Here is a 230,686-nt window from a genome sequence, read left to right on the forward strand (position 1 = left end):
CCCGCGCAATACCAGTAGCGTCGAATTAGCTGCTGCTATTCAGCGAATTTCCCTCAATCAACCATCGTATTTATTTCGGAGTCTGAATCATGAAGAAAGCTATTGTTTGCCTCGCCCTCGCTGCTGCCGCCTTGTCCGCTCCGGTGCTCAGCTTCGCGCAATCCAATGGGCCGGTGACGCGCGCCGAGGTCCGCAGCGATCTCGTGCAGGTGGAACGGGCCGGCTATAACCCGGCGCGATCCGAAGATGCCAACTACCCGGCCGACATCCAGGCCGCCGAAGCGAAAGTCACGGCGCAATCCACGCATCAACAGGCGGCGCAGGGCTACGGCGGTGTGCCGGCGAACAGCACGTCGTCAGGCGGTCCGGCGCACACGGCGACGCAATCGACCTGTGTCGGTCCGGTCAGCTTCTGCACCCCGTACTTCGGCAAATGAATGACATGCCGTGCAGGTCCCGTGCTTGTCGCTAGACGCACGGGACCGAATTTTATTCTGAAGATCTTCCCGGCGGCAAAACCAGGTTTCGCCGTTGACGACACCTGACCGAACCGCCGCTTGCCTCAAGCCGCGCCGATGAAGCGCGTCAACCCTTGACGAATTCCGTCTCCCACGCCTGCTCGATTGCCTGCAATGCAGTCAACACGATCGACCGGTTCAGCGCCGCCGCGAGCGTGCCGTCGCGCTCGGCATACGCCTCGCACAACCGTTGGTGATCGGCGCACGAGCGCTGCATGCGTCCGGGCAACGACGTGCTGAGGTGCCGCAGCCGGTTGGTGCGCATCCGCATCGAATCGAGCACTTCCTTGAAGATGCCGTTACGGCTCACCCGCAATTCCTCATCGCGAAACGCGACATTAGCCCAGAAATAGCCGTCGACGTCGGCGCGCGCGGCCGCATCGGCGAGACGCGCGTGCGCGCGCCACAATGACTCGAGGTCCTCGGCGGTGGCGTGTTCGACGATTGCCAGCGACACCTGCCCATATAACAGCACGCGCAGTTGATAGATCTCGCGTACTTCCGTGAGGGTCATCGACGACACGCGCGGACGCCGCCGCGGCGACCAGTCGACCAGCCGTTCGCGATTCAGCACGAACAGCGCTTCACGCACCGGCGTGCGGCTGACGTTGAAGCGTTTCGCGAGATCGACCGAATTCAGGTCGTCGCCCGGTTGCAGCCGTCCTTCGATGATGCCGCGCGCCACCCAGTCGACGATCTCCCCGACCGGCGATGCGTCGCCCTGCTCCTCTTCGTCGCGTGTGTCGACAGTTTCGTCCATCCCGTTATTCCTCGATATCCCTTGGCGTGCCGCCCGGCTGCGTGGACGGATTCTAGCAAACCAGCGGCTGGCCAGGCCGGTGCGGCTCCCTGCTCGATTTCCCTAAGTGTGCACAGTTCGTCGAATATTTCTTGAAATCTCCCTGTGATTCGCCATACACTTGGCGAAAGTGTCGACACTACCAATATAGGACGCTAAGTCCAGATCGGAGACGCAAGCATGTACATCGAAAAGGAGATCGCCGGCGCAACCGCCGTCGAAGCCAGCGTTTCGGCGCGGCTCGACCGCCTGCCGCCGACGCGTTATTTCAGCGGCCTCGTCGCGCGCATCGCGATCGGCGGCTGGTTCGAGTTTTATGAAATGTTCATGGCCGCCTATATCTCACTGGGACTCATCGGCAGTGGTCTGTACCGCGCCACCACGGCCGGCCTGTTCGACGTCAACGGCTTCGCCAGCTTTCTCGGCTCGTTTTTCGCCGGGATGTTCGTCGGCACGGTGGCGCTCGGCGGCTTCACCGACCGCTTCGGACGACGCGCCGTGTTCACCTGCGCGATGCTGATCTATTCGGTCGCGACCTTCGCCGCCGCATTCCAGCATTCGCCGGAATCCATGGATCTCTGGCGCTTCGTCGCGGGTCTCGGGATCGGCGTGCAACTCATTACTGTCGACACTTATATTTCCGAGCTGACGCCGTATCACACACGCGGCCGCTACAGCGCATTCAGCATCCTCGTGATCCTGACTTCCGTGCCGACCGTCGCGGTGCTGTCGTTTCTGCTTGTGCCGCACACGATCCTCGGTCTCGAAGGCTGGCGCTGGGTGATGATCATCGGCTCGGCCGGCGCCGTGCTGATCTGGTTCATGCGGCGCGGACTGCCGGAGTCGCCGCGCTGGCTCGAAAGCAAAGGCCGTGTCGACGAAGCACGTGCCATCGTCGATGCGATCGAGGCCCGCGTGGTCGCCGAAACCGGCCGCCCGTTGCAGGCACCGGCGCACCACACGCCGGAACCGCCAGCCGGCGAGCGCGGCGGTTCATGGTCGGAGATGTGGAAAGGCCGCTACTTGAGCCGCACGGTGATGCTGTCGTTCTTCAACTTCTTCCAGACCTTCGGCGTGTACGGCTTCGGCGCGTGGGTGCCGGTGCTGCTCTACACGAAGGGCATCACGATCACGCATTCGCTGCTCTACACGATGGTGATCGCATTTGCGACGCCGCTTGGCGCGCTCGGCGCGATGGCGTGGGCCGAGCGCGTCCAGCGCAAGTGGCAACTGGTCGGCTGCGCGATCGTCGTCGCGGTGGCCGGGGTGCTGTTCGGCATGGTGCGCGAACCCGTGCTGATCCTGCTGTTCGGCAGCGCCGTGACGATCGCGAACAACTGGCTGATCGGCATCTTTCACACCTATCAGGCCGAGCTATATCCGACCCGGATTCGCGCCCGCGCCGTCGGTTTCGTTTTTAGCTGGAGCCGTCTGAGTTCGATCTTCGTCGGTTTCTGGGTGGCGGCATTGCTGAAGCATTCGGGCGTGCCCGCCGTGTTCGTGCTGATTTCGTCAGCCATGTTTGTGATCGTCGTGATGGTCGGGCTGCTAGGGCCGAAGACCAACGGCATTCGTCTGGAGGAGTTGTCTCAATGAGTTCCATCGCCGCCGCATTCGCGCACGGCCTTTTCGCACTGGCGCAGCGTCCGCTGCCGGTTCCGGTCGCAGAGGAAGCCAGGCGTTCTTTGATCAATGTGATCGGCACGTCGATCGGCGCGTCGCGGCATCCCGGTGTCGACGCGATCCTCGCCGCCGCCGCCGAACTTGGCGTCGCGCAGATCGCGCCGGTGCCGGGCCGCAGCGAAAAAGTCGATCTGCATTTTTCAGCGCTCGCGACCGGCTTTGCCGGCCATCTCGACGATTTCGACGATACCCATCTCGCGACCGTCATTCACCCCGCCGCTTCGGTGCTCGCCGTGCTGACCGCCCTCGCGCCGGACACGCGGCCCACCGGCGCAGCCGCGCTGACCGCCTTCACGCTCGGCTGCGAAGCGCAGTTGCGGGTCGGCGTCTCGATCTCGCCGGAACACTACGATCGCGGCTGGCACATCACCGGCACGTGCGGCGTGATCGGCTGCGCGGTAACGGCCGCGCTGCTGCTCGGTCTCGACGAAGCGGGATTGGCGCAAGCGGTGTCGATCGCCGCCTCGATGTTCGTCGGCCAGCGCGAAGCGTTCGGCACGATGACCAAGCCCTATCACCCCGGCAAGGCGGCTGCGAACGGCATTGCGGCCGCGCGTCTCGCGCAGCAAGGCCTGCGCGCCACCGCCGATATTTTCGAAGCCGCCGGCGGCTACTCGCATTCGATGTCGACCAAGGTCGATTTCGAGCTGATGAACGGCGCGTTCGGCGAGCGCTGGGAACTGCTCTTCAACACGTACAAGCCGTATCCGTGCGGCATCGTCGCGCACCCTGCGATCGACGCGGGACTCGCGCTCGCACCGCAAATCGACGACGTGCAGTCGATCGAGTCGATCACCCTGCGCTGCCATCCGCTCGTGCCCGAACTGATGGGCAATCCGCAGCCGAAGGACGGCCTGCAGGCGCGCTTCAGCGCGATTCATGGCGTGGCGGCCGCGCTGTGCGACGGCCAGGTCGGTCTCGCGCAATACGAAGACGCGCGCGTGGTGCGGGACGACGTCACGGCGGTGCGCGCGCTGACCAGGCTCGCACCCGACGCCTCGGTCAATCGCGACGAAGTCTTTATCGCGGCAACGCTGAAGGACGGCACGGTCGTCGAACATCACGTCGACCATGCGCGCGGCAGCCTCGCGCGTCCGCTGACCGACGACGAACTGATGCACAAGGTCCGTCTGCTGGTGGATTCGCAGTTGGGCGACGGCATCGCCGCTCAACTCGCTGCCGCCGTGGCGACACTCGACACGGCCGCCAATCTCGACGCGCTCTTTGCACTCTGCGCACCGTCTGAGGAACTGAATCATGCATAACGCCGCTCAACATTCCGTCGTGTCCGACGCGCTCGTCGGCTTCGCGATCGCCGCGCTGCCCGCCTCGGCCGACGCCGCACTCGACGCCGCCCGCGACGCGCTCACCCACGCGCGCCTGATCACCGATCCGGCGACGCGCTCCACCGAGCAGATCAGCGCACTGCTGCAATCGCAAGGCAGCGCGACGACCGATTCCCGCACCCGCGCATGGATTCTCGGCGCGTCGCTCGCGACGCAGGCCGCCGCGTCGCCGGCAATGCCGGTGCTCGCCGCCGTGATCGCAGCTGGCGACACGCTCGACTCATCCGAAAGCGATGCGATCGCCGCGGCCGCGATCGGCATCGAAGCCGCCGCGCGTATTCTCAGCGCGGTCGACAGCGTTGAATTCCGCGCGCGCTGGAATGTGGCGTCGTCGGTGGGCTTGCTGGGCGCGGTGCTGGCAGTCTCGCGCCTGCTGCGTCTCGACGAAGTGCATACACGTCACGCGCTCGGCGTCGCCGCAACCCAGGCCGCGGGCCTCGCGCACAACGCGGACCACGCGATGGAAGCCATCGAGATCGGCAAGGCCGCAGCGGACGCGCTCGAAGCCGCGATGATCGCGAAGCACGGCTTCACGAGCGCGGCTGCGTCCATCGACGGACGGCGCGGTTTTGCGGCGCTGATGGCGTATCGCTTCGACGCTGCCGCCATCACGGAAGCGCTGGGTACGCGCTGGACTTCGCTCGACTGAGCGTGACGCGCTTCGCCCGATGTGTTTGCCGCATCGGGCGAAGCTGTCATCCACCACCAATGCTCGACGCCTTTTATCGGCCACACCACGGGAATCCAATATGTCCAGCAAGCGAATCATCCAAGCCTCGTTGCCCGCGCTGTTCTCGCTGTGCGCGGTACTGAGCGGCGCGAACGCCATCGCGCAGACGCCCGCGTCGCAACCGTCGGCCGGTGGCCTGCCGGCGCACTCGCCGTTCGATATTCCATACGGCATGCCGATCAGCCTGCAAAGCGCCAACCAGGCGCTCGAAGCCGCCGAGGCTGAAGCCGCGCGGCACGGCTGGCCCGAAGCAATCGCTGTGACCGATCCCAGCGGAGAACTCGTCGCGTTCGCGAAGATGGACAACACGCAGAACTCGTCGCCGAAAATCGCGCTGCGCAAGGCCGCGACCGCCGCGCGCTTTCGCCGCGATACGCGCACGTTCTATAACGCCTTCGAAGCCGGCCACACCGCTTCGGCGACGCTCGATCCTTCAGTGGTCGCCTCGCCCGGCGGCTATCCGCTCGTGATCGGCGGCAAGATCGTCGGAGCGATCGGATGCAGCGGCGGCAGCGGCGACCAGGATGCGGATATCTGCAAGGCGGGCGCGGACGCGTTGAAGTAGACCCAAGGGTCGCCGTTTTGCGCCGCTTGCGTTGATCGAATGACACGCTCGCAAGCCGGATCGATCAGGATGCCTTTTTAATGCACGGAGAAGTTCATCATGGACGACAAACCCGCTGCCGCGTCAGCGACGCCGCCAATCGCTTCATCACGGCGCCGGTTCCTGATCAAAAGCGTCGCGGTGTTGCCGGTGGCGGGCGGCCTAGCCGCGTGCGATCGACCCGGCGGCATGACGGCGTCAGCAGCGGCGTCGACCAGCGCTGGCAGCGACGGATCTAGCGCGACACCGTACCAGCCGAAGTTCTTCAAGCCCGACGAGTGGAGCGTTCTGCAAGCCGTGATCGACCGCCTGATTCCCGCCGATGCGGAAGGACCGGGCGCGCTCGAACTCGACGTCGCGGCATTCATCGACCGGCAGATGGAAGGCGCGTTCGGTCACGCGGCAGCGTGGTATATGCACGGCCCGTTTCATCCGGACGCAACCCCGCTCGCCGGCTATCAAAGTCCCATGTCCCCTCGCGACCTGTACCGCACCGGCATCGCGGCGCTCGACGCCTATTGCAAGGCGCACTTCGGCGGCAAGCCGTTCGTGCAATTGACGACCGCGCAACAGGACACGCTGCTGCATGGCATGGATAGCGGCAAGGTCAAATTCGAGCAAACCTCGGCCGGTCATTTCATCGCGCTGCTGTGGCAGAACACGAAAGAAGGCTATTTCTCCGATCCGATTCACGGCGGCAACAAGCACGCCGCGAGCTGGACCATGATCGGATTTCCCGGCGCACGCGCCGACTATCTCGACTGGGTCGCGCAACCCGGCAAAGTCTATCCGCTCGGATCCGTGACGATCGAAGGCAAGGTCTAGCCGTTTTCATCTGGCAACGCTCGCAGCAGCAGCACCATATAAAACACACGCCAGGAGGAGACACATGGCGAACATCAGTAAACCCAAAGTGGACGCGGTGGTCGTCGGCATGGGCTGGTCGGGTTCGATCATGGCGATCGAACTGGCGAACGCCGGCCTCACCGTGGTCGGCCTCGAACGCGGTGAAAACCGCGATACGTATCCCGACTTCGCGTACCCGAAGATCGCAGACGAACTGACCTACGTGCAGCGCTTCAGGCTGATGCAAAGCCTCGCGCATGAGACTGTCACGATCCGCCGCAAGGCGCAGGAAGTCGCGCTACCGTTACGCCAGTACGGCGCCTTTCTGTTCGGCGACGGCGTCGGCGGCTCGGGCGTGCACTGGAACGGCTTTACGTATCGCGCGACCGATGCCGACCTGAAGCTGCGCAGCCACTACGAGCAACGCTACGGCAAGGGCTTCATTCCCGACGACATGACGATTCAGGACTGGCCCGTCAGCGCCGCCGAACTCGAGCCGTTCTACGACCGCTTCGAATATGTCGCCGGCACGTCGGGCAAGGCGGGCAATCTCAACGGGCAATCGGTCGGCGGCGGTAATCCGTTCGAAGCGCCCCGCTCGCGCGATTACGCATTGCCGCCCTTGCCCACCGCGTATCCGTCGATGCTGTTCGAGCAGGCCGCGCGCGAAGTCGGCTTTCACCCGTATCCGACGCCTGCGTCGATTGCGTCGAAGGCGTACACGAACCCGTATGGCATGCAGCTAGGGCCGTGCAACTTCTGCGGCTACTGCGAGCTGTTCGGCTGCTACATGTTTTCGAAAGCGTCGCCGCAGACCTGCATTCTTCCGGCGCTCGCGAGAAAGCCGAATTTCGAATTGCGCGACCGCTCGGCGGTCGTCAAGGTCAATCTCGACGCGACCGGCAAACGCGCCACCGGCGTTACCTATATCGACGCTCAAGGACACACTGTCGAGCAGCCGGCGGATATCGTCGCCTTGTGCGCGTACCAGATGCACAACGTGCGCCTGCTGCTGTTATCGGGTATCGGCAAGCCATACGATCCGGCCACCGGCGAAGGCACTGTCGGCAAGAACTACGCGTATCAGAAGAACAGCAAGATTCCGGTCTTCTTCGACAAGGACGTCGCGATCAATCCGTTCATCGGTACGGGAGCGGGCGGCGTCGTTTATGACGATTTCAATGCCGACAACTTCGATCATGGTCCGCTGAATTTCATCGGTGGTGCGATTACGTTTGCGACGGTGACGGGCGGCCGTCCGATCGCGCAGGCCCTCGTGCCGCCCGGCACGCCGAAGTGGGGCTCGGGGTGGAAGAAAGCCGTGAAAGACCACTATCTGCATTCGTTCGCCATCTCCACGCAAGGCTCGGTGATGTCGTACCGCGACAACTATCTCGATCTCGATCCGACTTACAAGGATGCGTATGGTCTGCCGCTATTGCGCATGACGTTCGACTGGAAAGACAACGAAGGCCGTATGACGCAGTTCGTCAGCCACAAGGCTGCGGATGTCGCGCGCGCGATGAACCCGAAACCGCAATCGGTTGCGATCAACGCGGGCAAACCGGGCGATCACTTCGACGTCGGTCCGTATCAGAGCACCCATACGACCGGTGGCGCGATTGCGGGCGACCGGCCGGACAACAGCGTGGTGAATAAATATCTTCAGTCATGGGATGTCCCGAATGTGTTCGTGGCCGGCGCCTGTTCGTTTCCGCAAAATCTCGGCATCAATCCGACCGGCACGATCGGCGCCATGACGTACTACGCGGCGAAAGCGATCCGCGAGACGTATCTGAAGAATCCCGGCCCGCTGGTTCAGGCGTGAGCGACCGTCATGACAATCAAATTCGGTCGCTTGAGACAGTACCTGATTCCCGTGTTTGCGCTGATGTGCAGCGGCGCGCCCGGCGGCGGTGCGAACGCGCAAACTTTGAATGCCACGCCCACGCCAGTGACCGTCGACGCGCAGTTAGTCAAAGGCGCCTATCTCGCGAAAGTCGGCGATTGCGCGGCCTGTCACACGGTGAACAAGGCGCAACCGTTCGCGGGCGGTCTGCCGCTCGCGACGCCCTTCGGCACGCTCTATTCGACCAACATCACACCGGACGCATCGACCGGAATCGGCGGATACAGCTACGAGGACTTCGCTGCGGCGTTGCGTCAAGGGATTGCCAAAGACGGCCATCGCCTGTATCCGGCAATGCCGTATCCGTCGTACGCGAAGATCGACGACGCCGATATGCATGCGCTCTATCGCTACTTCATGCAAGGCGTCAAACCCGTCGGGCAGAAGGATCGTGCATCCGAACTCCGCTTCCCGTTCAACGTTCGCGCGCTGATGACCGTGTGGGATCGTTTGTATGCGCATGAGCAACTGCCCTATCAAGCCGATCCGCACCAGAGCGTCGAATGGAATCGTGGCGCGTATCTGGTGCAAGGGCTCGCACATTGCGGCGCATGTCATACGCCGCACGGCATGCTCGGGCAGGAGAGCGTACTCGACGAGAAGGACAACACCGCGTTCCTGTCCGGCAATACGCTCGCGGGCTGGTATGCGCCCAACCTGCGCGGACACAAGGCGCAAACATCGGACAGCGACAGGGTATGGAACAAGGCGGATCTCGTCGCCTATCTGCGCAGTGGGCGTTTGCATGACGGCGCGGCATTCGGCCCGATGACGGAAGTCATTGACGACAGCACGCAATATCTGCACGACGACGATCTGAACGCGATTGCAACGTATCTGACGTCGCCATCATTGCAAGCGGGCGCGACGCCGCCCGCCACGCAGCAAACTGGTCGCGCGGAACAGACGGCTATCGCGCTCCGAGCCGGTCACATCGATTCGACCGGCGCCCATCTCTATCTGGACAATTGCGCGGCCTGTCACCGCACGGATGGCACCGGCGCAATGCCGGCTTTCCCCAGTCTCAGGGGCAATGCATCGGTGCTGAGCGGCGATCCGGCATCGCTGATTCATATCGTATTGAGCGGCTCACATATGCCGTCCACCGCAGCCGCGCCGACGCCGCTCGCCATGCCCGACTTCGGCTGGCGTTTGACCGATCAGCAGATCGCGGATCTATTGAGCTTTGTGCGAAGCAGTTGGGGAAATCGCGCGGCGGCCGTCACCGCTGGCGAAGTCGCCAAGGTTCGCGGTGTGGCCGTCAGCGCGAAATAACCTGGCAGCATTGCAGCGTGAAGCGTTTGCGCGCGATGTTTGAATGCGTGAACGAAAGAAGCCCAGTGCATTAATCGCCGCACTGGGCTTCTTTCGTGGAAAACGAGCGCGCCTAGAACTTGTGGTGAATCGCGACGCGCGCCACGGCTTGATGATTGTTCGACGAATCGCCGAGACTGCCGATATCCGCAACCGCCGCAGCGCCGGTGGAGCTCGTGCCGCTTGCGGTCTGGAAGGTGCCGAGGAGATAGACATCGGTACGCTTGGACAGCGCGTAGTCGACCAGCAACGAGAACTGGTTGTACTTCTGGTCGCCGATGTCGCCCTTCACCGCGTTCCCCTTCGTATAGTTGTATTCCCCCGACAGAGACAGCGCCGGCGTGAAGCGATAGAGCGCGTTCAACTCATAGCTGTTGAACGTCGCGGTCGCGCCACCGAATGCGCCGATATTCATGTACTTGGTATTCGAATACACCGCGCCGATCTTTGCCGGGCCGAAATCGTACGAGCCGCCTGTCGTGATGATTTGCAGCGAGTTGGCCGGCTTCGTGCCGAGATAGCCCGAGTTCAGCGAGTTGAACGTCGCGGCGCTCGCGTTGCTGTTCAGGATCGAGCCCAACGCCGACGGATTCTTGAACAGTTCATACGCGACCGCAATCCCGAACGGGCCGTGTCCGTAATTCGCACCGAGGCTGTATCCGCTCGACTGCGAAATCTCGCCCGCCACACCGCCCAGACTCACCGTGCCGCCGAAAGTCAGGCCGTTGAAATTCGGGCTCGCGTATTTGATCGTGCTGTTCGCGCGAAACGTGTGGTTGACGTTGTCGAGGTCGCCCGGATGTTCCGTCGTCGATCCGCCATACGCCGCGGCATAGCCGTAGTTGCCGACGTAGTCGTTGATGCTGTCGTACTGACGGCCCAACGTCACAGAGCCGAACGAGCTGCTGGCGAGGCCCACGTAGGCTTGCCGGCCGAATGCGGTGCCGCCTTGTCCGAACGCGCCCGTGCTGACGTTGATGCCCGACTCCAGCACGAAGATCGCCCTCAGGCCGCCGCCCAGATCTTCGGCGCCCCGGATGCCCCAGCGGCTGCCCTGCGTGCCCGCGTTGGAATCGACCGAGAATTGCCGGCCGCCTACGTTCTTGCCGTTCACTACGTTCTTCGCGTTGGTGTTGATCATCACGCCTTCATCGACAATGCCGTATAGCGTCACCGAGCTCTGCGCATGAGCGTTCACAGCAAAAGTACCCAATATCGATAATGCAAAAAGCGACTTTTTCATTCTGTCATCTCCACCAAGTCATGATTTATTTGTGCCTTAAACATTTCATTCTGTAATACTAATTAATTTGATGTCTTTACCGCATAAGCAATCCTCCTGCGAAACCCGCAGCGGCGAGTTCGACTTAAAACTGTTCGACCGCGGCGCGCGGATGGGCTCCGCCGCGCCGCCGTCGGAACGATCAGCCTAGAAAAGCGCCGCCGTTCGCATGAATCGCCTGGCCCGTCAGATAGCGTGCTGTCGGGCCGCACAGAAACTGCACGAGGCTTGCGACCTCGTCGGGCTGGCCGCGCCGGCCGAGCAAGGTGGTGCGCTCAGCGTGATGCGCGGGTTCCTTGTTGCCCGCCGCGCCGCCGCGCACGGTCGCGATCAAGCCGGGCACCACGCAATTGACCGTGATGCCGTCCGGACCCAGATCGTGCGCCAGCGCGCGCGTCAAACCGACGAGGCCCGCTTTCGCGGCGATCACGTGCGCGCGCCCCGCCGAACCGGCATGCGCGGACATGCCGCCGATATTGACGATCGCGCCGGCCTTCGATTGCCGCAGATAGGGCAACGCCGCATGCGCGCACAGATACGCGCCGTCGAGAATCACCGACATCACTTCGCGCCAGCGCGCGTAATCCAGCTCCGCGAACGGCACTTCGCGACGCACCGCGGCGTTGTTGACGAGAATGTCGATCTGCCCGAAATGGTGAATCGCTGCTTCCATCAGACTTTGTGCGCCCGCCGGTTCGCTGACGTCGGCCAGATGTGCGGCCGCGCGGCCGCCCGCGGCCTCGATCGCGCGCACGACTTCGGCGGCCTCGTCGGCGGAACTGCGCGCATTGACGAGCACCGCGTTGCCCGCTGCCGCGAGTTGCAGCGCGATCTCGCGGCCGATATTGCGCGCCGCCCCGGTGACGACCGCGACGCCGCTAACTTCTCCTTTCATGAATGCACTCCCAGTGATTCCGTTGATAGTGTGGGTTTCGCGCTGGCTTGCAGCGGCCGGTCGGGACGAATCCAGAACGACAGCGCAATGCCGACCAGCAACAGCGCGATCGACATCACGAACGGCAGGCGATAGCTGCCCGTCATGTCGGTAATCAGGCCGAACGCGACCGGCGACACGACCGCCGCGAGACCGGCCGCCGTGCTGATGAAGCCGCTCGCGACGCCCGCAAAGGCCGGCGCGATATCCATCGGCACGGCCCAGATCGGGCCTTCGGTCGATTCGAGGCAGAACAATGCGGCGGCCAGACACAGTGCGATCAGGGTCCGGTCCCGCACGAACAGCACGCACGTGAGGAATACCAGCGAGCCTGCGAAGCCCATGATGATCACGTTGCGGCGCGCCGTGTTCAGATTGCCGGTGCGTCGATAGATCGCGTCGGTCAACAAGCCGCCCGCCGTATCACCGACCACGCCGGCGAGAAACACGCCCGACGTAAACAGCGCCGTGCTTTTCAGATCGATGCCGTACTCGCCGACAAAGAAGCTCGGCAGCCAGCTCAGATACAGCCACAGCGTCCATGCATGACAGAAGAACACCAGCGTGACCGGCATGATGCGCCGGATCAGCGGCCACCATGGCACCGCCGTGCGATGGCGCGGACCGGCATACGGCGGCAACGTATCCACTTCAGCGGCGGTGATCGACGGATGCGTGCGCGGATCGTCGCGGAAATACAGCGCCCACACGACCACCCAGATCGCGCTGACGCAGCCCAGCGCGACAAACGCGCCTCGCCAGCCGAGCAGCGGAATCATCAGCACGAGCAGCGGCGGCGTGACGGTGGCCGCCAGGCGAGCAGCCGAGTGCGTGAAGCCCTGTGCGAAGCCGCGTTTTACCGACGGAACCCAGTTGGCCATCGCGCGCGTGGCGTTCGGAATCGTGCCGGCCTCGCCGAGACCGACCAGCGCGCGCGAGAGCACCAGCGTCATGAGGCCGCCGGTCACGCCGGTCGCGAGCGTGCCGAGCGTCCACAGGATGCCCGAGAACGCCAGCATCCGGCGAGGTCCGATCTTGTCGCCGAGATAGCCGTTGATGACCTGGAAGATCGCATAACAATAGCCGAACGCCGAGAGCGCGATGCCGAGCTGCGTATTCGAGAGATGCATCTCCGATTTCAATAGCGGCGCCGCGATGGAAAGATTGACCCGGTCGACGTATTCGATGAAATACATCGCGCAGATGAGCATGAATACTCTGCCCGTCGTGCCGGTAAACATGCCAGCTTTCGCTTTCATCTTGAACCGCCCCGCCGGTGACCGCGACTGTGACCTTGATGCATGGTTTGCTCCTTCAGTTTCGATTGCCGCCGACGCCCTGCGGCGCGCGACGTACATCATTCGGAATACGTACGATCATTTCTGCAGTGCCCGGTGCGCGGTTTCCGGCGCCCACTTCACGCAGAACAGACCGACCAGATAGATCAGCGAGACAGCGGTGATCGCGAGCGGATAGGAACCGAACATCGCCGCGAGCGCGCCGACAATCGACGGCCCCGCCGCGCCGAGCACGCGGCCGAAGCTGAAAGCGAATCCAGAACCGAGCGCCCGCTGCATCGTCGGGAACATTTCGGGCAGCCAGATCGTGAACAGCGAGAACACGCCGCTCGTGAAAAAGCCAAGCAGCGGCAGTGTGATCAGGAATAGCGGCAGGCTTTTCAGCAACACCACGATGCCGAAGTACGACGTGACGTTGCAGATCAGCGCGCCGGAGAAGAACAGCGTGGCGACTGATTTTCGGCGCGGAATCCAGCGCACGATCCACGGCATCGCGACGCATCCCGCGAGCGTGCCGACGCTCAGAATCAGGCCGCTCAGCGAGCCGAGATACTGCGCATCGGCAACGGATGCGCCGCCCGCGCGCTGCCAGGTAATCACGAGCGTCGGAATCCAGAACGTCGACGACCACAGCCCGAAGATCAGGCACGTCATCATTAGCGCCGCCGACCAGGTCGTGCGCGACATGCCAGGCGCGAACAGGTCGCGGACGCGCGCACGCGGACCCAGTGCGCGGCGCTGTTCTTGCCAGCGGCGCGACTCCGGCACGCCGAGCCGCAGCCAGATCGTCAGCAACGCGGGCGCGCTGCCGATCAGAAACAGGATGCGCCAGCCGCCCAGCGGCAAAATCACCAGCGCGGCGGCGGATGCCAGCAGAAAGCCGATCGGCGTGCCGGTATGCAGCCATCCCGACAGACGCTCGCGCAAATGCTCCGGCACCGACTCCTGCAACAACGGCGCGCCGGCAGCCCACTCGCCGCCTATGCCAAAGCCCGTCAGAAAACGAAAGATCGCGAACGACACGATGCCTGGCGCGAGCCCGCAGGCGCCGGTAAAGATCGAATAGATGAGGATCGTCGCGCACATGGTCGGCACACGGCCGAAGCGGTCCGCGCACCAGCCCCAGAACATCGAACAGGCCCAGCCGAGCATGAACAGGCTGAACATCAAACCGCCGAGCCGCGCGATATGCGCGTGATCGGCCACGAAGCCGCTTTTCGGCAGCAACTCGGTCAACGCCGGCACGATCACGTAGATGTAGATGGCGTTGTCGAAGCCGTCCAGCATCCAGCCCGCCCAGGTGGCGATAAAGACGCGATACGGACGCGCTGCTGCGACTGCCACACCGACGGAACCCGACATCTCGTCTCCTGAATCCACGGTCCGCCGCGTTCGTGGGTATTGCGGCTTGTGTTATGTCGACAATGTTATCGATGACGCGTTTGGTGCTTCGCGCGAGGCGCGCGTCATCTTCGGTACTGCATGTGCTCTTCTTTTACGACGTCTTCTCGACACCGACAGGGCGCGCCAGCTCCGCCAGCGTCGCGATGTTGTCCAGCGATTCCATCTGCCACCCCGCTTCGAGCAGCTTCTCGGCGTGCGCGCCGCCCAGAATCGGTTCGACCAGATCGGTGAACTTGGCGGCCAACTCGGCATTGCTCATCGGCCGATCGATGCTGCCGATCGCATGCTCGACGTGCTTCTCGAGCCGCTCGCCGTTGGTCAGCGTGATCGTGATGTGAACGGCGTCGGCCGGCATCGCGGGATCGATCTCGGCGGTGACCTTGTCGCGCAGTCGTACCGTCGCGGCGTCGTGAACGGCCGCATCGCTGTACTGATGTTCGCCGGCGCGACCGTCGATGATCGCCACCGCCGCCGAGTGATAGACGCTGAACTTGCCGTCGAGCCCGGTCTGCGGCGTGCGTTTGCCGGTCAGTTCGAGCACCAGCGGATGCACCTTCAGCAACACCGACGCAATCGCGTCCGCCTTCAACGCATGTTCGTTGCGCAACTGGATGCAACCGTCGATCGCCGGATGGATCACGATGCCGCACGCAAACGGCTTATACGAATTCAGCAGACTTTCATGGCGCTCGCCGAGCCCTTCAGTGATTTCCGCGTAGTTGCGATGCGTGCTCGTCACGTTCGCCCAGCCGCGTTTCGCTTCGATGCCCTGCTGCGAACTCGTGTAGCCGCGCGCCGCCAGCAACGCCGACACGAGGCCGTTCTGCGCCGCGCGTCCCGGATGGAAGCTCTTGGTCATCGTGCCGAACATCTCGCGCAGGCCGACCGGCTGCGTCGCCGCGAGACCTAGCGCCCAGATCATCTGCTGTTCGTCGAGCCCGAGCAGCTTGCCTGCGGCGGCCGCCGCGCCGAACACACCCGCCGTGCCGGTAATGTGCCAGCCGATGTCGTAGTGGTTCGGGTACACCGCATTGCCGATCCGGCATTCGGTTTCGATGCCGAGCGTCAGCGCGAGAATGAACTCCTTGCCGCTGACCGGTCGATGCTCAGCCAGCGCAAGAATCGCCGACGCCACCGGCCCCGCCGGATGAATCACGGTCTTCAGGTGCGTATCGTCGAAGTCAAAGACGTGCGAGCTGATGCCGTTGAAGAGCGCGGCGCTCAGCACGTCCACCTTCTCGGTGCGGCCGAGCACGGTCGCCTGTGCCGGGCCGCCGAACGGCGCGAGCGCCGCCATGGCGATCTCGACCGCTTCATGCCGCGACGCGCCGACCGCACAGCCCATCCAGTTGACGAAAGTGCGCACCGCGTGGTCGCGCACGGCTTGCGGCAGGCTGTCGGCGCGCGCGTTGACGAGATAACGCGCGAGAGTTTGAGTGACGCGATCGGCTTGGGTCATCGGATCGTAGAGAGTAGTGAGGCCATGAAAAGGGAATCGGCAGGGTACAAGATCGCATTGTACATATTGTCGACAATACGCAAATCATGGCAAATTCTAGTTGCGCACTTGCGTTGTGGATAGTATGTTGTCGACAATCTTCAAGACGCAATGTGCGTTGTACACTGCCAGCTTTTCCCCAAAACAGGTCCGTCTATGCCCCGCCCCACCACTTCGCTCGAGTTGCTTCGCTCCGTCACGCTGTCCGGTCTCGTGCAAGAGGAAATTCTCCGTCGCATCAAGACGGGTGAGCTCGAGGCCGGCATGAAACTCAACGAGATGGATCTCGCCGACCATCTGAAAATCAGCCGCAGTCCCGTGCGCGAAGCGTTTCGCGCGCTCGAGGAAGCGGGCCTCGTGTGGCTCGAAAAGAATCGCGGCGTCTACATTCGCGAGATTTCCGACGACGAAGCTGCCGAGCTCTATGAAGTGCGCGCCGGCCTCGACGAAATGGCCGGCCGCCGGCTGGCCTCGAAGATCACCGACGCGCAGTTGCAGGAACTCCACGCCATGCTCGATCAGCTCGAAGCCAGTTCGATCCACGGCGAGCTGAACAATTACTTCACGCTGAATATCGCCTTTCACGACCGGCTGGTCGAACTGTCGGGCAACGCGACGATGCTCGGTCTGTACCGGCAAACGATCAACCGTATGCATCTGCTGCGCCGGCGCGGCTTTTCGATCGCGGGCAGTTCGCAGGCGTCGCACACCGAACACCGCCTGATTCTCGACGCGCTGGCGAGCCGCGATCCCGAAGCCGTCGCGACGGCGATGCGCCAGCACGTGCAGGCGGGCTTCCAGCGCGCGATCGCCGCACATAACGCGGAAGACGCCGCGCCCTCGCCCGCCGGCAGCGCCGCCTCCGGCAAAACGCCGCGAGCCACCGTCGCCGAAGGTCCGCACTAAGCCTCACAGCGCGCCCGGAACGCGTGGCACGGCGGTGCACGCATTTCATTACCGACTCGGAGTGGTCACCTGTATGAGCGTTGAAAAACCAGAAGGACACGGAATCGTTGGCGAAAAACTCGGCGCCTGGATTGCTGACGTGCACGCGTCGGCATTGCCTGCACAGACTGTCGAAATCGCCCGTCTGCTGCTGCTCGATGTGACGGGTTTGTGCATCGCCGGGCGTGACGAATCGTATATCCGCGCGACGCTGCAAGCCACCGATGCAGGCGGCGCCTGCACTGCCCTCGGCCACGCAGGCAGCTTCAGTGCATTCGATGCGGCGCTGATCAACGGTACCGCCGCGCACGGCGAAGATTACGACGACACCTTCGAAGGCGGTCCGGTGCATTCAGGCGCGGTGGTCGTGCCCGCGGTGCTGGCGGCGTGCGAACGCGAAGGTCTCGGTGGCGAGGCGCTGCTGCGCGGCATCGCGGTCGGCACGGAGTTGATGTGCCGGCTGAGCCTCGTCGCGCCGCGCGCGATCCATACGGCCGGCTTTCATCCGACGGCGGTGATCGGCGCACTCGCGGCAGCGGGCGGCGTCGCGAGTGCGTTACGCCTGAATCCGCAGCAGGCCACGTCGGCGCTTGGTATCGCGGGCAGCATGGCGGCGGGGATCATCGAGTATCTGGCGGAAGGCACCTCGACCAAGCGGATGCACGCCGGATGGGCCGCGCAGTCGGGCATTCGCGCGGCGTTGATGGCGCGCGGCGGCTTCGACGGTCCGCGCACCGTGCTCGAAGGCAAGCACGGTTTCTTCAAGGCGTTCGCACCGTCACGCGCACCCGATTTCTCGCCCGTGCTCGATACGCTCGGCAAGTCGTGGATCATGGAGACGATCGCGTTCAAACCTTATGCGTGCGGGACGATGACCCAGCCGTATATCGATTGCGCGATCGCACTCGCGGAGCGCGGCGTGCAGGCGGAAGAGATTCGCGACATCGTGTGCGAGGTCGGCGAAGGCACGGTGCATCGGCTGTGGGAAGAACTCGCGGTCAAGCATCGGCCGCCGACCGCTTACGCCGCCAAATTCAGCACGCCGTTCTGCATGGCCGTGGGTTTCTTCGATCGCAAGGCGGGCTTCAGCCAGTTCACCGAAGCGCGCATTCACGATCCGGCGGTGCTCGCGCTGGCCGGCAAGATCCGCTACGTGATCGATCCGGACAACGAGTATCCGAGCAATTTCACCGGCCATCTGCGCGCGACGCTCAACGACGGCACCGTTAAGGAAGTGCGTCAACCGCACATGCGCGGCGGCGCGCGCGAACCGCTGTCGGGCGCCGAGCTCGCCACTAAATTCACCGACAACGCGCAGCACGGCGGCTGGAGTGCGGCACTCGCCGACGAGGCGCGCGTATGGTGTGAGACGGTGTTCAGCGAGCCGGCACTCGGCGCGATCGCGCAGTTCCGGCAATAGACGGGGCGATGCGAACGACGTCCTGACTGATCGGCGTCGTTCGTTGATGACACGTAGCGCCTCGTCGGCGCAAAGCGGACACCGCAGCCACTTCCGCACGGACACCCGGGCGCACGGCGCTGCCTATGCCTGCGATGCACACGACTCAATCCTGCAAGCCGAGCACGTTCCGGTATGAACAACGGTTCGAGTCGACGAAGCGCACGCGAAATTCGACCGGCTGGTCCTTGAACGTGAACGCCGTGCGCTCGATGCGCAGCACCGGCGCGCCGACTTCGATATTCAGCGCGCGCGCCACCTCTTCGTCGGCGGCCGCGCCGCCCAGATCTTCCACCACGCGCACGACCGAAATTCCAAAGTGCTCCTGGTAAAAGCCATAGATGGAACCGCGCCGTGCCTTGAACATCTCGGCTTCGAGAGTCGGGAACACGTCGAGCGGAAACCACAAACGATCGAGCATGACAGGCACGTCGTCATGCAGCCGAAGATTGTCGGCGGTGGCAAGCCGTGCGCCGCGCGCGAGCTTGAGCGTCGCGGCGAGTTCCGAACTCGCGCGCTCCTTGCCGAAGCGCAGCAGGCGCGCGGTGACCTTCAGTAATTCGCCGTCTGTACCGACGAAGCTGAAGTAGTGGTCGAACGCATGTTGGTCGGCGAACTTCGCGACGATCGTGCCGCGCCCGGCCCGGCGAATCAGCAGCCGCTCGGCCACCAGTTCTTCGACTGCGCGGCGGATCGTGCCGATGCCGACGCCGAATTCCTCGGCGAGTTGCGGCTCCGTCGGGATCTTGTCGCCGGCCGTCCATTGGCCGGTACGAAGGCGCTCGACAATACCGGCGCGGACGATTTCATAGAGCGGTTGCTCTCCCGGAGTACGAAGTCCTGGCATTCAGGTCAGTGTCAGAGTGAAGAAAAAGGAATCGGAAAAAGCCGCTCGATCCGCGATGAGATGGCCGAGAAACGCACACATTTCATGCGCCACTCCCGGTCCGATTCGCGGCCCGCACGGCGAATTCCGGAAGGATACAGGATCGACACCCGTATGCGTCAGCGCGACCGGCGCCATGCGGATACCGAGCGCGATGGCTGGAGGCAATCGGCATCGACCCGAACCCTTCTATTAATTCGCATCATTCGAATGATTCGATTGACGAAGGCAAGATGTCGTCTTAGACTGATCTTCATCGCGCAACCACGCGCGCTTACATCAGAGGAGATGAGTTATGCCGAATTTCATCAAGCACATTGCATTCAAGGTTGAAGATGTCGAGAAGGAACGCGCGTTCTATGAGAACGTGTTCGGCTACAGGCACGTGAATACGGTGCGTCGCAAGGGCAAGAACGGCGACCACATTTCGCATCACCTGACCGACGGTTATATGGACCTGACGTTGATTCACTATGAGCAGTCGGATTCCGATGAAGCCGATTTCGCCGGCCCGGCGCCGTGCATTCACCACATCGGTATGGAAGTGGAAGACCTCGACGCGTTCATCGCGCAGATCAAGGAAAACGGCGGCGAAATCCTGACGGCGCCGGGTCATCTGCCGGTCAAGTTCCGTTCGCCGAACGGCCCGGTTGCCGAAGTCGTGCCGATGCAGCGCTGGGAAAAGAAGACGCTCGCCGCCGGCGTACACGGCGAAGTGCTCGAGTAAGTACGTTCAAGTTCGCGTTTCAGTTCGCATCACACCAATTCATAGCGAACTGTTCGACGTACGGCGACGTGGGGCGATTCTCGCGGCGCCGCGACACCCAACGCAACGGCACATGCCGTTGCGTGGTCGCAAGGAGGAGACACGATGGAATCGATCCGCCGCCGCAACCGCTTTTCCGCGACGACAGGCGTACTGATTGTCCTGTGCATCATGTCGTTCCTGATGTATGTGGACCGCACCAACATTTCCACTGCGGCTCTCGCGATCCGTCGCGATCTGCATCTGAGCAACTCTCAGCTTGGCATCGTGTTTTCCGCCTTTGCGCTGACCTACGCGCTCGCGATGATTCCAGGCGGCTTTATCGGCGATCGTCTCGGCGCCCGCAAGATGCTCGCCGTGTGCGGCGTGCTGTGGGGTCTCGGCACGCTCCTGACCGGCTTCGCCGGCGGGCTGGGGACGTTGCTGCTCGCGCGCTTCGTCGTCGGGTTGGGTGAAAGCCCGATCGTGCCGGCATCGGCCCGCGCGTTGACCGCGTGGATGGAACCCGAGCGGCGCGGCTTTTCTCAAGGCATCACGCATGCCTGCGCCCGGTTGGGCAATGCATCGACGCCGATTCTCGTCGCCGGCCTGATCACCGCATTTTCGTGGCACATCGCGTTTATCGTGCTCGGTGCGGCGAGTCTCGCGTGGGTCGTACTGTGGGTCTGGTATTACCGCGACAATCCCGCCGATCATCCGGGTATCACGCCCCAGGACATCGCGCGCCTGCCCGCGAAACTCGGCAAGACACGCGTGCCGATGCGCTGGCCGCCGCTCTTGCGCGCGCTTTGGCCGGCTTCTGTGGTGAGTTTCTGTCACGGCTGGATTCTGTGGTTCTTTCTGAACTGGATGCCGTCGTTTTTTGCGCAGGCTTATCACCTGGATATCCGGCATTCGGCCATCTTCAGTTCGGGGATTTTCCTGAGCGGCGTAGTCGGCACCACACTTGGCGGCTCGCTCAGCGATCTGATGCTGAAGAAGACCGGCAACATCCGCCGCTCGCGTCAAACGCTGATTACCGTCGGTTTTCTCGCGCCGATCGTGTTCTTCGTGCCGATGTTCCTGCACACGTCGTCGACGCTCGCCGCGCTCTCGCTGGCTGCCGCGCTGTTTCTCTCCGAACTGGTGACCGCGCCGCTGTGGGCCGTCGCAATGGACCTCGCGCCCAATCACGCGGCGACGTCGAGCAGCATCATGAACACGGGGCTCGGCATTGCGGCTTCGGTGTCGCCACTGCTGGTCGGCTGGCTCGTCGATACGATGCATTCATGGCAGCCTGTGTTTGCGCTGTCGATGTTCTTTCTCCTGCTCGGGCCGATTGCTGCGCACTGGATTCGCCCTGACCGTCCCTATCTCGGCGAGCCGGAAGCAAAAGCGAAAGAAGCCGCCGGTTTTGCAGCGCAGATGGATGCTTATTGAACGCGCCGCCTGGTCGACGCATGTCGGTGGGCGACAAGCTCGGCGCGTCGAACCTCGCGGAGTGTGCGCACGAAATCGCAGGCTAAGACTTCGCAGCGTTGCCGTTGTCGTTCCCGATGACGCCGAACTCGACAGGCATCTTCACGTAGAACAGATGCACACCATCGGCGCGCAGCCGGTCGAATAACCGGTCGGCTTCGTCGCTCGTCATCGCCATCACGACGGACAAAGGCTGGTCCGCCAACTCAAAGAAGTGTGCGGAGTGAATGCGGTGATGGTGGCCGATTCCTTCGCAGGCCGGTATCACGGTTGCACCACGCAAACCGAGTTCGCCCGCAAGATGGACGAGCCAGTCGGCCAGCGGTTTGCCGTGATGGCGGCGATCCTGTTGAGTGAAGAAGGTGACCTGATAGCCGTTCATGTCGGTGTCTCCTGTCCGCGCTGAATCGCTGTTGATTATTCTTGTCAGTAGAGAGGCGCGGCAATGCCTGCGTCGCCGGTTCGGCGCAGTCGTTGGCATCATCAGCCAAGCTATGGAATAAGTGTAGACGCCGGGCAGAACTAGTGCCAGCTAAGGCTGCCGGGATGCCGGGTATTCCGGTTGCCAGCAGCGCAGGCCGAACAGCGGCACGAGCCCATAAGCATGGTCCAGCATGTCCGACTGCAGGTTTTCGTACGGTTCCCAGCGAGTCTCGTCGATGTAGAGAAAGATCTCCAGCGCGACGACAGGCTGGCTGGACTGCACCTGGCGAATCACAAGGGGCATGTCGTGGCGGATCGCCGGATGGTCACGGAAATGCGCGGACAGATAGAGACGGTACAGGCCGAGATTCGTGCGGCGGCCTGCGTCATCGGGCGCAAATGCCGCGAGCGGCGGGTCGATATCGCTGTGCAGCCGGGCGAGCAGCGCCTCGTCGGGAAAGCGGACCGTGTCGGCGTCGAAATGAATCGAATGCTTGACGCGCCTGCCGCCCGATTCCGTCATGCCACGCCAGTTCTTCACGCCATTTGTCAGCAAAACGTAGCTCGGCACCATGACGATGGAGTTGTCGAAGTTCTGCACCTTGATCGTGTTCAGCGCAATGTCGATCACCGTGCCGTCGGCGACGAAGCCGGGCACTTCGATCCAGTCGCCCACCCGCAGCATGTCGTAGGCGGCGAGCTGGATGCTTGCGACGAAGCCGAGCAGCGTCTCACGGAAGATGATGATGAGCAGCGCCGTCATCGCGCTGAGGCCCGTGAGAAAGTAAGCGGGCGAACGCTCGAGCAACACCGAAATCACGGCGATCAGCGCGATCACGTAGAGCACGATGGTGGCGATCTGCAGGAAGCTCTTGATCGGCCGCTCGCTCGCGGAGGGGAAGTGGCTGTAGCGCTCGCTGACGCTGTCGAGGAACGCCAGCGCGGCGCGCAACACCGTGTACACCATGTAGCAGGCCGCCAGCACCGAGAGCGGATGCCCGAGCGCCGCGATCATCGGGAACGTGATGCCGGAAAGCAGCGGACCTGCCGCGTAGACGATTGCCGCGGGCACGAGCGGCGCGAGCCGATGAAAGACCTTGTGGCGCTCGGCGGCTCGCAGCCACTTGTGCCGCTCCTGGCGCGCGAGGCGGCTGACGATCAACAGCATGATCGAGCGCGTCACGTAGTAACAGATCGCGCTGGCCAGCAGTATCGCGACCAGCAGCGCCACGACGAGCAGTACCGCGACAAACTCACTGTCGGTATAGACGTGGAAGTGATGCCAGTCTGGTCCGCTTTCGATACGCAGCGCATTGTCGAACATGGTTTCTCCCATTGCCGGCGAACCTGTCGCGGCCACAGCGATTCACGACGCCCGCAACTCACGTACTCCCTTACCCAAGCGCCGCCGCAGCAACGTTCGCAAAGTGTGACCCTGGACGAACCGGGCTACCGCTGGTCCGGCGGCTCCTGCACGGCACACTTCATCGTACAACTGGCGAATGCGTGCTTGCACTGATTGACCCCTGCCCTGGCCCGGATCGAGTTTCACCCCTGCTCGATGCCAAGCAGCCGCGCGTCCAGCCGCCGCGCGAGCGCCGCGCCGCCTTCGCGCATCACTGCGTCGTGGTTCCATTGGAAAACCGGTCGCAACAACGGCGCCAATGCATTCATCCACGCGCGGTTCGTACGCACGCACCAGTCATAGCGGACCACAGTAAGATTGCGCCCGTCGGTCGAAAAACTCCACCGGCCGGCGCCTTCGACGTCGCCACTGGCCTCCCCCTCCAGCGCGATCAACGGGTCGACGCGCGTCACCCGCATATCGAACACCAGGCGATAGGGCAACCTGCCTTTCCACGTATAGCGTTGAACGACGCCCACGCCCTGATCCGAACCTGCCTCCAGCTGGTCCACGCGCTCGACGTTATGCCACCATTCGGGCCAGCGCGCCGAATCCTGGATTGCCGCCCACACTGCCTGCACGGGCGCATCGATGCGCCAGATGGTGGAAAAGCGGTATTCGACCGTACGCAAGCTGCCTCCATTCTTAGTATTCTTCTAGAGATTTTGGCAGATGCTCGCTGCACTTGCCATCACCGGCGAAACAGCGCCGCGCGACAAACCGTAGGACAGCTAGAAGCAGCCGGCGAGCGCCCGAAAGCCGAATCCGCGGAGCGGACGTTGGCTCGCTCGGCGTTAGGGTTCCTGAAACGTGCTAGATGAGCGTCGGCTGGAAGCGCGCAAACCTAACCGACGCAATATGGCGCACACGACGTATGCTAAGATAAAAGTTCGCGCACGAACTAAATCCCAGCAAAAAAAGCGCCGCCCTCCGGAGCGCAACAGGTGAGGTTGAAACATGGATCATCGGCTCGTATATCTGCTCAATGTGGGCCAAAAGCGCCTGCATCGGTGGTCGCAGACTCGGACAGCCGCAGGTGGAGTCACTGCAGCGCAGGCGGGGCTGCTTTTCTTTCTCGGGAAAAGCGACGGAGCCCTCACGAGCGAGGCGGCTGCGGCGCTCGATCTCAAGGCGCCGGGAATGAGCGGGTTGGTCGACAGAGCTGAGCGGGCCGGTCTCGTGGAACGCCATTCGGACGAACTCGATGGGCGCGCGTCGCGACTTTGGCTAACGGCCGCAGGACGCGCCGCACTCAAGCGATCGAAGTCGGGTCTTGCTGAGTTGAATGTCCGACTGACGGAGGGATTTACAGAGTCCGAGATCGACGTGGTTGCGCGCTGGCTGACGAGTTTGCAGGACAAGTTTCCTGACGCCGACGAGGAAACGGCATAGCGCGACACATGAACACGGCGGCACCGCCGTGCCGCCGCTGCTCGGCAGTGAACGCCGCTCCCATCAGCGCGGTATCTTCGTGAAGTCTGGCCGGCGTTTTTGAGCAAACGCCAGGAATGCTTCTTTCGCCTCCGCGCTGGCAAGCCGCTCCACGAATGTGATGCTTTCCCGATCCATCTGGGCTGTCAGCCGCTCTGCGTCCCGCATGAGCCGTTTCGTTGCTGTCAGTGATCCGTAGGGCTTGGTGGCAATTTTCTCGGCAATCCGGCGTGCTTCCGTACGCAATTCCGCAACGGGGACCAACCGATTGGCGATGCCCCAGGCAACCGCGGTATCAGCCGAAACGGGGTCGCCGAGCGCGAACATTTCGAATGCCCTGACATGTCCAATCTGGAACGGCAGGAGGTAGCTCGAGGCGGCTTCAGGAACCAAGGCCAGATTCACGAAGGGGGTCATCAATTGCGCCTCCTCGGATAACAGCACGTAGTCGCAATGGAGCAACATCGTCGTACCGATTCCGACCGCCTTGCCCTGAACAGCGGCTACGATAGGCACTGTTGCTTCAGCCAGAACTCGAAGAAAGCGGACTACGTGATGCTTCTGTGGACCGTTGCCCGTAGCCTGCGTGGCGAATTCCGAGAGATCGTTACCGGCTGTAAACATGTCCCCATCTGCCTGAATCAACAATGCGCGAACGTCGTCATCGACATTTGCCCGCTCGATTGCATCCGCAAGCGCGCCATACATCACGTTTGTAATGGCGTTCATTTTTCCCGGTCGCGAGATCGTCACGGCCAGCACGCCGGTTGCAAGCTCTACATTCACTTCTGGATTCATGGCCTCATCTCCAAAGATTTACTCAGGCTATCTACGGGTAGGCACGCCTGGGCACATTTGAGCGCATCAACATGTTCGTATGCGAAGTATATAATATTCGCATACGAAGTAAATGTTTTTGTCATCGACGAGTCGAACAAGGCGGATCAGCGGTCACGCCGCCGCGGGACGCAAGTTCGACTCGCTTTGGAAAACATCGGGAGTTCCACCGGAAAACGGCCCGCTTTCGGCACGCCGCGCTTCACGCGTTCATCAAGCTTTCGAAAACGTGCATTGCGCGTTTCGGATCCCAATAATTGGTTTGCCGCTGCCCCGAACCATCGGGGAGAACGGAGCGAACGCTTTGCGTTCTACACTTCCCTCTTCTTCCAGGGACCAACTCCGTAGTAATGCTATTAAATCGGTGTATCGTGCACATCATTCCAACGACGCATGATTCCGCGCGTGTTGCGCCGCACCCTGCGGTACGAATAAAAATGGCGCAAGCGGCACGCCAGTCATTCATTAGTCAAACTAGTTTAAGGGTATACATCGATTAGTAGGCAAAAGTGCGTGATATAGCATTTTCTGAGGGGTAGTCATGCGTACGCGCGTGCACGTGGGCTTTCCGAAAGGAGTGATGCCCGGTTCCGGTGCCTGTCTTGCCGGAGCTTTGTCTGCTTGCGCCGTTACAACCAGTGAAACGTTCGACAACTGAGAGACGGGAGACTGAGATGGCGCAATCGAAGGAAGACAAGGACGAAGTACAGGGCACGCGTCGGGGATTGCTGCAGGGCGCAGGCCTCTCTGCAGCACTGGCGCTAATGGGTGGAATGATCACGCCGGCCCAGGCGGCGGAAGGCGGTTCGTTTCCAGCGCACAAACGATGGAAGATCGTCTTCGTCAACCATGTGACGACGAATCCGTTCTTCGTGCCGACGCAATACGGCATTCAGGACGCGACCGCTTTGCTGGGCATGGACTATCAATGGACCGGCTCGGCCAATGCCGACATCGGCGAAATGGTCAATGCGGTCAACGCGGCGATTGCCGCGAAAGCCGACGCAATCGCAGTACCGATCGTCGACCCCAAGGCGTTCGACAAACCCATTCAGGCCGCGCTCGACGCCGGCATTCCCGTTTTCGCCTATAACGCCGACGCCCCTTCGGGTTCCACGAATCCGCGCCTTGCGTATATCGGCCAGGATCTTTATCTGTCGGGCTATCAGATGGGTGAGCGGATCGTGAGCCTCATCGATAGTGGCCTCGTCGCGCTCTTTATCGCCACGCCCGGCCAGCTCAACATTCAGCCCCGCCTTGATGGCGCAGTGGCTGCAATCAAGAAATCGGGCAAGAAGATCGACGTGCAGACCATCGCAACCGGCGCGACCGTCAACGAAGAACTCTCGAAGATCAAATCCTTCTTTCTCGGCCACCAGGATCTCAAAGGCATGTTCGCGGTGGACGCGGGTAGCACCCAGGGCGTCGCCGTGACGATGAAGGAATCCAACCTGCCGTCCAAAGGTGTCCACGGCGGCGGCTTTGACCTGTTGCCGCGCACGGTCGATCTGATTAACGAAGGCTTCCTCGATTTCACGATCGACCAGCAACCGTACGTGCAGGGTTTCTATACCGTGGTCCAGGCGTTCACCTTTCTCGCCTCCGGCGGGCTCGTTGGGCCGGCCAACGTCAACACGGGTCTGAAGTTCGTCACCAAGGGTACAGTCGATCCGTACCTGAACACGTCGACGCGCTATGAAGGCAAGAGCACGAAAGCCCAGATCGTGCCACGCACGGGTGCGATCAAAGGGTGACGTCTTCCGTGACGGACGCCCAGAAACCCGCCAAACGTCCGAGGCGCTGGTCAGGCGCGCTCGGACGTTCCAGCGAGATCCGCATCTTTGCGGTGGCGCTCATCCTCTGCATCTACTTCGAAACGGTCAACCATGACTTTCTGCTGACCGGCGCGAGTCTGCAGAATCTCTCGCAATTCATCGCACCAGTGGCGATCATTGCCTTTGGCGAAATCATGCTGATGATCGGCGGGGAGATCGATCTCTCCGCCGGGATGGTCTTTGCGTTTGCGCCGTTCATCATGCATTTCGCCATCGAGGCGGGCTTGCCGCCATGGCTTGGAATGCTCACCGGCGTGGTTGCCGCGGGCATCGTCGGGCTGATCAATGGCGCGGTGACGGTATACCTGCGCATCCCATCGTTCGTGACGACGCTCGGCACGTTGTTCTTCGTGAACGGCCTCACGCTGACGATCTCGCGAGGCACACCAGTTTCGCCACCGGAAAATTCAGCATTTGCGGCATTCATGGGCGAATGGGGTTACAGCGAAATCATCTGGACGCTTGCCATTGCGGCCTTCATGCACGTGCTGCTACGTCACACACGCTGGGGTTTGCATACGATCGCGTCGGGCGCGAATCCGCTGGGCGCGAGCGAGGCGGGGATACAGGTCAGACGCCTGAAGCTGGGCAACTTCATTCTTGCCGCGCTGCTCGCCGGGCTGACCGGGATCCTGGAGGGTTTCCGCATCACGTCGATCGATCCGCAAGCAGGCGGCAACCAGATCATGTTTCTTGCCGTCGCCGCTGCCGTGATTGGCGGCACGCCCCTCGCCGGCGGATCGGGCACGATCATAGGCGGGCTGATCGGCGCGGCGGTGCTTGGCATTCTCAACGACGGCTTCACGCTGATCGGCATCAACGCCTTCACCTTCAACATGATTCTCGGCGCGGCGATTCTCGGCGCCATGATCTTCAACATCCACGTGGTTCGTCTCGCACGCAAGGGGGAGCTGTAATGTCCGAGGTGCTGGAGGCGCTGCGCGGCGAAGACATTGTCAAACGTTTCGGCGCGGTTACCGCGCTCGATGGCGTGACGCTGACGCTAAAACAGGGCGAGATTCTTGGCGTACTCGGTGACAACGGCGCAGGCAAATCGACGCTGATCAAGATTCTGACTGGCTTTCATCAGCAGACCAGCGGCAAGCTTTTTGTCGGCGGCGCGGAAACGATGCTGCGCTCGGTCGATCACGCCCGTTCACTCGGCATTGAATGCGTCTATCAGGATCTGGCGCTCGCCAATTCCCTGAGCATTTATCACAACATGTTCCTGAATCGGGAAATCATCCGTCGAGGGCCATTTCGCCTGTTGAACAATCGCGCCATGCGTGAGCGCGCCGCGGAGTGTCTTGAAGAAATCGGCGTGCACGTGCCCTCGGTCGACCTGCCGGTCGAGCAGCTTTCCGGCGGGCAGCGGCAGGCTATCGCGGTCGCTCGCGCGGTCAATTCGAATGCAAAGATACTGCTGCTCGACGAACCGCTGGCTGCGATGGGCGCCCGCGAGGCGGGACTGATCATCGACCTGATCCTTCGGCTCAAGGCGAAAGGCGGCCTGTCTATCATCATGATCATGCACAACTACGCGCAGACGCTCGACATCGCAGACCGTGTGATGCTGATGCAACGCGGACGTGTGACCTACCAGCGTGAGGCAGCCAGCACGTCCGTCGAGGAGCTGATGGATATCGTGCGACGCGAATATCGGGCAATGCGGGCAACGACGCGCTGATATCACCTCCGCCGACGTGCCGTCTCCGCTCCTCAAGGCTCATTCAATGCTGCGACCGTATCGCAAGCGCCGAAGCCGAACAAGCTGCGAGGCGTAGTCCACAAGACGCGTCGGCGTGCGTCCGGATCGGGAATCAGGCGTTGGACCAACGTCAGCAGCGGCGCATAATCCATTCGCGCCGGCGCGCGCAGGAACGGCCAATCCGAACCCCACACGCAGCGATCCGGGCCGAACGTGCGCAGAATCTGCCGCGCGAAAATCTGCGCATCTTCGTACGGATAGTCAAGCTGCGAAAATTTCTGCAGCCCGGAAATCTTGACGAAAGTGCGCGCCGTGTCGGCAAGACGCATCAGCGACTGGAAGCCGGGTTGGTTCAAGCCGGCCGCGACATCGGGGCGACCACAATGGTCGATCAGCACGCGCGTCGCAGTCCGCCCAATCAGCGGTTCGAGCGCGACCAACTGATCGCCCGTGACCTGGATCTGCGCGAACATATCGAGGTCGGCCAGCGTGTTGAATAGCGCGTCGGCATCGCTCATCACTTCGACACCTTCCATCGCCGGATTGAAGGCAACGCCGACGACGCCCGCGCCCTTCATCTCCAGCAACGCTGCCCGGCTCACGTCGTTGTCCACCACGGCGATGCCTTTGAAACGATCGCCATGACGCGCGATGGCATCGAGCATGCAGCGATTGTCAGTGCGGTAGCCGCTCGTCGGTCCGACCAGCAACGCATGCCGCACGCCGCATGCGTCCATCACGTGAGCGAACTGCGCAGCGGTGCCGATCTCCTGCATCGACGGCCGGTACGCCGTGTCGGCGCGATAAGGAAAACGGTCGGGATCGAAAATATGGTTGTGACAGTCGATCTTCTCTTCATCGAAGATATTCATTGATGCGACTCTCCGAGCGATGCGTGACGGCAGCGTGCAACTTCAAGCATAGCGCGCGTGCTTCGGTACGCAAGTTCGAGCCGGTCCTTCGCGGGCAGCGACGGCAACGGCATTTCCACGCCCAAGGCCGTGCCGGCAGGCAGCGCGTCCAGCAAGTCGATGAGCGGCAAAACCCCTTCGCCCGGCGGCAACCGGCCCGCGCGCGCTTCGAGGATCGTCGCGTCGTCCCCGACCGGCGCGTGTTGCGACGCGTCGCAAAGCTGCACGGCACGCACCATTCCCACGGGTAATGCCTGAATGTCGGCCGGGCTGCCGCCCGAGCGCGCGAGGTGCAACGCGTCGACGAGAATCGCGAGGTTGGCATTGTCCACACGCTCGACCATCGAGCGGGCCTGGTTCAGCGTACCGACGTGGCGCCAGCGCATGAACTCCAGATCGACACGCAGGCCATATTGCGCGGCCAGTTCACACAGGGCCGCGAGGTTGGCCGCAAGCCGCCCGGCGTCGGGATCGTCGCCCGAGACCGTGACGCAACGGGCGCCCAGATAGGCCGCTGCGTCGAACATCGGCGCATAGGACGCGACGTCGATATCGGGCAGCACCGGAATGAACTCGACGTCGTGCACCGTCATGCCCTCGTCGACGAGCACGCGACGCAGTGCGCGATGCGCTTCGCTCCCCACGATGGACGGGTACGCGATCGCATCCGCGGAGGTCGGGTTCAGCCTGAGCCCCACTGCATCGAATCCCGCGCGCGCCGCCTGCGTTACCCACTCCAGCGGGGCCAGTTCCAGCGCGGTGAGATGCGCGACCGCGAGCTTCGGCGCTTCTGTCGGCGTGCTCAATAGGTGGCCCTCCCGCCGGTCAGATCGAAGGTGAAGCCGCTCGTAAAACTGCATTCGGGGCTCGCGATCCAGCTGACCATCGCACCGACTTCCTCGATCTGCAGGAAGCGGCCCATCGGAATCTTGGCCTTGCTCGCCTCGATATGCGCGTCGGACATTTCAGTGAACAGTTCGGTCTCGACCATCGCCGGCGCGACGCAGTTGATGAGCACGTTGTCCTTCGCCAGCTCTTTCGCCGCGGCCTTGGTGAACGCGATAACGCCCGCTTTCGCCGCCGAGTACCCCGAGATGAACTGAACGCCTTCCTTGCCCGCGATCGACGCCACATTGACGATGCGGCCGCCGCCACGCGCACGCATATGCGGAATCGCGACGCGGCAGCAGTAAAACACGCTGTTCAGATCCACGGCGATCACACGTTGCCATGCATCCACCGGATATTCCCAGCACGGCGCCACCGGTCCGTTGATGCCCGCGTTGTTCACGAGGATATCCACGTGCCCGAGATGTTCGAGCGTGGCCGCGAAGGCCTGTTCGACCGAGTCGATGGCGGCGACGTCTACTTGCTGAACGTGGTCGGGCATGAAACCCAGCCGTTGCGCACCGCAGTCGTTCACGTTCAGATCCCACACCGCCACGCGTGCGCCATCCGCTTTCAGCTTTTGCGCGATGCCCAGACCGATGCCACGCGCGGCGCCCGTGACGATGGCCACTTTCCCGTCGAGAGAGCGAGTCATATTCAATTTATTCCTTTGCTTGAAGAATGTCGTCTTGCAGTTCGATGCGCCTGATATCGCCGACTACAAAGATGTACGAAAACGCGCCGACCAGCGTGACAGCCGAGATGAAGGCCAACGCGTAGACAAACGAACCCGTCGCGTTGACGATCAGGCCGATCACCAGCGGCGTGACGATCCCCGCTGCATTGGCGAACAGGTTGAAGATGCCGCCGCTCAAACCGAGCAGACCCTTCGGTGCGATGTCCGAGACGATCATCCACGCAAGCGCCGACATCCCTTGAGCGAAGTAGGCAACGCAAAGAATCGCGATGACGGTTGCAGTGGACTCGACATAGTTCGCAAGAACAATGCTCGACGCGGCGAGCAGGCCCACGATCACCGGCAGCTTGCGCGACCAGTTCAGAGAGATGCCCCGGCGCAGCATGGCGTCGGAGATCCAGCCTCCCGCGAGCGTCCCCACCGACGCGGCGATAAACGGCAGCACCGCGATCAACCCGACCTTGAGCCAAGGCATATGACGCTCGGTCACGAGGTAAGTCGGGAACCACGTCAGAAAGAACACGTTGGTCGAATTGCAGGCGAACTGGCCGAGACAGATGCCGAGCATGCTGCGCCGCTTGAGGAGCGCGCCGATGTCGGACCAGCGAAAACGCGTGGCCTGCTGGCTGCCGTCGACCACGCCGCCGCCATCCGCGATGTAATCGAGTTCGGCGCGATTCGCATGTTTCGACTGATGCGGCTCGTGAAAGCGCATGAGCCAGATGCCGCCGAACACGACGCCCACCGTACCGACGATGCCGAACAACGCGCGCCATCCATAACGCTGTTCCAGCCAGAACAGGAACGGACTCAGGAAAGCCAGGCCGACGTATTCCGCGAACGTGTAGATGCCGGTTGCGCGGGCGCGCTCGCTCTGCGGAAACCAGATCGCGACCACCCGGCTGTTGGTCGGAAAACACGGCGCTTCGGCAATGCCGATCAGGAGGCGCATGATCAGCAGCGAGACGAAACCCGTTGCGAGCCCCTGCAACCCCGTGAAAAGAGACCACAGCGTGAGCGCGAAGAAATAGGTCCACCGGGTTCCGACGCGGTCCAGCATCACGCCGCCGGGAATCTGCGAAGCCGTGTAGGTCCACGAGAACGCTGAGAAGATCACGCCCATCAGCGCCGGATTCAAGCCGAGTTCGTGACTCATGCTCGGCGCGGCGATGCCGGCGACGCTGCGATCCAGATAGTTGATCATCGTGCCGACCGCCAGCAGCGCGAGTATGCCGAAGCGGGCGCGGGTCCGCCGCGCGGTTGTGGCAACGTCGATTGCCGCGACGCCAGACTGAGTTGCCTGATTCATCGTGTCTCCATCCTGTCTGCTCTTGGCGCGCTTCGCGAGCCGCCCTGTGCCCTCACCGGCTGCCCGCTTAGCGAGCGTTTCAGGTCATGCGGCTTGTGCGCGTTACGCAATGCGGGAGACGGGCTCCCGTTGAGCAGATACTAGATAGTTGCCACAAGCTTGTCGTATGCCGAGTTTCAGCTACCCTATAACTTTTGGTTAATATCTCCGGCTACGCGTTCTGGAGGATGCATGCGGTTCAAGCTCAGGCAGATGGAAGTGTTTCGCGCGGTCATGCTGACCGGGTCGATCAACGCAGCGGCGAAGATGCTCTACGTGTCCCAGCCGGCTGTCAGCAAACTCATCTCCCACACCGAAACCACCTTGGGCTTGCGCCTGTTTGAACGCACGAAAGGCCGGCTGATACCGACAGCGGAAGCGCAGGCGCTATTCAGGGAAGTGGAGCAGGTCTATCAGGCGGCGCTGAGCGTCGATGAATTCGCGCGGGCGCTGGCGCTTGGGCCGGCGAGCCTGCTGCGGGTGTCCTGCAGTCCGTCGTTGGCGACGTCGATCGTCGCGCCCGCCATCGTCGAGTTGAAACGGCAGTTGCCGGCGCTGAGCGTGGACTGGCACACCACCCTGATGGCGGACATGCCGCTTGAAGTATTGAGCAAGGCCGTCGACGTGGCGGTCACGTCGATGCCGATCGAGCACGAACATCTCGACGTGGTGCCGTTCATGCGCGGCAGGATGGTGTGCGTCGTGCCGCCGCTTCATCGGCTGGCCTCGCATGAGCCCATTGCGCTGGCCGAACTGGTTGGCGAGCCCATGGTTCTCTTCCGGCGTGATATTCCGTTCGGCACGATGATCGCGCGCGCATGCCAGCAGGCCAACGTCGAACTGCAATCCGTGGTGGATGTCACGCGCGCGGACCAGGCGCTCGCATTGGTGAAGGGCGGGCTCGGGCTTGCTATCGTCGACGAGTTCGCCGCTGAAGGTCAGGGCTTGATCATCCGCCCGCTGATCGAGGAACTCGAACTCGTTTCGACCTTCGTCTATTCGAAGTTTTCGCCGCCTTCCCGCAATACGGCGCTGCTGATGCATGCGGTCTACAAGCAGGCGCAACGCATCAACCGGCAGATTGCGGGGGCATCGCTGCCGGACTAGAGCAAACCCGCGAAGTGCAGCACGACAAACGACCCCGCGCCGCCCGCGATCAACACCAGCGCGTTGATTCGAGTCGTCATCACCAGCACCGTCGCGATTGCCGCGGTGAGCCACGCGATCCAGCCGCCATCGAGTTGTTTCATCAACACGTAGACAGCGGCCAGAATGAGACCGGTGGCAACAGGCCGCAGACCCGCCTGCAATGCGTTCAGCCAGCGGGCGCCTTCATGTCGGTTCCACACGTGTACGACACCGCACATCAGGAACGCCGTTGGCCCGAACAAGGCCAGCGTCGCCACGAGGGCTCCGCCAAAGCCGCCGACCTGCCAGCCGATCAATGTGGCCAGCAGCGAGCCCGGACCCGGCGCGAGCCGTGCAATCGCGAAGTCGCTCAGGAATTGGGCGTGCGTCGTCCAATGATGCACGTCGACGACTTGCCGTTGGACCTCGGCAATGATCCCTTGCCCGCCGCCGACCGTCACGATCGAAAGCGGCGCAAAAACCGAAAACAGTGCGATGAGATTTCTGGACACGTGATGTGGCTTTCTGAAAGTTGCCCGACTGTCGTTATTGCTGCCGCGGCGAACGGACGTATTCGTAGCCGACGCTCAGGACGCCAGCTATCAACACTGTCCACACGAGCGACGCCCTGAATAACGCGACTGCCACGAAGGTCGCGATCAGCATGAGATACGAAAACAGGCGCCGCGGCAGCCTGCGCGCGGCGGTGATCGCCATCGCCGCGGATAGGCCGATTGCACCTGCCGCCGCACCGGCCAGCGCGATATGCGTGAGCGGAAGATAGGCGATGGCCGAGAAGAACGCGCCGAGCAGCACGATCACGATGGCCGGCGGAAAGATGATGCCGCAAAATCCGGCCAGCGCCCCGCGCCAACCCAGCAAGCGATAACCGATCCAGATGGCCAGGTTCTTGATATTGACGCCCGGCAGCGCCTGCGACAACGCCAGTCCGTTGAGGAACTCCTCCTCGCTCAGCCAGTGCCGGTCGTGCACGAATTCGCGCAGGAACCATCCGCTCAAGCCGCCGCCAAAACTCGTCAGCCCGATGCGGGAAAAAACAAGGAACAGCCCTAGCGCGGTCACCTTCACTGGCGCCTGTCCGCCGCCTTGCCCGATAGCTTCGCGTCCCGGTGCCGGTTCGAGAACTTCTTGCCCGTGGGTGCCGTTGACCAATGCCCTCTCCTTACGAACTGTGTGGCAAAACCGGGGAATCGTGATGCGTCGTTGGCGTCGTGACGGCCACAACGACGCAATCACCCCGCTTGGCTCCTGGTGCTAAATGATAGCCGCAATAGGCCGGCCTAAATCGCCCGTCATGAAACGACGCCAAAGCTTCTCTGCCTGCACGCGAGGGCGAACAGTCTCCTTGACACCCGTTCAGGACGGTATTTAATTCCACTATCTGCCGGCCGGGCCAAAAAAGTAGAAGTACATTGACTTGCTGTTGCCGGAAATCCAGTTTCGTACCGTGCGTGATTTTCACTTCATGCGGCGATGTCGTTCGCCTGACCGCCGGACCTTCTGATGCCATGATCTCGCCGTGACGGGATGCATCCGCTGCGAATCGAGCCGCCTAACCTGCAGTCAAGTGCAGTCAACGCCGGAGACATGCCATGAGCCCGACAATCGATCGACCGTGGAAACGTTGGGCCGTAATCGCGAGCGCCGTTTTGCTGGTGTCGTGCGGCGATTCGCTCAGTTCGAATCCGACGGTCCCCGATTCGATCATGCAGGTGATGCAAAAGCCGATCTACCAGAACGCGACCTGGTCGATGCAGGTAGTCGATCTCGACTCGGGCCATGTGATCTATGACCTGAACTCGAGCGCCCAAATGCTGATCGGCTCGGTGCGCAAGCTCTTTTCGGTCGGCTCCGCGCTGAATCAACTGGGTGCGCAGCATCAGTTCGTCACGCCGGTTTACCGGCAGGGCACGGTCGGTGCGGGCGGCACGCTCACCGGCAATCTGATCCTGCTGGCAAGCGGCGATCTGACGATGGGCGGCCGAGCCAACCCGGACGGCACGATCGCCATCACGAACTTCGATCATAACGAGGCCAACTCGCTGGGCAACGCGATACTCGCCACGCCCGATCCGCTCGCCGGATTCAATTCCCTCGCGGCGCAGGTGGCGGCTGCGGGCATCAAAACGATCAATGGCGATGTCGTGATCGACGACCGGCTTTTCGAGCCCTTCGACTTTCGCGGTGAATTCAACGTGCGGCCGATCTTCGTCAACGACGACGTGGTCGACGTCACCCTGAACCAGAGCGCCGAAGGCTCGGCCGTTCCATTCGACTGGCGGCCCAAAACGGCCGCGTTCAGCGTGCAATCCACGCTCGCGACGGGCAGCGCGGCCTCGAAGCTGGACATCGAACTCGCGCCGGAACCGCCGTTGTGCATCGGCTCGCCGGGTTGTGTCGGCAACATAACCGGCAACGTGCCGGCGGGTTTCGTGCCGCCACTGACGAACGCCTACCCGCTGATCCGCGCGTTCCGCGTGACCGAGCCCTCCAATTACGCTCGCACCGTGTTCATCGAAGCGCTGGCGCGCGCGGGTGTCACGGTTACGGCAACGCCCGTCGCTGCCAATCCGGTTCAGTTGCTGCCCGCGCAAGGCTCGTATTCGAGCGCGACGCAGGTTGCGCAACTCACTTCGCAACCCTATGAGCAATACGCCAGATACGTCATGAAGGTCAGCTATAACATCGGCGCCGATACGAGCCTCATGCTGTTCGGTCTCGCACGCAACGGTTCGACGACGCTGACCGGCGCGTTAGCGGCGGAACAGGTCGAGTTGTCGACCACGTTCAAGATCCCGTCGAGCGAATACCATTTCATCGACGGCAGCGGCGGCGGCGACTCGACTGCGAGCGGTACGGCGGTCATTGCCATGCTCAGAGGCATGAGCACGACACCGGTCTTTTCGCCCTACTTCGACGCGTTGCCGGTGCTGGGTGTAAACGGATCGCTGGCCACCATCACCGCGTTCGAATCCGACGCGACGCTTGCGGGAGCGAAAGGCCAGGTGCACGCGAAGACCGGCACGTACGTCACGGAGAACCCAAACGCGCCGTCGTTACCGTTCCTGAGAGGACAATCCCTCGCCGGGTATATCGATGCGAAAAGTGGCCACCGGATCGCATTCGTGCTGACGGTGAACAACGTTCCTATTTCGGGCATCAGCGACGTGCTTGCGGTCTTCCAGGACGAAGGCACGATATCAGCGATGCTCTGGAAACTGCAGTAATGCGGCGGCGCCCCCTCTGCGCGTTTCGTCAGTACCGTGCGTAGACGATGCCGAGTATCTCTGCTTCGTCGTCGAATACATCGAGCGTATCGGTGAGCGCGGCCACCGGACCGGCGTTGTTGACGAACAGCGCGTAGGCGAGCCGCCGTCCGCTCTTTGCGTCGATATAGCCGGCCATATTCATGGCGATCATCTGCCCGCCGGAGACGGTCGCGCCGCTCTTCACGGCGATATGCTCCTTGCCCGCCACGTTTTTGCCGATTGCGGCAAGCGAACCATCGACACCGAGAATCGACAGTGCGTTCCGATACACCGTGTAGTTCGGCCGGCGGCTCATCACACTGAGCAGCGTCGCGGTGGTGCGCGCCGTCGCGCGACTGTCGGGCGTGCCGCTGCCATTGGTCGGAAAATTGAAGCCCGCTCCGTCGAGGCCCAGATCGCCGGTCAAGGATTGACGCTCCGCGGCCAGCGCGTCGTTGACGGTCCGCGCGCCCTTCGTCAAACCCTGGTACATCAGGCTCAGATTAGCGCCCGTATTGAGGCTGACCTTGAGGATCAGTTTCGCGATCTCCGAATAAGGCAACGACGTAAAACTCGCGACCTGCGTCGCGCTCGTATAGGTTTGCGGCGCGGGCAACCTGACTGAAGCATTCGGCTGGACAGCGGGCGCCGACACCGTCACGCCGGCGCGCACCAATGCGTCGACGAATGCGGTTCGTGCGAAGGACGGCGGATCCTCGACACGCAGGTTGCTGACGTACAGGTCGTTGCCAATCAACGCCGACTGATAGCCGGCAGGAATCGATGCCGGCGTGCTGAGGCTGGCTTCGCCGGAGATTGTTCCTTTGCAGCCCGGCGTGGCGAGACAGCTGAGCGGCCCTTCTTCGAGCGCATCGCCGGATGTCACGATGTCCGGCGCGCTGTTGGCCGCAGTCGTCATCGACGTTCCCTGCATGGTCATCGCGCTAGTGCGTGGCCGCCAGTCGAGTTGGCCAGGTTGCCCCGCGTTCGCCCCCGGCGCGAGCGTCACATCGATCACGTTCTCGTTAATGAGAATCGGCGAAATGAGCACGTTGCCGTTCGGCACGCGGAACGCGTCAAAGAGCCTGTCGTCGATGATCACGTCGCCGCTGATCGACGTGATGCCCGCCGCCCTGACCTGCGCGGCCAACTGGTTCACGGCCGTCAACGGGTCTTCGGGCGTCAGGATCGCCCCATTGAAGGCACGCGCCTCGTTGTGATCGAAGTCGGTGAAATCAATCGTGCCGTCTGCCTTCATCCGGCCGCCGAAAGTCAGGTCGCCGGACGCCTTGACGATGAGATCGCCGATCAGTTTGCCGGATGCGTCGACCGTGCCATTACGATAGACCGGCGTTTCAAAGCGGTAATCCGGACCGATTGCATTGAGCGCCGTTCCCACCGAGAAGAGCTTGCGCACCGAGCCCGTCAATGACAGCACATCCGGCTGCAGCGAGTAGAGCACTTCGCCCGTGCCCGCATCCATGACGATCATCGACCATTGCGACTTCGCGCTCGTATAGCGCGCCTTGTCCATGATCTGCGTAATGGGATCTTGCGAAATATCGCTGCCGCAACCGGCGACGAACGAACATGAGGCCATCAACGCCAGAACGGCCAGCAGTTGCGTGCGCATGGATAGTCCCGCCGATCGCCATAGGAGAGTTTCAGCATAGTATGCCGGGGGCAGGAATACAAAATGCTCTGAGGCAACGCGCGGATTTATTTCGCACGATAGGGTGATTGGCTGAATCTAGCTCATCTTCGGACGATAACGCAGCGAATCGATAATCAGCGTCATCGCTCGCGAGGACTCGGATCGGCTGGCGTAATACGCGTGCAAACCGGGAAATGTCGGACACCAGTCGTCGAGCACGCGAACGAGACGCCCCGCCGTAACGTGAGGTTGCGCCAGGTCCGACGGTAGGTACGCAAGACCATAGCCGGCCAATGCGGCGTCGAGCATGTGATAGGTGCCGTTGAACGAGAACTGGCCCTCCACGCGAACCTGGACTTCACGACTACCCTTTTTCAGCTCCCACGCGTAAAACGCACCGAGTGTCGGCAGGCGCAGGTTGATGCAGTTGTGCGTCATCAGATCCTGCGGTTTTTTGGGCAACGGCTGCTTTTCCAGGTAGGCCGGCGTGCCGACGATCGACATCTTCATGTCCGCGGCAACGCGCACCGCAATCATGTCCTTCGCGACCTGGTCTCCGTTACGAATGCCGATATCGTAGCGGTCTGCCACGATGTCAGTTAAACCGTAGTCCGTGATGATCTCGACCTTGATCTCCGGATACTTACGGAGCACCTTCGACAACCTGGGCCAGAGGACCGTGTTGGTCGCGTAATCGGTCGCCGTGATACGAATCGTGCCGGCCGGTTTGTCGCGAAGCTCGGTGACGGCTGTCAGTTCGGTTTCGATCTCCTCGAAGCGCGGCGCCACCGTCCGCAGAATACGCTCGCCGGCCTCGGTCGGCGATACGCTGCGCGTGGTGCGCGTCAGCAGCCGCAGGCCGAGCCTGGTTTCGAGCGCACGGATCGTGTGGCTCAAAGCCGATTGCGATACACCGAGTTGGGCGGCCGCGCGAGTGAAGCTGCGTTCGCGCGCGACGGCGATGAAGGCGAGTAGATCGTTGAAATTTTCGCGTGGCATTGATGAACCGACCTCATGGGTGATTGTGGAATTTAACCACTAGTCACACAGGAGTGCACTGGTTAAATTGGTAGGGCGAATGCCAGCTTTTATTTAGAGTCGGTTGAGACACGCCGCATGAACTAAAGCCGGGCGCATTTGCACAGCCATGCAGAAATATTCATGAATTCATTTCATAAGCTCTTGCGGTTTCATGGACTTAATCTCTAGACGGCGAATGTCTATCATCCCAACTTCGCCGCTGTTTATAACGTGGCCCGGATGAACGTACTGCATGGAGAAAGCTAATGGACTATCGATATCTGGGCCGTAGCGCCCTCAAGGTTTCACCCCTGTGTCTGGGCGCGATGATGTTCGGTGGTGAAACGGATGAAGCCACGTCGAAGCGCATCATCGACAAAGCGTTCGATCAGGGCGTCAATTTCATCGATACAGCGGACGTCTACCACGCCGGCCGCTCCGAAGAAATCGTCGGCCGCGCGCTTGCCGAGCGCCGCGACAGTTGGGTCATCGCTACGAAGTTCGGCTATCCGGCAACTCAGGGCCCGAACGAACAGGGCCAGTCGCGCAAGTGGATTATCCAGTCGGTGGAAGCCAGCCTCAAGCGCCTCGGCACCGATTACATCGACATCCTCTACTTTCATCGCGCGCTGCTTGATGCACCGCTCGAAGAAGGTGTCCGCGCGATTGGCGACCTGATTCGCCAGGGAAAGGTTCGTTACTTCGGCTTGTCCAACTTCCGCGGCTGGCGCATTGCCGAGATCGTGCGTCTCGCCGACCACCTCGGCATCGATCGGCCGGTCGCAAGCGAGCCGCTTTACAACATGGTGGACCGCACCGCGGAAGTCGAGCAACTGCCCGCGGCCGCGCACTACGGCATCGGCGTCGTGCCGTATAGCCCGCTAGCTCGCGGCGTGCTGACCGGCAAATACGCGCTAGATGGCGCGCCGCCCGCCGATTCGCGCGTGGGGCGCGGTGACAAGCGCATCCAGCAGACCGAATGGCGGCCTGAATCGCTCGCGATCGCGCAGAAGGTTGCGGCGCACGCTGCGGAACGCGGTACGAATTCGATCGCCTTCGCATTGGCCTGGGTGCTTAAGAACAAAATCGTCAGCTCGACTATTGCCGGTCCTCGCACGGAGGCTCATTGGGACAGCTACGTTCAGGCGCTGAATCTGCAACTGGGACCCGACGATGAAAAGTTCGTGGATAGTCTGGTGCCTCCGGGTCATGCGTCGACCCCGGGGTACACGGATCCGGGATATCCGATCGAGGGGCGGCGAGCTTTCTAGCACCTCAAACCGGGCCGCCTAAGGATTCCGTGACCCAAAGTTCAGCATCCACCGCTCTCATTTTCTTGATCTCCTGACAGCCTCGCGAAAACTGGCCGCATACGATGGACGCACGCCGACCGTCCTTCATCCGAGTGCTGACATGGTTCCCTATCTGTCCGAAAGAGAAAATTCGATCGAGCACGTCAACGCAATGTGCTTGCACCTCTTCGACCGGTGGTGCGAAACCAGAAGCGTCGTGCCGCTGACGTATCTGCTAAAAGGCTGGCCGATGATGCACAGCGACCCCGAGACTCTCCGGCGACTTGGAACGGCATTACGCGAGCTCAGACGGCAACATTTGCACGATTCCAAAGATGCCGCCTTTCAGGAAGTCTGCGAGCTATCGGATTGTGTCGAGGATCTGCTGATCCTGTCGTCCCTGCCAACGTGGCTGACGAGCGGCTGGTAGCGCGAACGGAGACAGCCGGGCCCGCGCTTTCCGCGGATGGGCCGAGATCGTGCGCGATGATCGGCGAGTCGCCCGTTCCGGGCTGATCGGTCCGAGTTTCAAGAACTGCGAGACGGCACAGCAATACGCGCTCGAATGGGCGCGGCGGTGGATCGACGAGGAAAGCGGTGAAGACGGTGACGCCGCCGAACTTGACAGCGACGTCCGGCAGCAAAAAGCGCGCTCGGGGTGAGCAACGCATCGACGCGCCGGATGCCCCAGCGCGTCTGATGCGTCAATGCACCACGCCGAAGATCGCGTTGACGCCCTCCGCGGGCGTCAGACCCACGTCGAAGTAACCTTCCAGCCTCAAAGCGGTCGCGTCGTCGAGTATGAAAGGCGGCCGGATGAAGCCGGTCGCGAATGCGTGGTCGTACCAATCGCTCAACCACGCGCGCAATTCGGTTTCGTGCCCCGACAGCGTCCTCAGGTTGTCTGCGTTCATCGATGATCTCCTTTGTCCGGCCTTGTTCACGTCAACCGGCGAGCGGCTCGAAGCTCATTTTGCACAGGTTCTTTGCCGGCGGAAATACGTGCCAGGTACCGTCGTCGTGCCGGAAGAAGAACAGCAGGATCGGACCGTCCGGACGCCTGATTTCGACGCATACCCGGCAAGTCAGACCGTCCGGCGAACCATGCAGCGTGAGCACACGGACCGGCAGCGTGCCCGCCGTTGCCAATAATTTCTCGCGCAGTCCGCGTAGTGAGCTTTTCGTCGCATCTACATCTGCCCCCGCACTTCAGGTTCCCATTTAACAATCGTGGGACAACGGCGAGGATTCTTCAGTCAGCAGCGCCAGATTGTTGATTCGGGAAATGCTGCTTCGAGCCTCAGGATATCCCTAAAGTCTCTGCCACTCCGTCACCAGACCGTGCCTGATCGCATATCGGATCAACTCGGCGTTGTTGTTGAGGCCGAGCTTTTGCATGAGACGCATCTTGTGGGTGCTGATGGTCTTGGCGCTGAGCGAGCACGATTCGGCAATCTCGTTGATGCTTTGACCGGCGGCCAGCATCCGCAATACCTGAAATTCGCGGTCGGACAACACCTCGTGCGGCGGCGCATCGCCGGAATGCGTTTCGAAGACCATGGCGTCGACCAGTTTCGGGTCGATGAATCGCCCGCCTCCCGTCAATTTGCGGATCGCCGCGAGCAGCACGTCCGGATCGCTGTCTTTCGTCACATAACCCGTCGCGCCGGCGCGCAGCGCGCGCGACACGACCTGCGCCTCGTTGTGGATACCGAGCACGAGGATCGGCAAGGGCGGCTGCTCGGCACGTACGCGCCGGATCAGATCGACTCCGCTGATGCCGGGCATCGTCATGTCCAGCAGCACGAGATCGAAGCGTCTTGCGCGCAGCCGGTCGAGCACTTCCGAACCCTGTGCGGCTTCGGCGGCGACGACGATATCCGTGGTCGTCGCGATAATCTGTTTCAGGCCGCCACGCACCACGGCGTGGTCGTCAGCAATCAGGACGTCGATCATTTTCTGCCCCGCCTGTAAGCGGAATGTGAATGGAAATGGCGGTGCCCATGCTCTGCGCACTGTCAATGGTCATCGCGCCGCCGATCAGACGCGCGCGCTCCTGCATGCCGAGCAGTCCGTAGGAATAACCTGTACGCGCCAGATCAACGCGATTGTCGCCCGCTTGCGGAAGTCGTCTTGGTGGTTCAATCGGGTTCTCGACTGCTACGAAGCGTCGTCGACCGGAATGCGCACGGTAATCGACGTGCCGCTGCCCGGCGCGCTGAGCACCGAGATCTCACCGCCGAGCTTCCGCGAAATATCCGATCCGGCTCCAGGCGAAGGAGCGATAAGTCGCCTTTCGCCTTCAACACCGTGGCATTCGCCCGCAAGTGGCTGGGGTTTACCCTCCAACCCAGCGCTAACGCTTGCAATCAATTCGAAGAGAGGCTCAAAATGTAAGCGCTATCATTATGATTTCTGGAGTGAAGCTCACAGCAAAATTCCATGAGTGGCTCAGAAGCGCTGTTAAATGTAAGCGCTAATATAGACTACAGAACAAAGCCGTCGCCTTCGCGCAGGTTTGCGCCACGCTCGTCGTGATGCGCCAAAGGCGCGCGGACCTCGGTCCCACCTTCGCCGAGGTGGACGCGCACATTCCGGCCGCCTGGCATCGCATCAGCGCGGCTTGCTCACACCAACCGAAGACATGAAACGGAGACAACGATCATGAGCGCAACACCGAGCCTCGAGCAGGCGCCACCGAGAATCCGCCGCGCCCAGATCGTGGCGCTCACGCTGCTGATGGTGAGCGGCATCGTCAACTATCTGGATCGCGGGACGCTCGCAGTCGCCAACCCGCTGATCCGTCATGACCTCGGCCTGTCGCTCGGACAAATGGGGCTGCTGCTCTCCGCGTTCTCGTGGAGCTATGCGCTTTTCCAGTTGCCGGTGGGCGGCCTCGTCGACCGGATCGGACCGCGCAAGCTGCTCGGCATCGGCCTGATCGTCTGGTCGCTCGCGCAGGCGGCCGGTGGATTCGCCTCCACCTTCGGCTGGTTCATCCTCGCGCGAATCGTGCTGGGCATCGGCGAGGCGCCGCAGTTTCCGTCGGCGGCCCGGGTGGTCAGCAACTGGTTTCCGCTGCGCGCGCGCGGCAAGCCGACCGGTATTTTCAACTCGGCGTCGCCGCTCGGCACGGCGCTCGCGCCGCTGTGCCTGTCGGTTCTCGTCGTGCAGTTTCACTGGCGCTGGGCGTTCATCGTGACCGGCGTGGTCGGTCTCGTCGTCGCGCTCGTGTGGCTCGCGGTGTACCGCGACCCCGTCAAGGCCACCATGACCGAAGCCGAGCGGCACTATCTCGAAGGCGACGAAGCCGACCGCAAGCCGGCACCCACGGTCACCTTCGCCGAATGGCGCTCGCTGTTTTCGCACGGCACCACGTGGGGCATGCTGATCGGCTTCTTCGGCTCGGTCTACCTGAACTGGGTGTACCTCACGTGGCTGCCCGGCTATCTGACGATGGAACGCCACATGAGCCTGATGCATACGGGCGTCGCGGCATCGATACCGTTCTTCTGCGGCTTTCTGGGTTCGCTGACGGCCGGCTGGTTCTCCGATCTCATCACGAGCCGCAGCACGAGCCCGGTCGCGAGCCGCCGCAATTCGGTGGTGATCGCGATGCTCGGCATGGTCGCGTTCACGATTCCGGCGGCGCTGGTCGAGAGCAACGCGATCGCGATCGTGTGCATCTCGGTGGTGATCTTTCTCGCGAATGCCGCATCCGCCAGTTCATGGGCGCTCGCCACCGCTGCCGCGCCGCCCAACCGCGTCGGCTCGCTCGGCGCCATCCAGAACTTCGGCGGTTTTCTGGGCGGCGCCTTGGCCCCAATCCTGACGGGCTATATCGCGCAGAGCTGGTCGTTCGTCCCCGCGCTGCTGACGGCCGCGGGCATCGCGTTCATCGGCGCAATGAGCTACCTCCTGCTGGTGCGCAAGCCGATCGAAGACCAGCCCACCCCAACCGAACCCGTGCGAGCGCCCGCGTGAATACGCGCGCCGCCTCGACTCAACGAACCCTTTCCGGGAGATCACGAGCATGACCACCTCCAAGCAAGCCACCACGTCGGTCGAAGGCATCGTCCCCGTGATGCTGACGCCGTTCGACGATGCCGGCGCAATCGATTACGCCGGACTCGAACGTCTGATCGAGTGGTATATCGCACATGGATCGGACGCGCTCTTCGCCGTCGCGCAGTCGAGTGAAATGCAGTTCCTGACGCTCGCCGAGCGTGGGGCGCTGGGACGTTTTGTCGTCGACAAAGTGGCGGGCCGGATTCCGGTCGTCGTCTCCGGCCATATCAGCGACGACCCCGAGGCACAAGCCGAGGAACTCAACGTCGCCGCCGCCACGGGCGCACAAGGCATCGTGCTGGTGACGAACCGGCTCGACCCGAAGCAGCAGGGCACGGAGACGTTCGCGGCGAATCTCAGGCAACTGCTCGCGCGCCTGCCGTCCGACATTCCGCTCGGTTTGTACGAATGCCCCGCGCCCTACCGCCGCCTTCTCTCCGACGACGAATTGAAGCTATGCATCGACACCGGCCGCTTCATCATGTTGAAGGACGTGAGCTGCGATCTCGCTACGGTCAAACGGCGCGTCGCGCTCGCCGAAGGTTCGCCGCTGAAAATCCTGAACGCCAACGCGGCCATTGCATGGGACGCGATGAAAGCGGGTTCCGCCGGCTTCAACGGCGTGTTCACGAACTTCCACCCGGATCTGTACAACTGGCTGCGCAACGATGCGGCGCAAGACCCGGCTCTCGCGGAGGAACTCGCTACGTTTCTCGTGCTCGCCGCCGTCTCCGAATCGCTCGGCTATCCGGCGCTCGCGAAGATCTACCATCAACGGATCGGCACGTTCGGTTCGATTCGCTGCCGCGTGATCGACTACGATGTGCGCGAACGCTTCTGGGCGCTCGACGCGGTGCTCGACAAGATCGTCGCCGGCACCGAGCATTTTCGTGCCCGTATCGCGGCACTCGGTGCGAACCGCTCGGTTCGCTAGCGTTTGCCGGAAGGATTTCCGGATCACAGGAACGTCCGCTGAAGCTGTCACGCGCGCCCACGCTTCGCGCGCGTCTGCGGCGGTAAGATGGCGGGCGTTCCCCGATTCACTCTGCGCGTTCCAACCTGATGCCTGACTCCCTCGACCCGCCGGCCGCCGCCCGCACCCAGACGAACCGCGCACGCCGCGGCACAGGCCGCAGCGTGCTTTCCGATGTCGCCAAGCTCGCGGGCGTCTCCACGGCGACCGTCTCGCGGGTCTACAACGAGCCGGACAAGGTCTCCGCGAACGTGCGCGAGCGCGTCGAGCATGCCGCGCTCACACTCAACTGGTTTCCGAATGCTGCGGGCCGCGCCCTCGCCTCCACGCGCAGCCACATTGCCGGCATCATCATTCCGACGCTCGACGACCGGGTGTTTGCTTCACAGGTAAGCGGCATGCAGGCGGCGTTCGCGGCGCGCGGCATCACGCTGGTGCTCGGCTGCTCGAACTACGACCCCGCACAGGCGCTCACGCAAGTGCGCGCGATGCTGGCGCGCGGCGTGGAAGCGATGGCAGTGGTGGGCGAGGCTCATCCAGCCGAACTGTTCGATGCGTTGCGGCTCTACCGCGTGCCGTATGCGGTCACGTACGCGTATCGCGAGGACAGTCCGCACACCTGCATCGGCTTCGACAATCAAGCGGCCTACGCCGAGATCACCGAACATCTGATCGGCCTCGGGCACCGCTCGTTCGCGGTCTGCATCCAGCCGACGCGCGACAACGACCGCGTGCAGGCACGCGTCGCGGGTATTCGCGCGACGCTCGAACGTCATGGGCTCGCCGTGCGCCCGGAGCATAGGTTCGAAGGCGAATCGACGATGGGATTCGGACGGCGCAGTCTGCGCACGATCTGGCAAGCGCCGGGCGAGCGCCCCACCGCGATCATCTGCGGCAACGACCATATCGCGCTCGGTGTGTTGCGCGAGGCGGAGGAACTGGGCATCGCGATTCCGGGCGAATTGTCCGTCACCGGCTTCGACGATCTGGAAATGGCGCAGGAAATCCGCCCCGCGCTGACCACGATGCGCGTCGACACCTACGAGATCGGACGGCTTGCCGCGCAATATCTGCTCGACACGCTCGACGGCAAGCGTCCGCTGCACGGGCACGAGGTGCACGCGCTGTTTCAGCTCAGGCAATCGACGGGACCGGCCGCGAGATAGCCTCGCGGCGCGGCGCCTGATTGACGGACTACAGCGTGGCGGTCACGCGGCCGTCCACGTAAAGAATGTGACCGCTGACAAAGTTCGAAGCGTTGCTTGCCAGAAAGACCGCGGCGCCGACGAGATCTTTCACATCCCCCAACGCCGTGACGGTTCGGATATAACGGTATATCGCCCCCGCGAATCACGCCAAGACAGCTTCGTTCGCGCACGATAGCAAACGCTTATGAAGCGCGATTCTCCGGGGCGTTTGCGCTTCGACCGTCAGGATCTTGCGGGTTTGAAGCCAAACCGGATCACTAGCCCTCCAACGGCCATCAATCACTCATTGAGTCCCCGTGATCGCCACGCGCTTTGGCTGAAGCGAAATAGGTCTGCAACGCAGGGGCCGAATGGTCGCTCAACGAGCAGATTCGCGCCAGCCAGTCGGCCTCCGCGGGCCATTCCCCTTCCACCACGCGCGGATAGATCTGCCGCACGAACTGATGCAACGCCTTTGCGCCGATATTGCCGCTGATGCCAAGCAGGACGTGCAAGGCGCCGTGCGTCGATTCGAGGTCGCGGGCCGCCACGCTGGCGGCGAGTTGCGCCACAGTCGAGCGAATCTGTTCGATGCCGTTGAGGAACGTCTGGTCCAGCAAATCGAGCGCCACCAGTTCTTCGAGGTGTTGCTCGTCGAGCAGCGGGCCTTCCTTGATCGGCGCTGGCTTGCCCGTTTGCGCGGCGAGCGTCTGCGCCGGTTCCGCTTTGATCGGCGCATGCGACGCACGTTGCTGGGCAAACTGTCTTGCGAGAGAAGCATAGAGGGCGCCGATCTGCACCGGCTTGATCATGACCTCGTTCATGCCCGCGGCGAGACATGCCTGCACGGCCTTCATATCGGATTGGCCGGTCAATGCAACGATGGGGATCTGGGCATACGCGTCGGCACGGGCGCGAATCGACGCAGTGGTTTCCACGCCGCCCATTCCCGGCATGTTCATGTCCATCACGATGGCATCGATGGCGTCGTTCGCCTCCAACCTCGCCAGCACGGCCGGCCCATGCTCGGCCTCGACGACGCGTGCGCCGCATCGCTCCAGATAACCTTTGGCAATCCGCCTGCTGTAGGTGTCGTCGTCCGCCACCAGAATCGTTTTGCCGGCGAACCCGTCGAATGGATGGCTGTGAACGTGCCGATTGCCGCTTTCGAAGAGCGCCTGGAGCGCGGTGATCAGTTCCACCGCACTGACGGATTTGCTGATCATGTCGTCCATGCCGGCGCGCCGGGCGAGCACCCGCGTCACATTGCCCGGCTCTGCCGTATAGGCGGCGATCAGAACGTTCCAGTTCGAGTGTTGATGGTCGGCGCGGATCTTCTCGGCAGTGGTGTAGCCGTCCATGACCGGCATATTGATGTCCATCAGCACGAGGTCGTGCGGCGCTGACTGTTGAAGCACGCTCAACGCCACCTCGCCGTTTTCCGCCTCGCTCACGTCCGCGCTGACCTTCGACAACGCGCGGCGGCTTCGCGCCCGCTGAGCGGCATCGTCGTCCACGACGAGAATGCGTTTGCCGGTAAAAAATGGCGTGGCGCGCTCACAAATCTTCTGCTCGTGCTCTGCCACCTCGCGGCTGGAGACGACGGGGAATTGCAGCGTAAACTGAGTAAATTTCCCGACTTCCGAGCGGCAGGCAATCGTGCCGCCGAACGCGCGCATTGCGCGCTGGCAATAGGCAAGGCCGAGCCCCGTACCCGCCGAATTGCCCGCGCTACGGAAGGGCTCGAACAGATGCGGCAGGAGGTCGGCCGCGATGCCGGGGCCGGTGTCGTGAACCAGCACCGTCTGGCGGTCGATCGTCAGCGTCAGCGTCGCCAAAGGATGCGCGGCAATGTGATGCAGCGCGTTCTTGATCAGATTGAACAGCGTGAACAGATAGACGGTTTCGTCGACCTTGAAGGTGAAGTCTTCCAGCACCACGAGCCGGACTTTGGCGCGCTCCTTCTGATCGCCGAAGCCGTATTCGTCCAGCGCTTTACGCGTGGTGCCCGCCGCGCTCAGATAGGTGAAGTGATCCGGGCGAATGGGTTTCGCGCTGACTTCATCCAGTGTCATGGCGATGATGCGCAGGCCCCGATCAATCGACAATTGGCCGTGGGCGAGATGCCAGTAAAGCAACGCCGCCCTGTCATGCGACATGGCCGGCGACGGGTTGGCATCCGTCACCGCGGGCAGTGCCTCTTCCATGCGATCCAGTACGTGCCTCAGCTGGCTGAGAGGATTGCGCATTTCATGAGCGATCGAGCCGGCGAGCGCGCGAAACGCCACATTTTTTGCCTGCGCGACGATGCCCTTCAGGTTGCTGTAACTGAACGTAAGGCCGGCGAAAATACCGAATGTAAAAACCGGCAGATACGTGTAGAGAAATAGCTGCCCGTCCACGTGGAGGGATTGCGGAATAACGACCCTGGCACACAGGACGGCAAGACCAATACCCAGAATCAGATTGAGTGCTAACGCAACGACCAACGGAAAGATGGCGATCAGGAAAAACACCATGCCCAGCTCGGCCATTGACCAGAGCATCGAATAGTGACCGGCGATCAGGTAGTAAGTGAAAAAAAACGGTAGCGTATAGGCTACCGTTACGAAGTAATACCACGGCAGGAAGCGCACGACCGAAGCGGGCCAGAAACGGCGCAAAAGCAGCAGCGCGCAGGCGGCTGTGCCGAACGCGCGCATCAGCAGGCTTTCATTGGGTTGAGGATCGATGTAGGTCCACCAAAGCCAGTACAGCGGATGTCCGATCGTACCGATTACGCCAACAGCCAGCACGCTGTAGTCCGACACCTTGGCCGAGTCATAAACCAGTCGGTTGAGATAACGGATGCTCCCTGAAATGGCTCTCATGTCGCGCTTTATCTTGACTTTTCCAGCCTCAGAATTTGAAGCTGCTGACGTTGAACGACATGCCGGCGCTGCCGACCCAGCACAGCACTCTGTCGCCTCTCTTCAACTGCCCGCCGTCCTTTGCCAGTGAAATGGCAGCCGGAATCGAAGCCGAAACGAGGTTTCCCGTCTCCGGATAGATGTGATACATCTTGTCGTCGATCCCCACCTTGGCGCCATAACCCTGCCACGCTGCCTTGGAGGATGCGTGGGTAAAAACGATGTCGATGTCTTTCTTCGGAACAGGCAGTTTAGTCAATACCGCGGACAGCTCGTCCGAATTCTTGTGAAGCTCATGGCCGAATGACGTGAAACGCATCTCGCCGTTCTTACCGATGCGCTCGGTCGGGTGGCAATACCCTTCGTAGCCGGGAATGGGAATGGTGCACAGGTCCGACACTGCCGGCTTCGCGCGGAAAGCGAAGGTGAAGTTATCCGGCTCTTTGGCGACGAGCAAGGTAGCGGTCGCCGCCTCGCCAATCGTGAACGACGGCAACGTATATTCGATTTGAGCCTGGCTCTTCAACGCGAAATTCCCCGGATAGAGTGGACCGCCGGCAAGCATATTGAACTCGGCATTCACAATCATAGCGTTTCTGTACTGACCCGACTTGAAAAGGCTGTCGATGATCGCCATGGCCCGGGTCCAGCTCATGCAGGCGTCGACCACATCGAAACACTCGGCGTTGACGAAGCCGAGCGTGCTGGCCATCATGTGGCTGTTGCCGGGCTCGAGGAACCCTCGTCCAATACCGACATAAATAAACAGCTCGATATGTTCCGGCTTCAGATACGTTTCCGATAGCGCCTTGCGCGTCGCCATCGCGACGTGATCGATAGGCGACTCGTGGCTTTCGCACCAGCGCCGGTTGACCAGTCCGCTTCTGTCGAGCAACGTCTTGATGGTGCGCATCCCCCGGTCGATGTCGCCCTCGTAATCCTTGGAATGAAATCGAATCATATCGATCACTTCCTCGTTCGTAACGATCCTGGAGGGCAAGCTGACGGCTACGTTCTTAATAAGCATAAAGAATCCATGAAAAAATTAACGCGGTGGGTAGAAGTACGTTTTGCGCCTATGGCACGCGAGTATCTGGGACGCCAGATACGCGGCCTCGCGGCGCTGGTACATTAACGCGTCCACCGCGATTCATGAAAAAAGTCCCGTCTGGCGTGTTGCCAATGGGAATGTGGGGTGGCGTGGAGGGTCGAACCTGAAGCGCTGTAGATAGCCGAGGCTCGAATATCCCGTGCCGAAGTCGTCGATGGCGACGGTATAGCCGCGCGACTGCAGCGCTTCGATCGTGCGGCTCGTCTTCTCGATGTTCTGCATCGCCGTCGTTTCCGTGATCTCGAACCTCACGCGACACGGATCGACGCCAGCCGCGTCGAGCAGCGCGTCGAAGCGGGCCACCAGGTCCGGCACGTTGAACTGGTTCGGCGAAAGATTCACCGCCACGATAACGAATTCATCTCCGCCGAGCCGCGCGACCATGTCGGTATGGCGCAAGTCCTGGCGCAGACGCTCGGCGCACACCTGGAGCAAGTCGTCGCCGACGCCGTGGCCGAGTGAATCGTTAATCGACTTGAAGCCGTCGAGGTCGATGAAGAGCACGGCGAACATGGATTCTTTGCGCGTGGGAATCAGCTTCCGCGGACCGTGTCGCATCAGTGCGGCGGCGTGTAGTCCCCGCTGCTCTAACGGCTTGCTGGCGGACAACTTTATGCTTTTGTCGCGTTGAGGTTGCGTCGGGTTACGGTGCAGGCGCTGCACCCGGCGGGTCGCGGTGCGGATATGCGCGGTGGCGATCAGCGGCGTGTCCTTCTGCCTGGATGAGCCCTTTTTCATGTCCTGTTCCGTCAAGAACGTGACCTCATCCGCCGCGTGCGTCCGCAGCCTCCTTCAAGCGACTAAACTCGGCTTCGGTCTTTCGAGGGGGCGCTTCTCTCAAGCGAACCCCACCCCTCGATCTTTCAGCCTGCCGCTCCCTCGGGCGGCAGGCTCTTTTTTTGTGGACCGCTTCAAATTCAGGCAATAGTCGCTCGTGACCTAAGAGGATCAGGTCGATGCATGCCGCCCCAGGTTCATCCACGATTGCGACTGCTGTCCTCACCCGTGGGTCGAAGACGACCACAGTTCCAGCGGGAAAACCGCGTGACGCTATCGAGGAAAGCATGCAACTACCGAACGTAGACAATTTCATCAAAGACTGGCAACACGGCGTCACCTACAACATCTGCGCCTATCGCAAGCTTTCAGTTCAAGAGATGACACGCGCGATGCAAGTCTTTATACAACAACAGGGCGAGCGTCAACCGAAGCAAGGATCAGTCGTCAAGATCTTTTCCCTGGTCGGGTTTGGCGATCAGTAGCCGTGGTGAAGCCTTAGACGTCAATTGACGGACGCTGGACGCGCTCGCCATCGCACGCTAACTGCATGCTGCGCGGCAAGATAGACAGTGTCGACTAAGCCGTCTAATCCAACCCTGACAGCAGATCGGCGATGTTCGTGTTAGGCAATCGCTTCGCAACCATGTCCCAGAAGATCACGTCGCGCATCGCGCTGGCATCTTCCGCCGTCCTCCATTCGCGCGCACCGACGATGGAATCGGCCGTTTCGCGAGCTGCGGATACGATTGTCTGAATGTCTTGTTTATGCATGAACCCGTTAACGGTCGCGTGCTGAGCTTATTTAGCCTCATGCGCAATCGTTTGCTGAAAATTTTTTACCCACTGCTCCCCCGCTTGGGACGATGTCAGTGCGGTGACCGAACTGAACATAGCGCATCACGGAGTTCAAGCGTTCGCCGCGCTCAAGGAGGCGAGACAAGGCGGCCGCGCTACGGCTCAGGTGAACAGCGATGCAGGTGAGCACGCACTTGCAATCCGCGTATCCTGAAAGCCAGGGCGAAATTCTACCTCTTCCGATGTGTCGCACCGTTTTGCGGCGCCTATCGGAAAACTTAAGTCCGAAAGGAGCACACCGTTGGGGCTGCCTCGCGAGCGACCTGAGGCACATGTTTTCCCAACATCGGCCGCGGCGCTTAATGGCAACACCCGACGCGGTGCAGCGAATGCACCACCTTTGATCAATCTGACTGGCATGCATTCACCACAAAATATTTCGTCGCTAATGGACTATGCACTGTTATTGAGCACAATTATCCCAACAACGATATAAATCGATAAAGGGATGCGCTATGCATGCCGTCCCAGTCTGTTGCGATATACGATAATCCTTTCTCAATCTTACCCAATCACGGAACGAATCAGCCGCTCAGCAAGGCTGCTCGCCATCTCGCCGCTCAACGTCCACAACAGCCAATGTGTTGGTTAATTCAGCCATGAAATACTGACAAGAAAATTACACGTATAGCATGCTCTAATAAGAAAAAAGACGGAGTCTTGGGGAGAAGTCTCTGTAGACCACACATTTCCGGGGAAAAATAAATGGATTTGGTACATACTCTGCCGCGCAGTTCGCGGCACAGTGCCGTGCCGATGCAAACGAACGCTCTGACTCGCGTCGACATCGCGCTGTTCAACGGATTCGCATTGCCTACGGTCGCTGCACTCATCGAGATTTTCCAGAGGGCTAACTCGCTAGTCACCGCACCGCGGTCGGGCCGCGCACGTTACGACGTCTCGCTGCTTTCCGCCGCGGGCGGGCGCATCGCCAGTTCGTCATCGGTCTTTGTCTGGACCGACGATGTCCAGTCGCATCGAGGCACGAATGAGCCGCACCTGTTGTTCATTGCAGGCGGCGCCGGCGTGCAGCAGGCATGCCGCGACGAGCGGTTGAGTAACTGGCTTCGCCGCAGGCATCCGTTCAGCGAGATCGTGCATCCGATCGCGGAAGGCCAACTGCTGCTTCAGGCCGCCGGACTGCCCAGCCGTTACTGCCCGCTTCTCTATGGAGACAACGAAGCACCCGGCCTGCATCCGGCGCGGTTGACAGAAGCGCCGGGCGCCGTATCGACCGCGCTGCGTATCGTTGAAGAGGATCTCGGTGCCGATCTGGCGCAGCGGGTTGCCGAGTCGATCGCGCCGCAACCCAAGACGCCTTTCAGCTCGTCGATCACGCTTGACGTGACGCCGCAGATCAGCGAGAAGATCCTGGCGTCGGCCCGCTGGCTGGAAGCGAACGTCGATCGTCCCATCTCGATCGACGACGCGGCGCAGGTCGCAGCGATGAGCGAGCGCAACTTCCTGCGTCGCTTCAAGAGCGAGATCGGCATGACGCCCTCCGACTATCTGCTTCGCGCACGTCTGAATATGAGTTGCCGGATGCTGGTTGAATCGCGTCTGCCCGTCGACAAGATCGCGCGCCGCTGCGGTATCGGCAGCGGCGGGCAGTTGTCGAAGCTGTTCAGGAAATATCTGGAGACGACGCCGACGGACTATCGAACGCGCAACCACGTGGCACAGCAGAAGCCCAAAGCACAGGTACCGCATCAACGGCGTGAGTTCGATCCAGGCGTTCGGATCGAAGCCGACTACACAAGTCAAGTCGAAGCGTAAGACAGAACCCGGCGGTACATCGCTACCGCCGGAAGATGACCACGGCCACCCAAGTCTATGCAGGGCCAAGATACTTGAATGATCATGCCGCGTTGAGCCCTTCTTATGTCATGTTCAGTCAACAACGTGACGCCATCCGCCGCTCGCGTCTTGAGTCTACTTCGAACGAATACACTTGGCGTCGGCCTTTCGAGGGGCGCCTCTCTCAGTCAACCCCAACCCCTCGATTTTCTGGCCTGCCGCTCCTTCGGGCGGCAGGTTCCTTTTTTCTCCGCCATATCAGGTTCGAGTCGCGTGTCCAACTACGCGCCAGGCGTCTCGCGAGGCACATGCATCCACGTCCTTGATACATACGAAAACTCCCGAATGGAGCGCAGATGGATGAGAAAGTGACTTATGTGTACGAGTACACGGGTGGTTTTGGTACGTACCGTACTACTGGGAAAAGGTTCGCATGTCATCTCCCCCTTGTCGGCGACAATGTAGTCATGAAGGTCGATGAACTGGGATTCGATGATGTTTTCAAAGTGAAGTCACAACTCTTCGAGTACGACAAAGCTGGATCCTTGACTGTTACATTGACTCTGTCTCATACCGTCACATAGGATCACTACATATCGATGATAGATAGTTTTCTTCGTTACGACAGGCTTGAATGCATGGTCTCGTAGCGCTCCCACAATAGGCCTGCACTTACATTCATTCCGCACTGTTCTATGCATTTTAATGGCGCTCTTTATCGGGCTCACATTCGATATTTCAATTCAGAATAAAAATTAACGCCTTTTAGTTCTTTGCTCGATATTCCATCGAAACCAACTCGATAGAGTGCATTTCACACTTACTCAAGAATCGCCCACGCTGTCAAATTAAACCCGCCAGTTATCCAACGGATAATTCCCTTGCCCCCAGAAACACACCATAAATTTGGCAATTCTGGCCAACACCTTGGCAAATTCGGCCAGTCATTAATGCAGCGCAACAACGTTATGTAGCATTCGATCAAACAATTAAAAGCGGCTTAGAGACGGCCGGCAAGTCACTCATTTCCGGGGAAGTACGATGGAGTTTCTTTGCAACGTGAAGCATAAGAATGCACTTCAAGCACCCGCTTCGCCACAGACCCCCGGCGTAAACCACATCGGTATTGCATTGTTCAATGGATTTGCTCTACCCGATGTGGCTTCCATCATCGAGATATTCCAGTCGGCGAATGCCCTGAGTGATGCAGGCGAGCCCCGCCGAACGCGCTATGAGGTCTCGCTTTTGTCGGCATCCGGTGGACGTATCGCCAGTTCCTCCTCGGTGTTCGTGTGGACCGATAGCGTCGAATCTCGCGGGCACGACGATAACTTCCGCGCGCTATTCATTGCAGGCGGCACCGGCGCAACGAATGCGTTCCGTGACGATCGTCTGATCGTGTGGCTTCGGCAGGCGTTTCCGAGAAGCGGTATGGTCCATGCGATCGCTGAGGGACGCCTGATGCTCGAAGCGGCGGGTTTCTCGAACGCCTACGGTGCGCGTATTGAGAACGACGGCCACGCACGAAGCGCATTCCCATCCCGCCCTCTTGTCGACTCGCCAAGCCCGCTGCGAACCGCATTGCGCATCGTTGGCGACGATCTCGGACCGGTAGTCGCGCAGCAGGTCGCCGATTGGGTTGCGCCACAGGGCGAAACGCAGTTCAGCGCAATCCTGCGTAGCAAAACGGCATCGCACATCAGCGACAAAATCCAGGCGTCCGCGCAATGGCTCGAGGCCAACGGCGCTCGCCCGATATCGATCGACGATGCCGCGCAGATCGCGGCGATGAGCGAACGGAATTTCCTACGGCGCTTCAAGAGCGAAATGGGTGTCACCCCGTCGGAATATCTGCTCTATGTGCGACTCGACATGAGCTGCCGCCTTCTCGCCAAAACAAGCTTGCCCGTGGACAAGATCGCGCGTCGATGCGGCATTGGCAGCGGTGGACGGCTCGCCAAGCTGTTCCGCAAGCACCTGCTCACCACGCCGACGGAGTATCGAACCAGCAAGCAAGGTTCGCGCAGAACGTCGTAACGCGCGCAAGCAGCAAATCCACGGTCTCTTTCCAGACGCCTTAGCGAATCTGGAACGCTTAAGTGGTACGCTCGAATCGCTCATCTAGCGTTTGAGCAAGCGCGTCCCACCAATGGGGCCGCACAAGTCCGAATCGCTCACCAAAGCGGTCGTTGTTAAGAGCCGAATTGCGCGGCCGCGCCGCACGCGTCGGAAACGCCTCGCTCGGTACGGCTTCGATGTGGGTGACACGTACCCGACCTGACGGCGCGAGATTGCGCGCATAGTCGATGATCGCAGAAGCAAAGCCATGCCAACTGGTCACGCCTCGCGATGTCAAATGAAAAAGTCCGCTTTGAAAGCGTCCTTCCCGACGCTCGCGCATCGCTTGCGAAATAGCGTGCGCAGTAACGTTCGCAAGCATTCTTGCCGAAGTCGGTGCGCCGACCTGGTCATCGACGATCTTGAGCGCTTCACGTTCTCCGGCGAGCCGAAGCATCGTCAGCATGAAGTTTGCCCCGCGCGTCGCGTAGACCCAGGAGGTCCGGAAGATCAGATGATCGCATTCGGACGCGATGATTGCGAGTTCTCCGTCGCGCTTGGTCGCGCCGTACACATTCAGCGGCGACGTCTCGCAATCTTCCGAATAAGGCTCCGCCGACTTTCCGTCGAATACGTAATCAGTCGAAAAATGAACGAACAATGCGCCCGCGCGCTTTGCCGCGCGGGCCATTACGTCGACCGATTCGGTATTGACGAGCCGTGCCGTTACGCTATCGTCTTCCGCCTTATCGACCGCCGTATAGGCTGCGGCATTGACAACGACGTCCGGACGGTAAAACCTCATCAAGCCGTCAAGCAACACCGGCTTGCTGAGATCCGCAACTTCCCGATCCCAACGAACCACCTCGCCCAGCGGCGAAAGCGAGCGTGCGAGTTCCCAGCCGAGTTGCCCCTGTACGCCTGTGACCGCGATTCTCATCAGTAAACCTCAGCCTCGTTGAAGCGGCAACCGGCGGCGTCTTTCGATGAAACGAACGGATCACCATTCAGTTCCCATTCGACGGCGATGTCCGGATCGTCCCAACGCAACGTACGCTCGTGTTCCGGGTGCCAGAATGCAGTAGCTTTATAAAGGAATTCAGCGACATCTGACAATACGACAAAGCCGTGTGCAAAGCCCGGCGGAATCCATAGCTGCCGCCGGTTCGACGCGGACAACCGCACGCCGACCCATCGCCCGAACGTGGACGACCAGCGCCGCAGATCGACCGCGACGTCGAACACCTCACCCACTACAACCCGAACCAGCTTGCCCTGTGGATGCTGGATCTGGTAATGCAGGCCTCGCAGAACGCCTTGCGCTGAAATCGAATGATTGTCTTGCACGAACGTATAGCCGCGTGCCACTTTTTCCTCGAACTCGACCTGATTGAACGTCTCGAGGAAAGCACCGCGTGAATCTCCAAACACGTGCGGCTCGATCACCTTCACGTCGGGAATCGCGGTATGTCGAACTTGAATGGTCATGTGAGGATGGTCGGAATGAGAGATGACAGATATCGGCCGTAATCCGTCTTTTGCAAAGGCGCAGCAAGGCGGGCCAGTTGCTCGGCATCGATCCAGCCACGCCGGAATGCGACTTCCTCGGGGCTTGCAACCAGCAAGCCCTGCCTCTGTTGCAGCGTCGCGATAAATGTCGCCGCATTGATCAGCGATTCGTGCGTCCCTGTATCGAACCAGGCAAAGCCTCTACCCAGCGTTTCCAGATGAAGCGCTTCGCGCTCCAGGTAGTGCCGATTCACGTCCGTGATTTCCAACTCACCGCGTGCGGATGGCTTAATGTTCGCAGCAACATCGCAGACGTCGCCGTCATAGAAATAAAGACCTGTAACAGCAAAATTCGAGCGCGGCTTCAGAGGCTTTTCTTCGATCGTCAGCACCTTACCCCGTGCGTCGATCTCCACCACGCCGTAGCGCTGCGGATCGTGCACGTGATACCCGAAGACCGTCGCACCTTTGGTCCTCGAATGCGCATTGCCCAGATGCGCACCCAGGTCCGCGCCATAGAAAATGTTGTCGCCCAGAATCAGCGCGGACGGTTTGCCATCGATGAATTCGCGGCCGAGTATGAATGCTTGAGCGAGCCCGTCCGGTGACGGTTGCACAGCGTACGTGATCCGCATACCCCACTGGCTGCCGTCGCCGAACATCGCCGCGAAGCGCGGCGTGTCATCCGGCGTCGAGATCAGCAGGACCTCGCGAATGCCCGACATCATCAGTGTGGACAGCGGATAGTAAATCATCGGCTTGTCGTAGATCGGCAGCATCTGCTTGGAGATAACGCGCGTGATCGGGTACAGCCGCGTACCAGACCCGCCAGCGAGAATAATGCCCTTACGGTTCGAGTCCATAGTTCACGCTCTCTTGAGTACGCTTTCGGGGATCCAGCGCCGATATGCGCCAGAGCGGATTTCTTCGAGCCACGCACCGTTTTCAACGTACCACTGCACCGTCATCGACAAGCCGCTCGCAAACGTCTCGCGCGGCACCCAGCCAAGCTCGCGACGCAGCTTCGTTGCATTGATCGCGTAGCGCCGGTCGTGTCCCTTCCGGTCCGAGACGAAAGCGATCTGGTCGCGATAACTGCCGCTCTCGCGCGGCTTTATCGCATCGAGAAGATCGCAGATGAAATGAACGACTTCGACATTGGTTTTCTCGTTATCGCCGCCAATGTTATATGTCTCCCCCGGCATGCCACGGGCGAGCACCGTACGGATCGCCTCACAATGGTCGCGTACATACAGCCAGTCGCGCACATTGCCGCCATCGCCGTAAACCGGTAGTGCGTCGCCGCTCAGTGCACGTTGAATCATCAACGGAATCAGCTTCTCCGGGAACTGGTAAGGCCCGTAGTTGTTCGAACAGTTCGTCGTCAGCGTAGGCAACCCATAGGTGTGATGGTATGCGCGGACGATATGATCCGAACTGGCTTTCGACGCCGCATAGGGACTGTTTGGCGCGTACGGTGTCGTCTCAGTAAATGCGGCATCGTTGGCCGACAGCGAGCCGTACACTTCGTCCGTTGACACATGCAGGAAGCGAAACGAAGCACGTTCCCCACCGCTTAGTTGCTCCCAATACAGCCGCGCAACATCGAGCAGTTCACCGGTGCCCGTCACATTTGAGTCGATAAACTCGCGTGGACGGTCGATGGAGCGATCGACGTGACTTTCCGCTGCAAAGTGCACCACGGCACGCGGCCGATATTGTTCAAAGATAGCGCTCATGGCCGCGCGATCGCCGATATCGCGACACACGAACACATGACGAGGATCGTCGTGCAGCTCTCGCAACGTGCCGTAATTGCCGGCATACGTCAGTTTGTCGATATTGAGTATCGGCTCATCGTGGTGGGCAAGCCAGTCGATGACAAAATTTGCGCCTATAAAGCCGGCGCCACCCGTTACGAAGATCATTTGAAGTTCTCTTAGATGACGGCTCTTACACTTTGAATCGTAAAGGCACGACTATTTTTCTATCGGCCATATAGTTGGCGCATTCCGACATTCGCCAGTTCCCGCTCGATTCGCTCGAACTTACTCATTCAGATCGATCCTGTGAATTCCAGAATGCAATCCCTGACGACTCGCGTCACGAAACTCGCTCGGCGTGAGAGAGAGGCGACGTCTGAATATTTTTGCAAGTCGCTCGCCACTTCCCATTCCGCAACGTCGCGCGATCGTATCGATCGGCAAACTGGTTCGCTGGAGCAGGCTGCACACGACACCCAGTCGAATCTCGAGCAAATACTCCGATGGCGTGATTGACGCCTCCGCCCTGAAACGACGCAAAAACGTTCTTTCGCTCATATTTGCGACCTCGGCCGCATGCGCAATTGAGATCGGATGCATGTAGTTTTCTCGCAGCCAATTCGCCCCCGCTCTAATCGGTGTCGTCCATTCCATCGATGACGCGTCGATGGTTTGTGCATCGCGACTATTAGTCGACGCCCGAGGACTCGCGTGTTTTCTCACAGCATTGCGCGACGATGTGAGATAAAGCAGAATCTGCGACTCGATCTGTTTTCGCGCGTGCGTGCTGGTCGCCGCCAACGCCGCGACAAACGACACCCCTGCTTCCGTCATGGATGGCGCCAGTCTCGAGCGCGCCCGAGTGCCACCCAATCGTCGCCCGCGCCGCGCGGTACTCGTCGAAGCCATCACGAATCGATACAACGAGCTATCGCTATCCCACACGACGACATCGGCTCGCGCCACCAAGGTCGACACGACGCGCAACACGTCCGGGTCCTCAGCCGCGCCCACCCTGGACTTCGCACCGACCACAAACACCCCGTCGAATTTCTCCGATAAACGAGGTTCGACCGGATCTGTCCAGATCCGGATTGAAAGCGAGTCATCAACATAGCCGCCTCCAATCGACAGTAACGACACTTTGAATATCAGGCCAAGCGACGCCGACGTTTCCTCCGCGATATCGTTGCCGTGAGCGCGGTTAAAGATGTCCGCAAGTGCGTCGACCTCCTTGACGGAGAACCCCGCGAACACGACTATCGCAATCTTCACTTCCGATTCCATGGAAGGTGCCGCGACGTTATCGGAGAATGCTCCTTTAGCTCTTGTGCGGTTTGTGTATGGGTGCATGTTCCTGTTTCCGCGGCCAGCGCTGGCTTTGTCACCTATCTTGACTGCCGATATTACTCACAGCGTGCTGTCGACAACGATCGCTGGCCCCGGGGCCATGGATTTGTCTGAAATAACGCCAGCCGCTGTGCCAAACACGCCGAGCATGCACCTTTACTTCTTGAAAACACCGACAATGTGGTGGTGTTCGACTACCAGTAGCGACGTAATCCGTCGTTCGTCGAGCAATGCCAACGCGTCCTGCACGCGCGTCGCGGGAGACACCATCGTGGGCTCTCTGGACATGAAGTCTCCCGCGCATTTTTCGAACGCATGGGGACCGTGGACCTCGATCAAACGGCGAACGTCACCGTCGGTAATCAGGCCCGAGCCCGTTTCGTCACGAACGATCGCAATCCCAAGACTGCCGCGCGTCATCTCGCTGACGATTTCCATGACCTTCGCATCGGGCCCGACGAACGGAAGCTTGTCGCGGACCATCTCATCGCCCACGGTGCTCAGCAGTCGCCGCCCAAGCGATCCTCCCGGATGAAAACGCGCGAAGCCCTCGGGCTTGAAATCGCGCGCCTCCATTAACGTCACGGCGAGCGCATCGCCCATCGCCAGCGTCGCAGTCGTCGAAGCGGTCGGCGCCAGTTGAAGCGGACAAGCCTCTTTCTCGACACCGATATCCAGATGGCAATGCGCCGCGCGGGCAAGTGTCGACTCACGATTACCCGTCATTGCGATCACGAAATTGTGATTGTTTCGCAGAAATGGGAGCAGTTGCACAACCTCGTGGGTTTCGCCCGAATTTGAAATGGCGAGAAACACGTCGTCACTGGTGACCATCCCGAGGTCACCGTGATACGCCTCGCCGGGATGCATGAAAAACGCAGGCGTGCCGGTGCTCGCGAAGGTCGCAGCGATCTTCTTACCGATGATTCCAGACTTGCCCATGCCGCATACGATCACACGGCCGCGCGTTTCGAGAATGCGCGCTATCGCTTGCGCATAGTCGTCGTCCAGACCCGACGCGAGCGCGGCAACGGCACTGGACTCCAAAGCGAAAACCCGTTTCGCCGACGAGATGTAATCGTGGGCCGTCATGATCTCCCCGAAGCGTTCACAAAAAGTATTTCCCTTACTCGCGCGACATCCTCTTTCGTATCGACACCCGGCGGCGGGGGCTCCGGCCATTCGAATACGCGGATCGGCATACCCAGCCAGATCGCACGCATCTGTTCCAGTCTCTCGAGCTCTTCAAGTTCGCATGAAGGTGTCTCCGTCAGCCTGTAGAGCGCCGAGCATCGATAGGCGTAGATACCGACATGACGCAAGTACGCGGACAACGGCCAGTCGTCCGGCGGAAGATCGCGGCAAAACGGAATTGCGGAACGTGAGAACACGATTGCCTGCCCCTGCGCGCCGACCACCAGTTTGACGACGTTTGGATCGGTCAAGTGGGACACTTCCGTTAAAGGCACCGCAACAGTCGCCATGTCGAAGGGCTGAGCATTCGCACAGAATTGCACGAACGACGCAAGCAACGGCTGTGGAACGAGCGGTTCGTCGCCCTGCACATTGACGACCAGATCGTCTGGATTCCAGCCCAATTCACGCGCGACTTGCGCGCACCGATCAGTTCCGGACTGATGTTCGGGGTCGGTCATCCGGACGGGAATCCGGTACGCCTCCAGACTTCCGATAATCCGCTCGTCATCTGTGGCCACCACAACGTCCACCGTCTCGGGCAATGCTGCTCGAACGGCTTCATAGACACGTACGATCATCGGCTCGCCCGCCAGATCAATGAGCGGCTTGCCGGGCAAGCGAGTCGACCCAAAGCGAGCCGGAATCACCACGTGGATCGAAGCAAGGTCACTGGACGATCGCACTGCGCACCTCCCCGGTCAAAAACGATTGATACATCTCGTCAAGCGTCATCCCGTCGGCCAGCAACACGTTCTCGGCGACTTCGCGGGCGACACCGTGACCGCCACGCGCGCGCGTGACATGATCCGCGTGACGCAATACAAGCACGTGTGCATCGCCGGGGGCGAACGCGCGTCCCACGCGCAACATCACTGGCAAATCAATCACGTCGTCACCGACGTAGACGATCTGCTCGTCCTGCAATCCCCGCTCCAGCTTGATCGCCTCGTACGCGGACAACTTGTCGCGGCTGCCGGTCACCACCACGTCGAAACCGAGTTCTTTTGCCCGGCGCGTCAGCGGCGCACTCGATCGACCGGACAACACGCCGGTCGCAATGCCGTATTCCCGCAACAATCCGATCGCCACGCCGTCGCGTACGCTGAAAGACTTGAGGTATTCACCGTCGCCATTGAAATGCAGCGAGCCGTCCGTCAGCACGCCGTCCACATCGAATAGAACGAGGCGGATTTTCCCCCCATACTCCCGTGGCCTGCTCATTGAATATCCAGCGCCGGCAAACTCTTGATCAGATCGTCAAGGTCCTTCATTTGCTGGAGAAACGGCTCGAGCACGGCAAGCGGAAGCGCGCTCGGACCATCACAGCGCGCGCGATCTGGATCTGGATGTGCTTCCAGAAAGAGACCACCCAGGCCGACCGCGAGACCGGCACGCGCGAGCTCGACGGCCTGGCGACGCCGGCCGCCTGAAGCGGCGCCGCCCGGATCGCGGTATTGCAGACTATGCGTCACGTCAAAGATCGCCGGCGCGCCGTCCGACGCTTCGATCATCTGCCGAAAGCCGAGCATATCGACCACCAGATTGTCATAGCCGAACGAACTACCGCGCTCGCAGAGAATGACGTTGTCGTTACCGACTTCACGGCACTTGCCGACAATGTGAGCGACCTGCGAAGGGCTCATGAATTGCGGCTTCTTGATGTTGACCACTCGGCCCGTTTTGGCAATAGCCACGACGAGGTCCGTCTGCCGCGCGAGAAATGCCGGCACCTGGAGCACGTCGACGACCTCCGCAAGACGTGCGGCCTGCTCGACCTCGTGTACATCGGTGATGACCGGCACGCCGAACTCACGTTTGACCGCTTCAAAGATCCTCAGACCTTCATCGATTCCGACTCCACGGTAAGAGTGGATCGACGAACGATTCGCCTTGTCGAACGAAGCTTTGAAGACGAACGGAATGTTCAACTTCGCCGTTGTGTCGACATAGTGGCGGCAGGCATTCAGTGTCGAGTCGAGGTCTTCGAGGACATTGATGCCGCCGAACAATACAAACGGCAGACGGTTCGAGACCGTTACCGCGCCTGTGATTTCTACCGCACGATCGTTTATCTTCATCGCTCACATCCACGCCAGAAAGAGTTAGAACGGTTGACCCCGACCGCCGTACACGGACATATCCGAGCGCGGCGGTCTTCAGTCTTTTAGTCTCATCCACTGCATGCGTTGACGTTAGCTACGCGTCTCGCTTCCGTATTCATAGGCTGCATAGCGATAAGAGCCATATTTGGAGCCGTAGCCATACCGCGCGTGCGACAGATTCAGTCCGTTAAAGAGTACGCCGTTTGCCTCAACCCCGTTTTGGGCGAGCCGTTTGACCGCCTCTGCGATCTCGCCTGCCTTCGTCACCGCCGCCCGGGCGACCAGGAACACCGTGCCGGCATTCGGGGCGAGAATCCCGGCGTCGGCGGCTGCGAGTGCAGGCGCCGTGTCAATCAGCACGACGTCGTACATCTTCGACAGGTCTTCGATATAAGACGCCACCCGGTCACCCAACAACAGCTCCGCGGGATTTCGCGGCAGTGTTCCAGTCGAAACAAAGTCCAGTCGCGGAATCAGATTGCGCCGCACGACCTGCTCGAATGTCGAGAGACCCGACACCAGCTCTGAAAATCCGCCACCGCGTTCAAATCCGAACGACTGATGCAAATGCCCCTTGCGCAAGTCTCCGTCGATCAGCAGCACTTTCTTGCCTCCCGCCGCGAGCACCGCCGCGAAATTCACCGACACGAACGACTTACCGACGGCCGGCGCTGATCCCGTCAACAGTACGACGTTGTTTCGCGCGTTGACCATCGCAAACTGCAACGCAGTTCTCAGACTGCGCAAGCTTTCGATAGCTGGATCGTTGGGCGAATCGGCTGCGAGAACGTGTGTACCCGCTTTCTTTGCACCCGACGTCCTGCTTAGCTCCTGTTGACGCTTGCTCAAAGGGATCGTCGCGTACACATGCAGCCCCGTGCGGCGTTCCAACTCGGTTGGATCGCTGATGCCGCGGAACAGCATGTTGCGTACGAAGGCGAGCACCGCACCTGCGAACAAGCCGACGACCAGCGATCCGGCAAGGACGATCGCCTTTTTCGGCTTGACCGGCTTCTCAGGAATCGCTGCCGTATCGACAAGCCGCACATTCCCCGTCTTGCCCGCCTTGACGAGTTGCAATTGCTGAAAATTGTTCAGCAGCGACGTGTATAGATCGGTGTTCACCTGAACGTCGAGTTGCAACTGAACAATCTGCTGCTGAACGTCGGGCAATTGCTTGATTCTGGAGGATGCCGCGTCGCTGTATTGACGCAACGTCGCGATCTGCCCGTCGATCGTGCGGATCGCCGGATGGTGCCCATTGAATCGCGCCGCCAGCCCTTGGCGTTGCTCCTCGAGTTCAAGCAGCTTGGTCTTTGCATCGACGGATTGCTGCAATACTACCTTCGCTTCCTCAGTCAGATCGACGCTGCCGAGTTTGTTCCGCGCCGCCGTATATCGTTGCTGGGCCTCGTCGAGGCGCTGCTTGATAACCGGCAATTGCGAGTTTAGAAACTCCAAAGACTGCGCAGCTTCGGCAGACTTTCGATCGACGTTCTGCCGGATGTACTGATCGCCAACCGCGTTCAACTCAGCCGCTACGCGCACCGGGTCGGTATCGAGCAGACTTGCAATCAATACGCCCGATTGCTTCACCTTCTCTTCAACGTCGAGGTTGGTTTGCAAGTCGGTGATACTCTTCATCCGCGAGTGGCGTCGAAGCACGAACTGCGTGTCCGGCCGACCTCGAATGGATTTCACCCAGAGAAGGATCTTTCCGCAACACGACGGTACGGACTCGACCCGTCCCACCTGCCCGATAAACGGGTCAGCGAGATCGTCGCCGGTCAACCGGTAGTGCGTCGCGTCGATCACCGTCAGGCGGAATTTGTCGTCCTCGAGCGATACCGGTACGTCGAACTGCGCCACATCGATATGCTCGTTTCCCCATGCGTAGCCACCTATGCCGAACAGGCCGGGTGTGGAAAGCTCCTGACTGCGACGCGCTATCCAGTTCCCGATCAACGGAAAGTAGCGCGGCTGTGCGTCGATAAACAGTTTGAGGTTGTCGACCGCACGCGTAACGACGAGGCGCGACGCCAGAATCTGGCTTTCGGCGGCGGCCGTCGATTTCACGTCGAACAACGATGAAACATCGCCCAAGAGGCCCTTTTCCGCCGAGCTTTCCGGGCTGTCTTCGACCTGTATGAGAAGATCGGCTTCATAGACCGGATTACTCAAAAACGCGTAGAGCGTGCCGGCCACGACGAAGAAGGCCACGACAATGCCGATCAGCCACCGGCTTTCTATCAGCACGTCGAGGATCGTCACGAAATCCAGTTCTTCTTCGCTATCGGGTGCCCCCGTGGGAGGCAATTTAGTTTGCGTCATCAAATAGGTGCCAAGGTAGCGAGCGGACAAACGTCCGCTCGGTTAAGCCACAATTTTGAGTCGCTCGACCCAGTCTTCGATCGCGCGGTCAATCAAGGTGAGGCACGCTTGAAAATCCGAACGCTCGCCTCCGTAAGGGTCGAAAATATCCTGATCAATGAATTCGCCCAACCGAAATACTTTTCCACGCGTGGTCGGATAGCGATCGACCACGCTCTGCTTCTGTTTTGCGTCCATCACGAAGATCACATCCGACTGCGCACACAAAGGCGCCGATAGCGGGCGGGCGCGGTGATCGTCGATTATGATGTCGCGCTCGCGCATCAACTCACGCGCCATCGCGTCCGCAGGGTGGCCAATAAGCGCGCCCAGTCCTGCGGACTCCACCCGAACATGGCGCAGCCGTGTGCGCAAAAGCCCTACCGCCATCGGACTTCGGCAGATGTTACCGATACAGACCACGAGAACCGACTGGACCATGTTCAGTTACCCGATGCAGTTCGTTGCAGGTAATACGCTCCGGTCGCACTGCCCACCAGAGGCGTCACAACGCGGTACCACCTGATCACGCCTGGCGCGTCTACATACACGACGTCGTCCGGCCTCATTTCAAAACCAGCGGCAAGCACCATTCCGGTCGGCGACTTGCTGTCGAGGTGGAATATCTTCGGTAATCCATCGTCCGATTTCGCGCGTACCACATAGATTTCACCCGCATCGCCGCTTAACTGGCTGACACCACCCGCATCGCCAAGCGCATCGCTCAGCGTCAGGTGACCGTTCGTCTTGAACACGACAGGCCCCGGCTTCACGACTTCACCCGAGACCACGACCCGATGTTCGATCAAAGGCGGGACCCGGATCGCGTCCTGGTCACGGATCGCAATGTCCTTCGGATTGAGCCCACGCTTCAACATTTCAGGAAGATTGATCCGATGCGTGATGCCGCCGCGGGTCAGTTCGATTCTGCTCAGGTCGCCGGTTGCCGCAACTCCATTTGCCAGATTCAGCATTTCGGCGAGTGTCATCGGGACATCGGTGATCTGCTTGACGCCCGGTTGGCGTACCTCGCCATCGATATAGGCTTTCTGACTGCGGTATCCGATGACGCGCACCGTTACCTGCGGATCGTTGAGGTTCTGCTTCAGGTGATCAATCAACTCTTGCTGCAGTTGCAACTCAGTGAGTCCACTGGCCTTCATCTTCCTGACATAGGGAAACTGGACATATCCGTCCTTGCTGACGACAAAGCCAGGCAGGCTCTGCGCCGCCATGCCGACTGTAGCCGGAGAAGCGCCCGAGTCGGTACCGATCGCGTAACTGAGGTTAGGCATCACCAGCTCCGGGTGATCCCAAACGATGATCGACAGCACGTCCTGGGGCCCGATCCGGTAGGTCGTGGGTGGCGCGATCAACGATGCATAGCTGGTGTCGGCCGCTATGGCAGCCTTGCGGGCCGACGATTCCTGCTCGATCAGCTTGAACGTAATCGGAGTGATCACCGGCACTGAAGAAGGATCCTCGGGATCGATCGGCTTATGTGGATCGAAACTCATCCCAGGCGCAAATGCGCAAGCACCAAGCGCAACCACCGAGCACAGGGACAAGCGTTGAATAAGTAATGCAAAGCGATTTCTCATTGGCAGTGTGCTAAGGCAGTGTGGATCTGCAGACTTCGAAATGACTGGCTGAAAGAGCGATGACCTATGGTCTGTTCGAACGCCCTTGAATGTCAGTCGCGCTTTACGGCTGTGAGACCGCATCGCACAGTCTGCCGTCGCTTTCTTGACGGCTTGTCTTACCGGGATCGGATATTACCGATGCTGCGGCGCGGCGAATCGCGTTGACCGAAAACGGCATGCATTTGGCGAAATACGGAAAGTCCTGGGCGGCGCCCGATGTCTTCGAGGCCAGGTCTTACGACTTCGCGCCTGATATGGCCGAATCGGACATCAAGTCACCGCGCGGCTTCCGGCCGATGTCAAAACGCCACGCATGCGCGCGTTGAGTCAATTCCGACGATTCATTGCCGTTTTCCGTCATCGGAATTTTCACCGCCAACCTCGTGGTTATGATGCGACGCAAAACCGGTTAGCGCCCGCAAACAAATCGCTAGGGGAATGCAAATGCAAACAGTCAAACCGCTTGGGTTTCATCCCGGCACTCGCGCACCTGCCTTTCTTTTCGCCTTGCTGGATGCGTGTCTTGTATTGGCGGGCGCCGCGATCGCGTATGTATTCCGTTTCGACGATTTCACTGCGTGGAGCGATCCCACGCTGCTTCTCGTCGCCTTCAACACGGCGATGACCGTTTTGCTATTCCCCACGCTCGGCATCTATCAATCGTGGCGAGGACGGAGTCCGCTGGAAATGGTGACGCTCGTCACGATCGGCTGGGTGGCCGTCTTCGTCCTGGGCCTCGTACTGGTCTTTACGACACATCAGGCGCACACCCTGTCGCGGCTCTGGTGCGGGACGTGGCTCGTCACGTCGCTTGCGCTCCTTGTCACCTTGCGGCTCGCGGAGCATCAATTGTCGAAACAGCTATGGCGACGTGGCATCAATGTCCAACCGGTCGCGATCGTCGGCGCAAATCCGCTCAGCCTTACGTTGATCGATCGCTTGCGTAAGAACGCTCAGTCGGGTTTCTCTCCCGAATGTGTATTCGACGAGGATCCGCTTGCCTCCACGTACGCCGGTGGACTTCCGGTGGTCGCTTCTCTCGATGGCCTTGCCAAGGCGGTTCGCACCCGAGGCATCAAGGAAATCTGGCTCGTTCTGCCGCTGCGGGATGAAGCACGTGTACACGCTGTACTGAACGCATTCCGGCATGACTTCGTGAACGTCCGCTTCATTCCGAACGTGCGTGACATTTCCCTTTTCAATCACTCGGTCTCAGAGGTTGTCGGCCTATCCGCTATCAATCTATTGGCATCGCCGTCAGCAGATCCACGCTTTGTACCCAAACAGATTTTCGACCGCACTTTTGCCGCCCTCGCATTACTCGGTTTGTTGCCGCTGATGCTGGTCATCGGAATACTTGTGAAGTTGTCGTCGCCCGGACCGGTTTTCTTCCGCCAATGGCGCAAGGGCGCGAACGGCAACGAATTTCAGATCTACAAGTTCCGGACGATGGTGGTCCATGCGGAAGATGCCGGCCAGTTGACTCAGGCAAAACGGCGCGATCCTCGTGTGACGCCGGTAGGTGCGCTGCTACGCAAGACCAGTCTCGATGAGTTGCCCCAGTTCATCAATGTCCTCAAAGGCGACATGTCCGTAGTCGGTCCGCGCCCGCATGCGTTGCAACACGACGAACTCTACAAAGACCTCGTGCACGGCTACATGTTTCGCTACAGGATCAAACCCGGCATTACGGGTTGGGCACAAATCAATGGTTATCGCGGCGAAACCGACAAGATCGAGAAGATGCAAGGACGAATCGCGTTCGATCTCTACTACATCGAGAACTGGACTTTCGGTCTCGATCTCAAGATCGTTCTGAAAACCTTTATCCATGGTTTCGGTGGCGCCCACGCGTATTGAAGGCTCGTGTTTCTTACGTTCTACACACGCGTTCTGTAGCCGCTAGTCGCCCAATTTTGTGTCTCGCGTCCCGGGATCAGCGCTGCGATTCACACTAAAAGCAGCCCCTTTTGACTTTTATCTCAATCTTCGAGCTCGCATGAATATCCTGATCACCGGTGGTGCCGGCTTTATCGGCAGTGCACTCGCGCGTACCCTTAACCGCCTCGGCGACACTGTTACCGTGCTGGACAACCTTTCTCCGCAGATTCACGGGACTAATCCGGATGAATCGCCGTTGTTCAAGTCGCTGCCTGAATCCGTGCGCTTCATCCAAGGTGATGTACGTCGCCGTGAAGACTGGCGCGCCGCACTGGAAGGTCAGGAAGCCGTCATTCACCTGGCTGCGGAAACGGGTACCGGTCAATCCATGTACCAGATCGACCACTATGTCGAGACCAACGTCCGTGGCACGTCGCTGATGCTCGATTTACTCGCCGAAGCACGTGACGCGGGGCATGGCACCGTCCGTCGGGTCATGGTGGCGTCGTCCCGCTCGATCTACGGCGAAGGCAAATATCGCGGGCACGCGGGCTATGTATATCCAGGCGCGCGGAAAGCCTCTGATATGCGTCTCGGACTGTATGATTGTCTTTGCCCAGAAACCGGCGAACGTCTCGAACTGGTCCCGACCGACGAGACCTCCAAGACCCATCCAAGCTCTGTCTACGGCGTCACGAAACTGTTCCAGGAGCAACTGGTTCTGACCGTCTGCGAGACGCTCGGTATCGGCGCGATCGCCCTCCGCTTTCAGAACGTATATGGACCGGGCCAGTCGCTGCGCAATCCGTACACCGGCATTCTCTCGATCTTCTCCACGCTGCTGCTTCAGGGAAAAGACGTCAACATTTTCGAAGACGGTCTCGAGAGTCGCGACTTCGTCTATATCGACGACATCGTCGAATCCATTGTGCTCGCGCTCGATGCAACGAATAAAGCGGGTGTCGCCTACAACGTCGGATCAGGAAAGGCAACGAGCGTGCTTCAGGTCGCGCAAACGCTGAAGCGCTTCTACGGCGCCACCGGCGCACTCAACATCACGGGCAATTTCCGTCTCGGCGACATCCGCCACAACTATGCGGACTTGAAGAAGATTCGCAAGGAGCTCGATTTCGAGCCGAAAGTGTCGTTTGCAGAGGGCGCGATGCATTTCTGCAAGTGGGTCGAAGAACAAACCATTTCTGATGCCGGCTACGACCAATCGGTCGCCGAGATGCGCAGTCGCGGGTTGTTGAACTAAGTGCGCACCCTCACTCTTCAAGGAGCCTCGCGATGAAAATTGGCATTGTGACCGTCCTTTTCAAATCGGATCCTGTGATCGCAGGGTTTATTGCGAGCATGAACGCTCAACGATTCACGGATTTCCATGTCCTCTGTATCGAGAACGATGTCGAAAACCAGGCCAGCGAAGCCGCAATTCGCGCTGATCTGAAGGTCCCGTTCTCGTTCATTCGCAACAAATCGAACGTGGGTGTCGCCACGGCGAACAATCAGGGACTGGACTTTTTTCTTCCGGATGAAAGCTTCACGCATGTCCTTTTTCTGAATAACGACATCGAAGTCAACGCCGATTTCCTCCAGCAGCAAGTGGACATTCTGATTGCCAATCCGCACGTTGACGCTCTTGCGCCAAAGAGTTTTTATTACGACACGCCCGGCAAGCCGTGGTATGCCGGCGGCAAACTGAGCTACCTGAAAGGCGGTTGCCGTCATTTCGGCCACAACAAACCGGATCGTCTGACCAGGAATCTGCTGTATCCGGTTGACTACGCGCCAACTTGCTCGCTGATCGTCAAATCGCGGCCGTTAAAAGACTCCGGGATCCGCATGTGGGAAGAGCTATTCGTCTACTACGACGACACGATCTTCTGCCTCGAATTGAAAAGGGCCGGAATCAAGATGTATTACACGCCGACCATTCATCTTCAGCACAAGATCAGTTCTTCGACGGGCGGCAGCCGCTCAGATTTCTCACGTTATTACTTGACGCGCAACTGGCTCTACTGCGGACTGAAAACCCGTAATCTGGCCGTTGCTGCATCGGCAATCGTGTTGACCGTTTTTCATGCGGTGGCACGTCACAAGATCGAACTTCGTGCATTACGCGACGCGTTTCTGATGAAACGGACTGTCGCATAACCACGCTCGACATCGTATCCGGCCGGCGCCTGGCTCACTCACACACTATGAAAACTAAAGTTGTCACGCTGGTTTACTACCATCCGATGGCGCGCTTCTTCTGTGCAATAGAGGATGCATGGAAGCAGTTGGATCCCGACGTCGAATTTCTCCATCTAGCGGTTTTTCCAAGTGCGTGGGCGTACTTCCGGTTGCACGGGCGTGCGACCAAGGCGCTGTCATGGAAGGCATTCCTGACGAGGTCCAAGGACCGTTCGACCGACCCGGACGTGATATCGGCTCTGATCCGCTTCCACTCGTCCGATCCGGGTATGACCGATCCGCAACGGGGCGCGCTCAACCGCCACGCACGGACGATGCTCGAAGTGAGCCGATCGGTGATCGAGCAGTTCGATCCGGACGTGGCCATCCTCAGTGGTGATACACGCTTGCCTGCCGAAGTGTTGATGCGCACACTGGCCGATTCGCGCGCGACGACATGGTTTTTCGAGCAGGGGCCGTATCGCACGACGCTACTGGATCGCGAGGGAGTCAACGCGAATTGTTCGTTCCGAACGGCTCTTGCCGATCTTCCCGCGACGGGTCCCGAGTTGGTCGTACCGAATCAGCGTCCGAGATGGAACAATCGTCTCTACTCGCTGGTCGACAAGTTTATCGTTGCACAGTCGCGGCTTACCGGCTTCCTGCCGCCCGATCTCCGTCCGTATCGGCTTGAGAAGTGCCCGTCGTCGCGTTACAAGGCATTGGTGCGCCAATCGGACGCCGTCTCGAACAGGCGAAAGACGCTCCTTCTTGCAATGCAGGTGCCTGAAGACGCGAACAACATCTATCACAATCCACTTCAGCTCAGCGATGCTGGACTGATCGAGTTCGTGATGTCGGGTATCCCACGGGACTGGAAAGTCGTCGTCCGTGAACATCCGCTGTACCGGCGAAAATACAGCGCAGCATTCTATGCGCTGGTGGAGCGCCTGGAGAGAATCGAACTCAGCGGTCGGTCGCTATCCGAGGATATTGCCCGGACATGTATAACGGTCACGGTCAACTCGTTGACGGGACTTGATGCTTTCGCGGCCGGACACAGGGTCATCGTGCTCGGCGAATCGTTTTACGATCATCTCAACGGAATCCTGCCGGCCCGGACGCCAGCCGAACTCGGGCATTTGGTCGAACACCCAGCCGACAGGTCGAAGCCTGCGCCGAATATGTTACTTGGCGCGCTGGTCGACCGGTACTTCTTCCCCGGACACTTCACTGACGTCGATCTCGGCTATACGCGCGGTATTGCTGCGCGCGTAATCGAGTCACTCCGCGTTGAAACTCGATAAACAGTTATGACGCCAGCCGGACTTCCAGGGTCGCCGACCATCGTCAGACGTATTGCGTCGAGCTTCATCTTCAGGCTATCGGGCGCGGTGACGAATTTCTCGTTCGTGATCTTTCTCGGCCGTTACCTCGGCGCGTCGCAGACGGGTCTCTACATGATCGGCCTGGGGTTTCTGTCGGTGCTGTCGACATTCTGCCGTCTCGGCCTCGAACAGATCGTCATTCGCGACGGCGGTCCGATGGTACGCGATCGTCAATGGGTACAGCTACGACACTTGTACCGTCAAACCATGTTGCTCGCCGCGGTGGCGAGTCTCGCCCTCACGCTTACGGTCATTCTTCTATCGAGACCCTTGGCGCTCTACGTCTTTCACAAGCAGGAACTTGCGTCTGTGTTGGTGTGGTTCGCAGTGGCATTGCTACCTACTTCGATCGCCATGATGCACGTACCGTTTCTGCAAATCATCGGCAAGCCAGAGAGAAGCATCGCCGTCTTCAGCGTCTGGGTACCGCTCCTCTCTTTCCTTTCACTGTTCTGCATGCCGCCGTCGAGTGCGGTGACAGCTGCATATATCTTCGTCGGCGCATCGATCGTCAACCTCGCTATTGCGTACGTTCCCTTCAGTACGTTCATGCGCAATGCCGCTGGCCTCGCCAGTCCAATCGGCCCGGTATGGAATATCCGCCTGCTTCGACCAGCACTGCCGCTACTGATCGGTAACACCTGTCAGATGGCGCTGCTCTGGATCGCGGTCTTTGCCGTGGGAATCCACTCTTCTCCTTCCGACGTGGGCGGGTATTCGGTCGCACAACGCGTCGCACTGACGCTATCGGGCTTTCTGGTCCCACCTATCGACGCGCTAGTGGGGCCCAAACTCTCGATGATGCGCGGTACTTCCAGCAAGCACGATATCGAGTGGATCGTTCAACGGGTGTCAGCTGCACTGCTGATCCTCGTCTCGGGTCTTTTCGTCGTATTGGTCATATCGGGTCACCAACTGTTGCGACTGTTCGGCAATGACTTTGGGGCAGGTTATGGCCCACTCCTCTTCTTGAGCGCGGGACAACTAGCCGTGGTCGCGAGCGGTTCGATACGTCCTTTACTGGTCGTTCACGGACTCGAGAGAGTCATCCGTAATGCGATGGTAATCGCGACCCTGGCGTGCATAGCCCTTGCCGCGATTCTCGTGCCGACGCTTGGCGGAACCGGCGCGGCACTCGCTACCGCTCTTGCACTGGCAGGCGAGAAACTCGCAGAGGGACTTGTGGCATGGAAGATTCTAGGTATCTGCGTCTATCCGTCGCTGTCGTTCTACCGACGTGAGATCGCCACGCTTCTGAAGCCTCACGCCAAACGCACACAAACGGAATAGCCACGTGAATATAGGCATCTTCTTCAAGATCCGGAATCGCCTCAGGACGTCACTTCAGAGCCTGACGTATCCTTTTTTCTTCGTGCGGTTCGGGGCACGTTCCCGCATTCTCAGGCCAATCCGGATCGACGGATCGGACAACATCGCGATTGGCGCCGACGTCTTCATTAACAATTTCGCATGGATCGAGACAATTCACGCATTCTCCGTGCAACCCAGACTTGATATCCGGGACCGTGTTTACATCGGCAACAGTGCGCATATTATCGTCACCCACTCGATCGAGATCGGACGCGACGTACTGATCGCCGATCGGGTCTATATCGCCGACTATATGCACGGATACGAAGACATCCACAAGCCGGTCAAGACGCAAGACCTGATTCAGCGTCGCCCGGTCAGCATCGGCGACGGCTCGTGGATTGGCGAGAACGTCGTGATACTCGGAGCAAGAATTGGCCGCAACTGCGTGATCGGCGCTAACGCCGTCGTCACAAGCGATATCCCCGATTTCTGCATCGCCGTCGGCGCACCTGCCCGCGTGGTCCGACACTGGCATCAGGATCATAAGCAATGGTTAAAGGGTGCGCCTTCTGCGCGCAACGCCTGTCCCGCTAGTGTCACAACCGAAATCAATCATGCTTAATGTCCTCTTCCGCCGCGATATCCGCGCCTCGTTACTGCTGACCGCAATCCTGCTTGTCAGCGGCGGTTGGATCGTTGTGGTTCGCGTCGGCAATTCCGCAATGATCGCCGCAATCGTGGTCGTTCTATTTTGCAGCTTCCTGGTATCGGTGCGCTTTCCTCGAGCAATCCGCGGTAGCTATGGAATTCTGGTTATCGCGATTTTCGTTGCCAGCTATGCGCAGGACTTTCAGATCGACGACAAGGAACTTTTCGTCATTTTAAAAGCGCTAATCGCGGGCGTTGCGTGCATATATTTCAAGCGGACACGCCGTGACTTTCGCGAGCTTTTTGTCGACGTGATGTATTACATGGCGATCATCTCGCTAGTTCTCTATCCGCTCGCCTACGTCGCCCCCGGCATCGCACGCCATATCGATGACGAATACAGCACGGTCTTCGGCCTTCTCTATGTTCGCTCGACCGATCTGCAGCGCTTCAATCACTACCGCAATCAGGGCATTTTCTGGGAAGCCGGTGTGTACGGCGTAATGCTGACGATGGCCTTCGCATACAACTTTCTGAAGTACAAGAAGCGACCCAACTGGGTATTTCTTCTGACGGCTCTCTCGACTCAATCCATGGGAGCCTTATCGGTCTTGATGCCATTCGCCGCCTATTGCTACATGCATCAGCGCCAGCCACGACTCGCGAATCTCGCGGCGATCATGTTGGGCATTGTGGTGGCACTTGTACTGGCCGCCCCCGGCGCGATCGACGACGCCTTCTCGACCCTCTTCGGCCGCTCGCTACAGGGCGACTCAAGCATCACCGTGCGAATCAACGATATGACACTCGGTGCACGCGCCGCCGCAGACAGCTTGCTGCTCGGTCGTCCAAGCGGCGACCTGGACGCCTACAACGCCCTTGCGCTGGACGAATATGGGTACATCAAGGAGAACGACGCCGGCATATCGAACTCGATTACCGGCATGATCTACAAATACGGCGTACCCGTGACGATCATCTATTGCTGGGTTCTCTGGCTCCGGGTGCGTAGAGATTTCGGAGGGATGGCGCCACTTGTCTTTGCCGTTTTCGCAGGCTTGCTGATGATCGAACCACTCGGTCTGTCGATCTTCATCTTCATGCTTCTCGCCTACCGAGACTATCCCTCGGTAGCCGGGCGGCAATAGGTCCGACTCGTCTCACGAACGCCATTTTCAGCGCATTTGTAGTGGGTTACCCGGATCTGCCAAAACTATGTCGAATTAAGACAGGCATCGCACAGCATATAGGTTGCTCAGTAGAGTTCACATCGAACGGGGCACACAGGATAGAAACACATGAGCATTTTCCCAGTTGTTCTATGCGGCGGCAGTGGAACGCGGTTGTGGCCGATGTCTCGTGGCGGTCAACCGAAGCAGTTCCTTACGCTCGCGGGTGAGCACTCGCTTTTGCAGACTACGTTGAGACGCGTTAATGCTCTCGGCAACACCAGACCGCCGGTTCTGGTTTCAAATGCCGAATACCGCTTTCAGCTGGTCGATCAATTGAAGGAAATCGCTCTGGACGTCTCTGCGATCATTCTTGAACCTGTCTCGAGAAACACCGCGGCGGCGATTGCGGCCGCGGCACACTTCGCCATTCAGGATGATCCGAAAGCGCTGTTGCTGGTACTGCCGTCCGATCACGTCATTCAAAACTTAGGCGTATTTCACAATGCAGTCGAAACTGGCATTGCTCTGGCGCGCGATGGACGACTCGTCACGTTCGGCGTGGTGCCGAATGCGCCGCATACCGGGTTCGGATACATCCGCAAGGGTGAGTCATTGGCAGACAAGGAGCACGAGGCGTACAACGTTAGCGCTTTCGTCGAGAAGCCTGACATCGCACTCGCCGCCGAGCTGCTGGCCAGTGGCGATTACTTGTGGAACAGCGGGATTTTCCTGTTTGGCGCAGCCGCCTACCTGGACGAACTGAAACGATACGAACCAGACGTTGCCCGTCTCGCGGATCAAGCATACCAGGACGCACGTCCTGATCTGCAATTTCTCAGGCTCGGCAAAGATGCATTCACCGAATGCCCAAGCATCTCGGTGGACTACGCGGTTCTCGAGCGTACGGATCGCGCGGCCGTTATCTCTGTGGACGATCTCGGCTGGAGCGATATCGGATCATGGTCTGCACTGCATGAAATTGCGCCGCAAGACGAGCAGCGTAATGCGCTCATAGGCGATGTGCTGCAGGATTCCGTGTCGAATTCCTATATCCGCGCTGAGCACCGCATGGTCGCGGCTATTGGCGTCAGCGATCTGGTGATCGTCGAAACGGCAGACGCTGTGCTCGTCGCACATCGCGACTGCGCCAAGAACGTAAAGACTATTGTCGACACTCTCAATGCATCGGGACGGCGCGAGTCCGTTACGCATCGGCGCGTGACGCGCCCGTGGGGGTCCTATGAATCCATCGACCAGGGCGAGCGCTTCCAGGTCAAACGGATAGTTGTCAATCCCGGTGCCCAATTGAGTCTTCAACTGCACCACCATCGGGCCGAGCATTGGATCGTAGTCAGGGGCACGGCGCTAGTTACGAACGGCGACCGTGAGGACTTACTGACGGAAAACCAGTCCACATATATTCCCGTTGGCGTTTCGCACCGATTGTTCAATCCGGGAAAGATCCCACTTGAACTGATCGAAGTTCAGTCCGGAGCGTATCTGGGCGAGGACGACATCGTTCGGCTTGAGGACCGCTATGGCAGAACCGGCACCGCATAGCGCTTAAGTGCTGTTCGCGCACGCTTCGACAGAGGCGGCCCCGCGCGTTTCACCCCATCGATCTCGCGTATATCAGGCCGGAACAAGGCTGATTCAACAAGATTCTCACGTACTTAGTTATCCAAAGTCTCCGATTGAATTGTCACTCGGAGCGCTTCGTCACGTCGTATCGACCTAAGGCATGTTAAATGACCACGAAATGCACGATGTTTGGGATAGAGATAGACGCCATTTCCATGGACACGGCTGCGGAGACGTTGGCGCGGTGGCTTGAATCGCCGCGCGCAAGATGCCGTTACGTGGTCACGCCGAATGTGGACCATGTCGTCAAACTCCGAAACTCTCCGGCATTCCAGGTCGCGTATGCAGGCGCGTCGATGGTGCTCGCAGACGGTAAGCCGCTGGTACTCGCATCGCGAATGATGGGTCGCGCATTGAAGGAAACCGTGCCCGGCAGCGATCTCGTACCGAGTCTCTTTCATCACGCGCGGTCAATGAATCAGCCCATGCGCGTGTTTCTGCTCGGTGCCGGCTCCGGCGTTGCGGAGCGCGCCGCGCGGATCATTGCACAGCGCTGGTTGAACGTTCTGGTAGTTGGTACGTACTGCCCTCCTTTCGGATTCGAAACATTGCCGTCCGAGTGCAATCGCATTCTCGACGAAATCGCCGCAGCCGACCCTGATCTGTTGATCGTTGGACTCGGCGCGCCCAAACAGGAACTATGGGTGCATGAATACAGGGCACGCATCAGCGCAAAGGTGGCGATCTGCGCCGGTGCGACGATCGACTTCATTGCAGGCGAGAAAGTGCGCGCACCGGTTTGGATGCGCAGGACCGGTCTCGAATGGCTGCATCGGATCGTCTCCGAGCCCCGGCGTCTGTTGCGCCGCTATGCACACGACGCTTTGGTATTCCCTACTGTTCTGCTCAGGGAACTCGTCAATAACGCAGTTGCACGCAATAAATGAATGACCAACGGGAGTCATACCGTGACTAACCGACGACAGGCAATCAAGGGTGCCCTCGCAGGCACAATTCTCAGCGCGGCGGCGGCCGTCAATGGGCAAACGAAACCGGACGCGTCATCTGTAGATACGGGGATGTCGAAAGACACGCCGTCGGGAACAAGCAACGCTCAATCGGTCGCATTCAAGGCAGCGGCGCCGACGAGTATCGTCCGCACGGTGGCCGAAGAGTTGAACGATTCTGATATCAATCCCAAGCGATTTGGTGCAAAGGGTGATGGCCGCACGGATGACAGCGTCGCGATCCAGTCTGCGATCGACCTGCTCGAGGCACGTGGCGGCGGTGTGGTTCGCTTTCCTGCTGGGCGTTATCGCTGCAATGTCATCCTGAAGAACGGCGTGTCGCTGGTATCGAGTAGCACGATGTTCGGTTATCTTCCGGGCCATATTTCCGGCGTAACCCTGGTACAGGCGGACCACGGCTTCGTGGTCGATACGCCATCGACACTCGTGCGCGGAATCGGCATCAGCGGCATTAACTTTGAAGGACGTGGCGCAAATTTCTCTGGTGGCGGAGTGCGCTTTCAACTGGTCAAATGGGCGGCTATACGACGTTGCACCTCCAACAATTTTGCCGACCAGGGCTTTCAGCACCTCGCAGGGTTTGGCGTCGTCTTTGAAGATATTCTGACGACAAACGTTTTGCTCAATCGCCAACGCGACCGGGTTTCCGGATGCATCGAAGCATTCGGCACCGACGATTTCCTCAACCGTATCGAAGCCAACCCTTCTCTGATCGCGGGCCGAGGCTTGGTGACGCCGGACCTTCTTCTGTGCGGGATTGTCGTTGGCGGGGCAAACAATTTCCTGTCGAACTGCATTGGCGAGGATGCCGAACGCGGCATCTACATCGCACCGTTGCGAGGATCACAACACCGCATTTCGCAGTGCCGGGCCGACTCCAATATCGGCCACGGGTTCTATGTCGATGGCAGCGCAATATGGAGCACGTGCTTCGGCTATAACAATAGTTCCGCCGAGGTCGGCACCTACAGCGGTTTCTATATGTCGCCAAAGTCGCGCTCGAACGTACTGACCTCATGTCGCTCCGAGGGTCGAAAAGAGCGTCTTCAGAAGTACGGTTTCGAGGATTACGTCAGTGAATCCGATCCTGATGCGCGCAATCAATATTTCGCATGCGCGGGAAGCTTCAATCAGGCTGGATTGTTCCTGGTCCAGAACCATGAAGGGTCGAGCGTGTCAGGTGCGCCGCTCACCACCAAGCCTCCGGGTGGGACGCGGATTGTCAACGTCACCGGCTCAGGTCTCGTTGTGCTTGATAACTATATGACACCCACAGAAATCTCGTATTTCTCCGGCGCCGCCGACGGTCAAACGATTCGCGTACTGGGGAATGCAAATGTGACGATCGTTCACGGATCGGGCATCGTGACGCGTTCATCCAAGGACGTTGTGCTGACAGCGGACACGATCTACGCATTCACCAGATACGTCGACAAGTGGTACATGAATTGAGCGGAAACAACAGGGGTCCGCGCGATGCGCCGCGCCTGTTGGTTGTTATTCGCCGTCCGATTTAAATCCGCAATTGAAGGAATATCGCAGACGTAATCGGCCGCTGAGCAAATGTGAGTCCTTTGGCACCCTTGGTCCGATCGATGACACGCGCGATGCCTGGTAAGCGGATGAATTGAATGAAGATGGGCTTTGCACGTATTGTCTCGTCTCGAACCAGCCTCGCAAGGCGCTATTTCAGAATCGACTGCAGATCGGCGACGCTTATGTCGGGCAATTGCTTGGCGAGCATATCCCAGAAGATCAACTCGTGCATTGCGCTCGCATCTTCGGCCGTAGTCCACTCACGCGCGCCGACTATGGCATCGGCAGTCTCGCAAGCGGCGTTAATGATTGTCTGAATTTCTTCTATACGCATGAACGCGTTATCGGCCACGTTCAGGACTTATTTAGCCCTGCGCGCTGAGAATATGGCAAACCGCCGCAAAATTCTGCTTGGATCCGGTCTAGGCGGGCGAACTGGCAGTAGCAACTCCATGATAGCGGGAGTTTCTACCGGAAATTACCCAGGAAAGCCCTACCTTGAAAAAGATCGAATCGAGTGACATCTCGTAAGGTTGAGCGGGGCAATGATCAGCGTTTTGCTGGTTATTTTTATAACGCACCCTCGCTTAAACCATATCTATGAAGACGCTATACATTCCGTCTCATTTCTCGTGGAATTTTATCGCAATCAGCATAAATCCGTTCCAATCGGATTGCGGATGCACCCGATGGCGGATTTTCTCCGCTACTTCGGAATTTTTGACAGTCAGGTCGTGAACAGCCAATGTGTTGGCCAAATCAGACATGTAATAATTACGCTAGAATCAGTTCTATAGCATGCAAAGATAAAAAATACAGAGAGTCTGGGGAAGGGGCTTTGAAGGCCAAAACATTCCGGGGAAAATCAAATGGAGCTGGTACATACTCTGCCGCGCTGCTCGCGGCAAAGTGCCGTGCGGACGCCGACGCGTCAGATGACTCGCGTCGACATAGCGTTGTTCAATGGATTTGCGTTGCCCAAAGTGGCAGCAATTATCGAGATCTTCCAGAAAGCGAACGCATTCGGCGCATCACAGCAATTGCGTCGCGCGCGCTATGACGTCTCATTACTGTCAGCTGCGGGCGGCCGTATAGCAAGCTCGTCGTCAGTATTCGTCTGGACTGAAAGTGTCGACTCGCGCCATGTCACGAATGACAGACATCTGCTGTTTATCGCAGGTGGCGCGGGCGTACCACATGCGTGCCGCGATGAACGCCTTAGCAATTGGCTGCGCCGCAGGCATCCATTTAGCGAGATCGTTCATCCGATCGCCGAGGGCAGGCTGCTACTGGAAGCAGCAAAGCTTCCCAGCCGCTACTGTCCCCTCCTATATGGCGACAATGAAACGAGCGACTACTATCAAGCACGAGCGCTGAGCGAAGCTCCGACTGAGGTTGCCACAGCACTGCGTATCGTGGAAGAGGATATGGGCTTGGAAGTGGCGCGCCACGTTGCCGAATCGGTTGCTCCTCAGCAGGATATGCCTTGGGACATGTCCATTTCCCGCAGCGGGGCGCCCAAGGTCAGTGAAAAGATTATGGAATCGGCACGCTGGTTGGAGGCAAACGTCGACCGGCCTGTTTCTATCGACGCGGCCGCAAAGGTGGCCGCGATGAGCGAGCGCAACTTCCTGCGCCGCTTCAAGAGTGAGATCGGGATGACACCCTCCGACTATCTGCTCCGCGCTCGTCTTAACATGAGCTGCCGGATGCTCGTCGAGTCGCGCTTACCTGTCGATAAGATTGCACGGCGTTGCGGAATTGGCAGTGGCGGTCAGTTGGCCAAGTTGTTCAGGAAGTATCTTGCGACGACACCCACCGATTACCGCATGGGCAGGGAGACGTCTCCGACAGAGCAATCCTGAGCGAACGTCCCGGCTAAGCCCTACCGATGGAAAACGCCGCAATTCCGTTCGCCGCCCGTTCTTCCTGAAATTTCCGCGAAGAGATTATTTTGGCGGGTTTCGCCAATGATATCTGTACATAGCATCGTCATACACTGATTGGGTCGTAACGGGGCTATGAGCGGCGCCGCCAAGCCTTCATGTATTCGCTTTAGCCAATAGCGGTGCCTCTTCCGCCATCCCGCATCAATAGCCGGTTTTCGCCCCTATGGTTGCGCTCGACCACCCCGAGTTGATCTGCCAGGCAATGCGCAAACGCTGTCTGGTCAGACTCGCTTTGGGTCCATCTCTTTTAGAAAGCAGGCTACGCTTTAGCGTCTGTATCGCGAACACCCGGACAACTCATGCTCAAAGTTACCAAGGCCATATTTCCGGTGGCGGGTCTCGGCACCCGGTTCCTCCCTGCCACGAAGGCTAGCCCGAAAGAGATGCTCCCGATTGTCGACAAGCCACTGATCCAGTACGCGGTCGAAGAGGCAATGGCAGCCGGCATCACCGAAATGATCTTCGTCACGGGCCGCAGCAAGCGCGCGATCGAGGATCACTTCGATAAGTCATATGAAATCGAGGCGGAACTCGAGGCACGCGGCAAGGACAAGCTGCTGGAGCTCGTGCGCAGCATCAAGCCGAGCCATGTTGACTGTTTCTACGTGCGTCAGCCGGAAGCATTGGGCTTGGGCCACGCGGTGATGTGCGCCGAAAAGCTGGTGGGCGACAACCCGTTCGCCGTCATTCTCGCGGATGACTTGCTGTACGGCACGCCGCCCGTCATGACGCAGATGATCGAGGTGTTCGACCACTATCACAGCTCGGTGATCGGCGTCGAAGAGATCCCGGCGCAGGAAACCAGGTCGTACGGGATTGTCGACGGCAAGAGGTGGGGAGACTCGATCATCAAGATGTCGGGTATCGTCGAAAAGCCGGAGCCAAGCGTGGCGCCGTCGAATCTCGGCGTGGTGGGCCGCTATGTGCTGAAGCCGCGCATCTTCGAACATCTGCGTGCGTTGAAGCCGGGCACGGGCGGCGAATTGCAGCTGACGGACGCGATTCAGTCGCTGCTCGCCGACGAGCAGGTGCTGGCGTACAAGTATCACGGCACGCGCTTCGATTGCGGCAGCAAGCTCGGTTATCTGAAGGCGACCGTCGAGTTCGCCTTGCGTCACCCGGAAGTGGCCGTCGATTTCGAAGAGTACCTGCTTGCGCGCTCGCCGGTGCTCGCATGCTGACCGACTGATCCGTCGTAGATACGGGCAACACGACCGCAGGTTTTGCGACAAAAGGAATGGGCATTCGTCCGACGGCCCGTAAACCTTGACGATATCGGCCAAGACTATGGTTCATTCAGCCGCGCCTTCATGGCGCTAGTGCGGCTTCGGTAATATCAAAATCGGTCGGCTCGTTGCTCGATGTCGAAGAACGATTGCCCCAAGGCAATCGGCCATCCGACCGCAAAGTTCGAACGGATGGCTGTCAATTTCAGGTGGTTTAACGTAGCGGGTGCACAGGAAGTTATGGGCGAGTTTATTCCAGAGTATCTGGTCCGCGAACAGGCAGCCGTGGGTGCGCTCGTATTGTTCGCCATTCTGCGCATTGTCTCCGCTGCCGTCGCCTTCGAAAAGGGTTGGCGCATATCCGTCGTGCAGGCTTATTGCATTGCGATTGCAGTACTTTATTGCCTACCCCAGTTATTTGAGCTGTTCGTGCACTTGTATGGAATGCGGGCTGCGGCTGCGGCCGCGGAACTCGAAGGCAAGGCAGCGGGCTCTGCGATTGCACTCTTTTTCGCGCCCATTCTGAGTCACAGGCTCGGCTACGAATAGTCACCCTTCACGTTTCAATCCATCGTAGATTCTTTGATGAGTCGCGATCAATCTGATTGTCGATCCCAACCGCGACCACGAACGCCTCGAAGCGATCAGTCAATGGCTTGAATGGCGCATCTGCGTCTGCATCCGCAGACAGCGCGTCCGCCTGAGGCACGTTCATGTTCCTCGAAATAGGCGTCGAGTCAGTTGCGCGATGAGCCAGGGTTCAGGATACAAGAGCAACGATCTGGCCATGATATGTCCGTCTGAGAGAGTGATCTGCCTGCGGTCGAAATACCTGCACCGCGATGACTCAAAGTTAATCAGACGGAGTTCCTGCGCCTAGCCGTACATACGGTTGCCTACGACGTCAAATGGTGGGTCAACCTATATGAAGGTTTAATACGGGCGGAATAGCACAGACGAAATAGCCGCGCGACGGCCTCCGTTTGCGCACTGAGGCGTCGCACTGCGAGGGGATTCAAACGAGAAACAAACGACGATACGATTTTCGCCGTTCGAAAAGCAAAGATGCCCACGCGGTTCACTTTATGTCAACGACTGGATCTGCTCCCGGATGCATTCGTCGCGATCGAAAGCCGTAAGTTCAATGCAGTCAACAGTCGGGAGCGCAACTTGACCAGCGCCAAGTTGAATCGGCAAACGGAGGATATCGAGTCGAGCATCAATCGCTATCTCGCGGCACTTGAAACTGCCCCGAGGCAAAACCGGATGACCCGAAAAATTCTTTCGCCGACATCCACGTGATCAGATCAAGGAATCAGCCAAAGCGCCGCTGCATAGATAACAAGGGATACAGCAAACGTAATCGCCGTGTAGCCCATGACACGTTGGATGCGAATGCCGGCGATCGCAACGACGGGTACAGCCCAGAAAGGTTGCAGCATGTTCGAGACGTTTTCCGCCATCGCAACGCCCATAGCCGTGCGTGGAACCGAAGCATGCAGGCTCAATGCAGCGGGAAGAACGAAAGGACCCTGAACAGCCCAGTGCCCTCCCGCACTCGGAATAAGCAGTGTGATGATAAGCGAGCTGAAGTAACTCAAGACCGGTAGTGTGACCGGCGTCGCAATTGCAACGAAAGTCTTGGCAATCGTCGACGCCAACCCGGTTCCGGTCATGATGCCCATGATGCCGCCATACATCGGATACTGAAGCAGCATCGAACCGGTCTGCCGCGCAGCGCGCCGAATCGCATCGGCATAAGCGATGGGTGTGCGCTGCAGCGCCAGCCCCACCAGCAGAAAGATCAGGATCGTGGTGTTGATGTCCAGCTCAAAGCCCTTGCTGTACCACGTCATCGCGAGATAGCCGCCGCCCAGCGCCAACACGAGCAGCATGCCGAGCATCGACCGTTCGGCGCGTGCAGCGAAGGAGGACGCCTCTGAACCCCGGGCATGCGGATCCGCCTCTGCGGCTGCAGGCTCGGGCTCAGTTGCATTGAACGCGACGACATCGTCCTGACTCGGGTGCATCCAGATGAAGATCGCCGTCATGACGACAACGACCAGTATGGTCGGAATGAAAACGAACGGCGCGAATACCGTCTGACTCAATGGAATCACTTGCCCCGTGGCTTTCTCAACAAGATTCAATGCGTTGCCGTGCGATGCCTGCGATAACGCGATCGAACTGGACAGGCCGCTATTGCAGACAGACCACGCCGAGTAGCTTCCGGCAACGAGCCATGCGAAATCCACTTTCACCCGTCTGGCAATCTCTCGCGACAGGAGTGCACCTACAACGAGGCCGAGACCCCAGTTGAGCCAGGCGGCTACCGCGACGATCGGGAAGACCAGCAGCGCCGCGCGAGTCGGCGAGTGCACTCGGGCGGCCATCGCTCGCAAGCCTCGCTGGACGAGCGGCGCATCGGCGATCGCGAAACCAGTCGCCAGAATCAGGATCATCTGCAACGCGAAGCCGAGAATAGCGAACGTGCCTCCATACCAGGAGGTCAGGATGACCGGCAGCGACGCATGCGGCGCGAACGCCACGGCCAGCAAGGCGACCACGAGGGTCAGGCCAATTGCAAGGACGAACGGGTCCGGCATGACCTGCTCGAATACGTAGACGAGTCCCGCGACGACGTTGCCACGACGCGCACTGCGGTCTGAGCCAACTGCATTGATGTCTTTCTTTCTCACGATGCTTTCGGTTCCTATGGTCGCGAACTGCTGATGCAGCATTTCCAGGCGCCTGTGCCTGGCGCTGACAGCTACGCTTGGCTGACAAATGGCCTACGCCGCAGTGGCATATCACCGCGCCGGACCATACACGATCCACGCGCTAACTGCAGCGAAGGCAACACGCCCCCCATGAACATGACAATGTCACGGGAAGGAAACGCTTGCAAGACCGGCCGCAACCACGAACGAACTATTCAACGTGCATGTTGCGCCAATAGTCTTCCAGCAGTCGAAACTGCTACCGAGCCGCGGCTGATGCGGTGTCTTCTCCCACTGGCGTATCCACCGACGCGACATCAGGCGCAACATGGGACAGCTTCATCATGCGCGGCTGAAGCAACAGCGCGACGAGCCCACTCCAGCCGGTCTGGTGCGAAGCGCCGACGCCGCGTCCGTTGTCACCGTGAAAGTACTCATGAAACAGGATGAGATCCTGCGAACGCGGGTCGGCTTGCAGCATTGGATAGGCCGCCATCACGGGCCGCACACCTTGTGCATCTTTGAGAAAGAGTGTGGTGACCCGTCGTGCAAGGTCGTCGGCAATCTCACTCAACGAAAAACGGTTGCCCGATCCCGTCGGATAGTCGACGCGAAACTCATCGCCGTAGTAGCGATAGAACTCATAGAGCGATTCGATCAGCAGGTAGTTGACGGGTATCCAGACCGGCCCGCGCCAGTTCGAATTGCCGCCGAAAACACGCGAGTCCGATTCGGCCGGCTGGTATTGAATGCAGACGTTCACGCCGTCATGGTCGAAGACATAAGGTGCATCGCGATGCACGAGCGACAGCGCCCGCACGCCATGCTCGGAGAGAAACTCGTTTTCATCGAGCGCGCGGCGCAGCAGTGTAGTCATCCTGTGTCCGCGCAACAACGACAGTAGCGTGGTATTACCCTTGCCGGGTTCGGTCCAGCGCGACACCAGCTTGGCGAGATTCGGCCGATGATCGAGAAACCACGCCAGCCGTTCGCGCAATCCGGGCAGATGGCCATACACGCGATCCTCGAGCACGTGAACAGCGAACAGCGGAATCAGCCCGACGATCGAACGAATGCGCATCGGCACACGGGTACCGTCCGGAAGGTGGAGTACGTCGTAGAAGAATTCGTCTTGTCGGTCCCATAAGCCCGTTTTGCACCCTTCGCTGCAACTGACCGCTTCCGCGATATACAGAAAGTGCTCGAAGAACTTCACTGCGATTTCGACGTACGCGCTGTTCGTCATTGCCAGTTCGAGGCCGATCTGCATCAGGTCGAGCGCGTACGAGGCCATCCATGCAGTGCCATCGGCCTGATCGATGCGGCCGCCGGTGGGCAGCGGCGAAGACCGGTCGAAGATGCCCACGTTGTCGAGCCCGAGAAAGCCGCCCTGAAAGATGTTGCGATCATCGGCGTCCTTGCGGTTGACCCACCACGAGAAATTGAGCAGGAGCTTGTGAAACATGACTTCAAGAAACTCGTGATCGCCAACGCCCGTCACCTCACGGTCGAGTTCATACACACGCCATGTAGCCCACGCATGAACCGGTGGATTGGCATCGCCGAATGCCCACTCGTAGGCGGGCAATTGCCCGTTCGGATGCATGTAGCGTTCCTTCACGAGCAGCAGCAATTGCTTCTTCGCGAAGTCGGGATCGATCATGGCGAACGCGACCGCATGAAATGCGAGATCCCACGACGCGTACCATGGGTACTCCCACTTGTCGGGCATCGACACGATGTCGCCATTGCACATGTGCCGCCAGTCCGCGTTGCGGCCGTGCCTGCGTGCTCTTGGTGGCTTCGGTTGGCCGGGGTCGCCGTCGTGCCAGCGCGTCACGTCGAACTGGTAGTACTGCTTCGACCACAGCATGCCGGCGAGCGCCTGACGCTGCACGAGCCGCGCATCGGCGTCGGCGATGTCGTGCTGTAGCGCCGCGTAGAATTCATCGGCTTCCGCTTGCCGGCGCGTGAAGAGCGCTTGCATGTCGAGAGGCGCGGCATCCGCAGCCGATTCGGGACGCCAGCGCAGATACAGCACCGAGCGCTCGTGAGGCGCGAACTGCAGGGTTACATGCGCGGCGGCACGGGTGCCCTTGTCGCGCCGGATTGCCTGCTCGTCGCCGTCAACGAGGTAGTCATTGAAGCCGTCCTTGAACGGCCCCGCTCCATCGACGCCGAAAATACGGCGCACATTCGTTTCGTTTTCGCAGAAGAGCCACTCGATCGGCTGTTGCGCCAATGCCGTCACGATCATCGTTCCGAGCGCGGGATGGCGCGCGATGACGCGCGCGCCTTCCTCTTGATTCGACTCCAGCCTGAGCGACGGCTTACCGGGCTTGCCCGACCAGGCCCATCTGTTGCGCGCCCAGAATTGCGGCAACAGATGAAGCGCCGCGCGCTGATCCGCGCGGTTTTCGACGGTCACCCGCATCACGATATCGTCGGGGGTGTGCTTCGCATACTCGACGCAAACGTCGAAGTAGCGGTTATCGTCGAACACGCCCGTATCGAGGATTTCATACTCGGGCTGTTCCGCGCCGCGCCGCAGATTTTCGTCGATGAGGTCCTGGTACGGGTACGCGTCGTGAGGATACTTGTACAGCATCTTCATGTACGAATGCGTCGGCGTACCGTCGAGATAGAAGTAAAGCTCCTTCACGTCCTCGCCGTGATTGCCTTCCTCATTCGCCAAACCGAAGAGCCGTTCCTTGATGATCGGATCGTGCCCGTTCCAGAGCGCGAGCGATACGCACCAGTCGAGTGGGTCGTTACCGAATCCGGCAATGCCGTCCTCGCCCCAGCGGTACATGCGGCTGCGCGCATGATCGTGCGGAAAGTAGTCCCATGCGGTGCCGTATTCGCTGTAGTCTTCGCGAACAGTGCCCCATTGCCGCTCGCTCAGATAAGGCCCCCAGCGGCGCCAACGGTCGAGTTCCGGACCATGAAGACGGGAACCTTCGTTCGACTGGAGCAGATTGATTGCGCGTAGCGGTGGCATGGAACCTCCCGACCCGACATCGACCATCCAACACGTTCAGTACATTGAAACGTCTGTCCTTTTTTATCAGGAATACCGTGTGCCCGACGCACAACCCTGCTTCAACAAACGCTCCCAGTAGAAGTGGCCAGACACTTCCTTAATGATATGCGCCATCGCGCTGCAGCGCGTGAACCTTGGACCCGCCTTGTGTTGCATACTTAAGCGAAATACACCGCCGGGAACATCGTGATGATTGCGGACCTTGCACGCTCGTGGTTGACCTGCAGCGCACCTGTGGCCGCTGCACAAGCCGCCGGCCGCCCGCTCGTGGCGCTGGAATCGACCATCATCGCTCACGGCATGCCCTATCCAGAGAACGTTCGCACTGCGCGCGAAGTGGAGGCCGTGATCCGTGGTCTGGGCGCCGAGCCCGCGACTATCGCATTGATCGACGGGCGAATCCGCATCGGCCTTTCGAACGACGAACTGGAACTGCTCGGCCGCTCGGACCAGGTACACAAGGTCAGCCGCCGCGATCTGCCCGCCGTGCTGGCCGGCGGCGGCCTTGGCGCCACGACAGTGGCCGGCACGATGATCTGCGCCGCCTTGGCCGGCATCGAGGTCTTCGTGACCGGAGGCATCGGCGGCGTGCACCGGGGCGCGCCGGAAACCTTTGACATTTCGGCCGACCTGCAGGAACTGGCGAAGACTTCGGTGGCAGTGGTCTGTGCGGGTGCGAAGTCCATCCTGGACATCGGACTCACGTTGGAATACCTGGAAACGCACGGCGTGCCGGTGCTCAGTTGCGAGCAAGACAATTTCGCCGCGTTCTACACGCGCGACAGCGGCTTTCGCGCGGACTTCAGGCTGGACGATGCGGCAGAGCAGGCACGCTTCATCCGCACCAAGTGGGACTTGGGCCTCGTGGGCGGCGTGGTATTGAGCACGCCGGTGCCGGAAGCGGCAGCGATGAAGTCCGAAGAGATCGACGCGCTGACCCAGCAGGCGCTCGCTGAGGCCACGGCGAAAGGCATCACCGGTAAGGCCGTGACGCCCTTCCTGCTAGCTCGCATCAAGGCATTGACGAGTGGACGCAGCCTGACGACGAACATCGCGCTCGTGAAGCACAATGCCGAGGTGGGGGCAAGATTGGCGCTGGCGTTGGCACACGCAGGGCGCGGAGCAGGCGCTGCGTAGTCGCCTGAACGTCGGCTTCTTTGCGCAGGTTGGAACTGCGTTCTCATCGCGCGAAAGCCCTCCACACGTGATAGCGGGCACAGTCGCCTGTTCACATAGTCGATGACCTCGTCCATCGTTTAAGTCCGTAAGGCACTATAGTGAAGACTACCTTCACTCCGCGGCAAGGGGTCTTCCATGATCGCATGCAGCCGTCGCACCTGGGCCAATGGGCTCCTGGTCGCTACATTGCTCTATTTCCCAACCGCCCACGCCCAACTCGGCGGCCTTCTCAATCAGAGTGGAAACGGCGCGGCCGCCGGTGGACTCGGCAGCCTCGGCAGTTTAGGCAGTGGGTTGTCTTTGCAGTCGCTAACATCCGGCAGCACGGGTAACGTCGCGGGCGTACTTGAATTTTGCGTCAAGAACAACTATCTCGGTGGCAGCGCGTCGTCGGTCAAAGACGGGCTCATGAGCAAGCTGCCGGGCGGTTCGTCGTCGAGCGACAGCGGGTACACCGACGGTGCCAAGGGCATCCTGAATAGCGGTGACGGTAAGCAGGTGGACCTGAGTGGCGGCGGTCTGAAGGAGCAGCTCACGAAACAGGTCTGCGACAAGATTCTCGCCCAAGGGAAATCTTTGCTCTAAGCGGGTGATGGCACACGCCACGTGAAGAAGACGCACCGACTGACTTCATCCGCGTACCCAGGCGTGTAGTCCGAGTAGATCCGGGACTCGGCCTTTGCTGCGACAACACGCGTACGACAGCCCACATCAGCGACCGCGCGCTGACAAAGTCACAGCCGCACCGCCCTCGAACTTCAGGCCGGCAGCTTACCTTTCCTGCGCAACACGCCGACTACCTCTTCGATACTCGCGTTCTTCAGCAGGCGGCCACCGGCCGCCGTCCGTTCGGCGTTGATGGCATCGATGCTTCGCTGCATCGCGGAAGCCTTGGCCGTGATATAGACGGCCATGCCATAACCGAAGCGCTCAATCAGATCGTTACACAGAAAGGTTTTCATAGTTCAGGCCGACAGCGAAACCGCCAGTTTATACGCAATTGAGAATCATTCGCAATTATATAAAAGCGAAACCGATCGACCGCAATCGACCGGAACGGACCGTCAAATAACAACGAATCAAACGCCAGTCCCGCGGACCACGCCAACCAGCCTCAGAGCAAACGCGGCGCCGGTAAACACAAAACCCACGACACAGACGCCGGTCCAGCCCGCCAACGACCAGGCCACACCCGAAAACATCGCACCCAACGCGCCGCCGACAAAAAACACGTCGACAAACAGCCCATTGAGCCGCCCGCGCGCGGCGGGATTCATCAGGTTGATCGCGCGCCGGCCTAACGTCTGGTCGGTGACCACGCCGGCGTCGAGTGCGGCCGCGCCCGCGACCAGCAGCGCAACCGCGAGCGCCGGATGAGCGTGCGTCGAGAAACCGCCCCAGCTAGCGCCTGCTACGCCGATTACCACGAGTGCGACGAGCATGGTCAGATGGCCCGCGATCAGCGCTGTGCGACCTGACCCGCGGTCGCCCGCACGACCCGCAAGCGGCGTCACGATCGCGCCCGCCGCGCCCGCGAGGGCGAACAGCGCAATGCCATTCATATCGAAGCTGAACGGCGGTTGCGCAAGCCGCAAGCCGATCGCGGTCCAGAACGCGCTGAACGCACCCATCACCAATGCAGCCGATGCCGCGTTTCGCTGCAATACCGGCTCGGTTCGCAGCAAGGTCCACAATGAGCGCAGCAGCGCCGGATAACGCGTGGCGGCAACCGGCCGGCGCGCGGGCAACTTCAGGTAGAGCACCACGGCGAGCAGCGCGTCGATCAACGCCGCAAGGCCGTAGAAGGCACGCCAGCCGACCGCGCCGGCGATCACGCTCGCAGCCGGCCGCGACAACAGAATGCCGAACATCAGACCGCTCATCACGTTGCCGACCGCCCTCCCGCGGTGGCTTTCCGACGCCATCGAAGCCGCCATCGGCACCAGCATCTGAATCACGCTGGAAGTTGCACCGGCGAGGAATACGGCGACCAGAAACACGCCTCGCGATTCGGTGACCATCGCGATGGCGAGAAAAGCAGCGCAGCACGCGAGTGTCCGAACGATCAGACGGCGGTTTTCCAGCAAATCGCACAACGGCACCAGCAGCACCAGCCCCGCCGCGTAGCCGAGTTGCGGAAGCATGGCGACGAGGCCCGCTAATTCCGGGGCAAGGCGCAGACTGCGGCCGATCGCGCCGGTCAACGGCTGCGCGGCGAACAGATTCATCACGACCACGCCCACCGCGGTTGCAAAGAACAGAGTGAGCAACGGAGTGAGTTGCTGTGGCGTGTCGGGCTCCTGCGTCGCGACAACGCTGGCGGGATTTTCGGCGGATGAGTTCATCGAGCGGAGGTCTCGGGACGGATATGAAAAAGCCATCCTAGTGAGCCACTCAATATGCGACAATTGAAATATGTTGATAATGATTATGCGAGTTACCTTTGAATACGCGCGATCTGGAGGCGTTCGTTGCTGTCGTCGAAAGCGGGTCGATGGTGCGCGCCGCCGAAAAACTCCATCTCACGCAGCCTGGCCTGACACGACGGGTGCAAAACCTCGAAAGCACGCTGGACGCCGAGTTGCTCGACCGTCAGAGCAAGCCGCTCAAACCGACCGCGGCAGGCAACGAGGTGTATGCGCTCGCGCGCACTGTGCTGCGCGCCGTGGACGATCTGTTGTCGGTGGCGTCGCCTGAAAGCGAGCCTGCCGGCGAGTTGAGAATCGGCATGCCGCCGTTTCTTGCCGATGTCGCGCTGGAAAAACCGGTCGATCTCCTGCGCAGCGTCTTTCCGCGACTGACGCTACGCGTCACCGCCGGCTGGTCGCCAGGTCTCGTGCAGAGTGTCGAACGCACGTCGCTCGATGCGTCGATCGTGCTGATGCCGTCCAGCTTTTCACCGCCCCCGACGTTGCACGCTACGCCGCTCGCATGCCTGCCGACGGTGATCGTCGCGGCGCGCTCTCTTGGTCTACCCGATGAGCCGATGACGCTCGCTGCGCTGTCGCAGCGCGAGTGGATCCTGAATCAGGATGGCTGTGGAATGCGCTCGGCACTGAGACAGGCGCTGGAAGCCGCAGGACTCCCCTTCAATGTCGCCGTCGAAGCGTTTGGTTCCGACCTGCAGCTATCGCTGGTTGCACGCGGCATCGGCATTGGAATCGTCACGCCGGATCTGCTGGAACGCTCTGTCCATCGCCCGGCACTCAGGATCGTCGAGACCACGGACTTTCGCGCGGGCATCGATGTATGGTTCATTCATGGATCGCTTCCCGGCCGGCTCATGCGGCCCGTCGATCTGTTGCGCCGTTCACTGACCGAGGTGCTGGCCGAAAGCGGAATGGCCATGTATGGAGGGAGTGGCGACCCTGCATTGATAAGGGCGCGGACGTAGGCGGACGCGTCGCCTTGGTCGATCGCCGGCGCGACAGACCCTGGCGCGCCGGTCTCGCTTTCCGACAGCCCTAAGCGCGACACAACACAATCAAATAGCGGTCCGCAACCTGACCGCGGCAGTTCAGTCTGGGCGCATCAGATCAAACGCGCCCAGCACCAACACGCCACTCAATGCGATCAGCGCGACCGAGTGCTGCCCCATATAAAGAATCGCGGCGGCGAGCCAGCTTGCGAGGGAAAAAACAGCAATGCGTTTCATGGAGAGAGCTCCTCAATTGCCTAACAACGCACGAAAACAAACACTCGCTTAATTAGCTATGCAACTATTCGTGCAAAAAAAAATCATTCGAGCGCCGAACGAACGCGCCGGATCTTCGACACGGCATCCTTGAATTCCGTATGGCCCAACAGCGTTTTCAATCTTGCTGTGACCTTGCCGCTCGCATCATTCAATTCGCGCCTGATCTCTACCGCCTTGCTCGTTGGGAAGATTACGATCTCCCGGCCGTCGCCTTCCGCGCGACTGCGCACAACGTAGTCTTTGGCTTCGAGGAAGTCCAGCGCACGCGTTGCGGTGGGCCGCGCGATGGACAAATGATCGGCCAATTCGCGCTGCAGCAGCCCCGGACTATCGATAATCGCCCTCAGCATGAAACCTTGAGGTGGCGAAAGATCGAACGGCTCAAAGGCTTCCGCCCACTCGCGCTCGAGCCGACGCGCAAGTGCTGACGTATTGAAGTAGAGGCATTGATCGAACATGGGACGTAGCTTAGACCAGAGTAGTTAGCTATGCAACCTGTTTTGTGCTGTTTCACTCTATCGCAACATCAGGAGTGTTATCGCGCGGTAGAGCCTTCTACCCTCTCTACGCACGCGACGCCGACGCTCCCACAAAGCTACGACCATTCGTCGATTTTGCGCCGGCTCATTTCGCCCTTTCAAACTCGAATGATGGACGTCATGCGTCTTCGTCTTTCACATCGAAAACTTCGGCAGCAATTCCCAACGCGTTATTGACGGCGGCTCCGCCAGCGTAGAACAGCGTCTGAAGAATTGCTTCGACGATCTTTTCACGCGAAGCGCCCGCGACAAGTGCCGCCTCGATGTGCGCGCGCAACTGCGGCAGCGCGTAACCCAGCGTGACGCAACTGACGACGCAGACCAACTCGCGCGTCGCGAGGTCGAGTCCCGGCCGGTCAAGCACACCGGCGAACGCCCATTGCATGGTCATCGTCAGGAAATCGGGGCAAACTCCCTCACGCGATTCAGCCAGTTGCTTGCCACTGTGCTTGCCATGCAGTTGTTCGAATAATGCAAAGCCTCGGGCGTAGGATTTGTCCCTGAGAAGAAGTTGTCGTGTCATGGCTATCCTCGTGGATGATCGCCGGATGTCGGCGTACAAACCAAGTGTGCATGGATAGGTCGATGCGAAAAACGGCCGGTTGGTACGTTCATTCCGCACTCATGGTGCGCAATGGCCGATTGCGTCACTCAGGCGACGGATCCCACTGGCGCAATCGACAAACAAACTACGAGAAAGCGTGGCGACGTTTCAATTGGAGTGTGTAACCTGTGCATGCAAAGAGCCGGGCTTACGTAAATTCAGGTTTTTCAACCTCCATGAAATTTCTAGTTGTAGCGTACGGAACGGAAGGCGACACACGGCCTTTGGCGGCCCTCTGTCGGGCACTGATAGACGCGGGACATGAATCAAAGCTGCTGGCGGATCGCAACACGCTCAGCTTTGCAGGACAGTTGCGTGTTCCTGCTACCCCGTTGTCCGGTGACATCGTGCAAAGTCTTCAGGCTGAATTCGCCAATCTCGGCGTGCATGCAGGGGCTAATGCATTCAGGAAGATTGCACTGGCCATCAGCCGCATCGCCAACGCAAATACGGCTGACTGGTTAAAGGAAATCATCGAGCATGGCACAGGATGTGATGCATTGATCGTTTCCGGCCTTGCCGCGTTCGCAGGATTGTCCGCAGCGGAATACCTCAACGTGAAGGCCATAGGCGCGGGACTCATGCCTATTACGCCGACCCGGCAATTCGCCTCGCCGTTTTTTCGGCCTGCCCTAGTGCCGGCGTTTCTAAATTCACTGAGTCATCACGCGGTGAATCAGATTCTCTGGAAAAATTTCAAGCAATCGTTGAACGCAGCAAGACAGGACAATTGCGGACTGCCACCACGCAAACGTCTGTGGACGGATCACACGATGCTTTACGGCGTTTCACCCTCTCTGGTTGCGCGCCCCGATGACTGGCCACGCAACGCGCAAATATGTGGTCATTGGCACTGGCCTTCCCGCGACTGGACACCACCCCACCAACTTGTTGACTTCATCGAGCAAGGAGACGCCCCCATTTATGTGGGATTCGGCAGCATGGCAGGATTTGATGCGCGAAAATTACTTGACGCGATAATCAGCGGAGTCAACGGACGCAGAGCCATTTACAACCCTGGATGGAGCGGGTTCATCCCGAGTACTCTGCCGTCGAATTTCTATCCGATGGGCGACGCACCCCATGAATGGCTATTCCCGCGTTGCCAGATCGTGATCCATCACGCGGGAGCCGGCACCACTCACGCGGCCAGCATGGCAGGCGTACCCTCGATTGTCGTGCCATTCGCGGGCGACCAGTTCTTTTGGGCTGACCGCCTGCGTCGGGTAGGCGTGACGGGTGCCCCGATCAATGCGATCGCCCCCAGGGCGCACGCCGTTTTGCAGGCGATCACGTTTGCGCAGAGTCAGGATGTCCGAGCCAAAGCGCGCGAACTGGGGGCGAGAATGACGACTGAAAATGGCCTCGACAAAGCTGTCAAACTGATCGAAGCCGAAGTGACGATGCAAAACTAGTGTGCCGTTCTGTTGTTAACTAATCTATGTTCACGTAGCATGCTGGTATCAACGGAACGGGAGATGCCAGCATGCCCATGGGACGACCGAAGGCCGAACTGGTGTTGAGTGAAGATGAGCACTCGCAACTGACTTCGATAGCGCGTTCGCGCTCGATTTCGGCGGCGCTGGTGACGCGTGCGCGCATCGTGCTGGCTGCTGCTGTCGGGGAACCCAACAGCGCCATTGCCCAGCGTCTTCAGCTCACGCGTGCCACGGTGGGCAAGTGGCGTCTCCGGTTCCTGGAGCATCGCATCAACGGGCTGTATGACGAAGTACGTCCCGGCAAGCCGCGCACGATTGACGATGAGCGGCTGGCGCAGCTGATTCACAAGACCCTGCACACCAAGCCAGCGGATGGCTCCACGCACTGGAGCGTGCGCACGATCGCCGCCGAAACGGCTATCTCGCCCACGAGTGTGCACCGGTACTTCAAGCTGCTGGGCCTGCAACCGCATCGCAGCGAAAGCTTCAAGCTCTCGACCGATCAATTCTTCATCGAGAAACTGCGCGACGTGGTTGGCCTGTACCTGAGCCCGCCCGAGAATGCATTGGTCCTGTGCGTGGACGAGAAGAGCCAGTGTCAGGCGCTCGAACGCACGCAACCCATGCTGCCGATGGGTTTCGGCTACGTCGAAGGCGTTACCCACGACTACGTTCGTCATGGCACCACCACGCTGTTCGCCGCCCTGAACGTACTCAACGGCGCAGTGCTCGCGACCTGCAAGCCGCGTCATCGGCATCAGGAGTTCCTGTCGTTTCTGCGCGAAATCGACAAGGCCGTACCGGCTGAACTCGACGTGCACTGCATCGTGGACAACTATGGCAGTCACAAGCATCCCAAAGTCAAGGCGTGGCTCGCAGCAAAGCCCCGCTGGCACATGCATTTCATTCCTACCTACAGTTCGTGGCTTAACCAGGTCGAACGCTTCTTTGCGCTGATCACCGACAAGGCCATCCGCAGGGGCTCGTTTGGCTCGGTCAAACAACTGATCAAGCGTATCGATCAGTTCGTTTCCCACTACAACGAAAACTGCAAGCCATTCATGTGGACTGCTTCCGCTGATTCCATCCTCGAAAAACTACACAGACTTTGTTCGCGAATCAGCGGAACGGAACACTAGCGTGTGTTTTACTCACGCGAGCCTTGGAAGCATCTTCCGCTCCGACGCATGACCGGCCAGTCCGAATTCACGACGCACGGCCGCCGCGATCCCGTCGACTACGTCCGTCACCAGCAAACGCCCCTTCTCGCTACTCGAATCCTTCGCTGACGACAGCACGCCGCTCGACGGCACCCAGGCGGTGCGGGGCGGGTACATATCGTAGGTGGGGAATTCAGCGGGCCCGTGCGCCGGGATGCTGTCGAGTGAGACCAGTTGCGGATGATAGTGGAGCATCATCGACGTTTCGATCACGGCGGCATGTTCCAGCGCAATGCCAGGAAACCCGTCTGGAAAAATCGCATCGAGCGTTTCGTTGCGGCAGAACTCCCAGTGCTCGACACGCATGACTTCCATTCCACTGCCTTCGCCAATGTCCCGCATCGCAAGCTCGATACCCTCGGTGACGAACCACTGGTTTTCGAAATGCCCGACGACGATCACAAGACGCCTGACGCCGTGTCGATGAAATTCTCGCACCGCATCGCGGATCATTCCGCTCAACGTCGCGCCGTCGACGCTCGTGGTGCCGCAGAAATGCTGACCGCCGCCGCTCCTGGGCTGTGACTTATAGCCGTATGAAATTGCCGGCGCCACGATGCCGCCCGTCTCACGGGCCACGTCCTCGCTAATCGCGCTTGCCAGCAACGCATCCGTTCCAAGCGGAAGATGGGGCCCATGCTGCTCCGTCGCGCCGCACGGCAGAAACACGACCGCTCCGGCCTTGACCCGCCGTTCGTACTCGACCCAGCTGATGTCGCTCATGCGCACGCTATTCATGTCGAACTCCTGTTATCGGCGAGCGATGCCGACTCCGAGCGGGCGTCCCGTCGCGCGAGATGAAAGAGGTAGTAGCTGCCGCCACCCACTCCGAGCCCGGCGAGCCATGAGAGATCGATACCGCCTAGCGCCATCGCGATGGGTCCTTGCAGCGACTCGACACTGCCGACCTGAAAGAGCCACGCCGCGATGACACCCAACGCCAGCGCCGCGATGCCGGACCACTTCACGTCTCCACATTCACTCACCGAGTGATGACAGTAAAGCGCGGCGACATTGATCCGGCCGCGCCGGACCAGAAAGAAATCGACCAGCACGATGCCGGCCCACGGCGCGATCCACACGACAAAGAAGACCATCAGATCTTCGAAGGTGCTCGCAAACGCGCCCGAGTGCAGGAACAGATAAAGGATCACAAGACCGACAACGCCGGATACAACGGAGACGACCCAGCGCGGAACACGCAGATCGAGCGACAGCGTAGCCAGTGCCGCCGAGTAGATGACGACGATATTCGTCGCGATCGGACCGTGGACGAGCACGAGCAGAACGGGCAGCGCCATGGCACCGAACACGGCGATGATGAGCTGGGCTGGATCGGCTCCGCTTCCCGCCGACGCGATCGACGCCCCCAGAAACGCGAGCCAGACGGTCGGCACGAACATGCCGAGCGAAGTCGCGCGAAACACCTGCCGACTGCTTAACGTCAGCTTCGTGAAGCGCGTGTAATCCGATGCATAGACGAGCCATGAAATACCCCAGCCGATGCCGATCGCGGTCATCAGCTTGCTCATCGCGGAGTACTTGCCGATACCGTGAGCGGTCGAAACGTGCCAGTGGATATCGACGTGCGTGAAGGCAACCACGGTCATCACGACCATGATGGCCAGCACGAACGGCATCGTATAGCGCTCGAAATACCGGATCGCGTGAAAGCCCCATGTCGCGATGCCGACCTGGATCAGCATGACCGCGATTGCGATGACGTATTTCAATTCGATGCCGCCGCCGATCCCCATGCGATCGAGCGCGGCAACGGCAAGGTCCAGGACGATCCACGTATTGATCGCCACCCATCCCATCGGCATCAGCACCTGCATGAACGTGGGCAGCCACGCGCCGCGCCGGCCGAAAGCGAGCCGCGACAGCACCATCTGCGGAACACCCGAGCGATGTCCGATCACGCACATGGCGCCGAACAACGCACACCCCAGCACATTGCCGATCACGATAACCGTTAGCGTCTCGACAAGGCTCAGACCAAGCTGGATGCCAATTGCCCCCAGCACCCAATTGATCGGCGCGACGTTTGCACCCGCCCAGATCCAGAACTGGTCCAACTGGCCGGATGTCCGGCTGTTACCTGGCACGGGCTCGATACCGTGCATATCGAATGCAGTGCCGGTGTCCGCATTCCCTTGTGCTATCTGATCGTTCGACACGACTGTCTCCTCCTGAGATCGCGACTCTGATTCGCTGAGTGCCGATTAAAGCGGAGACAAATAAACGGCGAAATCGATCAATTCTCAACCGTGGTTGAGAAAAAATGCGGCATCCACCTCGCGTCGGCGACGGTTGAATTTTTCTCAACGCGCAGCAAAAATTCGTCAATCGCGCCAACCAAAGCTTCATGGCTAAATGAGTATTCCTGTTCTTTCGGTTTCAGCCAGCAAAGGAATACACACGCGATGACTACTCTTCTTCATATCAATGCCAGCGCGCGCAATGGCCGGTCGCTCAGCCGCAAGCTCTCGGGCGGCTTCATCGACGCCTGGCGCGAGTTCGAGCCGGCTGCGGAAATCATCACCCGCGACGTCGGGGCCAATCCGCCGCCCATCATCACGGAAGACTGGATTGCCGCCGTCTTCACCGCTGAAGAAAACGCCACGCCGGAGCAACGCGATGCATTGCGTCTATCCGATGAACTGATCGATGAAATCGACCGCGCGGATCTGATCGTGATCGGCACGCCGATGTATAACTATGGAATGCCCGCAGCCCTCAAGTCGTGGTTTGATAAGGTCATCCGTATCGGCAAGACGTTCACTTTCGATCTAGCACGCGGAGACTTTCCGCTGGAGCCTGTCATGAGCGGCAAGAAGCTCGTCATTCTGAGTTCGCACGGCGAGTTCGGATTCGGGCCCGGCGGCGTCCGCGAGAAGATGAATCACCTGGAGACCCACATCCTGACCTGCGCGCACTATCTGGGCGTGGAAGAAAGCCACGCGATCAGCATCAGCTATCAGGAATTCGGCGGCGCGCGGCATGAAGCATCAGTGGCCGACGCGTTCGCCGCAGTGCCGGTGCTGGTCCGCCAACTGGCGGCCGCTCGCCAGACCACGTTGCAAACCGAACATTCATGAACACCCCTTTGACGATGGCCGGCACTGCGTTGAAGCTGCACGACGGCAGCATCGACGCGGTCGACCTGGTCAGCAGTGCGATCGCGAAATCGCGCGCGGCGCGTGGCGTCTTCATCTCGTTCATCGAGCGAGCGCGTGATTACGCGGTGGCATCGGCGCATCGGCGCAAACTGGGCGTGCCGCTTAGCCGGCTCGACGGAATTCCGTTCGCCGTGAAGGACATGATCGACGTGGCAGGCAACAGAACGACCGCCGGCTCGATCACGCGAATCGACTCACCGGCGGCATCCCGGGACGCCGCCGTGATTGCTGTCATGCGGGCAGCAGGCATGATTCCGATCGGCAAGACGAATCTGAGCGAATTCGCCTTCTCGGGCCTTGGACTCAATCCGCACTTCGGTACGCCCACTGCGGACTTCCCTGCGATAGAGCCACGTGCACCCGGCGGTTCGTCGTCCGGGTCCGCGATCGCGGTGCAACGCGGCCTGGTGACAGCGGCGATCGGAACCGATACCGCCGGCTCGATCCGCGTCCCGGCGGCGTTCAATGGATTGACCGGCTTTCGCGCATCGATCGGCCGATACGACATGGACGGCGTGCATCCGCTCGCCGTCACACTCGATACGCTCGGTCCGCTCGCCCGTACCGTCGAAGACTGCGTGCTACTCGACGGCGCGATGCGCGGCTGCGAGAATCTCGAGGTGCGCGAGACGCCATTGGAGGAGGTCCGGTTTATTGTCGATTCATCCGTGCTTGAAGACCCGGCGCTCCAGTCAGACGTCGCGCGGAATCTGCGCAGCGTCATGACGCGCTTGCGTCGACATGGCGCCCGCGTGGTAGAGCGCCCCGTCGAAGCGTTCACGCGCACACTTGAACTGCTCGCGACGCTTGGCTGGCTCGGGGCCATCGAGGCGTGGTCGCTGCTTCAGCATGTGGTCGAAGGCGAACGCGGCGCTCAGATCGATCGTCGTGTCCGCAACAGACTCCTGGCCGCCAGAGATATCGACCGGAACGCGGAAGCCCGCATCCGGGCGCTACGCGCCGAACTCATGCTGAGCATGCGGCACGAACTTGGCGATGCGGTACTTGTCACGCCGACGGTCAAGCATGTCGCGCCATCGCTTGCCGCACTCGAAGCCGACGACGGCCTGTTTGCCTCGACCAATCTGGAAACGCTTTCGCTGACGATGCCAGGCAGTCTCCTCGACATGCCAGGTGTTGCCATGCCGTCGGGCGTCGATGTACAGGGCTTGCCTACGTCGGTGCTTTTTTCTGCGCCTCAAGGGCACGAAGATCGACTGTTGCGCACTTGTCTCGCGGTCGAGTCCGCGCTGCTGGCGCCGCCAGTCCAATGAAACTTTCAGTGGAGAACAGCTCAATGAACACGACAACTATCGATCCTGACAGCACGCGCATCCGTATCCCAGCGCGTGGCGGCGTGGCGGTCAAACTCATCAAAGGCATGACGATCAAGGTGATCAATACGCACGGTCGCCAGGTGGTCGACACCTGGGCGTTCAATCAGGATGACGTCGGCGAAGCGATGTCGATGGAGCATAGTCGCGTGTCGATGCTCAAGCTCGCGCCACGGGTCGGCGACGCACTGCTCACCAACCGTCGGCGGGCCATCCTGACGCTAGTCGAAGACACGACGCCGGGCGTGCACGACACGCTGATCGCGGCCTGCGACAAGTATCGCTACGAGCAACTGGGTGTCATCGGCCATCATGACAGTTGCACCGACAACCTCGACGCTGCATTAGCAAGTCTCGGTCTGAAGGCGCAAGACACGCCCTGTCCGCTGAACCTGTTCATGAACGTGCCCGTACACGGGAATGGTCAGCTCGAATTCGCGCCGCCAGTCAGTCAGCCTGGCCAGTACGTCGCGCTGCGCGCGGAAATGGATCTGATCATCGTGATGTCGGCCTGCCCGCAGGACGTCACGGCCGTCAACGGCATGAAGCCGACGGACGCACATTATTCGATCAGTTGAACGCGCTTATTCGCACGCAGGCCGCTTCGCAGCGGCCCGGTGTTTGCCGTGATGTCGACGAAACGGCCGCGCTGCCTTGGGCGGTCGCGGCTGTATTCGGTAAAATGCATTCACTGCAACCGGCCGGCTTCCGGATGAAGATATTTCGCCATGCGTAAGTTACCACCGCTCAATTCAATCCGCGCATTCGAGGCCGCAGCCCGACATCAGAGCTTTACCGCCGCCGCGGCCGAACTGTCAGTGACCATCACGGCGGTGAGTCACCAGATTCGACAACTCGAAGCACGCATCGGCCACAAACTCTTCGAAAGAACGGGCCGCGCGGTCACGCTTACGCCAGTGGGCAAGACGATCTACCCGCTCGTGAGAGACGGCTTCGACCAGATCGCTGAGGCGTTCGAGGTCGTCAGCGGTCACGTCGACGAAGACTCCATTCAGATCTCGGCTACCCGTGCATTTGCGCAGCGCTGGCTGATGCCGAGGCTGTCGCGGTTCAATGCGATCCACCCGGACATCACGGTGCATATTCACGGCTCGGAAAAAACCGTCGATCTGGGCGCCGAGGATATCGATCTCGCTATCCGGTATGGCCCGGTCGAAATGGATCAACAGGATTCCGTGATTCTGGAGGACCGCTATATCGCGGTTGCCGAGCGCGGCATTTGTCCAGAGGATCGTGTCCCAACGATCGAAGACTTCCGCCAACGCCCGTTGCTCGCCTACAAGTGGGAAAACCCCGCGCTCAATGCGCCGGACTGGTCCGCGTGGCTCGCGCTTGTCGAACACGATCAAACGGTCGACTTCCGCGTTTCCTGGTACAGCGAGGAAATGCTCGCGCTCTACGCCGCGGAGTGTGGCCTCGGGCCGTTGATGTGCAGCAACGTGCTGATAGACGAAGAACTCCGCACTGGACGCCTGCGCCGGATCGAAGGCCCTTGTCTGCCGGGTTTCTCGTATCGTCTCGTGGAGATGTCTTCGCCACGTCGTAAAAAAAGTCTCGGCCGCTTCACGAAGTGGCTCCGTGAAGAGGCCCGGTCGTTTCGCGACAAGTCCGCGGTGACGGACAGGGCGCTTAAAGGAACTTCACTTTGATCCATGACGTCGTGATTGCCGGCGGCGGACCCGTCGGCATGTTTCTCGCCTGTGAGCTGCGCCTCGCAGACCTCTCGGTGTTAGTGCTGGAGCAAGCCGAGGATCCTGGCTCTCCATTCAAGCGGCTTCCGTTCGGATTGCGCGGCCTGTCGACGCCCACCATCGAAGCCTTCTACCGTCGCGGTTTGCTGAACGAGATCGCGGTGCCGCAACGCGCGAAAGATGACTCGGGCAGCAGCGCGTCGAATGCGGCGCATTGGATGCAGCAGCCGCGCCGCCCGGGCGGCCATTTTGCCGGCATCCAGTTCTATCACGACAACATCGATACATCGAAGTGGCAGTATCGCCTTCCAACTCCGGCCGGCACCAGCATGGCGGTCGAGATGGAGTACCTCGAATCCAAATTGGCCGCTCGCGCCATCGCGTTGGGGGTTGAGATCAGGCGCGGTGTCGGCGTCGATGGCTTCGACCAGTCGGAGGAAGACGTGACCGTTCGCGCCGGTAGTGAAATGTTTCGCGGACGATGGCTCGTCGGTTGTGACGGCGGGCGCAGCACAGTGCGCAAGGCCGGCGGCTTGCCACCACCTGGACAGATCGCGCCTATCACGCGACGGCTTACCGCAAAGGGCGGGTGCTGCTCGCAGGCGATGCCGCACACATCCATTCCCCCTTAGGCGGCCAAGGCCTCAACCTGGGTCTAGGCGACGCGATGAATCTTGCATGGAAGCTCGCTGCGACCCTCCGCGGCGACGCGCCGGCCGGTCTGCTCGACAGCTATGCGAGCGAACGGCATCCGGTCGGAGCGCAGGTCCTCGACTGGTCGCGCGCCCAGGTCGCGCTCATGCGGCCGAGCCGAAGTTCGCGCGCGCTCGAAGCCATCATCCGTGATCTCATCGACACGCGCGATGGTGCTACCTACTTCGCCGAGCGCGTCTGGGGTACGGCTCTCCGCTACGATTTTGGCAGCAGCCACCCGCTGGTGGGCCGCAGCGCTCCCGATTTCGAGTTGATCGACGGGGCAAAGCTCGGCGAGCTTCTCACGAAGGGTAGAGGCGTATTTCTGGACTTTGACGCTCGTGCATCGCTTCAGACACTGGCGAGTCGCTGGCGTGGTCAGATCACGTATGTCGGGAGTGACGTCAAGGATCGGCGTGGCTTGAGCGCGGTGCTGGTGCGCCCTGATGGCTTCGTCGCCTGGGCCGGCGAGGCTTCCCCTGACCATGAGGAGGCTGCTCACGCCGCGTCGCGATGGTTCGGCGAAGCGTCGTCGGGACGCTAGCGCATTTCGGCGCGAAGTTCCCGCACCCCGCGGCCGAGCCTCCGACGCAGCAAAGTCCGCAATGTCGCCGAGTCGGCATACCCAACCTCGCTCGCAATTCTCTCGAGGTCGTAGCCAATCGAGACGAGGTTCTGCGCGCGTTCGATTCGCAAGTCCTGGAAGAAGGCCAGGGGCGACTTACCGAGCACTGCCTCGGTACGGCGCTGCAACGTGCGAGGGCCGACGGACAACGCAGCCGCTGCCGCCTGAAGCGAAAACCCCGAGGAAAGGTTGTCGCGAGCCCATCGCTCGAATCTCGCGACCAAGGGATCGGCGTGGGCGAGGTGATCGGGAATGATGTATTCGGCCTGGGATGAACGCTTGTCAATGAGCATGAAGCGGGCAACCAGCGTCGCAAGTTCGGGGCTTGCCTGACGCAGCAACCATAGCGCAAGGTCGAGATGGCCCATCGCGGAACCCGCCGTCACTACGCGATGCGAGGCGACGACCATGCGTGAATCGTCCAGATTGACAGCCGGATAGCGTTGGCGGAAGAAAGGTGCGAGTGACCAGGTGGTTGTCGCCTCGCGATTATCCAGCAGCCCGGCTTCGGCCAACAGGAAAGTCCCGATACAGGCAGCCGCGACGCCAACGCCGTCAGCATGCCAGGTGCGAAGGTACGCCATCGTGTCGCGCACGTCTGGACGCTCCAGCGCCTCGATCAGGCGCTCCGGTTGCCTGACATTCGGCGCAGGCACCACCACCCAATCCGGGCGGCGAACGGTGCTGGCCAGTTCGACCGCCGTCGACAAACCATGCGCGGTCCGGATGCGTTTGCGCACGCCGACGACCCTGACGTCGAAGGGCGGTGCGGCGAACCCTTGAGCAGCGGCCAGTTCGTTGGCCGTCGCAAAGGTATCCAGCAGGACCGTGAGCCCGGTGTCGAACAGGCCGTCCAGCGCGAAGATGACCAGTCTCATGTCGCAAATAACCCCATTAATGTCATTTGCGACTATAGCCTCGTGCCGACCGGACGTCTAGACTGCATAGCAATGCGGCCAAGCTGACGCGCTGGCTGACCATTCAATCAAGCCGCTGGCACACAGTCGCGCTGGCAAAGGAGAAAGCATGAGCGGTTCGATAGAAGCTGACCTCGACCGTCCGATCTGGGCGGCCCTCACCACGAAGCAGGCGCACCTCGGATATGGCGATGGGCTTGCCCGTCGATACCACCCCGATGTGGCGCCCTTTGCTGCTCTGGCATCCGAAACGCCCGCGGCATACCAGGCGCTCCTTCAGCTTCTGTTACCTCACGAGCAGGCCGTCGTCCTGCGCTCCGATGAACCGATCGGTCCGATAGACGGGCTTCAGATGACGCACGCGGGAGTGATCCATCAAATGATCGCCCGGCACCACGAAGCAGGGAGCGTGGACGACCACGAGGTAATCCGGTTGGGTGACGCGGACGCGAAAGATATGCTCGCCCTGGCCCAGAAGACCAAGCCCGGCCCTTTCGGCAAGCGAACGGGCGAAATGGGCAACTACATTGGAATTCGCGAGCAGGGGCGTCTTATCGGGATGGCCGGTGAACGGATGCGCGTCGACGGATACGTTGAGATCAGCGCCGTTTGCGTAGATGAAGACTATCGGGGACATGGCCTTGCTGGCCGGCTCATCAAAGTCTTGCGTAGAGAAATTGAGCAACGGGGGGACACGCCGTTTCTGCACGTGTTCAGTGACAACGCCTCTGCGATTGGGTTGTATGAGCGTCTGGGCTTCGCATTGCGTCGCACGTTTCAGCTTACCCGCATCGGACATGCTGATTCGCATTAGACCGCAGTTCTTTAAGCCCATTCAGGGAGACGTCGAATTGCGGCTGACCGTCGGTTACTCGGCGATCACATTGAGCGACGGAAGCGAATCCGTCATCTCTCTGGACGGTTCGTACCGCTTAGCGATTCTTCCTCTCCATCCCTCGTCGTCAGCCGGTGAAAGAAACTCATCATGCTCAAAAACATCCTCATTACCGGGGCTAGCAGTGGCTTCGGCCGCGATACCGCGGAGACGCTCGCACACGCCGGGCACCAGGTATTCGCGTCCATGCGCGACGTCGCCGATCGTAACCGGCCCCATGCCGAGAACCTGCGAGCCAAGGGAATCCATGTCGTCGAGATTGACGTGACAGACGACAGCTCCGTCGAGCACGGCGTGACTTCAGTGCTCGACAAGGCGGGACGCCTCGACGTTCTCGTCAACAACGCGGGCATTGGCTCGGCGGGCATCTCCGAAGCGTTCACGACAGAACAGGTACGCGCGCTCTTCGATGTGAACGTATTCGGTATCCAACGGACACTGCGCGCTGTATTGCCGGCTTTCAGGGAACAGGGCGGCGGCCTGGTTATCAATATCGGCTCGATCCTCGGCCGGGTGACTTTCCCTTTCTTCGGTCTATATGGCGCGTCGAAGTTCGCAATCGAAGCGTTAACCGAGAGCTACCGCTATGAGTTGTCGAAGTTGGGCATCGATGTGGTTCTCGTTCAACCCAGCAACTATCCAACGAATATTTTCGCCAGTGCCCAGCGACCCGGCGACGCCGCGCGGGGCGTCGGCTACGGCGAAATCGGTGCGATACCGGACAAGATGGTACAAACGTTGATGGAGCTGTTCGAAGGCGACAACGCTCCGAACCCGCACGACGTAGCCGAAGCAATTGCCCAGATAGTTGAGCAACCAAACGGCACGCGTCCCGCACGTCTGGTAGTGGGGCAATCATTCGGCGCCGACGCTATCAACGCTCAAGCAGCGTCGATTCAAGCCCAGTTGATGGAGAGTCTCGGTCTCGGACAGTTCGCGGAACCACGAACGGGTTTCGCAGCAGCCTGAAAATACGTCTTGGGCCGGCACCCAGGCCGGCCCAACCGACTAGTCAGGCAGCCGGGGCGCGATCCGTTGCGGCATCGCACCACCGGCAGAACACTTACATCAGCTGATGCGCGCGTTGGTGACCGTCACCGTCGGGCCGCCCTTGTCCCAGTCTTCCAGGCTCAGCCCGGTCTTCCAGACCGGATTGGCACTGGTAATCGATCCATTCACGACGTAGCCATTCAAATGAAGGCCCTGGACGTTGAATGAGCCGCCGGGACTGCCCGTATCCGTATGACCGGTAATCGCGATGCTGACCGTCTTGCTGACCGGACCCGGGAAGAATCCAAAATAAACGTTAATCCCGCCGCCGGCGCAGTTATTCGTCGTCGGGCTGACGATGCGGATGTTTTGAAACACGGCGGTATTGTCATTCGGTTCGATATCGAGACCAGCACCGGGAGCCGTTCCGCCGATATTTTCCCAAAGCGGACTATTAAACGTGATCCCGCTGCCGCTGATAATCGATACGCCTTGGCGACGGCATCCGGTCGCGTGGTGAGAATTCACCGTAATGTTCGTGCTGTAAGCGCCATTTTTATCGCTATTATTGATATAAATGCCGTCGCCCCAGCAATTAATCGTGGTCGGAGACGTAATGGTGCAATTCGTTGCGCCATTAATCGAAATCCCCATGCCCCATTCACCCGACTTCGTCGAATTCAATTCCTTGCTGCCGTCGAGATACGGGCTTTCGAGCGTGACGTTATTCACGTCCGCCAAACGCAGGATTTCGTACGTGTCGGTGTTATACGGCAGCAGTTTGATCGAAGCGCCGCTTGCGAATCGCACGTGGCTATTGGTGCGCAGATCGAGACCGGCTGCATCGATACGGCTCTGGCCGGTAATCAGCAAAATCTGTCCGACTGAGCCGTCGATCGCGCGCTGGAGCGCGACGCGATCATTGGTGGTTCCATCGCCCTTTACGCCGAATGACGTGTCGAGAAGAACGCCTTGGGTGCTGGTCGGGGAGCTCGCCGCAGCTGGGGAGCTTGCCGTTGCCGGTGAACTTGCCGCTGCCGGTGAGCTCGCACCGCTCGAGGAACTGGCGCCGCTCGGGTTCGAGGCGCCGCCGCCGCCATGTCGGCCTCGGTTCGCTACTTCGTCGGGACTCGCGGAATCGCCGCCACCGCCGCACGCGGCGAGCACAAACGCGCCGCCGCCGGCCAATAGCGATGTCAGAAATTTACGACGGACCGCGAGTTCAGTATTTGAAATTGGGAGTCTTGCAGCTGGTGTATTCTTAATCATTCAAGTCTTTCCAACTATGCCGGCGCGATCGAAAAGCCAAAGCCCAGGCAGACGACCTCAACCACACGGGCGTTAACAGGGAAATTAAGCGAGATAACGGGCGCAAAAGCCCGAACGCTTAAATACGAGTTACCTCGCGTAATCGGCAATGCGATTACGCGCAGGCGCAAGCGAATACCCGAAGAGATCTCCGCTTAAAGCAAAGAGAACTTCAGGATTGGTAAAGCAGGGTCTTCCGGAAGGGGTCGCCAGACTTGCATTTCGATGGCGCTAAAGCGGCCGATGAGATACATAGTAATAGCTAGAAGGTAAATTATTACCATCTCTTAATAATCGTATCAGATTACCAAAGTCAGTCCTACGTCACACTTGTTACAATATGTACATCATATCATCATACTTTTTACGAGATCCGGAACAAATTCCCTGAACCTCTATCTTTTCAACGACTTCCATACCGATGCTTTCGTCTGTTGAATAGCGTATTTTTTTAAAAGTATGAAGATAAAAACGTATCAAGAACGACACATTTTTATCGTCTGATTAAATATAATCAAATATATGAGTAATTTATTCGAAAGGAATAGATTACAAAAATTTGCGGCCAGCGCGCTCCCGGGCTCCAGTCGCATGGAAGGCACACCGAATCCGGCTGAACTGGCGGTCTCCGTCAAGCGTCGGCCACCTGCGCGCGAGCGTACTTGCGCACATCGCGAGGCTCGCTCGCCGACAGGATTGATTTATCCGCGCCACGTACTGAAACAACGCATTTAGCGTATTTTTATTTCGTCGGACGGGTACTGCCGAACAGTCTCATTCCAATTTATGCCCCGGTTCTGTCCGGAGGTCGATTTTCGCCGAAAATACATTACTGCGGCAATCGTCAGCGCTATGTGCGAATTCGCACAGTCCGCGTGAACTTACGTTAAAACGCAACGGCTACGGGTAAATCCTTAATCGACTTCTTTAAATAAGATATGCGCAGTCATTGAACGCCGTTAAAAGACAAACGTTGTCCAGGTCAAATTCGTTCTCTGCTTCGTGCAATGTTGTTTAGCGCACCGAACCGACCTCTAAAGAGCGATCCAATCGACCAAAACGCTCAAAACAAAAAGAGGCTCACACTGATGCACTACGAGACGAGAACATTGCGCGGTGCAGTTGCGAATGACGTTGCAACATCCGCTTTTTGCCACCCGGCCCCAGTCGGCGACGATAACCCTGCCGGTCGAGGCAACCTATGAAACCGATCGCATTCGGTGGACGCTTTGGATGGCTTCATCCTGGGCAAGGCACACATGGCGTGGTGCTCTGCAGTCCGTTTGGCCATGAAGAGCCGTGGTGCCACAAGGGCATCCGTTACCTCGCCGAAGAGCTGTCCGCGTACGGTATTCCCGCGCTGCGCTTCGACTATCTGGCAACGGGAGACTCCGCGGGCGTCGACGGCAATGCCCATCACTTGGATGCCTTCGTGTCCGATATCGTCGCGGCCGTCAGGCGCCTCAAGGAACAAACCGGCGTGACGAGCGTGACGCTCTGCGGCTTGCGTCTCGGTGCGACCCTGGCAGCACTGGCATCGCGTGAATGCGCGGCCGACTCGCTCGTGCTGCTCGCGCCTGTCACGCGCGGGCGCACCTATCTGCGCGAACTGGCGGCGCTGCGCAAGGTCTGGCTCGACAATCTCGCCCCGCCCTTGCGTGCCACGCAGCGCGACAAGCCGTTCAACGTGCTGGGACAGCTTTACAGCGACAGGCTTTGCAGTGAACTGGACGCGCTCGATCTCTCGGAGACAATGGACGAACATTCTCCGGTTCTCACGCGTGCCCTCGTGCTCGATGCACGCGCCCGCGCAAGCGCCGCGCTGTGTTCGACGCTGCGCGGACGCGGCGTCGCGGTCGAAACGGGCGCGCTGGAAGGCTACCTCGAATATTTGGATGAGACGAAGTCGTCGGTTGTACCGGCTCGCGCGTTTGAACGGGTCGTGCAATGGATCGTGGACGGCGCCCCGGGTACGCGCGTCCACAGCTCGGTGAATAAAGGCGCACGGCCGAGCGTATCCCTCGACGACGAAGCGATCATCGAGACGCCCGAAGCCCGCGAGCGCCCGGTCATCTTCGGCGCCAACGGCCTGTTCGGCATGCTGTGCGAACCGCGCGGCAGGATCGCGTATGGGCCCGTCATGCTCATCACCAACACCGCCGGCAGCGTGCATCACGGCGACAGCCGGCTGTCGGTTCGAATTGCGCGGGAAATGGCCCGGCGCGGCATCCCGTCGATGCGCATCGATGCGCGCGGCATCGGCGACAGTCCTCCGCGTACGGCACAAGGGCCACTCGATCTGGTCCCGAAGATCCATGCATCCACGACCATCGAGGATGTCGCGACGGCCGCCGCCTGGCTCAAGCGCAAGGGCTATCAAACGGTCATCTCGTTCGGGATCTGCTCGGGCGCCTACAGCGCCTTGCGCGCGGCGCTCGTGGAGCCGGCTCTCACGGCCGTCATCGCGGTCAATATTGTGCGTTTTTACATACCCCCACACATGTCGATGGCGGAACTGGAGGAGTTGCAGCGCAACTCGTTGAAGCGTGTCGGGCCTGCGATATTCAAGCCGTCCAAGTGGTGGCTCGTCCTGAGCGGAAAGCGCAAGTTCCGGCCGATCGCGCAGGCCGTCGCTTCGAATTTGATCGCGCGCCTGCATTCGCATAGGCTGGGCGCAACCGGCAACTGTACGGGCGCGGCCGAAGCCGATACGTTGACGCACCCGCATGGCGTCGTTCACGCGCTCGAACGCAAGGGCGTGCGGACTCTCTTCGTCTACGGTTCAGGCGATGAAGGAATGGAACAGCTCAATGCGCATTTCGGCAAGCGCGGGAAGAAGCTGTCGCGCTTTTCGCATGTCAAGGCGGTCGTTTTCGATGAGCTCGATCACGCGCTTTTTGATCCGCGGGCGTCGGCAAAAGTCATTGCGCTGAGCGAGGCGTTCATCAAGGATCTGCATCAGAAGGCGGCGGCGCCCAAGGTCGTCAATCCGGTGTTGGCGGTGCCGCAGCAGCGTTGAGCGAGAAGCCGGGGCTCCGGCTTCCGATGATGGGTCAGGGCAGGCTCGGTCTGCCTTGCCGGGCGTAGGGCTGCGCGGCACGTGCAGTCCTTCCTCGACGTGGCCAGGCAGGTATTGACCGAAAATGGCGCGGAGGCCGCCGCGTGTCAGGCGCGACGGGGCCGATGGTTGTTGACAATAAACAACGTGCCACGCTATGTTCAGGAGACTGACGCTACGCCCTCCATTCTCCACTGCAAACCGCTCATCGATGACCACGCCAACCCCTTCCAGCGCGATTGAATTGTTGCAGCGGCACTCCCTTGCCACGCTAGTCCAGGAAACGCTCGAACAGGGCATCGTCTCCGGGGAATTCGCCCCTGGGGAGAAATTGAACGAAGTCGAAGTTTCCGCTCGACTGAACGTGTCTCGCGGACCATTGCGCGAAGCGTTTCGCGCGCTGGAACAGGCGGGCTTGCTAAAAACCGAAAAAAACCGCGGCGTCACGGTGCGCGCACTGTCGCTGCGCGAGGCAGAAGAAATCTACCAGGTTCGCGCCATGCTGGACGAATCGGTTGCCCGCGCGTTAGCCGAGCAGATGACGCCCGAGACGCTTGCAGTGCTCAAACGCATCATCGCCTCGATGAAAGCGGCGAAGAAAGACCACGACCTCACCCTGTACACGACATTGAACGTTCAGTTGCATGACGCGATGGTCTCCGGCGTCGGCAACCAGCATCTGATCGAAACGTACCGGCATCTCGTCCGCCAGCTTGGCTTGCTCCGTCAGGCCGCCATCGAATCGGAAAAAAGCGCGCTGGCTACGTCCGTGACGGAACACGAGAAAATCGTCAACGCACTCGCGAAAGGCGATGCGGAGCGCGCGGTCGCGCTCGTGCGCGAACACGTTACGCATGGCCTCGCCAGAATGCGGCGCGCCCACGAGCGCTGGGCTGCTTCCGCGAACCGTACCGCCAAAAGCTGAGACAGGCTGAACGGCTGCGTTACGCTTTATCCGACTTGCCCGCGGCGTTGGCCAGCTTGCTGAGCAAGCGATCGACGAGCCACGGCTGTCGGTCCTCGTCTTCCGCGCGCTCCTTGCGGCGAATGGCGCCACGCACGGTAATCGAGCCCACGAAGCGGATCGGTTCGGGTGGGAAATAGCCCAACGGTCCGTTCGTCAAAGGACTGCGTGTCCACTCGTTGTCCAGATCGAGCAACAGCGAAGCCAGGATCTGCCCGCCTATATAGGTCGGTCCAACGCCGTTCCCGGAATAGCCGAATCCGTAGAGCACGTTCGGCGCATTGTCGAACCGGCCGAAAAAAGGGAAGCCGGTGACCGACCGGTCCGACGGGCCATTCCAGCTCGCCGTCACCGGCACGTCGCGCAACGCGGGGAAGAAATCGTGCAGGCTGCGCGTCAGATCGGTTTCATATGGCGAGCGCTGATCGAACACCGGTGCGATCCGGCCGCGCCACGCAAACGTATTGCCACCCTTGCCCAGCATCAGCCGCCCGTCCGGCGTGCTGCGATAGTAGTAGACGAAGATCCGCGAATCGAGCACCGACACGCCATCTTTCAGGCCTATCCGATGCAGCAGTTCGGGGCATTTCTCGGTGACGATCATGTCGCTGGAGACAACTGCTAGCGTGCGTTCGAACTGCCGGAAACGGCTCGCCATCCATGCATTGATGGCGAGCACGAGTTTCGACGCAATCACACTGCCGGCCGGCGTGCGCACCGTCACGCGTTCGCCGGCAGTAAACTCCAGCATCGGCGTGCGTTCGTAAATGCGAATGCCCATTTCGATCGCCACGCGCCGCAATCCGCGCACGAGCTTGCCCGGATGAACCGTCGCCGCGACCGGCGAATACACGCCACCGAGATTGCGCGCCGAACCCGAACGGCTCGCTACTTCATCCGGTGACAGATGTTGATACGAATTGATGCCGCGCTCGCTCAATGCGGCGATCACCGGATCGAGCACGCCGAGTTGGGCACGCGAGGTCGCCGTATAGAGCGTGCCGTCGAGGCGCAATTCCGCATCTACGGCGTGCTCCACACAGAAGTCGCGAATCCGCCCGACAGCCGCTTCGGACGCTTTCACCAGCCGAACCGCTTCGGCTTCGCCAAACAGCCGCCGCAGCGTGAAAAACTTCGTCGACCACGTCAGCAGGCAGCCACCGTTGCGGCCGCTCGCACCCGCACCGCACAGATCGCTTTCGATGATCACGATGTCGAGTTCGGGCTTTTTCTGCTTGGCCTGGATGGCGGTCCACAAACCGGTGAAGCCGCCGCCGACAATGCAAACATCGGCAGTCGTCGCGCCCTGCAGCGCGGGCGCCAATGATCCATCGGCAAAGAGTGCTTGTTCAATCCAGAACGGACGCATAAATGGCTCGCCTTGATATAACGGTTTAGCTCTGGTCGGAGGAAGCAAGGTTTCCTACCTGTTCGACCGGGAAGAAACGTTTACGCGGGCCTGTTCAGGCCGCCGCTTTCGCCAATATCCGCGTGATCCCCATTGCCTTCAGCGTGTCGGCGATCGCGGCAACCGCGCCGGGAATGCCGGATTCGCCGAAGTGGCCGATACAGCCGACGCGGAATGTTTCCGACTGGGTCAGCTTGCCCGGATAGAGGATGTAGCCGCGCTTTTTCACTTCCGTATAGAAGGTCTTGAAGTCGTAGTTGGGATCGTCAGGTGCATGGAACGTGACGATGATCGGCGCCTGAATCGACGGATCGAGAAAGGTCCGGAAACCGAGCGCAGCCATGCCTTCGATCAACGCCCGGCAATTGCTTGTATAACGCGCGCCGCGCGCTTCCAGTCCGCCCTCTTCCATGTATTGCGCGATCGCCTCGTCGAGTGCCGCGACGACATGCGTGGGCGGCGTGAAGCGCCACTGCGTCGTGCGGTTCATGTAGGCCCACTGATCGTAGAGATCCATCGCGAGCGACGGGCTGTTTCCCTCACAACGTTCCAGCACACTGCGGCGAATGATCACGAAGCCCATGCCGGGTACGCCCTCCAGACATTTACCGGAGGCGGCCACAACGGCATCGAAGGGCGTTCGGCGCGCGTCGATGTCGATTGCGCCGAACGAACTCATTGCGTCGACGATCAGACTGCGTCCGTGCTTCGCGACAACCTCGGCGATCTCATGCAACGGATTGAGCACTCCGGCGCCGGTTTCGCAATGCACGAGTGCGACGTGCGTGATGGCCGGATCGGCCGCGAGTGCGCGATCGACGTCAGCCGCTTTGATCTGCGTGTCTTCAGGGTAGTCGATGGTCTGGTGACGGCGACCGAGCGCACGGCAAATCTTCGCGATACGTTGGCAATACGCGCCGTTGTTCGGCACGAGTACGTATCCGTCGCGCGGCACCAGCGTGCCGATCGCGGCTTCCACGGAGAACGTGCCGCTGCCCTGCAAAGGCACGCATTCATGCGTCCCTTCGCCGTGCACGATGCGCAGCGTCTGTTGACGGATACGCGCGGTAATCTGATTGAAGTCGCCGTCCCACGAACCCCAGTCGCGCAGCATCGCCTGACGCGTGCGGTCGGAAGTCGTGAGCGGACCGGGAGTGAGCAGAATGGGTGCGGAGGACAGATTCACAGTAACTCCTTATCGATCTTTGATGAACGCGCGTTTCAGCCACGGCGCGACGTGCGCCATGCCTGGGTTCTGCGCATTACGCCATGCGACACGCCGGCAAACAGCAAACACGCGAACGCCGCCGTCACGAGGACGAGCGTGGCCATCGCTGCGGCCGGGCCGATTTGTCCGGCGTCGTCGAGATTGAGAATGGCGACCGAGGCCGGCTGCGTATCGGGTGAATAAAGAAACGCAACCGCGGACACCGTGGTCATGCCGTTGACGAACAGATAGCGTGCAATCTGCAGGATCGACGGCAGGCAAACCGGCACGGTCACCCGCAAAAACGTCTTATAGAAAGGCACTTTCAGCGAAGCCGAGACCGCTTCGAATTCGTTGTCGATCTGACGAAGCGCGGTAACCGCCGTCAGATGGCTCGACGAGTAGTAGTGCACGACCGTGACGATCGCCAGCAGCGCGAGCGTCCCATAGAGGCCGTTCAAAGGATTGGCGGGCGAGTTGAACAGAAAGATGTAGCTGATGCCGAGCACGAGACCCGGCACGCCCATCGGCAGAATCGCGCACAGATTAATGAAGCCGCGCAACCAGCGTGGCCCCCGCGTCTTCTCGACGAGATACGCGCCGCCGAACACGATGATGGTCCCACCGATCGCCACGCACGCCGCCATTTTCAGGCTGTTCTTATAGGCGTCGAAGATCCCGGCGCCAATCAGCCCCATCTTGTAGTGCTGCAAGCCGAGGCTCATCTGATACGGCCAGAACTTCACGAACGAGGCGAACACGGAAATGCCGACCACGGCCAACAGCAGCGTGCAGACGATCGCGCAATAGCTGAGCATCGCCATGTCGAAACCCCGCGCCGGCTTCGGTTGATAAGGCGTGGAGCGCGCGCCGAGCTGCGATTGCTGTTTGCGGCGAATGAAGAAGTCGACGGCGAATGCAACCAGGGCCGGACAGAGCAGCAGCAGACTGACCACCGCGCTTCGGTTGAAGTCTTGCAAGCCGATGATGAGCTTGTAGATATCGGTGGAGAGCACGGAGTAGGGTCCGCCGATCACCACCGGCACGCCGAAGTCGTTGATGCAGATCGTGAACGACACCATCGTCGCACTGATCAGACCATACTTCGCGCCAGGCAGCGTGATGGTGAAGAACTTGCGCGCGCGGCGCGTGCCCATCGCGTCGGCCGCTTCATATAAGCGTCCGTCGGACAGCGACAGCGCGGTCACGAGAATCATCAGCACATGCGGAAACGCAGCGTAAACCAGGCTGCATACGATGCCCGGCAGTCCATAGATGGAATGTCCGTGCAGCAGCGGCTTCAGGATGCCCGAGTTGCCGAACCAGTAGATGAACGACACGGCTGACAGCAACGTCGGCGCGAGCAATGGAAGCAGCGCGACTGTGCGGACGGCGTTTTTCATCGGCATGCACGAACGGGTCAGTGCGTACGCGAATGTAAACGCCATCGGAATCACAATGGCGGTCACGAGGCAAGCGACCGTCACTGAATGCAACGTCGACATCCACACGCCCGAATCCACCAGATAGCCGGTGAAATTCGCCAGCCCGACAAAGCGGCCGTCCGCATCGACAAAACATTTGCCAATGACCAACGCCAGCGGCACGAGCAGAAACATGCCGAGAAACGCCGACATCAGCACGAGTGCCAATTGCGCGACGCGATCATGCCAATGGCTCTTCTGACGTACTTCGGCGTGCCCGTCGTCGCCACTGCGATGCTCGATCAGAACGGCGCTCATTGCAGTCGCTCCTTCGCGGCGGAGAAGACGCACACGTGTTCGCGGTTGATGGCCAGATGGAAGCGCGACCCGGCCTGCAGACGAGTACGATGCATTTCGTGAAACGACAGATCAGCGACAATCTCCTGGTCGCCGAGGCCGTCCACCTTGAAGCTGACCCGGCAGAACGCGCCGAGGAATTCCAGTTTCTCGACGGAGGCGGACAGCACGTTGTCCGCCTCACTGTCGGGCGCACTGAGATGGATGTCTTCCGGGCGCACGAACGCCGAGACTGGCGAACCCAGGACTGCACGCTCCGTTCCGCATCCATAGCGCAGTGCGATCGAGCCGGCCTTGAGGCTGCCGTCGTGCGTCACCTCGGCGGGAATCAGATTGACCTTGCCGATGAAGTCGGCAACGAACGGCGACGCCGGCTCGCGATAGATTTCGTGCGGCGTGCCGATCTGCTCGATCACACCTTGATTCATCACGACGATCCGATCTGCCATGGACAGCGCTTCTTCCTGATCGTGCGTGACCATGATCGTCGTCACGCCGAGGCGCTGCTGCAACTGGCGGATTTCCTGCCGCAACCGCACGCGCACCCGGGCATCCAGAGCCGACAGCGGTTCATCGAGCAACAACAGTCCCGGCGATGTGGCAAGCGCGCGCGCGAGCGCGATACGTTGCTGCTGCCCGCCGGACAACTGGTTTGGATGCTTGCGCTGAGCGTCCGGCAGGCCCACTAATGCGAGCAATTCGTTCACGCGATCGGCGATTGCGGCACGCTTCATCTTTCGATTCACGAGGCCATAGGCCACGTTGTCGAAGATGGTCAGATTCGGGAACAGCGCGTACGACTGGAAAACGATGCCGTAGTCACGAAGCTGCGGCGGCAAACGCGAGATATCGCGGCCGTCCTGCATGATCTGGCCGGCACTCTGTGTCTCCAGTCCGGCAATGATGCGCAGTAAAGTTGTCTTGCCACATCCCGACGGTCCGAGAAAACAGAGCATCTCGCCCTTCTTCACGCCAAGATTGATGTCCTCCAGAACCGGCGTGTCGTTAAACCGCTTATAGACTCGCTGCACGCTCAAATACGCTGTCATCTGCTCCTCCGCTTCCGCTTGCCTGCTCGCTCGCATGGCGGCGACGCACCACCGTGCGCTGCGTCACCGCATCGTTCGGGGCGCACGGTTCGCGCGCCTCGGCATTCCTCAAGATCCGGCTCAACCTGGCCTTACTTCTGTTCCTTGCTGCCGTAGCGCTTTTGCCAGTCGCCTAGAATGGCGTCGCGGTTCTTCGCGGACCAGGTGAAATCGTTCTTCACGAGCAGTTCCGAATAGTTGTCGGGGATGCCCGAAAGTTTCTTCGCGACACCGGGGTACGCCACGATCGCCCACCACTGCGCGGTGATTTCATTCGCCTGTTTGCTGGCCATGAAGTCCGCGAGCTTTCGTGCCGCTTCCGGCTGCTTCGTTGTTTTCATGATGCCGGTGGCTTCCATGTCCCAGCCAAGCCCTTCTTTGGGAAAGATCAGATCGATGGGCGCGCCTTGCGCCTGCAATTCGTGACCGCGGAATTCGAATGAGATGCCGATGGGGAATTCGCCGGTTCCGGCCAGCGTGCAGGGCTTCGAACCCGAGTGCACGTATTGCGCGACGTTCTTGTCGAGCGCGTCCATGTATTTCCAACCCTTGTCGTCGCCGAACGTTTGCAGCCACGACGTCACATCCAGATAGCCGGTGCCGGACGACACCGGGCTCGGCATCACGATCATGCCCTTGTAGACCGGCTTGGTCAGGTCTTCCCATGAGGTCGGCTTAGGCAGGTGGCGTTTCTCCGCTTCGACGCGGTTGTAGCAGACCGTCGCGCCCCACACGTCCATGCCGACCCAGTGCGGCGGCGTGTTGGCATCGCTGTACTTGCGCGTCAGACTGTCGAAGCCTTTCGGCGCGTAGGGCATCAGCATGCCCTGCAGATCGAGAAGTGTGAGGCTCGACGCAGCCAGCCCGAGTACCACGTCGGCATGCGGATTGTTTTTTTCCGCGAGCAGTTTGGCAGTGACCGCGCCCGTCGAATCGCGTACCCAGCGGATTTCGATATCCGGATTGGCTTTTTCGAAGGCGTCCTTGTACGGCTTCATGGCTTCGTCCTCAAGCGCCGTATAGACGAGCAACTGCGTTTTCGCATGTGCGGCCTGCGCTGCGCCCAGCGTCATGGTGGCAGCCACAAGACAACGCAGCGCCACGTTCAAACGACTACTGCGACTGGTCAACCCCTGCTTTTCCTTCATTTCCAGACCCCTTGAGAAAGTGGCGTCGCGGCCAGCGACGAAAACGACCGGTGCTACGGGACCACTGCTTGTTGCAACCTTCCTGACGACTGCTTTTGGGAGAAATCTGAATGTTGTCTGTTGTTGACAATCTACAAAGCATCAATTTTAATGTCAAGTATTGCCACACTTTGCCACATAATGCCCCATCAACAACACCCGACTTACCCCTAGCCGAAAGGACACGTCATGAGCGAAACACCGGTTTCCATCGAAGTGAACGGCCGCAGCTACAACTGGATGCATCGACCCGTGGTCGTGGTCTGTGTAGACGGCTGCGCGTATGAATATCTGGAGATGGCGGCGGCGGCAGGCGTCGCACCGTTTCTTGGCAAGCTGCTGCGTCCGGGTACTGCCCTCAAGGGCGAATGCGTGGTGCCGAGCTTCACGAACCCGAACAATCTGTCGATCGTCACGGGCGTGCCGCCCGCTGTGCACGGCATCAGCGGCAACTACTTCTTTGATCGCGACAGCGGCACCGAGGTGCTGATGAACGACCCCAAGTACCTGATCGCGCCTACGGTGCTCGCCGGATTTGCTGAGCGGGGCGCCAAGGTGGCCGTGGTCACGGCAAAGGACAAACTGCGCCGACTGCTCGGCAAAGGCCTGAAGGGGGTGTGCTTCTCGGCCGAGAAAGCCGACGAAGCGACGCTCGAGGAGAACGGCATCGACGGCCTGCTCGAGCTGGTCGGCAAGCCGGTGCCGAGCGTGTACAGCGCCGACCTGTCCGAGTTCGTATTCGCGGCCGGTGTGCGGCTGCTCGAAACCCGTGAAGTCGACCTGATGTATCTGTCGACCACCGATTACGTCCAGCACAAGTGTGCGCCGGGCACGCCCGGCGCGAACGCATTCTATCAAATGATGGACGGCTATCTGCAGCGGCTCGACGAGTTGGGTGCGATTGTCGCGATCACCGCCGATCACGGGATGAACGCGAAGCACAACGACGACGGCGAACCCAACGTGATCTATCTGCAGGAGCGCTTCGACCAGTGGCTCGGCGAGGACGCCGCCCGCGTGATCCTGCCGATCACCGATCCCTACGTCGTGCATCACGGCGCGCTTGGATCGTTCGCGACCGTCTACCTTCCCGCTTCTGCCGACCTCGAAGAAATGCGCCGCAAGCTGGCCGCGGTGCCCGGCATCGAACTGGTGTTGACGGGCGCTGAAGGCTGCGCGCGTTTCGAACTTCCGCCAGCGCGCATGGGCGACCTGATCGTGATCTCAACGCGTGATGTGGTGCTCGGCACGCGGCGCATCAAGCACGATCTGTCCGGTCTCGATGTGCCGCTGCGTTCGCATGGCGGCCTCGCCGAGCAGATCGTCCCGCTCCTGTTCAATCAGCCGGTCGCGAAATCGGTCGGCGAGCGGGCACGGCTGCGCAACTTCGACATCATCGACATCGCACTCAATCACCTTCAATGAACGGGGATCGAACATGAACGCTGTTGTGGACACCAAGGCTCAATCGCAAGCGCGTCACGAAGCACTGCGTATCGGCGGCGAAAAAATCTTTCGCGACGAAGTGATCGAAGTGCGCAACCCATACGACGGCACACTCGTCGGCACGGTTCCGAAAGCGACACTCGACGACGTGCGCCGCGCGTTCGAATTCGCGCGTGCATATCGTCCGGCATTGACCCGCTACGAACGCGGCGCGATCCTGCGGCGCGCCGCCGACGCAGTGCGTGCGCGCACGGAAGAAATCGCCGCGCTCATCACGGCGGAAGCGGGCTTGTGCAAGAAGGACTCGATCTACGAAGCCGGCCGCGTCGCGGACGTGCTGGTTTTCGGCGCCGGCGAGGTACTGAAAGACGACGGCCAGATCTTTTCGTGCGATCTCACGCCTCACGGCAAGAAACGGCGCGTCTACACGCAACGGGATCCGCTACTCGGTGTGATTTCCGCTATTACGCCGTTCAATCACCCGATGAACCAGGTCGCGCACAAGATCGTGCCGTCGATTGCGACGAACAATCGTATCGTCGTGAAACCGTCGGAGAAAGTCCCGCTGTCATGTTATCTGCTCGCCGACATTCTCTATGAAGCAGGCTTGCCGGTGCAGATGCTGCAAGTGCTGACCGGCGATCCGCGCGTGATCGCCGACGAATTGATTACGAACCCGGCCATCGATCTCATCACGTTCACCGGCGGCGTCTCGATCGGCAAATCCATTGCTTCGCGGATGGGCTACCGCCGCGCGGTGCTCGAACTCGGCGGCAACGACCCGATCATCGTGATGGAAGACGCCGATCTCGACGAAGCCAGTTCACTCGCCGTATCGGGCTCTTATAAGAATTCGGGCCAACGATGCACGGCCATCAAGCGCATGCTGGTGCACGAGTCGGTTGCCGATCGCTTTACCGACCTGGTCGTGGACAAGACCCGTGCGTGGAAATATGGCAATCCCGCGGATAGTTCGGTGGAGATGGGAACGGTTATCGACGAGGCGGCCGCGCAGTTCTGCGAACGCCAGGTCAACGATGCTTTGTCGCGCGGTGCCCGTCTGCTTGCGGGTAACCATCGCGAGGGCGCGCTTTATTCGCCGACCGTCGTCGATCGCGTCACGCCCGACATGCCGCTCGTCAAACACGAGACGTTCGGCCCCGTGTCGCCGATCATGCGCTTTTCCAACATCGACGAAGCGATCCGCATGTCCAACTGCACCGACTACGCGTTGTCGTCGTCGATCTGCACGAACCGCTTCGATTACATTACGCGCTTCATCACGGAACTGGAAGTGGGCAGCGTGAACGTGCGCGAAGTGCCGGGCTACCGGCTCGAGCTCACGCCGTTCGGCGGCATAAAGGACTCGGGGCTCGGCTACAAGGAAGGCGTGCAGGAGGCCATGAAGAGTTTTACCAACACGAAGACCTACTCGCTGCCATGGTGAGTGCGAGGCGCTAATACGCCTCTCGCGACGAATTGTCTCTGACCGCTGAGGACCAGGCATAGCGGTAGCTGCGGGCAGGGACATTCGTCGATTCTGTGGCGGGAAATAGGCGGTAGATGCAATTTCAGCCTCTGCGACTACAGTTCTGTCCGCAGCACGGAAACTGAGCATCCGTTCGCGCTGCCCTCGCGGAGCTTCGCTTCCTGATGGCATTCGATTATTTGAATTATCCGGGGACGGTTCAAACGGTACCATCTTCGCTGTTCAAGTAGCCTGAGTGGTCAGATGCCAACCACGAATCGCGTTGCGTCCGATCCCAATCGCAAGCGCAATCATGCCCGTCTAACCTTCTGCATCAAAAAGTCGACCAGATCCTGCTGGACAGTGTCGAGCACGTCGCCTGCGCCGATCAAACTTTGGAGCGGTCGTGGGTGCCTTGACTGCAGATGAATTGGATTTGGGCATTCACTCATTCCTCGGCATGGGATTGAGCCATCCGGTGGGTGCTATCTGTTCAAAATGGATTCAATCAAGGGGAGACCATACAACAGGATTGGCACGATCTCTATCGACGGCCGGACAAGGAACGGCTGAGAGCGCCGCGCCGCGATTCTGGCATGCGTTGACCATTGCGTTGAGTCCGCCATTGCCGTCGGCGGCGCTCGCGATCAACGGCTGCCGGGCCGCCTGCACCGTTACGAAATCGCGCGCGGTGGTTGGAATCATATGGACTCGACCCGATTCCAGTGGGAACGGAATGATCAGGACCGCGCAGCGCGACTCCAGTTCTGAGCTACGTTCACGCGCGGCTTGCAAACCTCGCGTGGCAAACGCAAGACGCGATCTAACGTCCCGCCGATGACAGCTCGATGCGCTTGCGCTGCAGGAATCGGCGCACGGAAGGATCGCGCTCGAGTCCGATCGCGAGATCGTACGCGCCGAGCGCTTCAGCCGTCGCGCCGGCACGCGCGAGCAGATCGGCGCGCGCGGCCCAGTACGGCTGATAGTCGGCTAGCCGTGGATCGTCCGCATACGGCTCGAGCGCATCGAGCGCCGCCTGCGGGCCGTACCGTTCCGCCAGCGCGAGCGCGCGGTTCACCGCGACCACCGGCGACGCTGCAATCGCGAACAGCGCATCGTAGAGTTGCACGATCTCGTCCCAGTTCGGGCGATGCGTGCGGCAGCGGTGCACATGCGCCGACTGCAGCGCAGCCTCGAGCTGGAAGCGTCCGATTGCGTTGAATGCGCTTGCGCGCCGCAGCAATGCGTCGGCTGCGTCGATCATCGGCGCGTCCCATGTCGCCGGATCCTGAGCCGACAGCGGCACATAGTCGCCGGCCGCATCGCGTCGCGCGTCGCAACGCGCCTGCGCATACAGCATCAGCGCGAGCAGACCCAGCGTCTCTGGCTCCTCGGGCAGCAGTTCGACGAGCAGGTGTGCAAGAAACAGCGCCTCGCCGGTGAGATCGCGCCGCTCTGTATCGTGGCCGACCGGGTCGGTCCACCCTTCCGCATACGTCGCATAGACCGCTTCCAGCACTGCGGCGAGCCGGCCCGGCAACTCCTCGCGCTCGGGCACGCTGAACGGAATGCCCGCCGCGCGGATCTTGTTCTTCGCCCGCACGAGGCGCTTGCTCATCGCGGCGGGCGACATCAGGAACGCGGAAGCAATCGTCTTCGCTTCGAGCCCCAGCACCACCTGCAGCATCAGCGGCGTACGAATCGCGGCCTCGAGCGCCGGGTGCGTGCACGCGAACAGCAGCGCAAGCCGCCGATCGGGCAACGCGCCTGCTTCACGCTCGTCGATCTCGTCGGCGAGGATCGTGAGCTGGTTCGTCACTTCGTCGCCGACGCGGCGATGGCGCGCGCCGTCGATCGCCCGGCGGCGCGCGACCGTCATCAGCCACGCTTCAGGATTCGCGGGGCAGCCGCGCGCCGGCCAGTCAGCGAGCGCGGCCGCAAACGCGTCGGCCAGCGCATCCTCGGCAGCGGCGACATCGCGCGTGCGCATTGCCAACAGCGCGACGAGCTTGCCGTAACTGCGGCGGGCGACCGCCTCGGCAATCGAACGCGCGGCGCCGTCAGCGTTCACGGCCGCAGCCATACCGACTTATGCAGCAGATGGCGCATCGTACGGGGCAGTCCAGACCGGGCGCACTTCCAGGAGGCCGTGCGCCGCGCCGGGGCAACGCGACGCCCACGCGATCGCCGCGTCCAGGTTGGGCACGTCGATCAGGTAGTAGCCGGCAAGCTGCTCCTTCGAATCGGAGAACGGTCCGTCAAGTACCTGTGGCTTGCCGTCGACGAGCCGCACCGTGGTCGCCGTGTTCGTGTGCTGCAGCCGGTTGGCGCCCACCAGAACGTCGGCTTTTTTCAACGATTCGGTGTACGCCTGATACGCGGCGACGCCTTGCTGCCGCTCGCTGTCGCTCATCTGGTTCCAGCCGTTTTCTTCTGAATAGATCATTAACAGGTATTGCATATGAGCCTCCGTCATGGGGTTGAGGCGGATGAATTACATCGGACCGCCATCACAATGACGCGCGGGCCGCTTGCTGACGGACAGGCCGCCGCGAAAAAATCGCGGACGGCGCACGTGCATTGTTCGTTCGGCTCCGTCGAGACCCTGGGCGCGGTCACTTCGGGCGAGGCCGCCATCCCCTCGATGCGGCTATCAGTTTCACCGCACCATTACAGACCACATTAAAGCCCCGTTCCCGCAGGTATCGCAACAATCTTTGCGAGGATATCTGGCTTCCGACTGTCCCCGTCTCGATGCTCACCATAGCCGGGACTCGGCCCTCAAGACACGATCAGATCGAGCGCAGAGCGCAATGAAAACGCGCTGGCCGTCAGAAAAGCCGACCGGGCACGGACAGTTCAGCGCCGTGCGGCCCCGCGATCACGACCCGCGAGTAGTTACCCTACAGGCTGTCAAATCTCTTGAATCGTGAATTTGACGTCATAAATCCGCTCCCACTGAGCCGTCATTTTTGCTGGCGGCTCTACGGCAACGTTGCAGTGCCACACATGGAAGGTCATGCAGCCCCCGAACTCGCGTCCAACGCAAGTTCGGGGGCTTTTTGCTTTTGGGAGAAGAAATGGTGACGCTGCAGTACCACTCCGCGGAACGTGGTCTCGATGGGCTCGTCATCGCATGCGTTCAGCATGGAACCTCATGTCGGCAGAAAGCGCCACAACGTGGCGCAATGTGTCCGCCACATCGAAGCCGCAGCGCACCACGGCGCGTCGCTGGTGGTGTTGCCAGAACTGGCCGACACGGGCTACGTGTTCAAGGATCGCGACGAAGTCTTCGCGCTGGCCGAACCGATTCCGGACGGCGAAACCGCGCGGCTGCTCGCCGAAACCGCAAAGCGTCTTGGTATTCATATCGTCGCCGGATCTACGCACGCCGCGTGTCCTGGCGATTCATCCGCCGGGAGACGAGCGCAATGTTCTGGAAGAGCAGTTGCGCCGTATCGGCCGTCCGGTGCGCGTGCTCTGGCCGTTTCCGTCACAACTGCCCACCGATGTCAACGCGATTTACCGTGAGCGAGATCGCGACGTTGATGATCGCTGGGCATGAGGCAATGGAAAAACTGGGCCTTGCCAAGAGATCGAAGCCATAAGTGATAAGCGATGCGTAGTAAAACTAATCAGCCTCGCGCAGCGCATGGAGATTGTCCAGCGCTTCGACGAGGCAGGCGGCAAATGCATGGCAGGTTCCGTTGATCGGATCGGATTCGAGGGATGCTATCCCGGTCTCGAAGCTAGTCGTCGGCACGAATGGGCTCATGACGAACTGCTCTGCGTCGCAGCATTGCGCGATCAACCGGTTGACGATCGCCGCGCCGACCCCACGTGCCACCATCGCGCACGCCACGCTCACCGATTCGCTTTTGAACCGTCGCTTCACTGAAAAGCCGGACAGCCGCGTCGGCAGTCGCACGAACGCCAGATCGACCTCGCGGCTCAGCAATGCGCGCTCTGGAGCGTCGTAGGTACTCGAAAACCCTTCCAATACCGCGTCGCGATGCGTTTCGTAGAAATGCTGCATGACAGCGGGCAGCAGGAACTGGGCAAAGGTATTCGGAACCACGATGCGCACGAGCTTGCCCTGAGTGCCGGCCAGTCGCAGTTGCTGGGCATGCCGTTCCAGGCAACGCGCCGGCCGCTCGCGTGCAATCTTCTTCTTTCAGCACTATGAAGGCTGCTGGTGCGTATTCCACCCTGGATCGCGCAACCGTCGATGACCGGTTGTCGGCTTGCGGCTAAAACTGCGTCGTCCGTTGCGCCAAGTTTTCTCCGATAATGACGTCCAGTCAGGGATGAGCGGTGATATGCCCAAGTCCCACAGCTACGGGAGGTCACTATGCATCTCGCTGGCACCATACTTCCGATCTTCGCCATCATTCTAACGGGATGGTTTTCCGGCGCCTCCGGCTACATGCCGCGCGCGCTGGCCGCACCGCTGATGCGCTTTGCCTACTACGTGGCGATGCCTTCCCTGGTCTTCCTGACGATCGCCGATGAGTCGCTTCACTCGCTCCTTGACTGGCGCTTTCTTGCTGCGTTCGGCGGCGGCTCCATGATCTGCTTTGTGGCGGTCATGATGTTTGTGCGAATCGCGTGGGGCGCAGGCGTCGCGAAGAGCGGAATACTGGCTGCTGCCGTGTCGATGACGAACACCGGATTCGTCGCGCTCCCTATATTGAAGACGCTTTTTGGCCAACCGGGCGTGCTCGCGGCGGCGATTGCGACCGTATTCGTCGGCGCCGTCATGTTTCCGATGCTGGTTCTGCTGCTCGAGATCGGGCGATACGATACATCGCGCAACATACGGACGGCTGCCCTGATCCGGCAGATCGCCACCAATCCCGTCATCCTTGCGACGATTTTCGGACTGCTTTGGTCGATCCTCGATTTGGAACTGTCCGGGCCGGTCGCGTCGTTTCTCACCATTCTCGGCGAAGCGTTGACGCCATGCGCGCTGTTCGCAATTGGACTTGATCTAACAATCGCCGAACTGCGCGAGCGGCTGAGTCTCTATGCGTTACTGACGGCGCTCAAGCTGGCGATCATGCCGCTCGTGGTCTACGCGCTTTGCCTCGCGGTTGACCTCGACCGGACTGCGACCGTCGCTGCCGTCGTGTGCGCTGCCGTGCCCACTGCCAAGAGCGCGTACGTGCTCGCGGTCGAATACGACGTCGAAAAGACTGTAGTGGGTGCGGTGATCTCGATGACCACGCTCTTTTCAGTCTCACGTTGCTCGCCTGGCTTTACGTTCTGTAGCGCGGACTCGCCATCGTCGCTGAAACTTTCTTCAGCACTGTGAAATGGCTGCTCAGGCCCGCACTGAGTTTCAGTGCGGCGTACAACTACCTGAAGGGTGAATCCGTCAACACCTCGGCGGGTCAAGCCGTGGGCAGCCAGCACTACAACCAGGTGATGCTGATGGCAGACTACTTCCTGTCGAAGCGGACGGACCTTTATATCGAAGGCGCATGGCAACGCGCGTCAGGCACGTCGTCGACGGGCGCGCCCACGGTTGCCGACATCGGCAATCTCGGTGACTCATCGAACCATCATCAGCTTGCGATCTGTGCCACCTTGCGTCATAAGTTTTAGCCAACCGACAGTCGAAAGTCGCACGTCCTGCGAAAGTCCGTTTGCCGGATTCCGGGGCGTGCGGCCACGCCGCGAGTCAATTGAATTCGAAAGTCGGCTCGGACCAGAAACCATTCACCGGCACGTCTTTAACGCGGAGCTTGGAGAGCTGCCTCTTGCATCAATCTGCGGCAGGGAAATCAAGCGTAGTATCGTTGATACGGTTAAACAGGTTGGTGAAAGCAATGCTTGCAATCGCCATTGTGACGTCGACAATTTGCGTATCGGTGACACCCACGTCTTTGACTGTTGCCACCACATCGGCAGAAACTGTGCCACTGGTGGTGATTATATGTAGCGTAAACTTGGCCAACGCATCATTACGCGCATCGCCCGACGGCTGCGCCTGACGCAACGCCAGAATGCCTTCGCGGCTCAGACCTATTCTTTTTCCCATCAGTGTGTGTGCGGCCAGACAATAGTCACAGCCGGTAGTCTGGCTGACGACCAGTTTAACCACTTCGATATCGATAGCGCTCAAGCTGCTTTTTTTGAGCGAGGCTTCCAGGTTCAATACGGCTTCCAGCGCAACCGGACTATTGCCGCCGATTCCAATATATGAATTGGGAACCTTTCCGACCGTACTTTTAACTGCGCTGAACAATTCGGCCGCACGACCCGTGGCTTCGGACAATGCGATCGTGTGGAGACGAGTCATGATGATTTCCTTTTACGTATTACGTCGGTTGAGAAGAATCTGCGTCAATGTTTTGCGGCAAAGAGCACGATTACCATCCTTGGCGTCTTTATTGCAGGCCGTCGTAGACCATCTTTGTGAATTGGCTGCCGTTGAACACAAAGCTGCCCCATTTGGCGTCGAAAGCCGCCGTCGGCCTGGCCGCGATAATTTCGTCCAGTGATTTGCCTTGCAATTTCAAGGTTGCGACGTTGTTGCGTACTGTGACCAGCATGTCGCGGAATTCGATCAGTTGGGCGCGTGTACCCACTGCGCCGTGGCCAGGAATGACGATGGTGTGGTCTGTCGTCAATGCCACAGCCTTGTTGGCCCATTGGATCGCCCCGTCGATGTTGCCGCCCGCTTCATTGTCGATATACGGATAAATTCCGTTCCAGAAGGTGTCTCCCAGCGCTAGCACATCCGCCTTTTTGAAGTAGACCCATAAGTCACCGTCCGTATGGCCATGACCGAAGTTCTCCACTTCGATTTTCGTTCCTGCGAAGGTGAAGGTCTCTTCATTATTGACAACCAGGGTCGGGCGCGCGCCTGCCGGCACCGGATCGAAAGTCCAATTCCAGGCATTGACATGCGTAGTCTCGGTCAGATGCCTCAAGGTATTCTCGTGTGCAACGATGGTGGCGCCAGCTGCATGCATCCATGCATTGCCATCGGTATGGTCCCAATGCCAATGCGTGTTCACCACGTATTTCAGCGGCGCGGGACTGATCTTGTCGAGAGCGGCTTGCAGCTTTTCTTGCGATTTGCTAATGCCCGCGTCAACCAGAAACTTGCCTTCCTTGCCCGACAGGACGGTAATGTTGCCGCCGGAACCCATTAGCACGGTGATATTTCCACGCAGAGGCTCCACGACGATTTCCCCGTCGGCACGGCGTAAATATCGGGCACCCGCACCAGTATGAAAATAGTCGTCTGGCGTGACGTCCTTACCTGGCGAAGACTGACTGCCGGTATCGGCGAAGGTTGCCGTAGAGGCCAACGGAGAACTGGCGGCAATGACGATCGATACAAACAACAGTTTTGAAAGTACGCCAGATCTTTTTGCTAGTTTGACAAACGCATTCATAGTTCTTCACCTCTATTGAGCAAACCGAATCATCTGCATGTATGTCGAGTACGGGAATAGCCGGTGAACTTCGATATCTGCCCGACCTCATTGAAGGCAGAGCCTGCGGCGTTGCTGCCGATGCGCCGCCAGCCAGCTACCTATCAACAGGGTCGAAAACAAGGCACCGGCAACGCAAACTCCTGACCAGCCCGCCTTGTAATAAGCCACACTAGCCGCGCTTGAACCGATTGCGCCGCCAAAGAAATAGCAGGTCAGATAAATGGTGGTGATTCGACTCCGCGCGTCCGGAGCGAGTGCATAGATCACACCCTGGTTGGAGATGTGTAAGCCCTGGACGCCCACGTCCAAAAGCAGAACGCCGACTATCAATAACGTCAGCGAGTGCGCACCCGCGTAAATGAACACAAACGACGCCAGAATCGCGCTGCTAAAAAATCCAGTCGCACGGTGCCCATGCCCGCGATCTGCCATACGCCCCGCCGAGCCGGCCGCGAGCGCACCGGCGGCACCGGCCAGACCAAACACGCCGATCCTGGCCTCGGAGTAGTGGTACGGAGCGGCATTGAGAAGAAACGTCAGTGCGGTCCAGAAGATGCTGAAGCAGGCATAACCCAGAGCGCCATAGAGCGAGCGCAGGCCGATCGTGGGGTGTTGGTTCAGTAGTGTCAGCAGAGACCGCAGCAGCTGACGATAGCGCCAGGATCGATCACTTCTTCGGTCTTGCGGCAACGCTCGCACGAGGCACGAGGTCAGAAGCAGGATCAAAAATGCGGCGACTCCATAAACGATGCGCCAGCCCGCCAATTGCGCGATGGTTCCGGAGACTGTCCGCGCCAGCAGGATGCCGAGAAGCAAACCGCTCATCACGGTGCCTACTACGCGCCCACGCTCGTTGTCGGATGCGAGCGAAGCGGCGAACGGGACTTGCAACTGGGCGGCGCACGAGGTTACACCGAGTAGCATGCTCGCGGCAGCAAACAGTTTGAAGTCAGGGCTCAGAGCTACCGCGAGCAACGCGACCACCGTGAGCAGAAGCAAGGATACGATCAGTGTGCGTCGATTCAACACGTCGCCGAGTGGCACGATCAATAGCAAGCCACACGCGTAGCCGAGTTGGGTGAGCGTAACCAGCAAGCCAAGTCGGGCCGGACTATAGCCGAAGGTACTCGCAATAGCTGCCAATAGCGGCTGTGAATAGTAGATGTTCGCGATAATGACGCCGGAGGCAAGCGCAAACAGCAGCGTCAACCGTCTCGTCAGGTCAGGTGTTCGGGCAGACATGGAAGTCCTTCACGGGTGGGGTCCGCGTCAGGTGTGGCGGCGATTCTCACGCGTTGGAACCGCTTGGATGCGCTTCGGGAAGGCATCCTTTGTGAAATTTAAGAAAACCGTCGATTGGCTCTTGCACCATGATCTCCTCAAGCCGGGGGTTGAGAAGATCATGGTGCGATTTGGCTATAGCGTCCAAGACCGGTTTACTATTCAAATAATAAGCATCGCCTATAGTTGAGGTGTCATGCTACTGCGGCACATTCGCTACTTCCTGGCGGGCCGGCGGACATGCCGGACTCGAAGAGTCCCGGCGCGATGGAGACCAAGGGAATGCCGTGCTCCGCCAGATCGCGGGCGATGGGTAGCGTCATTCCAGTCACGCCGGCCTTGCTCGCGGTTGGGAGGCGCCGCGACGTTTGCAAGGATCGATTATTTTTCGCTGCGGTTCAGCGCAATCGCCGGAAACCCGGCGATTGCCATTGCCCCCGCTCTCTTCGCTATGCAGCCTCGACGAGGACAGCCTCTCCAGCCTCCTCCCAGGCCTTCGACAGCGGCAGATAACGCGCCTCGATCACCGCGCGCCGGATCTTCATCGTCGGCGTCAGGAAGCCGTTGTCGACAGTCCACTACGCTCGACCGGAACTCTGACTTTTTGCAATGCCAAATGCCTGGATGACCTGCGCGCCGATTGTGTTGTGCGACGTGGGAATTTCCGCTTGCGGAATCCGGTATACCGTCGACCGGTACGCCGATTGTAGTCAAACGTGGTACTCGACCGTTCTGACAAGGAAACCCCAGTGTCCTTCAGCACGTCGTACCCGTAGGCCGCTTTGAAGACCGTGATGGCATTGGCATTGGTTTGCCCTGCCGCGTCCGAGCGAGATCACCAGATAGATCATCGCTGGCTGACCTGTGTTCATCATCATGAAGAACGGATAAGCGAGAGAGCGCCTGGAAGACCAGGCCGCCTATATAAACCGCGCGGCGGCCGATTCCGTCGGGCCTTCGCTGACCACAACAGCGCCGAGAGCGTCAACGTGGCGACGAGAGCGTTCAGGAAATTGGCGGTCATCGCATCGACCGTCTTCGACAGTTTGCTGGACACCACCTGCAAGCTTCACGGACAGTCGCAATGTGCAACCGATACTGACCTTTGCGCCATGGAGAAGCACAGCCGTGTCCAGTTCATCAATCAGCGCATTGTTGAGCACGTCGAGCTGTTGCGTCTGCCGCGAGGCACGACACCCGGCCCGCAGAGCAACATCTCCATGCGTGCCAGCGAGGATCGGGGTCGTCAGCGCTAGCCGCCGATTAGGCGACCATTACCGCGGGCGGGTTCTTGGCTACGTAGCGCCCCGGCGCCGGCTCGATTGGTTTGTACTTCGCGTTCCCTGGTTTCTTCGGCGCCGCGACCTGCTTGCCGGCATACGGTTGCAGCCAGTTGGCCCAATGCGTCCACCAGCTGCCTGGTTTTGATTTCGCCGATTCGAGCCATGCCTCCGGATTGTCCCCAAGCTTGCCGTCGGTCCAATAACTGCGTTTGTTTTTCGACGCCGGATTGATCACGCCCGCGATATGTCCGCTCGCGCCGAGCACGAACTGCGTCTCACCGCCGACGAGTTGCGTGGAACGATACGCGCCCTTCCACGGCACGATGTGGTCCTCCTGCGTGCCGAAGATATAGCTCGGCATGTCGATGCTGCCGAGATCCACCGGCGTGCCGCACATGGAGAGCCGACCTGCTTTGCACAGGTTGTTCTCGAGATACATGTTGCGCAAATACCAGGCGTACATCGGTCCGGGCAGGTTGGTGCCGTCGGCGTTCCAGTAAAGCAGGTCGAACGCCTGCGGCGCGCCGCCCTTGAGATAGTTGTTCACCACATACGGCCAGATCAGGTCGTTGGCGCGCAGCGTCTGGAACACGAAACCGAGCTCGCCGCCAGAGTAGATGCCGCCCTGACCGATCGTTTGCTCTCGCTGCGACACGCCCTGCTCGTCGATGAACACGCCGAGATCACCGGGGTCGCTGAAGTCGAGCATCGTGGTGAGGAGGGTCAAGCTTGCCACCGATTCATCGCCGCGCGCCCGCAGCACCGCGAGCGCCGATGACAGGATCGTGCCGCCCACGCACCAGCCGACCGCGTTGATTTTGTCCGCGCCGCTGATCGTGCGACCGACGTCGATCGCCTTGATTGCGCCGTTTTCAACATAGTCGTCCCAGGTGATATGGCCGAGTTCCGCATCGGGATTGCGCCACGACACGAGGAACACCGTCTGGCCCTGCTCACAGGCGAAGCGTACGAAAGAGTTCTCCGGCTGCAGATCGAGGATATAAAACTTGTTGATGCACGGTGGCACGATCACGAGCGGCCGCTCGGCAACTTTATCCGTGAGCGGTGCATACTGAATCAACTGAAAAAGCTCGTTCTCGAAGACAACCGATCCCTTTGACACCGCCACATTCCGTCCGACTTCAAATGCGCTTTCATCGGTGATAGAAATGCGCCCGCGCTTGAGATCTTCGAGCAGGTTCGCAAAGCCCGTGCGCATGCTTTCGCCCCGCGTGTCGAGCGCGGTTTTCATCGCATCGGGGTTGGTAGCCGCAAAGTTGGCGGGGCTCATCGAATCGATGAACTGGCGCGCGTAGAAACGCAGCTTGTGCTTCTCCTTCTCGCCGACGCCCGACGCCTCGATCATGTCGCTGAGCAGCCGGGAGTTAAGCAGATAGGTCTGCTTGAGCATGCTGTACCACGGGTTGTCGCGCCAGGCGTCCGAACTGAAACGACGGTCGCCGCGCTCGGGCTGAACGGCGGGTTCCGCTGCCGTGCCCATGGCGCTCGCCACCATACCCATGTAGAGCGCCATCTGCTGCTGCCAGTAATGCGCCTGTGCCTCTGCCAGCGCGAGCGCCGGCATTTTGGCGGGAGTCGAAGGCGCGTCAGGGGCCTTGCCGGCCACACCTGTGTAAGCCTGCAGCAGCGTCTGGCCGGATTTGAAGAAGCCCTGGACAAATTCTTCCGGCATGTTGAACGGCATGGGCATGCTATCTCCAGCAAGTTCCAGTTGAAATTCCGCCCCGCGCGTGGCGTGACGACAGATGTGAGATAGGTTACGCGAATATGGGCAATGCACGCATTATTTCCGCTGCAACACCTGTTTGAGTTCTGCCGCACGGTCTTTCGCGCGGATCGCGGCTGCTGGGTAACGGTTACTCCATACGGGCACTGCGTGATGTCGGCATTCTGGCCAAGATAGATTGTCCCAAGACCCGGCAGGCGGCCCGCGATGGCCGCCGAAATGACGCTTGCGGTCAGCATCCCGTGCGCGATACGGCCCTTGAAGGGCGTCGTCTGTGCAAACTCCTCGTTGATGTGGACCGCAGTGTTGTCGTTGGGAAAGATTACTGTCATGCATCCGTGCCAGTTGCAGCTGGGACACACATCTCAACATCCCTCCCCGCCATGTTGCTCCATCGGAACATGCAACGAGACGTACATCGGGCAGGCGGTTTTTCAAGCAATTAACTAAACTTCCCGGCGAAAGTTTTATGGTTACCGCTACATTCCGAACCGGAAAAACCTCTGAAACCCACGTGGCGGAAGGCAGCCGGAGTCGAACCGACCTGAGAGCGTCTGACGCCCTCAACTGGGTTTGAAGCCCAGCCGCGCCACCGGACACGAATGCCTTCCTACGATGATTGAACTACACGCCGATGATCAGAGCAGATCGAGCCAGCGACTGTCCGTGCGCAGCAGATGCAGCCCACGGTGGAAGCGAGTATACCCAACCCGGTCGAAGAATTCCAAAAGCTGGATCGCGCGTTTCCGGCCCAATCCGGTGACGTCGCGAAACGGTGCGGCGGCAACCGTGCCGGCATTCTTTTGCGCCTCGGCAGCCGCAATCGAAGCCAGTTCCCGAATCGCCTCCGGATGATAAAAGAGATCATTCACGACCTGAAATAGCTCGCCCTGCCGCGCGAGTTTGCGCATCAATTGACGCACATGCTCCTCCGGTACGCCGTGCGCATTGGCCAGATCGCGCACCCACGGCGGATCGAAATGCCCGGCTTTCACTGCGGGTAGCAGCGTCGCAGCGAGCGCGCGATCCGCTTCGTCGAGCGTCACTGTATGGCCCGGCAGATGCAGCCAAGGCCCGCGCTTGACGATCTCGCCACGCGTCGCGGCATCGTCGACAAGCGCGCGCCACAGCGCGTCGTCCAGCAGCGGCGCCGCGATGCGCCGCAAGCGCGAGATGTCCGGGCCCAACTCGTCCGGCAAGCGTTCGTGGTACTGCGCGAGTGTCGTCGTCAACCGCGTATTGAGCGCTTGCCAGAGCGCGTCGGCGACTAGCAATGCGTCCTCGCCCGGCAGCTCCACTGCCCGCGTATTGGCCGGCAACGCGAGCGCGGCCGCCGGCATGCCCGTCAAACGTTCCAGCAGCGAGCGCGACAAGCCATGCGGCGCTCTCGCGAAGATGGCGTCGAGCGTGCCGGTGTCGAGCATGATCTGAAGCGCGTCGAGCCACGCCAGCCGCTCGGCCGAACGACGCTTGCGCGACGGCGCGAACGGATCGAGCACATGGCCGCCGCCAATCGTGCGATTGGCCTGCGCGTTGCGCACCACGAAGCGATCGCCCGGCAGCGCGCAAACGGGTCGCTCGAACACGAGTTGAACGCGGGCACGCTGACCGGCGCCGAGTGTTTCGCCATCGAGCAACGCGACATGCGCAACCTGGTGCTGCGTGCCCAGATGCACATGCAGCGGCGCCCAATGCTCCAACGTGAGCGGTCCATCGGCGAGCAGCGTCAGCATGACGTCGATTCGCTCCGACGCCTGCGAGAGCCGCGGATCGACGATCCCGTCGCCACGATCGATCGCGCTCTTCTCGATGCCCGCCAGGTTCAATGCACAGCGCTCGCCAGCGCGTCCGCTCTGCGCCGGACGATTCTGCGCATGAATGCTGCGCACACGCACCGGTTGATTCTTCGGCGCGAGCAACATTGTGTCGCCCACCGCCAGGCGGCCCGACACCACGGTGCCCGTCACGATCGTGCCCTGGCCCGAGAGCGTGAAGACACGATCGACCGCGAGACGGAACAGGCCGTCGTCGCGCTTCATCCGCCACGCGGCGGCCGCCGCGTGCAGATGCGCCTTCAACGCGGCCACGCCGGGATTGTCGACCTGCACTGCGCAAGTATCGAACACGGGCGCGTCCTGAAGCACGCTGCCGCTCAGAAACGCCCGCACTTCGTCGTGCACTTCGCGCAGACGCTGCGCGTCGACGCGGTCCACCTTGGTCAGCGCGACAGCGCCTTGCCGAATCCCGAGCAGTTCGACAATCGCCAGATGCTCGCGCGTTTGCGGCATCACGCCGTCGTCGGCGGCGATCACCAGCAGCGCGAAATCGATGCCGCTCGCGCCCGCCGTCATCGTATGCACGAGCTTTTCGTGACCCGGCACATCGATCAAACCGAGCACGTCGCCGTTCTCGAGCGGCACATACGCGTAGCCCAGTTCGATCGAGATGCCGCGCGCTTTTTCTTCCTTGAGACGATCCGTATCGACGCCCGACAGCGCTTTCACCAGGCTCGTTTTGCCGTGGTCGATATGCCCCGCCGTACCGACGATCATGCGCGCGCGCCTTTCAGTTGCTCGATCAGTTGCGCTTCATCGGCGGCTTCGAGACAGCGCAGATCGAGGCGCAACGCATCGTCCGCGATACGGCCGATTACGGGCCGCGCCATCTCGCGCAGCATCTTTTCGAGCGCGAGCAATTGACGGCCAGCGCGTTTACCGTCCGCCATTCTGACGACCAGTCCGTAACTCGGCAGCACGTCGACCGGCAACGCGCCGCTGCCGATCTGGCTGAACATCGGCTCCGCCGTCACCGCATAGCGTTCGCCGAATGCATGCTGCAACGCGGGCTGCACGCGCTCCGCGGCGAGCCGGATGTCGTCGGCGGGACGGGTCAATAACCGCAACGTGGTGAGCCGCTCCGTGAGCCTCTCCGGCGCGCGATACAACTGCAGCACAGGCTCCAGCGCCGCGAGCGTCAGTTTGCCGACGCGCAACGCGCGCTTGAGCGGATGCTTCTTGATCTTCGCGATCAGATCGCGTCGCCCGACGATCAAACCGGCTTGCGGACCGCCGAGCAACTTGTCGCCGCTGAACGTGACGAGGTCGGCACCGGCCTCGATGGTTTCGCGCACCGTCGTCTCGCGCGGCAAGCCCCATTGGCTCAGATCGACCAGCGTGCCGCTGCCGAGATCCACGGCAACCGCAAGACCGCGCGCGTGGGCGAGCGGTGCGATTTCATCCAGAGCGACCTCTTTGGTGAAACCGCTGATCGCATAGTTGCTCGCGTGGACTTTCATCAGCAGCGCGGTTTGCGGGCCGATGGCTTCGTCGTAGTCCTTCAGATGCGTGCGGTTCGTCGTGCCGACTTCGCGCAGTTTCGCGCCCGCGCGGCTCATGATGTCGGGAATACGAAACGCGCCGCCGATTTCAACCAGCTCGCCGCGCGACACGATGACCTCTTTCTTCGACGCCAGCGCGGACAACGTGAGCAGCACCGCGGCCGCGTTGTTGTTGACCACGGTGGCCGCTTCGGCGCCGGTCAATTCGCAGATGAGGTCGTCGATCAGATCGTCGCGGTCGCCGCGCTTGCCGGTGCCAAGATCGAACTCGAGGTTGGCGGGTTGCGTGAGCGCTTTCATGACGGCCTGAACCGCCTCGTCGGGCAGCAATGCGCGGCCGAGATTGGTATGCAGCACCGTGCCGGTCAGATTGAAGACGCTGCGCAAGCGCGACTCGTTGCGCTGGCGCAGCGCGGCTTCGACCGCGCTCTTCAGTTGCGCGACGTCGAGCGCGCTCACGGACACGTCGCCCGACTGCGCGCCGGCACGCCAGTTGTCGAGCGCCTCGCGCACCGCGCCCAACACCTGCGTGCGGCCATATTCTGCGAGCAGCGCCACGAACTCGGTCGACGCCATCACCTTTTCCACCGACGGCACGCGCGCCATCAGCGCCCGCAATTCAAAGCCGCTTACATCGCTCACGAGGCAATCCCTTTTCTATTCGCATCCACCCGCTGCTAGTCGGACTCGCCGGAAGACTCATCCGCACCGACGGCCTGTTCGGGCCACAGCCACGGATGCGGCGACGCCCGCCGGTAACCTTCCGCCCCCATCAACAGATCCAGCGTGAGACTGGCGAGATCGTCCGCGAACGGTTCGAAATCGTAGTCCTTCGACTGAATGCCGATCTTCCGATAAGTATGGCATTCGTCGCACGATTCCGCTTTCAACACGGCGTGCTTCGATTCGGCTTCACGCGCGGCCTCGTCGGCTTCCGGCGAGCCGACCGTGTGATAGGCGATGCCCTTGGTCGAATCGCAGTTCGAGCACTTCGCGCGAACCATGTGCCACTCGGTCGAGCACAGCCCGCATTGCAGGTAGCGGTAATTGTCATACGCGCCACCCACGCGCACGATGCTCGCCACCGGATGCGATCCGCACACGGGACACAGGCCGAGGGTCTCGATGTACGGCACCTCGCGCTTGTCGATATCGGCGGCGAGGTCGGTCCAGACCACTTGCAGCGCGGCCACGACGAACGGTGCGCTCGCCGGATCGACTTCTTCGAAGCGCTCCGCGAAGATCGCGTCGGCCTGGAATTCGAGCGCAGCGGTGTCGAGCGTGCGCAGCCGGTCGATCAGCACTTCGAGCGGCGGCGTGAGCGAGCCCACGGCTGCCACCTTGTCGAGCAACTGGTGCAGCACGTCGCGCCACGCCGGATCACGCACGCCGGAAAGCACCGGAATCAGCGGCATGGAATGCTGCTGCGCACTCGCGATCAACTCGCCGCTGGGCGGCTGCGCCTTGAAGCCGGCCATCACGGCTTGCTGCGCGTCGGCGAGCACGGCCATCAGGCGCAAATAGCCGGCGATCGGATTGTCGAGCGCCGCAAGCTGGCGCAGCCGCGCGGCTCGCGCGGCAAACACCGCGAGCCGTTCCGGCATGCGAATACGCGGAATCGCTGAATGATCGAGCGATTCGATATCGCCGGCTTCGAGAATACGTTGAACCACAGTATCGACCTCTGAAAACTGAAGAGCCGCCGCCGTTCATCGAACAAGGGCGGCGGCTCGGGTTCAGCGCGGCGGCAGCCGCACTGCCTTTAATGACCTATGCGCGGCCCGCTATTTGCCGATGATTTCCTTGAACCAGTTCGGATGATGCTTTCGCGCCCAACCGTAGGTCACCGTGCCGCGCGTCATGGCGCCGATCGACCCCTTGATCCACAACGCCGCATAAATATGCACGACGATGCCGACGATCAACACGAACGCCGCCGCGGCATGCACGAGCGCCGCGAGCCGGATGATCTCGATCGGAAAGTAGAACGAGAAATAGCGCCGCCAGATCACGATACCGCTTGCCAGCAACAGCAGCAGGCAGATCACCATGGTGAAAAATAGCAGCTTTTGACCGGCGTTGTACTTACCGATCGCGGGGAGCTTCTCCTCGCGATTGTTGAGCACGTCGTCGATCTGCCTCATCCACTGAAGGTCGGCTTTGTCGAGATAGTTGTGATGCCAGAAGCGCAACGCCAGAATCAGAAACGACAGGAACATCACGCAGCCGACGAATGGATGCAGAATCCGCGTCCATTGGCCGCCGCCGAAGATCGCGTAAAGCCACGACATGGCCGGATGAAACATGGCGAGACCGGACAGCGCCAGCAGGACGAAGGTGATCGCGGTGATCCAGTGATTCGTACGCTCATTCGGCGTATAGCGCACAATCAGACTGTTGCCTCTCACGTCCTTCAGATCGGTATGCTCAGGGTGCTTCATTGGATGCCTCCCGTGAACGGCGTACTTCGTCGGCTTCGTGCTGGGCTTCGGCTTCATCGGCCTCCGACACCTCGTTCGGACCGACGCGCGTGTAGTGGAAGAACCCGGCTATGGCCGCGAACGCGATACCTGCCAGCGCCAGCGGTTTTGCCAGACCTTTCCACAGCGCAACCATCGCGCTGATCTTCGGATTCTGCGGCAAACCGTGATACAGAGTGGGCTTGTCGGCGTGATGCAGCACATACATCACATGCGTGCCGCCCACGCCGGCCGGATCGTACAAACCGGCATTCTGGAAGCCACGTTCCTTCAGATCCTCAATCCGGTCCGCGGCCTGCTGCTTCATGTCCTCCTTGGTGCCGAACATGATCGCGCCGGTCGGGCACGTCTTCACGCAGGCCGGTTCCTGGCCGACCGCCACGCGGTCCGAACACAGCGTGCACTTATACGCGCGGTTGTCCTTCTTCGAAATACGCGGCACGTTGAACGGGCAACCGGTGATGCAATAGCCGCAGCCGATGCAGTTTTCCTCGTGAAAATCCACGATCCCGTTCGTGTACTGCACGATCGCGCCCGGCGACGGACAAGCCTTCAGGCAACCCGGATCCTCGCAGTGCATGCAGCCGTCCTTGCGGATCAGCCACTCGAGATCGCCCTCGGCGTTCTCGTATTCCGAGAACCGCATGACGGTCCACGAATGCTCGCTCAGATCGCGCGGGTTGTCGTAGATGCCGGTTGTCGTGCCGATTTCATCGCGCAGATCGTTCCATTCCATACAGGCGGTCTGACACGCCTTGCAGCCAATGCACTTCGACACGTCGATGAGCTTGGCGACCGTACCCGTGACCGGCTCACGCACTTGCGGTTCGGGCAAGGTCGTGGCCGAGAGGCGTTTGATGTCCAGTGATTGCAATGCCATCTCTTCTCCCTATGCCTTTTCGACCTTGACGAGGAACGATTTGAATTCCGGTGTCTGCGAATTCCCATCGCCCACGGAGGGCGTCAGCGTATTGACGAGATAGCCTGGCTTCGCGAGTCCCTTGAAGCCCCAATGCAATGGCAATCCGACTGTCTGAACTTTCTTTCCTTCGATCATCAGCGGTTTGATCCGCTTGGTGACGAGCGCCACGGCAATGATATGCCCGCGATTGGACGATACCTTGACACGATCCCCGGCCACCACGCCCACCTCCTTGGCCAGATCCTCGCCGATTTCCACGAACTGCTGCGGCTGCACGATCGCGTTCAGGCGCGCGTGCTTGGTCCAGTAGTGGAAATGCTCCGTCAAACGATACGTGGTCGCCGTATGCGGGAAGTTCTCGTGCGTGCCGAACGCGGCCCGGTCATCGGGGAACACGCGTGCCGCCGGACTGCTGACGACCGCCTTGTTGTTCGGATGCAGCGGGTTGTAGCCGAGCGGCGTTTCAAACGGTTCGTAGTGCTCGGGGAATGGCCCTTCCACCAGACCGTCGCGCGAGAAGAAGCGCGCCACACCTTCTGCGTTCATGATGAACGGATTCATGCCGTTTTCCGGCGGTTCGTCCGCTTTGAAGTCGGCAATGTCCGCTCCGGTCCACGCCTTGCCATTCCACGCGATCAGCTTGCGGGTGGGATCGAACGGCTTGCCGCTGACATCGCACGAAGCACGGTTGTACAGAATCCGCCGGTTCGCCGGCCAGGCCCACGCCCAATTCAGCGTATTGCCGATGCCGGTCGGGTCGGAGTTGTCGCGACGGCCCATCTGGTTGCCCGCCTGGGTCCATGCGCCGCAGAAGATCCAGCAACCGCTCGCGGTGCTGCCGTCGTCGCGCAACTGCGCGAAGCTCGACAGCTGCTCGCCCTGTTTGGCGAGCACCTTGGTTTTATCGGTCGGGTCGGTGACGTCGGTGAGCGCCTTGCCGTTGAACTCCATGGCGATTTCTTCGGGCGTCGGGCTTTCCGGGTCGGCATACGGCCAGCTCATCTTGAGAATTGGATCGGGATACTTGCCGCCGTCCTTCCGGTAAGCCTCGCGGATGCGCAGCCACAGCCCCGACATGATCTCGAGGTCGCTCTTCGCTTCTCCGGGGCCGACCGCACCCTGCCAGTGCCACTGCAACACGCGGCTGGAACTGACCAGCGAGCCGCGTTCTTCCGCGAAACAGGTGGTCGGCAAACGGAACACCTCCGTTTGAATCTTCGACGGATCGACGTCGTTGAACTCGCCGAAATTCTTCCAGAACTCGGAGGTTTCGGTGGCGAGCGGATCCATGATGACGAGCCACTTCAGCTTGGCCAGACTCGCGCCGATCTTCGCCTTGTTCGGCGCCGCGGCAAGCGGGTTGAAGCCCTGCGCGATGTAGCCGGTCATCTTGCCTTGATTCATCAGCTCGAAGACCTGCAGCATGTCGTATGACTTATCGAGCTTCGGCAGGTAGTCGAAACCGAAGTTGTTCTCGGCGGTCGCGTTATCGCCCCACCATGACTTCATGAAACTGACATGGAACGCGCGATAGTTGCGCCAGTAACTCAACTGATTCGGCCGCAATGGCTGGCTCGCGCGTGTCGCGATGAAGGCGTCGAAGTCCTGCTCGGCTTCCAGCGGCAGCGTCATGTAACCCGGCAACAGGTTCGACATCAGGCCCAGGTCGGTCAAACCCTGAATGTTCGAGTGACCGCGCAGCGCATTCATGCCGCCGCCCGCAATGCCGATATTGCCCAGCAGCAATTGCACCATCGCGCCGGTGCGGATGATCTGCGCGCCGATCGAGTGGTGCGTCCAGCCGAGCGCGTACAGGATCGTACCAGCGCGCCCCGGGACAGCCGTCGATGCGAGCATCTCGCACACCTTGAGGAATTTTTCCTTAGGCGTGCCGCACGTGCTCTCGACCTGTTCGGGCGTGTAGCGCGAGTAGTGCTGCTTCATCAGTTGATAGACGCAGCGCGGGTGCTGCAAGGTGGGATCGACTTTGGCAAAGCCGTCGTCGCCGCGTTCGTAGTCCCACGAACTCTGGTCGTACTTGCGCTTGTCGGCGTCGTAGCCGGAATAGAGACCGTCGGTAAACGAGAAGTCCTCACGAACGATGAACGACATGTCCGTATAGTTCTTCACATACTCGTGCTGGATCTTGTCGTTGGTGAGCAGATAGTTGATCACCCCGCCCAGGAACACGATGTCCGAGCCGGTCCGAATCTGCGCGTAATAGTCCGCAACCGAGGCCGTGCGCGTAAAGCGCGGATCGACCACGATCAACCTCGCCTTGCGGTGCGCCTTGGCTTCAGTGACCCATTTGAAACCGCATGGGTGCGCCTCGGCCGCATTGCCGCCCATCACCAGAATCACATCCGCGTTCTTGATGTCGACCCAATGGTTCGTCATCGCTCCACGGCCAAACGTCGGGGCAAGACCTGCCACCGTCGGGCCGTGTCAGACACGCGCCTGATTGTCGAATGCGAGCATGCCAAGACTGCGGACAGTCTTGTGGGTCAAATAACCCACTTCATTGCTACCGGCCGATGCTGCGAGCACGCCGGTGGTCAGCCAGCGGTTGACCTTCTTGCCATCCGCCGTTGTCTCGACGAAGTTGGCATCGCGATCTTCCTTCATCAATTTCGCAATGCGATCGAGCGCGTCTTCCCATGAAATGCGAGTCCATTCATTCGAGCCCGCCGCGCGGTGTTCCGGATACTTCAGACGGCTCTCGCTATGAATAAAGTCGATCAGGCTCGCGCCCTTCGGACACAGCGTGCCGCGATTGACCGGATGATCGGGATCGCCTTCGATATGGATGATGCTGGACTTTGCGTTCTTGGCGTTGTCGCCGAGTCCATACATCAGGATGCCGCAGCCTACCGAACAGTACGGGCAGGTATTGCGGGTTTCGGTTGTGCGCGACAACTTGTACTGACGGACTTCCGCTAACGCGGGCGCCGGTGAGAAGCCCATGAGGGCGAGACTCGATCCGGCTAGCGTGGTGGCGGAGACCTTCAGAAATTGTCGCCGGGACATATGGGTCATCGAATGGCCTCGGCTCTTTATGGGGACACTGATAACGATTATAGAGACCGGTATGAAATCCTGCAGCGAGGACTTATGCCCTTCTACAGTGCAACTAAATATGAATTGCCACAGCCGGTTTCAAAAGTCGAGGCACTGTTATTGCTGGTCGGAGGGTGATGCATCGACGCTTACTCCAGACCTTTGGCACACTTATGACCCATCCACTGTTCACGTTTTCTTCCGCAGGCACCATTTACGGCGCAGTGAAATGGCGTGCGTCGATCCGTGTTGTGTCGCTTGCGCTGGGTGGTGCGATGCTCGTGCTGAGTTCGCACGGCGTTGCCCAGATCACACAAGGCAACGGTTCGTCGCAGCAGGAGAACCGCACTTCTTCGATGGGATCGGCGCCCGATTCGTCCGCCTCGGAAGTTCATGAATCGCATAAGCCACAGACGAAGGATGGCGGTTCGGCGAACACGCGCGGCAAGACGGGTGGGCAGGGTCATAAGGCCCAAGGCGCGGGCGGCTTCGATAACGGGCTCTATGGCACCGGCGCAGGCAGCAACAAATAAAGAGTGAGTTTGTGCCGCAGCTTTGTCGCACTCTCTCTTGCGGCAATCGCTTGACGAGCACGCCGCACGTTGTGGGTAACTTCAGAAGAATGGAGGGCGTGTTTCACGTTCTGCCTGGATCGCTTTGGCGACTGCCGTCCCTGCGCATTGCCCGAACAACCATCATAATGGCGGTCATTCGTCGCCTGAAATGCCCGCACAATGACCGATACCCACAGCCACGCAAGCGCGTCGCCCCGTCTGACCAGTCTGTCGCACGGCGGCGGTTGCGGCTGCAAGATCGCGCCTGGCCTGCTCGCCGATCTGCTCAAGCGCAGCGCGCCGCTGCCGTTCTTTCCCGACCTGCTGGTCGGCAACGACACAGCCGACGACGCCGCCGTCTACAAGCTCAACGACGAACAGGCGATCGTCGCCACCACCGACTTCTTCATGCCGATCGTCGACGATCCGTTCGACTTCGGCCGCATCGCCGCGACCAATGCGCTCTCCGACGTCTACGCGATGGGCGGCACGCCGCTTATGGCGCTGGCCATCGTCGGCATGCCGATCAACGTGCTGCCGCACGACGTGATCGCAGCCGTGCTGAAGGGCGGCGAATCCGTGTGCGCCGAAGCCGGCATTCCGCTCGCCGGCGGCCATTCGATCGATTCGGTCGAGCCGATCTACGGCCTCGTCGCCATCGGCGTGGTCGACCCGAAGCGCGTCAAGCGCAACGCGGGCGCGCAAGCCGGCGATGCGCTGATCCTCGGCAAGCCGCTGGGCGTGGGCATTCTCTCGGCAGCCCTGAAGAAAGACCGGCTCGACGCCGCCGGCTACGCTGCCATGATCCGCGCGACGACCAAGCTCAACCGGCCGGGCGCGGACCTGTCCAAGCTGGACGGCGTGCACGCGCTCACGGATATCACCGGCTTCGGCCTGCTCGGCCATACGCTCGAACTGGCGCGCGGCTCGAACCTGACCGCCCGTGTGCGCTACGCGGATCTGCCGTGGTTGCCGGACGTGGTGAGCCTTGCGGAAGCCGGCATTTTTACCGGCGCGTCGGGGCGCAACTGGGACGCATACGGTAAAAACATCGTTTTGCCCTCCTCATTTTCTGCGACGGCGCGCACGCTGCTCACCGACCCGCAAACCTCGGGCGGCCTGCTGGTCTCGTGCGCGCCGCAAGCCGTCGACGAGGTACTCGCTCTGTTCCGCGCCGACGGATTCGGCGAGGCGTGTGTGATTGGCGAAATGGTCAGTGGAGAAGGACGCGTCGAGGTTATCTGAGCCGCGAGCGGCGGGAGGAACATGCGGCCGGTATTCACGACGCGTGCGATAATTTCACCCTCCCCGCCGGTCCGTTTTGTCCCTAACGCCTTGAAAAACCTACTCGTCAGCCTCGAACAAGCAGGTGATTTCGACGAAATCATCGATGTGCGCACGCCTCTCGAATTTGCCGAAGACCATATTCCGGGCGCGCTCAACGCGCCCGTGCTGAGCAACGAAGAGCGCGTGCTGGTCGGCACGACGTACAAGCAGGTATCCCCGTTCGAAGCCACGCGGATCGGCGCGGCGCTGGTCGCGCGCAATATCGCGCACCACCTGGAGACGACTTTCGCCGACCGGCCGCGCAACTGGCGGCCGCTGATCTATTGCTGGCGCGGCGGCAAACGCTCGGGTTCGGTAACCACGCTGTTCAATATGATCGGCTGGCAGGCACGCCAACTCGAAGGCGGCTACAAAACCTATCGGCGGACCACGCTCGATACGCTCGTCACCTTGCCGAAGACGTTCTCCTACATCGCGCTGGTGGGCCCGACCGGCAGCGGCAAGACGCGCCTGCTCGCGGCCTTGAACGCCGCGGGCGCGCAGACGCTGGATCTCGAAGCGCTGGCGGCGCATCGCGGCTCGTTGCTCGGCGCATGGGCCGGCGTGCCGCAGCCGTCGCAGAAGCGTTTCGATACGCTGCTCGTGAGCGCGCTGCGCACGTTCGCCCCGGCACGGCCGGTGTTCGTGGAAGCGGAGAGCCGGCGCATCGGCTCTATCGAGCTGCCGCTCGCGCTGCTCGACACGTTTCATCAGGGCCGCTGCGTCGAGGTGATCTCGAGCCGCGAAGATCGCGCGGCGTTCCTGCTGCACGACTATGCCCATCTGTTCGACGATCCCGAGTCACTCAAGGGGCAGTTGCAACGAATGATCGGTTTGCATAGCCGGGAACGTGTCACGGGCTGGCAAAAACTCGTCGACGACAACCGGCGCGCCGAACTCGCGCGCGAGTTGATCGAACGTCACTACGATCCGGCATATGCGCGCAGCAGCCATCAGCATTTCGTCCAGTTGCCGCGCGCATTGCAATGGAATTTCCGCCCCAACGACGCCGATGTCGTCGACCAGGCAAAAGTACTGCTTGCTGAGCTCGACAGCAGCGCACTCGCTGTCATCTGATTAAAACCAACGTTTAAGACCACTATGCAATCAACCCTTCGACAACCACGCGTCGCGCTTGGCTGGATCGTCTTTCTGCTGATCGCCGTGGTCGGCCTCTTTTATGTGAAGTGGTTCCCGTACTACAACCGGGCGTTCGTGGCCGCGAGCCAGCACTCGATCGGCAAATCCATTCTGATGGGCACGTCGGCGAGCGCGCCGGCGGCGTCGTGGCAGTCTGCCATTGACTACGCCCTCGCCTACGGCAAAGCCATCTGGCAAGCCATGGTGCTCGGGCTGCTGCTCGGTTCGGCGGTGCAGGCGCTGATTCCGCCGCAATGGGTCGCGCGCGCGCTCGGCCGGACCGATTTCAGCAGCGTCGTGAAGGGCGGCCTGATGTCGTTGCCGGGCATGATGTGCACGTGCTGCGCGGCGCCGGTGGTGGCGGGCTTGCGGGCGCGTCAGGCGGCGCCGGGCGCGGCAATCGCGTTCTGGCTCGGCAATACGGCCTTGAATCCGGCTACGCTGATCTTCATGGGCTTCGTGCTCGGCTGGCAGTGGATGAGCCTGCGCCTCGCCCTGGGCATCGTGATGGTGTTCGGTCTCGGGTATCTGGTGAACCGCATGGTTACGCCGAAGGAAGCCGAAGCCTCGCGCGAAGCGATGGCGCAACTGGTCGTCGGCGATGTGCCCGGCACCGCCTTCGCACGCTGGGTGAAAATCCTCGGCACGATGACGCTGCGGCTCGTTCCCGAATACATCGTGCTGGTGCTGATTCTCGGCGCGGCGCGCACGTGGCTGTTTCCGCATGTCGGCCCGGAGATCGACAACAGCCTGCTGTGGATCATTGCGCTGTCCGTCGCCGGCACGCTGTTCGTGATTCCGACCGCGGGCGAAGTGCCGATCATCCAGGCGATGCTCTCGTTCGGCATGGCGGCCGGCCCGGCTGGCGCCTTGCTGATGACGCTGCCGTTGATCAGCGTGCCGTCGATGGCCATGCTCGGACGCTCGTTTCCGCGGCGCGTGCTGACGGTCGTGGCGTTGGCCGTCGTGGTGTGCGGCGTGATCAGCGGATTGCTGGCGGTGGCCTTGGGGTTTTAAAGCATGAAACGTATTGCCGCATTTGCCTTGACGTGCTGGTCGGCTGCCGGCCTGCTTTACTTCGGACAGCATTCGGTGGCGCTGATCGTGGTGAGCGGGGTGGTTGCGCTGGCGGGGTTTGATCTGCTTCGTCCGTGAACGCGCGCTGAGACTCGCCTACTCCGCCAGCGCCTCGCGAATCGCAGCCAGCCACAACGCCACCGCATGCGCGCCAGGATCCGCGTGACCTAGCGCGCGATCGCCGACGTAGCTCGAGCGCCCGCGCCGTGGATGCATCGACGCCGTTTGCGATGTGCCTGCGGTCGCCGCGTCGACGGCCGCTTTCAACGCGGCATCCAATGCCTCCTGGCGTGCGAGAGCGGATTGCAACGCGTCGGCGGCCGGCTTCAATGCATCGACCATCGTGCGATCGCCCGGATGCGCACCGCCCAGTTCCATCAAGCCGTCGACACCCGCGCTGAACGCAACCGCCCATTCTTTCGGCGTCGATCCGCCTGACTGTTCGAGCGCGACCGCCGCGCGCACCAGCATCACCGCGTAAAGCGGGCCCGACGTACCGCCGACCACGCGCCGCAGCGTCGCCGACATACTGCGCAATACGGCGCCGGGCGCCGTTTCAGCCGGATAGCCATCGAGCTCGTGAAGTATCGCGCGCGCGCCGCGCGAAAGACTGATGCCGAGATCGCCGTCGCCGACGCGTTGATCCATGTCCGTCAACGTCGGCTCCGCTTTCAGGAGGCATGCGCAAACGGCTTCGATCACGCGGCGCAACGTCGCGTCATGCGACAGCGCGGCACCGCTTGCGCGCTCCGGCTCGGCAGGCGCCGGCCGCACGGAAACCTGCGCGATGCGGCCGCTCAGCGCGGGCCATGCGCTGGTCTGCGCGGCGGCGTCGAGCCAGCCGAGCCGTTGGTCGTCCACTCGCAGCAGCGTCAGCGAGATGCCCGCCATTTCCAGCGCGCTCAGGAACGTGCCGGCCCACGCGCGTTCAACCTTGATGCCGCGCTCCACCAGATAACGCAGCGCGGAGCCGGCCACAATGCTCAATTCGCTCGACGGCGTGCCGCCTAGATTGTTCACCAGCAACGCCACCCGCTCACCGGCTTGCAACGACAGGTCGCCGACGATCTTCGCCAGCAGCTTCTCGACGATCACGTCAGCGGGCTCCAGCGCGCCGCGCTCCACCCCGGGTTCGCCGTGAATGCCGAGACCCCATTCGATCTCGCCGTCGGCCAGCTCGAAGCCCGGCTTGCCCGCAGCCGGCACCGTGCACGCGGTGAGCGCGACACCCATCGTGCCGAGTGAGGCCGCCACGTCACGTGCGATCTGCGCGACTTCCGCCAACGGGCGCCCCGCCGCCGCAGCCGCGCCCGCAATCTTGTGAACCAGCACGGTCCCCGCGAGCCCGCGACGTCCCGCGTGATCGCCACTTGCCGTCAGCGCGACGTCGTCGGCGACGATCACCATTTCCGTGGGGATGCCTTCGGCGCGCGCGATCTCCGCCGCGAGGCCGAAGTTGAAACGGTCGCCCGTGTAGTTCTTCACGATCAGCAATGCACCTGCAGCGCCGGCCACCGCGCGGATCGCATCAAGTACTGCGTCGGTGGACGGCGACGTGAAGACTTCACCCGCGACCGCCGCGCTCAGCATGCCGGCGCCCACATAGCCGCCGTGCGCGGGCTCGTGACCCGAGCCGCCGCCCGAGATCAGCGCGACTTCTCCGCGCGCCGCAATGGCCTCAGCATCCGCGCGCACGACGATCGTGCTGCCTTGCAATAGGGAGAGGTTGGGGTTGAGCGCCGCGAGTCCGTCGAGCATGTCCGGAACGACCGCGGAGACGTCGTTGATGAGCTTCTTCATTGCGTCAGCTTCCTTTTAAGCTGCCCGCGCTTTCGTCGCGCGATGACGGCAGTTTATTCAGTGGCGAAACCGGAAGGCTTAACTGTACCGTGCATTGGCAAAAGACGACGCGATACGGCAGCGCTGGACGCACAGAGGCATTCACGGCGAACGCGTGACGTTGCGTCAAACTCAAGGTAATACGGAGGGGAGAAACTGGCAGGACAGAGCGGCACGATGGACTGTGCGCCGAGGTGATGCGAGAACCTGACAGTAGACGAAAGCGAAACCGCTTTCGTCTACGTCACGGATGCGTTGGTAGGCTCGATTGGATTCGAACCAACGACCCCCACCATGTCAAGGTGGTGCTCTAACCAACTGAGCTACGAGCCTTTAGAGGCGCGAATTATAGAGAACCCGCACGCTCAGCACAAGCCCCTGACGGCACTTCTGTCGATTCAACTCGCTGATGCCCACTCGGTCCGCGTATCGAGCGGATAAACCGGCTGCTTCACGCGGCTGAAAGAGAACAGGCCGTAATCCGAACTCGTCACGCCGCGGCTGTCGCATTCGACCAGCGCCGTGGCAATCGGCACGAACACCGGCCGGCAGTACATGCGTGATTTGAGCAACAGGAAACGCGCGCGACGCGGATCGATGCCGACACTCTCGAACACGCCGAGGTCCCACGGTTCGTGCGTGCGTTCGGTCATCACGAGCTTGACGGTGCCGGTGTCGAGGACTGCGGCGCGTCCCATGAAAGCGCGCTGCCCGGTGTAGGTCGGGCCGCTGATCACGTACTCGCCGTCGGTCAGCGCGCGCACCACGCCGGTCACGGCGAGCGGCGGACGCGGCTTGAGGGCATCGCTCGCAACCTTGTTGCCGATGGTCACCGTCACCGTGCTGCCGACGCCGGCGGCCATCAGCGCCGCGACCGCTTGCGGATCGCACAACGGGCCGCTCACGATGCCATCCAGCTTCTGCTTCAAGGCTTCTTCGAGCAGATCCATGGTGTCGCATGTGCCGCCCGACATGCAGTTGTCGCCGTGATCGAGCAGAAGCACGGGCTTTTCGGCGTCCACTGCGAGTGCGGCGGCCTGTGCGACGGATTCAGCGAGCGGCGCGCTGCGATACACGAAGTCTTCGCGCTCGTTCCAGATCTGCCGCGCGATGCGCTCTGCGACCTCTTCGGCGAGAGCACGCTCGCCGTTGCCCACTACCACGACGCTAATACATGGCGCCTCGATGTCGGCCAGCGAGAAACCAGAAAGCACCGACACCGCGAGCATGCCCTCGGCCTCGGCCGCGCGCGCGGCGTCGACGGCGCGCTTCATCGCGCCTTCGGCAGTCGCGCTGCGCAGCGTATGCGTGAGAAGCGGTGGCTGGCGCCACGCGATCACAGGCTTCGTCTTGCCATGGACCAGGTCGAACATCAGACGCGCCGCGTGCGCGCCGGTCTCGTACATATCGACGTGCGGATAGGTCTTGAAGCTGACGATCACGTCGGCGTTGTCGATCATCTTTTGCGTGACGTTGCCGTGCAAGTCGAGCGCGACGGCGATCGGCGCATCCGGTAGCAACGCGCGCACGCGTTCGAGCAAGTCGCCTTCGCCATCGTTCGAATTCTCCGCGACCATCGCGCCGTGCAGATCGAGCATGACGGCGTCGCAACCCGCGGCGGCCGACACAATCGCCTCGCAGATTACATCGTAAGCGGCGGCCTCGACCGGCCCACTCGGATTCGCCGATGCCGACACGGGCGTCACGATGTCGGCATGCTCACGCTCGGCTGCGTCGATGAACGCGGCCATCGCCGTCTGCATGCCTTTGTTGTCGTTGAACGCGTCTTCGCCATAGTTTGGGCCGTTACGGCCGAATGCCGCCAACGGCGTGGCCACTGGGGAAAACGTGTTGGTCTCGTGATTCATTCGCGCGATGAGGATCTTCATGCGTCCGCGCTCCCCGCTTTCTGCGCGGCGTTCAGCATGGCCTGCAACAGCACGTTGCAACCGGCTTCGAGATGATCCGCGCGTGCGTCTTCGATTTCGTTGTGGCTGATGCCGTCTTTACACGGCACGAAAATCATCGCTGCGGGCGCGACTCTCGCGAGATAGACGGCGTCGTGGCCGGCGCCGCTGATCACGTCCATCGATGAAAAGCCGAGCGTGTCCGCGCCCCGCTTCACGGCGCCGACCAGTTCAGCGGCGAACGGTTGCGGCGGAAAATACACCACCTGTTCGACGTCCACCGTGATGCCGGTCTTCTCGCCCGCTAACGAACATGCGGCGCGCAATGCGCTGTCCATTGCCGTGAGCGTGGCATCGTCGGCGGCGCGCAGATCGACGGTGAGCGTCACGCGGCCCGGAATCACGTTGCGTGAGTTGGGATGCACGTCGAGCCAGCCGACTGTGCCGCGACCGTGAGGCGCGTGATCGAGCGCGATGCGGTTGACCGCGTGAATCAGATCGGCCGCGACGAGCAGCGCGTCGCGGCGCAGTTCCATTGGCGTCGGGCCGGCGTGCGCTTCCATGCCGTGCACCGTCACGTCGTACCAGCGTTGGCCGAGCGCGCCTTGCACCACGCCGATTGTTTTGTCGTGTGCTTCCAGCACGGGCCCTTGTTCGATATGCGCTTCGAAATAGGCGCCTACCGCGTGTGGTTTTGTGGCTTCGCCGGCATATCCAATCTGAGACAGCGCGTCACGTACCGTGATGCCTTCTCGATCGTGTTGTTCGAGCGCGTGCTCCAGAGTAAATGCGCCGGCGAACACGCCGGATCCCATCATCACCGGTACGAAACGCGAGCCCTCTTCATTGGTCCACACCGCGACTTCCAGCGGCGCGAGCGTCTGCACGTTGGCGTCAGTTAGCGTGCGCAGCACTTCGAGTCCCGCGAGCACGCCGTAGTTGCCGTCGAATTTGCCACCTGTCGGCTGGGTGTCGATGTGGCTGCCGGTCATCACGGGCGGCAGATCGTCGCGCAAACCGGCGCGGCGCGCGAAGATATTGCCGATTGCGTCCACCCGCACGCTGCAGCCGATCTCCTTCGTCCATGCGATAAAAAGGTCACGCGCCTGGCGGTCCAACTCCGTGAGTGCGAGCCGGCACACACCACCTTTCTCGGTGGCGCCGATCCGCGCGAGTTGCATGAGACTGTCCCAGAGCCGCGCGCCGTCGATTCGCAGATCGGCGAACGTCGCGACGGTTGTTGATTCATGAACTTGCATCGATGCTTCCTCGTGTTGAAGACTGAGTGCGCGTCAGACCACGCCGACGCCGAGATAACGGTCCTTGATCGAGTCGTCCGCGGCAAACGACGCGTTGTCGCCCGAATAGACGATCACGCCCTGTTCGATGATGTAGTGGCGATCCGCGAGTTGCGTGCACACTTCGAGATTCTGCTCGACCAGCAGAATCGCCACGCCCGCCTCGCGGATCAGCTTGAGTTGCACGACGATTTCTTCCACGATCACTGGCGCGAGGCCTTCGACGGGTTCATCGAGCATCAGCAAACGCGGGTTATTCATGAGCGCGCGGCCGATGGCAAGCATCTGCTGTTCGCCACCGGATAGCTGTGCGCCCCCGTTCGTGCGCCGTTCCTTGAGGCGCGGAAAAATGCGGTAGATGTCGTCGAGCTGCCACGGCGAATCTTTACGCGCGCCGAGCCGCAAGTTTTCTTCGACGGTAAGCAGGCGAAAGATGCCGCGATGCTCGGGCACGAAGCAAACGCCCCGCGACGCGATCTTGTGCGGCGGCATGCCGCTGACTTTGGCGCCGTTGAACTTGACCGTGCCGCGCTGCGGCGTGACGACGCCGGCAATCGCCTTCAGCGTGGTCGATTTACCGGCGCCGTTGCGGCCTAATAGCGTGACCGTTTCACCATCGTTGATCTGCAGGGATACGCCTTGCAGGATGTGGCTTTTGCCGTAGAAGCCGTGAATCTGCTGCACGTCGAGAATCATGCGCGGCCTCCGGTGATCATGTTGCCGAGATAGGCGCTGCGTACGCGCTCGTCGCCGCGAATGTCGTCGGGGCGGCCTTCCACCAGCACGCGCCCTTGCTGCATGACGGTGATCGTGTCGGAGATGTCCATCACGATGCCCATGTTGTGTTCGATCAGCACGACCGTGTAATCGTCGCGCAGACCGCGAATCAGCTGCTTCATGTCGTCGAGGTCGTCGATACCCATGCCCGAGGTCGGCTCGTCGAGAAAGATCGCCTTGGGCCGCGCTGCGAGTGCCATGCCAACTTCTAGGCGACGCTGCTGACCGTGCGAAAGCGCGCCCGCCGACACCTCGCTGAAACGCTGCAATGCGAGCCGTTCGAGCACGCTGTCGACGATGTCTGCATGCGTGAGCGCGCCGTGCGGCGGCGTCCACGCATTCAACGCACGCACTGCGTCGACACCTTGCGCGGCGAGCCGCAGATTTTCTCGCACGCTCAGATTGGCGAACAGGCTCGTCACCTGAAACGAACGCGCGACGCCGCGCCGTACGCGTTTATGGTCCGGCTCGCGCGTGACGTCGTGGCCGTCGAAAACGATCTTGCCTTCGGTGATCGGCAGCGTGCCGGTCAACACGTGAAAGAGCGTGGTTTTGCCCGCGCCGTTTGGCCCGATCACGGAGTGCACCGTGCGCGGCATGATGTTCAAGGTAACGTTGGAGAGCGCTGTGAATTTGCCGTAGCGCTTCACCACGCCGCTCGCTTGCAGAATGGCTTCGCTCATACGGGCTCCTTGTCTGCGTCGTTGTCTGCATCGGCGGATGACTTGCGGCGCAGCGATTGCCAGATGCGTTCGCCCAATCCCCACAGACCGCGCTGCATGAACAGGCTGACGGCGATCAGCACGATGCCGAGCAGCAACAGCCAGCGCGGCCACAACGTGGAGAGCCAGTCGGCGAACAACACGTAGAACGCGGCGCCCAATACGGAGGCGAACAGGTTGCCTGTGCCGCCGATCACCGTCATCACGAGGATCATCTCGCTCGTGTGATAGTCGATGTTGGAGAGCGGCGCGATGCCGGTCATCAGCGCGTGCAGCGCGCCCGCAAGACCCGTGACCGCGCCGGAGATCACGAACGCCATCAGTTTGAAGCGTTTGACGTCGTAACCGACCGCCGCTGCGCGTGCTTCGTTATCGCGAATCGCGAGCAACGTACGGCCGAACACCGAGTGCGATACACGCATCAACAGCCAGAACACCACGAGGAACAGCACGGCGACGAAACCGTAGTACTGCCAGGGCGAGGTCAACGGCACGATCGTTTTGCCGAACAGTCCCAACGCCGGGCGCGGAATATCGAGCAAGCCGTTGTCGCCACCGGTCAGATCGGGCGTGGTATAGGCGAGGAAGTAGAACAGTTGGCCGAACGCGAGCGTCAGCATGACGAAGTACGTGCCACGCTGGCGAATCGAGAACCAGCCGACCAGCGCCGCGGCCGCCGCGCCGACGACGGCCGACGCAAGCAAGGCCGCCGGCACTGGCAACCCTGTTTTGGTCAGGACCAGTCCCGCGCAATAGCTGCCGAGCCCGAAGAAAATGCCCTGCCCGAACGAGAGCAAACCCGTGTGGCCGAGCAGCAGATTGCAACCGAGTGCGGCGAGGGCGAACACCAGCACTTCAGTGGCCAGCGATCCGGAGCGCAGCGTCAGCGGCAACGCGCACACGACCAGCAACGCCAGCAGCAGGAAACGATAGCGGTGCAACGAGTGCTGCAGGCTCGGACGAGTCTTTGTGGAAGGGGCGCTCTGCACGATAGGTTTTGACGTATCGATCATGCCGCCCTCCCGAGCAAACCGTTCGGTCGCAGCAACAGAACGGCGGCCATCGCGACATAGATCATCAATCGCGCGCCTTCTGGCCACAAGGTGCTCATCACGCTTTGGACGATTCCCACCAGCAATCCGCCAACCAGCGCGCCAAGAAAGTTACCCATTCCACCGACCACCACCACGACGAACGCGACGCTAAGCGCTTCGATACCCATGAACGGATCGACGCCGCGAATCGGCGCGGCAAGGACGCCCGCCAACGCGGCCGTTGCAGCGCCGAGCGCGAACACGAGGCTGAAAACACGCAACACGTTGATGCCGAGCAGCGAGACCATCTCCGTCGATTCGCTGCCTGCACGCACCGCGCTGCCGAGCCGCGTACCTTCCAGCACCCACCACAAGAGTGCGGCCAATACCGCCGTGAAGCCGATCACGAAGAGACGGTACTTCGGATAGACGAAGCTGCCCCAGATCACGACACCGTTCAGCACATCGGGCACTGCCACGTTATCGCCGAGCGGTCCCCAGATCAGGATCGCGCATTCCTGCACGACGAGCGCGAGACCCACAGTCACGAGAATATGAAACTCATGCTGCTGCGCGTAGACGTGTCGCAGAATCAGTTTTTCGACGACCCACGCAAGCGCGCCCACGACGATCGGCACGACCACGAGCGCGGTCCAGAAACTCATCGACCATTGCATCGCCTGATAGCAGAAGTACGCACCGAGCAGATAGAACGCGCCGTGCGCGAAATTCACGAAGCGCAGCAGGCCGAATACGATCGACAAACCGACTGCGAGCAGGAAATACAGCATCCCCACTCCGATGCCGTTGACGATCTGCAGGAGATAAACGTTCATGGCGTCCGTCTAAAGGGTGGTGCGAAGGGAAATCGCGGTGCGGTGCTGCGATCTGCGCGCCGCGCTCGCGTGCGGCACTCAGGCGTCAGGCCATCTTGCAGCCGGTTTTGTCGAGCGGCAGGAACGATTGGCCGGAGCTGACGATATCCGCGTAGTCGTCGGCGTTTTTCATCTTGTTCTTCGCCTTGCCCTTCAACAGATAATAGTTCTTCAGCACCTGATGGTCGCCTTTGCGGACTTCTTCCGGGCCGGTCAAACCGTCGTATTTCATGCCTTCGAGTGCGGCGACCACTTTTTTCGGGTCGACGTTGCCTGCTTTCACGATGCCGTCGAGCAGGATCTTTGTGCAGATATACGAGCCTGCGAGGCTGTAGTTGGGGTTTGCCTTGAATGCGGCATTCGCGCGTTTGACGAGATCGCGGTTCAGCGGCGAATCGATGTCGTGCCAATACTGTGCGCCGAAATAGACGCCTTCGCACAGGTCCGCACCGAGCGATTCGAATTGCTCGAGTCCGGACGCCCAAGCCATCAGAATCGTGCAATTGTTCTTCATGCCGAAGCTCACGGCCTGGCGCAACGTGTCGGACGATTGCGAGCCGAAGTTCAGAATCAACAGCACGTCAGGCTTCGCAGCGACTGCGTTCGTCAGATAGCCGCTGAACTCCTTCTCGTTGAGCGAGTGGTAGCTGTTGCCCACATGTTCGATGCCCTTTTCTTTGAAGATCGCCTTCGCAGCGGAGAGCAAACCGTCACCGAACACGTATTGCGGCGTGATGGTGTACCAGCGTTTGGCTTTGGGCATCATCTGGATCAGCGGACGCACCGTCTGCTCGATCGCGCCGTAGGTCGGCACCGACCAGCGGAACGTGGCGTCGTTGCAGTCCTTGCCGGTGATTTCGTCCGCGCCGGCCGTCGTGATGAAAATACCGCCCGCCTTCTGGACTTCCTTGCCCATTGCCAATGCTTCGGACGACAGAATACCGCCGGCAAAGAAGCGCGCGTTCTTCTGTTGCGCGATTTCCTGCACCCGACGCACGGCGGTTGCAGGCTTGCCTTCCGTGTCGAGCACCGTGTATGCGAGCGGTTGACCCAGCACCTTGCCGTACTGCTCGATAGCGAGCTTCATGCCGAGGTCGGCGTATTTGCCGTTCGCCGCGAATGGACCCGACATCGGCACCGGACAGGCGAACTGCAAGGTGCCGGCCTGCGCGAACGCGCTTCGCGCGACCAGCGAGCCCAACGTCCCCGGAACGGCCGACAACGCGGCCAGCTTCAACATATTTCGGCGATTCAAAATGACGCTCCTTAGGAAAGAGACACGCACTGACCGACTACGAAACTGCACGCATTGCGCGAACGACTGCTCGAGCTTGCTGGCCGCCGTGAAGTTTTCCACCGCATCGGCTTTGTTCTATTTATCATGATAAATAGGTTGGACTTGATCGTAGGTACAATAAATTCGGGTGTCAATAAGGCAAAATTCCTGGCGGCGTCGGAGCGGCCTTTCAGGCTGCGACTGCGCCGGCGAATCGATCGACGATCGTGCAGGACAAACTGGGAGCATCGAATATGGCCATGGACCGCGCCAAGGCTGGCGCCGCGATTGAGATCAAGCAGCAAAAACGCGGCGATCTGGTCGCGGAGGAAATCAAGCGGCTCATCACCGAGAAAGACCTGAAGCCAGGCGACCGACTGCCGCGCGAGGTGGAGTTGCAGCAGCTCTTTTCAGTGAGCAAAAGCACGATCCGCGAGGCGTTGAAATCGCTTGAGGTGCAAGGTCTCATCAAAGTGACCACCGGCCCGAGCGGCGGCGGCATGGTGGTGGAGGTGCCGCTCGATCGTACGTTGCAACTTCTGCAGAACTATCTGTTCTTCAAGGACGTTTCGATCGACGACATCTACACCGTGCGCAAATTGCTGGAGCCCGAACTCGCGGCAGGGGCCGTGCCGCATCTGACGGAGCAGGACTTCGAGGCGCTCGACGCGAGCATTGCGTGTTGTGATCAACCGGCTTCATCACATGGCGGGAAGGATATCGTGCGGCAACGTCAGGAAGACGTGAATTTCCACGACATCCTCGCGGCGGCGAATCCGAATCCGTTCCTGCGCTTCAGTTGCGAGTTGATCAATGAAATGATCCGGCAACTCATCGAGTTTCGTAACGACACGCCGCAAGCTGAGCATGAGCGGTTCGGTCAGGCAAACGTCAAGATTCACAAAGCGATTACGAAGGCGGCGCGTGAGCGCGATGTGGAGAAAGTGCGGGAGTTGATGGTGATTCACATGACGGAGGCGCCGCGCTATGTGAAGCGGATGAAGGGGAAGCTGCGTGGACGTCTGATCCTGGATTCGGAGATTCGTCGGCGGGTGCGGGCGCGAAGTGTGGTGGCGTCTTCGGATGAGGGTGAGGGTGAGTGAGGTGGGGTTGGTGGGGCTGGTGGGGTTGGTGGGGTTGGTGGGGTTGGTGGGGTTGGTGGGGTTGGTGGGGTTGGTGGGGTTGGTGGGGTTGGTGGGGTTGGTGGGGTTGGTGGGGTTGGTGGGGTTGGTGGGGTTGGTGGGGCTGTGGGGGGTGATGGTCGAGGGCGGTTTCGTTGGGGACGCCGGGTAGGTGTGTTGCCTCGCGGATAGAGGTCATCTTCTCTGATGAAGAGACGCAAATGGTTTGATGCGTCCGGCATACAGCCGAAGTTGCGACGCGGTCGCAGTATCGACACCGCGCGGCGCGAGGTTCGGGGGGGTGAAATGTCTCCCGCATGAAGGAAGATTGAAAGGCATCGCGCCCTCAGGTTCGAGGATGCACGCGCCGAACTCCGCGAAGGAGTCGTGGCGAAGGCCGCCAGTCGGCCTTCCAAGCGGTCCGCCTGCGGCATGCACAACGAGGGCTCAACCTTTTACGGGCCGCGCCGTTATTGCATCTGCACAGGCATAAACATTGGACCTTCATGGCACAACCTATTCCGTTATCCCGCCACACTGGCGCTGCGCGTGCGCGGCATGCCAAGGCCATGCTGTTGCCGATCGCCCGGCAAACCGCCGACGACCTCGCACTGCGGGTCCATCTGGCGCTCGACACCTTGCGCCGCGGCGCCGGCAGCATGAGCGACGCGCAAACGCTCACGCAAATCATGCTGCTGACGGGCTTTCTGGCGGAATCGGGTTTCGGCTCGGCGACCGGTGAACAACGGGGTGCGGCGGAACGTGCGGTGTCGGCAGTGTTCGACATCGGCCGTGAGACGGGCAAGTGGGAATTGGACGGCGCAGGCTTCGCGCTTTTTGCGACGATTGCAACGGCTTACGACCGGCAGTTGCATAGCGCGCCCCTTTGGGCGATCACCGATGCGAGTGAACGACTCGATCGATTTACCGCTGGTGTGCCCTATCAGACCCCGGTGCGTAAGCGGGCTTAGCCGGATCGCGTGATGTGGGGCGGCGAGGGAAACCTCGTCGACGAGTTTCTGGCAATCGACGGGCGCGGTGTACTGGGAAGGCGCGGTGCGGGTAAGCCACGAAGGTGTCGATGTCGGACGGGCGTACCTGGAACTGACGGGCTACGCGAACACGCTGCGGATGGGGAAGGAGTGAAGGTGGTTTATCCCGCGTGTTTTTTGTCTGTTTTCCGGCCGCGTAAACGCAGAAACCCCACCTTTGCGGGGTGGGGTTTCTGTTGCTGCTAGGGAGCCTGACGATTACCTACTTTCACACGGGTAATCCGCACTATCATCGGCGTGGAGTCGTTTCACGGTCCTGTTCGGGATGGGAAGGGGTGGGACCGACTCGCTATGATCATCAGGCATGACTTGTTGCCGTACTGCCGGTGGGGCAGTACCGCCAATCTGGAAGAAGTAGTTTCTGGTGATGCTCACCAGAGCTAAAGCGTTGGGCTGTGTTGTTCGAGGCACAACAAACGATCACTCAACCGTGCGCAAGACACACCGGTTATAGGATCAAGCCTTACGGGCAATTAGTATCAGTTAGCTTAACGCATTACTGCGCTTCCACACCTGACCTATCAACGTCCTGGTCTTGAACGACCCTTCAAGGGGCTCGAAGCCCCGGGGATATCTCATCTTAAGGCGAGTTTCCCGCTTAGATGCTTTCAGCGGTTATCTCTTCCGAACATAGCTACCCGGCGATGCCACTGGCGTGACAACCGGTACACCAGAGGTTCGTCCACTCCGGTCCTCTCGTACTAGGAGCAGCCCCCTTCAAATATCCAGCGCCCACGGCAGATAGGGACCAAACTGTCTCACGACGTTTTAAACCCAGCTCACGTACCTCTTTAAATGGCGAACAGCCATACCCTTGGGACCGGCTACAGCCCCAGGATGAGATGAGCCGACATCGAGGTGCCAAACACCGCCGTCGATATGAACTCTTGGGCGGTATCAGCCTGTTATCCCCAGAGTACCTTTTATCCGTTGAGCGATGGCCCTTCCATACAGAACCACCGGATCACTATGACCTGCTTTCGCACCTGCTCGACTTGTCGGTCTCGCAGTTAAGCACGCTTATGCCATTGCACTATCAGCACGATTTCCGACCGTACCTAGCGTACCTTCGTACTCCTCCGTTACACTTTGGGAGGAGACCGCCCCAGTCAAACTGCCTACCATGCACTGTCCCCGATCCGGATTACGGACCAAGGTTAGAACCTCAAACAAACCAGGGTGGTATTTCAAGGGCGGCTCCACGCAGACTGGCGTCCACGCTTCAAAGCCTCCCACCTATCCTACACAGACCGGTTCAAAGTCCAATGCAAAGCTACAGTAAAGGTTCATGGGGTCTTTCCGTCTAGCCGCGGGGAGATTGCATCATCACAAACACTTCAACTTCGCTGAGTCTCGGGAGGAGACAGTGTGGCCATCGTTACGCCATTCGTGCAGGTCGGAACTTACCCGACAAGGAATTTCGCTACCTTAGGACCGTTATAGTTACGGCCGCCGTTTACCGGGACTTCAATCAAGAGCTTGCACCCCATCATTTAATCTTCCGGCACCGGGCAGGCGTCACACCCTATACGTCCACTTTCGTGTTTGCAGAGTGCTGTGTTTTTATTAAACAGTCGCAGCCACCAGTTTATTGCAACCCCTTCACCCTTCTGGCGCAGGCCAGTCAAGCTACAGGGGCGTACCTTATCCCGAAGTTACGGTACCAATTTGCCGAGTTCCTTCTCCCGAGTTCTCTCAAGCGCCTTAGAATACTCATCTCGCCCACCTGTGTCGGTTTGCGGTACGGTCTTGTTAAACTGAAGCTTAGAGGCTTTTCTTGGAACCACTTCCAGTTGCTTCACCGCCTAAGCGGCTCGTCCCATGCCCTTGAATTGCGCACCCGGATTTGCCTGAGTGCCTTCTCCAACACAGAAACCGGGACTTCCAACACCCGGACAACCTTCCGCGATCCGTCCCCCCATCGCATTTAACAATGGTGCAGGAATATTAACCTGCTTCCCATCAGCTACGCATTTCTGCCTCGCCTTAGGGGCCGACTCACCCTACGCCGATGAACGTTGCGTAGGAAACCTTGGGCTTACGGCGAGGGGGCCTTTCACCCCCTTTATCGCTACTCATGTCAGCATTCGCACTTCCGATACCTCCAGCGCACTTTTCAATGCACCTTCGCAGGCTTACGGAACGCTCTCCTACCATGCACATAAATGTGCATCCGCAGCTTCGGTATATTGCTTAGCCCCGTTACATCTTCCGCGCAGGACGACTCGATCAGTGAGCTATTACGCTTTCTTTAAAGGATGGCTGCTTCTAAGCCAACCTCCTGACTGTTTTAGCCTTCCCACTTCGTTTCCCACTTAGCAATATTTGGGGACCTTAGCTGGCGGTCTGGGTTGTTTCCCTCTTGACACCGGACGTTAGCACCCGATGTCTGTCTCCCGTGATTGCACTCTTCGGTATTCGGAGTTTGCTATGGCGTAGTAATCCGCAATGGACCCCACAACCATGACAGTGCTCTACCCCCGAAGGTGATACACGAGGCACTACCTAAATAGTTTTCGGAGAGAACCAGCTATTTCCAGGTTTGTTTAGCCTTTCACCCCTATCCACAGCTCATCCCCTAACTTTTCAACGTTAGTGGGTTCGGACCTCCAGTACGTGTTACCGCACCTTCATCCTGGCCATGGATAGATCACCTGGTTTCGGGTCTACACCCAGCGACTGAATCGCCCTGTTCGGACTCGCTTTCGCTACGCCTGCCCTAATCGGTTAAGCTTGCCACTGAATGTAAGTCGCTGACCCATTATACAAAAGGTACGCCGTCACCCTCTTTCAAAGGCTCCGACTGTTTGTATGCATGCGGTTTCAGGATCTATTTCACTCCCCTCCCGGGGTTCTTTTCGCCTTTCCCTCACGGTACTGGTTCACTATCGGTCGATCACGAGTATTTAGCCTTGGAGGATGGTCCCCCCATCTTCAGACAGGATTTCACGTGTCCCGCCCTACTTTCCGTACACCTAGTTCTTCCTCGCTGTTTTCGTCTACAGGGCTATCACCTGCTATGGCCGCACTTTCCAGAGCGTTCGACTAACAATGAAGATAAAGAGTACAGGCTGGTCCCATTTCGCTCGCCACTACTCTGGGAATCTCGGTTGATTTCTTTTCCTGCGGTTACTTAGATGTTTCAGTTCACCGCGTTCGCTTCACGTAGCCTATGTATTCAGCTACGGATACTCCATACGGAGTGGGTTTCCCCATTCGGATATCGGTGGATCAAAGCTCGTTTGCCAGCTCCCCACCGCTTTTCGCAGGCTACCGCGTCCTTCATCGCCTGTGATCGCCAAGGCATCCACCACATGCACTTGTTCGCTTGACCCTATAACGAGTGTGTCTCGCCACCCCTGTGTTGCCACAGCAGCAGTTCAACAGTCGCTACAGGTTGAGTATTCGTGTTGCGCCGTATTCCAAAAGCGATCTTTCGATCTCTCTTTTCATACATTGATACAATCACAACCCTGATTCACCTACTCACACACCCATCTCTAGATGTCCTTTCGTGAATCTCTTTACTACTTCTTCCTGATTGTTAAAGAACGACAGCCGATATCGCGGTTGCTATAACCGCGTATCACTCTGACTGGCTCAATCGCCAATGCACAACGCTCTGCTTCTCACAGCAACGCTACGCATTGAGGATTGGTGGAGGATGACGGGATCGAACCGACGACCCCCTGCTTGCAAAGCAGGTGCTCTCCCAGCTGAGCTAATCCCCCAGTCATACACAGATATCGCTATCTGTACGGATACCCCAGGGGTTGATCAATTAGCGCAGCCACCGCAGAAACAGTGGTGGGTCTGGATGGATTCGAACCATCGACCCCCGCCTTATCAAGACGGTGCTCTAACCAACTGAGCTACAGACCCCTGAGTCTGTCCATTTTCACAGCCGATAAGCGTGAGCGCTCAACGTTCGACACGTCTAGCTCGAGAAAGGAGGTGATCCAGCCGCACCTTCCGATACGGCTACCTTGTTACGACTTCACCCCAGTCATGAATCCTACCGTGGTGACCGTCCTCCTTGCGGTTAGACTAGCCACTTCTGGTAAAACCCACTCCCATGGTGTGACGGGCGGTGTGTACAAGACCCGGGAACGTATTCACCGCGGCATGCTGATCCGCGATTACTAGCGATTCCAGCTTCACGCACTCGAGTTGCAGAGTGCGATCCGGACTACGATCGGTTTTCTGGGATTGGCTCCCCCTCGCGGGTTGGCGACCCTCTGTTCCGACCATTGTATGACGTGTGAAGCCCTACCCATAAGGGCCATGAGGACTTGACGTCATCCCCACCTTCCTCCGGTTTGTCACCGGCAGTCTCCCTAGAGTGCTCTTGCGTAGCAACTAGGGACAAGGGTTGCGCTCGTTGCGGGACTTAACCCAACATCTCACGACACGAGCTGACGACAGCCATGCAGCACCTGTGTTATGGCTCCCTTTCGGGCACATCCACCTCTCAGCAGACTTCCATACATGTCAAGGGTAGGTAAGGTTTTTCGCGTTGCATCGAATTAATCCACATCATCCACCGCTTGTGCGGGTCCCCGTCAATTCCTTTGAGTTTTAATCTTGCGACCGTACTCCCCAGGCGGTCAACTTCACGCGTTAGCTACGTTACCAAGTCAATGAAGACCCGACAACTAGTTGACATCGTTTAGGGCGTGGACTACCAGGGTATCTAATCCTGTTTGCTCCCCACGCTTTCGTGCATGAGCGTCAGTATTGGCCCAGGGGGCTGCCTTCGCCATCGGTATTCCTCCACATCTCTACGCATTTCACTGCTACACGTGGAATTCTACCCCCCTCTGCCATACTCTAGCCCGCCAGTCACAAATGCAGTTCCCAGGTTAAGCCCGGGGATTTCACATCTGTCTTAGCGAACCGCCTGCGCACGCTTTACGCCCAGTAATTCCGATTAACGCTTGCACCCTACGTATTACCGCGGCTGCTGGCACGTAGTTAGCCGGTGCTTATTCTTCCGGTACCGTCATCCCCCCCAGGTATTAACCAGGAGGTTTTCTTTCCGGACAAAAGTGCTTTACAACCCGAAGGCCTTCTTCACACACGCGGCATTGCTGGATCAGGGTTTCCCCCATTGTCCAAAATTCCCCACTGCTGCCTCCCGTAGGAGTCTGGGCCGTGTCTCAGTCCCAGTGTGGCTGGTCGTCCTCTCAGACCAGCTACAGATCGTCGCCTTGGTAGGCCTTTACCCCACCAACTAGCTAATCTGCCATCGGCCGCCCCTGCAGCGCGAGGTCCCGAAGGAGCCCCCGCTTTCATCCGCAGATCGTATGCGGTATTAATCCGGCTTTCGCCGGGCTATCCCCCACTACAGGACACGTTCCGATGTATTACTCACCCGTTCGCCACTCGCCACCAGGGTTGCCCCCGTGCTGCCGTTCGACTTGCATGTGTAAGGCATGCCGCCAGCGTTCAATCTGAGCCAGGATCAAACTCTTCAGTTCAAACCTGTTACTGTTTTTCGGTCTCTTCCGAGACCGGTCGCTCACTCAACGTACTGACGAATGATCCAACCATCTTGCGACAGTCAAACCTTCCTTTCATTACTGTGTGAGACTTGATACTTTCGCTTGTTCGGCAGATCCCGAAAGATCCACCGCGCGTCGCGCATCAAGCGCCCACACTTATCGGCTGTTAATTTTTAAAGATCGAGTCCGCATTCACTACCGAACTGGCACCGCACTTCAACTACCCGGCACCGCTTCGTTCTGCGTCGCTGCATCAGCAGCAGAGAAACGAGATTATGGACAACGACTGACACGTCGTCAACCCCCTTTTGTGAATTTTCTTTTGACCAGGCGCCGATCGACGCCAGAACACGCTTCGCCTATATATAGGGAGCATGGTGCAAACGTGATCATGTCGTGTGAGGACGACCGAACTCCTCTATAGTGAGGAGCTTGAAATCAGCGAATGTGCACGCACCTAGATGCATCGACCCGGCGACCGCTCTACGCCCGACCAGCGGCCCAAGGACGAACCTGCGACAAACGCGCATGATGAAAAGATGTGCACACGATGAGCGCAAAGGCCCAACCTCGGATATACTGCGAGCCGCGCGAATTTCGCACATTTCTATCGGCCCGCTTCGAGCGGGCTCATCTTTTTTGCTCCCCAGAGCACAGCCAAACAACCGCGTTGAGTCACTCAGGTGATGTTGAGCCATGCTCGAAACGCCTGACGGTCGCGTCTTGCGTCTCATAGCGAAGCCTCTAGAGGAGAATACGTGAACCCTTTTGATCGCGAAGATTCGCAACACGAAACCGCCACCTACACCGCCAAAGCGCCCTCGGGCCGTACGGCCAAGGGCAAGGGCGCCGGTAAAGCGATCCCCGTGGCGGCCGAGCTGCCGCCGCAGCAAGCCGAAGAACGTCAGCGCCAGATGCGTGCACTGATCCAGCTGGGTAAGGAGCAAGGCTACCTGACCCACGCGCAGATCAACGACCACTTGCCTGACAACTTCGCGCAGACGGCCGCGATCGACAGCATCGTCAGCGCGTTCAACGACATGGGCGTGCAGGTCTACGAACAGGCCCCGGACGCGGAAACGCTGCTGCTCAACTCGAACGCCCCGGCCGTCGTGTCGGACGATCAGGCGGACGAGGAGACCGAAGTCGCCCTGTCCACCGTCGATTCCGAATTCGGCCGTACGACCGACCCGGTGCGCATGTACATGCGCGAGATGGGCGCGACCGAACTGCTGACGCGCGCCGGCGAAATCGCGATTGCGAAGCGCATCGAAGACGGCCTGCATGAAATGGTGCAGGCGATTGCCGCTTGCCCGCTCGCGATCTCGGCCATTCTGGCGAGCGCGCAGCAGGTTGCCGACGGCGAACTGCGCATCGACGAACTGGTCGACGGTCTGAATGAAGACACGCTCGCCGCCGAAGAAGACAGCACAAGCACGGACGCATCTACCGAGGTCGACGCCGACACGGACAGCGACGACGAAGAAGACAGCGACGACGACGTCGGCCCGGCCGATTCCTCGGCAGCGGACGAAGCACGCCTGAAGCAACTCACGAGCGACTGCCTCGAAATCTTCGCCCAGGTCGGCATGCTGTCCGACCAGATGAACGCTTCGCACACGCGCGGTGACGTCACCTCGAAGGCGTATCAGCGCGCGCGCGAAGAGATCCAGCAGCACCTCGCGAAGATCCGCTTCACGGCACGTACCATCGACCGCCTGTGCGGCGACGTGCAGCAACAGGTTGCACAAGTTCGTGCGATCGAGCGCAACATTCTGCAAATCGTCGTCTCGAAGAGCGGCATGCCGCGCGAGAAGTTCATCGAGTCGTTTGCCGGTCATGAAGCCGACCTCGGCTGGACGGAACGTGCGGCGCGCGGTGCTTCGTCGTACGGCGCGGCGCTGGAGCGCCATTTGCCGGCGATTCAGTCCGAACAGCAAAAGCTGATCGAAATCGAAGCAACGGTTTCGCTGCCGTTGAAGCATCTGAAAGAGATCAACCGCCAGATGGTCGCGGCCGAATCGAAGATGCGCAAGGCGAAGAGCGAGATGATCGAGGCGAACCTGCGTCTCGTGATCTCGATCGCGAAGAAGTACGTGAACCGCGGCATGCTGTTCCTCGACCTGATCCAGGAAGGCAACATCGGCTTGATGAAGGCGGTGGACAAGTTCGAATACCGTCGCGGCTGGAAGTTCTCCACGTACGCAACGTGGTGGGTCCGCCAGGCTGTGACGCGTTCGCTCGCCGACCAGGCTCGCACGATCCGCGTGCCGGTGCACATGATCGAAACGATCAACAAGCTGAACCGCATTTCGCGCGAAATCCTGCAGCAGACCGGTCAGGAAGCGCATCCGTCCGTGCTCGCGGAACGCATGGAACTCTCGGAAGAGAAGGTGCGCGGTATTCTGAAGATCGCGAAGCAGCCGGTGTCGATGGAAACGCCGGTGGGCGACGACGGCGATGCCACGCTCGGCGACATGATCGAAGACTCGGCAGCGTCCTCGCCGGCCGACGCAGCGATGCAAGCCGACTTGCGCGCCGCCATCGACGACGCGCTCGACTCGCTGTCGCCGCGCGAAGCCAAGGTGCTGCGTATGCGTTACGGCATCAACACGAAGTCGGACCACACGCTCGAAGAAGTCGGCAAGCAGTTCGACGTCACGCGTGAGCGGATTCGTCAGATCGAAAGCAAGGCCATGCGCAAGCTGATGCACCCGAGCCGCGCCGACCGCCTGAAGTCGTTCCTCGACCGCTAAGCCAACCGCTAAGCCGTCAATAGCGCTTGCCGTGCGTCACGCACGGCAAGCGCTTTCTTTTTCCCCTCCCTCAAGCAAGCAGCGAAATGATCCCACCGATCGTGATTCCCGCTGCCAGCCACCGCCCGGCCGTATAGAACGCGTTGTGCGCTTCCTGAGGCTGATCCGGACGCTCGAGCCCGAGCGTGCCGTACGCAAACGATTTGACCGCTGACACGCCGGATGCCGGTGTGTCCTCATTTGCGGAATCGCTGACTGCGTCAGCCTGACCCGTATTGCCATCTTGAGCCGCCGTCACCGCGCCTTCCGCGGAGATATGGACGGCGTCATCCTGCATGGGTGCATCCGCAGTCGATGTCTGCATGACGGTGTCGTCCGTCGCGGACGGGCTTTTCGTCGTCGCGCGGTCCGGTCCCGGCAGTGTCGACGACAACGCACTGTCGATTTGCATAGCAACCTCCGTTGATTTTGCTTTTTTGATACGCCGGCCGCCGTCCCACGCAGCAAAACGGGCGCATATGCAGCCGCGCTGCAAATAGCTTGTCGACGACACGCAGCCGGTTACAACTCCTATCGACCTCGGCTCGCCGAAACTTGAGCACCGGTAAGAAAGGGTAAGCACTTTCTGCTGGACCGCCGCGTCCACGCGTTGCCGATCTCCTGCTCGAACTCGCGCTGAACCGCCCGAAAAACCAGCCACGGTCCGCGCAACTTTCTCCGCTAACGCTGCCCACATGACCGATTGCACACATGCCTCGCCGCACAGCGGCGCGCGCAAAACCCGCCGCACGGCCAGCAGCAGCGGCAACCCCTGCAAAGCGCTCCCGCGCCAACCACCCCAGGTAACAGGCATAGTCGTTGCGCGCTCCCTGTGTACGCTTTTTTACGAGGAGCACATCATGACTACGCTCGATCCCCAAGTCCCGGCATCCGCTGGCACGCAAGGCGCAAATATTGTTGGAGTCGGAATCGGTGACGGTCCCGGACCGGATGTCATGGCGGCATCCACGCTCGACGGAAACAAGGTGATGTCGTCCGACGGCGAACATGTCGGCAAGATCTCCGACATCATGCTCGACGTGCGCGGCGGCCGAATCGCTTACGCGGTGTTGTCCACCGGCGGCTTTCTTGGCATCGGCGACACGCTTCATGCGATTCCGTGGAGCGCGCTCACGCTCGACACGGACGACAAGTGCTTCGTGATCGATGCGAGCGCCGATCGGATCAAGAACGCACCCGGTTTCGATAAGGATAACTGGCCTTCCATGGCGGACATGCAATGGGGCACGTCCGTGCACGAGTACTACAAGCGTCCGCCGTATTGGGCGGTCACGCGTGACGTAGTGGAAGAGCGGCGGTTGGACTCCGATCTTTGATCGTCAGACGGGCAGAGTCGGGCCGCACGAGCCGCCTCCTTCGGAGGCGCGCTCGCGGTCGAACTTGTCCACAGCATTTGTCCACAGAAACTGTCCATAAGCCTGTGGACAACCTGCGCATGACTCACCCAACTCCTTGAACGCATTGGCTTTCACCGCCGCGCTCTCAATGAGTCGCGTGCCTCACGGCTTGCCGCACATCGACCGGACAGCGGCCCATTCTTGCGGCGTCAACGCACTTTCGCCAAGCGGCGATCCTTGACTCTGCTTTTCCCGATCGCTCGTCCGCGGATGATCCGAAAGGAACTCCACAGCCGCGCCGGCGCTGCCATTGCGCTTGTCGGTCAGCGAAAAAAAACCGGCGAGCCCGTCGCTGCGCAAACCGCTTGCTTGCAGATAGGCCACGCCGTTCGCATCGGCGAGGCGCTCCATCTCGCGGCTATACGACAAACCCACGAGTCGCCCCGCTAGCGACGACACATCGGCAAAACCGAGATTGATGCCGAGCGTCGCGCTGATCACGCCGATGCCCGCGCCGCGAAACAACGCGACCATCGGATCGCGCCGCGCGATATGTCCGGTCTCGTGCGCCATCACGCCGGCCAGTTGATCGGCATTGCCGACTCGCTCGATCAGACCGCGCATGATCACCATGCGCGCGCCGGGCAGCGTCAGCGCATTGACCATCTTGCGGTCGATCACCTCCAGATGAACCGGTTGCGCGATACCCGCCGCGTGAGCGAGCCGCACTTCGAGTTGCTCGAGCGCGCGCTGTCCCTCTTCACCGCGACACACCTTGTGCTTGCCGACGACGACTGCTTCCACCATCTCGCCAAGCTGGTTTTCCGCGCTGCGCGGCACCAGCGCCGCGCCCACTGCCGGCAGTCGCACGATGAGCACGAACGCGAGCACCAGCGCCACCGCACCGACCGCCATCCAGCCGAGATAGTGCCGACGCATCATGCGCGGCGGCATGATCTGCGCCGGCAACGTAGCGGCATCGGTCGACACGCGACCCGGTTCGCCTTTGCACGACAACGTGACGCGCCCTTCCGGATCGGGTTCGCCGACGACCAGCCGCGCGCGCGGCCACATCGCCAGCTCACCCGCTACGCCGTCGATGGAGAGATACGCGTCGCTCCAGCGCAGCGTCGCCACATGAGCCGCGGCGCTGCGGCCGTCGTAAAAGCGCGTGCCCGTCGAGCGCGCGCCGTCGGAATCGGAGAGGATCAACACCGTCTCAGAATCAGAACGCGCCGCCGTGATCGAGCAGGTTCAGCATGCCCTCGCCGGTACGCGGCGGCGCCTGATCACTTTGAGCCAGCGTTTGCGGATCGAGTTGACCCGACACCTGCAGCGTATCCGCCGCGAGTCGCATCACGCGATGCAGCACGATCGGCAAACCCAAACCCAGCGTGAACACAACGATGGCCAGATTGCCGAGGATCATGCCGAGCAGACGCCCCGCGGTGATGCTGCTGCCGAAGCGCAGTTGCGAGCCCAGCGTCGTATTGCCCATGACATGGCGTGTGACCAGCGCCAGATAGAAGCACTGAATCAGCAACGCGCCGACGATGAACAGCACGTAAAACAGAAACACCGAGCCGATCGCGGCGAGCGCGGCGGGATCGTTGCCCTTCAGCGGAGCGTGGCCGATCGGCAGCAGCGCCATGAAGCTCTTGAGGAAGATCGCCCCGAGCACGACCAGCAGCACGACCACGCCGACAAACGTCCCGACGAACGCGGCATATAACGCGCGGGCGCGGCCTTCGAAGTGAAACGGCAAGCTGCCGAAACTGCTCGCGTTGATGCGGCGTTCCGCGAGGCGCATCGACACCCACGGCGCCATCTGACCGAGCGTGACGATGCACAGCAGGCCATACAGCAACACATACACGCCATAGACGAACGACGACCCGGTCATGCCGCCGCGAATCCCGCACCACTGCGTGCGACTCAAGCGATAACGCTGCGCGCTGAAATAGGCGCCCGCCGCGACCACCGCGATCACGACATAAAGGAGAAGAAGCGGCAGCGCCCCCAGCAACGCGCTCCCCGTCGCGGCGCGCAGAACCGCGCTGAGAATGCCGGCTCCGACAATCGCGCCGATCATAATCGCGATCGCCAGCAGAAACCCTTTGAACAATTCACCGCCGGTGCCGGTATATTCAAACCGCTCACCTTGAAACCGCATGCGCGACCAGATATAGCGACGAGTATTGGTGGTCGCCCAAAATCGATAAATACCTAGCGTGATGATCTGCAGCAGCAGATTTTTGATGAAGATCCCGTACAACTCCCCAATCTTGCCGTCATAGGTCAAGAGCGGCTGCTTCTGGTCCAGTGAATTCATTTTTCTTCTGCCCCATTTCACGAACTGACGTTTTTATGGCCCGCGTTGGTGTAGGCGTTGCGGGCTGGTGACCGACGAGTGCGATCATTACACGCTTTTGCCGATTTATAAACACTCTTCCTGCTTAACGAAATCTCGCCTTTATTAAGTGAAGGTTTATCAACAAATTACGCCATTTCGCATCGTTGCAATCAGAAAAATCAGAAGCCGCTCGTGCTCACTGTTTTACGGCAATACAAACGTTTTCACGAGCGTCAATTCACCGGCCTTGCGCATGGGCACGCGAATCGTTTCGCTCTTTTCGTTCGGCGTATTCTCGTTCGTGATGATGGTCACTTGCGCGACGGTCATATCGGCGGCGCTATTGCCACTGCCGTAGTAATTCACATAGACCAGATACGTGCCCCTCAACGGCGCCGCGGACGAATAAATCTCCGGCCCATAGCCGGTCGTCACGTCGACGTCGAGCGCGCCGCCGTTCGGCGCGACGCGCTCGCCGTACCAGGTGTGCGCGCCGTCGGGCGAGACGACGTGCAGATCCAGATCGGTGCCGTCGGTATCCCACGCGAGCAGCACGCGCAGCTTCGGCTGGGTCTTGCCGCTGTAGGCGTCGTAGAACTGCACGCGCTTGCGGCTGCCATCCGGCGCACGCAGTTCGACGCCGTTACTGCCAGCAGGAAACGCATACGGACGCGAGAACTTGCCGTCCTCTTCCACGCGCTGCGGCAGCGGCGTGCCGTCGACCACCAGCGTCCCCACCGACGTGCCCTTCTTCTTCGGCGTGTTACGGATCTGTCCTTCGATCAGCGCGAATCTGGACTGCCCTTCCGGCGTCGACACCGCCACCGCCGGGTAATGCACGTCCTGCGTATAGCGCTCGCTGTCGCCGCTCGTGTTGCGCCAGCCGTTCAACGGCGCGGCGAAGTCGATGTCGCTTGCTTGCGCCGCCGGCGCGGCCAGCGAGCCGGCCAAACTGGCGAAACATGCAGCCGCGAGCCAAGCGCGGCTCACCTTCATCCAACCCGTCGTCTCGACCTTCATCGTCACTGCTCCCATCCCGCTGTCAGAGTCGCTCGCTTTTCACGAGCATCAGGTCGCCGATCTTGCGCAGCGGCACGACCATCGTTTCACGCCGTTCGTTCGGCGTGTTTTCGTTGAACACCAGCGTCAACGTCGCCGTAATCACGTCGCGATCGTGCGCGGCGGCGTCGAAGTTGTAGCCGGTCGAATCGAAATTGCCCCAGTAATTCAGAAAGAACAGCCACGTGCCGTGCTCGGGCGCCGCCGACGAAAAGATGCCCGGCCCCGCGCCGTCCACTGAATCGACGTCGAAACCGCTGCCGTCTTCAAGTGTCGGGTTGGCGAAGAAGGCGTGCAAGCCGCCCGGTGTGATCACATGCAGATCGACCTGGGCATGCGGATCATCCCACGTGACCATCGCGCGCAGTTTCGCTTGCGGCTTGCTGCGATCAGCTTCGTAGAACTGCATGCGCTGGTGCTGTTTGCCATCGGCGGAAATCAGCTCGATGCTGTTCGAGCCCGCGCCGAACGCCCATGGCCGCGCGAACGCGCCTTCGTCGTCGGTGTAGAGCGGCGTAGGGTTGCCGTTGACGACGAGCGTCGGCGGCTTGCGCGCGTGTTTGTCGATATGCTTCAGGTGCCCTTCGATCAGCGTGCGATAGCGCTGTGCGCCGCGATCGACCGGCGGTCGGGGATAGGCCGCGACGAAATGCTCGCCCTCGTTGGTCAGCCCGCTGTGACGCCAGCCGCCGAACGCGCCGGTCAGATCGGCAATCGCACCGTCCGCGTCGGCGGCTTGGGCGTTCGGCGCAATCGTGCAGAGGACAAGCGTAGCCACGGCCAGCGTCACGAGAGCGCGAACACGCAGATCACGCCGCAGAGACGGCCGGCGCAACAAGGATATCGGCGAGCGCGAGACGGTATTCATTGGATCGGATTGTCGGTACGAATCAGCGTGCGAGCGGTGCGTTCGACGAACGCCTCGTCGAGACCACGCGGATGATGCTGAAACGCGAGGTGAATGTATTCATGCGCCAACGCGATACGGTCCTCTTCGGTCTGCAGCCGATACACATACACGCGATTGCGCTGCGCATCCGCATACGGCCGACCTTCGCGCACGACGCACACAGCGGGCAGATCGGGCGTTTCGTAGCCCGCCGCGCCGTCCATGCGCCGCGCCCATATCGGCGCGTTGCGCTGCAGCCATGCCTGCGCGCCGGCCACCTCGACGCAATCACCCGACAGCGGACTCTGGAACGAAGTCAGCGTCGCTTGCGGCCAGGTGCGCGCGAGAATGGCGTCGAACGTCAGGCCGGTTTGCGCGGAAGCCTTTGCCGCCAGCCAGCTCATCTGTCCCGGCGCCGCTTTGTCGTGGTGATACTGAACGGGCACGCCGGTCAGCACGAGCGCGTCGGTGAGATCGGCGGCACGGCGCGCGGCGGCGGTCGGCGCGCGTGGCAGAACGCGCTGCGTGCTGCTGCTGTCGTCGATACGGAAACAGCCCTGGTCGTGGTTGCCGTGCTGCACGACGTAAGTGCGCGCCGCGACCGCCAGCGCCTTCGCCGCTTCCGCCTGGCTCGTGTCGCCTTCACGCTCGACCACACGCGCCACATAGTCGTTCATGCCGAAACGGCCGACCACTTGCGGCGCGCCGGCCGCATCGCGATCGAGCCGCAACTCACCGCGGCTCGTCACCCGCGCCCAATTGCCATTGACGAAGCCGACCCGGAAATCCCCGCGCAACGGCCCCTCCGGCGCGGCGGCCGGTCCTTTGTCGCCGAGCACTTCGCGAATCGGATAGCGGCTGAAGAAATCAACCAGCACGCAAGCGCCGTCGTCCGGCACGGTGACTTGCGTGAGCAGCGGCGCGATGCGCGGCGCGGCGGCCGCCAGCACGCGCGCGCTGCCGCCCGGACCGCCGAGCCACACCGGCGTGCCGTCCGCGAGCCAGCCGGCAGCGCCGCCGATCGAGGCACCCGGACGCGCCGGATCCGGCATCGTCCAAGTCTTGGCGCGTAAGACGCTGCCGTATAGCGACACCGTCCCTTCACCGCGTCCGCTAGTCAGCACCGACACCAGCGTGCTCGCGGCCGCTTCGCGCGGTCGGGCGGGCATCGCCTGCAAAGCGGCGAGCAGTTCCGCGACCGGCACGCGATGCGTGGGCGTCATGGCGCGCAGATCGCGCAGCCAGGCGGGCGCGTGAGCGGCCGTCCAGTACTTGCCCCAGTCGACGGGATCGAGTTGCAGGCGCGCGGGCTCGAAAAAGAGTCCGCACGACTGCACCAGCGCATGTTCGCGGTCGATGTGACCGCCTGTCATGCAGCAATACACTTCTTCCGGATCGCCGCCGTTGCAGGCGTAATCCGGCGTGGCGATATTGCGGTCCACCAGATAGCCGTAGACGAACAGCTTCCAGACGCTGCCGAGCGGCGTCTCCAGCGTCGCGGGCAAGACAGCCGCGGCCTGCGGCGAGAAGCCGAGCGCGGCGCCGCTGCCGTCGACTTGCCAAAGCTGGCTCTGGCCGTCGCGCAACCAGGCGAAGCGCAGCATCTGCGATGCGGATCGCGCTGACATTCCAGCGGACGTCGCGGTGCTCATCCCAGTCGCGGCATCCGTTGCCTTCGCCAATGCGGTTGAAGACGAAGCCACCGCATACGCTGACACGCCCTGTCCAACGCAACCGAGTCCCACGCCCACGGCAAGCGCGATCCGCAGCCTGGCTGCCAGACGATCGCGAATAGGCCGAAGCGCGCGGAACATGGCGGTCTCGTCTCGCTCACTGGATGCGCAACGTCGTCACGCGATCGCTCTTGCCGCCTTCGAACGCCTTCGCGTCCGGCTGATACATGCGGAAGTAGCGCGCGGGCGGCAGCGCGAACGTGCCGGGCAACGCGAAGCGCACCAGTTGCCGCAGCGTGACCGGCCGGTCGAGCAACGGCACGGGCTGGTGATAAGCCAGTTCACCCATCTCGTACGACGCCACGCGCTGGAACGGCTGCGGACCACTGGCGCCATCTTTCGCGCCCGGCAGACCGTCGATCGACACGCCCCAGCTCGTCGCCTCGACATCGCCGCCCGGCGGCAGCGGCACGTCAAGCAGACCGTAGTGGTAGGCGTTGCCCGAGCGCGGCGTGAGCGTGACTTCGTCGACATAGAGCGCATTGCTGTCGATCGTATCGCCCTGCTTCATCAGACGCGCGGTGAATGCCGAGCGCCCCAACTGGCTCTCGCCGGCGGCTTCCTTCTTCTTTGGATCGGTCGCGACTTCGACCGGTTCGAGCTTGTAGAAACGGCGCTCGACGGTGACGTTCAGGCGGCTGTCCTCGCTCGTATGACTGCGGAACGAGACCAGCGCGTTGACGTCGGTGCGCGCGGCGCCAGCGTCGAGTGCGGTCGGCTGCGCCGCACCGGTCCATTTGTAGAGCGGCGTGCCGGTCGGCGTCGAGGCGCGTGTCCAGCCCGCGCCTTGCAGCGACGGCAACGATGCGGCCGCCACGTCACCGCCCATTGCCTTGCGCAACCACAGCAGCGTCAGCGCGCGATCGAGCGTCGGATAATCGGCACTGCTCTTTGCGAGCAAAGCCGATGCATCGACCGAGGCGCCGCCGCCGTCGCCACCCGACATGACCAGCAGGCTTTGCACCAGCGGCGCCGGATCGTTGCTCAACGCAGTCCGCGCGGCGCTTGCCGCTGCGTCGAAGCCATCCGGCAACTGCGCGCTCGTGCTGCGCGCCATGCTGGCGATCAGCAGCGTCGCCATCTGCTTGCCGCGCGGCGAATCGGCTTGCGCGAACACGATGCTGTCCGACGCGCCGTACGTGCCGCTGCGCGCGGGCGCCTTGGCGGTGGCCGCCGCATCGCTCGCCAGGTCCGCGGCCACGCCCGACACCGGCGTCGCGACCGGCAAGCCCATCTGCTGCATCAGCCACAAAGCCAGCGCGCGATGCAGCAGCGGCTCTTTCGCCCCGGCGTCGCGATAGACGTCCATGGCGTGCTGCCAGTTATCCGCGGGCAGGCTGATGCCGAGGCTGCGGCTCGCGAGCCAGTCCGCGTAATACGCATAGGCCGTGGTCAGCGCGCCGCCGGTGGTATCGCCCCACCAGCCGAACGTGCCGCCGACGCCCGCGAGCATCGCCAGACGCTGCCGCTGATTGCGCAGCAGCGCTTCGAGCCCTTGCGTCGAGCTCGCGTTGTCGCCGTGGCCGATCGCATCGTGCGCGAGCGCCAACGGAATCAGACGGCTCGACGTTTGCTCGGCGCAACCGTACGGATAGTTGATCAGATCGTCGGCGACGCGCATGAACTGGCTCGCCGCATTGCCGATGAAACGCACGCTCACGTCCTGCGCATCTTGCGGCAGATTCAGCGGCTTGTTCGAGCCGTCGAGCGCCACCGTGTTCTGATGCAGATCGAGCCAGCCGCTCGCGTCGAGATGAATCGTGGTTTGCAGACGGTCGACGTCCTTGCCCGCGCTGCGCAGCGACGCGTTGATCACGCCGTCCTTCAGCGCGCCGCTCGGCAGACGCAAATAGTTCGCGCCGCGCCTGAGCGTGACCTTCTGATTGAGCGACAACCCGCCGCCGTCCACCACCCACTGCGCGTCCATGTCCGCGTCGGTCTGATTGAAGGCGATCATGTCGATGGCCGGCTGATCGTCGACGCGGAAGTGCGACGGCCCGCTCCACTTCAGATACAGCGCCTTGTCCGAACGCACGTAAGCAGTGCGTTGACCGACCATGCCGTCCGGCGCCGCCGCGCGCACGGTGATGCGCCAGCGCGCCAGCGAATCCGGCATCTTGAACGTCATGGTGGCGTGGCCGCTCGCGTCGGTTTTCAGATTGCCTTCCCACGCGGCCGTGTCCTGATCGTCGCGGCGCGGCCGTTCGAGCACCTTCACGCCGCGCTCGTTGTAGTTGGCGCGTTGCGGTCCGCCCGGCGCGCCCTTCAGCGGCGAGCGCGCGACGTCGTAAGTGATGAACGAGAGGCTCGACGAAGTCCGCACGTTATTGCGGCGCGGGTGATAGAAGAAGTCGACGATATTCGGCGCGATTTCCGGCTGCAACACGTAGACCATTTCATCGACCACGCTGACCGTCAGATTCGCCGCTTCCGGCTTGCCGTTCAACGTGCTGTCGAAATTCAGCGTGACCGTGTCGCCCGGTCCGTACACCGGCTTGTCGCTCTTCACGTTCAGTTCGATCTGCGGCTGCGCAACCACGATGCCCGCGTTCTGGAACACGTATTCGCCGGCGTGCACGTACAACACCGAGAACGTCATGTTCGGCGCGAAGTCAGCGCCCACCTTGATGCGCGCTTTCCATTGCGACGGTGCCACGCGTTGCAATTGCAGCCAATCGCCACCCGCCGTGAGCAACGCGCGACGTTCGACGTTGTCGCGTTCGAGCGTGAGCAGCGCGTCGTCGACCGGCATCGGGAACGTGATCAGTGCTTCTGCGGTGTCGCCGATTTTGTACTTGTCGCGATCGAACACGATTTCGACGCTGCCCGGAATCGCCTTGAGGCCATCGCCCGCGACCCAGTGGCTGGTCGCGGCGAGCAGGTTGCCCAAGTTGTCCTTGACCGACAACATGTACGAACCCGGTTCGTCGAATTGCACCGGGAACGACAGTTTGCCGCCCGCGCTAGCGCCCTTCAACGCGCCTTCGCCATGCGTTTGCGATTCGAGGCGCGTCCATTCCCATTTCGACGGCGCATGCGAGGCCGGATCGATCGCGCCTAGCGCTTGCAGATCGAAGCTGACCGCTTCCTTCGGTTGCGAGAACGATTTGGCCGTGGTCAAACGATACGGCGTCGCGCCGCGCGCGATCAGCACTTCGCGCGTCACGCGCACTTTGTACGCCGCGCCGTCCTGCGCGAACAGCGTCAACGCGTAGCGGCTCGGCTCCTTCGCGGCCGGCAGCGTGAGGCCCGCGTTGCCGTCGCTATCCGTCTTCAGCTCCTGCTGTTCGAGCTTGACCGGGAACAGCCCCGCATAACGCAGTTCGCCGTCGACGATCGTCACTTTCTGCGCGCGCAGCGTGACCGAGATCTTGCTGTCGCGCACCGGCTTGCCGTCCGGATAGCGCAACTGGATTTTGCCCTTCAGCGCCTCGCCGGTCGCGTAATCGGCTTTATCCATCGACAGGTTCACGTCGAAGTGCGGCTTCACATATTCGGCGACGCGAAATGCACTGCCGTAGACATCGCCGTTGTAGTCGAAGCGCAGCGTGTAGCCGCCGGCGGTGGCGTCGGCGGGCAACGTGAACGCGGTATCCGCGCCAGTGTCGGAGGCGAAATGCACCTTGCTGGTTGCCACCGGCGCGCCGTTCGGATCGAGCACGTCGAGCTTGATATCGGCTTCGGCCGGCGCCGACGATTGCGTCGCGTTCTGGAACGTGCGGCCGATGAACTTCACATGCACCGGATCGCCCGGTCGATACATCGGCCGATCGGTCACCGCGTAGATCTTCGTGTTGTAGATCTCGCTGTCGTAATAGAAATTCTCGGAGACGAACACGCCGCCTTGCGGATCGGTGCCGAGCACATAGCTGCGCTCGGGGCTCACGTGTTGCAGCACCAGCGCGCCGTCTCCGCCGGTCGTGCCGCTTTGCAGAACGCCCACGCCATCGGTCCAGTTCACTTCTGTATTCGCCACCGGCTTGCCGTTATCGCGCCGCGTGGTCCACACGAGCATGCCGCTCGACGCCGCCTTCACGACCGCGACCGTGTCCGACACGAACAGCAGCGTATGCGCGCGATAGTTGCCGATCACCGCCTCGACGATATACAGCCCCGGCGGCAGCTTGCCGACCGGAATCATCACATTGCCCGAACTGGCTTCGATAAAGTTACTGCTGCTGCCCGCGAGATTCACGCCTTTGGGCGGCTCGATCACTTTCGCGTCCCAGATCGGATAGCGGAACCGCGCGACCCTGTCGTAGCCTTTCAGCGGCGCGAATTGCGAGTTCGGCTCGAATTGCGTCGGCTTGCCGGTCTGCTCACCGAGCTTGAATTGCGGCGCCGCTTCGGTCGCCTTGCTGCGGGTCGCGAACGACAACACACGCTGCCATGCGCGGCGCGCTTCGGTGAGCCAGCGGTCCCACAGATACGCGAGCGTGTTCGCGAGCCCTTCGCCCTGATAATTCGGCGCCACATTCAGCCGATGCAGATTCTTTTGCGCCTTCAGAAAGTCCAGCGGCTTCGGCACGCGATACACGACGATGTCCGCGCCGCCGTACGCTTGCAGCGCATCCTTGAAATCACGGCCCGGCGCTTCGAGCCGCACCTGTGCCAGTTGATCGCTGCCGAAGCTCGCGTCGGAGAGCAGGAAGAACGGTTGACCGTCCACTTTCTGCGAGCTGAAGTTGCTCGACGGCGCGGTCTGCAGCGTCGGATTTCCGGCGATGTTGGCATCGGCGGCAGCAGCGGCGCTCGCTGCGTCATCGTCGGCATAGGCGGCCGGTGCGACGGCGAGCGTCATGGCCGCGAATAAGACGGGGAGCAACGCCGCGAACGTGCATGCCGCGCGACGGCGCGCATTGCCCAACCAACCGCTCGATCGTGTGACGGAAATCATTCGGGTCATGGTGTCAGAAAGTCCAAACGAAACACGCCAACGAAATTCGGATTGCCGTCGAGCGGCTGCCAGCGGGAATCTTTCCATTGCATCAGGTCGGAGACGGCGACGGCGCGCAGACCGGTATCGGTCGGCGTGACGGTGCCTGTGTGATAAGCGATGTAGCGATCCAGCCAGATCATCAGATGCTGGTCGTCGCCCTGGTCGAAGAACAGCAGATCACCGGGCAGCGCCTGGTTCACGTCCTTCGAAACAAAACGGCTATTGCGTTGAATCAGGGCGATCGCCGATGCGTATGCGCCGGTGGAACCGTCGAGCTGGGTCCAGCGGTTGGCGATCGTGCGCTGCGACGCGGACAGTTGCAGTTCGGGCGGCATGCTGCTGGTATCCGCGAGACTGGTCATGCCGTTGGCGCGCAGCCATCGGGTGTCGTGCGGTCTGAGCGTCTCGCCGACCGCGAAGCGCACGAGGCCCGCGCAATCGCGTTGGGTCCAGCGCGGCGTCGGTCCACGCCGCATCTGCTGGTCGACGATGCGCGCGAACCACGCGCGAAATGCCGCGGATTGTTGCGGTGAGAGAGCGTCGGGGTCCGGGGATGCGGCGGCGCTGGTGAGCGCGTGCGCGTAGGGCGCGAGGCTCGCAAGCGCCAACAGGGAAGCCGTGCGCGCGAGCCATGTGCGGCGGGATTTGGCGAAGGCGTGAGACTCGGGCAGTTGGGCATGCGCGCATTGCGTGGCGAGCGTTGCTTGCATCGCAAGCGCGGACTGCGCGGCGAGCGTCGTCTGCACGGCATGCGCCGGCCGCGATGCGGCCACGAGCCGCGCCGCGCGCTCAGGCACGTGCGCCGCGAATGCCGCGTCAGGTACGCGAAGGCGGCGCACTCAGTCGCCCTCGGTGCCGGGTTGATCCGCGGGCGTATCGGCAGCGCTCGTATTCGAACCAGCATCCGCCTTCGCGCGATCGAACCACCACTCCACCGGCACCCACCCCGTCGAGCCCGGCAGGTTCTGCGGCAGCGTCAGCGAAACCGGCGGGTAATGAGCGAGTGCGTGCAGCTTCGGCACCAGATGCGTGCGCGACGCGTTGCGGAACACCGCTTCCTGATCCGCCGGCAACGCCGCGCCGGCCTCGCGTTCGATCAGCGCGGCCGCCGACGACGGCGTGAGCGTCAGAATCGTGCGCGGCAGACGTTGCGGCGCGAGCGTATCGGCGAGCGCCGGATAGCGCTTGTCGAGCACCGCGAGCGTATCGTCGACGAGGCGGCCGTCCGGCGAGAAAATCAGATAGCCGTGCGCGAGTGCGAGCGTGACCGGGAAATAACGTTCCGCCGACAACTGCGACGCGAACGGCGCCTTGCTGCTCACCGCCGTGCCCGAACGCGCGCTCACCGGACGCTGCCACACGGTGACGTCCGCGCCCTGGTCGCGCGTGGTGACCGGCAAGCGGCGATAGCCCGAGTCGGCGCCGTCGGCTTTGGCGGCCTTCGCTTCATAGGCGCCGATCACATCGCCGAAAGTCTTGCCGAGCGCGGTCTTCAATGCGGCGACGCCGGCCGCGTCCTGCTTCTTCACGCGCGCGACGAACACCGGCGCGACCAGCGTGGACTTCGCATACCAGCACACCGCCGCGGGGCCGGCGAGCTGATCGCCGATCGCGGCTGCGTTGTCCGCGCCGCCGCCGGCCACTTTGCCCAACAGACCCGAGGCTTCTTTCCAGTCCGCCGGCAAGCTCGTGCAGGCGGCCGCATTGGCCGGCAACGCGCGCCACAGGTCGGCGCCGTTCCACTGCTGCGGCAACTTGCCCGGCTCGATCAGCGCCGACGTTTGCCAGTTCGCCGCGGCGTTGCTATTCGGCGAAAAGTCGAAGCGCAACGCGTCGATACCGGAGAAAAACGCCTGATAACCGAACGACAGGTAATTGGCCGACACCACCAGCCGATGGCCCTTCGGCGCGTCGCCGGACGCGTCGAGCTGATAGGCGTGCGCGGCGCCGTCGCGGCCCGAGGACAGCATCTCGGATACGGCGTCGGCGCGCTCGCTCAGCAAGCCGCCTTTGCCGTCGAGCAATACGCCGGGTGCGGACAGCACCACCAGGCGGTCGTCTTTGGTGGCGAACAGCAGCGTGCGGCCGACCGCCAGCTTCAATGCGTAGACCGGCACGTCGCCGGAGAGCTTGGCCACCTGACTCAGTTGCGCGTCGCTCGTCGCGACGTTGCCCACGCCTTGCAGCAGCTTGGCGAGGCCGTTGCGATGCATCGACATCACCCAGTAGCCAAGGCGGCCGTCGGGCGAGCGCCACAGCAGCACGTGCGCGGGTTCGTCGAAGACACGGCGGATCAGTTCGTCGCGCCAGTCGAGTTGATGTTCGAACGCGAGACGCCGCAGCGCGCCCTCGGCGGACAGGCGCGTATTGCTCGATTCGTAGTAGTCGACGAAGTCTTGCGTCAACACGTCGTGCAACAGCGGCACGCGCAAGATGTCGCGCGGCAAACGCGAGAGCGCTTCGCTGTCGATCACCGCGTCAGGGTGACGAATATCGAGGACGACTTCGCTGTTCTCGGCGATTTGGCGATGACCAAAAGGACGCCACACCGCCTGAATGACCACGCCGGCCACGACCAGAAGACCGACTACCAGGATTGCAATCTTTTTGCGCGACATCTTCATCTGATTTCTTCTGGTTCGATGCGACGGTATTAACGTGGGTGTCCCGCGGATTAAGCCAGTGGGATCAATCGCCGAAGGCAGCGATGATAACCGATATTTTTATCTAAAAACCAACGACACTTCCTATTTAACAGTCAGACTTGACCCAAGAGTTTGACAAAAATCGGACACATGCCTGATTAAGGGATTAGGAAACGCATCCACTGGACACGGCGATTCGTCTCGTTAAACCGGCGCAAGCCAGTGCGGAGATTATATGCAGCAATATGCGGCAGATGGCCGCGACGCTTTGAGAATAGTGCCGATCGGTTTAGATAGCATTACATGTCCGGAGCCTTTATGCTAAATCCGCTTAATTTAGCGTACGCGTAAAAAAACCCGGCTGCGCGCAATGCGCTCACCGGGTTAATTAAGGCATCGCGATTACTACTTTGACGCGAGCACCACCTTAGCCGCCGTCAAAAATGTTCGAGCGCCTGCTTCATTCTCTGCACGCCGATTTCGATATCCGCCACGCCGGGCGCGGCAAATGACAAGCGCAGTGCCGACGAATCGATATTGTCTTTATAGAACGCAACGCCCGGCACAAACATCACATTGCGCTCGATGCAAGCGCGCAGATAATCGGACGCATTCTGACCGGCCTTCAATCGCGCCCACACGAACATGCCGCCCGAGGGACGATGAAACGCGATGTGTTCCGCCAGTTGCGCGTCGAGCGCGTCGCATAGCGTGCGGCATTTCACGGCGTAGGCGTCGACGATGCGGGGCAAATGCTGCTCCAGCGCGCCGCTCGCGAGGTACTCCGCGGCGATCGCCTGGGTCCACGACGAGCTGCACAGATCGACGGTCTGTTTGGCGACCACGCAGCGTCGCAGAATCTCCGCGTGCGCGAGCATCCAGCCCACGCGCAGGCCCGGCGCGACGATCTTCGAGAGACTGGAGAAATGCACGACCCAATCGCGCGACCCCGGCACCTGTTCGCTCAGGGCGAGCAGCGAAGGCAACGCCGCGCCGCTGAAGCGCAGATCGCCGTAGGGATCGTCTTCGACGATCAGAAAGCGGTAACGCGCCGCCAGTTTCAGCAACGCCGTGCGGCGTTCGAGCGACAAGGTCGCGCCGGTCGGATTGGCGAAAGTAGGCACCGTGTACAACAGCTTCGGCGCGCGGCGCAGCGTGCCCGAGTCGAGTAGCGCCGCGAGCGCGTCGACATCGAGGCCGTCCTGATCGACGGGAATCGTGACCACGTCGGCCTCTTGCAGCTTGAGCGCCTGCAAGGTCGCGGGATAAGCAGGCTGCTCGACCAGCACCACGTCGCCGGACGCGACCATCACGCGCAGCAGCAAATCGAAGCCTTGCTGCGAGCCGGTCGTCACCAGCAAGTCCTGCGGCGCGCAAGACACGCTGCGGCGCGCCATCAGGTGCGCGAGTTGTTCCTTCAGGACAGGGAGGCCGTCGGTGGGACCGTATTGCAGGCAGAGCGTGGGGTGTTGCGACGCACGCGACGCCGCGGCGTCGAGCCCTTCACGATCGAACAGATCGCTCGCCGGATAGCCGCCGGCAAACGAGATCATGCCGGGTTGCGCCAGATACTTGAAGAGCTCGCGGATCGGCGAACCGGTCGGCGCTTCGAATGCGGGATTGAACGTGAACATGATGACAGGCCGCTTGTCTCGAGTGGGAAGGTCGGCTTTGATTGTGGTCATCGCCGGGGCAGGCGGCAAACGATATCTCCGCACTACGTATTGCGTTTTCCGCATCACCCCGATGTACGCGCGGCTACACCACGTTCTTCTCCACGATGGGCCGGTTTTCGAGCACACGCGTGAAGCTCAACGAGCCCAGATCGAGCGTCGTATAGCGGCCATGCAGAATCAGTTCGCTGATGCCGCGGCCCGTTGCCGGACCTTGCTGCAAACCGTGCCCGCTGAAACCGTTGGCGAAAATGCAGTTATCGACATCCGGGTGATAACCGATGATCGCGTTCTGATCGAGCACGTTGTATTCGTAATAGCCGGACCAGCAATTCTGCACGCGCAGCGCTTCGAATTGCGGCACGCGATGCGCGAGCGTCGGCCAGATCACGTCGTCGAATAATGCGTGATCGACTTCGTCGAGCGGCAGATCGTCGGGGTCGTTATCCGCTGACGGCGACGTACCGCAGATAAACGATTTGCCTTCGGGACGGAAGTACACGCCGCTTGGATCGATCAGCAACGGACACCGTTCGAGCTGCCCCGGCGAGGTGACGTTGAAAATACTGCGGCGCCGCGCGTAGACCGGAATGTCGATGCCGACCATCTGCGCGACTTTGCGCGACCATGCGCCGGCGGCATTGACCACCACGTCGCAAGCGTAAGTTTCGCCGTTCGCGGTCTGCACTTGCGTGACGCGTTTGCCATCGCGATGGATGGCGGTGACATCGGCGGCGACATAGCGTGCGCCCAGCGACTGCGCCTTCTTGCGCAGCGCCTGCACGAGTCCGTAACCGTCGAACCAGCCCTCGCCGCTCTCACCGTACGCGCCGGCCACGAGGTCTTCTGTGTTGAGCCAGGGAAAGCGCGCTTGCAGCGCGTGCTGGTCGAGCAGGCTGATATGGGCGCCAAGACTCGTTTGCAGCGCGTGGTTTTCGCGCAGCGTCGTCTCGCCGGCGGGCGTCGCGAGAAACAGGTAGCCACCCTCGTGCAGATCGATCGACGGTTTGGCGCCGTCGACCTCGAGCCGTTCGCCGATCGAGCGCAGAAACTCGATGCCGAACAGCGACATCTGAATGGAAAGCGGTGTGGAGAATTGCTGACGGATCGACGCCGCCGATAGCGCCGACGAAGACCGCGCATAAGTCGGATCGCGTTCGATCACCGTGACGCCGACTGTCGGATCGGACAGCCGCAAGAAATACGCAATCGAGCTGCCGATCACCCCACCGCCGACGATCACGACTTTGGAACTCACGTCTTACTCCACGAGTAGCGTGGCCGCTCGCAAACGCCGGCGGCGCAAACGGATTGCTGAAGAGGTTGTGTCAGGCAGCAACGGCGCAGGAATGCGCCGCTGCTTTGCACCGGTCAAGCGGACGGTATCAGCCGATATTGAAGTCGATACCCTGCGCGAGCGGCAACGCCGACGAGTAGTTGACCGTGTTGGTGGCGCGGCGCATATAGGCCTTCCACGCATCCGAACCCGACTCGCGGCCGCCGCCGGTTTCCTTCTCGCCGCCGAACGCGCCGCCGATTTCCGCGCCGCTCGGTCCAATGTTGACGTTCGCAATGCCGCAGTCGCTGCCCGAGTCGGACAGGAAACGCTCCGCTTCGCGCAGATCGGTCGTGAACACGCACGACGACAGACCGTGCACCGCCGCGTTGTTCGCCTCGACTGCGTCGGCGAAATCGGTGTAGCGCAACACGTAGAGAATCGGCGCGAAGGTTTCCTTCAGCACCACCGACGTTTGCGAAGGCATTTCGACGATCGCCGGACGCACGTAGTAGCCGTTTTCATAGCCCTTCACGTCGACGCGTTCGCCGCCGAACACCTTGCCGCCTTCGGCCGTGGCCTGTTGCAGCGCTTCCTGCATGCGGCCATACGATTGCTTGTCGATCAGCGGGCCCATCAACGTGCCCTTTTCGAGCGGGTTGCCGATCGGCACCTTGCTGTACAACTGCGTCAGACGCTCGATGGTTTTGTCGTACACGCTCTCGTGCACGAACAACCGGCGCAGCGACGTGCAACGCTGACCCGCCGTGCCCACCGCCGAAAACAGAATGCCGCGCATGGCGAGTTCGTGATCCGCCGTTTGCGTGACGATGCCCGCGTTGTTGCCGCCGAGTTCGAGCAACGAGCGGCCGAAGCGCTTCGCCACTTCCACGCCGACCGTGCGGCCCATTTCCGTGCTGCCCGTCGCGCTGACGATCGACGCGCGCGGATCGGCTACAAGCTTCGCGCCCACGTCGCGGCCGCCGTTGATCAAGGCGGTGAGGCCGGCCGGCGCGTCGCCGAATTCCTGCAATGCCTCGGTGAGAATCTGATTGACGGCGAGCGCGGTGAGCGGCGTCTTTTCCGACGGCTTCCAGATCACCGCATTGCCGCAGACCAGCGCGAGCGCCGCATTCCACGACCACACCGCGGCCGGAAAATTGAACGCCGAGATCACGACGCACGTGCCCATGGGATGCCACGTCTCCGCCATGCGATGCCCCGGACGCTCCGAGGCGATCGTCAGGCCGTACAGCTGACGCGACAGACCGACCGCGAAATCGCAGATGTCGATCATTTCCTGCACTTCGCCCATGCCTTCCTGAAGAATCTTGCCGGTCTCGAGCGTGATGATGCTGCCCAGCGCCTGCTTCTTCTCGCGCAGACGGTTGCCCAGCAGACGCACCAGTTCGCCGCGCCGCGGCGCCGGCACGTTGCGCCAGGCGGTGTACGCCTCTTTCGCCTGGGCAAGGGCCGTGTCGACTTCCGCCACCGTGTTGCTGGCCACGCGGCCGATGAGGTCGCCGGTGATGGGCGAATGAACCGCGATGTCGCCGGCTTGCGCCGCGTGGGCGATGCCGAGGTCAGCGAGGATGGTGGAAGCGTCCATGAGGATCCCTTTAATTTCCGATGCGAAACAAGAGTAAGTTCGGAAACTATACACGCGGGCTTTTGTGGCGGCAAGGGTATTTGCCCGGAGCCGGCTAGGCGAAAGCTCGGAAAGGCTTGCTGAGCCTATACGGGTCGGTCTGCCGAATCGACTGTGTGGAGTCTTCGCCGGCGCCGGCATCAACCCGCGCCCGCACGCCGACTCTGTCTCACTAGTTTCTTATTGGAAATAAGTAGCGCCTCTAAGAAAGGGCATCCGGAACAGCATCTGCGCCGGCCGCATGAGCGTTACGGAACCGATGGCGCGCGACTCAACGCCGGCGAATATTGACCTTAAACGCCCGCCATCAGCCGGTCGACCAGCACACGCGCGAACGGCGGCAGGTCCTTGAGGCTGCGCACGCAGATCTTGAGCTTGCGTTCAGCCCAAGGGTCGTTCAGTCCGACCGTGGCGATCTGCATCGTCTTCTCGTGCCGCAGCGCGACCGATTCCGGCACGATGCCGATGCCCACGCCCGCTTCGATCATCCGGCAAGCGGCTTCGAAGTTGCCGACCTGGATGCGCAGTTTCAGCCGCGCGCCGAGCGCATCGGCGGCACTGGTGATGAACGCGTGGATCGCGCTCGACGTCGGCAAGCTCACGAAATTGGCCGTGAGCACTTGCGCAAAGTCCACCGACGACAGACGAGCCATCGGATGATCGCGCGACGTGACCAGCACGAGCCGGTCGTCGCGATACGGCAGCATTTCCAGATGCTCCGCATGCACATTGCCCGCGACGATGCCGATATCCGTCGCGCTATCCGCCACGCCTTTGACGATTTCGCCGCTCAGCACTTCGCGCAGATCGATGTTGACGTCCGGATGATCGCGCAAAAAATGGCTCAGCACGGCCGGCATGAACTCGCTGATCGCGGTGGTGTTGGCCCAGATGCGCACGTGTCCCTTGATGCCTTCGCCGTACTCCTGCATGTCGCCGGCCAGATGCTCGACCCGTTCGAGCACGAGCCGCGCGTGATGCACGAAGGCTTCGCCCGCGGGCGTCAGCGTCACGCCCTGGCTGGTGCGATAAAGCAGCTTGAAACCCAGTTGTTCCTCGAGATTCTTGACCCGGTTGCTTGCCGCCGGCGCCGACAGATGCGAGCGCTCCGCGGCGCGCGCCAGATTTTGCGTGTCGGCGATATTGAGGAGCAGACGCAAGTCCACGAAATCGAAATGCATGATGAAGGCCTGGGTTGAAGCGCCGCTGGGCGCTCGCAAGACAAAGGCCAATCTTAACCGGGCGTGAAGGAAGTGCCAGACGGTTTCGGCAGAACCGCCGGTCTCGTCGGCAACCACATGCATTGGACGCAGCGATGCAGATAAGCGTTGAATCGCTTATCGCGCGCGCCGATCGCCACGCTTGAATCGGGGCGCGTCCTCATCAAGTCCTTGCAATGCGACTCGCGTAACCCGACCCACACTGCCGCGCTGAACAGATTCTCTGCGGCGCTTCCAAGCTCCCCGCAAGACACGCTCACACGGTGTCGCGCATCACCGGGCACGGCACTTGCTTAAACGTGCGGCTCGACAGGACGAGAGCGCATGGCGATTAGCCCGCGTCCGTGTCAAGGCTGGCGCCACGAATACCCGAGGCCCAGTCCAACCGAACATTTCGGGCATAAGCATTATGAGTCGCGTATTACTGGTCGATGACCAACCCGAGGCATTGTCCGCGCTGCGCGCCGTGCTGGTCGGCCGTGGTTACACGGTCGCCACGGCGGCGGATGGCGCCGAAGCTTTTGAACGACTGCAACGCACGCGCGTCAGCGCGGTGGTGTGCGACTGGCGCATGCCCAACATGGATGGCGTCGAACTGATCGAATCGATGCAGGCACGCAGTGAACTGGCTTCCGTCCCCGTCATTCTGACGAGCGGCAGCGGCGAAGCGCCCGCCTTGCCCGTCAAAGGCTTTCTCAGGAAACCATTCGCGCTGGACAAGCTGCTCTCGTTGCTGGCTGAATGCGAAAGCGATGCGGCGATGCCGGCCGTCTGCTGAACGCTTTACGGCCGCTGGCGAGCGTCGTCGATACGCTCGCCAGCTAGAATCGCGCACAAAAGCGGGGCACGCGCTGGGTTCGCGAGCGCAGTCGTGCGGCATCGAGGTGCGGTTCCTTTGCAGCGCGATCGCATCTGAAACCGCGAATCGACGGACCGCGCTCACGTGGTCAACGGCCTATGCCGACTTCTCAAACAACTCTCCGGCCGGCGTCAGATCGGAATCGGGCGAGATGTCCTCGAGCGTCTGCTGACTCGTTTCGATCCGCAGCGCGAGGATCGCCACGCTCAGCAACAGCAGAACTCCGCCGACCATCGTCAGCACGCCCGTCACGCCGAAGTGCGTGTACAACAGCAGCGCCACATAAGGCGTCGACATGGAGGCGGCGCGTCCGCAGGTGCCGGCGACACCCGTCCCCCGCAACCGATGCGCGGTCGGAAACAACTCCGGGATATAGCCGAACAATCCGAGCGTGCAAACCGTATAGATCGCCGTCACCAGCGCGAACCCCACGACGGAAATCGCCGCTGGCGCCCGCATCTGCACGTACACGAACCCGAGCGCGATCGTCACGAACGAGAACAGCACGATGCCGTTACGCCGGCCGATCCGGTCCGTGACCAGATACCCGACCACCGCGCCAGCCGGTGCGCCGAACGACATCAACAGTACGAATCCCAGCGACTGGACGATCGTCAGTCCTTCTTTGACGAAGAACGTCGGCAACCACGCGACGAATCCATACAGCGACATGTTGATCGCCATGCAGGTGAGCGCCGCCACCAGCGTGCGGCCGATCATGCCGCGCGCGAACAGCGCGGAGAACGGCGCGGCCGGCACCTCGTGACTCATCACGCGCACCACTGGCGGCAACTTGCCGACCCGCGCCTCGACCTGCCGCTCGATCGCCGACACCGTTGCCTCCGCTTCGTCGAGCCGTCCGACCGTCTCCAGCCAGCGCGGCGATTCCGGCATCCGATGGCGCAGAAACCACACGACGAGCGCACCGATCCCGGCAATCGCAAACATATAACGCCAGCCGAGATGCGGAATCACCCAGTAGCCGATCGCGGTCGCGCCGAGCAGGCCGGAATTGATGATCAACGCGAGCAGCGAAGTCCAGCGTCCGCGCGTGGCCGGCGGCACGAATTCGCACAGCGTCCCGGCCGCCACCACCAGTTCGGCGCCGAGCCCCACGCCCATGATGAAACGCAGCAGGATCAGCCAGTAGATATTCGGCGCGAAACACGCGGCGATCGACGCGAGACCGAAGATCGCCAGGTTCGCCTGATACGAATAACGCCGGCCGAAGCGGTCGCCGAGATAACCGGACAGACCCGCGCCGATCATCATGCCCATGAAAGTCGCGGAGATGAAAAACGAGCCGAGCCGCAGATCGGTGAAGCCGCTCTTGATCATCGCGGCTAACGCGCCGTTGGCGAGATAGATATCGAATGCGTCGAGGAAAGCGCCCGCGCCGATCAGGCCGAGAATGTTCCAGTGAAAACGGCTGATGGGCAAGCGATCGAGCCGCGCCCCGGAATTGACGGTTGCCAAATTGTGTCTCCTCATGGTCTGCGCGCGGCTGGACCGCGCACGCAAAACAGTGATGCATGGCTGTCTTTTTATGGCGACGGCTCTATGCATGGTCTAGAGTCACGCGGCGCGAGTGCGCCCCTCCGCGTGACGTCAAGATTGCGTCACGCCGCGTCTTCAGGGAATTGGCATTATTGGAAGCCGATGTTTCGTCGCGGTTAATGGACAACCCGCAGCCATGTTTTGGCGATGCGCTGACCGCAGCCTATGCGCCCGCGAGGATCCTTTGCGCCTTCAGGATCACCGGCATATCGACCATCTTGCCGTCCACCGCCACCGCCGCGCCGTGGCTCGTTTCCACCGCGGCCAGTACGCGTTGCGCCCATGCCTTGTCCGCGTCGCTCCACGCGTACGCGCGATGCACCGCATCGATCTGCTTCGGATGAATGCACAGCTTGCCGCCGAAGCCGAAGCGTCGGCCGCGACGCGCGTCGGCTTCGATGGCGTCGGTATCGGTGATGGTGGTCGACACGCCGTCCACCGGCGCGCCGATTCCGGCAAGCCGCGAAGCCAGCACGATCTGTGAGCGGAACAGATGCAGTTCCTCGCCATCGCCATCGATACCGAGATCGATCTGAAAATCCAGCGTGCCGAACACGATGCGCTGCACGCGCGGCGCGGCGCACAACACCGCGAGGCTCGCAAACCCACGCGCCGTTTCAACGATCGGCAACACGCTCAATGTGGCATGCGCCGTCGCCAGCACGGCTTCGATCTGTTCACGCGTCTCCGCTTTAGGCAACACGATCCCGGCGACACCCGGCTGTCCGGCCAGCGCCGCGACGTCCCCGTTGAACCAGGGCGTGTCCGAGCCGTTGATGCGCACCCACGCGGGCCGTGATGCATCGCTCGATACAGCGGCTAGTACCGCCGCGCGCGCCGCCGGTTTTTCATCGGGCTGCACGGCATCTTCGAGATCGAGAATCACCGCGTCCGCGCCGGCCGCGTACGCTTTTTCGAAGCGCTCAGGACGGTTGCCCGGCACGAACAGATAGGAGCGCGGCAGTGCGGCGCTCATGCGGCCACCGTCGCGTTGGACTCTGCTTCGAACACCGACCCGACCTGCGTTTGGCCCACAATCTGCCATGCGTTGCCGAGCAATCGCGCGGCCTCGCCTTCGGTGGCCGCGCCCGAAAATGCCGCCAGCCGATGCAGCTTGGTGGCAATCTCATCGCGCGACAGCGTATTGCCTGGGTCGCCTTTCGGTTCGTCGACGCGGCCCTTGAACGTGCGGCCGTCGGTGGTCGTGACCGTCACCTTGCCGATCCAGCGCGCGGGATAAGCGGCGTCCACTTCGGCGTCGAAAGCCATCTCGACGTTGTCGCGAAAGGCGGCGATCGCATCGGCGTCGAAACCTTGCTCGAATTCGGTCACGCCCGCATAACCGTGATGCGCGACGAGTCCCAACACCGTGCCCATGTTGAACTTCGCCTGATGAACGGTGCGCGGCGTGACGACCGCGCCGAGCACATCGATTGCGCCTTGATGGACGTGCGCCACGACCTTCGCGATATCGCGCGGGGCGAGACGGTGTTCCTGCACCACGGCGAGCAACGCGTCGGCGGCGGGATGCGTGTGACGGCACGCCGCGTGATACTTGAACGACGTCTCCGCCGTCGCCCACCGGCTACCCAGGCGGTCGACGAGACGCGCGGGATCCGCGTCGCTCGACATGCCTGCCGCCATGCCTTGCGCGCCTTCGAGAATGTGCGTCGCGCCCTTGAAGCCGTCGGCTGCAAGCTGTGCGGCCATCAGTCCGCTGGCCGCCGCCATGGCCGTGTGCAGTTGCTTCGAGTCGGCGGCATCGCGCAGAAACTCCCACAGGCCGCTTGCCTGCGTGCCTGCCGAGCCGAACGCGTCGAGCATTTGCATCGGCGACAAACCGAGCAGCCGTCCCGCTGTTGCAGCCGCCGCCACCGTGCCCGCCGTACCCGTGGTGTGAAACACCTTGTAGTGCGAGCGCCCCAAAAATTCGCCGATGCGGATGCCGACTTCATAGCCCGCGACCGCCGCCGCGATCAAGTCGCGCCCTGACTTGCGATGCGCCTGCGCCAGCGCAAGCGCCACCGGAAACACGACCGTCGCGGGATGAAACACCGAGCCGTTGTGCACGTCGTCCTGCTCGGCGAAGTGCGACGCCGCGCCGTTGATCATCGCCGCGAAATACGGCGTGGTGCGGCTGCGGTCGATCAACACTTCGCACGGGCCGTCGTTCGATGCGCCGCCGGCCTGGCGGGCGAAGCGCGCGATCGTCTCGACCGGCCGCGCGCCTTTGCCGGCCAACGCCGAGCCGAGCCAGTCGACATACAGGTTGACGGTGCGCTCCACCACCGCGTGCGGAATGCTGTCGAAGTCGAGCTGAGCGGCGAAGGTGGCAAGCGTCAGACTGGGATGGTCGTTCATGATGAGGTCGCTTCGTATTCGTTCAGGTCGCCGGCGTGGCGTCGTTCACGCGCCGGCACAGGAAACATTCAGATCGTGCCGGCGGCTCGCAGCGCGTCGATACGCGCGCTGTCGTAGCCGAGTTCGCGCAGGATCGCGTCGGTGTGCTCACCGAGCGCGGGAACCGGGTCCATGCGCGGCTCGACATCCGTCGGCAAACCCGGCGGCAACAAGGCGGGCACCACGCCCGCCGCCGTGCCGACTTCATGCCAGCGCTCGCGCGCCTTCAATTGCGGATGCGCCCACACATCGCCGAGCGAGTTCATTTGCGCGTTGGCGATGCCGGCGCTATCGAGCCGTTCGATGACCTGCGCCGCGCTCAGCTTCGCAAAGGCCGCGACGATCACCTCGCGCAAGGCGTCACGCGCCGACGTGCGTTTCGAGTTCGAGTTGAAGCGCTCGTCGGTAGCGAGTTCCGGCTGCATCAATACACGTTCACAAAAGAGCTTCCATTCGCGTTCGTTTTGCAGACCTAGCATCACCGTCTTGCCGTCACCGGCGGGGAACGGTCCGTATGGGTAGATCGTGGCGTGCGCCGCGCCGGAGAGCGCGGGCGGCGTTTGACCGTCGATCGCGTAATAGAGCGGATAACCCATCCACTCGACCATGCTCTCCAGCATCGACACGTCGATGCGGCAACCGCGCCCCGTGCGGCCACGCATCAGCAGCGCACTCAAAATGTTCGAGTACGCGTACATGCCGGCCGCAATATCCGCAATCGAACATCCGGCCTTGGCCGGCTCGCCCGGCGAACCGGTGATCGACAGAAAACCCGATTCGCTCTGGATCAGCAGGTCGTAGGCTTTCTTGTCGCGGTACGGGCCGTCGGAACCATAGCCGGAAATATCGCAGACGATCAGCTTCGGATACTTCTTGCTCAGCGTGTCGTAACCGAGACCGAGCCGGTCCGCGGCACCGGGCGCGAGGTTCTGCACGAGTACGTCCGCGTGGGCGACCAAGGCGTCGAGAATCTCCGCCGCGGCAGGCTGTTTCAGATCGAGCGCAAGACTTTCCTTCGAGCGATTGGTCCAGACGAAATGCGATGACAGTCCATGCACGCGCTCGTCGTAGCCGCGCGCAAAGTCGCCGACGCCGGGCCGCTCGATCTTGATCACCCGCGCGCCGAGATCCGCGAGTTGACGCGTACAGAACGGCGCGGCGATCGCGTGTTCGAGCGTGACGACTTTGATACCGTCGAGTGGTCTCATGTTGTTGGCGCCCGAAGGTCAGAACGAACGCGGCAGCCCGAGAATATGCTCGGCCACGTACGAAAGAATCAGATTGGTGGAAATCGGCGCGACCTGGTAAAGACGCGTCTCACGGAATTTGCGCTCGACGTCGTACTCGCAAGCAAAGCCGAAGCCGCCGTGGAATTGCAGACACGCGTTGGCCGCTTCCCAGGACGCGTCAGCCGCGAGCAGCTTCGCCATATTCGCCTGTGCGCCGCACGGTTGATGCGCATCGAAACGGCGCGCCGCCTCGAAGCGCATCAGGCTGGCCGCCTCGACATTGATGAACGATCGCGCGATCGGAAATTGCACACCCTGGTTCTGGCCGATCGGACGGCCGAATACGATGCGCTCTTTCGCATACTCGGTGACCTTGTCGACGAACCAGTAACCGTCGCCGATACATTCGGCGGCGATCAGCGTGCGCTCCGCATTCAACCCGTCGAGGATGTACTTGAAGCCCTGCCCTTCTTCACCAATCAGATTCTCGGCGGGGATTTCGAGGTTGTCGAAGAACAGTTCATTGGTCTCGTGATTGACCATGTTCAGAATCGGCTGCACGGTCATGCCGTGACCAATCGCTTCGCGCAGATCGACGATAAAGATCGACATGCCCTCCGATTTCTTCTTGACGTCCGCAAGCGGCGTGGTGCGCGCGAGGAGAATCATCAGATCCGAATGCTGCACGCGCGAGATCCACACCTTCTGGCCGTTGATCACATAGCGGTCTCCGCGTCGCTCGGCGGTGGTCTTGATCTTCGTGGTGTCCGTGCCCGTGGACGGCTCGGTCACGCCCATGGATTGCAGACGCAAGTCACCGCACGCGATCTTCGGCAGATACTTGTGCTTCTGCTCTTCGGAACCGTGGCGCAACAGCGTGCCCATGTTGTACATCTGGCCGTGGCAGGCACCCGAGTTGCCGCCGGCGCGATTGATTTCTTCCATGATGACCGACGCTTCCGTCAGCCCCAGCCCCGAGCCGCCGAAGTCCTGCGGAATCAGCGCGGCCAGCCAGCCGGCCTTGGTGAGCGCGTCGACGAAGGCTTCCGGATAACCGCGTGCCTCGTCGATCTTGCGAAAGTACTCGCCGGAAAATTGCTGGCACAGATCGCGTACGGCTTCGCGAATGTCCTGAAAGGAATCCTGCTGCGTGGTTTGCATAGTCGAATCTCTTGGAGTTCAGGCGAAGCTCAGGCGAACTTCAGGCAATAGCGGCCGTGGCGCGCATGGTCAGATAGCCATTGTGGTCTTTGGCCCACAAGTCGATGATCTTGCCGTCGGCGGAATGCTTGCCGCACACCGTGAAAGCCTGGCCGGCGAAGGTCGGACGCACCGCCTTGAAAGCGAAACTTTGCAGCGTGGCGTGGGGTTGCTCGCGGCGCACCAGATCGACTAGCAGCGTCGCGATCAGCGGACCGTGAACGATCAGGCCTGGATAGCCCTCGACTTCCGTGACGTAGGGATGGTCGTAGTGAATGCGGTGGCCGTTGAAGGTCAGCGCCGAGTAGCGGAACAGCATGACGGCGTCGGCGTCGATCGTGCGGCGCCACGTTTCGCCTTCCGGTGCGAGCTGCGGCTGCGGTGGCCGCGCGCCTTCCTGCGGCGCGTCGCGATAGACGATGTCGTGCTCCTCTTCGAGCTTCAGTTCGCCGCCCGCTTCAATGGTGTGCTGCACCGTGACGAACACGAGACGGCCGGACCGGCCGGTCTTGTCTTCGATATTGGCGATAGTCGAAGTCCGCGTGGCATGCTCGCCCACCTTGAGGGGCGCGTGAAAGGTCAGCCGGCCGCCAGCCCACATGCGGCGCGGCAGCGGCACAGGCGGCAGAAACCCGCCGCGCTTCGGATGGCCGTCCGGGCCGACTTCGGACATCGGCGCAACTGGCAGAAAGTACAGCCAGTGCCACAGCGGCGGCACGCTGTCGCCGCTTTCTTCGCGATCGAGCGTGGCGGCCATCGCCTTCAGTGGAAAGGCGGTGATGTCGTCTTTGAGCACCTCCTGCTTGTCGAGCCAGTCGTCGAGTTTCTGCGGGGAAGCAGACATGGGCACAGTCTCCAGATACGCGTATTGGGCTTATAGGGTCTTACTATGAACGAGGCAGCCTGTCCTGCGAAGTTTGCATTTTCGAAGCGGGCGTTTGGATTTGCTTAAGGCTCGCTGGATTGCCGTGTGGCGGGGTGCTGCGACCGAATCGTTCTGAACATCATGCGCTCGTTGCCGAGGTACCGGCCGTGAACAGTACGGAATTGAAAAGCAAGAGTCGGGGTGCGCGGCATCACGCCCGTGCTTACACTTAAGCATCGTTCTGGTGATCGCTTGATGGAGAGGGTTGATGGATACGGTTGCACAGGGTTTGCAGTCGCACTCGCTGGAATTGGCGCTGGACTTGAAAGCTGGCGCGGGACAGAAGCCGGAGGTGAAAGGCGCTGAAGCGGGGACGCGTGGCTCGCCTGCGCAGCGTATCGGCGCGATCGACTGGTTCGATGTCGAAGAAGAATTGAACGCGCACGGCTGCGCGATGCTGCGCAATCTGCTCAGTTCGGAGGAATGCGATGCGCTGACTGCTCTCTATCCGCGCGATGCGTTGTTTCGTAGCCGCGTCGTGATGGCACGGCACGGTTTTGGCCGCGGCGAATACAAGTACTTCGCTTATCCGCTGCCGCCGTTGATCGGCGATTTGCGCACTGCGCTCTATCCGCGTCTCGCACCGGTGGCGAATCGCTGGAATGAGGCGATGGGGATCGACGTTCGGTATCCCGCCGCGCATGCGGAATTTATCGGGCGTTGCCACGCCGCCGGTCAGACGCGCCCCACGCCGCTGATGCTTCAATACGCCACCGACGACTACAACTGCCTGCATCAGGATCTCTACGGCGAACATGTATTCCCGCTGCAGGCCGCGATTCTGCTGTCCGAGCCCGGCGTGGACTTCACCGGCGGCGAATTCGTGATGACGGAGCAGCGTCCGCGCATGCAGTCGCGTACGGAAGTGGTGCCGCTCGGCAAGGGCGATGCGGTGGTGTTCGCGGTCCATCACCGGCCGGTTCAGGGGACGCGCGGTCCTTACCGGGTAAATCTGCGGCATGGCGTAAGCCGCTTGCGCTCGGGCCAACGGCATACGCTAGGGGTGATTTTCCACGACGCGACTTGAGGCGAGCGCGGTTTGGCTTGCCTCAGTTTGACGTGCGCCGCGTGCTGCTGCGCTGCGGCAAAAATTCGACAAGCGCAATTTTGACCCGGTATCATTCGGGAAAACCCGAACCCGCTGGATGCGCTGCACCACCCTTTGTAGCGCATTCGGCGTGTCTGTTCGAAGTGTTATCGCCCGTCGACGGACGGCGCCGTCAGCCGGTGATCCCGGCATGGCGGCCCAGTCCGACGATACGAAGGTGGCGGGCCCACGCGCCCGCCCTGTCGCAATCGGCCAAAAGCCGGTGGCGGCCAATCAGCCTGGACATCATCGATCATGATTGCTGCCGCGTTTTCGCGCGTCGCCGACCGCCTGCTAGCTGCGGACCCGGGACTCGTGCGCCTCCATACCGCGCTGCGCGTCGCGCTCGCCTGCCTGCTCACCGGCGTCGCCAGTATCGCGTGGACCGTTTCCCAAGGTCAGCCCATCACGCTCGCCGCGCCCGGCATCCTCTTTGCGATGGTCGCGCCGTTGTTCGTGCGCGATGCGCGGCGGACTGCCTGGTTCGGCACGCTCTTTTACCTCTATCTCTGCGCCTGCGTGTGCTTTGCTATGGCGAGCGTGTTGAGCCGTTATCCTCTGGCCGGCGATGCGGGCTTCCTCGCGGTGATGTTCGTCGGCATGTTGTGCCAGGCATGCGGACCGCGTGCAATAGGCTGCGCGATGCTGGCCGTGGTGTGTTTTTACCTGGGCCTGTATCTGCATCCCTCGACGACGCATCTCGTGCAGTCGCTTCTGCTGTCCGCTTTCGGCCCGTTGATGGTCGCGCTGGTGGGCCGCGTGATCATGCCGATGCGAGCCGCGGCGAGCTTTCGCCTCGCCGTTCATACGGTGACGCTGCGCGCGTCGCGTGTGCTTCACGCGCCGGTTGCCGCGCATCTCTCCGCGTTGAACGAAGCCGCGCTGTCGCTCGAAGAACAGTTGGCGCTGCTGAATCCGTCCGATGCGGAGACGATTCGTGAACGGATCGTCGAAGTGGAAGTGGCGGCTGGGCAGTATGCGTTCGCATCGGGACCCGCGGATGATGGCGTCAAGGCGAGCGCCGATGTATTGCGTCACGCGATTGCGCGGCTCAGGGAAATGGCACATCGAGGCGACATGCGACGCGTTTCTTCGGCAACAGCAAGTGCTTTAGTTGCGTTGACCCCGGCGCAGCGCTTCGCCGACTTGCGCAGCAAGCTCTGCTGGCTCCCCGCCACGCGCGCCACGACCGCTGCGTTGCTCGCGATGCTGATCGGCCATTCGCTTTCGCCTGAGCGCTGGTTCTGGGCGGTCATTACGACGTTCGTCGTGTTTCTCGGCACACGGTCGCGCGCGGATACGGTGTATCGCGGCGCGCAGCGCCTTGTTGGGACGCTCGCTGGAGCGCTCGTCAGCGTGTTGCTGGTCGCGCCGCTGCACGACTCGCCGGTGCTGCTCGTGAGCGCGATGGTGATGTGCGTGTTCGGCTGGGCTTACTACATCTTGAGCGCGTATGCGCCGGGGGTGTTTTTCATCACCGTGCTCGTCGGCTTGGTTTATGGCGAGTTGGGGTTCGCAATGGGGCCGTTGGTCGAAATGCGGATCGAAGAAGTGCTGGTGGGTTGCCTCGTGTCGTTCGCCGTCGCGATTCTGATGATGCCGCTGGCAGCGACGCGGCATGTCGAGGCGAGACTTGCGGCGGTGCTGGGCGCGTTACGCGACGTGGTGCGGCTCGCTGGGGCAGGCGCGCAAGCGGCTGATGCAGTTGCGGCGATGCGTAAGCTCGATCGCAGTTGGCACGATCTGCGGATGGCGCTGCGGCCGCTGCAGACGCAACGCGTGGTGGTGTGGAATCCGGATGTCGAACTGGCGACCGGGTCGCTGCTGTGTTGCCTGCATTGGGCGCGGGTGTTGAATCGGCCTGCGCGACGCGGTGGATTGCAAGAAGCGGTGGCGCTTAATGCGGCGGCGGTAGACGCGGCGCATGTCGAGTCGATCGTGGCGCGGCTGGATTCGTTGATCGCGCGATATAGCGGTGTGGTGGTGGAAAGTCCGCTTTTCGGTTCGGCTGAGTGCAGACAGGTGACGCCCGCCGTGGCTTTCGATGTCGCGAAAGCGCCGGCATTTGCGCAACTGGACGGCGCCGTCGCCCAGTTGTTCGACCGGCTGACAAAACCAGCGTCCGACACCCGGCGGGTGTTCAACTGGGCGTTGCGGGGGAGGAGCGCGTAAGAGGTGCCACTGCGCATCCCAACCCGCGGTACGAAGTCATCGGCGCTCATACCCGTATCCGCATCATGACGATGACAGGCACGACGACCAGCAGCATCGCCATGGTTGCTGTTCCGATCAGTGACTTTTCGGCCACGCCCACACTGCCTTTCGGATCGAGCACGTCAAGATTGCTGCACCCGGAAAGAGATGAGACAAGTCCTGCCCCCAAGGGTATCAATGCCCGTCCAAAGGTCTTCTTATTCACCATATTTAACTGATCTTCCTTGAGCCGATCTGAAACACTACTAAATATTCCCCCATAAAGACTGAACCACCGCTTCAGGCTCCAACGGATTTTACGAGCCTCTTTGCATGCAAGGTCTGACCTCCGACAAGCAAACTCGATAAGCCGCAACATCGAGACTGCGCCGCGCGTCGCTTTTACAATTTCTCAATGAATTCCGTGCCTCCGCGAGGCTTAGTGGACATGGGTGGCGTCGTTATTCGAACTGACAGCGCTTCGTGCGCCGTGCATTTGAGTTCCTCTGATTTCCCGCAAGGCATCTCCTTGCGGGTCTGCTTTACCGTACGTGTTCGCAAAATCTCGCGCGGGCAATGTGTGAAATCAGTTTCTGAAATTACGAATGAAGAATGGATGCGTGTCGCGACGTTGCTATCGGAATTGCCTGCTAGCAAAAAAGGAAAAAACCACAGCGGCTCGACAGACGCGGCGCGTTCAATGGTGTGTTCTGGGTCTTACAGACCGGCTCCCCAGTGGAGTGCCATGCCAACTCGCTTCCCGTTCCACGACACATGCCGTCGGTGCTTCTGGGCATGGGCCGATTCAGGTGTCATGGAACGTGCCGTGGAGACGCTGGCCATCCCGGCCGCCCACGAGTTGCGCGCATTGATCGGCCAGCGCATCGCCGCCCGACGCCACCGCGAGCAAGACCGGTTCGACCGTCTGCACAGCCGCGATGGGAAATTGGTCTGGTATCTCCGGTGCTTGATGGAAGCACACGAAGTGGTTCGGGATCGTGCAAGCGGGACTGGCGTTGCCGAGCATTCAACGGGTTGCTCGTGCCAGCGGTGCTTGAACTGCGGATAAGGGCGGTGGGCGAAGGTGAGTGGGTGCGAACTGCAGGTGAATGTCTATGCCAGACTGCAGGTCCTCTTGATGTGCTAGTAAGCGGCGGAAGATCCGCGTCCTGCGCGTCAAGCGTCACAAGCAGTTCATCCCTGTGCGCCGGATACACGATCAACGCGGCGGCCTTGCAGCCGTGCTCCCTCATGTACTGCCCGATGCCGTCCCCGATCAGCCTCCAGATGCCGCAGACAAGATTGAGTTTTTGCGTAAATTACACCGTACGATTTTTCGGCTCAGTGAACCATGCGCGTGTCCGGCATCGGCCTTGGTGGCGCCGGCCTGAGCGAGTCGGGTATCTCCAGTGCGGTCAGTCGAATGACGTCTGCCGTTGGGTCGGCCAGAATCACTAGCCCCCACATACACAACGCAGTTCGGTATCTCTCCAACCGGTCTGCGCATCAATGCAGAACTCACGATAGCGACGGTGGGCCTGCAAGCTTACCGCGGCTCAAACGCCGGAACCATCGGCGCGAGTTGCCTGCACAGTTCATCGAGAATCTCCATGTTCATGGTTCATTGCCCCTTTGCCGTGTTCCCCACAAGCTGGGCCACATAACGCTCCGGCTCGAAGCGCATGCCGACGACCGGCCCGCCCGTAGGCGACTCCCCTAGCCACCCCGACCAGCCGAGCTGCTGGCGGCCCCCCAGCCTTGCGGGCGTCGCCTCATGCGGCCTGATCTGCAGTTCCAGCATCCACTCGTATTCCAGGCCCATGTACGCCCGTACCAGCGCGACCAGCCGCAGCAGGTCGGCGCCGCGTGGTGTAAAGCTGTGGTACGTCCCGATGTCGAGCGGCCCGAGCACGAGGCAGAACCGATGCATCTTGCCAGGCACCTGCTCGCCCAGCACCGCCCCTCCCCCCAGGGCGGCGGACATGCGCTCCTGCCCCGTCCTGCACTGAAGCTCCGGCGGCAGTACGGTCCAATGCAGCGACCACTCCTCGATGCGCGCGGGCACGCCAAAGTGATGCGCGACCGCCATGGCGAGCGCGTCCGGGTTGCGGGCCTCGCACACCAGATGCGCGCCCGACGCGAGGCGTGCATGCGAGGGCAGCATCACAGTACGGTTCTGTCGCGGTGACGCCCCGGAAAGACAGCCGATGTAGAACGAGAAGCGATCGTGATCGGGCCGGTCGAGACTCGCCGTCGCCTGCGCCGACGCCCAGGCACGGTACAGGAGCGAGAGCGAGCGGTGATGGAAGATGTCGAGAAAGTTGCACAGCGTCGCGTCTCCCCGAAGCTCTTCGCGCTCGCGTGCGATCTCCGTGACATGGATTGGCAACGGCCCGTTGGGGCCCATCATGCCCAGGCTGTGAAGCCGGATATGCAACTTGTTGCCCTTGATCCTGGCTTCCGCGACCTCGCTCGGCGCAAAGATAAGGCTGGGTTTCTGGCCGACGCGAAAGGTTTCCGCCTGCGGCAGGAGTGCCGCGCCGACCGGATAGGTGGCGGGGTTCGCATTGATGCGGCGCATGAGCGCGAAAAACCCGTAGCGCCATGGCTTCGCCAGCAACCCTTCAATCAGTTTTGCTGACATTGCAACATTGCGTGCTGCACGTTCCACAAACACCCCATCTTGAAAGGGGCCGGGTGAGCGGCCCGACTGGTCACTTGATGTCCGTATGAGGTAGCACTCACACGTCACATGGCAGCTCTTCTGAGCAAGTTCTGCCTTTTCAAGGTCAATACGAATACACGTTTCCGTCACGCTACAGACGATGTTTGTTGACGACTCACCAATGTGCAACCACACGAAGCCCGATGCCCTTCAAGCGCCACAGGCCTGTCATCGACGAGTGTCGAGTCGTCCCCCTCCGCAATCGGATTGACGCCGTGCTCCGCGCAATTCACCTGGTCACCCTTGCGGGCAACCTTGCGACCATCTAAGTTGTCCACCTCTGATCCTCCAACGACTTTTCCACCGAAGGGGACGAGTGCGTCGCCTGTCACGATAACCTGACGTGCCATTCTTTCTCCTGACGAGGCAAATACAAACAGGCCCTACAGGGCAATGTCATACACATCTGCTACACGAAGCTGATTCGGGCTACCCAGCCAGGTCCAGCTGACTTCGTGAGCGGATATATCCAGATGCTGCTGTCGCGGCTCGGGAAAGCGGGCACCTCTCTCAACGAACGCTTGCCGGTCCCAGCGGTTATACAGTGCGGCAAGCGGATGATCTGCGGCAACGCGAGCCTCCCATATGCCGGACTGCGGGCATTTGTGCCCGCCATCGCAGCGCAATGGTTGGGGTCTGTCCGCGAGTTGTCGCAGCAGCCCGGCTTTCATTAGAGCCGGGTGAGGTTCAGACTGTGACGAGCGCGTTGGAGATGCTGGTGGCGGAGTAACGGCCTTTGCTGCGTCGATCAGCGTTTGCGCGTCGCCGTCCCATTTCGGCAAGGCTGCCGGAGGAAGCGGCAACACCTTGTCCAAGTTGGGGAGCTTCAGGGTGCCTTCATACCACTTCAGGACATCGCCGATCTTGCGGTAGCGTTTGGACCGCTCCTTATCGACGTAGCCTGCGATATTTTTGCCAGTGGACAGATCGAATCCGCTAAATTCAGCGGCTAGCGAATTCGCACACTTCGCGCTACCGAGCTTTACGCCCTCATGCAGAACTCTTAGTGCACGAAGGTTTGCGTCGGGTGTGTGGGGAGCGGCATAAATGAACTCCAGTTCATCCGCCGCGTCACCGTAACCTTGCCCCAGAGAACATTCGAGCATCTTCACTGCAACAGGCATATTCGCCCAAAACCCATTGCCCGGATTGTCCCAACCGGCGTTAAGCGCCGCGCCCAGGAACGCCTGGGCCGACGGGCTACCCATGTCCGCCGCTTTCTGGAAAAACGCATAGGCACTCGTGGCACTTCCGCCCTTGACAATGCCCTTCATGTGATAGACACCCATCGTGTCCCACGCATCTGGCACCCCTAGCTGCATCGCCTTCTCCACCCAGCGGGTTGCCATCTCCGGGTCCCTCACAGGAACCGGATAGTCACTCAGGATCAGGCCTGCGAGGTTGAGCATCGCTTTCCAGTGGTTGCGTTCCGCTGCCTGCTGGTAAAGCTGGTAGATCTTTCTCCAGTCCTTGTCTTCCCAATAGATATTGGGATCGAGTTCCAACGCGAGTGCCTGCTGGAACCACAGATCGGCCTGAGGATCGACGGGCGTCAGATGCTGTTCCTGATACACACATGTGAAATCCTTGCGGTGCGGAGCAAACAGTGGCAGTTTCGTATAACGGGGCAAATCGGAACTGGACATGGCAGTCGTCAAATAGTGAATTGGGGATACGGCAAGGGCGGCCTGTGTCACGACAACAAGAAGGCACAGGCCGATCAGATATCGAGCGGATACGAATTTCATGTCAGTGCGGTCTGATCATCCGTGGAGGAAGGCATGGTAGTCATGGCATGCTTCGTACTGGTAGACCGCTGGTCTTCGAATTTCACAAGAAATCCCGTCAATTTCTCCTTCCCGGCTTTCCATGTTTTGTAGTTTTTTTCTAGGAGATGCTCCCAGTTAACAAATACTTCCGGCATCACGTCTCGACCGCCGTCACCAGTAATCGTCGTACCCGAGTGAAGTCCAAATACATCGCCGCGCAACTCGGACGCATGGTCGACCCCAGTTGCCGCGATATTGATCTCACTGTCCACCGACATGCTGCGCTGGTTCAGGTTCGCGCTACCGAGCGTAAAGAACACATCATCAATGATCATCAGTTTCGAATGGATATAGATCTCCCGATATGCCATCTTCCCGTCTACCGATCCACTTGTGCATAGGCGCGCCACGCTGACCTTCAGCCCCATCGTCCTTTCCAGCGTGTCCACGCTGGGCCGATCCAGCACTGGATGAGTGCGGGCAACGCTGACCGGGTCACCATTCTCATCGTGGAATGTCGTGGTGTAAGTCGCCTGTGCTGAATGCTCGCCGTATTGCTGATCGGCTTTCCCAGCATCGACATAGCCCGCCTGTGCGGGCATTGCATCGCTCCTTCCCAACTCAGTCAAGGTGTCAAACGTGCGTGGAACCATTCCGTCATCTTCCGGATGAGGAATGACAATGAAGAGATGCAGATTTGGCACGGCTGTCATCGGCTTTTTCGCCAGATTCGCCCACGCCCGACAGAACTTTCTTCGCTCCTTTTTCAGGTGACGCGCGAACTCCGGATAGAAAAAGTACTGGTTTTCAATATAGATATAGTTACGCGCAACGCTCGTAGCCTGGAAATAGAGCTTTTTGATGGTCTTCTCGTTTTCCGCAGCCTGAGTCCGAACGATTTGCACCTGCTGTGCCGGATCTTTCGAAAGCGTGGGAATCTTCGGCGGCAGCGGATCGCCATTCTTCGCTGACGTTTTCCACTGCGAAGGCGCAAACCCGTTCCAGCCGTTCTCGAAATTTTCGTGCAACCGCCTCAGCGCTGGCCCCACCACTCGACAGGCATAGTCCTGGTACGGGCGGATGGACTTGTAAGCTCCGCCGTGAATCGCCGCCAATTTTTGAGTTTCGCCTGGATCGCCGTCGCCAAAGTCACTCTTGTATTCGTGGTCAATTTCATCCTTCCACGTCGTCGCTTTTGTTGCAGTTTCGCGCAGACCCGTTTCAATCGAATGCTGCGCCGTATCCCAGAAGTCCGTGACAGAGTTCAGTCCCATCACGAAACCCACCGCCTTACTGCCATCGTCGTGTGCATAGTCAATCAGGACGGGTTTCTGGTGATGCGTCGGGTAATTCCACAGTAAGGCCGCTTCGTCAACCGGGCTATACCATCTCGAATCGGGCGGGTCCTCTTCCTTGATGTCGGCAGCCAGCAGATCCCGTACGGCGGACTTTTCAATACTGCGCAACACGATCTGAAGATGATCAGGATACTGAGCCTTGCCTGGCTCAACACGGTCATCCTTGAGGCCGCGTCGTTCCCACCAAGCCTTGCACCAGTCATGACGCGCCTTGTTGTCGTAGGGATCATCACCCTGAACCTTCCATTGGACGGGACTCGTCACCCAGGAAACAGCCTCATCGGTATAACCCGGCATGCTGTTCTGCTTTCTCGATGCTCTCGGATCAAACCAGAGCAGCAATCTCACCCGCACTCCATCCCGGGCCAACTGTTCGAGCAGATCACCGTATCGCAAGTCGCGCGGCCATGCATCGCGGGTGCGCACGAGTTCCATACCCGGATCAAAGCCCCAGCAGACGATATCGACCGTCGACTTTGCATCGTGCAGATCTTTGGACAGTTGGCCAAAACCTTCCTGACCACAGACAAAGAACTGAAGATCGTTGCCTTCCGTAATCTCGGGTGCGTCCGGGCAGGTCTTCTTTTCGAGCAACCATTGAACCGAGCCTTGCGCCTCACGGCCTGCTTCAGCAATGGCAACGTCAACGGGATTCTGTGTTTTCAGATTGGACATGACTGGTTCGTTTCCTGTTTTTCAGCGTAGCCGTCAGACTGCGCGTTCGCCCCGGCTGCTGCGCTGATCGATATGGTCGGCATCGGGATTGAGTGCATCCTTGACCTTCAGGTTGAACTGCCCGCCGTTGCAAAGCTCGACGCAGTATTCGGTCGTACCTGGCTCGTGGTTTTTCACCACCACACGCCCGTACTCATCGGTCACGCCACTATCGATCAGCGCTTTGCCCTTGTAGAGTTGATAGGGCTCCTCCACATAGCGGTGGGCAGCGCCGTTCGCCAGTGCGCCTAGCGAGAAATGCAACTCCTGGTGGCCAGGCGCCGATTCAGGAAGCGTTGGCTGGGAAGCCGAATCCGGTCCTGTAAACAGGCGGCCCCCGGAATGTATTTCAAACTGCCCCGGCGTGCCGTTGTAGATCTTTCCGTTACTCCATCGCGTGAAACTGCCACCGCCCCGGATTTCGACTTCCTGCTTCGCGCTGATTGTGATCTTCTGGGCAGTAACGGTGACATTGAGCTTGGCCAGGAGGTTGATGCTGTCCTTGAGCGCGCGCAGATCAATGTCGCCCGATACTGCGACGAGCCACATCCCGGACTTCTGAACAGTCATGCGCAGCTTGTTGCCAAACGTCCCAAAAAATGACCCGCCCGCCGCAATGGCAACGTGAGCACCACTCGTCATCGCGAGATGTTCCCCGCTCGCAACATGGGTGCTGCCCGCTGTACTGGACTCGATACCGGCTGGACTTGCCAGGGTCAGGTGGGGCTGGGCAAATTCAGGAAATTTGCCGGCACCGGCCTGGCCCGTCAGGGCACTGTTCTGCGCCCTGATCGCTGCCGCGACGGCTTTCTGATCCCCGCCCGCATCCTGGGCACTGTTTGCCTGCGCATCTCCCGCCAGCCGCTCGTGCAAGGCGCGAGCGTCGTCAAGGCGCGTAATCGTCTCGCCCATGTCCTTCACGGGAGCCGTCGCCCCGTTGCGAGCCTCGGTCGTGATGAGCATGCCCCGATTCGCCCGCATCACGGCATGCGCGTCGGTGGCAACCTCGATTCCCTCGCCCCGTGCCTGCGAGCGTCCCTTGTTGCCGTCGATGCGCACGTTGTAGCCCGCCACGAACCTTGAGTTGGCATGGTCGCTCGTGACCTGCACCTGAAGCTGGCCGGGAGTATCGTCGGTCACCACCGTGTTCGATCCCTTGCCGTAGCCGTCCAGGTCCTGGCTGCGCCAGCCCGAGAGCGCATGGTTCGCATACAGGTCCCACGGCACCTCGTTGCGGTCCGTCACATGACTGCCCAGGATGAAGGGTCGATCCGGGTCCGAGTTTACAAATCCGATATAGACATGATCGCCCACGCGCGGAATCCACATGCCCCCGTATCGCTGCCCCTGCCACACCTGCATCAGCGGTACCCAGCACGACGCTTCCTCATCGGGTTTGTTCACCCGGTCCCAGATAAACTTGACGCGGATACGTGCCATCGGGTCGGTGAGGACGCCCTTCCTGTCGTAGCCGGTGACGACAGCCTTCTCCGCGAACGCGCGCGGCTTCGCCGCCTTCAGCGGCGTGCGGTAATAGTGGTCGTTCGGGATCGCCGTGAACTTCGTCCTGCACGTATACTCGCGCTTCAGCGCGTCGCCCTGCGTGACCGAATCGTTGTTGACGATATCGATCTTCGTGCCCGTGACGATGTATTTCCGGTTGACCGGAGCGAACGGATGATCCGTAACCGTGAGCTGGTGGCCCGCCATCACCCCGCGCAGGTTTCCCTCGGCCTTGATGACAAGTGACTTGCTGCGGTGTGCATCGACGCGCACACGCGCGAGATGGTCGCCTTCGAACTCGTAGTCGTTCGGTTCGGCATTCAGTCCCATCGCCCCCTGCTGAGGCTGGGCGTAATCCAGCCAGGTATATTCCTCGGCGTTGTCGTTCGCGGCGTCCCGATGGTTCGATATCCTGCGTTTGAACTGCCGGTTCGTGGCGCGCGTGTAGTCGTAGTCGATACCGGCCACCTTGCCCGTGGTCAGCCCGCGCGAATACTCCAGCTTGTGGATATGCTCCTCGTCAATGCGCTGGCCGCCCCGTTCGAGGTAACGCACCTTTTTGTAGGCAGCGCCGTGGCCGGGGTAGCCTGCGTTGTCCATCAGCACCAGGGTGTCGCCGTCCCAATAAAACGTGATGCCCCACTCCTGCCAAAGCCGGCTCAAGCAGGAAAAGTCCGACTCCCAGAACTGGCGCTGATAGTCCCGCTTCGGATAGTTCCGGCTTCCATTGCCCGCACCGATGAGGTTCCACCGGACACTGAACGGATACTTCTTCAGGATTTCGTCAGAAATTTCCCTTACCGTCTTGTCCCGGAAATGCCGGTTGTCGCGGTTCAACGACGCAAGCCAGAGCAGGCATCTCAGGCGCAGGCGGTAGAACACGCGCCGGTCGTCCGCGCCCAGGCACTTCACTTCGGCAATCACGCCCGTGATCACGCGAACATCGGCCCCGATGTTGACCTCGCCATTTTCCAGCGTGCCGCTGCCTTCGATGGCGATTTTCACGGTCAGGCGTCTGCCCACTAGCTTGCTGACGTCGACAAGCTTGTCCATGTCGTTGACATACAGGCTATCCGCCTCGATGGTCTGCACGTCGATCCAGTAGTCGAAGAGCCGACCAAGCTTGTCTACGCCCTTGAAACGCACAGGCTCGAAGATCTTCTTCCCGTAGTGCTCCGGAATCGCGTCGCTGACGATTTCCAGCGTGCGCGGCTGGGTATTCCATGCCACCGTGAACCTCCATCAGAAGACACCACGCGTGCCGCCACGCGTTGGGAACGTAAAAATCTCGCCGCGCTGCGAGGTGCGCAGTGTGGTGCGGGTAAAGCAATGCGCCGAGACGTGCCGCGCGACGTAGCGCTCCAACGCCAGCGCGAACGTAAAGGGCGACCAGCCGTCGAGCCGTGACTCATCAAAGGTGAGCGTGATCGCAACGCCGCGCGCGAGGTGCAGCTCCTCCCCCCAGCGATGCATGTCATTGACCGCGCTGGCCGTCGCTCCCACCAGGCTGTCGAGAAAACGGGCCATCGCCGGGTCACCGGCTCCCAGGTACGGGCGCAGCATCAGCCGCAGCCCTTCGCCGGGAGCTGGCTCGTTGAACTCGTCGTCAAAGACGGCCAGCTCCAGATGAAGCTGGCGAATGAGTTCCCAGGCCGCGTCGCCCTGCGCGCCGAGCGCGAGCGGAGGCCTAGGTGCGGTCGGCCCGCGCACGAAGCCGACGCTCCCGACCGCCTTCGCGTCCGCCACCGCCAGGTCGTCCACGCCATTGCGTGGCTGCACGCAGGGCAGCTCGCCGTTCGTCAGCCAGGCGTCGAGGGTGAGAAACCGGATGCCCGTTTCATCCAGTTCGCGGTCCTCGCCAAGGAGCCTGATCGAGGTGAGCGTGCGCACGAACTCACGGTGCGTGTCATAACGCCGTTCGTTGTCCGCCACCCGTTCCTGCTCGCGGCGTAATCTGAAATACCGCGGGTTGCGGCGCGTGTCGTCTGGCAGTGCGGCATCAAGCGGCTGGAAAGGAATCTTCTCCGGCTCCTCTTCCCTCTGTCCCCTGACACGATCGACCGAATGAACCTCGTAGTCATCGGGCCGGTCCGCCATGGGCGTGAGCCGGTGCTCGCGCTTCTCCGCGTCGAGGGTGAGCCGCTCGCTCGTCGCGGGGTACAGATTGACGATGGGGGTGCAGTACAGGGCGAAATCCGGGACACCAATCTGCTGGTCCGGCATCGCCGCCGCACGCGCGAGCAGCAGCACGATTTCGACCTCGGGGCCGTCGATGTGCTTCAGCCCCGCTGCCAGGCCCGTGATCGTGAAGAATCCGAATCTGGACGGAAGCACAAAGAATTCATGGACCAGCCTGTGTCCGTGGAGCTTCGTGGCGACCGGACGCAGCAGGCTTTCATCCGGCTCCAGTCCCGCGTGCTTCACACGCATGTACGGCATGCCGGGTAGCTTTGCGCCGTACAGGTCGCCCTTCTCGAATTCACCCGGCACACCCATGACGATGCCGACCACGCTGGTATGGATCAGTTCGAAGAGTTGCGAGGCCATCTTCTCCTCACCGCACAGGTACACGGGCAGTTCGTCCAGCCCTTCAAGGCTGCGAAACGCCATGCCGTTGACAGTCCGAAGCCGCAGACGCAACGCACCACGCACACGCGACGCATCCTGGCTGTCGTGGACGTAGCGGGAAAGCGCCGGAACGTCGGCGGGAATGCCAGTCGGCTTCGCGCGCGTAATTTCAACCGGCCAGAGCCTGAGCAACTGGCTCGTGAGGAAAACACACTCCGTCGCATCTTCGGCTGCGGGTATCGTGAGCCTCGTGCCACGCGGCAACGTCAGGCCCTGCGCACTGTGCGCTGCCTGTGCATCAGGGTAGAACCGCGCCACGCCCAGCGACGGCAGCGGCGCGGTCAGGTTCAGATCGACGCCATCCAGCCTGCGCATCGGAATTTCCAGCGGAAAGCGGTCGATGCGCATCTGCGAACGCGCAGCCGTCAGCGCGAAGGACTGAAGCAGGCGCCCGACATACGGGTCGCCCACGTCGCCCGCCTGTGCGCCGAGCCTGCGGGCAATCTTCGGGTGCTGTCGTGCAAACTCCAGGAAGAGTTCGTGTATGTAGCGCAGTTCGCGCTGGTAATACCCGGGCAGTTCCGGGTCCATGCTCCTCATGCTGGACTCCGTCAGTTACCGGACGGGCGGCCTGCACGGAGACGGCGCAATGGACTTGAGACTGAAAGCGGGCAAGGCATGAAGACAGTTCCGTTTTTTTGAACGTTATTGCTGCATGAAGCAAGGCGCGCAGGCACATCGACGTGCTCCGAATATGTGGCAGACCCGGGCTACGCGTGGCCCCTTTCGGAACTGGATTGACACGACAGACTTTCGCATGACTTCGTACGCCTTTGTTCGTTCAGGATTTTCCATTCCATTATCAAATCGGTATTGGCGGCTGTATATAGGAGCACTGTAAAAATTGGTCAAACCGATAAATAGATAGGTATCCCGCATAAACAGGTCGATGACTGACGACAATCAAAAATATGGATAACTATTTAAATTACCGGCCACTTTCTGCGCCAGCTGAGTTGCGCTACATCGAAGATGTTGCACAACAAAAAAGGGCGACCGAAGTCGCCCTGAAGGTTCATGCCGTGCGCCGGCTGCATGCGCGCAGCTTCGTTCCTTCAAACTGCAGTCGGAAGCTGTCGAACGCATCCCGCGTAGGGGTGCCAAGCGACATTTCTCGTCGCCAGCCCTCATACCGATAGCGGAAGTGGAAATATTTGTGGGATTTACGCGTCACGCGCGCGAAGTTATCAACAGAAATTGTTCGCAAGCCTGTGGATAACCGCCCCACAACCGCCCCAACTCCTTGACGCAGAACCCTTCTTGACCACTGCGCGCAAACCGCGGAGAGTGAAGCGCGGAGAACAATCCGCGGAGCGCAACCACCGAAGCGGTCGCGCTCGTCATGCAAATCAAACCGACTTCACCGCCGACCGTCCCCCCACCCGCATCAACGCACTCCGCTCAACCAGCGCTCCAAACAGCAGCCCGATCGTCGCCCACATAATCGCCTGCATACCGAGCGCCGCGACACGGAACTTCCACAGCAGCACCGCCGGGAAAGCCTCCGGCACTTCGTTGATCGTGGGCATCGACAACTGTACCGCAGCGATGATCACGATGAACACCACCGCCCCCACAATCGAGCCATTCCACGCGCCGAGCTTCATAGCCACACGGCGCCGCACCTTGAGCGAGAACACCATAGCAGCCAGCGAGATCGCAATCATCAGGAAGAACAAACCGGTCCGCGTCCCAATCGTCTCAGGATCGCCGACCGAGGGCGGGTTCGCCGGATACTTCAGATTCGGCACGACCGCGAGCGCGATGAACGCGCCGAGCGCAAGCCACGCGGACAACGCGCGCGGGCTCAACGCGCCCACTCGCCCATAGGCGTAGGCGAACACCAGCGAGAACAGGCCGCCGAATGCCGCGCCGTAAGTCACCACGCCGGTCAACAAGCCAATACCCCGCTGCGTATCGCGGCTCACAATCTCAGGCTCAGGCGCCTCGCCTTTCGCGGCGTCGGCCTTTTCTTCGAACGAAATCGCCTGATTGACCTGCGGCTCGCCCACTACCCGGGCGAAGCCGAACGTGAGGAGTCCCGCGGCGATGCCTGCAAGCATCCCGCGTACCAACAATTTACCAACCATGGTCGACTCCGTTAGTGGCAGGGAAAGCCGAGCAGATGGCGGCCGTCGTGCACGAACTCGTGCACGTACATGCCCGACACCAGCGAAGTGGCGCCCTGTTCCGCACCCACGAAGTAAAGCGCGAGCAACAACAGCAAACCGCCGAACACGACCCAAGGCAACAACTCGCGCAGCGGAATCGGCGTGGGTTGAGCAACAGGCTGGTTGGCGGGATCGAAAACAGCTTCGGTCATGATGGACATCTCCTGGGGTAACGCGCCCCGATAGTCATTGCAGAGGATTGGTGCGAAGCTCAGGTCTGGCTTTCGGCTTGTGCTGCCGATTACAGTGGCGCGACCGCGCCGGGCTCTCACCGGCTTCCGCGCTTCGCAGTCCCGCTATTCTACGCGCTAAACTTCGGCACCCGGCAACGCAAAACGTACGCCTCATCCCGCCAGCGTTCGGCTTCGGGGCGTGGCTTCACAGGACATGAACAGAATGGACACACGGCTGTTACTGGTCAGCCACGCATCGACCGCCGCCCAGCGCGCAGGCCGTTTTCCCGCCGACGACCCGCTCGACGCCCGCGGCCTCGCCGAGGCCGAAGCCCACGCCGCACGCTTACGGCCGGCGATCGCGGAAGACGCGCCAGCTTTCGTCAGCCCGGCCGCCTGCGCGCGCGAAACGGCAACGGCCCTGGGCCTCGCGGCATCGGTCGACGCCGGTCTGGCGGATATGAACTACGGCAGATGGCAGGGACGGCGGCTCGCCGACCTCGCTGCCGAAGCGCCGCAAGACCTCGCCGCATGGACGCGCGATCCCGACGCCGTGCCACATGGCGGCGAGTCGTTCAGTCAACTCGTGAAACGGGTAGGAGAATGGCTCGAAGCGTCGTTAGAAGGCGGGACGGGTCGTGCATCGAGCCATCCTCGCAACGTGATCGCCGTCACCCATGCGCCGGTGCTGCGGGCAGCGATCGTGTATGTGCTCGGGGCATCGCCCGTCGTGTTTCCACGCATCGAAATCGCACCGCTTTCGATGATCGATTTGCGGCGCTCATCGCGCGGCTGGACATGGTGGCCGGCGTCACACTAGCCACCGTCGCCCAGCGGCTTACTTGCCCGACACCACCAGACGCAGCTTGTTCGAACCGGTCGGCGTCAGCGTGATATCGGTCCGCTTGCCCTTCGCGCCCAGATAAAAGTGCTGACGTCCCGGCGAATTCTGATCGTGCGTGGCGTCCGGCAGACAGGATGCGATGTCCGCCGCGACAGCTTGCAGCGCGTCGGCATTCGAACCGGCGTCGTGATGCGGCGTCCACGTGCATTGATAGGCACCGTGGCTCGCCGAACATTGCGCGTCGTCGCCGTAAGGTTGCGCGACGCCCTTGCTGTCGTCCGGCGTCAATGAGGCGAGCCCGCCGGGGGCGGCCGCGACGATCCGCTTCAGGGATGTGCATGGACTAGGCGCATCGTCGGCATACGCGCCGCCGGTCAGCAAGACGCCCAGCGACATAGCGGCAAGCGCGGTGGCAAGTAATCGGGTTCTGTTCATGTCGGCGCAGTCCTTGAAGTCACTCATAGCTATTAGCGCGGTAGCACGCTTCGTGCCCATGAACGCCGAGTGCATCAAGACCGCGCTTCAGTCACCGCTATCACAGACCAGGACCGAACAAAGCCGCCAGCCCCTGCGCCGACCCGAAAATCCCCTTGGCATCGTGCCCGACACCATCGATCACAAACGTCCGATGCCTGGCCAGTCCTTCGGGATGCCGCAACGCCATATAGCGCGCGTAAGCCAGCCCGCGCCCGAGCCGGTGCTCCCCTTGCGTCAGCGCGGCGCATGAACGGTCGAGCGCCGGATGCTGCGGATCGCAATCCGCGCCGCCGAGCAGCACGGTCACGTCACGCTGCGCGTAACGCGCTTCGAGCGCTGCTGCGGAAGCAGCGTCGCCAGAGTAGGCCGGCAAATCCTCGAGCCCATACTTCCAGCGATTGAACGACGGACACAGCGCCCGATCGAACGCCGCGAACTCGCCGGATACAGCGGACGCAACCGGCCGCATCGCATCGAAGTACACATACGACGAAGGATTCGCGACCACATAGCGCAGCGCAATACCGCGCGCCGCGAGTGGCGCCTCGTCGCGCGCTACTACTGCATAGCGCTGCACGACCTGCGCGCCGCCCGAGTGCCCCGCGATCACCACTTCGGCGAGCGACGCGAACTGCTCGCGCGACGCCAGCGTATGGAGAATCGCGTTGAGCACATCGAACGAACTGATCGGCGCGGGACCTTGCGCGTTCTCACCGCCCATCCAGCTCGTCCAGTCCCAATGCAACGTGGACGGCGGCAGCTCATGCGCGTCGACATCCGCCGTCGCGAGAAACTGCGGCACGATCAGCAGCGTATCGGCCGCGCTGCCGCCGGCGAGCGCGCACGAACGCTGCGCGAGTTCGAAATACGTGTCGCCGTTGCGCAGGCGCCCATGAATCAGAATCACGGCGCGTTGGATTTCGCGCGTCGGCGCTGGCCAGGCGCCGTTCGAAAACACCGGCACGGTTCCACTGCCGGCTTGCGTCGTGACGCTCAGATGCCGGCTCGCGACGACCGCGACGGGATGTTCATTCGGCGCGCGTTCGTCGTCTGTGATGAAAGGCTGGGTCATGCAATAGGCTCGTGGTAGATCAAAGAGTGGCGGGCCTCGCCGCCGCGCCGCCCGACATGCGTCCGGCGCGCGTGAAGTACACCATCGCGAGCGACACGAAGCCGGCAAAAATCAGGTAGAACGCGGGCGTGAGACTGCTGCCGGTCACGCGCGTCAAGCCGGTGATGGTGAGCGGCGCCATGCCGCCGAACAGCGTCACCGCGATGTTGTACGACAGCGCCACGCCCGCCGAACGGCTACGCACCGGGAACAAGGTCGCGAGCATGCCGGGATGCGCGCCGGACATCGCGGCGAGGAACAGCGTCGCGATCATCTGCGCGATGAACAGATGCCCCGGCGTCGGATTCGTCACGACGAAGTGATAAAGCGGATACACGCAGACCATCCACGCGATCACGATGGGATAGAACAGCCGGTACGCGCCGTAACGATCGGCGAGCTTGCCCGACAGCGGAAACAGAAACAGATTCAGCACGCCGGACACGAACGCGCCGAGCAATGCGGTGGAGAGCGGCAGATGCAGTTGCCGCTCGACATACACCGATAGATACGAGTGCCACACATAATTGGTCGCCGCCCCGACGACGATCACGCCCATCGCGCAGATCGCCGCATCGCCGTTATCGCGGAAGAACTGGCGGATCGTGACGCGCGGCGGTTTGTCCTTGTGATCGAGCAGCTGCTCGAACTCCGGCGACTCGGCCACGCGATGCCGGATATAGAAACCGAACGGCCCGGCCAGCGCGCCGAACAGAAACGGCAGACGCCAGCCCCACGCTAGCAGTTGCTCATGCGTGAGCTGCGTGGTCAGCAGATAGCCGACCCCGGACGACAACAGCAACGCGAACGCCTGCGCCGACATGTTGAAGCTGCCGTAAAACATCTTCTTGTGCGGCGGCGCGTACTCGACCAGCATCGCCGACGCCGTCGCGAACTGTCCGCCCACGGAGAGCCCTTGCAACAGGCGCGCGAGCACCACCAGCAGCGGCGCCGCGATGCCAATGCGCGCATAGCCCGGTGTGAGACCCATCAGCAAGGTGCTGGCCGCCATCGAAATGATCAGCAGCGAGAGCGCTTTGCGGCGCCCCGCGCGGTCCGCGTAGATGCCGAGCAGAATGCCGCCGATCGGCCGCACGATGAAACCGACGGCGAACGTGGCGAGCGTCAGCATGATCGACACGAAGCCGCTGCCGCCGGGAAAGAACACTTGCGCGATGATCTTCGCGAAGTAGCCATAGATCAGAAAGTCGAACCACTCGAGGCCGTTGCCGAGGACGGAGGCAAAGATCGCGCGTCGCACCATCGACGGACTCAAGCCGTTCGACACATCGGCGCCGGACGCGGCACCGTCGCGCTGATTGAAGGTCGCTTCGCTCATTGCTCGCACCCCGGCGTGTCGAACATTGCTGACAGCGCGCATACCGACGTCAGCATGCGCGCACCGTTGTGCCCCACGCCCGGCACGATATGAAAGCGCTGCTTCAATCCGTCCGGATGACGCGCCTGGATGTACCGGTAGTACGCTTCGGCGCGCGCGACGCGTTGCGGCCCTTGCGCTTCGGCGGCACAGGTTCTGTCGAGCGCGCTCTGCTGCGGATCGTCATCCGCGCCGCCGACGAGGTAGTCGATCCGGCGCGCCGCATAGGTCGCTTCGAGTTGCGCGGGCGTCCGGTCATCGAGATACGGCGGCCGGTTGTCCATGCCGTATTTCCATTGATTGAAGTCGGGACATTGCGCGGCATCGAACGGCGCGGCAATGCCTTGCGCGTTGGGCCGCTGCGCATCGAAATACGCATACGTCGACGGACTTGCCACCACGTAACGCACGTCGATGCCCTCGCCGGTCAACGCGGCGATGTTGCGTGCCGCGACGGCGTAACGCTGCACGACTTGTCCGCCGCCCGAATGCCCGGCGAACACCACATGCCGCAGATTGGGAAACAGCTTGCGATCGGCGAGACGTGCGACGATCGCGTCCAGCACCTCGTAGGAACTGATCGGCAGCGGCGCGCGCGCCGCTTCGCCACCCATCCACGCGTCGCCGGTCCAGCGCAGCAGATCGGCGGGTTCGTCATGCACGCGCGTGTCGAGCGTGGCGAGGAATTGCGGCGCGATCAACAGCGTGGCGTCGGGGTCCGCGTGTGCGGCATCGCGGGCATTCTGCGCGGTGCGAAAGTACACGTCCGCATTGCGCAGTTTGCCGTGAACCACGATTACCGCGCGCGTCACCTGCGGCTGCGCGACGTTCCAATCCTTCGACAGATACAGCGGAAATTCCGCTTGCCCTTGCGGAGTGTCGAGCGTGAAGCGCGTATCCGAGATCGTCGCCACCGGCTTCAGATGCGGCTCGTCAGCATGGACCGCGAACGCGGATTGCGCGAACGTCATCAACAGTGCAGCGCCTGTTGACGCACACAGCATCGCGAGACGTCGTGAAAGATTGAAAGTCATGCAGCTTGCTCCTGATCACCGTGCACTGTCTTGAACGCGGCGCATCGTCAAATCCGTCGTTGAAAAACCAAAATCAGGTCGAAGCGATGGTCGAGATCGTAGGCTCCGCCGTGACAAATGTAAAATACCTATTTTGCGCATCATCCATATTTATCAAGTATGGTAACGAACTGACCTCCAAGCGCTGTCCAGGAGACGAAACACCATGGAACTGCGGCATCTGCGTTACTTTCTGGCGGTCGCCGAAGAAGGCCAATTCACGCGCGCGGCTGAACGGCTGGCCATGCAACAGCCGCCGCTTTCGCAGCAGATTCGAACGCTGGAAGAAGAGATCGGCTTCGAACTCTTTGTGCGCATGCCGCGTGGCGTCACCTTGACGCCGGCCGGCCAGGCCTTCGCGGAAGACGCGCAACGCTTGCTGCAGGATCTGCAGCAGTCGGTCGAAAAGGCGAGCCGGATTGCGCGCGGCGAACTCGGCACGATTTCCATCGGGCTGACTAGCTCCGCTGCGTTCCACCCGTTCACGACCGAGGCGATCCGCGCGTTTCGCGCGGTCTGCCCCGAGGTCGCCGTGGAGCTTGCCGAACTCAACGCGGCGGAGATCATCGAGCGTCTGGCTGCGGGCCAGATTCAGGCAGCGTTTCTACGCAAGCCGGTCGACGCGCGCGAAGGCGTGGCGTTCGAGTTGCTGCTCGACGAACCGATGGTCGTGGTGTTGCCGGTTGGTCATCCGCTGCTCAAGGGCAAGAAGCGGCCGCAAGTTTCGCTGAAAGCGTTGGCGCACGAAGACTTCATTCTGGTCCGCCGCCCAGGCGCACCCGGCATGTATGCCGATATCCTCGCCGCGTGCCGGCAGGCCGGCTTCGTCCCGCGCATTGCCCGTGAAGTGCCGCGCATGGTGTCGGGCATCAACCTCGTAGCGGCGGGTCTGGGCGTGACATTGGTGCCCGCTTCCATGCAGCGTTACGACCAGGTGGGCACCGTTTATTGCACGCTCGCGAACCCCTCGAAACTCAGCGCACCGCTGCACCTCGCGTATCCCACGGCGTTGCATAACAGCGCGGCCACACGCTTCATTCAACTGGTGAAGGAGCGCGCCGGCGAATGACGTCATCTATAGGCACACAAATTGCATTCTCGCCGTACCGGCTGAGCATCCATCAGCCTTTCATCGACGCCAAAACGCTACGCCATGTCAAACAGACACGCTGCCGGTCAGCCGGCCCGCCTTTCCTCGGGGATCGATGGAATCGACGACATCCTGGGAGGCGGTCTCACCCCGCACCGCATGTACCTGGTGGAAGGTGCGCCCGGTACAGGTAAAACTACCTTGGCCTTGCAATTCTTACTCAAGGGTGTCGAAGAGGGGCAGCGAGGCTTGTACATCACGCTGTCCGAAACCCGCTCCGAACTGATTGCTGTAGCCGAAAGCCATGGCTGGGACATCGGCGGCTTCCGTATTCTCGAACTGGTTTCGGACGAAGGTCTCGACCCGCAGTACGAGCAGACCGTGCTGCACCCGGCCGAGGTCGAGCTCGGCGAGACGGTGCGCAACGTCATCCAGCAGGTCGACGAACTCAAACCAGCGCGCATCGTGCTCGACAGCCTCTCCGAGTTGCGTCTGCTGTCGCAGAACCCGCTGCGATACCGGCGGCAGATTCTCGCGCTCAAGCGCTATTTCGCCACCCGTGAATGCACGGTGCTGCTGCTCGACGACAATTCGTCCGATCCCGGCGACGTGCAACTGCACAGCATCGCGCACGGCGTGATCAGCCTCGACAATCTCGTGCACGACTACGGCGGCAACCGGCGGCGCGCGCGCATCGCCAAGATGCGCGGCATCAAATTCCGCGAGGGTTATCACGACTTCACGCTCGACACCGGCGGGATCCATGTGTATCCGCGCCTCGTCGCGGCCGAACACCACACGACATTCGACGCCGAGGTAGTCAGCACCGGCACGTCGGGACTCGACGCATTGCTCGGCGGTGGCTTGATCCCCGGCACCAATGCACTGATGATCGGCCCCTCGGGCGTCGGCAAGACCACCACGGTGGTGTCATGCCTGATCGCGGCGCTCGAGCGCGGCGAGCGCTGCGTCTACTACGTGTTCGACGAGACCCTCGTCACGTTGATGATCCGCTGCGCGACGCTCGGCATGCATCTGGCGCCGCACGTCGAAAGCGGTCTGCTGACGCTGCGTCAGATCGATCCGGCGGAAATCTCGCCCGGTGAATTCGCCAGCGATGTACGCCGCTCGGTCGAGAAGCACGGTGCACGGTATATCGCGATCGACAGCCTGAACGCCTATCTCCAGGCGATGCCCGGCGAGCGCTATCTGCTGCTGCAGATGCACGAACTGCTCGGCTATCTGAACCAGCAGGGCGTCATCACGATGCTCGTGCTGGGACAGCACGGCATTATTGGCGAGGTGCAAAGCGATATCGACATCAGCTATCTGAGCGACGTGGTCGTACTGTTCCGCTATTTCGAGCACCACGGCGAAGTGCTCACCGCCGTGACGGCTGTGAAGAGCCGCGCCAATGCTCACGAGCGCTCGATCCGCCAGTTCCGGCTCGGCAGCAACGGCGTGGAAGTCGGCGAGGCGCTGCGCGACTTCGAGGGTGTGCTCTCCGGACTGCCGGCCTATCGCGGCAGCACCGCGCTGCTCGGCGCGGCAAACCGCGTCATCGACTCGTCCGGGCAGTAAGTCATGGAGCAACGCGTCCTTATTCTGGCGCCGTTTGGCCGCGACGCCGATGTGATTGCCGAAGTGCTGCAAAAAGACAAGCGCCTCTGCGTGGCATGCCGCGATGCCGACACGCTCACCGCGGCGCTGGACACCGGTGCGGGCAGCGCGTTGATCGCCGAGGAAGCGCTCGCGGGCAACCACGCGATTCGGCTCTTCACCTGGCTCGAACAGCAGCAGGCGTGGTCGGATTTCCCGTTCATTCTGCTCGCCGCCTCACGCCTCGGACATCGCTCCGAAAGCAGCCTGGAAGTGCTCGAACGGCTGGGCAACGTGGTCGTGCTCGAACGTCCGCTGAATTCGGAGACGTTGCGGCGTGCGGTGGCGTCGTCGTTGCGCGCACGCGCGCGGCAATATGAATCGCGCCGCCATCTGGCCGAGCGGATCGAAGCGCAAGAGGCGCTGGTGCAATTGAACGACTCGCTGGAAAGCCGTATCGCCGAACGTACTCAAGAACTTGCCTCCGCCAACAACCGGCTGATGATGGAAATTCACGAGCGCGCCAAAGTACAGGCGGTGCTGGTGCAATCGCAGAAGATGGAAGCGCTCGGGCAACTGACCGGCGGCATTGCGCACGACTTCAATAATCTGCTGAACGTCATCATGGTCAACGCTGAACTGATCGCGCGAGTGAGCAGCGATGAGCGCCTTCGCGGCATGGCCGCCACCGTCAAACGCGCGACTGAACGCGGCGCGAAACTGACGGGACAGTTGCTGACTTTCTCGCGCAACAGCAATCTCGATCTGAAAGCAGTGGACGTGGTGGCGTTGCTGCAAGGCATGCGCGACATCATCACGGTGTCGCTCGGTTCGAGCATCCGTTATATCAACGAGTTCGACGGCGAAGAGATGTGGACTCAGGCCGACGCCAATCAGCTCGAACTGGCCATTCTCAATCTCGCCATCAACGCGCGCGATGCCATGCCGGGCGGCGGCCAGCTCGGCATTCGCGTGAAGCAGCGCGAAGCACCCGATCAGACACTCGATGAAGGTCGCTACGTCGTGGTCGAGGTCGGTGATACCGGGTCGGGTGTGCCGCCCGATGTGGTGTCGCGCGTGTTCGATCCGTTCTTCACCACCAAGCCGATCGGCAAGGGAACGGGACTCGGGTTGAGCCAGGTCTACGGCATTGCGAGGCAGGCCGGCGGCACCGCGCGTCTGTTCAGCGAGGAAGGCGTGGGTACCACCGTGGAACTCTGGCTGCCGTTGCGTGAACGCGTGGCGCCGCAGGCCAAAACGGCGTCCGATGCGGAAGCGAACGTGGTCGGCGAAAAGCGGGTGCTGGTGGTCGAAGACGACAGCGAGGTGCGCGCCATGCTGGTCGAGTCGCTGAGAATGCTCGGCTACACCGTGACCGAAGCCGCCGACGGACGCGCGGGCCTCAACCGTTTACAGGACGACAATCCGGACCTGCTGATGGTGGACTTCGCGATGCCCGGCATGAACGGGATCGACGTGATTGCCGAGGCGCGCAAGATGCGCGAGGATTTGCCCGTGATCCTGGCGACGGGATACGCGGACGTGGACATTTCCGGGCTGGCGGTCAAGCGCTGCACGATTTTGCGCAAGCCTTTTCAGCTGGATGATCTGGCGCGGACAGTCAGGCTCGGACTCGCGGCCTGAGCGACGCTGACATAACGAACCCGCGCGCATATCCATGCATGCGGTTGCACCGTATCGTCATAAAAAATTCCGAAATCAATAGTTTGCTAACGAATTTTTTAGAAATACAATACCGGCCATGTCGAATCTCGATACCTTGCGCCGGACAGTCAGCAGCACGCTGGTCGTCGCCGCCCGAAAATGGCGGCGCACGAGCCACGGCGTGCTCGCGGCCTTCAATGTCTCCGAGGCGTGCGCCACGCCGCTCCTGACCGCCAGCCGGCTTGGCGCGGCCGTGCGCCAGGTCACGCTCGCCGATCACATCGGTATCGAAGGGCCCTCGCTCGTGCGGCTGCTCGATCAACTGTGTGCCGCGGGCCTGATGCGCCGCGACGAAGACCCCGAAGACCGGCGCGCGAAAACCGTGGCGCTCACCGAAGAAGGCCGCGCCGTCACCGCGAAAATGGAAGAAGAACTGGTCACACTGCGGGCGCAAGCGTTGAAGGGCGTCTCGCGCAGCGATCTCGAAGCGACCTTGCGCGTGCTGGCCGCGTTCACGGCCGACGCCAGCGAGCGCGCCGATCAGAACAGCGATCCGAGCGGCGACCCGGACAGCGATAAGCGCGCCCAACGCGCTTCGGGCGAACAGGCACAGGTTGCCAGCCAACCCCGCAAAGCGGCCAAAGCTAGCAAAGCAAACAAGTCGAACAAAGGCAAAGCAGACACCGCCGCGCCGCACGGCGCCGGCGATCCGGCGTAACGGTTTATGGTCTACCCTTCCCTTCGCGACTGGCTGTTTTCCGTCAAGACGTTTGCCGCGGCGATGATCGCGCTCTACATCGGCCTCGCGCTCGAACTGCCGCGGCCATATTGGGCGATGGCGACCGTCTACATCGTGTCGAATCCGTTTGTCGGCGCGACGCGTTCCAAGGCGCTCTATCGCGCGCTCGGCACCATGCTCGGCGCTTCAGCAGCGGTGCTGCTGGTGCCGCCCTTCGTCGAATCGCCGTATCTGTTCAGCGTGATCGTGGCGCTATGGACCGGCACGATGCTGTATCTGGCGGTGTCCGACCGCACCGCGCGCAGCTACGTGTTCCTGCTGGCCGGCTATACGATGCCGATCATCGCGCTGCCTTCGGTGACCAATCCGGGCGGCGTGTTCGATCTCGCGGTCAGCCGCACCGAGGAGATCACGCTCGGCATCGTCTGCGCGAGCGTTGTCGGCAGCGCGCTGTTTCCTAGCCGGCTTGCACCCACCATCATCGAGCGGACCGACGCATGGTTTCGCGACGCCGCGTTCTATGCCACCGAAACGCTGTCCGGGCGCATTGCCGGCTCGGCGATTTCGGGCGCGCGGCAACGCATCGCGGCCATCATCAATGGCCTGGAATTGCTGCTGAGCCAGCTGGCCTACGATCACACGCGGCCCGACATACTGGCGCGCGCGCATGAACTGCGCGGACGCATGCAGTTGCTGTTGCCGATCATGTCGTCGCTCGCCGATCCGCTGATCGCGCTATACAACAGTGGCCGTCAGACGTGGCCCGAGGGCCTCGAAAGCCTGCTCGCCGATGTCATCAAGTGGTTCAATGAGCCGATGCCCACGGTGAGCGAAGGCTATCACCCCGACCCGACGGCCGACGCGTTGCGCGCGCGCATCGCGGCGATGCAGCCGTCGCCGTCCGCGCTCGCGGGCTGGGACGGCGCGCTACTCTCGAACGCACTGTGGCGGATGAAGCAGGTGATCGACGTGTGGCAAGACTGCCGCTCGCTGCGCATCATCATCACGCGGGAAGAAGGCGCGTGGCGCCCGCGCTTCCGTCATTGGAGACTGGGCGGCACCGAGCGCTTCTACGATCACGGCATCATGCTGTTCTCGACCGGCTCGGCCGCGGCGGCCGTGATTCTCGCTTGCAGCTTGTGGATCGGCTCAGGCTGGAACGACGGTGCGAGCGCGGTCACGCTCGCGGCCGTGGCGTGCTGCTTCTTCGCGGCGCTCGACGAGCCCGCGCCGTTCATCTTCCGCTTCTTCGTGGCGACCGCGATCAGCGTGGTGGCGGCGGGTGTTTATCTGTTCGTCGTGCTGCCGCATGTGCATGACTTTCCCATGCTGGTGATCATGTTCGCCGCGCCGTTCATCTTCGTCGGCACGCTGATTCCGCGCCCGCAGTTCAACCTGGCCACGGTGCTGGTCGCCGTCAACACGGCCACCTTCATCAGCATTCAGGACGCCTACGACGCCAACTTTCTGGTCTTCCTGAACAGCAATCTCGCGGGTCTCGCCGGCTTGCTCTACGCGTATCTGTGGACCCGCGTGACGCGGCCGTTCGGCGCCGAACTCGCGGCGTCTCGTCTGTTGCGTTCGACCTGGGCCGACGTGGCGCTCACGGCGTCGACGCGGCCGATCGAAGATCCGCGCAACCTCGCCGCGCGCATGCTCGACCGCCTGATGCAGTTGATCCCGCGCCTCGCCGCCACCGACGACCATCGTCATCCGTCAATCGAGAGCTTTCGTGATCTGCGCATTGCCTTCAACGCGCTCGATCTGCGCCGCCTGACCGGTAATCTAAGTGGCGACGCGCCGGCCGCGATCGATCACGTGCTCGACGACGTGCGTCAGTACTATGAAAGCTGCGTCGACCGCCGCAAGCGCGAGCCGGTGCCCGCCAGCCTGATGTCGTCGATCGACGCCGCCGTGGCGCGCGTGACGGCACAGGGACTGGCCAACGCCGGTGCGCCGAGCCCAAGCTCGCAAACGTCGGCGCGCCGGTTGCGCGAAGCGCTGCACGCGCTGGTCGGCTTGCGTCTTTCGCTGTTTCCGGCCACGCTGACGACACCGACGCCGCCCGAACCGGAGGCCGCTGCCTGATGCGCCCAGCCCGTCACCGCTTTCCAGCCCTCTCCACCCTTTTCCACTTCCCGCGATGATCGGTGAAATCGATATCTTCGGCGTGTTCGTGCCGGCCGTGCTCGTGCTGATGTTGATCGCGTATCTGATCAACCTGGCCATTCGCACGGTGCTCGCGCGCGTCGGCTTTTACCGCTTCGTCTGGCATCGCTCCATCTTCGATCTCGGCATCTATGTGCTCGTGCTGGGCCTTGTCGTTGTCGTTTCGCACAGACTAATAACGTGAAAAAAACCTGGTTCTCCGTCGGTCAAATTCTGCTGACCCTGATCGTCGTTGTCGCCGCGGCCCTCGTGCTGTGGAAACTGATCGGCTACTACATGTTCGCGCCGTGGACTCGCGACGGACACGTGCGCGCCGACGTGATCCAGGTCGCGCCGGACATCTCGGGGCTGATCTCGTCGGTCGACGTAGTGGACAACCAGCAGGTCAAGCAAGGCCAGGTGCTGTTCGTGATCGATCAGGCCCGCTACACGCTCGCGCTGCGCCAGGCGCAGGCCACCGCGCAGCAACGCCGCGCCACGCTCGATCAGGCGCGCCGCGAAGACGCGCGTAACCGCAAGCTCGGCAACCTGGTCGCGGCGGAAGTGTCGGAAGAAAGCCGCTCGCGCGTCGAACAGGGCGAAGCTGCGCTCGCCGATGCGAATGTGGCTATCGACACCGCGAAGCTGAATCTGCAACGCGCGACGATCATGAGTCCGGTCGACGGTTATCTGAACGACCGCGCGCCGCGCGTCGGCGAATTCGTCGCGGCGGGGCGGGCAGTGGTCGCGGTGGTCGATATGCATTCGTTCCGCGTCGACGGGTATTTCGAGGAAACCAAGCTGGGTGGCATCGACATCGGTCAGCCGGTCGATATCACGGTGATGGGCGAACCTGCGGTGTTGCGTGGGCACGTGCAGAGCATCGTCGCCGCGATCGAGGATCGTGACCGCACGCAAGGCTCGAATCTGCTGCCGAATGTGAATCCGGCTTTCAGTTGGGTGCGGCTCGCGCAACGGATTCCGGTGCGTGTCGCGCTCGATGAAGTGCCCGCGGACTTCCGCATGATCGCGGGGCGCACCGCGACTGTGTCGGTGCGTGATCTGTCGCCTGGCGGTAAGAAGCATCCGGATGCGGGGGCGTCGGGTGCGGTGGGAGCTTCGTCGTCGGCGTCGGGTTCGTCTGCTACGTCTGCTGTTTCGGCTGGCTCGGCTGCTTCGGTAGCACAGCCGGCGTCGGCGGCGGTCTCGTCATCCGGCGCGCCGCAATGAAGCTGTCGCGCGCCCTGCCCTTATTGCCGTTGCTGCCGCTGTTGCCGTTAGCCGTTGCGCTGAACGGCTGCATGAATGTCGGTCCCAACTATTCGCTGCCGCAACAGGCGCTGGTCAACGCGCCGCTCGCCAATGCGCCGATCGAAGGCGCCGACACGTCGTTGACGACGCGCCAGAACGTGCCGCCCGTGTGGTGGAAGCTATACGACGATCCAGTGCTGAACGGACTCGTCGACGAGGCATTGCAATCCAACACCGACTTGCGCGTCGCTGCCGCGAACCTCGCGCGCTCGCGTGAAGCGCTGGGCGTCGCGCAGGCACAAGGCGGTTTTTCCGGCAAGAGTTCGGCGCTGATCGAACGCGCGCAGGAATCCGCCGAGCAATACCTGCTCACTGAGAAACTGCCGGTCGTCAACGAAGGCGACATCGGCATCAGCATCTCGTATGAAATCGATCTGTTCGGCAAGCTGCGGCGCGGCGTGGAAGCGGCGCAAGCGGACACCGAATCAGTACAAGCTGCGGCCGACCTCGCACGGATCACCGTGGTGGCGGACGTGGCGCGCTCTTACGTCGAGCAATGTTCGGCCGCCGAGGAACTCAGGATCGCGCAACAGTCGCTGGCTCTGCAGAAACAGCGCGTGGACGTCTCGCGCCGCCTGCGTGACGCGGGCCGCGGCAATCAGCCCGATGTGACGCGTGGGCAGACCCAGGTCGATACGTTGTCGGCGGATATTCCGCGTTATACGGCGCGCCGCAAGATCGCGCAGTACCGGCTCGCGGCGCTGCTCGCTCGCGCGCCTTCGGATTTGCCGCCGGCCGTGCTCGCTTGCGACAGGCTGCCGCAACTCCGCCAGCCGATTCCGGTCGGCGACGGCGCCGCGCTGCTCAAACGCCGCCCCGATGTGCGCGAGGCCGAGCGTCAACTGGCGGCATCCACGGCGCGTATTGGCGTCGTCACCGGGGCGCTGTATCCGACGGTGAGCATCGGTGCTTCAGCGGGGTTGACTGGCATTCTCGAAGACCTCGGCACAGCGCCCACGGCGCGTTGGGGCTTCGGTCCACTGATCAGTTGGACCTTCCCGGCAAACGGCGCGCGTGGCCGTGTGCGTGAGGCGCAGGCGTCGAGCCAGGTGGCGTTGGCGAAGTTCGACGGCGTGGTGCTGACCGCGTTGCGCGAGACTGAAACCAGTCTGGCAACCTACGCGTCGGATTACGCCCGCGCCGACGCACTGCGTGCCGCGGTGAAGTCAGCGACCGAGTCGGCGGATGAAACGCACCGGCTGTATCGCGCGGGCCGTGAGTCGTTTATTTCGGATCTGGATGCGACGCGCACGTTGACGTCGACGAAGTCACAGGCCGCTGCTGCAGACGGCCAGGTGGCGATCGATCAG

At 61.1% G+C, this 230,686-nt stretch carries 188 protein-coding genes, 4 tRNA genes, 3 rRNA genes, 9 pseudogenes and 1 riboswitch (1 of these 205 only partly in view); of the genes and pseudogenes, 84 read left to right on the top strand and 120 right to left on the bottom strand.

The window, feature by feature from the left end:
* Positions 1-89: 89 nt before the first annotated feature.
* On the top strand, positions 90-437 hold the full coding sequence (locus HF916_RS25475) for a DUF4148 domain-containing protein (RefSeq protein ID WP_168791530.1): 348 nt from the start codon (positions 90-92) through the stop codon (positions 435-437).
* A 148-nt stretch (positions 438-585) separates the two neighbouring features.
* Here the strand turns inward: HF916_RS25475 and HF916_RS25480 are convergent, their stop codons facing one another.
* Entirely contained in the window at positions 586-1,278 is a 693-nt protein-coding gene (locus tag HF916_RS25480) for a GntR family transcriptional regulator (RefSeq protein WP_168791531.1), read from the bottom strand.
* Between the two features lie 219 nt (positions 1,279-1,497).
* On the opposite strand from HF916_RS25480, the gene HF916_RS25485 reads away from it, so the two are divergent.
* The 7 genes from HF916_RS25485 to HF916_RS25515 all read left to right on the top strand — a co-directional run bounded on the left by HF916_RS25485 (position 1,498) and on the right by HF916_RS25515 (position 9,710).
* Positions 1,498-2,913 carry an MFS transporter gene (locus tag HF916_RS25485; RefSeq protein WP_168791532.1) on the top strand — a complete coding sequence of 472 codons (1,416 nt, stop codon included), beginning with the start codon at positions 1,498-1,500 and terminating at the stop codon, positions 2,911-2,913.
* Positions 2,910-4,265, top strand: a complete 1,356-nt coding sequence (locus tag HF916_RS25490; protein WP_168791533.1) for an MmgE/PrpD family protein — start codon at positions 2,910-2,912, stop codon at positions 4,263-4,265. The genes HF916_RS25485 and HF916_RS25490 overlap by 4 nt, the downstream gene beginning before the upstream one ends.
* Positions 4,258-4,995 carry an MmgE/PrpD family protein gene (locus tag HF916_RS25495; protein ID WP_168791534.1) on the top strand — a complete coding sequence of 246 codons (738 nt, stop codon included), beginning with the start codon at positions 4,258-4,260 and terminating at the stop codon, positions 4,993-4,995. Before HF916_RS25490 ends, HF916_RS25495 begins: the two co-directional genes overlap by 8 nt.
* Before the next feature lie 100 nt (positions 4,996-5,095).
* The gene (locus HF916_RS25500; RefSeq protein WP_168791535.1) at positions 5,096-5,641 is read left to right on the top strand and encodes a GlcG/HbpS family heme-binding protein; all 546 of its coding nucleotides are present in this window, start codon (positions 5,096-5,098) and stop codon (positions 5,639-5,641) included.
* Between the two features lie 99 nt (positions 5,642-5,740).
* Entirely contained in the window at positions 5,741-6,505 is a 765-nt protein-coding gene (locus HF916_RS25505) for a gluconate 2-dehydrogenase subunit 3 family protein (RefSeq protein ID WP_168791536.1), read from the top strand.
* A gap of 64 nt (positions 6,506-6,569) precedes the next feature.
* Positions 6,570-8,354, top strand: coding sequence for a GMC family oxidoreductase (locus HF916_RS25510; RefSeq protein WP_168791537.1), 1,785 nt, complete (start codon positions 6,570-6,572; stop codon positions 8,352-8,354).
* A gap of 9 nt (positions 8,355-8,363) precedes the next feature.
* The gene (locus HF916_RS25515) at positions 8,364-9,710 is read left to right on the top strand and encodes a c-type cytochrome (protein WP_206001856.1); all 1,347 of its coding nucleotides are present in this window, start codon (positions 8,364-8,366) and stop codon (positions 9,708-9,710) included.
* Positions 9,711-9,822: 112 nt separating this feature from the next.
* Here the strand turns inward: HF916_RS25515 and HF916_RS25520 are convergent, their stop codons facing one another.
* The 5 genes from HF916_RS25520 to HF916_RS25540 all read right to left on the bottom strand — a co-directional run bounded on the left by HF916_RS25520 (position 9,823) and on the right by HF916_RS25540 (position 16,126).
* Positions 9,823-10,992: a porin gene (locus HF916_RS25520; protein ID WP_168791538.1), complete on the bottom strand. Its 1,170-nt coding sequence runs from the start codon at positions 10,990-10,992 to the stop codon at positions 9,823-9,825.
* A gap of 181 nt (positions 10,993-11,173) precedes the next feature.
* Entirely contained in the window at positions 11,174-11,926 is a 753-nt protein-coding gene (locus HF916_RS25525; RefSeq protein WP_168791539.1) for an SDR family NAD(P)-dependent oxidoreductase, read from the bottom strand.
* Positions 11,923-13,224, bottom strand: coding sequence for an MFS transporter (locus HF916_RS25530; protein ID WP_206001857.1), 1,302 nt, complete (start codon positions 13,222-13,224; stop codon positions 11,923-11,925). The genes HF916_RS25525 and HF916_RS25530 overlap by 4 nt, the downstream gene beginning before the upstream one ends.
* 117 nt (positions 13,225-13,341) lie before the next feature.
* Positions 13,342-14,625, bottom strand: a complete 1,284-nt coding sequence (locus HF916_RS25535; protein WP_168791540.1) for an MFS transporter — start codon at positions 14,623-14,625, stop codon at positions 13,342-13,344.
* Between the two features lie 133 nt (positions 14,626-14,758).
* Positions 14,759-16,126, bottom strand: a complete 1,368-nt coding sequence (locus HF916_RS25540) for an MmgE/PrpD family protein (RefSeq protein ID WP_168791541.1) — start codon at positions 16,124-16,126, stop codon at positions 14,759-14,761.
* Between the two features lie 195 nt (positions 16,127-16,321).
* Between HF916_RS25540 and HF916_RS25545 the strand changes: the two genes are divergently transcribed.
* Together HF916_RS25545 and HF916_RS25550 are read left to right on the top strand one after the other, a co-directional pair.
* Positions 16,322-17,071 carry an FCD domain-containing protein gene (locus tag HF916_RS25545; protein WP_168791542.1) on the top strand — a complete coding sequence of 250 codons (750 nt, stop codon included), beginning with the start codon at positions 16,322-16,324 and terminating at the stop codon, positions 17,069-17,071.
* Positions 17,072-17,144: 73 nt separating this feature from the next.
* A complete protein-coding gene (locus tag HF916_RS25550; RefSeq protein ID WP_168791543.1) occupies positions 17,145-18,530 on the top strand; it encodes an MmgE/PrpD family protein in 1,386 nt (461 codons plus the stop codon).
* A gap of 145 nt (positions 18,531-18,675) precedes the next feature.
* Here the strand turns inward: HF916_RS25550 and HF916_RS25555 are convergent, their stop codons facing one another.
* Entirely contained in the window at positions 18,676-19,416 is a 741-nt protein-coding gene (locus HF916_RS25555) for a GntR family transcriptional regulator (RefSeq protein WP_168791544.1), read from the bottom strand.
* Positions 19,417-19,750: 334 nt separating this feature from the next.
* Here HF916_RS25555 and HF916_RS25560 point away from each other — a divergent pair, with 334 nt between their 5' ends.
* Both HF916_RS25560 and HF916_RS25565 read left to right on the top strand, forming a co-directional pair.
* Complete coding sequence (locus tag HF916_RS25560) at positions 19,751-20,182, top strand: VOC family protein (RefSeq protein ID WP_168791545.1); 432 nt, start codon at positions 19,751-19,753, stop codon at positions 20,180-20,182.
* Between the two features lie 144 nt (positions 20,183-20,326).
* Positions 20,327-21,640: an MFS transporter gene (locus HF916_RS25565; protein ID WP_168791546.1), complete on the top strand. Its 1,314-nt coding sequence runs from the start codon at positions 20,327-20,329 to the stop codon at positions 21,638-21,640.
* Positions 21,641-21,722: 82 nt separating this feature from the next.
* On the opposite strand, the gene HF916_RS25570 is transcribed toward HF916_RS25565, so the two are convergent.
* From HF916_RS25570 to HF916_RS25580, 3 genes are all read right to left on the bottom strand, one after another.
* Positions 21,723-22,061, bottom strand: coding sequence for a DUF190 domain-containing protein (locus HF916_RS25570; protein ID WP_168791547.1), 339 nt, complete (start codon positions 22,059-22,061; stop codon positions 21,723-21,725).
* A gap of 150 nt (positions 22,062-22,211) precedes the next feature.
* Positions 22,212-23,426, bottom strand: coding sequence for a mechanosensitive ion channel family protein (locus HF916_RS25575; protein ID WP_168791548.1), 1,215 nt, complete (start codon positions 23,424-23,426; stop codon positions 22,212-22,214).
* Between the two features lie 224 nt (positions 23,427-23,650).
* On the bottom strand, positions 23,651-24,139 hold the full coding sequence (locus HF916_RS25580) for an SRPBCC family protein (RefSeq protein WP_168791549.1): 489 nt from the start codon (positions 24,137-24,139) through the stop codon (positions 23,651-23,653).
* Positions 24,140-24,464: 325 nt separating this feature from the next.
* Between HF916_RS25580 and HF916_RS25585 the strand changes: the two genes are divergently transcribed.
* Positions 24,465-24,899, top strand: coding sequence for a MarR family winged helix-turn-helix transcriptional regulator (locus HF916_RS25585; protein ID WP_168791550.1), 435 nt, complete (start codon positions 24,465-24,467; stop codon positions 24,897-24,899).
* 63 nt (positions 24,900-24,962) lie between these two features.
* Here HF916_RS25585 and HF916_RS25590 read toward each other — a convergent pair whose 3' ends face one another.
* A complete protein-coding gene (locus tag HF916_RS25590) occupies positions 24,963-25,736 on the bottom strand; it encodes an enoyl-CoA hydratase (protein WP_168791551.1) in 774 nt (257 codons plus the stop codon).
* Positions 25,737-26,449: 713 nt separating this feature from the next.
* On the opposite strand from HF916_RS25590, the gene HF916_RS25595 reads away from it, so the two are divergent.
* Genes HF916_RS25595 through HF916_RS25605 form a run of 3 tightly spaced genes read left to right on the top strand, consistent with a single transcriptional unit; the run spans position 26,450 to position 29,297 of the window.
* Complete coding sequence (locus HF916_RS25595; RefSeq protein WP_168791552.1) at positions 26,450-27,529, top strand: sugar ABC transporter substrate-binding protein; 1,080 nt, start codon at positions 26,450-26,452, stop codon at positions 27,527-27,529.
* On the top strand, positions 27,526-28,527 hold the full coding sequence (locus HF916_RS25600) for an ABC transporter permease (RefSeq protein WP_168791553.1): 1,002 nt from the start codon (positions 27,526-27,528) through the stop codon (positions 28,525-28,527). The genes HF916_RS25595 and HF916_RS25600 overlap by 4 nt, the downstream gene beginning before the upstream one ends.
* Positions 28,527-29,297 (top strand): ATP-binding cassette domain-containing protein, encoded by a 771-nt coding sequence (locus HF916_RS25605; protein WP_168791554.1) that lies wholly within the window; start codon positions 28,527-28,529, stop codon positions 29,295-29,297. The genes HF916_RS25600 and HF916_RS25605 overlap by 1 nt, the downstream gene beginning before the upstream one ends.
* A gap of 32 nt (positions 29,298-29,329) precedes the next feature.
* On the opposite strand, the gene HF916_RS25610 is transcribed toward HF916_RS25605, so the two are convergent.
* From HF916_RS25610 to HF916_RS25625, 4 genes are read right to left on the bottom strand one after another with little or no spacing between them, the layout of a single operon-like run.
* A complete protein-coding gene (locus tag HF916_RS25610; RefSeq protein ID WP_168791555.1) occupies positions 29,330-30,190 on the bottom strand; it encodes an amidohydrolase family protein in 861 nt (286 codons plus the stop codon).
* Positions 30,187-31,035 (bottom strand): sugar phosphate isomerase/epimerase family protein, encoded by an 849-nt coding sequence (locus tag HF916_RS25615; protein WP_240975497.1) that lies wholly within the window; start codon positions 31,033-31,035, stop codon positions 30,187-30,189. The genes HF916_RS25610 and HF916_RS25615 overlap by 4 nt, the downstream gene beginning before the upstream one ends.
* A complete protein-coding gene (locus HF916_RS25620; protein ID WP_168791557.1) occupies positions 31,032-31,772 on the bottom strand; it encodes an SDR family NAD(P)-dependent oxidoreductase in 741 nt (246 codons plus the stop codon). Before HF916_RS25620 ends, HF916_RS25615 begins: the two co-directional genes overlap by 4 nt.
* 7 nt (positions 31,773-31,779) lie before the next feature.
* The gene (locus HF916_RS25625) at positions 31,780-33,123 is read right to left on the bottom strand and encodes an MFS transporter (RefSeq protein WP_168791558.1); all 1,344 of its coding nucleotides are present in this window, start codon (positions 33,121-33,123) and stop codon (positions 31,780-31,782) included.
* A gap of 231 nt (positions 33,124-33,354) precedes the next feature.
* Here HF916_RS25625 and HF916_RS25630 point away from each other — a divergent pair, with 231 nt between their 5' ends.
* Entirely contained in the window at positions 33,355-34,269 is a 915-nt protein-coding gene (locus HF916_RS25630; RefSeq protein ID WP_168791559.1) for a LysR family transcriptional regulator, read from the top strand.
* Here HF916_RS25630 and HF916_RS25635 read toward each other — a convergent pair.
* On the bottom strand, positions 34,266-34,802 hold the full coding sequence (locus tag HF916_RS25635) for a chromate transporter (protein ID WP_168791560.1): 537 nt from the start codon (positions 34,800-34,802) through the stop codon (positions 34,266-34,268). The genes HF916_RS25630 and HF916_RS25635 overlap by 4 nt on opposite strands.
* A gap of 34 nt (positions 34,803-34,836) precedes the next feature.
* Positions 34,837-35,463 (bottom strand): chromate transporter, encoded by a 627-nt coding sequence (locus HF916_RS25640; RefSeq protein ID WP_431311414.1) that lies wholly within the window; start codon positions 35,461-35,463, stop codon positions 34,837-34,839.
* 440 nt (positions 35,464-35,903) lie between these two features.
* Here HF916_RS25640 and HF916_RS25645 point away from each other — a divergent pair, with 440 nt between their 5' ends.
* On the top strand, positions 35,904-37,538 hold the full coding sequence (locus HF916_RS25645) for a D-alanyl-D-alanine carboxypeptidase/D-alanyl-D-alanine-endopeptidase (protein WP_168791561.1): 1,635 nt from the start codon (positions 35,904-35,906) through the stop codon (positions 37,536-37,538).
* A gap of 28 nt (positions 37,539-37,566) precedes the next feature.
* Here HF916_RS25645 and HF916_RS25650 read toward each other — a convergent pair whose 3' ends face one another.
* On the bottom strand, positions 37,567-39,192 hold the full coding sequence (locus HF916_RS25650) for a D-alanyl-D-alanine carboxypeptidase/D-alanyl-D-alanine-endopeptidase (RefSeq protein WP_168791562.1): 1,626 nt from the start codon (positions 39,190-39,192) through the stop codon (positions 37,567-37,569).
* A gap of 117 nt (positions 39,193-39,309) precedes the next feature.
* Positions 39,310-40,212 carry a LysR family transcriptional regulator gene (locus HF916_RS25655; protein WP_168791563.1) on the bottom strand — a complete coding sequence of 301 codons (903 nt, stop codon included), beginning with the start codon at positions 40,210-40,212 and terminating at the stop codon, positions 39,310-39,312.
* A 287-nt stretch (positions 40,213-40,499) separates the two neighbouring features.
* Between HF916_RS25655 and HF916_RS25660 the strand changes: the two genes are divergently transcribed.
* From HF916_RS25660 to HF916_RS49945, 3 genes and pseudogenes are all read left to right on the top strand, one after another.
* Positions 40,500-41,504 (top strand): aldo/keto reductase, encoded by a 1,005-nt coding sequence (locus HF916_RS25660; protein ID WP_168791564.1) that lies wholly within the window; start codon positions 40,500-40,502, stop codon positions 41,502-41,504.
* A 142-nt stretch (positions 41,505-41,646) separates the two neighbouring features.
* Positions 41,647-41,955: a hypothetical protein gene (locus HF916_RS25665; protein WP_168791565.1), complete on the top strand. Its 309-nt coding sequence runs from the start codon at positions 41,647-41,649 to the stop codon at positions 41,953-41,955.
* Positions 41,956-41,983: 28 nt separating this feature from the next.
* Positions 41,984-42,116: pseudogene (locus HF916_RS49945) on the top strand (transposase); the annotation flags it as partial.
* Between the two features lie 113 nt (positions 42,117-42,229).
* On the opposite strand, the gene HF916_RS25670 reads toward HF916_RS49945, so the two are convergent.
* From HF916_RS25670 to HF916_RS25680, 3 genes are all read right to left on the bottom strand, one after another.
* Positions 42,230-42,439, bottom strand: a complete 210-nt coding sequence (locus HF916_RS25670) for a hypothetical protein (protein WP_168791566.1) — start codon at positions 42,437-42,439, stop codon at positions 42,230-42,232.
* 31 nt (positions 42,440-42,470) lie between these two features.
* The gene (locus HF916_RS25675; protein ID WP_240975498.1) at positions 42,471-42,674 is read right to left on the bottom strand and encodes a hypothetical protein; all 204 of its coding nucleotides are present in this window, start codon (positions 42,672-42,674) and stop codon (positions 42,471-42,473) included.
* A gap of 162 nt (positions 42,675-42,836) precedes the next feature.
* The gene (locus HF916_RS25680) at positions 42,837-43,481 is read right to left on the bottom strand and encodes a response regulator (protein WP_168791567.1); all 645 of its coding nucleotides are present in this window, start codon (positions 43,479-43,481) and stop codon (positions 42,837-42,839) included.
* A 708-nt stretch (positions 43,482-44,189) separates the two neighbouring features.
* Here HF916_RS25680 and HF916_RS25685 point away from each other — a divergent pair.
* From HF916_RS25685 to HF916_RS25695, 3 genes are all read left to right on the top strand, one after another.
* Positions 44,190-45,509 carry an MFS transporter gene (locus HF916_RS25685; protein WP_168791568.1) on the top strand — a complete coding sequence of 440 codons (1,320 nt, stop codon included), beginning with the start codon at positions 44,190-44,192 and terminating at the stop codon, positions 45,507-45,509.
* Between the two features lie 49 nt (positions 45,510-45,558).
* Positions 45,559-46,527, top strand: coding sequence for a dihydrodipicolinate synthase family protein (locus HF916_RS25690; protein ID WP_168791569.1), 969 nt, complete (start codon positions 45,559-45,561; stop codon positions 46,525-46,527).
* Between the two features lie 128 nt (positions 46,528-46,655).
* Entirely contained in the window at positions 46,656-47,732 is a 1,077-nt protein-coding gene (locus HF916_RS25695) for a LacI family DNA-binding transcriptional regulator (RefSeq protein WP_206001858.1), read from the top strand.
* A 28-nt stretch (positions 47,733-47,760) separates the two neighbouring features.
* Here the strand turns inward: HF916_RS25695 and HF916_RS25700 are convergent.
* From HF916_RS25700 to HF916_RS52085, 4 genes and pseudogenes are all read right to left on the bottom strand, one after another.
* A pseudogene (locus HF916_RS25700) lies at positions 47,761-47,885 on the bottom strand (SDR family oxidoreductase); the annotation flags it as partial.
* Positions 47,886-48,049: 164 nt separating this feature from the next.
* Complete coding sequence (locus HF916_RS25705; protein WP_168791570.1) at positions 48,050-50,623, bottom strand: ATP-binding response regulator; 2,574 nt, start codon at positions 50,621-50,623, stop codon at positions 48,050-48,052.
* A gap of 28 nt (positions 50,624-50,651) precedes the next feature.
* Positions 50,652-51,623: a 3-oxoacyl-[acyl-carrier-protein] synthase III C-terminal domain-containing protein gene (locus HF916_RS25710; RefSeq protein WP_240975628.1), complete on the bottom strand. Its 972-nt coding sequence runs from the start codon at positions 51,621-51,623 to the stop codon at positions 50,652-50,654.
* Between the two features lie 189 nt (positions 51,624-51,812).
* The gene (locus HF916_RS52085; RefSeq protein WP_431311415.1) at positions 51,813-52,511 is read right to left on the bottom strand and encodes a diguanylate cyclase domain-containing protein; all 699 of its coding nucleotides are present in this window, start codon (positions 52,509-52,511) and stop codon (positions 51,813-51,815) included.
* Between the two features lie 326 nt (positions 52,512-52,837).
* Between HF916_RS52085 and HF916_RS25720 the strand changes: the two genes are divergently transcribed.
* Positions 52,838-53,035 carry a hypothetical protein gene (locus HF916_RS25720; protein WP_168792156.1) on the top strand — a complete coding sequence of 66 codons (198 nt, stop codon included), beginning with the start codon at positions 52,838-52,840 and terminating at the stop codon, positions 53,033-53,035.
* A 103-nt stretch (positions 53,036-53,138) separates the two neighbouring features.
* On the opposite strand, the gene HF916_RS25725 is transcribed toward HF916_RS25720, so the two are convergent.
* Entirely contained in the window at positions 53,139-53,324 is a 186-nt protein-coding gene (locus HF916_RS25725; RefSeq protein ID WP_168791572.1) for a hypothetical protein, read from the bottom strand.
* A gap of 789 nt (positions 53,325-54,113) precedes the next feature.
* Between HF916_RS25725 and HF916_RS25730 the strand changes: the two genes are divergently transcribed.
* Complete coding sequence (locus HF916_RS25730; protein ID WP_168791573.1) at positions 54,114-55,184, top strand: GlxA family transcriptional regulator; 1,071 nt, start codon at positions 54,114-54,116, stop codon at positions 55,182-55,184.
* Between the two features lie 1,266 nt (positions 55,185-56,450).
* Positions 56,451-57,242: a helix-turn-helix domain-containing protein gene (locus tag HF916_RS25735; protein ID WP_431311416.1), complete on the top strand. Its 792-nt coding sequence runs from the start codon at positions 56,451-56,453 to the stop codon at positions 57,240-57,242.
* A 58-nt stretch (positions 57,243-57,300) separates the two neighbouring features.
* Here HF916_RS25735 and rfbD read toward each other — a convergent pair whose 3' ends face one another.
* The 12 genes from rfbD to HF916_RS25795 form a co-directional block, all read right to left on the bottom strand.
* Positions 57,301-58,203, bottom strand: a complete 903-nt coding sequence (gene rfbD / locus HF916_RS25740; protein ID WP_168791575.1) for a dTDP-4-dehydrorhamnose reductase — start codon at positions 58,201-58,203, stop codon at positions 57,301-57,303.
* Complete coding sequence (gene rfbC, locus HF916_RS25745; RefSeq protein ID WP_168791576.1) at positions 58,203-58,751, bottom strand: dTDP-4-dehydrorhamnose 3,5-epimerase; 549 nt, start codon at positions 58,749-58,751, stop codon at positions 58,203-58,205. The genes rfbD and rfbC overlap by 1 nt, the downstream gene beginning before the upstream one ends.
* Positions 58,748-59,635, bottom strand: a complete 888-nt coding sequence (gene rfbA / locus HF916_RS25750) for a glucose-1-phosphate thymidylyltransferase RfbA (protein ID WP_168791577.1) — start codon at positions 59,633-59,635, stop codon at positions 58,748-58,750. The genes rfbC and rfbA overlap by 4 nt, the downstream gene beginning before the upstream one ends.
* Before the next feature lie 3 nt (positions 59,636-59,638).
* Entirely contained in the window at positions 59,639-60,700 is a 1,062-nt protein-coding gene (gene rfbB, locus HF916_RS25755) for a dTDP-glucose 4,6-dehydratase (protein ID WP_168791578.1), read from the bottom strand.
* A 120-nt stretch (positions 60,701-60,820) separates the two neighbouring features.
* Positions 60,821-61,822 carry a helix-turn-helix domain-containing protein gene (locus HF916_RS25760; RefSeq protein ID WP_168791579.1) on the bottom strand — a complete coding sequence of 334 codons (1,002 nt, stop codon included), beginning with the start codon at positions 61,820-61,822 and terminating at the stop codon, positions 60,821-60,823.
* Between the two features lie 219 nt (positions 61,823-62,041).
* Positions 62,042-62,977: a KpsF/GutQ family sugar-phosphate isomerase gene (locus tag HF916_RS25765; protein WP_168791580.1), complete on the bottom strand. Its 936-nt coding sequence runs from the start codon at positions 62,975-62,977 to the stop codon at positions 62,042-62,044.
* Complete coding sequence (kdsB, locus tag HF916_RS25770) at positions 62,974-63,765, bottom strand: 3-deoxy-manno-octulosonate cytidylyltransferase (protein WP_168791581.1); 792 nt, start codon at positions 63,763-63,765, stop codon at positions 62,974-62,976. Before kdsB ends, HF916_RS25765 begins: the two co-directional genes overlap by 4 nt.
* Entirely contained in the window at positions 63,749-64,303 is a 555-nt protein-coding gene (locus HF916_RS25775; protein WP_168791582.1) for a KdsC family phosphatase, read from the bottom strand. The genes kdsB and HF916_RS25775 overlap by 17 nt, the downstream gene beginning before the upstream one ends.
* Complete coding sequence (kdsA, locus tag HF916_RS25780) at positions 64,300-65,160, bottom strand: 3-deoxy-8-phosphooctulonate synthase (protein WP_168791583.1); 861 nt, start codon at positions 65,158-65,160, stop codon at positions 64,300-64,302. Before kdsA ends, HF916_RS25775 begins: the two co-directional genes overlap by 4 nt.
* Positions 65,161-65,274: 114 nt before the next feature.
* Positions 65,275-67,515: a polysaccharide biosynthesis tyrosine autokinase gene (locus HF916_RS25785; protein WP_168791584.1), complete on the bottom strand. Its 2,241-nt coding sequence runs from the start codon at positions 67,513-67,515 to the stop codon at positions 65,275-65,277.
* Between the two features lie 42 nt (positions 67,516-67,557).
* Positions 67,558-67,995 carry a low molecular weight protein-tyrosine-phosphatase gene (locus HF916_RS25790; protein ID WP_168791585.1) on the bottom strand — a complete coding sequence of 146 codons (438 nt, stop codon included), beginning with the start codon at positions 67,993-67,995 and terminating at the stop codon, positions 67,558-67,560.
* Between the two features lie 2 nt (positions 67,996-67,997).
* Positions 67,998-69,071: a polysaccharide biosynthesis/export family protein gene (locus HF916_RS25795; protein ID WP_240975500.1), complete on the bottom strand. Its 1,074-nt coding sequence runs from the start codon at positions 69,069-69,071 to the stop codon at positions 67,998-68,000.
* A gap of 570 nt (positions 69,072-69,641) precedes the next feature.
* Here HF916_RS25795 and HF916_RS25805 point away from each other — a divergent pair.
* The 10 genes from HF916_RS25805 to HF916_RS25850 all read left to right on the top strand — a co-directional run bounded on the left by HF916_RS25805 (position 69,642) and on the right by HF916_RS25850 (position 81,839).
* Positions 69,642-71,057, top strand: coding sequence for an undecaprenyl-phosphate glucose phosphotransferase (locus HF916_RS25805; protein WP_240975501.1), 1,416 nt, complete (start codon positions 69,642-69,644; stop codon positions 71,055-71,057).
* A gap of 139 nt (positions 71,058-71,196) precedes the next feature.
* Positions 71,197-72,336, top strand: a complete 1,140-nt coding sequence (locus HF916_RS25810; protein WP_168791588.1) for an NAD-dependent epimerase/dehydratase family protein — start codon at positions 71,197-71,199, stop codon at positions 72,334-72,336.
* Between the two features lie 32 nt (positions 72,337-72,368).
* On the top strand, positions 72,369-73,235 hold the full coding sequence (locus tag HF916_RS25815) for a glycosyltransferase family 2 protein (RefSeq protein WP_168791589.1): 867 nt from the start codon (positions 72,369-72,371) through the stop codon (positions 73,233-73,235).
* 47 nt (positions 73,236-73,282) lie between these two features.
* The gene (locus tag HF916_RS25820) at positions 73,283-74,563 is read left to right on the top strand and encodes a capsular biosynthesis protein (RefSeq protein ID WP_168791590.1); all 1,281 of its coding nucleotides are present in this window, start codon (positions 73,283-73,285) and stop codon (positions 74,561-74,563) included.
* Between the two features lie 6 nt (positions 74,564-74,569).
* The gene (locus HF916_RS25825; RefSeq protein WP_168791591.1) at positions 74,570-75,934 is read left to right on the top strand and encodes a lipopolysaccharide biosynthesis protein; all 1,365 of its coding nucleotides are present in this window, start codon (positions 74,570-74,572) and stop codon (positions 75,932-75,934) included.
* 4 nt (positions 75,935-75,938) lie between these two features.
* Positions 75,939-76,580 (top strand): acyltransferase, encoded by a 642-nt coding sequence (locus HF916_RS25830; RefSeq protein WP_168791592.1) that lies wholly within the window; start codon positions 75,939-75,941, stop codon positions 76,578-76,580.
* Complete coding sequence (locus HF916_RS25835; protein ID WP_168791593.1) at positions 76,573-77,754, top strand: hypothetical protein; 1,182 nt, start codon at positions 76,573-76,575, stop codon at positions 77,752-77,754. The genes HF916_RS25830 and HF916_RS25835 overlap by 8 nt, the downstream gene beginning before the upstream one ends.
* Before the next feature lie 150 nt (positions 77,755-77,904).
* Positions 77,905-79,338: a mannose-1-phosphate guanylyltransferase/mannose-6-phosphate isomerase gene (locus HF916_RS25840; protein ID WP_168791594.1), complete on the top strand. Its 1,434-nt coding sequence runs from the start codon at positions 77,905-77,907 to the stop codon at positions 79,336-79,338.
* 188 nt (positions 79,339-79,526) lie between these two features.
* On the top strand, positions 79,527-80,306 hold the full coding sequence (locus tag HF916_RS25845; protein ID WP_168791595.1) for a WecB/TagA/CpsF family glycosyltransferase: 780 nt from the start codon (positions 79,527-79,529) through the stop codon (positions 80,304-80,306).
* Between the two features lie 21 nt (positions 80,307-80,327).
* A complete protein-coding gene (locus HF916_RS25850) occupies positions 80,328-81,839 on the top strand; it encodes a glycosyl hydrolase family 28-related protein (RefSeq protein ID WP_168791596.1) in 1,512 nt (503 codons plus the stop codon).
* 232 nt (positions 81,840-82,071) lie between these two features.
* Here the strand turns inward: HF916_RS25850 and HF916_RS25855 are convergent, their stop codons facing one another.
* Entirely contained in the window at positions 82,072-82,257 is a 186-nt protein-coding gene (locus tag HF916_RS25855) for a hypothetical protein (RefSeq protein WP_168791597.1), read from the bottom strand.
* 535 nt (positions 82,258-82,792) lie between these two features.
* Between HF916_RS25855 and HF916_RS25860 the strand changes: the two genes are divergently transcribed.
* The 3 genes from HF916_RS25860 (at position 82,793) to HF916_RS25870 (ending at position 85,647) form a co-directional block, all read left to right on the top strand.
* The gene (locus HF916_RS25860; protein WP_168791598.1) at positions 82,793-83,788 is read left to right on the top strand and encodes a helix-turn-helix domain-containing protein; all 996 of its coding nucleotides are present in this window, start codon (positions 82,793-82,795) and stop codon (positions 83,786-83,788) included.
* A 383-nt stretch (positions 83,789-84,171) separates the two neighbouring features.
* A complete protein-coding gene (gene galU, locus HF916_RS25865; RefSeq protein ID WP_168791599.1) occupies positions 84,172-85,053 on the top strand; it encodes a UTP--glucose-1-phosphate uridylyltransferase GalU in 882 nt (293 codons plus the stop codon).
* A gap of 285 nt (positions 85,054-85,338) precedes the next feature.
* Positions 85,339-85,647 carry a hypothetical protein gene (locus tag HF916_RS25870; protein ID WP_168792158.1) on the top strand — a complete coding sequence of 103 codons (309 nt, stop codon included), beginning with the start codon at positions 85,339-85,341 and terminating at the stop codon, positions 85,645-85,647.
* A 7-nt stretch (positions 85,648-85,654) separates the two neighbouring features.
* Here the strand turns inward: HF916_RS25870 and HF916_RS25875 are convergent, their stop codons facing one another.
* Complete coding sequence (locus HF916_RS25875) at positions 85,655-85,813, bottom strand: hypothetical protein (protein WP_168791600.1); 159 nt, start codon at positions 85,811-85,813, stop codon at positions 85,655-85,657.
* A 368-nt stretch (positions 85,814-86,181) separates the two neighbouring features.
* Between HF916_RS25875 and HF916_RS51015 the strand changes: the two are divergent.
* A pseudogene (locus HF916_RS51015) lies at positions 86,182-86,358 on the top strand (IS5/IS1182 family transposase); the annotation flags it as partial.
* Between the two features lie 47 nt (positions 86,359-86,405).
* Here the strand turns inward: HF916_RS51015 and HF916_RS25880 are convergent.
* Both HF916_RS25880 and HF916_RS25885 read right to left on the bottom strand, forming a co-directional pair.
* A complete protein-coding gene (locus HF916_RS25880; RefSeq protein ID WP_168791601.1) occupies positions 86,406-87,839 on the bottom strand; it encodes a short-chain fatty acid transporter in 1,434 nt (477 codons plus the stop codon).
* A gap of 238 nt (positions 87,840-88,077) precedes the next feature.
* Positions 88,078-90,819 (bottom strand): MGH1-like glycoside hydrolase domain-containing protein, encoded by a 2,742-nt coding sequence (locus HF916_RS25885; RefSeq protein ID WP_168791602.1) that lies wholly within the window; start codon positions 90,817-90,819, stop codon positions 88,078-88,080.
* Positions 90,820-91,050: 231 nt separating this feature from the next.
* Between HF916_RS25885 and HF916_RS25890 the strand changes: the two genes are divergently transcribed.
* Positions 91,051-91,998 (top strand): pseudouridine-5'-phosphate glycosidase, encoded by a 948-nt coding sequence (locus tag HF916_RS25890; RefSeq protein ID WP_168791603.1) that lies wholly within the window; start codon positions 91,051-91,053, stop codon positions 91,996-91,998.
* 177 nt (positions 91,999-92,175) lie between these two features.
* Positions 92,176-92,625 carry a DUF2501 domain-containing protein gene (locus tag HF916_RS25895; protein ID WP_168791604.1) on the top strand — a complete coding sequence of 150 codons (450 nt, stop codon included), beginning with the start codon at positions 92,176-92,178 and terminating at the stop codon, positions 92,623-92,625.
* Between the two features lie 173 nt (positions 92,626-92,798).
* Here HF916_RS25895 and HF916_RS25900 read toward each other — a convergent pair whose 3' ends face one another.
* Positions 92,799-93,002, bottom strand: a complete 204-nt coding sequence (locus tag HF916_RS25900) for a hypothetical protein (protein WP_168791605.1) — start codon at positions 93,000-93,002, stop codon at positions 92,799-92,801.
* Between the two features lie 117 nt (positions 93,003-93,119).
* Positions 93,120-94,421 carry an MFS transporter gene (locus HF916_RS25905; protein WP_168791606.1) on the bottom strand — a complete coding sequence of 434 codons (1,302 nt, stop codon included), beginning with the start codon at positions 94,419-94,421 and terminating at the stop codon, positions 93,120-93,122.
* A 62-nt stretch (positions 94,422-94,483) separates the two neighbouring features.
* Between HF916_RS25905 and HF916_RS25910 the strand changes: the two genes are divergently transcribed.
* Entirely contained in the window at positions 94,484-95,434 is a 951-nt protein-coding gene (locus HF916_RS25910; protein WP_168791607.1) for a LysR family transcriptional regulator, read from the top strand.
* 123 nt (positions 95,435-95,557) lie between these two features.
* On the opposite strand, the gene HF916_RS25915 is transcribed toward HF916_RS25910, so the two are convergent.
* The 3 genes from HF916_RS25915 to HF916_RS25925 all read right to left on the bottom strand — a co-directional run bounded on the left by HF916_RS25915 (position 95,558) and on the right by HF916_RS25925 (position 96,799).
* Complete coding sequence (locus tag HF916_RS25915) at positions 95,558-95,695, bottom strand: hypothetical protein (RefSeq protein WP_168791608.1); 138 nt, start codon at positions 95,693-95,695, stop codon at positions 95,558-95,560.
* Positions 95,696-95,778: 83 nt separating this feature from the next.
* On the bottom strand, positions 95,779-96,195 hold the full coding sequence (locus HF916_RS25920) for a MarR family winged helix-turn-helix transcriptional regulator (protein WP_168791609.1): 417 nt from the start codon (positions 96,193-96,195) through the stop codon (positions 95,779-95,781).
* Positions 96,196-96,394: 199 nt separating this feature from the next.
* Positions 96,395-96,799, bottom strand: coding sequence for a carboxymuconolactone decarboxylase family protein (locus tag HF916_RS25925; RefSeq protein WP_168791610.1), 405 nt, complete (start codon positions 96,797-96,799; stop codon positions 96,395-96,397).
* A 257-nt stretch (positions 96,800-97,056) separates the two neighbouring features.
* Here HF916_RS25925 and HF916_RS25930 point away from each other — a divergent pair, with 257 nt between their 5' ends.
* Positions 97,057-98,295, top strand: a complete 1,239-nt coding sequence (locus HF916_RS25930) for a glycosyltransferase (RefSeq protein ID WP_168791611.1) — start codon at positions 97,057-97,059, stop codon at positions 98,293-98,295.
* A gap of 71 nt (positions 98,296-98,366) precedes the next feature.
* Complete coding sequence (locus HF916_RS25935; RefSeq protein WP_168788681.1) at positions 98,367-99,458, top strand: IS630 family transposase; 1,092 nt, start codon at positions 98,367-98,369, stop codon at positions 99,456-99,458.
* Between the two features lie 12 nt (positions 99,459-99,470).
* Here HF916_RS25935 and HF916_RS25940 read toward each other — a convergent pair whose 3' ends face one another.
* Positions 99,471-100,277: a creatininase gene (locus HF916_RS25940; RefSeq protein WP_168791612.1), complete on the bottom strand. Its 807-nt coding sequence runs from the start codon at positions 100,275-100,277 to the stop codon at positions 99,471-99,473.
* Complete coding sequence (locus HF916_RS25945; protein ID WP_206001859.1) at positions 100,274-101,719, bottom strand: purine-cytosine permease family protein; 1,446 nt, start codon at positions 101,717-101,719, stop codon at positions 100,274-100,276. Before HF916_RS25945 ends, HF916_RS25940 begins: the two co-directional genes overlap by 4 nt.
* Before the next feature lie 246 nt (positions 101,720-101,965).
* Between HF916_RS25945 and HF916_RS25950 the strand changes: the two genes are divergently transcribed.
* The 5 genes and pseudogenes from HF916_RS25950 (at position 101,966) to HF916_RS51545 (ending at position 107,004) form a co-directional block, all read left to right on the top strand.
* Complete coding sequence (locus HF916_RS25950) at positions 101,966-102,640, top strand: FMN-dependent NADH-azoreductase (protein WP_168791613.1); 675 nt, start codon at positions 101,966-101,968, stop codon at positions 102,638-102,640.
* Positions 102,637-103,995, top strand: coding sequence for an amidase family protein (locus HF916_RS25955; protein ID WP_206001860.1), 1,359 nt, complete (start codon positions 102,637-102,639; stop codon positions 103,993-103,995). The genes HF916_RS25950 and HF916_RS25955 overlap by 4 nt, the downstream gene beginning before the upstream one ends.
* A gap of 23 nt (positions 103,996-104,018) precedes the next feature.
* Entirely contained in the window at positions 104,019-104,633 is a 615-nt protein-coding gene (locus tag HF916_RS25960) for a DUF1989 domain-containing protein (protein WP_168791614.1), read from the top strand.
* A 150-nt stretch (positions 104,634-104,783) separates the two neighbouring features.
* Positions 104,784-105,725 carry a LysR family transcriptional regulator gene (locus tag HF916_RS25965; RefSeq protein WP_168791615.1) on the top strand — a complete coding sequence of 314 codons (942 nt, stop codon included), beginning with the start codon at positions 104,784-104,786 and terminating at the stop codon, positions 105,723-105,725.
* A gap of 38 nt (positions 105,726-105,763) precedes the next feature.
* Positions 105,764-107,004: pseudogene (locus tag HF916_RS51545) on the top strand (FAD-dependent monooxygenase).
* On the opposite strand, the gene HF916_RS25975 reads toward HF916_RS51545, so the two are convergent.
* Positions 107,001-107,963, bottom strand: a complete 963-nt coding sequence (locus tag HF916_RS25975; protein ID WP_168791616.1) for a GlxA family transcriptional regulator — start codon at positions 107,961-107,963, stop codon at positions 107,001-107,003. The pseudogene HF916_RS51545 and the gene HF916_RS25975 sit on opposite strands and share 4 nt — an antisense overlap.
* Positions 107,964-108,111: 148 nt before the next feature.
* On the opposite strand from HF916_RS25975, the gene HF916_RS25980 reads away from it, so the two are divergent.
* Entirely contained in the window at positions 108,112-108,816 is a 705-nt protein-coding gene (locus tag HF916_RS25980) for a GNAT family N-acetyltransferase (protein ID WP_168791617.1), read from the top strand.
* 171 nt (positions 108,817-108,987) lie between these two features.
* Complete coding sequence (locus HF916_RS25985; RefSeq protein WP_168791618.1) at positions 108,988-109,866, top strand: SDR family oxidoreductase; 879 nt, start codon at positions 108,988-108,990, stop codon at positions 109,864-109,866.
* Positions 109,867-109,965: 99 nt separating this feature from the next.
* Here the strand turns inward: HF916_RS25985 and HF916_RS25990 are convergent, their stop codons facing one another.
* Complete coding sequence (locus HF916_RS25990) at positions 109,966-111,156, bottom strand: right-handed parallel beta-helix repeat-containing protein (RefSeq protein ID WP_168791619.1); 1,191 nt, start codon at positions 111,154-111,156, stop codon at positions 109,966-109,968.
* Between the two features lie 1,240 nt (positions 111,157-112,396).
* On the opposite strand from HF916_RS25990, the gene HF916_RS25995 reads away from it, so the two are divergent.
* Both HF916_RS25995 and HF916_RS26000 read left to right on the top strand, forming a co-directional pair.
* Entirely contained in the window at positions 112,397-114,214 is a 1,818-nt protein-coding gene (locus tag HF916_RS25995; RefSeq protein ID WP_168791620.1) for a serine aminopeptidase domain-containing protein, read from the top strand.
* Between the two features lie 250 nt (positions 114,215-114,464).
* Positions 114,465-115,178 carry a phosphonate utilization associated transcriptional regulator gene (locus HF916_RS26000; protein ID WP_168791621.1) on the top strand — a complete coding sequence of 238 codons (714 nt, stop codon included), beginning with the start codon at positions 114,465-114,467 and terminating at the stop codon, positions 115,176-115,178.
* A gap of 19 nt (positions 115,179-115,197) precedes the next feature.
* Here the strand turns inward: HF916_RS26000 and HF916_RS26005 are convergent, their stop codons facing one another.
* The 5 genes from HF916_RS26005 to HF916_RS26025 all read right to left on the bottom strand — a co-directional run bounded on the left by HF916_RS26005 (position 115,198) and on the right by HF916_RS26025 (position 121,774).
* Positions 115,198-116,586, bottom strand: a complete 1,389-nt coding sequence (locus HF916_RS26005; protein WP_168791622.1) for an FAD-dependent oxidoreductase — start codon at positions 116,584-116,586, stop codon at positions 115,198-115,200.
* 94 nt (positions 116,587-116,680) lie between these two features.
* Complete coding sequence (locus tag HF916_RS26010; RefSeq protein ID WP_168791623.1) at positions 116,681-117,811, bottom strand: 2-aminoethylphosphonate--pyruvate transaminase; 1,131 nt, start codon at positions 117,809-117,811, stop codon at positions 116,681-116,683.
* Between the two features lie 35 nt (positions 117,812-117,846).
* A complete protein-coding gene (locus HF916_RS26015) occupies positions 117,847-119,574 on the bottom strand; it encodes a putative 2-aminoethylphosphonate ABC transporter permease subunit (RefSeq protein WP_168791624.1) in 1,728 nt (575 codons plus the stop codon).
* Entirely contained in the window at positions 119,571-120,662 is a 1,092-nt protein-coding gene (locus tag HF916_RS26020) for a putative 2-aminoethylphosphonate ABC transporter ATP-binding protein (RefSeq protein ID WP_168791625.1), read from the bottom strand. Before HF916_RS26020 ends, HF916_RS26015 begins: the two co-directional genes overlap by 4 nt.
* Before the next feature lie 131 nt (positions 120,663-120,793).
* Positions 120,794-121,774, bottom strand: a complete 981-nt coding sequence (locus HF916_RS26025; RefSeq protein ID WP_206001951.1) for a putative 2-aminoethylphosphonate ABC transporter substrate-binding protein — start codon at positions 121,772-121,774, stop codon at positions 120,794-120,796.
* A gap of 303 nt (positions 121,775-122,077) precedes the next feature.
* On the opposite strand from HF916_RS26025, the gene phnA reads away from it, so the two are divergent.
* Entirely contained in the window at positions 122,078-123,313 is a 1,236-nt protein-coding gene (gene phnA / locus HF916_RS26030) for a phosphonoacetate hydrolase (RefSeq protein WP_168791627.1), read from the top strand.
* A 13-nt stretch (positions 123,314-123,326) separates the two neighbouring features.
* The gene (phnY, locus tag HF916_RS26035) at positions 123,327-124,781 is read left to right on the top strand and encodes a phosphonoacetaldehyde dehydrogenase (protein ID WP_168791628.1); all 1,455 of its coding nucleotides are present in this window, start codon (positions 123,327-123,329) and stop codon (positions 124,779-124,781) included.
* 844 nt (positions 124,782-125,625) lie between these two features.
* On the opposite strand, the gene HF916_RS26040 is transcribed toward phnY, so the two are convergent.
* Positions 125,626-126,885, bottom strand: coding sequence for an RNA polymerase sigma factor (locus tag HF916_RS26040; protein WP_168791629.1), 1,260 nt, complete (start codon positions 126,883-126,885; stop codon positions 125,626-125,628).
* A gap of 6 nt (positions 126,886-126,891) precedes the next feature.
* Positions 126,892-127,263, bottom strand: a complete 372-nt coding sequence (locus HF916_RS26045) for a YciI family protein (RefSeq protein ID WP_168791630.1) — start codon at positions 127,261-127,263, stop codon at positions 126,892-126,894.
* A 686-nt stretch (positions 127,264-127,949) separates the two neighbouring features.
* Here HF916_RS26045 and HF916_RS51030 point away from each other — a divergent pair.
* Together HF916_RS51030 and HF916_RS51740 are read left to right on the top strand one after the other, a co-directional pair.
* A pseudogene (locus HF916_RS51030) lies at positions 127,950-128,138 on the top strand (nitrilase-related carbon-nitrogen hydrolase); the annotation flags it as partial.
* A 112-nt stretch (positions 128,139-128,250) separates the two neighbouring features.
* Complete coding sequence (locus HF916_RS51740; RefSeq protein ID WP_346777723.1) at positions 128,251-128,367, top strand: hypothetical protein; 117 nt, start codon at positions 128,251-128,253, stop codon at positions 128,365-128,367.
* A gap of 66 nt (positions 128,368-128,433) precedes the next feature.
* Here the strand turns inward: HF916_RS51740 and HF916_RS26055 are convergent, their stop codons facing one another.
* Positions 128,434-128,889: a LysR substrate-binding domain-containing protein gene (locus tag HF916_RS26055; RefSeq protein ID WP_240975502.1), complete on the bottom strand. Its 456-nt coding sequence runs from the start codon at positions 128,887-128,889 to the stop codon at positions 128,434-128,436.
* A gap of 264 nt (positions 128,890-129,153) precedes the next feature.
* Here HF916_RS26055 and HF916_RS26060 point away from each other — a divergent pair, with 264 nt between their 5' ends.
* Complete coding sequence (locus HF916_RS26060) at positions 129,154-130,116, top strand: AEC family transporter (protein WP_168791632.1); 963 nt, start codon at positions 129,154-129,156, stop codon at positions 130,114-130,116.
* Positions 130,113-130,409 carry a porin gene (locus tag HF916_RS26065; RefSeq protein ID WP_240975503.1) on the top strand — a complete coding sequence of 99 codons (297 nt, stop codon included), beginning with the start codon at positions 130,113-130,115 and terminating at the stop codon, positions 130,407-130,409. The genes HF916_RS26060 and HF916_RS26065 overlap by 4 nt, the downstream gene beginning before the upstream one ends.
* Before the next feature lie 160 nt (positions 130,410-130,569).
* On the opposite strand, the gene HF916_RS26070 is transcribed toward HF916_RS26065, so the two are convergent.
* From HF916_RS26070 to HF916_RS26085, 4 genes and pseudogenes are all read right to left on the bottom strand, one after another.
* Positions 130,570-131,106: a carboxymuconolactone decarboxylase family protein gene (locus HF916_RS26070; protein ID WP_168791633.1), complete on the bottom strand. Its 537-nt coding sequence runs from the start codon at positions 131,104-131,106 to the stop codon at positions 130,570-130,572.
* 88 nt (positions 131,107-131,194) lie between these two features.
* On the bottom strand, positions 131,195-132,211 hold the full coding sequence (locus HF916_RS26075; protein WP_240975504.1) for an MBL fold metallo-hydrolase: 1,017 nt from the start codon (positions 132,209-132,211) through the stop codon (positions 131,195-131,197).
* An 87-nt stretch (positions 132,212-132,298) separates the two neighbouring features.
* Positions 132,299-133,495, bottom strand: coding sequence for an MFS transporter (locus HF916_RS26080; RefSeq protein ID WP_168791634.1), 1,197 nt, complete (start codon positions 133,493-133,495; stop codon positions 132,299-132,301).
* A gap of 263 nt (positions 133,496-133,758) precedes the next feature.
* Positions 133,759-133,881: pseudogene (locus HF916_RS26085) on the bottom strand (SDR family NAD(P)-dependent oxidoreductase); the annotation flags it as partial.
* Between the two features lie 447 nt (positions 133,882-134,328).
* On the opposite strand from HF916_RS26085, the gene HF916_RS26090 reads away from it, so the two are divergent.
* On the top strand, positions 134,329-134,790 hold the full coding sequence (locus HF916_RS26090; RefSeq protein ID WP_168791635.1) for a hypothetical protein: 462 nt from the start codon (positions 134,329-134,331) through the stop codon (positions 134,788-134,790).
* 7 nt (positions 134,791-134,797) lie between these two features.
* Here HF916_RS26090 and phaC read toward each other — a convergent pair whose 3' ends face one another.
* The 9 genes and pseudogenes from phaC to fdnG all read right to left on the bottom strand — a co-directional run bounded on the left by phaC (position 134,798) and on the right by fdnG (position 146,339).
* The gene (gene phaC / locus HF916_RS26095; protein ID WP_168791636.1) at positions 134,798-136,528 is read right to left on the bottom strand and encodes a class I poly(R)-hydroxyalkanoic acid synthase; all 1,731 of its coding nucleotides are present in this window, start codon (positions 136,526-136,528) and stop codon (positions 134,798-134,800) included.
* A gap of 197 nt (positions 136,529-136,725) precedes the next feature.
* Positions 136,726-136,875: pseudogene (locus HF916_RS26100) on the bottom strand (MaoC/PaaZ C-terminal domain-containing protein); the annotation flags it as partial.
* Between the two features lie 204 nt (positions 136,876-137,079).
* Positions 137,080-137,175 (bottom strand) — tRNA-Sec (locus HF916_RS26105).
* A gap of 27 nt (positions 137,176-137,202) precedes the next feature.
* Positions 137,203-139,116 (bottom strand): selenocysteine-specific translation elongation factor, encoded by a 1,914-nt coding sequence (gene selB / locus HF916_RS26110; RefSeq protein WP_168791637.1) that lies wholly within the window; start codon positions 139,114-139,116, stop codon positions 137,203-137,205.
* Positions 139,113-140,543, bottom strand: a complete 1,431-nt coding sequence (selA, locus tag HF916_RS26115) for an L-seryl-tRNA(Sec) selenium transferase (protein WP_168791638.1) — start codon at positions 140,541-140,543, stop codon at positions 139,113-139,115. Before selA ends, selB begins: the two co-directional genes overlap by 4 nt.
* Positions 140,544-140,578: 35 nt before the next feature.
* On the bottom strand, positions 140,579-141,574 hold the full coding sequence (gene fdhE, locus HF916_RS26120; protein WP_168791639.1) for a formate dehydrogenase accessory protein FdhE: 996 nt from the start codon (positions 141,572-141,574) through the stop codon (positions 140,579-140,581).
* A 111-nt stretch (positions 141,575-141,685) separates the two neighbouring features.
* On the bottom strand, positions 141,686-142,342 hold the full coding sequence (locus HF916_RS26125; RefSeq protein WP_121309767.1) for a formate dehydrogenase subunit gamma: 657 nt from the start codon (positions 142,340-142,342) through the stop codon (positions 141,686-141,688).
* Positions 142,329-143,261 carry a formate dehydrogenase subunit beta gene (fdxH, locus tag HF916_RS26130; RefSeq protein ID WP_168791640.1) on the bottom strand — a complete coding sequence of 311 codons (933 nt, stop codon included), beginning with the start codon at positions 143,259-143,261 and terminating at the stop codon, positions 142,329-142,331. The genes HF916_RS26125 and fdxH overlap by 14 nt, the downstream gene beginning before the upstream one ends.
* Positions 143,262-143,270: 9 nt before the next feature.
* On the bottom strand, positions 143,271-146,339 hold the full coding sequence (gene fdnG / locus HF916_RS26135; protein ID WP_168791641.1) for a formate dehydrogenase-N subunit alpha: 3,069 nt from the start codon (positions 146,337-146,339) through the stop codon (positions 143,271-143,273).
* 194 nt (positions 146,340-146,533) lie between these two features.
* Here fdnG and HF916_RS26140 point away from each other — a divergent pair, with 194 nt between their 5' ends.
* From HF916_RS26140 to HF916_RS51550, 5 genes are all read left to right on the top strand, one after another.
* Positions 146,534-146,893: a beta-xylosidase gene (locus HF916_RS26140; protein WP_168791642.1), complete on the top strand. Its 360-nt coding sequence runs from the start codon at positions 146,534-146,536 to the stop codon at positions 146,891-146,893.
* Positions 146,894-147,094: 201 nt separating this feature from the next.
* Positions 147,095-148,159 (top strand): selenide, water dikinase SelD, encoded by a 1,065-nt coding sequence (gene selD, locus HF916_RS26145; protein ID WP_168791643.1) that lies wholly within the window; start codon positions 147,095-147,097, stop codon positions 148,157-148,159.
* A gap of 90 nt (positions 148,160-148,249) precedes the next feature.
* Entirely contained in the window at positions 148,250-149,317 is a 1,068-nt protein-coding gene (mnmH, locus tag HF916_RS26150) for a tRNA 2-selenouridine(34) synthase MnmH (protein ID WP_168791644.1), read from the top strand.
* 24 nt (positions 149,318-149,341) lie between these two features.
* Positions 149,342-150,397, top strand: a complete 1,056-nt coding sequence (locus tag HF916_RS26155) for a permease (RefSeq protein WP_168791645.1) — start codon at positions 149,342-149,344, stop codon at positions 150,395-150,397.
* 3 nt (positions 150,398-150,400) lie between these two features.
* Entirely contained in the window at positions 150,401-150,535 is a 135-nt protein-coding gene (locus HF916_RS51550; protein WP_258194915.1) for a hypothetical protein, read from the top strand.
* An 18-nt stretch (positions 150,536-150,553) separates the two neighbouring features.
* On the opposite strand, the gene dhaK is transcribed toward HF916_RS51550, so the two are convergent.
* The 9 genes from dhaK to HF916_RS26200 form a co-directional block, all read right to left on the bottom strand.
* Complete coding sequence (dhaK, locus tag HF916_RS26160; RefSeq protein WP_168791646.1) at positions 150,554-152,257, bottom strand: dihydroxyacetone kinase subunit DhaK; 1,704 nt, start codon at positions 152,255-152,257, stop codon at positions 150,554-150,556.
* A gap of 295 nt (positions 152,258-152,552) precedes the next feature.
* Positions 152,553-152,629, bottom strand: a tRNA-Val gene (locus tag HF916_RS26165).
* Between the two features lie 65 nt (positions 152,630-152,694).
* The gene (locus HF916_RS26170; RefSeq protein ID WP_168791647.1) at positions 152,695-154,185 is read right to left on the bottom strand and encodes a M81 family metallopeptidase; all 1,491 of its coding nucleotides are present in this window, start codon (positions 154,183-154,185) and stop codon (positions 152,695-152,697) included.
* Positions 154,182-155,462, bottom strand: a complete 1,281-nt coding sequence (locus HF916_RS26175; protein ID WP_168791648.1) for a Zn-dependent hydrolase — start codon at positions 155,460-155,462, stop codon at positions 154,182-154,184. The genes HF916_RS26170 and HF916_RS26175 overlap by 4 nt, the downstream gene beginning before the upstream one ends.
* 33 nt (positions 155,463-155,495) lie before the next feature.
* Positions 155,496-156,197 carry an ABC transporter ATP-binding protein gene (locus HF916_RS26180; RefSeq protein WP_168791649.1) on the bottom strand — a complete coding sequence of 234 codons (702 nt, stop codon included), beginning with the start codon at positions 156,195-156,197 and terminating at the stop codon, positions 155,496-155,498.
* A complete protein-coding gene (locus tag HF916_RS26185; RefSeq protein ID WP_168791650.1) occupies positions 156,194-156,961 on the bottom strand; it encodes an ABC transporter ATP-binding protein in 768 nt (255 codons plus the stop codon). The genes HF916_RS26180 and HF916_RS26185 overlap by 4 nt, the downstream gene beginning before the upstream one ends.
* On the bottom strand, positions 156,958-158,013 hold the full coding sequence (locus tag HF916_RS26190) for a branched-chain amino acid ABC transporter permease (RefSeq protein ID WP_168791651.1): 1,056 nt from the start codon (positions 158,011-158,013) through the stop codon (positions 156,958-156,960). Before HF916_RS26190 ends, HF916_RS26185 begins: the two co-directional genes overlap by 4 nt.
* On the bottom strand, positions 158,010-158,870 hold the full coding sequence (locus tag HF916_RS26195; protein ID WP_106314729.1) for a branched-chain amino acid ABC transporter permease: 861 nt from the start codon (positions 158,868-158,870) through the stop codon (positions 158,010-158,012). Before HF916_RS26195 ends, HF916_RS26190 begins: the two co-directional genes overlap by 4 nt.
* An 85-nt stretch (positions 158,871-158,955) precedes the next feature.
* Positions 158,956-160,164, bottom strand: coding sequence for an ABC transporter substrate-binding protein (locus tag HF916_RS26200; RefSeq protein WP_168791652.1), 1,209 nt, complete (start codon positions 160,162-160,164; stop codon positions 158,956-158,958).
* A 275-nt stretch (positions 160,165-160,439) separates the two neighbouring features.
* Between HF916_RS26200 and HF916_RS26205 the strand changes: the two genes are divergently transcribed.
* From HF916_RS26205 to HF916_RS26215, 3 genes and pseudogenes are all read left to right on the top strand, one after another.
* Positions 160,440-161,288, top strand: coding sequence for a FadR/GntR family transcriptional regulator (locus tag HF916_RS26205; protein WP_168791653.1), 849 nt, complete (start codon positions 160,440-160,442; stop codon positions 161,286-161,288).
* A 524-nt stretch (positions 161,289-161,812) separates the two neighbouring features.
* A complete protein-coding gene (locus HF916_RS26210; RefSeq protein ID WP_168791654.1) occupies positions 161,813-162,277 on the top strand; it encodes a hypothetical protein in 465 nt (154 codons plus the stop codon).
* 52 nt (positions 162,278-162,329) lie between these two features.
* Positions 162,330-162,452 (top strand): annotated as a pseudogene (locus HF916_RS26215) (lipocalin family protein); the annotation flags it as partial.
* 95 nt (positions 162,453-162,547) lie between these two features.
* On the opposite strand, the gene rrf reads toward HF916_RS26215, so the two are convergent.
* The 5 genes from rrf to HF916_RS26240 all read right to left on the bottom strand — a co-directional run bounded on the left by rrf (position 162,548) and on the right by HF916_RS26240 (position 167,838).
* Positions 162,548-162,661, bottom strand: a 5S ribosomal RNA gene (rrf, locus tag HF916_RS26220).
* 149 nt (positions 162,662-162,810) lie between these two features.
* Positions 162,811-165,692 (bottom strand): 23S ribosomal RNA (locus HF916_RS26225).
* 321 nt (positions 165,693-166,013) lie between these two features.
* Positions 166,014-166,089 (bottom strand) — tRNA-Ala (locus HF916_RS26230).
* A 74-nt stretch (positions 166,090-166,163) separates the two neighbouring features.
* Positions 166,164-166,240: transfer RNA gene (locus HF916_RS26235), tRNA-Ile, on the bottom strand.
* A 65-nt stretch (positions 166,241-166,305) separates the two neighbouring features.
* Positions 166,306-167,838, bottom strand: a 16S ribosomal RNA gene (locus tag HF916_RS26240).
* The 16S, 23S and 5S rRNA genes sit together here with 2 tRNA genes alongside, the layout of an rRNA operon.
* 782 nt (positions 167,839-168,620) lie before the next feature.
* Here HF916_RS26240 and rpoD point away from each other — a divergent pair.
* Positions 168,621-170,618, top strand: a complete 1,998-nt coding sequence (rpoD, locus tag HF916_RS26245) for an RNA polymerase sigma factor RpoD (protein ID WP_168791656.1) — start codon at positions 168,621-168,623, stop codon at positions 170,616-170,618.
* 70 nt (positions 170,619-170,688) lie between these two features.
* Here rpoD and HF916_RS26250 read toward each other — a convergent pair whose 3' ends face one another.
* Positions 170,689-171,069, bottom strand: a complete 381-nt coding sequence (locus HF916_RS26250) for a hypothetical protein (RefSeq protein WP_168791657.1) — start codon at positions 171,067-171,069, stop codon at positions 170,689-170,691.
* 448 nt (positions 171,070-171,517) lie between these two features.
* Between HF916_RS26250 and HF916_RS26255 the strand changes: the two genes are divergently transcribed.
* Positions 171,518-171,994, top strand: a complete 477-nt coding sequence (locus tag HF916_RS26255; RefSeq protein WP_168791658.1) for a PRC-barrel domain-containing protein — start codon at positions 171,518-171,520, stop codon at positions 171,992-171,994.
* A gap of 183 nt (positions 171,995-172,177) precedes the next feature.
* On the opposite strand, the gene HF916_RS26260 is transcribed toward HF916_RS26255, so the two are convergent.
* From HF916_RS26260 to HF916_RS26315, 12 genes are all read right to left on the bottom strand, one after another.
* The gene (locus tag HF916_RS26260) at positions 172,178-173,227 is read right to left on the bottom strand and encodes a M48 family metallopeptidase (RefSeq protein WP_168791659.1); all 1,050 of its coding nucleotides are present in this window, start codon (positions 173,225-173,227) and stop codon (positions 172,178-172,180) included.
* 13 nt (positions 173,228-173,240) lie between these two features.
* Positions 173,241-174,347 carry a YjgN family protein gene (locus tag HF916_RS26265; protein WP_168791660.1) on the bottom strand — a complete coding sequence of 369 codons (1,107 nt, stop codon included), beginning with the start codon at positions 174,345-174,347 and terminating at the stop codon, positions 173,241-173,243.
* Positions 174,348-174,572: 225 nt separating this feature from the next.
* A complete protein-coding gene (locus HF916_RS26270) occupies positions 174,573-175,388 on the bottom strand; it encodes a YfaP family protein (protein WP_168792163.1) in 816 nt (271 codons plus the stop codon).
* A gap of 22 nt (positions 175,389-175,410) precedes the next feature.
* Complete coding sequence (locus tag HF916_RS26275) at positions 175,411-176,295, bottom strand: YfaP family protein (RefSeq protein WP_168791661.1); 885 nt, start codon at positions 176,293-176,295, stop codon at positions 175,411-175,413.
* Positions 176,292-178,130 (bottom strand): DUF2300 domain-containing protein, encoded by a 1,839-nt coding sequence (locus tag HF916_RS26280; RefSeq protein ID WP_168791662.1) that lies wholly within the window; start codon positions 178,128-178,130, stop codon positions 176,292-176,294. Before HF916_RS26280 ends, HF916_RS26275 begins: the two co-directional genes overlap by 4 nt.
* 16 nt (positions 178,131-178,146) lie before the next feature.
* Entirely contained in the window at positions 178,147-182,955 is a 4,809-nt protein-coding gene (locus HF916_RS26285) for an alpha-2-macroglobulin family protein (protein WP_168791663.1), read from the bottom strand.
* The gene (locus HF916_RS26290) at positions 182,952-183,698 is read right to left on the bottom strand and encodes a DUF1175 domain-containing protein (protein ID WP_168792164.1); all 747 of its coding nucleotides are present in this window, start codon (positions 183,696-183,698) and stop codon (positions 182,952-182,954) included. Before HF916_RS26290 ends, HF916_RS26285 begins: the two co-directional genes overlap by 4 nt.
* A gap of 129 nt (positions 183,699-183,827) precedes the next feature.
* On the bottom strand, positions 183,828-185,612 hold the full coding sequence (locus HF916_RS26295) for a DUF2138 domain-containing protein (RefSeq protein ID WP_168791664.1): 1,785 nt from the start codon (positions 185,610-185,612) through the stop codon (positions 183,828-183,830).
* A 458-nt stretch (positions 185,613-186,070) separates the two neighbouring features.
* A complete protein-coding gene (locus HF916_RS26300) occupies positions 186,071-187,267 on the bottom strand; it encodes a PLP-dependent aminotransferase family protein (protein WP_168792165.1) in 1,197 nt (398 codons plus the stop codon).
* Positions 187,268-187,391: 124 nt separating this feature from the next.
* Entirely contained in the window at positions 187,392-188,564 is a 1,173-nt protein-coding gene (locus HF916_RS26305; RefSeq protein WP_168791665.1) for an NAD(P)/FAD-dependent oxidoreductase, read from the bottom strand.
* A 127-nt stretch (positions 188,565-188,691) separates the two neighbouring features.
* Positions 188,692-190,191 carry an L-piperidine-6-carboxylate dehydrogenase gene (amaB, locus tag HF916_RS26310; protein WP_168791666.1) on the bottom strand — a complete coding sequence of 500 codons (1,500 nt, stop codon included), beginning with the start codon at positions 190,189-190,191 and terminating at the stop codon, positions 188,692-188,694.
* A 332-nt stretch (positions 190,192-190,523) separates the two neighbouring features.
* Positions 190,524-191,411 carry a LysR family transcriptional regulator gene (locus HF916_RS26315; protein ID WP_168791667.1) on the bottom strand — a complete coding sequence of 296 codons (888 nt, stop codon included), beginning with the start codon at positions 191,409-191,411 and terminating at the stop codon, positions 190,524-190,526.
* 448 nt (positions 191,412-191,859) lie between these two features.
* Here HF916_RS26315 and HF916_RS26320 point away from each other — a divergent pair, with 448 nt between their 5' ends.
* A complete protein-coding gene (locus HF916_RS26320; protein WP_168791668.1) occupies positions 191,860-192,228 on the top strand; it encodes a response regulator in 369 nt (122 codons plus the stop codon).
* A 177-nt stretch (positions 192,229-192,405) separates the two neighbouring features.
* On the opposite strand, the gene HF916_RS26325 is transcribed toward HF916_RS26320, so the two are convergent.
* The 6 genes from HF916_RS26325 to HF916_RS26350 form a co-directional block, all read right to left on the bottom strand.
* A complete protein-coding gene (locus HF916_RS26325; protein ID WP_168791669.1) occupies positions 192,406-193,800 on the bottom strand; it encodes an MFS transporter in 1,395 nt (464 codons plus the stop codon).
* Positions 193,801-194,029: 229 nt separating this feature from the next.
* On the bottom strand, positions 194,030-194,842 hold the full coding sequence (locus HF916_RS26330; RefSeq protein WP_168791670.1) for an HpcH/HpaI aldolase/citrate lyase family protein: 813 nt from the start codon (positions 194,840-194,842) through the stop codon (positions 194,030-194,032).
* Entirely contained in the window at positions 194,839-196,227 is a 1,389-nt protein-coding gene (locus HF916_RS26335) for an MmgE/PrpD family protein (RefSeq protein WP_168791671.1), read from the bottom strand. The genes HF916_RS26330 and HF916_RS26335 overlap by 4 nt, the downstream gene beginning before the upstream one ends.
* A gap of 68 nt (positions 196,228-196,295) precedes the next feature.
* On the bottom strand, positions 196,296-197,474 hold the full coding sequence (locus HF916_RS26340) for a CaiB/BaiF CoA transferase family protein (RefSeq protein WP_168791672.1): 1,179 nt from the start codon (positions 197,472-197,474) through the stop codon (positions 196,296-196,298).
* 18 nt (positions 197,475-197,492) lie between these two features.
* Complete coding sequence (locus HF916_RS26345) at positions 197,493-198,656, bottom strand: acyl-CoA dehydrogenase family protein (RefSeq protein WP_106282754.1); 1,164 nt, start codon at positions 198,654-198,656, stop codon at positions 197,493-197,495.
* A 40-nt stretch (positions 198,657-198,696) separates the two neighbouring features.
* The gene (locus tag HF916_RS26350) at positions 198,697-199,539 is read right to left on the bottom strand and encodes an FAS1-like dehydratase domain-containing protein (protein ID WP_168791673.1); all 843 of its coding nucleotides are present in this window, start codon (positions 199,537-199,539) and stop codon (positions 198,697-198,699) included.
* A gap of 289 nt (positions 199,540-199,828) precedes the next feature.
* On the opposite strand from HF916_RS26350, the gene HF916_RS26355 reads away from it, so the two are divergent.
* Both HF916_RS26355 and HF916_RS26360 read left to right on the top strand, forming a co-directional pair.
* Positions 199,829-200,647: a 2OG-Fe(II) oxygenase gene (locus tag HF916_RS26355; RefSeq protein WP_206001861.1), complete on the top strand. Its 819-nt coding sequence runs from the start codon at positions 199,829-199,831 to the stop codon at positions 200,645-200,647.
* 315 nt (positions 200,648-200,962) lie between these two features.
* A complete protein-coding gene (locus tag HF916_RS26360; RefSeq protein ID WP_168791674.1) occupies positions 200,963-202,879 on the top strand; it encodes an FUSC family protein in 1,917 nt (638 codons plus the stop codon).
* Positions 202,880-202,943: 64 nt separating this feature from the next.
* Here HF916_RS26360 and HF916_RS26365 read toward each other — a convergent pair.
* The 10 genes and pseudogenes from HF916_RS26365 to HF916_RS26410 all read right to left on the bottom strand — a co-directional run.
* Positions 202,944-203,129 (bottom strand): annotated as a pseudogene (locus HF916_RS26365) (cytochrome ubiquinol oxidase subunit II); the annotation flags it as partial.
* A gap of 576 nt (positions 203,130-203,705) precedes the next feature.
* A complete protein-coding gene (locus HF916_RS26370) occupies positions 203,706-203,927 on the bottom strand; it encodes a hypothetical protein (protein ID WP_168791675.1) in 222 nt (73 codons plus the stop codon).
* A 594-nt stretch (positions 203,928-204,521) separates the two neighbouring features.
* A complete protein-coding gene (gene tssG / locus HF916_RS26375) occupies positions 204,522-205,544 on the bottom strand; it encodes a type VI secretion system baseplate subunit TssG (protein ID WP_168791676.1) in 1,023 nt (340 codons plus the stop codon).
* Positions 205,545-205,711: 167 nt separating this feature from the next.
* Complete coding sequence (locus HF916_RS26380) at positions 205,712-205,975, bottom strand: PAAR domain-containing protein (protein WP_168791677.1); 264 nt, start codon at positions 205,973-205,975, stop codon at positions 205,712-205,714.
* 33 nt (positions 205,976-206,008) lie between these two features.
* Positions 206,009-207,373, bottom strand: a complete 1,365-nt coding sequence (locus HF916_RS26385) for an SEL1-like repeat protein (protein ID WP_168791678.1) — start codon at positions 207,371-207,373, stop codon at positions 206,009-206,011.
* Positions 207,370-209,427, bottom strand: coding sequence for a phospholipase D-like domain-containing protein (locus HF916_RS26390; RefSeq protein ID WP_168791679.1), 2,058 nt, complete (start codon positions 209,425-209,427; stop codon positions 207,370-207,372). The genes HF916_RS26385 and HF916_RS26390 overlap by 4 nt, the downstream gene beginning before the upstream one ends.
* Before the next feature lie 33 nt (positions 209,428-209,460).
* Positions 209,461-212,199: a type VI secretion system Vgr family protein gene (locus HF916_RS26395; protein WP_168791680.1), complete on the bottom strand. Its 2,739-nt coding sequence runs from the start codon at positions 212,197-212,199 to the stop codon at positions 209,461-209,463.
* A 12-nt stretch (positions 212,200-212,211) separates the two neighbouring features.
* Positions 212,212-214,128 (bottom strand): type VI secretion system baseplate subunit TssF, encoded by a 1,917-nt coding sequence (gene tssF / locus HF916_RS26400; RefSeq protein WP_240975508.1) that lies wholly within the window; start codon positions 214,126-214,128, stop codon positions 212,212-212,214.
* An 818-nt stretch (positions 214,129-214,946) separates the two neighbouring features.
* Positions 214,947-215,687: a CbtA family protein gene (locus HF916_RS26405; protein ID WP_168791682.1), complete on the bottom strand. Its 741-nt coding sequence runs from the start codon at positions 215,685-215,687 to the stop codon at positions 214,947-214,949.
* Between the two features lie 11 nt (positions 215,688-215,698).
* Positions 215,699-215,920, bottom strand: coding sequence for a CbtB domain-containing protein (locus tag HF916_RS26410; RefSeq protein ID WP_168791683.1), 222 nt, complete (start codon positions 215,918-215,920; stop codon positions 215,699-215,701).
* Positions 215,921-215,922: 2 nt separating this feature from the next.
* Positions 215,923-216,076: riboswitch (adenosylcobalamin (AdoCbl) riboswitch) on the bottom strand.
* An 88-nt stretch (positions 216,077-216,164) separates the two neighbouring features.
* Here HF916_RS26410 and HF916_RS26415 point away from each other — a divergent pair.
* On the top strand, positions 216,165-216,761 hold the full coding sequence (locus tag HF916_RS26415; RefSeq protein WP_168791684.1) for a histidine phosphatase family protein: 597 nt from the start codon (positions 216,165-216,167) through the stop codon (positions 216,759-216,761).
* Positions 216,762-216,779: 18 nt separating this feature from the next.
* Here the strand turns inward: HF916_RS26415 and HF916_RS26420 are convergent, their stop codons facing one another.
* From HF916_RS26420 to HF916_RS26435, 4 genes are all read right to left on the bottom strand, one after another.
* Complete coding sequence (locus HF916_RS26420) at positions 216,780-217,220, bottom strand: hypothetical protein (RefSeq protein ID WP_168791685.1); 441 nt, start codon at positions 217,218-217,220, stop codon at positions 216,780-216,782.
* Positions 217,221-217,320: 100 nt separating this feature from the next.
* A complete protein-coding gene (locus HF916_RS26425) occupies positions 217,321-218,334 on the bottom strand; it encodes an alpha/beta hydrolase (RefSeq protein ID WP_168791686.1) in 1,014 nt (337 codons plus the stop codon).
* Positions 218,335-218,353: 19 nt separating this feature from the next.
* On the bottom strand, positions 218,354-219,712 hold the full coding sequence (locus HF916_RS26430) for an MFS transporter (RefSeq protein WP_168791687.1): 1,359 nt from the start codon (positions 219,710-219,712) through the stop codon (positions 218,354-218,356).
* Complete coding sequence (locus HF916_RS26435) at positions 219,709-220,785, bottom strand: alpha/beta hydrolase (protein ID WP_168791688.1); 1,077 nt, start codon at positions 220,783-220,785, stop codon at positions 219,709-219,711. Before HF916_RS26435 ends, HF916_RS26430 begins: the two co-directional genes overlap by 4 nt.
* 205 nt (positions 220,786-220,990) lie before the next feature.
* On the opposite strand from HF916_RS26435, the gene HF916_RS26440 reads away from it, so the two are divergent.
* The 8 genes from HF916_RS26440 to HF916_RS26475 all read left to right on the top strand — a co-directional run.
* Positions 220,991-221,893 (top strand): LysR family transcriptional regulator, encoded by a 903-nt coding sequence (locus tag HF916_RS26440; protein ID WP_168791689.1) that lies wholly within the window; start codon positions 220,991-220,993, stop codon positions 221,891-221,893.
* Between the two features lie 84 nt (positions 221,894-221,977).
* Complete coding sequence (locus HF916_RS26445) at positions 221,978-223,495, top strand: ATPase domain-containing protein (RefSeq protein WP_168791690.1); 1,518 nt, start codon at positions 221,978-221,980, stop codon at positions 223,493-223,495.
* A gap of 3 nt (positions 223,496-223,498) precedes the next feature.
* Entirely contained in the window at positions 223,499-225,157 is a 1,659-nt protein-coding gene (locus tag HF916_RS26450; protein ID WP_168791691.1) for a response regulator, read from the top strand.
* A 118-nt stretch (positions 225,158-225,275) separates the two neighbouring features.
* Positions 225,276-225,896, top strand: coding sequence for a MarR family winged helix-turn-helix transcriptional regulator (locus HF916_RS26455; RefSeq protein ID WP_168791692.1), 621 nt, complete (start codon positions 225,276-225,278; stop codon positions 225,894-225,896).
* A gap of 6 nt (positions 225,897-225,902) precedes the next feature.
* Positions 225,903-228,005 (top strand): FUSC family protein, encoded by a 2,103-nt coding sequence (locus HF916_RS26460; RefSeq protein WP_168791693.1) that lies wholly within the window; start codon positions 225,903-225,905, stop codon positions 228,003-228,005.
* Positions 228,006-228,060: 55 nt separating this feature from the next.
* Positions 228,061-228,270: a DUF1656 domain-containing protein gene (locus HF916_RS26465; RefSeq protein WP_007176114.1), complete on the top strand. Its 210-nt coding sequence runs from the start codon at positions 228,061-228,063 to the stop codon at positions 228,268-228,270.
* Positions 228,267-229,295 carry an efflux RND transporter periplasmic adaptor subunit gene (locus HF916_RS26470; RefSeq protein ID WP_168791694.1) on the top strand — a complete coding sequence of 343 codons (1,029 nt, stop codon included), beginning with the start codon at positions 228,267-228,269 and terminating at the stop codon, positions 229,293-229,295. Before HF916_RS26465 ends, HF916_RS26470 begins: the two co-directional genes overlap by 4 nt.
* A protein-coding gene (locus tag HF916_RS26475; protein ID WP_168791695.1) for an efflux transporter outer membrane subunit crosses the window boundary here: on the top strand, positions 229,292-230,686 show its 5' portion. It continues 129 nt past the right edge of the window; only the first 1,395 of its 1,524 coding nucleotides appear in the window; its start codon is at positions 229,292-229,294; its stop codon lies beyond the right edge, outside the window. The genes HF916_RS26470 and HF916_RS26475 overlap by 4 nt, the downstream gene beginning before the upstream one ends.

Origin of the sequence: Paraburkholderia aromaticivorans (assembly GCF_012689525.1) — a bacterium.
In the GTDB taxonomy this organism is placed as follows: Bacteria; Pseudomonadota; Gammaproteobacteria; order Burkholderiales; family Burkholderiaceae; genus Paraburkholderia; species Paraburkholderia aromaticivorans_A.

Bases quoted from the DNA above. Each gene is read 5' to 3' on its own strand.
- HF916_RS25920 (WP_168791609.1), bottom strand. From the start codon at position 96,195: ATGTTCGATCAATGCCTCTACTTCAATACGTCAGCACTTGCGCGTCGG.
- HF916_RS25605 (WP_168791554.1), top strand. From the start codon at position 28,527: ATGTCCGAGGTGCTGGAGGCGCTGCGCGGCGAAGACATTGTCAAACGT.
- tssG (WP_168791676.1), bottom strand. From the start codon at position 205,544: ATGTCAGCAAAACTGATTGAAGGGTTGCTGGCGAAGCCATGGCGCTAC.
- HF916_RS26445 (WP_168791690.1), top strand. From the start codon at position 221,978: ATGTCAAACAGACACGCTGCCGGTCAGCCGGCCCGCCTTTCCTCGGGG.
- HF916_RS25570 (WP_168791547.1), bottom strand. From the start codon at position 22,061: ATGAACGGCTATCAGGTCACCTTCTTCACTCAACAGGATCGCCGCCAT.
- HF916_RS25925 (WP_168791610.1), bottom strand. From the start codon at position 96,799: ATGACACGACAACTTCTTCTCAGGGACAAATCCTACGCCCGAGGCTTT.
- HF916_RS25685 (WP_168791568.1), top strand. From the start codon at position 44,190: ATGAGCGCAACACCGAGCCTCGAGCAGGCGCCACCGAGAATCCGCCGC.
- selB (WP_168791637.1), bottom strand. From the start codon at position 139,116: ATGATCGTCGGTACGGCGGGGCATATCGACCACGGCAAAACGAGCCTG.
- HF916_RS25500 (WP_168791535.1), top strand. From the start codon at position 5,096: ATGTCCAGCAAGCGAATCATCCAAGCCTCGTTGCCCGCGCTGTTCTCG.
- HF916_RS26075 (WP_240975504.1), bottom strand. From the start codon at position 132,211: ATGAATGCGTTTGTCAAACTAGCAAAAAGATCTGGCGTACTTTCAAAA.
- HF916_RS26170 (WP_168791647.1), bottom strand. From the start codon at position 154,185: ATGAAGATCCTCATCGCGCGAATGAATCACGAGACCAACACGTTTTCC.
- HF916_RS26465 (WP_007176114.1), top strand. From the start codon at position 228,061: ATGATCGGTGAAATCGATATCTTCGGCGTGTTCGTGCCGGCCGTGCTC.
- HF916_RS26040 (WP_168791629.1), bottom strand. From the start codon at position 126,885: ATGGCTGCGGCCGTGAACGCTGACGGCGCCGCGCGTTCGATTGCCGAG.
- HF916_RS25810 (WP_168791588.1), top strand. From the start codon at position 71,197: ATGAATATCCTGATCACCGGTGGTGCCGGCTTTATCGGCAGTGCACTC.
- HF916_RS25655 (WP_168791563.1), bottom strand. From the start codon at position 40,212: ATGCCACGCGAAAATTTCAACGATCTACTCGCCTTCATCGCCGTCGCG.
- HF916_RS26330 (WP_168791670.1), bottom strand. From the start codon at position 194,842: ATGAGCGCCGCACTGCCGCGCTCCTATCTGTTCGTGCCGGGCAACCGT.
- HF916_RS26275 (WP_168791661.1), bottom strand. From the start codon at position 176,295: ATGAATACCGTCTCGCGCTCGCCGATATCCTTGTTGCGCCGGCCGTCT.
- HF916_RS26420 (WP_168791685.1), bottom strand. From the start codon at position 217,220: ATGAACAGAACCCGATTACTTGCCACCGCGCTTGCCGCTATGTCGCTG.
- HF916_RS25585 (WP_168791550.1), top strand. From the start codon at position 24,465: ATGGATCATCGGCTCGTATATCTGCTCAATGTGGGCCAAAAGCGCCTG.
- HF916_RS26265 (WP_168791660.1), bottom strand. From the start codon at position 174,347: ATGAATTCACTGGACCAGAAGCAGCCGCTCTTGACCTATGACGGCAAG.
- HF916_RS26345 (WP_106282754.1), bottom strand. From the start codon at position 198,656: ATGCAAACCACGCAGCAGGATTCCTTTCAGGACATTCGCGAAGCCGTA.
- HF916_RS26340 (WP_168791672.1), bottom strand. From the start codon at position 197,474: ATGAGACCACTCGACGGTATCAAAGTCGTCACGCTCGAACACGCGATC.
- HF916_RS26070 (WP_168791633.1), bottom strand. From the start codon at position 131,106: ATGACTCGTCTCCACACGATCGCATTGTCCGAAGCCACGGGTCGTGCG.
- HF916_RS25555 (WP_168791544.1), bottom strand. From the start codon at position 19,416: ATGCCAGGACTTCGTACTCCGGGAGAGCAACCGCTCTATGAAATCGTC.
- HF916_RS26360 (WP_168791674.1), top strand. From the start codon at position 200,963: ATGATTGCTGCCGCGTTTTCGCGCGTCGCCGACCGCCTGCTAGCTGCG.
- HF916_RS25820 (WP_168791590.1), top strand. From the start codon at position 73,283: ATGAAAACTAAAGTTGTCACGCTGGTTTACTACCATCCGATGGCGCGC.
- HF916_RS25960 (WP_168791614.1), top strand. From the start codon at position 104,019: ATGAACACGACAACTATCGATCCTGACAGCACGCGCATCCGTATCCCA.
- HF916_RS25560 (WP_168791545.1), top strand. From the start codon at position 19,751: ATGCCGAATTTCATCAAGCACATTGCATTCAAGGTTGAAGATGTCGAG.
- HF916_RS25710 (WP_240975628.1), bottom strand. From the start codon at position 51,623: ATGATTCGATTTCATTCCAAGGATTACGAGGGCGACATCGACCGGGGG.
- HF916_RS25540 (WP_168791541.1), bottom strand. From the start codon at position 16,126: ATGACCCAAGCCGATCGCGTCACTCAAACTCTCGCGCGTTATCTCGTC.
- HF916_RS25825 (WP_168791591.1), top strand. From the start codon at position 74,570: ATGACGCCAGCCGGACTTCCAGGGTCGCCGACCATCGTCAGACGTATT.
- HF916_RS25670 (WP_168791566.1), bottom strand. From the start codon at position 42,439: ATGAACGCAGACAACCTGAGGACGCTGTCGGGGCACGAAACCGAATTG.
- phnY (WP_168791628.1), top strand. From the start codon at position 123,327: ATGAACGCTGTTGTGGACACCAAGGCTCAATCGCAAGCGCGTCACGAA.
- HF916_RS25730 (WP_168791573.1), top strand. From the start codon at position 54,114: ATGGATTTGGTACATACTCTGCCGCGCAGTTCGCGGCACAGTGCCGTG.
- HF916_RS25895 (WP_168791604.1), top strand. From the start codon at position 92,176: ATGATCGCATGCAGCCGTCGCACCTGGGCCAATGGGCTCCTGGTCGCT.
- HF916_RS26020 (WP_168791625.1), bottom strand. From the start codon at position 120,662: ATGACAGCGTATTTGAGCGTGCAGCGAGTCTATAAGCGGTTTAACGAC.
- HF916_RS26385 (WP_168791678.1), bottom strand. From the start codon at position 207,373: ATGAAATTCGTATCCGCTCGATATCTGATCGGCCTGTGCCTTCTTGTT.
- HF916_RS25590 (WP_168791551.1), bottom strand. From the start codon at position 25,736: ATGAATCCAGAAGTGAATGTAGAGCTTGCAACCGGCGTGCTGGCCGTG.
- HF916_RS26390 (WP_168791679.1), bottom strand. From the start codon at position 209,427: ATGTCCAATCTGAAAACACAGAATCCCGTTGACGTTGCCATTGCTGAA.
- HF916_RS26380 (WP_168791677.1), bottom strand. From the start codon at position 205,975: ATGGCACGTCAGGTTATCGTGACAGGCGACGCACTCGTCCCCTTCGGT.
- HF916_RS25790 (WP_168791585.1), bottom strand. From the start codon at position 67,995: ATGGTCCAGTCGGTTCTCGTGGTCTGTATCGGTAACATCTGCCGAAGT.
- HF916_RS25705 (WP_168791570.1), bottom strand. From the start codon at position 50,623: ATGAGAGCCATTTCAGGGAGCATCCGTTATCTCAACCGACTGGTTTAT.
- HF916_RS26410 (WP_168791683.1), bottom strand. From the start codon at position 215,920: ATGACCGAAGCTGTTTTCGATCCCGCCAACCAGCCTGTTGCTCAACCC.
- HF916_RS25485 (WP_168791532.1), top strand. From the start codon at position 1,498: ATGTACATCGAAAAGGAGATCGCCGGCGCAACCGCCGTCGAAGCCAGC.
- HF916_RS25680 (WP_168791567.1), bottom strand. From the start codon at position 43,481: ATGATCGACGTCCTGATTGCTGACGACCACGCCGTGGTGCGTGGCGGC.
- HF916_RS25630 (WP_168791559.1), top strand. From the start codon at position 33,355: ATGCGGTTCAAGCTCAGGCAGATGGAAGTGTTTCGCGCGGTCATGCTG.
- phnA (WP_168791627.1), top strand. From the start codon at position 122,078: ATGAGCGAAACACCGGTTTCCATCGAAGTGAACGGCCGCAGCTACAAC.
- HF916_RS26180 (WP_168791649.1), bottom strand. From the start codon at position 156,197: ATGATTCTCGACGTGCAGCAGATTCACGGCTTCTACGGCAAAAGCCAC.
- HF916_RS26425 (WP_168791686.1), bottom strand. From the start codon at position 218,334: ATGACCCAGCCTTTCATCACAGACGACGAACGCGCGCCGAATGAACAT.
- HF916_RS26005 (WP_168791622.1), bottom strand. From the start codon at position 116,586: ATGCGTCCGTTCTGGATTGAACAAGCACTCTTTGCCGATGGATCATTG.
- HF916_RS26080 (WP_168791634.1), bottom strand. From the start codon at position 133,495: ATGTCTGCCCGAACACCTGACCTGACGAGACGGTTGACGCTGCTGTTT.
- HF916_RS25695 (WP_206001858.1), top strand. From the start codon at position 46,656: ATGCCTGACTCCCTCGACCCGCCGGCCGCCGCCCGCACCCAGACGAAC.
- rfbB (WP_168791578.1), bottom strand. From the start codon at position 60,700: ATGATCTTCGTAACGGGTGGCGCCGGCTTTATAGGCGCAAATTTTGTC.
- HF916_RS25835 (WP_168791593.1), top strand. From the start codon at position 76,573: ATGCTTAATGTCCTCTTCCGCCGCGATATCCGCGCCTCGTTACTGCTG.
- HF916_RS26290 (WP_168792164.1), bottom strand. From the start codon at position 183,698: ATGCAAGCAACGCTCGCCACGCAATGCGCGCATGCCCAACTGCCCGAG.
- HF916_RS25870 (WP_168792158.1), top strand. From the start codon at position 85,339: ATGGGCGAGTTTATTCCAGAGTATCTGGTCCGCGAACAGGCAGCCGTG.
- tssF (WP_240975508.1), bottom strand. From the start codon at position 214,128: ATGGACCCGGAACTGCCCGGGTATTACCAGCGCGAACTGCGCTACATA.
- HF916_RS26315 (WP_168791667.1), bottom strand. From the start codon at position 191,411: ATGCATTTCGATTTCGTGGACTTGCGTCTGCTCCTCAATATCGCCGAC.
- HF916_RS26325 (WP_168791669.1), bottom strand. From the start codon at position 193,800: ATGAGGAGACACAATTTGGCAACCGTCAATTCCGGGGCGCGGCTCGAT.
- HF916_RS25690 (WP_168791569.1), top strand. From the start codon at position 45,559: ATGACCACCTCCAAGCAAGCCACCACGTCGGTCGAAGGCATCGTCCCC.
- HF916_RS26355 (WP_206001861.1), top strand. From the start codon at position 199,829: ATGGATACGGTTGCACAGGGTTTGCAGTCGCACTCGCTGGAATTGGCG.
- HF916_RS26455 (WP_168791692.1), top strand. From the start codon at position 225,276: ATGTCGAATCTCGATACCTTGCGCCGGACAGTCAGCAGCACGCTGGTC.
- HF916_RS25890 (WP_168791603.1), top strand. From the start codon at position 91,051: ATGATTGCGGACCTTGCACGCTCGTGGTTGACCTGCAGCGCACCTGTG.
- HF916_RS25725 (WP_168791572.1), bottom strand. From the start codon at position 53,324: ATGCATAAACAAGACATTCAGACAATCGTATCCGCAGCTCGCGAAACG.
- dhaK (WP_168791646.1), bottom strand. From the start codon at position 152,257: ATGAAGAAGCTCATCAACGACGTCTCCGCGGTCGTTCCGGACATGCTC.
- HF916_RS25815 (WP_168791589.1), top strand. From the start codon at position 72,369: ATGAAAATTGGCATTGTGACCGTCCTTTTCAAATCGGATCCTGTGATC.
- amaB (WP_168791666.1), bottom strand. From the start codon at position 190,191: ATGGACGCTTCCACCATCCTCGCTGACCTCGGCATCGCCCACGCGGCG.
- HF916_RS25995 (WP_168791620.1), top strand. From the start codon at position 112,397: ATGAAACCGATCGCATTCGGTGGACGCTTTGGATGGCTTCATCCTGGG.
- HF916_RS25845 (WP_168791595.1), top strand. From the start codon at position 79,527: ATGACCACGAAATGCACGATGTTTGGGATAGAGATAGACGCCATTTCC.
- HF916_RS25775 (WP_168791582.1), bottom strand. From the start codon at position 64,303: ATGAGCAGGCCACGGGAGTATGGGGGGAAAATCCGCCTCGTTCTATTC.
- HF916_RS25900 (WP_168791605.1), bottom strand. From the start codon at position 93,002: ATGAAAACCTTTCTGTGTAACGATCTGATTGAGCGCTTCGGTTATGGC.
- HF916_RS25650 (WP_168791562.1), bottom strand. From the start codon at position 39,192: ATGCGCACGCAACTGCTGGCCGTTCTGGCGTTGATGGCCTCATGTTCG.
- HF916_RS25765 (WP_168791580.1), bottom strand. From the start codon at position 62,977: ATGACGGCCCACGATTACATCTCGTCGGCGAAACGGGTTTTCGCTTTG.
- HF916_RS26125 (WP_121309767.1), bottom strand. From the start codon at position 142,342: ATGAAGCACCCTGAGCATACCGATCTGAAGGACGTGAGAGGCAACAGT.
- HF916_RS25490 (WP_168791533.1), top strand. From the start codon at position 2,910: ATGAGTTCCATCGCCGCCGCATTCGCGCACGGCCTTTTCGCACTGGCG.
- HF916_RS26045 (WP_168791630.1), bottom strand. From the start codon at position 127,263: ATGCAATACCTGTTAATGATCTATTCAGAAGAAAACGGCTGGAACCAG.
- rfbA (WP_168791577.1), bottom strand. From the start codon at position 59,635: ATGGACTCGAACCGTAAGGGCATTATTCTCGCTGGCGGGTCTGGTACG.
- HF916_RS26435 (WP_168791688.1), bottom strand. From the start codon at position 220,785: ATGACTTTCAATCTTTCACGACGTCTCGCGATGCTGTGTGCGTCAACA.
- HF916_RS25785 (WP_168791584.1), bottom strand. From the start codon at position 67,515: ATGACGCAAACTAAATTGCCTCCCACGGGGGCACCCGATAGCGAAGAA.
- HF916_RS25805 (WP_240975501.1), top strand. From the start codon at position 69,642: ATGCAAACAGTCAAACCGCTTGGGTTTCATCCCGGCACTCGCGCACCT.
- HF916_RS26300 (WP_168792165.1), bottom strand. From the start codon at position 187,267: ATGTTCACGTTCAATCCCGCATTCGAAGCGCCGACCGGTTCGCCGATC.
- HF916_RS25665 (WP_168791565.1), top strand. From the start codon at position 41,647: ATGGTTCCCTATCTGTCCGAAAGAGAAAATTCGATCGAGCACGTCAAC.
- HF916_RS25565 (WP_168791546.1), top strand. From the start codon at position 20,327: ATGGAATCGATCCGCCGCCGCAACCGCTTTTCCGCGACGACAGGCGTA.
- fdxH (WP_168791640.1), bottom strand. From the start codon at position 143,261: ATGGCATTGCAATCACTGGACATCAAACGCCTCTCGGCCACGACCTTG.
- HF916_RS25575 (WP_168791548.1), bottom strand. From the start codon at position 23,426: ATGTTCGACAATGCGCTGCGTATCGAAAGCGGACCAGACTGGCATCAC.
- HF916_RS25545 (WP_168791542.1), top strand. From the start codon at position 16,322: ATGCCCCGCCCCACCACTTCGCTCGAGTTGCTTCGCTCCGTCACGCTG.
- HF916_RS26320 (WP_168791668.1), top strand. From the start codon at position 191,860: ATGAGTCGCGTATTACTGGTCGATGACCAACCCGAGGCATTGTCCGCG.
- HF916_RS25965 (WP_168791615.1), top strand. From the start codon at position 104,784: ATGCGTAAGTTACCACCGCTCAATTCAATCCGCGCATTCGAGGCCGCA.
- HF916_RS26195 (WP_106314729.1), bottom strand. From the start codon at position 158,870: ATGAACGTTTATCTCCTGCAGATCGTCAACGGCATCGGAGTGGGGATG.
- HF916_RS26350 (WP_168791673.1), bottom strand. From the start codon at position 199,539: ATGTCTGCTTCCCCGCAGAAACTCGACGACTGGCTCGACAAGCAGGAG.
- HF916_RS25985 (WP_168791618.1), top strand. From the start codon at position 108,988: ATGCTCAAAAACATCCTCATTACCGGGGCTAGCAGTGGCTTCGGCCGC.
- HF916_RS26255 (WP_168791658.1), top strand. From the start codon at position 171,518: ATGACTACGCTCGATCCCCAAGTCCCGGCATCCGCTGGCACGCAAGGC.
- HF916_RS25505 (WP_168791536.1), top strand. From the start codon at position 5,741: ATGGACGACAAACCCGCTGCCGCGTCAGCGACGCCGCCAATCGCTTCA.
- rfbC (WP_168791576.1), bottom strand. From the start codon at position 58,751: ATGACCATTCAAGTTCGACATACCGCGATTCCCGACGTGAAGGTGATC.
- HF916_RS26090 (WP_168791635.1), top strand. From the start codon at position 134,329: ATGGCATTGGCATTGGTTTGCCCTGCCGCGTCCGAGCGAGATCACCAG.
- HF916_RS25795 (WP_240975500.1), bottom strand. From the start codon at position 69,071: ATGAGTTTCGATCCACATAAGCCGATCGATCCCGAGGATCCTTCTTCA.
- HF916_RS26015 (WP_168791624.1), bottom strand. From the start codon at position 119,574: ATGAGCGCCGTTCTGATCGAGCATCGCAGTGGCGACGACGGGCACGCC.
- kdsA (WP_168791583.1), bottom strand. From the start codon at position 65,160: ATGAAGATAAACGATCGTGCGGTAGAAATCACAGGCGCGGTAACGGTC.
- HF916_RS25530 (WP_206001857.1), bottom strand. From the start codon at position 13,224: ATGAAAGCGAAAGCTGGCATGTTTACCGGCACGACGGGCAGAGTATTC.
- HF916_RS26295 (WP_168791664.1), bottom strand. From the start codon at position 185,612: ATGAAGATGTCGCGCAAAAAGATTGCAATCCTGGTAGTCGGTCTTCTG.
- HF916_RS25880 (WP_168791601.1), bottom strand. From the start codon at position 87,839: ATGCTGCATCAGCAGTTCGCGACCATAGGAACCGAAAGCATCGTGAGA.
- HF916_RS25935 (WP_168788681.1), top strand. From the start codon at position 98,367: ATGCCCATGGGACGACCGAAGGCCGAACTGGTGTTGAGTGAAGATGAG.
- HF916_RS25990 (WP_168791619.1), bottom strand. From the start codon at position 111,156: ATGATTAAGAATACACCAGCTGCAAGACTCCCAATTTCAAATACTGAA.
- HF916_RS25975 (WP_168791616.1), bottom strand. From the start codon at position 107,963: ATGAGACTGGTCATCTTCGCGCTGGACGGCCTGTTCGACACCGGGCTC.
- HF916_RS26460 (WP_168791693.1), top strand. From the start codon at position 225,903: ATGGTCTACCCTTCCCTTCGCGACTGGCTGTTTTCCGTCAAGACGTTT.
- HF916_RS25525 (WP_168791539.1), bottom strand. From the start codon at position 11,926: ATGAAAGGAGAAGTTAGCGGCGTCGCGGTCGTCACCGGGGCGGCGCGC.
- HF916_RS25535 (WP_168791540.1), bottom strand. From the start codon at position 14,625: ATGTCGGGTTCCGTCGGTGTGGCAGTCGCAGCAGCGCGTCCGTATCGC.
- HF916_RS25610 (WP_168791555.1), bottom strand. From the start codon at position 30,190: ATGAATATCTTCGATGAAGAGAAGATCGACTGTCACAACCATATTTTC.
- HF916_RS26430 (WP_168791687.1), bottom strand. From the start codon at position 219,712: ATGAGCGAAGCGACCTTCAATCAGCGCGACGGTGCCGCGTCCGGCGCC.
- HF916_RS25860 (WP_168791598.1), top strand. From the start codon at position 82,793: ATGGAGCTGGTACATACTCTGCCGCGCTGCTCGCGGCAAAGTGCCGTG.
- HF916_RS26450 (WP_168791691.1), top strand. From the start codon at position 223,499: ATGGAGCAACGCGTCCTTATTCTGGCGCCGTTTGGCCGCGACGCCGAT.
- HF916_RS26140 (WP_168791642.1), top strand. From the start codon at position 146,534: ATGACCCATCCACTGTTCACGTTTTCTTCCGCAGGCACCATTTACGGC.
- HF916_RS26025 (WP_206001951.1), bottom strand. From the start codon at position 121,774: ATGACGCTGGGCGCAGCGCAGGCCGCACATGCGAAAACGCAGTTGCTC.
- HF916_RS25620 (WP_168791557.1), bottom strand. From the start codon at position 31,772: ATGACTCGCTCTCTCGACGGGAAAGTGGCCATCGTCACGGGCGCCGCG.
- HF916_RS26335 (WP_168791671.1), bottom strand. From the start codon at position 196,227: ATGAACGACCATCCCAGTCTGACGCTTGCCACCTTCGCCGCTCAGCTC.
- HF916_RS25645 (WP_168791561.1), top strand. From the start codon at position 35,904: ATGAGCCCGACAATCGATCGACCGTGGAAACGTTGGGCCGTAATCGCG.
- HF916_RS26190 (WP_168791651.1), bottom strand. From the start codon at position 158,013: ATGATCGATACGTCAAAACCTATCGTGCAGAGCGCCCCTTCCACAAAG.
- HF916_RS26250 (WP_168791657.1), bottom strand. From the start codon at position 171,069: ATGCAAATCGACAGTGCGTTGTCGTCGACACTGCCGGGACCGGACCGC.
- galU (WP_168791599.1), top strand. From the start codon at position 84,172: ATGCTCAAAGTTACCAAGGCCATATTTCCGGTGGCGGGTCTCGGCACC.
- HF916_RS25475 (WP_168791530.1), top strand. From the start codon at position 90: ATGAAGAAAGCTATTGTTTGCCTCGCCCTCGCTGCTGCCGCCTTGTCC.
- HF916_RS25905 (WP_168791606.1), bottom strand. From the start codon at position 94,421: ATGGCTTTTTCATATCCGTCCCGAGACCTCCGCTCGATGAACTCATCC.
- HF916_RS51550 (WP_258194915.1), top strand. From the start codon at position 150,401: ATGAAACGTATTGCCGCATTTGCCTTGACGTGCTGGTCGGCTGCCGGC.
- HF916_RS25885 (WP_168791602.1), bottom strand. From the start codon at position 90,819: ATGCCACCGCTACGCGCAATCAATCTGCTCCAGTCGAACGAAGGTTCC.
- HF916_RS25855 (WP_168791597.1), bottom strand. From the start codon at position 82,257: ATGCGTATAGAAGAAATTCAGACAATCATTAACGCCGCTTGCGAGACT.
- HF916_RS25840 (WP_168791594.1), top strand. From the start codon at position 77,905: ATGAGCATTTTCCCAGTTGTTCTATGCGGCGGCAGTGGAACGCGGTTG.
- HF916_RS26205 (WP_168791653.1), top strand. From the start codon at position 160,440: ATGGCCATGGACCGCGCCAAGGCTGGCGCCGCGATTGAGATCAAGCAG.
- HF916_RS25480 (WP_168791531.1), bottom strand. From the start codon at position 1,278: ATGGACGAAACTGTCGACACACGCGACGAAGAGGAGCAGGGCGACGCA.
- HF916_RS25515 (WP_206001856.1), top strand. From the start codon at position 8,364: ATGACAATCAAATTCGGTCGCTTGAGACAGTACCTGATTCCCGTGTTT.
- HF916_RS26280 (WP_168791662.1), bottom strand. From the start codon at position 178,130: ATGTTCCGCGCGCTTCGGCCTATTCGCGATCGTCTGGCAGCCAGGCTG.
- HF916_RS25550 (WP_168791543.1), top strand. From the start codon at position 17,145: ATGAGCGTTGAAAAACCAGAAGGACACGGAATCGTTGGCGAAAAACTC.
- HF916_RS25760 (WP_168791579.1), bottom strand. From the start codon at position 61,822: ATGGAATCGGAAGTGAAGATTGCGATAGTCGTGTTCGCGGGGTTCTCC.
- HF916_RS25915 (WP_168791608.1), bottom strand. From the start codon at position 95,695: ATGAAACGCATTGCTGTTTTTTCCCTCGCAAGCTGGCTCGCCGCCGCG.
- HF916_RS25980 (WP_168791617.1), top strand. From the start codon at position 108,112: ATGAGCGGTTCGATAGAAGCTGACCTCGACCGTCCGATCTGGGCGGCC.
- HF916_RS26270 (WP_168792163.1), bottom strand. From the start codon at position 175,388: ATGAAGGTCGAGACGACGGGTTGGATGAAGGTGAGCCGCGCTTGGCTC.
- HF916_RS26370 (WP_168791675.1), bottom strand. From the start codon at position 203,927: ATGCTCGGCAACGCCAGTCCCGCTTGCACGATCCCGAACCACTTCGTG.
- HF916_RS25950 (WP_168791613.1), top strand. From the start codon at position 101,966: ATGACTACTCTTCTTCATATCAATGCCAGCGCGCGCAATGGCCGGTCG.
- HF916_RS26175 (WP_168791648.1), bottom strand. From the start codon at position 155,462: ATGCAAGTTCATGAATCAACAACCGTCGCGACGTTCGCCGATCTGCGA.
- HF916_RS26415 (WP_168791684.1), top strand. From the start codon at position 216,165: ATGGACACACGGCTGTTACTGGTCAGCCACGCATCGACCGCCGCCCAG.
- HF916_RS26185 (WP_168791650.1), bottom strand. From the start codon at position 156,961: ATGAGCGAAGCCATTCTGCAAGCGAGCGGCGTGGTGAAGCGCTACGGC.
- HF916_RS25595 (WP_168791552.1), top strand. From the start codon at position 26,450: ATGGCGCAATCGAAGGAAGACAAGGACGAAGTACAGGGCACGCGTCGG.
- phaC (WP_168791636.1), bottom strand. From the start codon at position 136,528: ATGCCCATGCCGTTCAACATGCCGGAAGAATTTGTCCAGGGCTTCTTC.
- HF916_RS26405 (WP_168791682.1), bottom strand. From the start codon at position 215,687: ATGGTTGGTAAATTGTTGGTACGCGGGATGCTTGCAGGCATCGCCGCG.
- HF916_RS25510 (WP_168791537.1), top strand. From the start codon at position 6,570: ATGGCGAACATCAGTAAACCCAAAGTGGACGCGGTGGTCGTCGGCATG.
- HF916_RS25495 (WP_168791534.1), top strand. From the start codon at position 4,258: ATGCATAACGCCGCTCAACATTCCGTCGTGTCCGACGCGCTCGTCGGC.
- HF916_RS25875 (WP_168791600.1), bottom strand. From the start codon at position 85,813: ATGAACGTGCCTCAGGCGGACGCGCTGTCTGCGGATGCAGACGCAGAT.
- selD (WP_168791643.1), top strand. From the start codon at position 147,095: ATGACCGATACCCACAGCCACGCAAGCGCGTCGCCCCGTCTGACCAGT.
- HF916_RS25625 (WP_168791558.1), bottom strand. From the start codon at position 33,123: ATGAATCAGGCAACTCAGTCTGGCGTCGCGGCAATCGACGTTGCCACA.
- HF916_RS25720 (WP_168792156.1), top strand. From the start codon at position 52,838: ATGCAACTACCGAACGTAGACAATTTCATCAAAGACTGGCAACACGGC.
- HF916_RS25955 (WP_206001860.1), top strand. From the start codon at position 102,637: ATGAACACCCCTTTGACGATGGCCGGCACTGCGTTGAAGCTGCACGAC.
- HF916_RS26000 (WP_168791621.1), top strand. From the start codon at position 114,465: ATGACCACGCCAACCCCTTCCAGCGCGATTGAATTGTTGCAGCGGCAC.
- HF916_RS26285 (WP_168791663.1), bottom strand. From the start codon at position 182,955: ATGACCCGAATGATTTCCGTCACACGATCGAGCGGTTGGTTGGGCAAT.
- HF916_RS25520 (WP_168791538.1), bottom strand. From the start codon at position 10,992: ATGAAAAAGTCGCTTTTTGCATTATCGATATTGGGTACTTTTGCTGTG.
- HF916_RS52085 (WP_431311415.1), bottom strand. From the start codon at position 52,511: ATGAAAAAGGGCTCATCCAGGCAGAAGGACACGCCGCTGATCGCCACC.
- HF916_RS25660 (WP_168791564.1), top strand. From the start codon at position 40,500: ATGGACTATCGATATCTGGGCCGTAGCGCCCTCAAGGTTTCACCCCTG.
- HF916_RS26060 (WP_168791632.1), top strand. From the start codon at position 129,154: ATGCATCTCGCTGGCACCATACTTCCGATCTTCGCCATCATTCTAACG.
- HF916_RS25940 (WP_168791612.1), bottom strand. From the start codon at position 100,277: ATGAATAGCGTGCGCATGAGCGACATCAGCTGGGTCGAGTACGAACGG.
- HF916_RS26155 (WP_168791645.1), top strand. From the start codon at position 149,342: ATGCAATCAACCCTTCGACAACCACGCGTCGCGCTTGGCTGGATCGTC.
- rfbD (WP_168791575.1), bottom strand. From the start codon at position 58,203: ATGAGAATCGCGGTCACAGGCGTACAGGGGCAACTCGGCTGGGAACTC.
- HF916_RS26210 (WP_168791654.1), top strand. From the start codon at position 161,813: ATGGCACAACCTATTCCGTTATCCCGCCACACTGGCGCTGCGCGTGCG.
- HF916_RS25930 (WP_168791611.1), top strand. From the start codon at position 97,057: ATGAAATTTCTAGTTGTAGCGTACGGAACGGAAGGCGACACACGGCCT.
- HF916_RS26440 (WP_168791689.1), top strand. From the start codon at position 220,991: ATGGAACTGCGGCATCTGCGTTACTTTCTGGCGGTCGCCGAAGAAGGC.